This window comes from Streptomyces anulatus, from assembly GCF_000721175.1.
Lineage (GTDB): Bacteria > Actinomycetota > Actinomycetes > Streptomycetales > Streptomycetaceae > Streptomyces > Streptomyces anulatus_C.
The window spans coordinates 287453-518138 of the sequence record NZ_JOEZ01000007.1 but is presented as its reverse complement, the minus strand read 5'-3'; the positions used below and the strand labels follow the sequence as shown (position 1 = coordinate 518138).

General features: G+C 71.6%; 192 protein-coding genes, 1 tRNA gene and 12 pseudogenes (1 of these 205 only partly in view). 91 read left to right on the top strand and 114 right to left on the bottom strand.

The window, feature by feature from the left end:
- The first annotated feature begins 351 nt into the window (after positions 1–351).
- The 3 genes from IG90_RS45710 (at position 352) to IG90_RS0110780 (ending at position 4681) form a co-directional block, all read left to right on the top strand.
- On the top strand, positions 352–1167 hold the full coding sequence (locus IG90_RS45710) for a zinc ribbon domain-containing protein (RefSeq protein ID WP_233435963.1): 816 nt from the start codon (positions 352–354) through the stop codon (positions 1165–1167).
- Between the two features lie 716 nt (positions 1168–1883).
- On the top strand, positions 1884–2750 hold the full coding sequence (locus IG90_RS0110790; protein WP_411572618.1) for a terpene synthase family protein: 867 nt from the start codon (positions 1884–1886) through the stop codon (positions 2748–2750).
- A 449-nt stretch (positions 2751–3199) separates the two neighbouring features.
- The gene (locus IG90_RS0110780) at positions 3200–4681 is read left to right on the top strand and encodes a carboxylesterase/lipase family protein (protein WP_030581144.1); all 1482 of its coding nucleotides are present in this window, start codon (positions 3200–3202) and stop codon (positions 4679–4681) included.
- Positions 4682–4842: 161 nt separating this feature from the next.
- Here IG90_RS0110780 and IG90_RS0110775 read toward each other — a convergent pair whose 3' ends face one another.
- The 7 genes from IG90_RS0110775 to IG90_RS0110745 all read right to left on the bottom strand — a co-directional run bounded on the left by IG90_RS0110775 (position 4843) and on the right by IG90_RS0110745 (position 11931).
- The gene (locus tag IG90_RS0110775; RefSeq protein WP_030581141.1) at positions 4843–5904 is read right to left on the bottom strand and encodes a CopD family protein; all 1062 of its coding nucleotides are present in this window, start codon (positions 5902–5904) and stop codon (positions 4843–4845) included.
- A gap of 163 nt (positions 5905–6067) precedes the next feature.
- Positions 6068–6283, bottom strand: coding sequence for an EF-hand domain-containing protein (locus IG90_RS0110770; protein WP_030581138.1), 216 nt, complete (start codon positions 6281–6283; stop codon positions 6068–6070).
- Positions 6284–6322: 39 nt separating this feature from the next.
- Positions 6323–7171: a polysaccharide deacetylase family protein gene (locus IG90_RS0110765; RefSeq protein ID WP_030581134.1), complete on the bottom strand. Its 849-nt coding sequence runs from the start codon at positions 7169–7171 to the stop codon at positions 6323–6325.
- Positions 7172–7580: 409 nt separating this feature from the next.
- On the bottom strand, positions 7581–8096 hold the full coding sequence (locus IG90_RS0110760; RefSeq protein WP_030581130.1) for an ATP-binding protein: 516 nt from the start codon (positions 8094–8096) through the stop codon (positions 7581–7583).
- Between the two features lie 274 nt (positions 8097–8370).
- Positions 8371–9138: an enoyl-CoA hydratase/isomerase family protein gene (locus IG90_RS0110755; RefSeq protein ID WP_030581127.1), complete on the bottom strand. Its 768-nt coding sequence runs from the start codon at positions 9136–9138 to the stop codon at positions 8371–8373.
- Positions 9139–9231: 93 nt separating this feature from the next.
- Positions 9232–10473, bottom strand: coding sequence for a L,D-transpeptidase (locus tag IG90_RS0110750; protein ID WP_030581124.1), 1242 nt, complete (start codon positions 10471–10473; stop codon positions 9232–9234).
- 216 nt (positions 10474–10689) lie between these two features.
- The gene (locus tag IG90_RS0110745) at positions 10690–11931 is read right to left on the bottom strand and encodes a L,D-transpeptidase (RefSeq protein WP_030581121.1); all 1242 of its coding nucleotides are present in this window, start codon (positions 11929–11931) and stop codon (positions 10690–10692) included.
- A gap of 152 nt (positions 11932–12083) precedes the next feature.
- Here IG90_RS0110745 and glgX point away from each other — a divergent pair.
- Positions 12084–14402: pseudogene (gene glgX, locus IG90_RS0110740) on the top strand (glycogen debranching protein GlgX); the annotation flags it as partial.
- 98 nt (positions 14403–14500) lie between these two features.
- Here glgX and IG90_RS0110735 read toward each other — a convergent pair.
- Genes IG90_RS0110735 through IG90_RS0110720 form a run of 4 tightly spaced genes read right to left on the bottom strand, consistent with a single transcriptional unit; the run spans position 14501 to position 18231 of the window.
- The gene (locus IG90_RS0110735) at positions 14501–15154 is read right to left on the bottom strand and encodes a response regulator (protein WP_030581117.1); all 654 of its coding nucleotides are present in this window, start codon (positions 15152–15154) and stop codon (positions 14501–14503) included.
- Positions 15151–16500 carry a sensor histidine kinase gene (locus IG90_RS0110730; protein WP_033893962.1) on the bottom strand — a complete coding sequence of 450 codons (1350 nt, stop codon included), beginning with the start codon at positions 16498–16500 and terminating at the stop codon, positions 15151–15153. Before IG90_RS0110730 ends, IG90_RS0110735 begins: the two co-directional genes overlap by 4 nt.
- Positions 16501–16514: 14 nt before the next feature.
- On the bottom strand, positions 16515–17312 hold the full coding sequence (locus IG90_RS0110725) for an ABC transporter permease (protein WP_051860069.1): 798 nt from the start codon (positions 17310–17312) through the stop codon (positions 16515–16517).
- Between the two features lies 1 nt (position 17313).
- The gene (locus IG90_RS0110720) at positions 17314–18231 is read right to left on the bottom strand and encodes an ABC transporter ATP-binding protein (RefSeq protein WP_030581108.1); all 918 of its coding nucleotides are present in this window, start codon (positions 18229–18231) and stop codon (positions 17314–17316) included.
- A 173-nt stretch (positions 18232–18404) separates the two neighbouring features.
- Here IG90_RS0110720 and IG90_RS0110715 point away from each other — a divergent pair, with 173 nt between their 5' ends.
- From IG90_RS0110715 to IG90_RS0110700, 3 genes are all read left to right on the top strand, one after another.
- Positions 18405–20279, top strand: coding sequence for an ABC transporter ATP-binding protein (locus IG90_RS0110715; RefSeq protein WP_030581107.1), 1875 nt, complete (start codon positions 18405–18407; stop codon positions 20277–20279).
- A complete protein-coding gene (locus IG90_RS0110710; protein ID WP_030581105.1) occupies positions 20276–22156 on the top strand; it encodes an ABC transporter ATP-binding protein in 1881 nt (626 codons plus the stop codon). The genes IG90_RS0110715 and IG90_RS0110710 overlap by 4 nt, the downstream gene beginning before the upstream one ends.
- Positions 22157–22933: 777 nt before the next feature.
- Entirely contained in the window at positions 22934–24967 is a 2034-nt protein-coding gene (locus IG90_RS0110700) for a M4 family metallopeptidase (RefSeq protein WP_030581103.1), read from the top strand.
- Between the two features lie 89 nt (positions 24968–25056).
- Here IG90_RS0110700 and glgP read toward each other — a convergent pair whose 3' ends face one another.
- On the bottom strand, positions 25057–27726 hold the full coding sequence (glgP, locus tag IG90_RS0110695; RefSeq protein WP_030581101.1) for an alpha-glucan family phosphorylase: 2670 nt from the start codon (positions 27724–27726) through the stop codon (positions 25057–25059).
- 695 nt (positions 27727–28421) lie between these two features.
- Here glgP and IG90_RS0110690 point away from each other — a divergent pair.
- The 4 genes from IG90_RS0110690 (at position 28422) to glgB (ending at position 36298) form a co-directional block, all read left to right on the top strand.
- Positions 28422–30440 carry an alpha-1,4-glucan--maltose-1-phosphate maltosyltransferase gene (locus tag IG90_RS0110690; RefSeq protein WP_030581099.1) on the top strand — a complete coding sequence of 673 codons (2019 nt, stop codon included), beginning with the start codon at positions 28422–28424 and terminating at the stop codon, positions 30438–30440.
- Positions 30437–32143 carry a maltose alpha-D-glucosyltransferase gene (gene treS / locus IG90_RS0110685; RefSeq protein ID WP_030581097.1) on the top strand — a complete coding sequence of 569 codons (1707 nt, stop codon included), beginning with the start codon at positions 30437–30439 and terminating at the stop codon, positions 32141–32143. Before IG90_RS0110690 ends, treS begins: the two co-directional genes overlap by 4 nt.
- 220 nt (positions 32144–32363) lie before the next feature.
- The gene (locus IG90_RS0110680) at positions 32364–33782 is read left to right on the top strand and encodes a maltokinase N-terminal cap-like domain-containing protein (protein WP_030581095.1); all 1419 of its coding nucleotides are present in this window, start codon (positions 32364–32366) and stop codon (positions 33780–33782) included.
- A 116-nt stretch (positions 33783–33898) separates the two neighbouring features.
- The gene (gene glgB / locus IG90_RS0110675; RefSeq protein ID WP_078585250.1) at positions 33899–36298 is read left to right on the top strand and encodes a 1,4-alpha-glucan branching enzyme; all 2400 of its coding nucleotides are present in this window, start codon (positions 33899–33901) and stop codon (positions 36296–36298) included.
- 78 nt (positions 36299–36376) lie between these two features.
- Here the strand turns inward: glgB and IG90_RS0110670 are convergent, their stop codons facing one another.
- The 3 genes and pseudogenes from IG90_RS0110670 to IG90_RS0110660 form a co-directional block, all read right to left on the bottom strand.
- A complete protein-coding gene (locus tag IG90_RS0110670) occupies positions 36377–37270 on the bottom strand; it encodes an NAD(P)-dependent oxidoreductase (protein WP_030581090.1) in 894 nt (297 codons plus the stop codon).
- A 139-nt stretch (positions 37271–37409) separates the two neighbouring features.
- Positions 37410–37574, bottom strand: a pseudogene (locus IG90_RS0110665) (peptidase); the annotation flags it as partial.
- A 195-nt stretch (positions 37575–37769) separates the two neighbouring features.
- Positions 37770–39149 carry a cation:dicarboxylate symporter family transporter gene (locus IG90_RS0110660; RefSeq protein WP_030581086.1) on the bottom strand — a complete coding sequence of 460 codons (1380 nt, stop codon included), beginning with the start codon at positions 39147–39149 and terminating at the stop codon, positions 37770–37772.
- Between the two features lie 156 nt (positions 39150–39305).
- On the opposite strand from IG90_RS0110660, the gene IG90_RS0110655 reads away from it, so the two are divergent.
- The 3 genes and pseudogenes from IG90_RS0110655 to IG90_RS0110645 form a co-directional block, all read left to right on the top strand.
- Positions 39306–41030, top strand: a complete 1725-nt coding sequence (locus tag IG90_RS0110655; RefSeq protein ID WP_030581083.1) for a sensor histidine kinase — start codon at positions 39306–39308, stop codon at positions 41028–41030.
- A complete protein-coding gene (locus IG90_RS0110650) occupies positions 41027–41701 on the top strand; it encodes a response regulator (protein WP_030581080.1) in 675 nt (224 codons plus the stop codon). The genes IG90_RS0110655 and IG90_RS0110650 overlap by 4 nt, the downstream gene beginning before the upstream one ends.
- 180 nt (positions 41702–41881) lie before the next feature.
- Positions 41882–42535 (top strand): annotated as a pseudogene (locus IG90_RS0110645) (helix-turn-helix domain-containing protein); the annotation flags it as partial.
- A gap of 130 nt (positions 42536–42665) precedes the next feature.
- Here IG90_RS0110645 and IG90_RS0110640 read toward each other — a convergent pair.
- Positions 42666–43691 (bottom strand): ATP-dependent 6-phosphofructokinase, encoded by a 1026-nt coding sequence (locus IG90_RS0110640; protein ID WP_030581074.1) that lies wholly within the window; start codon positions 43689–43691, stop codon positions 42666–42668.
- Between the two features lie 372 nt (positions 43692–44063).
- Here IG90_RS0110640 and pta point away from each other — a divergent pair, with 372 nt between their 5' ends.
- The 3 genes from pta to pyk all read left to right on the top strand — a co-directional run bounded on the left by pta (position 44064) and on the right by pyk (position 48941).
- Positions 44064–46145 (top strand): phosphate acetyltransferase, encoded by a 2082-nt coding sequence (gene pta, locus IG90_RS0110635; protein WP_030581071.1) that lies wholly within the window; start codon positions 44064–44066, stop codon positions 46143–46145.
- Complete coding sequence (locus IG90_RS0110630; RefSeq protein ID WP_033893960.1) at positions 46142–47392, top strand: acetate kinase; 1251 nt, start codon at positions 46142–46144, stop codon at positions 47390–47392. Before pta ends, IG90_RS0110630 begins: the two co-directional genes overlap by 4 nt.
- 118 nt (positions 47393–47510) lie before the next feature.
- Complete coding sequence (pyk, locus tag IG90_RS0110625) at positions 47511–48941, top strand: pyruvate kinase (RefSeq protein ID WP_030581065.1); 1431 nt, start codon at positions 47511–47513, stop codon at positions 48939–48941.
- 253 nt (positions 48942–49194) lie between these two features.
- On the opposite strand, the gene IG90_RS0110620 is transcribed toward pyk, so the two are convergent.
- From IG90_RS0110620 to IG90_RS0110605, 4 genes are all read right to left on the bottom strand, one after another.
- Complete coding sequence (locus IG90_RS0110620; protein WP_030581063.1) at positions 49195–50511, bottom strand: ICP22 family protein; 1317 nt, start codon at positions 50509–50511, stop codon at positions 49195–49197.
- A complete protein-coding gene (locus IG90_RS0110615) occupies positions 50501–51046 on the bottom strand; it encodes a DUF6114 domain-containing protein (protein WP_030581059.1) in 546 nt (181 codons plus the stop codon). Before IG90_RS0110615 ends, IG90_RS0110620 begins: the two co-directional genes overlap by 11 nt.
- A 96-nt stretch (positions 51047–51142) precedes the next feature.
- The gene (locus IG90_RS0110610; protein ID WP_030581056.1) at positions 51143–51793 is read right to left on the bottom strand and encodes a DUF6230 family protein; all 651 of its coding nucleotides are present in this window, start codon (positions 51791–51793) and stop codon (positions 51143–51145) included.
- A 649-nt stretch (positions 51794–52442) separates the two neighbouring features.
- Positions 52443–53414: a tetratricopeptide repeat protein gene (locus IG90_RS0110605; protein ID WP_051860070.1), complete on the bottom strand. Its 972-nt coding sequence runs from the start codon at positions 53412–53414 to the stop codon at positions 52443–52445.
- Between the two features lie 432 nt (positions 53415–53846).
- On the opposite strand from IG90_RS0110605, the gene IG90_RS0110600 reads away from it, so the two are divergent.
- Positions 53847–54473 (top strand): TetR/AcrR family transcriptional regulator, encoded by a 627-nt coding sequence (locus tag IG90_RS0110600; RefSeq protein WP_030581050.1) that lies wholly within the window; start codon positions 53847–53849, stop codon positions 54471–54473.
- Positions 54474–54649: 176 nt separating this feature from the next.
- Here IG90_RS0110600 and icmA read toward each other — a convergent pair whose 3' ends face one another.
- From icmA to IG90_RS0110580, 4 genes and pseudogenes are all read right to left on the bottom strand, one after another.
- The gene (gene icmA / locus IG90_RS0110595; protein WP_030581047.1) at positions 54650–56350 is read right to left on the bottom strand and encodes a coenzyme B12-dependent isobutyryl-CoA mutase large subunit; all 1701 of its coding nucleotides are present in this window, start codon (positions 56348–56350) and stop codon (positions 54650–54652) included.
- A gap of 96 nt (positions 56351–56446) precedes the next feature.
- A complete protein-coding gene (locus IG90_RS0110590; protein ID WP_030581044.1) occupies positions 56447–56773 on the bottom strand; it encodes a DUF3817 domain-containing protein in 327 nt (108 codons plus the stop codon).
- Positions 56774–56852: 79 nt separating this feature from the next.
- Positions 56853–57362, bottom strand: a complete 510-nt coding sequence (locus IG90_RS0110585; RefSeq protein WP_030581041.1) for a MarR family winged helix-turn-helix transcriptional regulator — start codon at positions 57360–57362, stop codon at positions 56853–56855.
- 43 nt (positions 57363–57405) lie between these two features.
- Positions 57406–57849 (bottom strand): annotated as a pseudogene (locus IG90_RS0110580) (MFS transporter); the annotation flags it as partial.
- A 208-nt stretch (positions 57850–58057) separates the two neighbouring features.
- Between IG90_RS0110580 and IG90_RS41745 the strand changes: the two are divergent.
- A pseudogene (locus tag IG90_RS41745) lies at positions 58058–58993 on the top strand (glycoside hydrolase family 6 protein); the annotation flags it as partial.
- Positions 58994–59104: 111 nt separating this feature from the next.
- Here the strand turns inward: IG90_RS41745 and glxA are convergent.
- The 4 genes from glxA to IG90_RS0110545 all read right to left on the bottom strand — a co-directional run bounded on the left by glxA (position 59105) and on the right by IG90_RS0110545 (position 63691).
- Positions 59105–61060 carry a radical copper oxidase GlxA gene (glxA, locus tag IG90_RS0110560; protein WP_030581029.1) on the bottom strand — a complete coding sequence of 652 codons (1956 nt, stop codon included), beginning with the start codon at positions 61058–61060 and terminating at the stop codon, positions 59105–59107.
- A gap of 3 nt (positions 61061–61063) precedes the next feature.
- Positions 61064–62878: a glycosyltransferase family 2 protein gene (locus tag IG90_RS0110555; RefSeq protein WP_030581026.1), complete on the bottom strand. Its 1815-nt coding sequence runs from the start codon at positions 62876–62878 to the stop codon at positions 61064–61066.
- A gap of 172 nt (positions 62879–63050) precedes the next feature.
- Complete coding sequence (locus tag IG90_RS0110550; protein ID WP_030581023.1) at positions 63051–63344, bottom strand: MTH1187 family thiamine-binding protein; 294 nt, start codon at positions 63342–63344, stop codon at positions 63051–63053.
- Entirely contained in the window at positions 63341–63691 is a 351-nt protein-coding gene (locus IG90_RS0110545; protein ID WP_030581019.1) for a DUF3817 domain-containing protein, read from the bottom strand. The genes IG90_RS0110550 and IG90_RS0110545 overlap by 4 nt, the downstream gene beginning before the upstream one ends.
- Before the next feature lie 223 nt (positions 63692–63914).
- Between IG90_RS0110545 and IG90_RS0110540 the strand changes: the two genes are divergently transcribed.
- From IG90_RS0110540 to IG90_RS0110525, 4 genes are all read left to right on the top strand, one after another.
- On the top strand, positions 63915–64547 hold the full coding sequence (locus IG90_RS0110540; RefSeq protein ID WP_030581016.1) for an AIM24 family protein: 633 nt from the start codon (positions 63915–63917) through the stop codon (positions 64545–64547).
- Positions 64547–65197, top strand: coding sequence for an AIM24 family protein (locus tag IG90_RS0110535; protein WP_030581013.1), 651 nt, complete (start codon positions 64547–64549; stop codon positions 65195–65197). The genes IG90_RS0110540 and IG90_RS0110535 overlap by 1 nt, the downstream gene beginning before the upstream one ends.
- Positions 65194–65958 carry an AIM24 family protein gene (locus IG90_RS0110530; RefSeq protein WP_030581011.1) on the top strand — a complete coding sequence of 255 codons (765 nt, stop codon included), beginning with the start codon at positions 65194–65196 and terminating at the stop codon, positions 65956–65958. Before IG90_RS0110535 ends, IG90_RS0110530 begins: the two co-directional genes overlap by 4 nt.
- A 149-nt stretch (positions 65959–66107) precedes the next feature.
- The gene (locus tag IG90_RS0110525; protein WP_030581007.1) at positions 66108–66584 is read left to right on the top strand and encodes a MarR family winged helix-turn-helix transcriptional regulator; all 477 of its coding nucleotides are present in this window, start codon (positions 66108–66110) and stop codon (positions 66582–66584) included.
- An 11-nt stretch (positions 66585–66595) separates the two neighbouring features.
- Here IG90_RS0110525 and IG90_RS0110520 read toward each other — a convergent pair whose 3' ends face one another.
- Together IG90_RS0110520 and IG90_RS0110515 are read right to left on the bottom strand one after the other, a co-directional pair.
- Positions 66596–68041, bottom strand: coding sequence for a sensor histidine kinase (locus IG90_RS0110520; protein ID WP_030581003.1), 1446 nt, complete (start codon positions 68039–68041; stop codon positions 66596–66598).
- Positions 68038–68700: a response regulator transcription factor gene (locus tag IG90_RS0110515; protein ID WP_030581001.1), complete on the bottom strand. Its 663-nt coding sequence runs from the start codon at positions 68698–68700 to the stop codon at positions 68038–68040. The genes IG90_RS0110520 and IG90_RS0110515 overlap by 4 nt, the downstream gene beginning before the upstream one ends.
- A 119-nt stretch (positions 68701–68819) precedes the next feature.
- Between IG90_RS0110515 and IG90_RS0110510 the strand changes: the two genes are divergently transcribed.
- Positions 68820–69542, top strand: a complete 723-nt coding sequence (locus IG90_RS0110510) for a PepSY domain-containing protein (protein WP_030580997.1) — start codon at positions 68820–68822, stop codon at positions 69540–69542.
- Positions 69543–70252: 710 nt separating this feature from the next.
- Complete coding sequence (locus IG90_RS0110505) at positions 70253–70672, top strand: DUF7919 family protein (protein WP_030580994.1); 420 nt, start codon at positions 70253–70255, stop codon at positions 70670–70672.
- 156 nt (positions 70673–70828) lie between these two features.
- Here IG90_RS0110505 and meaB read toward each other — a convergent pair whose 3' ends face one another.
- Entirely contained in the window at positions 70829–71797 is a 969-nt protein-coding gene (meaB, locus tag IG90_RS0110500; protein WP_206433888.1) for a methylmalonyl Co-A mutase-associated GTPase MeaB, read from the bottom strand.
- A 51-nt stretch (positions 71798–71848) separates the two neighbouring features.
- Positions 71849–73054, bottom strand: a complete 1206-nt coding sequence (locus IG90_RS0110495; RefSeq protein ID WP_078585263.1) for an acetyl-CoA C-acetyltransferase — start codon at positions 73052–73054, stop codon at positions 71849–71851.
- Positions 73055–73188: 134 nt separating this feature from the next.
- Here IG90_RS0110495 and mce point away from each other — a divergent pair, with 134 nt between their 5' ends.
- The 7 genes and pseudogenes from mce to IG90_RS0110460 form a co-directional block, all read left to right on the top strand.
- Positions 73189–73617, top strand: a complete 429-nt coding sequence (gene mce, locus IG90_RS0110490; protein WP_030580984.1) for a methylmalonyl-CoA epimerase — start codon at positions 73189–73191, stop codon at positions 73615–73617.
- Between the two features lie 242 nt (positions 73618–73859).
- Positions 73860–77753, top strand: coding sequence for a polarized growth protein Scy (gene scy, locus IG90_RS0110485; protein ID WP_030580981.1), 3894 nt, complete (start codon positions 73860–73862; stop codon positions 77751–77753).
- Positions 77754–77937: 184 nt separating this feature from the next.
- A complete protein-coding gene (locus IG90_RS0110480) occupies positions 77938–78876 on the top strand; it encodes a coiled-coil domain-containing protein (protein ID WP_018958966.1) in 939 nt (312 codons plus the stop codon).
- 87 nt (positions 78877–78963) lie between these two features.
- Positions 78964–79959, top strand: a complete 996-nt coding sequence (locus IG90_RS0110475) for an ABC transporter ATP-binding protein (RefSeq protein ID WP_030580978.1) — start codon at positions 78964–78966, stop codon at positions 79957–79959.
- A gap of 5 nt (positions 79960–79964) precedes the next feature.
- Positions 79965–80744, top strand: a complete 780-nt coding sequence (locus tag IG90_RS0110470) for an ABC transporter permease (protein ID WP_030580975.1) — start codon at positions 79965–79967, stop codon at positions 80742–80744.
- 130 nt (positions 80745–80874) lie between these two features.
- Complete coding sequence (locus IG90_RS0110465) at positions 80875–82032, top strand: ABC transporter ATP-binding protein (protein ID WP_030580972.1); 1158 nt, start codon at positions 80875–80877, stop codon at positions 82030–82032.
- Positions 82029–82742: pseudogene (locus IG90_RS0110460) on the top strand (ABC transporter permease subunit); the annotation flags it as partial. The gene IG90_RS0110465 and the pseudogene IG90_RS0110460, both read left to right, overlap by 4 nt.
- Positions 82743–82884: 142 nt before the next feature.
- Here the strand turns inward: IG90_RS0110460 and IG90_RS45705 are convergent.
- Positions 82885–83214 (bottom strand): ATP/GTP-binding protein, encoded by a 330-nt coding sequence (locus IG90_RS45705; RefSeq protein WP_078841967.1) that lies wholly within the window; start codon positions 83212–83214, stop codon positions 82885–82887.
- A 212-nt stretch (positions 83215–83426) separates the two neighbouring features.
- Here IG90_RS45705 and IG90_RS0110455 point away from each other — a divergent pair, with 212 nt between their 5' ends.
- Positions 83427–84536 carry an LLM class flavin-dependent oxidoreductase gene (locus IG90_RS0110455; protein WP_030580966.1) on the top strand — a complete coding sequence of 370 codons (1110 nt, stop codon included), beginning with the start codon at positions 83427–83429 and terminating at the stop codon, positions 84534–84536.
- 128 nt (positions 84537–84664) lie between these two features.
- Here IG90_RS0110455 and IG90_RS0110450 read toward each other — a convergent pair whose 3' ends face one another.
- The gene (locus IG90_RS0110450; RefSeq protein WP_030580963.1) at positions 84665–85057 is read right to left on the bottom strand and encodes an SCO5389 family protein; all 393 of its coding nucleotides are present in this window, start codon (positions 85055–85057) and stop codon (positions 84665–84667) included.
- Between the two features lie 274 nt (positions 85058–85331).
- Here IG90_RS0110450 and nucS point away from each other — a divergent pair, with 274 nt between their 5' ends.
- Positions 85332–86003 carry an endonuclease NucS gene (gene nucS, locus IG90_RS0110445; protein ID WP_030079290.1) on the top strand — a complete coding sequence of 224 codons (672 nt, stop codon included), beginning with the start codon at positions 85332–85334 and terminating at the stop codon, positions 86001–86003.
- 70 nt (positions 86004–86073) lie between these two features.
- On the opposite strand, the gene IG90_RS0110440 is transcribed toward nucS, so the two are convergent.
- The 4 genes from IG90_RS0110440 to IG90_RS44275 all read right to left on the bottom strand — a co-directional run bounded on the left by IG90_RS0110440 (position 86074) and on the right by IG90_RS44275 (position 90523).
- Complete coding sequence (locus IG90_RS0110440; RefSeq protein ID WP_030580958.1) at positions 86074–88575, bottom strand: DEAD/DEAH box helicase family protein; 2502 nt, start codon at positions 88573–88575, stop codon at positions 86074–86076.
- A 221-nt stretch (positions 88576–88796) separates the two neighbouring features.
- The gene (locus IG90_RS0110435; RefSeq protein WP_030580955.1) at positions 88797–89117 is read right to left on the bottom strand and encodes an STAS domain-containing protein; all 321 of its coding nucleotides are present in this window, start codon (positions 89115–89117) and stop codon (positions 88797–88799) included.
- Positions 89118–89386: 269 nt separating this feature from the next.
- Positions 89387–90235: a 3-hydroxyacyl-CoA dehydrogenase family protein gene (locus IG90_RS0110430; RefSeq protein ID WP_030580952.1), complete on the bottom strand. Its 849-nt coding sequence runs from the start codon at positions 90233–90235 to the stop codon at positions 89387–89389.
- A gap of 150 nt (positions 90236–90385) precedes the next feature.
- Positions 90386–90523: a hypothetical protein gene (locus IG90_RS44275; RefSeq protein ID WP_157846305.1), complete on the bottom strand. Its 138-nt coding sequence runs from the start codon at positions 90521–90523 to the stop codon at positions 90386–90388.
- Positions 90524–90730: 207 nt separating this feature from the next.
- On the opposite strand from IG90_RS44275, the gene IG90_RS0110415 reads away from it, so the two are divergent.
- Positions 90731–91303, top strand: a complete 573-nt coding sequence (locus IG90_RS0110415; RefSeq protein ID WP_030580949.1) for a cob(I)yrinic acid a,c-diamide adenosyltransferase — start codon at positions 90731–90733, stop codon at positions 91301–91303.
- A 21-nt stretch (positions 91304–91324) separates the two neighbouring features.
- Here IG90_RS0110415 and IG90_RS0110410 read toward each other — a convergent pair whose 3' ends face one another.
- Entirely contained in the window at positions 91325–91891 is a 567-nt protein-coding gene (locus IG90_RS0110410) for a hypothetical protein (protein WP_030580946.1), read from the bottom strand.
- Positions 91892–92042: 151 nt separating this feature from the next.
- Between IG90_RS0110410 and IG90_RS0110405 the strand changes: the two genes are divergently transcribed.
- The 3 genes from IG90_RS0110405 (at position 92043) to IG90_RS0110395 (ending at position 95926) form a co-directional block, all read left to right on the top strand.
- Positions 92043–93242 carry a histidine kinase gene (locus IG90_RS0110405; protein WP_030580942.1) on the top strand — a complete coding sequence of 400 codons (1200 nt, stop codon included), beginning with the start codon at positions 92043–92045 and terminating at the stop codon, positions 93240–93242.
- A complete protein-coding gene (locus IG90_RS0110400) occupies positions 93239–93889 on the top strand; it encodes a response regulator (RefSeq protein WP_030580939.1) in 651 nt (216 codons plus the stop codon). The genes IG90_RS0110405 and IG90_RS0110400 overlap by 4 nt, the downstream gene beginning before the upstream one ends.
- Positions 93890–94054: 165 nt before the next feature.
- Complete coding sequence (locus IG90_RS0110395) at positions 94055–95926, top strand: glycoside hydrolase family 18 chitinase (protein ID WP_030580936.1); 1872 nt, start codon at positions 94055–94057, stop codon at positions 95924–95926.
- 193 nt (positions 95927–96119) lie between these two features.
- Here the strand turns inward: IG90_RS0110395 and IG90_RS0110390 are convergent, their stop codons facing one another.
- The 26 genes from IG90_RS0110390 to IG90_RS0110265 all read right to left on the bottom strand — a co-directional run bounded on the left by IG90_RS0110390 (position 96120) and on the right by IG90_RS0110265 (position 124323).
- The gene (locus tag IG90_RS0110390; RefSeq protein ID WP_030580933.1) at positions 96120–96566 is read right to left on the bottom strand and encodes a DUF2550 domain-containing protein; all 447 of its coding nucleotides are present in this window, start codon (positions 96564–96566) and stop codon (positions 96120–96122) included.
- A 133-nt stretch (positions 96567–96699) separates the two neighbouring features.
- A complete protein-coding gene (locus tag IG90_RS0110385; protein ID WP_030580929.1) occupies positions 96700–97074 on the bottom strand; it encodes a F0F1 ATP synthase subunit epsilon in 375 nt (124 codons plus the stop codon).
- A 108-nt stretch (positions 97075–97182) separates the two neighbouring features.
- A complete protein-coding gene (gene atpD / locus IG90_RS0110380) occupies positions 97183–98625 on the bottom strand; it encodes a F0F1 ATP synthase subunit beta (RefSeq protein ID WP_030580926.1) in 1443 nt (480 codons plus the stop codon).
- Complete coding sequence (locus IG90_RS0110375) at positions 98625–99542, bottom strand: F0F1 ATP synthase subunit gamma (RefSeq protein ID WP_030580923.1); 918 nt, start codon at positions 99540–99542, stop codon at positions 98625–98627. The genes atpD and IG90_RS0110375 overlap by 1 nt, the downstream gene beginning before the upstream one ends.
- A 3-nt stretch (positions 99543–99545) precedes the next feature.
- Complete coding sequence (atpA, locus tag IG90_RS0110370; protein WP_030580920.1) at positions 99546–101117, bottom strand: F0F1 ATP synthase subunit alpha; 1572 nt, start codon at positions 101115–101117, stop codon at positions 99546–99548.
- Positions 101118–101248: 131 nt separating this feature from the next.
- Positions 101249–102064, bottom strand: coding sequence for a F0F1 ATP synthase subunit delta (locus IG90_RS0110365; RefSeq protein WP_030580917.1), 816 nt, complete (start codon positions 102062–102064; stop codon positions 101249–101251).
- A complete protein-coding gene (locus IG90_RS0110360) occupies positions 102061–102597 on the bottom strand; it encodes a F0F1 ATP synthase subunit B (RefSeq protein WP_015611376.1) in 537 nt (178 codons plus the stop codon). Before IG90_RS0110360 ends, IG90_RS0110365 begins: the two co-directional genes overlap by 4 nt.
- Before the next feature lie 41 nt (positions 102598–102638).
- On the bottom strand, positions 102639–102869 hold the full coding sequence (atpE, locus tag IG90_RS0110355) for an ATP synthase F0 subunit C (protein ID WP_015611375.1): 231 nt from the start codon (positions 102867–102869) through the stop codon (positions 102639–102641).
- An 87-nt stretch (positions 102870–102956) separates the two neighbouring features.
- Positions 102957–103790, bottom strand: coding sequence for a F0F1 ATP synthase subunit A (atpB, locus tag IG90_RS0110350; RefSeq protein ID WP_015611374.1), 834 nt, complete (start codon positions 103788–103790; stop codon positions 102957–102959).
- Between the two features lie 200 nt (positions 103791–103990).
- A complete protein-coding gene (locus IG90_RS0110345; protein ID WP_030580914.1) occupies positions 103991–104431 on the bottom strand; it encodes a Cg1360 family ATP-synthase-associated protein in 441 nt (146 codons plus the stop codon).
- Between the two features lie 266 nt (positions 104432–104697).
- Positions 104698–106095 carry an MraY family glycosyltransferase gene (locus IG90_RS0110340; RefSeq protein ID WP_030580911.1) on the bottom strand — a complete coding sequence of 466 codons (1398 nt, stop codon included), beginning with the start codon at positions 106093–106095 and terminating at the stop codon, positions 104698–104700.
- 108 nt (positions 106096–106203) lie between these two features.
- Positions 106204–107490: a serine hydroxymethyltransferase gene (locus IG90_RS0110335; RefSeq protein ID WP_030580907.1), complete on the bottom strand. Its 1287-nt coding sequence runs from the start codon at positions 107488–107490 to the stop codon at positions 106204–106206.
- Between the two features lie 151 nt (positions 107491–107641).
- Positions 107642–108283 (bottom strand): arsenate reductase/protein-tyrosine-phosphatase family protein, encoded by a 642-nt coding sequence (locus tag IG90_RS0110330; RefSeq protein WP_030580903.1) that lies wholly within the window; start codon positions 108281–108283, stop codon positions 107642–107644.
- Complete coding sequence (locus IG90_RS0110325; RefSeq protein ID WP_006127582.1) at positions 108280–108927, bottom strand: L-threonylcarbamoyladenylate synthase; 648 nt, start codon at positions 108925–108927, stop codon at positions 108280–108282. Before IG90_RS0110325 ends, IG90_RS0110330 begins: the two co-directional genes overlap by 4 nt.
- Positions 108928–108991: 64 nt before the next feature.
- Entirely contained in the window at positions 108992–109837 is an 846-nt protein-coding gene (gene prmC / locus IG90_RS0110320) for a peptide chain release factor N(5)-glutamine methyltransferase (protein WP_003966261.1), read from the bottom strand.
- A 46-nt stretch (positions 109838–109883) separates the two neighbouring features.
- Entirely contained in the window at positions 109884–110960 is a 1077-nt protein-coding gene (prfA, locus tag IG90_RS0110315) for a peptide chain release factor 1 (protein ID WP_030580899.1), read from the bottom strand.
- 152 nt (positions 110961–111112) lie between these two features.
- Complete coding sequence (gene rpmE / locus IG90_RS0110310; protein ID WP_015611364.1) at positions 111113–111337, bottom strand: 50S ribosomal protein L31; 225 nt, start codon at positions 111335–111337, stop codon at positions 111113–111115.
- A gap of 134 nt (positions 111338–111471) precedes the next feature.
- Positions 111472–112575 (bottom strand): LCP family protein, encoded by a 1104-nt coding sequence (locus IG90_RS0110305; RefSeq protein ID WP_030580896.1) that lies wholly within the window; start codon positions 112573–112575, stop codon positions 111472–111474.
- Positions 112576–112849: 274 nt separating this feature from the next.
- Positions 112850–114625, bottom strand: a complete 1776-nt coding sequence (locus IG90_RS0110300) for a trypsin-like serine protease (protein WP_030580893.1) — start codon at positions 114623–114625, stop codon at positions 112850–112852.
- Positions 114626–114959: 334 nt separating this feature from the next.
- A complete protein-coding gene (gene rho, locus IG90_RS0110295) occupies positions 114960–117011 on the bottom strand; it encodes a transcription termination factor Rho (RefSeq protein ID WP_030580891.1) in 2052 nt (683 codons plus the stop codon).
- 391 nt (positions 117012–117402) lie between these two features.
- Entirely contained in the window at positions 117403–118320 is a 918-nt protein-coding gene (gene thrB / locus IG90_RS0110290; RefSeq protein ID WP_030580888.1) for a homoserine kinase, read from the bottom strand.
- A gap of 400 nt (positions 118321–118720) precedes the next feature.
- A complete protein-coding gene (thrC, locus tag IG90_RS0110285) occupies positions 118721–119791 on the bottom strand; it encodes a threonine synthase (RefSeq protein WP_030580885.1) in 1071 nt (356 codons plus the stop codon).
- 6 nt (positions 119792–119797) lie between these two features.
- Positions 119798–121087 (bottom strand): homoserine dehydrogenase, encoded by a 1290-nt coding sequence (locus IG90_RS0110280; protein ID WP_030580882.1) that lies wholly within the window; start codon positions 121085–121087, stop codon positions 119798–119800.
- A 99-nt stretch (positions 121088–121186) separates the two neighbouring features.
- On the bottom strand, positions 121187–122578 hold the full coding sequence (lysA, locus tag IG90_RS0110275) for a diaminopimelate decarboxylase (protein ID WP_030580879.1): 1392 nt from the start codon (positions 122576–122578) through the stop codon (positions 121187–121189).
- 32 nt (positions 122579–122610) lie between these two features.
- The gene (gene nrtL / locus IG90_RS0110270; protein WP_030580876.1) at positions 122611–123798 is read right to left on the bottom strand and encodes an ArgS-related anticodon-binding protein NrtL; all 1188 of its coding nucleotides are present in this window, start codon (positions 123796–123798) and stop codon (positions 122611–122613) included.
- 111 nt (positions 123799–123909) lie between these two features.
- Positions 123910–124323 (bottom strand): response regulator, encoded by a 414-nt coding sequence (locus IG90_RS0110265; protein WP_030580873.1) that lies wholly within the window; start codon positions 124321–124323, stop codon positions 123910–123912.
- 211 nt (positions 124324–124534) lie between these two features.
- Here IG90_RS0110265 and IG90_RS0110260 point away from each other — a divergent pair.
- Positions 124535–124606: transfer RNA gene (locus IG90_RS0110260), tRNA-Arg, on the top strand.
- A 116-nt stretch (positions 124607–124722) separates the two neighbouring features.
- Here IG90_RS0110260 and IG90_RS0110255 read toward each other — a convergent pair.
- From IG90_RS0110255 to IG90_RS0110245, 3 genes are all read right to left on the bottom strand, one after another.
- Positions 124723–125286, bottom strand: a complete 564-nt coding sequence (locus IG90_RS0110255; protein WP_030580870.1) for a hypothetical protein — start codon at positions 125284–125286, stop codon at positions 124723–124725.
- A gap of 244 nt (positions 125287–125530) precedes the next feature.
- Positions 125531–125854 (bottom strand): hypothetical protein, encoded by a 324-nt coding sequence (locus IG90_RS0110250; protein ID WP_030580866.1) that lies wholly within the window; start codon positions 125852–125854, stop codon positions 125531–125533.
- A 111-nt stretch (positions 125855–125965) separates the two neighbouring features.
- The gene (locus IG90_RS0110245; protein ID WP_030580863.1) at positions 125966–127264 is read right to left on the bottom strand and encodes a serine hydroxymethyltransferase; all 1299 of its coding nucleotides are present in this window, start codon (positions 127262–127264) and stop codon (positions 125966–125968) included.
- Between the two features lie 293 nt (positions 127265–127557).
- On the opposite strand from IG90_RS0110245, the gene IG90_RS0110240 reads away from it, so the two are divergent.
- Positions 127558–129246: a hypothetical protein gene (locus IG90_RS0110240; protein ID WP_030580860.1), complete on the top strand. Its 1689-nt coding sequence runs from the start codon at positions 127558–127560 to the stop codon at positions 129244–129246.
- On the opposite strand, the gene IG90_RS0110235 is transcribed toward IG90_RS0110240, so the two are convergent.
- Entirely contained in the window at positions 129215–130882 is a 1668-nt protein-coding gene (locus IG90_RS0110235) for a serine/threonine-protein kinase (protein WP_030580857.1), read from the bottom strand. The genes IG90_RS0110240 and IG90_RS0110235 overlap by 32 nt on opposite strands.
- Positions 130883–131019: 137 nt before the next feature.
- Positions 131020–132135 carry a non-homologous end joining protein Ku gene (ku, locus tag IG90_RS0110230; RefSeq protein WP_030580854.1) on the bottom strand — a complete coding sequence of 372 codons (1116 nt, stop codon included), beginning with the start codon at positions 132133–132135 and terminating at the stop codon, positions 131020–131022.
- Positions 132136–132220: 85 nt separating this feature from the next.
- On the opposite strand from ku, the gene ligD reads away from it, so the two are divergent.
- The 8 genes and pseudogenes from ligD (at position 132221) to IG90_RS0110190 (ending at position 141644) form a co-directional block, all read left to right on the top strand.
- Complete coding sequence (gene ligD, locus IG90_RS0110225; RefSeq protein WP_030580851.1) at positions 132221–133111, top strand: non-homologous end-joining DNA ligase; 891 nt, start codon at positions 132221–132223, stop codon at positions 133109–133111.
- A gap of 239 nt (positions 133112–133350) precedes the next feature.
- A complete protein-coding gene (locus IG90_RS0110220) occupies positions 133351–135522 on the top strand; it encodes a HEAT repeat domain-containing protein (RefSeq protein WP_030580848.1) in 2172 nt (723 codons plus the stop codon).
- A complete protein-coding gene (locus IG90_RS0110215; RefSeq protein ID WP_030580845.1) occupies positions 135519–135836 on the top strand; it encodes a zinc ribbon domain-containing protein in 318 nt (105 codons plus the stop codon). Before IG90_RS0110220 ends, IG90_RS0110215 begins: the two co-directional genes overlap by 4 nt.
- 166 nt (positions 135837–136002) lie before the next feature.
- Positions 136003–136874, top strand: a pseudogene (locus IG90_RS39300) (sensor histidine kinase); the annotation flags it as partial.
- 93 nt (positions 136875–136967) lie between these two features.
- Positions 136968–137468 (top strand): SH3 domain-containing protein, encoded by a 501-nt coding sequence (locus IG90_RS0110205; RefSeq protein WP_030580842.1) that lies wholly within the window; start codon positions 136968–136970, stop codon positions 137466–137468.
- 193 nt (positions 137469–137661) lie between these two features.
- On the top strand, positions 137662–139041 hold the full coding sequence (locus tag IG90_RS0110200) for an FtsW/RodA/SpoVE family cell cycle protein (RefSeq protein ID WP_030580839.1): 1380 nt from the start codon (positions 137662–137664) through the stop codon (positions 139039–139041).
- Entirely contained in the window at positions 139038–140504 is a 1467-nt protein-coding gene (locus IG90_RS0110195; protein WP_030580837.1) for a penicillin-binding transpeptidase domain-containing protein, read from the top strand. The genes IG90_RS0110200 and IG90_RS0110195 overlap by 4 nt, the downstream gene beginning before the upstream one ends.
- 57 nt (positions 140505–140561) lie before the next feature.
- The gene (locus IG90_RS0110190) at positions 140562–141644 is read left to right on the top strand and encodes an amidase family protein (RefSeq protein ID WP_030580835.1); all 1083 of its coding nucleotides are present in this window, start codon (positions 140562–140564) and stop codon (positions 141642–141644) included.
- 174 nt (positions 141645–141818) lie between these two features.
- Here IG90_RS0110190 and IG90_RS0110185 read toward each other — a convergent pair whose 3' ends face one another.
- The 3 genes from IG90_RS0110185 to IG90_RS0110175 form a co-directional block, all read right to left on the bottom strand.
- On the bottom strand, positions 141819–142697 hold the full coding sequence (locus IG90_RS0110185) for a hypothetical protein (protein ID WP_030580832.1): 879 nt from the start codon (positions 142695–142697) through the stop codon (positions 141819–141821).
- Between the two features lie 79 nt (positions 142698–142776).
- Positions 142777–143676, bottom strand: coding sequence for an ADP-ribosylglycohydrolase family protein (locus IG90_RS0110180; protein WP_030580828.1), 900 nt, complete (start codon positions 143674–143676; stop codon positions 142777–142779).
- A gap of 113 nt (positions 143677–143789) precedes the next feature.
- Positions 143790–144902 carry a ferritin-like domain-containing protein gene (locus IG90_RS0110175; RefSeq protein ID WP_030580826.1) on the bottom strand — a complete coding sequence of 371 codons (1113 nt, stop codon included), beginning with the start codon at positions 144900–144902 and terminating at the stop codon, positions 143790–143792.
- Positions 144903–145157: 255 nt separating this feature from the next.
- Here IG90_RS0110175 and IG90_RS0110170 point away from each other — a divergent pair, with 255 nt between their 5' ends.
- From IG90_RS0110170 to IG90_RS0110150, 5 genes are all read left to right on the top strand, one after another.
- The gene (locus IG90_RS0110170) at positions 145158–146093 is read left to right on the top strand and encodes an AurF N-oxygenase family protein (protein WP_030580823.1); all 936 of its coding nucleotides are present in this window, start codon (positions 145158–145160) and stop codon (positions 146091–146093) included.
- A gap of 34 nt (positions 146094–146127) precedes the next feature.
- Positions 146128–146904 (top strand): TetR/AcrR family transcriptional regulator, encoded by a 777-nt coding sequence (locus IG90_RS0110165; RefSeq protein WP_030580820.1) that lies wholly within the window; start codon positions 146128–146130, stop codon positions 146902–146904.
- A gap of 4 nt (positions 146905–146908) precedes the next feature.
- Positions 146909–147184, top strand: coding sequence for a hypothetical protein (locus IG90_RS0110160; RefSeq protein WP_030580817.1), 276 nt, complete (start codon positions 146909–146911; stop codon positions 147182–147184).
- 107 nt (positions 147185–147291) lie between these two features.
- Positions 147292–150213: an outer membrane protein assembly factor BamB family protein gene (locus IG90_RS0110155; RefSeq protein WP_030580814.1), complete on the top strand. Its 2922-nt coding sequence runs from the start codon at positions 147292–147294 to the stop codon at positions 150211–150213.
- A gap of 160 nt (positions 150214–150373) precedes the next feature.
- Positions 150374–151684: a C40 family peptidase gene (locus IG90_RS0110150; protein WP_030580811.1), complete on the top strand. Its 1311-nt coding sequence runs from the start codon at positions 150374–150376 to the stop codon at positions 151682–151684.
- 71 nt (positions 151685–151755) lie between these two features.
- Here the strand turns inward: IG90_RS0110150 and IG90_RS0110145 are convergent, their stop codons facing one another.
- The 5 genes from IG90_RS0110145 to IG90_RS0110125 form a co-directional block, all read right to left on the bottom strand.
- Entirely contained in the window at positions 151756–152991 is a 1236-nt protein-coding gene (locus tag IG90_RS0110145; RefSeq protein ID WP_030580807.1) for a styrene monooxygenase/indole monooxygenase family protein, read from the bottom strand.
- Positions 152992–153092: 101 nt separating this feature from the next.
- The gene (locus tag IG90_RS0110140; protein WP_030580804.1) at positions 153093–153743 is read right to left on the bottom strand and encodes a GTP-binding protein; all 651 of its coding nucleotides are present in this window, start codon (positions 153741–153743) and stop codon (positions 153093–153095) included.
- Positions 153724–154140, bottom strand: coding sequence for a DUF742 domain-containing protein (locus tag IG90_RS0110135; RefSeq protein WP_030580801.1), 417 nt, complete (start codon positions 154138–154140; stop codon positions 153724–153726). The genes IG90_RS0110140 and IG90_RS0110135 overlap by 20 nt, the downstream gene beginning before the upstream one ends.
- The gene (locus IG90_RS0110130) at positions 154137–154628 is read right to left on the bottom strand and encodes a roadblock/LC7 domain-containing protein (RefSeq protein WP_030580798.1); all 492 of its coding nucleotides are present in this window, start codon (positions 154626–154628) and stop codon (positions 154137–154139) included. Before IG90_RS0110130 ends, IG90_RS0110135 begins: the two co-directional genes overlap by 4 nt.
- A complete protein-coding gene (locus IG90_RS0110125) occupies positions 154625–157840 on the bottom strand; it encodes a sensor histidine kinase (RefSeq protein ID WP_030580796.1) in 3216 nt (1071 codons plus the stop codon). Before IG90_RS0110125 ends, IG90_RS0110130 begins: the two co-directional genes overlap by 4 nt.
- A 364-nt stretch (positions 157841–158204) precedes the next feature.
- Between IG90_RS0110125 and IG90_RS0110120 the strand changes: the two genes are divergently transcribed.
- Positions 158205–158999 carry a protein phosphatase 2C domain-containing protein gene (locus IG90_RS0110120; RefSeq protein ID WP_030580793.1) on the top strand — a complete coding sequence of 265 codons (795 nt, stop codon included), beginning with the start codon at positions 158205–158207 and terminating at the stop codon, positions 158997–158999.
- Positions 159000–159069: 70 nt separating this feature from the next.
- Here the strand turns inward: IG90_RS0110120 and IG90_RS0110115 are convergent, their stop codons facing one another.
- Entirely contained in the window at positions 159070–159552 is a 483-nt protein-coding gene (locus IG90_RS0110115) for a MarR family winged helix-turn-helix transcriptional regulator (RefSeq protein ID WP_030580791.1), read from the bottom strand.
- A gap of 254 nt (positions 159553–159806) precedes the next feature.
- Between IG90_RS0110115 and IG90_RS0110110 the strand changes: the two genes are divergently transcribed.
- Positions 159807–160559 (top strand): polysaccharide deacetylase family protein, encoded by a 753-nt coding sequence (locus tag IG90_RS0110110; RefSeq protein WP_206433950.1) that lies wholly within the window; start codon positions 159807–159809, stop codon positions 160557–160559.
- Positions 160560–160661: 102 nt separating this feature from the next.
- Here the strand turns inward: IG90_RS0110110 and lon are convergent, their stop codons facing one another.
- Positions 160662–163082 (bottom strand): endopeptidase La, encoded by a 2421-nt coding sequence (lon, locus tag IG90_RS0110105; RefSeq protein WP_030580785.1) that lies wholly within the window; start codon positions 163080–163082, stop codon positions 160662–160664.
- Between the two features lie 313 nt (positions 163083–163395).
- Between lon and IG90_RS0110100 the strand changes: the two genes are divergently transcribed.
- The 5 genes from IG90_RS0110100 to IG90_RS0110080 all read left to right on the top strand — a co-directional run bounded on the left by IG90_RS0110100 (position 163396) and on the right by IG90_RS0110080 (position 170499).
- On the top strand, positions 163396–164079 hold the full coding sequence (locus IG90_RS0110100; protein WP_030580782.1) for a spermidine synthase family protein: 684 nt from the start codon (positions 163396–163398) through the stop codon (positions 164077–164079).
- A 234-nt stretch (positions 164080–164313) separates the two neighbouring features.
- Positions 164314–165051, top strand: a complete 738-nt coding sequence (locus IG90_RS0110095) for a response regulator transcription factor (RefSeq protein WP_030580780.1) — start codon at positions 164314–164316, stop codon at positions 165049–165051.
- Positions 165048–166124 (top strand): HAMP domain-containing sensor histidine kinase, encoded by a 1077-nt coding sequence (locus IG90_RS0110090; protein ID WP_030580779.1) that lies wholly within the window; start codon positions 165048–165050, stop codon positions 166122–166124. The genes IG90_RS0110095 and IG90_RS0110090 overlap by 4 nt, the downstream gene beginning before the upstream one ends.
- 282 nt (positions 166125–166406) lie before the next feature.
- Positions 166407–170213: a multifunctional oxoglutarate decarboxylase/oxoglutarate dehydrogenase thiamine pyrophosphate-binding subunit/dihydrolipoyllysine-residue succinyltransferase subunit gene (locus tag IG90_RS0110085; protein WP_030580777.1), complete on the top strand. Its 3807-nt coding sequence runs from the start codon at positions 166407–166409 to the stop codon at positions 170211–170213.
- Between the two features lie 100 nt (positions 170214–170313).
- The gene (locus IG90_RS0110080) at positions 170314–170499 is read left to right on the top strand and encodes a DUF6104 family protein (RefSeq protein WP_003966321.1); all 186 of its coding nucleotides are present in this window, start codon (positions 170314–170316) and stop codon (positions 170497–170499) included.
- A 14-nt stretch (positions 170500–170513) separates the two neighbouring features.
- Here the strand turns inward: IG90_RS0110080 and IG90_RS0110075 are convergent, their stop codons facing one another.
- The gene (locus IG90_RS0110075; protein ID WP_030580775.1) at positions 170514–171344 is read right to left on the bottom strand and encodes a hypothetical protein; all 831 of its coding nucleotides are present in this window, start codon (positions 171342–171344) and stop codon (positions 170514–170516) included.
- 153 nt (positions 171345–171497) lie between these two features.
- Between IG90_RS0110075 and IG90_RS0110070 the strand changes: the two genes are divergently transcribed.
- Together IG90_RS0110070 and IG90_RS0110065 are read left to right on the top strand one after the other, a co-directional pair.
- Positions 171498–172355, top strand: coding sequence for a DUF4097 family beta strand repeat-containing protein (locus IG90_RS0110070; protein WP_030580773.1), 858 nt, complete (start codon positions 171498–171500; stop codon positions 172353–172355).
- Position 172356: 1 nt separating this feature from the next.
- Positions 172357–173406, top strand: a complete 1050-nt coding sequence (locus IG90_RS0110065; protein WP_030580771.1) for a PadR family transcriptional regulator — start codon at positions 172357–172359, stop codon at positions 173404–173406.
- A 60-nt stretch (positions 173407–173466) separates the two neighbouring features.
- Here IG90_RS0110065 and IG90_RS0110060 read toward each other — a convergent pair whose 3' ends face one another.
- The 4 genes from IG90_RS0110060 to IG90_RS0110045 form a co-directional block, all read right to left on the bottom strand.
- On the bottom strand, positions 173467–174006 hold the full coding sequence (locus tag IG90_RS0110060; RefSeq protein WP_030581260.1) for a GNAT family N-acetyltransferase: 540 nt from the start codon (positions 174004–174006) through the stop codon (positions 173467–173469).
- Positions 173984–175399, bottom strand: a complete 1416-nt coding sequence (locus tag IG90_RS0110055; protein ID WP_030580769.1) for a cellulase family glycosylhydrolase — start codon at positions 175397–175399, stop codon at positions 173984–173986. Before IG90_RS0110055 ends, IG90_RS0110060 begins: the two co-directional genes overlap by 23 nt.
- Before the next feature lie 87 nt (positions 175400–175486).
- The gene (locus IG90_RS0110050; RefSeq protein WP_030580765.1) at positions 175487–176455 is read right to left on the bottom strand and encodes a zinc-binding dehydrogenase; all 969 of its coding nucleotides are present in this window, start codon (positions 176453–176455) and stop codon (positions 175487–175489) included.
- 440 nt (positions 176456–176895) lie between these two features.
- Positions 176896–178137, bottom strand: coding sequence for an NAD(P)-dependent malic enzyme (locus IG90_RS0110045; RefSeq protein ID WP_030580762.1), 1242 nt, complete (start codon positions 178135–178137; stop codon positions 176896–176898).
- A gap of 525 nt (positions 178138–178662) precedes the next feature.
- Here IG90_RS0110045 and IG90_RS0110040 point away from each other — a divergent pair.
- From IG90_RS0110040 to IG90_RS0110030, 3 genes are read left to right on the top strand one after another with little or no spacing between them, the layout of a single operon-like run.
- Positions 178663–179625, top strand: coding sequence for an ABC transporter substrate-binding protein (locus IG90_RS0110040; protein WP_030580759.1), 963 nt, complete (start codon positions 178663–178665; stop codon positions 179623–179625).
- A 28-nt stretch (positions 179626–179653) separates the two neighbouring features.
- Positions 179654–180622 carry an amino acid ABC transporter permease gene (locus tag IG90_RS0110035; protein ID WP_030580756.1) on the top strand — a complete coding sequence of 323 codons (969 nt, stop codon included), beginning with the start codon at positions 179654–179656 and terminating at the stop codon, positions 180620–180622.
- Positions 180619–181383 (top strand): amino acid ABC transporter ATP-binding protein, encoded by a 765-nt coding sequence (locus IG90_RS0110030; protein WP_030580754.1) that lies wholly within the window; start codon positions 180619–180621, stop codon positions 181381–181383. The genes IG90_RS0110035 and IG90_RS0110030 overlap by 4 nt, the downstream gene beginning before the upstream one ends.
- A gap of 288 nt (positions 181384–181671) precedes the next feature.
- On the opposite strand, the gene IG90_RS0110025 is transcribed toward IG90_RS0110030, so the two are convergent.
- Positions 181672–182433: a class I SAM-dependent methyltransferase gene (locus tag IG90_RS0110025; protein WP_030580752.1), complete on the bottom strand. Its 762-nt coding sequence runs from the start codon at positions 182431–182433 to the stop codon at positions 181672–181674.
- A gap of 88 nt (positions 182434–182521) precedes the next feature.
- On the opposite strand from IG90_RS0110025, the gene IG90_RS0110020 reads away from it, so the two are divergent.
- A complete protein-coding gene (locus IG90_RS0110020) occupies positions 182522–183142 on the top strand; it encodes a CGNR zinc finger domain-containing protein (protein ID WP_030580750.1) in 621 nt (206 codons plus the stop codon).
- Here the strand turns inward: IG90_RS0110020 and sodX are convergent.
- On the bottom strand, positions 183055–183483 hold the full coding sequence (gene sodX, locus IG90_RS0110015; RefSeq protein WP_233435966.1) for a nickel-type superoxide dismutase maturation protease: 429 nt from the start codon (positions 183481–183483) through the stop codon (positions 183055–183057). The genes IG90_RS0110020 and sodX overlap by 88 nt on opposite strands.
- A 189-nt stretch (positions 183484–183672) precedes the next feature.
- Here sodX and sodN point away from each other — a divergent pair, with 189 nt between their 5' ends.
- The gene (gene sodN, locus IG90_RS0110010; RefSeq protein WP_003966342.1) at positions 183673–184068 is read left to right on the top strand and encodes a superoxide dismutase, Ni; all 396 of its coding nucleotides are present in this window, start codon (positions 183673–183675) and stop codon (positions 184066–184068) included.
- A 7-nt stretch (positions 184069–184075) separates the two neighbouring features.
- On the opposite strand, the pseudogene IG90_RS46860 reads toward sodN, so the two are convergent.
- The 3 genes and pseudogenes from IG90_RS46860 to IG90_RS45690 form a co-directional block, all read right to left on the bottom strand.
- A pseudogene (locus tag IG90_RS46860) lies at positions 184076–185076 on the bottom strand (tyrosine-type recombinase/integrase); the annotation flags it as partial.
- Between the two features lie 61 nt (positions 185077–185137).
- Positions 185138–186562 (bottom strand): hypothetical protein, encoded by a 1425-nt coding sequence (locus IG90_RS0110000; RefSeq protein ID WP_030580744.1) that lies wholly within the window; start codon positions 186560–186562, stop codon positions 185138–185140.
- A gap of 124 nt (positions 186563–186686) precedes the next feature.
- A pseudogene (locus IG90_RS45690) lies at positions 186687–186952 on the bottom strand (hypothetical protein); the annotation flags it as partial.
- Between IG90_RS45690 and IG90_RS39285 the strand changes: the two are divergent.
- Together IG90_RS39285 and IG90_RS0109985 are read left to right on the top strand one after the other, a co-directional pair.
- Positions 186920–187576, top strand: coding sequence for a hypothetical protein (locus IG90_RS39285; protein WP_033895251.1), 657 nt, complete (start codon positions 186920–186922; stop codon positions 187574–187576). The pseudogene IG90_RS45690 and the gene IG90_RS39285 overlap by 33 nt on opposite strands.
- A 1-nt stretch (position 187577) precedes the next feature.
- Positions 187578–188060, top strand: a complete 483-nt coding sequence (locus IG90_RS0109985; protein ID WP_030580738.1) for a hypothetical protein — start codon at positions 187578–187580, stop codon at positions 188058–188060.
- A gap of 24 nt (positions 188061–188084) precedes the next feature.
- Here IG90_RS0109985 and IG90_RS0109980 read toward each other — a convergent pair whose 3' ends face one another.
- Genes IG90_RS0109980 through IG90_RS0109960 form a run of 5 tightly spaced genes read right to left on the bottom strand, consistent with a single transcriptional unit; the run spans position 188085 to position 192605 of the window.
- A complete protein-coding gene (locus IG90_RS0109980; protein ID WP_030580734.1) occupies positions 188085–188609 on the bottom strand; it encodes a P-loop nucleotide/nucleoside kinase family protein in 525 nt (174 codons plus the stop codon).
- 48 nt (positions 188610–188657) lie between these two features.
- Complete coding sequence (locus IG90_RS0109975; RefSeq protein ID WP_030580731.1) at positions 188658–189524, bottom strand: glycosyltransferase family 2 protein; 867 nt, start codon at positions 189522–189524, stop codon at positions 188658–188660.
- The gene (locus IG90_RS0109970) at positions 189518–190750 is read right to left on the bottom strand and encodes a glycosyltransferase (protein ID WP_030580728.1); all 1233 of its coding nucleotides are present in this window, start codon (positions 190748–190750) and stop codon (positions 189518–189520) included. The genes IG90_RS0109975 and IG90_RS0109970 overlap by 7 nt, the downstream gene beginning before the upstream one ends.
- The gene (locus IG90_RS0109965; RefSeq protein WP_030580725.1) at positions 190747–191451 is read right to left on the bottom strand and encodes a hypothetical protein; all 705 of its coding nucleotides are present in this window, start codon (positions 191449–191451) and stop codon (positions 190747–190749) included. The genes IG90_RS0109970 and IG90_RS0109965 overlap by 4 nt, the downstream gene beginning before the upstream one ends.
- Positions 191448–192605: a glycosyltransferase gene (locus tag IG90_RS0109960; RefSeq protein ID WP_030580722.1), complete on the bottom strand. Its 1158-nt coding sequence runs from the start codon at positions 192603–192605 to the stop codon at positions 191448–191450. Before IG90_RS0109960 ends, IG90_RS0109965 begins: the two co-directional genes overlap by 4 nt.
- Before the next feature lie 147 nt (positions 192606–192752).
- Between IG90_RS0109960 and IG90_RS45195 the strand changes: the two genes are divergently transcribed.
- The 12 genes and pseudogenes from IG90_RS45195 to IG90_RS0109900 all read left to right on the top strand — a co-directional run bounded on the left by IG90_RS45195 (position 192753) and on the right by IG90_RS0109900 (position 204739).
- On the top strand, positions 192753–193727 hold the full coding sequence (locus IG90_RS45195; protein ID WP_030580717.1) for a helix-turn-helix domain-containing protein: 975 nt from the start codon (positions 192753–192755) through the stop codon (positions 193725–193727).
- Positions 193724–194287, top strand: a complete 564-nt coding sequence (locus tag IG90_RS45190; RefSeq protein WP_030580714.1) for a peptide deformylase — start codon at positions 193724–193726, stop codon at positions 194285–194287. The genes IG90_RS45195 and IG90_RS45190 overlap by 4 nt, the downstream gene beginning before the upstream one ends.
- Positions 194288–194388: 101 nt before the next feature.
- Positions 194389–195324, top strand: coding sequence for a DUF3825 domain-containing protein (locus tag IG90_RS0109945; RefSeq protein ID WP_124264873.1), 936 nt, complete (start codon positions 194389–194391; stop codon positions 195322–195324).
- Positions 195325–195514: 190 nt separating this feature from the next.
- Positions 195515–196234: pseudogene (locus IG90_RS0109940) on the top strand (NsdA family TPR-like regulatory protein); the annotation flags it as partial.
- 1 nt (position 196235) lies between these two features.
- The gene (locus tag IG90_RS0109935) at positions 196236–196766 is read left to right on the top strand and encodes an NUDIX domain-containing protein (protein ID WP_030580705.1); all 531 of its coding nucleotides are present in this window, start codon (positions 196236–196238) and stop codon (positions 196764–196766) included.
- A 384-nt stretch (positions 196767–197150) separates the two neighbouring features.
- A complete protein-coding gene (locus IG90_RS0109930; RefSeq protein WP_030580702.1) occupies positions 197151–198023 on the top strand; it encodes an alpha/beta fold hydrolase in 873 nt (290 codons plus the stop codon).
- 142 nt (positions 198024–198165) lie between these two features.
- Positions 198166–199134 carry an alpha/beta hydrolase gene (locus IG90_RS0109925; RefSeq protein WP_030580699.1) on the top strand — a complete coding sequence of 323 codons (969 nt, stop codon included), beginning with the start codon at positions 198166–198168 and terminating at the stop codon, positions 199132–199134.
- Positions 199135–199156: 22 nt separating this feature from the next.
- Positions 199157–200329 (top strand): acyltransferase family protein, encoded by a 1173-nt coding sequence (locus tag IG90_RS0109920; protein ID WP_030580696.1) that lies wholly within the window; start codon positions 199157–199159, stop codon positions 200327–200329.
- A 28-nt stretch (positions 200330–200357) separates the two neighbouring features.
- A complete protein-coding gene (locus IG90_RS0109915) occupies positions 200358–201665 on the top strand; it encodes a sensor histidine kinase (protein WP_030580693.1) in 1308 nt (435 codons plus the stop codon).
- Complete coding sequence (locus IG90_RS0109910) at positions 201662–202336, top strand: response regulator (RefSeq protein ID WP_030580690.1); 675 nt, start codon at positions 201662–201664, stop codon at positions 202334–202336. Before IG90_RS0109915 ends, IG90_RS0109910 begins: the two co-directional genes overlap by 4 nt.
- A 43-nt stretch (positions 202337–202379) precedes the next feature.
- On the top strand, positions 202380–203558 hold the full coding sequence (locus IG90_RS0109905; RefSeq protein ID WP_030580686.1) for a DUF1266 domain-containing protein: 1179 nt from the start codon (positions 202380–202382) through the stop codon (positions 203556–203558).
- Positions 203555–204739 (top strand): DUF1266 domain-containing protein, encoded by a 1185-nt coding sequence (locus IG90_RS0109900; protein WP_030580683.1) that lies wholly within the window; start codon positions 203555–203557, stop codon positions 204737–204739. The genes IG90_RS0109905 and IG90_RS0109900 overlap by 4 nt, the downstream gene beginning before the upstream one ends.
- Positions 204740–204754: 15 nt before the next feature.
- Here the strand turns inward: IG90_RS0109900 and IG90_RS0109895 are convergent, their stop codons facing one another.
- The 5 genes and pseudogenes from IG90_RS0109895 to IG90_RS0109875 all read right to left on the bottom strand — a co-directional run bounded on the left by IG90_RS0109895 (position 204755) and on the right by IG90_RS0109875 (position 208429).
- On the bottom strand, positions 204755–205636 hold the full coding sequence (locus IG90_RS0109895) for an NAD(P)H-binding protein (RefSeq protein ID WP_030580679.1): 882 nt from the start codon (positions 205634–205636) through the stop codon (positions 204755–204757).
- A 23-nt stretch (positions 205637–205659) separates the two neighbouring features.
- Positions 205660–206010: a DUF952 domain-containing protein gene (locus IG90_RS0109890; RefSeq protein WP_030580677.1), complete on the bottom strand. Its 351-nt coding sequence runs from the start codon at positions 206008–206010 to the stop codon at positions 205660–205662.
- A gap of 120 nt (positions 206011–206130) precedes the next feature.
- Complete coding sequence (locus IG90_RS45185) at positions 206131–206268, bottom strand: hypothetical protein (RefSeq protein ID WP_206433977.1); 138 nt, start codon at positions 206266–206268, stop codon at positions 206131–206133.
- A gap of 81 nt (positions 206269–206349) precedes the next feature.
- Positions 206350–207381, bottom strand: coding sequence for an NAD-dependent epimerase/dehydratase family protein (locus IG90_RS0109880; protein ID WP_030580662.1), 1032 nt, complete (start codon positions 207379–207381; stop codon positions 206350–206352).
- Positions 207378–208429 (bottom strand): annotated as a pseudogene (locus IG90_RS0109875) (LysR family transcriptional regulator). Before IG90_RS0109875 ends, IG90_RS0109880 begins: the two are co-directional and overlap by 4 nt.
- A 315-nt stretch (positions 208430–208744) precedes the next feature.
- Between IG90_RS0109875 and snpA the strand changes: the two are divergent.
- A complete protein-coding gene (snpA, locus tag IG90_RS0109870) occupies positions 208745–209395 on the top strand; it encodes a snapalysin (RefSeq protein WP_030580656.1) in 651 nt (216 codons plus the stop codon).
- A 129-nt stretch (positions 209396–209524) separates the two neighbouring features.
- Here snpA and IG90_RS0109865 read toward each other — a convergent pair whose 3' ends face one another.
- From IG90_RS0109865 to IG90_RS0109840, 6 genes are all read right to left on the bottom strand, one after another.
- On the bottom strand, positions 209525–209881 hold the full coding sequence (locus tag IG90_RS0109865; RefSeq protein ID WP_030580653.1) for a GntR family transcriptional regulator: 357 nt from the start codon (positions 209879–209881) through the stop codon (positions 209525–209527).
- Positions 209882–209883: 2 nt separating this feature from the next.
- A complete protein-coding gene (locus IG90_RS0109860; protein WP_030580650.1) occupies positions 209884–210852 on the bottom strand; it encodes a DUF1648 domain-containing protein in 969 nt (322 codons plus the stop codon).
- Between the two features lie 135 nt (positions 210853–210987).
- The gene (locus tag IG90_RS0109855; protein ID WP_030580647.1) at positions 210988–211656 is read right to left on the bottom strand and encodes a DUF6304 family protein; all 669 of its coding nucleotides are present in this window, start codon (positions 211654–211656) and stop codon (positions 210988–210990) included.
- Positions 211657–211712: 56 nt separating this feature from the next.
- The gene (locus IG90_RS0109850; protein ID WP_030580645.1) at positions 211713–212309 is read right to left on the bottom strand and encodes a GNAT family N-acetyltransferase; all 597 of its coding nucleotides are present in this window, start codon (positions 212307–212309) and stop codon (positions 211713–211715) included.
- Between the two features lie 89 nt (positions 212310–212398).
- Entirely contained in the window at positions 212399–213442 is a 1044-nt protein-coding gene (locus IG90_RS0109845) for a family 2 encapsulin nanocompartment cargo protein polyprenyl transferase (protein WP_030580642.1), read from the bottom strand.
- A gap of 58 nt (positions 213443–213500) precedes the next feature.
- Positions 213501–214907, bottom strand: a complete 1407-nt coding sequence (locus tag IG90_RS0109840; RefSeq protein ID WP_030580639.1) for a family 2B encapsulin nanocompartment shell protein — start codon at positions 214905–214907, stop codon at positions 213501–213503.
- A 176-nt stretch (positions 214908–215083) separates the two neighbouring features.
- On the opposite strand from IG90_RS0109840, the gene IG90_RS0109835 reads away from it, so the two are divergent.
- The 3 genes from IG90_RS0109835 (at position 215084) to IG90_RS0109825 (ending at position 217807) form a co-directional block, all read left to right on the top strand.
- Complete coding sequence (locus IG90_RS0109835) at positions 215084–215530, top strand: RrF2 family transcriptional regulator (RefSeq protein ID WP_030580637.1); 447 nt, start codon at positions 215084–215086, stop codon at positions 215528–215530.
- Positions 215531–215646: 116 nt separating this feature from the next.
- Positions 215647–216843, top strand: coding sequence for a globin domain-containing protein (locus IG90_RS0109830; RefSeq protein WP_030580634.1), 1197 nt, complete (start codon positions 215647–215649; stop codon positions 216841–216843).
- A 34-nt stretch (positions 216844–216877) separates the two neighbouring features.
- Positions 216878–217807, top strand: a complete 930-nt coding sequence (locus IG90_RS0109825) for a 1-aminocyclopropane-1-carboxylate deaminase/D-cysteine desulfhydrase (RefSeq protein ID WP_030580631.1) — start codon at positions 216878–216880, stop codon at positions 217805–217807.
- Positions 217808–217911: 104 nt separating this feature from the next.
- On the opposite strand, the pseudogene IG90_RS0109820 reads toward IG90_RS0109825, so the two are convergent.
- Positions 217912–218172, bottom strand: a pseudogene (locus IG90_RS0109820) (Na+/H+ antiporter); the annotation flags it as partial.
- A gap of 35 nt (positions 218173–218207) precedes the next feature.
- On the opposite strand from IG90_RS0109820, the gene IG90_RS0109815 reads away from it, so the two are divergent.
- The 3 genes from IG90_RS0109815 (at position 218208) to IG90_RS0109805 (ending at position 220067) form a co-directional block, all read left to right on the top strand.
- A complete protein-coding gene (locus IG90_RS0109815; protein ID WP_030580625.1) occupies positions 218208–218468 on the top strand; it encodes a UBP-type zinc finger domain-containing protein in 261 nt (86 codons plus the stop codon).
- A 232-nt stretch (positions 218469–218700) separates the two neighbouring features.
- Positions 218701–219114 carry an ATP-binding protein gene (locus IG90_RS0109810; RefSeq protein ID WP_003966375.1) on the top strand — a complete coding sequence of 138 codons (414 nt, stop codon included), beginning with the start codon at positions 218701–218703 and terminating at the stop codon, positions 219112–219114.
- Entirely contained in the window at positions 219111–220067 is a 957-nt protein-coding gene (locus tag IG90_RS0109805; protein ID WP_411572619.1) for an RNA polymerase sigma factor SigF, read from the top strand. The genes IG90_RS0109810 and IG90_RS0109805 overlap by 4 nt, the downstream gene beginning before the upstream one ends.
- Before the next feature lie 13 nt (positions 220068–220080).
- Here IG90_RS0109805 and IG90_RS0109800 read toward each other — a convergent pair whose 3' ends face one another.
- Positions 220081–220530, bottom strand: a complete 450-nt coding sequence (locus IG90_RS0109800; RefSeq protein WP_030580619.1) for a hypothetical protein — start codon at positions 220528–220530, stop codon at positions 220081–220083.
- 165 nt (positions 220531–220695) lie between these two features.
- Between IG90_RS0109800 and IG90_RS0109795 the strand changes: the two genes are divergently transcribed.
- Together IG90_RS0109795 and IG90_RS0109790 are read left to right on the top strand one after the other, a co-directional pair.
- Positions 220696–221664, top strand: a complete 969-nt coding sequence (locus tag IG90_RS0109795; protein WP_030580616.1) for a diacylglycerol/lipid kinase family protein — start codon at positions 220696–220698, stop codon at positions 221662–221664.
- 319 nt (positions 221665–221983) lie between these two features.
- Positions 221984–222241: a WhiB family transcriptional regulator gene (locus tag IG90_RS0109790; RefSeq protein ID WP_003953983.1), complete on the top strand. Its 258-nt coding sequence runs from the start codon at positions 221984–221986 to the stop codon at positions 222239–222241.
- A gap of 172 nt (positions 222242–222413) precedes the next feature.
- Here the strand turns inward: IG90_RS0109790 and IG90_RS0109785 are convergent, their stop codons facing one another.
- Positions 222414–223880, bottom strand: coding sequence for a sensor histidine kinase (locus tag IG90_RS0109785; protein WP_030580613.1), 1467 nt, complete (start codon positions 223878–223880; stop codon positions 222414–222416).
- Between the two features lie 532 nt (positions 223881–224412).
- Positions 224413–225495, bottom strand: a complete 1083-nt coding sequence (locus IG90_RS0109775; RefSeq protein WP_030580610.1) for an SIS domain-containing protein — start codon at positions 225493–225495, stop codon at positions 224413–224415.
- 262 nt (positions 225496–225757) lie between these two features.
- Here IG90_RS0109775 and nagB point away from each other — a divergent pair, with 262 nt between their 5' ends.
- Positions 225758–226543 carry a glucosamine-6-phosphate deaminase gene (gene nagB, locus IG90_RS0109770; RefSeq protein ID WP_030580607.1) on the top strand — a complete coding sequence of 262 codons (786 nt, stop codon included), beginning with the start codon at positions 225758–225760 and terminating at the stop codon, positions 226541–226543.
- 197 nt (positions 226544–226740) lie between these two features.
- Here nagB and IG90_RS0109765 read toward each other — a convergent pair whose 3' ends face one another.
- The 4 genes from IG90_RS0109765 to IG90_RS0109750 form a co-directional block, all read right to left on the bottom strand.
- Positions 226741–228270 (bottom strand): glycoside hydrolase family 3 protein, encoded by a 1530-nt coding sequence (locus tag IG90_RS0109765; protein ID WP_030580604.1) that lies wholly within the window; start codon positions 228268–228270, stop codon positions 226741–226743.
- Positions 228271–228279: 9 nt separating this feature from the next.
- A complete protein-coding gene (locus IG90_RS0109760; protein ID WP_030580601.1) occupies positions 228280–229140 on the bottom strand; it encodes a carbohydrate ABC transporter permease in 861 nt (286 codons plus the stop codon).
- Positions 229137–230144 carry a carbohydrate ABC transporter permease gene (locus IG90_RS0109755; RefSeq protein ID WP_030580598.1) on the bottom strand — a complete coding sequence of 336 codons (1008 nt, stop codon included), beginning with the start codon at positions 230142–230144 and terminating at the stop codon, positions 229137–229139. The genes IG90_RS0109760 and IG90_RS0109755 overlap by 4 nt, the downstream gene beginning before the upstream one ends.
- A 114-nt stretch (positions 230145–230258) precedes the next feature.
- Positions 230259–230686 carry the final stretch of a sugar ABC transporter substrate-binding protein gene (locus IG90_RS0109750; protein WP_030580595.1) on the bottom strand. It continues 871 nt past the right edge of the window, so only the last 428 of its 1299 coding nucleotides appear in the window; its start codon lies beyond the right edge, outside the window; its stop codon occupies positions 230259–230261.

The following is a 230686-nucleotide window of genomic DNA, read 5'->3' as shown; positions in this document are numbered from 1 at the left end:
TCCCAGGAGCCGGAACCCGCCGGTCCGCCGACACCGGCACCGGCACCTCCGCCTGTGCCGACGCCGCCGCCGCCGCCCGCAGCGGACTCCGGGGCCCCGGAGCGGCCCGTGCCGGCGCCCTCCGAGCGGCCTGAACCGCCCGCGCGCCCCGAACTTCCGCCGGAGCCACCCCGGTCGGCTCCCGCGCCCCCGGCGGCTCCCGCACCCGCCCCCGTACCACCGCGGCCCGCCACGCCCGCGGCGGAGTCAGCTCCCGTACCGGCGAGGCCGCAGGCGCGGCCCGTGCAGCCCGCTCCTGTACGCCCCGGATTCCCGGCATCCGCACCGGCGTCCAGGAGCGCGCCCGAGAACGTGTCCGAGCATGCGTCCGGCGTGAACGAGGCCGACGAGCCGGTCGGGGCGGTGCGGCCGGCCAAGCCCGTGACCCGGCGGCCCGTCGTGCGGCCGGTGTCGGAGGAGGAGACGCCGGACGGCCCGCCCTGCCCCGCCTGTGGCGCGCCGAACCTGCCGGGGCGGCAGTTCTGCAGGCGGTGCGCCGCTCCGCTGCGGACCCGGGAACAGCCGGCCGCCCTGCCCTGGTGGCGCACGGTGTGGCCGTTCCGCCGCCGGGTGCGCGGCGGTTCGGGCCGGGCGCTGCGGCGGACGCTGCTCGTCCTGGCCGTGGCCGGGCTGCTGTTCGCGGGCTTCCTGTTCCTCCCGATGGGGCGCTACCTCTTCGAGGACGTCCGGGACAAGCTCGGCGGCACCGCGGAGATCAGCCCCACCGGGGCGAGCGCGAGCGCGGCGGCTCCCGGTCACCCGGCGGGCGCGGCCATCGACGGGCTGACGAACAAGTACTGGGGCGCGCCCGCGCTCGGCGCGTCGCTGACGTGCTCCTTCGAAACGCCGTTCCGGCTGGTCGGCGTCGTGGTGCACACCGGGGTGTCGAAGGAGCCCGAGGAGTTCCGGCGGGGCGCACGGCCGACCCGGGCGGACCTGCTCGTCACCACGAAGGACGGCACGGTCCACGAGCAGGCGGTGACCTTCAACGACAAGCCCGGCGAGCAGACGGTACGGACGGGCATCAGCGATGTCGTCTCCGTCGAGCTGGTGCTGCGGGAGGCGACCGGCCAGGGCGAGGGCCGGCCGATCGCGGTCGGCGAGGTCGAGTTCTTCAAGCGCACCTGAGGGCCTGTCGGGTGGCCTCCGACCGGAAAGCGGACGCGGTCCGGTGCCGTGCGATTCCGGGGCGCCGAGAGGTCCTCGTAGCGGAGCTGCCAGGGCGTCTCGGCAACGCCGGAAGCGTGGGTGCCAGGGCGTGGCCGCCAGGGTCAGAGGTCACCCGACAGGCTCTGAGCCGGACGCCGTCGCTCCGCCGGTTCACTCCCCCCACCCACCACCCGCTGCCGGACCCTCGCCATTACCGGTGCGGCGGGCCCCACAGGTTCACCAACTACCCAGTAGCAGTGAGAGAGTTCGTGACGATCAAACAATTTCGGTCACACATGGCTTCCCTCGGAACCCCCACAGGGGGTTGACTGGGCATCACCCATGGTGACGCGCTCGCCCACCGGCTCGCCGACCTGCCCCGGCCGCCCCGGCGGAGGAAGGAGGACAGCTATGGCCTCTCACCTCGTACGGTCGCCCTGCCGCCCGGCCTCCGGGCTCCCGGCAGCCGCTTCCCGACGGGCCCGTCCCTTGCCCGACCACCCCGAATGCGCCGTTCACGTCGTCCGCCCGTATTCATCAGACGAGGGGCAGCAATGAGCCAGATCACGTTACCGGCATTCCACATGCCGTTCCAGAGTGCTGGATGCCATCCCGGCCTGACGGAAACCCGTGGGGCCGCATGGCAATGGGCCGAGTCCGAAGGGCTCGATCTGTCCGTCCCGGCCCGGAACAAAATGATCCGGACCCGCCCGGAGCTATGGATATCCCTGATCTTCCCGAAGGCTACGCAGGAACATCTCGACCTGTTCTGTCAATGGCTCTTCTGGGCCTTCCTGGTGGACGACGAGTTCGACGACGGCCCAGCCGGACGCGATCCGCTGATGTGTGAGAGGGCGATCTCCCGCCTGGTGGACGTCTTCGACGGGGCCGCGCCGAACGGACCGATGGAGCGGGCGCTCTCCGGGCTGCGGGAGCGGACCTGCCACGGGCGGTCACCGCAGTGGAACCGGCAGTTCCGGCGGGACACCGCCGCCTGGCTGTGGACGTACTACGCCGAGGCCGTCGAGCGGGCCGCGGGGCAGGTGCCGAGCCGGGCCGAATTCGCCAAGCACCGGCGGGATTCGGTCGCCATGCAGCCCTTTCTCTGTCTGCACGAGATCACCGCCGGAATCGACCTTCCGGATTCCGCCCGGAGCCTGCCGGCGTACATCGCCCTGCGGAACGCGGTCACCGACCATTCAGGGCTCTGCAACGACATCTGCTCCTTCGAGAAGGAAGCCGCTCTCGGCTACGAGCACAACGCCGTACGGCTGATCCAGCGCGACCGGGGCTCCACCCTCCAGGAAGCCGTCGACGAGGCCGGCATCCAACTGGCCCGGATAGCCGAGCGGGTGCAGCGGGCGGAAAAGGAACTGATCGAGGAAATCGAGGCGGCGGGCATCACCGGACCGACCCGGGCGGCCCTGGAGCGCTGCATCCAGGACTACCGGGGGCTCATCCGGGGCGACTTCGACTACCACGCGCGGGCCGAGCGCTACACCCGCCCCGATCTGGTGGAGCTGGACGAACGGGAATCGCTGTCCCAGTACTTCGCCGCCTGAGCCGCAACGCCCCGGCGGGGCCCGGGATCACCTCCCGGCCCCCGCCGGGGCCGGTGCCGAACCGCCCCGACCGCACGGGCGACACGGCCGTCGCATCGGTCTCCGGCAGCTACCTGGGCGGCAGGTCGTACTCCGGCAGGACCAAGGGCGCCGGTCCGACCCGGACGTTCACCGGCCGGGGCCGGTCAGCCGCCTGGGTGGTGTCGCGGGCCGCCACTTCGGGGCAGGCATAGGTCCATGCCGACGGGCGGGAGGCCGCCACGGTGGACCTGAAGTCCTCGGCCGCGGAGTACCGGCGGGCGATCGGGACGAGGTCGTGGTCCTCCGGCGCCGAGCACAAGGGCGAGATCGTGGTCGTCGGCACGAAGGGCCGCCCGGCCCTGACCACGGACGGGCCGGTCCACCTGAAGTGGCCGCCCGGACCACCGCACCGCGAGAGGGGTTGGCACGTGTCCGACATCGTGGCGGGGACTCCCCCGACGGCAAGGACGGTGCACGGCACCGTGCGCGGTGCGGTGGAGCGGGGCGTCGCGGTCTTCCGCGGCATCCCGTACGCGGCTCCGCCGGTGGGCGCGCGCAGGTTCCGCGCGCCCGGGCCCCCCGAGCCCTGGACGGGGGTGCGCGAGGCCGTGGCGTACGGTCCGACGGCCCCCAAGCGGCCCTACGCCCCGCCGCTGGACCAGCTGCTGCCGGATCCGGCGGTGCCGGGCGACGACTGCCTGAACCTCAATGTGTGGACGCCCTCGCCGGAGCCGGGTGCGGCCGGGCTGCCGGTGCTCGTCTGGATCCACGGGGGTTCGCTGGTGCACGGCTCCTCGGCGGTGCCGGTGTACGACGGGTCCGCGTTCGCCCGGGACGGGGTGGTCCTCGTCTCCGTCAACTACCGTCTGGGCGTCGAGGGCTTCGGCGTCCTCCCGGACGCGCCCGCCAACCGGGGGCTCCTGGACCAGCTGGCCGCCCTGGAGTGGGTGCGCGACAACATCGCGGCGTTCGGCGGCGACCCGGACCGGGTGACCGTGGCCGGGGAGTCGGCGGGGGCGGTCAGCATCGCCGCCCGGCTGAGCGCACCCCGGTCCGCGGGGCTGTTGCGGCGGGCGGTGCTCCAGAGCGGGGCGCCCGCCGCGCTGCCACCCGCCGCCGCGCGCGGGACGACCGAGCTGATCGCCGAGCGGCTCGGGGTGCCCGCGACGGCCGCCGCGCTGGCCGCCGTGGCCCCGGAGGCGCTGCTGGCCGCGCAGACCGAGGTGACCGGCGGCGGTAACCCACTGACCGGCCGCAACTCCTTCCAGCTGGTCGTGGACGGCGAACTGCTGCCCCACGACCCGGTGGAGGCGCTGCACGCCGGCGCGTCCGCCGGGATCGACCTGCTGATGGGGACGAACACCGAGGAGTACCGGCTCTGGTTCGTGCCCGGCGGCCTCACCGAGAAGATCAGCGAGCTGCGGCTGCGCCTCGCCCTGCTGAAGTTCAAGGTGCCGAACGCCACCGCCCGCGCCTACCGCGCCAACCGCCCGGACGCCACCCCCGGTGAGATCCTCGGCGCGCTCGCGACGGACCTGCTGCTGCGGGTCCCGCTCAACCGGCTGGCCGACGCCCGGACGGACGCGCCGGGCTCCACGTACGTGTACGAGTTCGGCTGGCCCACCCCCGTACAGCGGCTGGGCGCCTGTCACGCGCTGGAGCTGGGCTTCGTCTTCGACACGCTCGCCCACCCCGACACGATGGCCCTGACCGGCCCGGACGCCCCGCAGGAGCTGGCGGACGCGATGCACCGGGCGTGGGTGGACTTCGCGACGGACGGGGACCCGGGGTGGCCGGCCTGGGACGCGCGGCGGCCCGTGACGGTCTTCGGCCCGGGGGCTCCGGCGCTGGTCCTGGCCCCGCGCGACGACGAGCTGCGCGGCTGGAAGCCGTACCGCGACGCCCGCTAGTGCCGCGTCAGCCAAGGTTTGCCCGGTAAGGAGCGGCGTCAGGTGCGTGCTCTCGGCGGGCCGGCCGGAAGCCCTCGTACTGGACGTACTCGGGCTTTCGGCCGGTGCGGCGAGAGTGCGTGCGCGGCGTCGCGACGGGGCGAACCTTGGCTGACGCGGCACTAGCGCAGGGAGATCCAGTGCGGGTCGGGGACCACCGTGAGGACCGCCGAGACCACCACGACCAGACCCAGCACGACCTGCTCGCGGCGGGCCGTCAGGTGCGCGGCCGACGGGTCGGCGTCCCGGAGCATCCGCCGCCGGGCCGCCACCGCCAGCACACTGACCACGGCCATCAGCGCCAGCTTGACCAGCAGGGTGCGCCCGTAGGCGGAGGTGAACACCACGTCCAGCGGCAGCCGGCGCAGGGCCGAGACCGTGCCGGTGGCGGCGAGGGCGACGTACAGCCAGATCGCCAGGCGCGCGTACCGGCCGAGCAGCGCGCGGGCCGCGACGGGTGAGCCGCGCCAGAGCCACATGGTGCGCAGCACGTGCAGCAGGCCGCCGGTCCACAGCGACGCGGCGGTCAGGTGGACGACGGTGAGGGCGGCGCCGAACTCGGGGCTGTACGCCTCCGGATGCGCGCGCAGGGCCTCCGCGCCGATGACGAGGGCGAGCGGGGCGAGGGCGAGGGCCGGGCGCTTGCTCGCGGCGCAGACGGCGGCGAGGACCAGGCCGTTGGCGATGAGGAGGAGCAGACCGCCCTCGCGGGTGCCGTAGGTCTCGGTGATCCCGAGGTCGCTGACGGCGGCGAGCCGGACGATCTGCCCGGCCGCGGCGGCCGCCCCGGCGACCGAGGCGGCGACCGCCCAGCTCCGTACGGCGGTACGGGGGCGGCCCCGGACGGGCCGGATGAGCTGCGGGGCGAGGAGTTCGCCCAGGTGGAGGGCGAGTGCGGTGAACAGGACGGTGCGGAGCACGGTGGTGAGCCCCGCGCCGGGTATCCGGAGCTCCCCGGTGCCGCGTGCCATGAGGCCGGGGCCGAACAGGGCCATGAGGAGCGCGAGGACGCCTGCGGCGCAGAGGAGGAGAGGGGTGGTCCACGAGCGGCCGGCCGGCCGCCCGGATATCTCTGTCGCGTCGCCCGCAGGCACCGGTGCGGCCGGGGCGGGCGGTATCCCGGGCCCGGCCGGCGCGGGGGTGGTGCCGGGCGCGGCCGGGTCGGCGGGGGGTCCGGAGAACATCACGGCCCGATCCTCGCCGGTGGACAAAGACACAGCAAGCCGCGCACGGTGGGCGCGACGGCCGGAAGGCACCCGGAAAGGGCCCCGCCGGACATAGGGTCTTCTCTTCGGATCACGTCGGCGGCCGGTCCCCGACGGCGCGGGGCCGGCTGCCACGAGCGGCTCAGCCCTTGTTCTGCGAGGCCCAGAACTCGTCGAAGGTGAGGAGGCCGTCACCGTTGGTGTCGTGGGCGTTGATGACCGCCTGCGCCACCGTCTCGGTGACGAAGGGGTCGCCCAGCTGGGCCATCGCGCTCTTGTACTCGTTGGCCGTGATGAGCCCGTCGCCGTTTTTGTCGAACCGCTCGAATGCCGTCCGCGCCGACTCGATGTCCGCCACAGTCCCGCCCCTTCGTGATGCCGAATGTCAGGGGTCAGATTATCGGGCCGTCCGGGTGACGCCGGCGGCCGGTCGGTCCATCAACTCCGTGGCCGTCACCGCCCGCAGCCCGCGCCGGCCGATCTCGGCGAGGAGCAGCGGCAGCGCGTCGACGGTGACCGGGCGGCCGAGGCTCAGCTCCACCACCGATCCGTTGCGGAGCTCCCCGGCGACCTTCCGGGTGACGGCGGCGACGCGGGTGGCCGCGTGGTCGAGGGACTCCACGTCGCAGGCGAGGACATGGGGGTAGCCGGCCCGCTGGGCGAGGCGCTGGACGAGCGGGGAGGCGTACGCGGTGGGCGAGGGGCGGAACCAGGTGCCGATGGACCCGGTGAGCCGGCGCAGCCGCCGGGCGCAGGCGGCGATCTCCTCGTACGCCGCACGCTCGTCCAGGGCCGCGAGGTCGACGTGGTGCTCGGTGTGGTTGCCGATCTCGTGGCCCCCGTCGAGGATCCGACGGGCCAGACCGGGGTGTTCGGCGAGCCAGGTGCCGACCGCGAGAACCGTGACGCGCGCCCCGGCCTGTTCGCACCGGGCGAGTGCGGTACGGGCGAGGCGGGGGTCGCCCCGCCCGTCGAAGGTGAGGGCGACCCGGGGCCGGTCGCGCGGGCCGTGCGCGATCCGGACGGGCAGCCCGGGGAACCGGCGCGGGGCGGCGGCCGCGGAGGCGGTGGGGCCGGAGGAGCCGGAGGCGCGGGCCGGGCCGGGCCGACGGGTGGCGGCCGCGGGTCCGGCGGCTCCGCCCGCCCCGTCGCTCCGGGCGCATCCCGCGGTGAGCGCGGCGGCCAGCGCCCCGGCCCCGGCGCCCAGCGCGTCGCGGCGGCCCATGGGAGCCCTGCGTCCGTCCATGCCCGATCACCTCGCGTTCCACCGGTTCCACCGATTCCCGGGACACAGTAGAGGCATGATGAGCGAAATAGGACGATTGGGCAGTTCGCCGGATGATCAATGGATCATTCAATCCCCGCCATAAGAATGCATGGAATGCCAGGCAAGTGACCGAACGCACCTACGATTCAAACGACAAATGCCCGTTTGAAACGAAAATACGCCGACAAGTCCCTTTGGCGCCGGGGTCGCCCGTCTGCCATAGTCGGTGCCGCGACCCCCATCGACCCGGGCCAAGTCGTCATGAGCGGCCGTGAACACACCCCTGATTTCGCGGCCCCCGCCAGAAGCCCCCACAGCGCCGCACCACGGGCGACCGGGGGCTTCTGCGTACCGACCGGACCTCGTACCGACCGGGACCTCCGGCGTATCAGCGGTCGGAGATCCGCATCTCGAACCAGGTGGTCTTGCCGCGCGGCAGCAGATCCACGCCCCAGCGGTCGGAGAGCTTGTCGACGAGGAAGATCCCCCGGCCACTGACGTCCATCTCACGCACCGGCATCAGACACGGCAGCCCGCGCGAGGGATCACGCACCTCGATACGGATCCAGCCCCGGCGGCGCACCATGCGTAACCCGAAGACCCGGGCCCCGGTGTGGCGCACCGCGTTGCCGACGAGCTCGGAGACGAGGAGCACCGCGTACTCCGCGGTCTGCGGCGAGAGGGCCCACTGGCGGAGGGCGACGCAGGAGGTGAGCCGACGGGCCGTCGCCGCCGACTCCGGACGGGACGGCAGCCGGACTTCCCCCTCGGTCGGATTTCCGAACAACTCCAGTGCTTTGAAAGCCTGTTCGTCATCCATGGTCGACGTCCAGCATGCCGCGGTCGCACTGCTGCGCGGTCGCGGCTGATCCACACCCTCCAAGCCCGCCATGCCCACCATCATGGCCGCACGGATCGCCCCCCGGGGCAGTTCCGCAGGAATCCGCACCCCGGAACGACTCGTTCCGCAGGAGGCTCTTGGCATATGCCCCTGGCAGAACAGCGACTCGAACGGCCCCGCTGAGCTGCGGCGATGCCCGGCCCCGCGAGGGTCGCCCGGCCGACGACGACACCGGGCCTTAAGGTTGCCTTAAGGCCCGGATAAACCGCTCTGACGGATGAACTCCCCGCGCGGGACCGCCCGACCCGACTACCGGGCCACCCGTTCTGACTACCGGTCAGCCGAACGTGGCCTTGCCCGGGCCCTCCTCGACGAAGCTGCGCATGCCCCGCTCGCGGTCCTCGGTGGCGAACAGACCGGAGAACCAGTTCCGCTCGATGGTGAGCCCGGTGTCGAGGTCCGTCTCCAGCCCGGCGTCCACCGACTCCTTGGCCGCGCGCAGCGCCAGCGCGGGCCCCTTGGCCAGCTTGGCGGCCCAGGCGTGCGCCTGCTCGTAGACCTCGGCGGCCGGGACCACCCGGTCGACCAGGCCCAGCGTCAGGGCCTCCTCCGCCTTGACCATGCGGCCGGTGAAGATGAGGTCCTTGGCCCGGGAGGGGCCGATCAGCCGGGCGAGCCGCTGGGTGCCGCCCGCGCCCGGGATCAGTCCGAGGAGGATCTCCGGCTGGCCGAGCTTGGCGTTGTCCCCGGCGATCCGGAAGTCGGCGCAGAGCGCCAGCTCGCAGCCGCCGCCGAGCGCGTAGCCGGTGACGGCGGCGACGACCGGCTTGGGGATGCGGGCGACGGCGGTGAAGGCGTCCTGGAGATCCTTGGACCGGAGCACCATCGCGGTGTGGTCCATCGCCTGCATCTCCTTGATGTCCGCGCCCGCCGCGAACACCTTCTCACCGCCGTAGAGGATCACGGCGCGCACGTCCTCGCGCCGGGTCGCCTCCTCGGCCAGCTCCCGCAGCCGGTCCTGGATCGCCACGTCCAGGGCGTTCATGGGCGGCCGGTCCAGCTGGATGGTGCCGACACCGTCGCGTACTTCCAGAGTCACAGTCATGCGAAGAGGTTAACCACCGCTAACGCCGGCGGGCCCGGTGCCGTTGGTCACAGCACCGGGCCCGCCGGGTCGGCCGGGGAGCGGAAGGAGGTCCTACTTCTTCCACTCCTCCCAGTCCATGTTCCAGCCGTTGAGGCCGTTGTCCGGGGCGATCTGCTTGTCCTTGGAGTTCTTCACGATGACCACGTCACCGATCATCGACCTGTCGTAGAACCACGCCGCCGGCGTCTGGTTGTCGTAGCCGCCGCGCACATCGCGCAGACCGACACAGCCGTGGCTGGTGTTGGTGTTGCCGAAGATGGAGGACGCGCCCCAGTAGTTGCCGTGCAGGAAGGTGCCCGAGGTGGACAGCCGCATGGCGTGCGGCACGTCCTTGATGTCGTACTCGCCGCCGAAGCCGACGGTGTCGCCGTTCATCCGGGTCACCTTGAGCTTCTCGCTGATGACCATCTGACCGTTGTACGTGGTCGTCGCCGGGGCGCCCGCGGAGATCGGGATGTCCTTGATCTGCTCGCCGTCGCGGACCACCTTCATCCGCTTCGCGCTCGCGTCGACGGTGGAGACCTGGCTGCGGCCGATGGTGAACTTCACCGTCTTCGCCTGCTTGCCGTAGACGCCCGGCCGGCCCTCGACGCCGTCGAGGTCGAGGTCGACGGTCACCTTGGTGCCCGCCGCCCAGTACTTCTCCGGGCGGAAGTCGAGACGGTCGTTGCCGAACCAGTGGCCCTCGATCTCGACGGCCGGTTCGGCCGTCACCTTGATCGCCCGCTCCACCGCGGCCGGGTCGGTGATGCCCCGGGTGAAGTGGATGGAGACCGGCATGCCGACGCCGACGGTGGAGCCGTCCTCCGGCGTGTACTGCCCGATGAAGGTGTTCTGCGGCACCAGCGTGGTGAAGGTGGTGTCCTTCGCCGACTCACGGCCCTCGGCGTCCTTGGCGACCGCGTGCACCGTGTACTTGGTGGCGGCGGCGAGGTGCCGCTCCGGCACCCAGCTCGCGCCGTCGGCCGCGATCTCGCCCGCGACCTCGTTGCCCTTGGGGTCGGCGACCTTCACCGTGGTCAGCTTGCCCTGCTCGGCGCCGATCTTCAGCGCACCGCTGGTCGCCACGGACTCCGCGCCGTCCTTCGGCGCGATGGTCACGACCGCCTGCGAGGCGGCCGTGTCCTTCTTCGCACCGCCCGCCGGCTTGTTCCTGTCCCCTGCGTCGGCACTGCCGCCGCACGCCGTCACCAGCAACAGCAGTGCTCCCAGAACCAGGGCCAGGAGCCCCGGCCCGCCGCGCCGCTTCCCGCTCGCCCCGGCCGATGCCCCCGATATCGGCTGCCCGTTCACTGTGGTCGTCTCCCCTCGCACGGCCTGGTCCCGCCATGGCCCGCACCCCCGCGCGCCGAACATGCGCGCCGCCGCAAGATAATCACATCGCGAGCGGGGTGAACTCCCTCCGGAATGTCACCGTTCCGTCCCAAGTGGTCCGGAGAGCCGCGCAGGTGGCGCGGGGTGCCGGGGCCGGCCGGGGAGACGACCGGGCCCACGGAGCGGCCGGGACCCTCAGCGCAGGGCTGAACCGGCCTTCCACTTCTTCCAGCCGAGGTTCCAGCCGCTGAGTCCGTTGTCCGGTGCGACCTTTCCGTCCCGGGAGTTGACCACCTCGACCACGTCGCCGATCAGGGTCCGGTCGAAGAACCAGCCGCCGGGCGTGGAGCCGCTGCCGCCCTTGGCGTCGCGCAGCCCGATGCAGCCGTGGCTGACGTTCTCCTCGCCGAAGACGGACTCGTCGGCCCAGTAGTTGCCGTGCAGGAAGGTGCCGGACTCGGTGAGCCGGATCGCGTGCGGAACGTCCTTGATGTCGTACTCGCCCTTGCCCTCCTTGTCCGTGAAGCCGACGGTCGCCCCGTTCATCCGGGTCACCTCGTGCATCTCGGTGACCACCATCTTCCCGTTGTACGTGGTCGTCTTCGGGGCGCCCGCGGTGATCGGGACCGTCACGACGAGCTCTCCGTCCCGGCGCACCTCCATGGTCTTGTCCTCCGCGTCGACCCGGGAGACCTGGGAGCGGCCGATGGTGAAGACGACGGTCTTGTCCTGGCTGCCGTAGACCCCCGGGGCGCCTTCGACGTCCCGCAGCCCGATGTCGACGGTGACCTCGGTGCCTGGCTTCCAGTACGCCTTCGGGCGGAAGTCGAGCCGGTCCTTGCCGAACCAGTGGCCGGCGACCTCCACCACCGGATCGGACGTCACCCGGATGGCCTTCTCCACGGCGGCGCGATCGGCGACGGGCCGGTTGAAGGAGAAGGAGACGATCATGCCGGTGCCGACGGTGGACCGGTTCTCCGGTTTGAAGTAGCCGATGAAGCGGTGCTCGGGGACGAGCGTGGTGAACGTGGCGTGCCGGGCGGAGCGGCGCCCGGCACCGTCCACGGCCACCGCGTCGATGCTGTACTTCGCGGCGAGGGCGAGCCGGGCCACCTCGGGCTCCGGGGCCCAGGAGCGCCCGTCCTCGGCGATGCGCCCCGCCACCGTCTGCTGCTGCGCGTCCTCGATCCGCATGACCTTCACGCTCTCCAGCCGCCCGTCGGGGACCTTCACCGCGATGCGGGTCTTCTCGTCGACGTCCTTGGCACCGTTCTCGGGGAAGACGCTGATCGCGTCGCCGGGGGATCGTGCCTTGCCGTTGAGCACGGCCTCCCGGGTGTCGGTGCAGCCGGTCAGAAGGACCAGCACGGTCAGCAGCCCTGCCCATGTCAGCACGGCGGCCGAGCCGGCCCGTGCGCTCTTCGCTGAGTGGTTCACGCTCCCCCAACGACCGGGGCCGGTCGGGGGAAACGTGAGTGCGGGCCGCCCGGTGGGCAGAACAGAGGGGAGGACTGCCTGGGAAGGGCCGCGGCCGGGACGCCGCGTGCCACTCGTAGGTGCCCGTCCCACGAGCCGCGGGAGGCGACAGGGTGTCGAGCGCAGCCGAGCAGGAGGCAGTACAGGATCCGGCGGGGACGGCGGTGGAGACCGGGGAACCACCGGGCCGGGCCGGACCCGGCACCCGTGCGGACGTCACGGAGTCCCTGCGCGCCGAGGTCGCGGAGGCCCACCGCGCCGAGGCCGCCCTACGGGCAGGAGCACCGGCCCCCGCCGTGTGGCCCGGGGCCCCGATGCCGCTGGGGGCCCGTTTCCGGGTCGGCCCGGACGGGGTGGCGGGGACCAATTTCGCGCTGTGGGCGGGCGGGGCCGAGGCCGTCGAGCTGTGTCTGTTCGACGAGCGGGGCGCCGAGACCCGCTGCCCGCTGACCGAGCTGACCCATGAGATCTGGCACGGCTTCGTCCCCGGGGTGCGGCCCGGTCAGCGGTACGGCTACCGGGTGCACGGCCGCTGGGACCCGTGGACGGGAGCCCGCTGGAACGCGGCGAAGCTGCTGCTGGACCCGTACGCCCGTGCGGTGGACGGGACCTTCACCCTGCCGCCGGAGGTCTACGGGCACGTACGGGACTGGCCGGACCAGCATGTCGCCGACACCGTGCGCGACGACCGGGACTCGGCGCCCTTCGTGCCCAAGGGCGTGGTCGTCCACGACGACGACGACTGGGTGGAGGACCGCCGCCCCAAGACCCCGTGGGCCGACTCCGTCATCTACGAACTGCACGTACGCGGCTTCACCCGGCTCCACCCGGACGTCCCGCCCGAGCTGCGCGGCACGTACGCGGGTCTCGCACACCCGGCCGCCATCGGGCACCTCACCCGGCTCGGGGTGACCGCCGTCGAGCTGCTCCCGGTCCACCAGTTCGCCCACGAGGACCATCTGCTGCGGCGCGGGCTGCACAACCACTGGGGCTACAACTCCATCGGCTACTTCGCCCCGCACGCCGACTACTCCGCCTCCGGCACGGCGGGCGGGCAGGTCGGCGAGTTCAAGCGGATGGTGCACGCGCTGCACGACGCCGGGATCGAGGTGATCCTCGACGTCGTCTACAACCACACCGCGGAGGCGGGCGAGCTGGGCCCGACGCTGTCGCTGCGCGGCATCGACAACCGGGGCTACTACCGCCTCCAGAACGACCCCCGCCGCTACGCCGACTACACCGGCTGCGGCAACACCCTGCACGTGGTGCAGCCCCAGGTGCTGCGGCTCATCACCGACTCGCTGCGCTACTGGGTCACCGAGATGGGCGTCGACGGCTTCCGCTTCGACCTGGCGGCGGCGCTGGCCCGCTCGATGCACGACGTCGACATGCTCTCGCCGTTCCTCGCGGTGATCGCCCAGGACCCGGTGCTGCGCCGGGTCAAGCTCATCGCCGAACCGTGGGACGTCGGCAACGGCGGCTACCAGGTGGGAGCCTTCCCTCCGCTCTGGACCGAGTGGAACGACCGCTACCGCGACGCGGTGCGCGACTTCTGGCGCGGCACGCTCCCCGACGTACGGGATCTCGGCTACCGGCTGACCGGCTCCAGCGACCTGTACGCCTGGGGCGGCCGCCGCCCGTACGCCTCGGTCAACTTCGTCACCGCGCACGACGGGTTCACCCTGCGCGACCTGGTCAGTTACGAGCAGAAGCACAACGAGGCCAACGGGGAGGGCAACCGGGACGGGACCAGTGACAACCGGGCGTGGAACTGCGGGGCGGAGGGCGAGAGCGACGACCCGGAGATCAACGCGCTGCGCCGCCGCCAGCTCCGTAACCTGCTGACCACGCTGCTGCTGTCCACCGGGGTTCCGATGCTGGTGGCGGGCGACGAGATGGGCCGGACGCAGGGCGGCAACAACAACGCCTACTGCCAGGACAACGCGACCGGCTGGGTGGACTGGTCGCTGCTCGACCAGCCGGAGTGGCGGGAGCTGACCGAGCTGACGGCCCGGGTGCTGACGCTGCGCCGGACCCATCCGGTGCTGCGGCGCCGCGCGTTCTTCTCGGGCCGGGCGCAGGCCCCGGACGGGCTGCGGGACCTGGCCTGGTTCGCCCGGGACGGCCGGGAGATGACGGAGGGTGACTGGTACGCACCGGCGGCCACGCTCGGGCTGTACCTCTCGGGCCGGGACATCCCGGGGCGGGACGCGCGGGGCGAACCGGTCACCGACGACAGCTTCCTGGCGGTGCTGCACGCGGGCGCGGAGCCGACGGCCTTCGCGCTGCCGGGAGCGCCGTGGGCGAACGCGTACGAACTGGTCCTGGACACCTCACGGGAGGAGCAGGCCGAGGCCCCCGGCACGGTCCTCGACGGCGGTACGGAGCTGACGGTGCCGGCCCGCTCGGTGCTGCTGCTGCGGGTGACGGAGCAGGGGGTGTCCTGTCGATCGGGGCCGGACGGGCCGCCGCGGCCTGTCGATCGGGGCCATGACCGGCGAGACGCCCCTGGGGAGGAAAGGCCTGCGGATCAGCCGAGGATGCCCCGGTCGTAGCCGACGGCGACCGCCGCGGCCCGGTCCTTGGCGCCCAGCTTGCCGAAGATGTGGGTGAGGTGGGTCTTCACGGTCGCCTCGCTGATGAACAGCTCGGCGGCGATCTCCCGGTTGGTGGTGCCCCGCGCCACCAGCACCAGCACCTCGCGCTCACGGGCCGACAGGGAGGTCTCGGCCTGGTCGGCGGCGGAGGTGCGGACCCGGTTCATCAGCCGGGACGCGACGGCGGGCGACAGGACGCTTCGCCCGTCGGCGGCGGCCCGGACGGCGGCGAACAGCTCCTCGCGCGGGGCGTCCTTGAGGAGGTAGCCGGTCGCGCCCGCCTCGATCGCGGGCAGTGTGTCGGAGTCGGTGTCGTACGTGGTCAGCACCAGGACCTGGGAGCGCGCGCCGCGCCGGGTCAGCTCGGCGATGGCCGCCACTCCCCCGCCGCCGGGCATCCGCAGGTCCATCAGGACGACGTCGGGGTCGAGCCGTTCGACGACCGCGAGCGCGTCCACTCCGTTCGACGCCTCGCCGAGCACCTCGAAGCCGGCGGCGGCGGCGAACATGCCGCGCAGCCCGTCGCGGACGACCGGGTGGTCGTCTACGACGACGAGGCTGACAGCGCGGGCGGTGGTCTCGGTCATGACGGCACCGTACGGGGACTCACGGGTGCCTGACCAGGGGCCACCGCGGTGCTGTTCACGGGGTGCCTGACCAGCGGGACTCTGGCCGATACCGCGGTGCCGCCGCCCGGTTCCGACTCCACCTCGACCGCGCCCGCGATGCGTTCCGCGCGGGCCCGCATGCCGCCGAGGCCGAAGCCTCCGGTGCGCCCTGCCGGGGCGGCGGCCGCGGGGTCGAAGCCGCGCCCGTCGTCCCTTACGTCCAGGGTCAGTTCATCGTCCATGAAGGACAGCGTCACCCCGACCCGTGAGGCCCCGGCGTGCCGCCCGGCGTTGGCCAGCGCCTCGCCCGCGATGCGCAGCAGGGTGGCGGCGATCTCGTCGTGGACCGGTTCGACGGTGCCGGTGACCGTGAAGTCGGCCCGGACGCGGTGCTGTTCGGCCCAGCCTGCGACCGTCTTCTCCAGCGCCCCGGCCAGTTCGTCGTGTTCCAGGGCGGCGGGGGCCAGGTTGTGCACGGAGCGGCGGGCCTCGCCGAGGCTGTGGCGGGCGAGCGCGGCGGCCCGCTCCAAGTGGACGCGGGCGGTCTCCGGATCGCGGTCCGAGACGGAGGTGACGACCTGGAGCTGGGCGATGATCCCGGCGAGGCCCTGGGCGAGGGTGTCGTGGATCTCGGCGGCGAGCCGGCGCCGCTCGTCGTCGACCCCGGCCTCCCGGGCCTGGACGAGGAGCTGGGCGTGCAGGGCCGCGTTCTCCGCCATGGCCTGCTCCAGCCGGAGGTTGGTGCGCTCCAGCTCGGCGATGGTCGCGACCTGGATCCGGGCCTTCTCCTCCTCCCGCATCCCGACGTACCGGAAGAAGAGGGCGAGCGAGGCGTTGAGGAGGTACAGCGCACCGAAGGCGACCCAGTTCATCAGGGAGGCGGGCGGCAGTCCCCCGCTCTGCGAACCGGCCAGGGTGACGGCGGTGGCGAGCAGCCCGATCCGCACGGCCCGCTTGGGCAGCAGGGGTTCGACGTCGAAGTAGCCGAGGGCCGCGTAGATCGAGAAGAACGGGTTGAGCCACGACAGGGCGAAGGCGAGGACGGTCCGCACGGCGTAGTAGGCCACCCCGGCCGGGGCGCCCGGAGCGGTACGCGGGCGGGCCCGGCCCCACCAGAGCTGGAGCCCGTACGCCGCGACGGCCAGGGCCCCGGCCAGGTACATCTCGCTGCGGGTCATGATCAGATCGGCTGCGACGGCCCCGACGAGGACGGACAGGCTGAGGACGGCGTAGGGCCCGTACCGGTAGAACTGCTCCCAGCGGTCCTCGACCGTGCGGGGCCCCGGCGCACCGGACGGGCACGGGGAGCAGGACGGCTGCGTCATGCGAGCAGTCTCCGTCACTGCCACCGGAAGAGCCGACCGGCGACGAGGCCGAGCAGCACGGTCCACAGCGCGACGACCCCGAGGTACGCCCAGCTCGGCCAGTGGCCGGACGCGGCCTGGTCCAGGGCCTGGGAAGCGGCGCCGAAGGGGGTCAACTGCACGATGCGGCGCAGAGTGTCGGGCATCGCCTGGACGGGCACCCAGACCCCGGCGGTGAACATCATCGCGAGGTAGGCGACCGAGCCGACCGCGGTGGCCGCCTTCGTCGTACGGGACAGGGCGCAGATCGTCGCGCCCAGGGTGAGCACGGCGGCGACCGAGAGCAGCAGCGCCAGTGCGTAGCCGGCCAGCTGTCCGGGCAGCGCGACCCCGTAGCCGACGCGGCCGACGGCGACGACCAGGAGCGCCGACCCGAGGGCGGCGGCGCCGTGCAGGGTGATCTGGGCGGTGAGCAGGGCCGAGGGCCGAACCGGGGTGGTGGACATGCGGCGCAGGATGCCGCGTTCGCGGTAGGCGCTGAGGACCGGTGGCATCGCCTGGAGCCCGGCCATGATCATGGCGAGCAGGACGGAGACGGGGACGTAGAGGTCGATGACCCGGCGTCCGCCGAGGTTGTCGTCGGCCTCCTTGAAGGTGGGGATGAAGCCGAGGATCACCAGGAGGACGGTCGGGAAGGCGAGGATCCAGAAGAGACTGCCCGGTTCGCGGAGGAAGAGTCGCGTCTCGGTGAGCAGGACGGCCGCCATGGGGCTGCGCCGGCGGGCCGGGGCGGTCGTCTCCGGCGCACGGGTCAGGGTCGGTTCGCGGTTCATGTCAGGCGTCCTGTCCGGTGAGGTCGAGGAAGGCTTCGTCGAGGCTGGTCTCGGTGATCCGCAACCGCCGGGCGGTGACGCCGAGTTCGGCGAGCAGGGAGATGAGCGGGGTGACGGTGTCGTCGGTGGCGTGCAGGACGAGGACGCCGGCGGGATCGGGCGGGGTCACCGACGCGACGCCCGGCAGCGCGGCGAGCCGGTCCAGTTCGGGTCCGGTCGGGGTGCGGGAGGGGACGAAGGAGACGACGGTGGAGCCGGTGGACCGCCGGATCAGCCCGGCCGGGGTGTCCAGGGCGACGACCTTGCCCCGGTCGATGACGGCGATCCGGTCGCAGAGGCGCTGGGCCTCCTCCATCAAGTGGGTGACGAGCAGGACGGTCACCCCGCCGTCGCGGATCTCCTCGATGAGCTGCCAGGTGTCGCGGCGGGCGCGTGGGTCGAGGCCGGTGGTCAGCTCGTCGAGGACGACGACCTTCGGGTTGCCGATCAGGGCGAGGGCGATGAACAGACGCTGTTTCTGGCCACCGGAGAGCTGGGCGAAGCGGGTGGTGAGCCGGTCCGCCAGGCCGAGCCGGTCCGCGAGCGGACGCCAGTCGGCGGGGGCCGGGTAGAAGGCGGTGTAGAGCTCCAGCGCCTCCCGTACGGTCAGTTTGGCCTGGAGCTCGCTCTCCTGGAGCTGCGCGCCGAGCAGCTGCGTCACCCGGTCGTGGTCGGCGATGGGGTCGAGCCCGGCGACCCTGACCGTGCCCGCGTCGGGGGTGCGCAGGCCTTCCACGCATTCGACGGTGGTGGTCTTGCCCGCCCCGTTGGGGCCGAGGATGCCGAAGATCTCTCCCTGGTCGACGGAGAAGGAGACGCCGTCGACCACGTCACGGCCCGCGTAGGTCTTGCGCACCCCGTTGACTTCGATGATTGCCATGTCCACCAGGGTTCCGGCGGACGGGCCCGGCCGGTATCCGCCGTCACGCTCGACGGCTCATCAGCCGATCGGTTGATGCGGGGTACGACCCGGCGGACCGGCCGGGAGGAGCGGCGGGGTCCGGCCGAAATTGGGAGGACCGATGTCAGTGGTGAAACGTAGGGTCGGCCCTGATGCCCGAAAAGCCTGCAGAGCGCACGGACCGGTCCGCCGTGCGCTCCCTCCTGCGCCTGTGGCCCTATGTCCGACCCGTGCGGGTGCGCCTGTTCACCGCCGCCCTCGTGGCGATCCTGGCGTCCTCTCTGGGGCTGGTGATCCCGCTGGTCCTGAAGTGGATGGTGGACGGTCCCGTCGCCGACCGCGATCCGGGCGGGGTATGGCTGGGGGCGCTGTATCTGCTGCTGCTCGGCATCGCGGAGGCGCTGCTGTTCGGGTTCCGGCGGTGGCTGGTGGCGCGCCCGCTGGCCGGGGTCGAGGCGTCGATGCGGGCGGACCTGTACCGCCATCTGCAACGGCTGCCGGTCGCCTTCCACGACCGCTGGGCCTCGGGTCAGCTGCTGTCGCGCGGGACGACGGACCTGATGCTGCTGCGCATGTTCCTGGCGTTCCCGCTGACCTTCCTCATCGTCAACACCACGACGATCCTGCTCGGGTTCGTCCTTCTGTTCGCCCAGGACTGGACGCTCGGCCTGGTGCTGCTGGCGCCCGCGGTGCCGCTGATGATCCTGTGCTCGCTGTTCGAGACGAAGTACTCGGTGGTCGCGCGCCGGGCCCAGGACCAGGTCGGCGATCTCACCACGGTCGTCGAGGAGAGCGTGCTCGGCATCCGCATCGTCAAGGGCTTCGGCCGGCACCGCAGCCAGGCGCAGGCCTTCCGGGCGCTGTCGCACCGGCTGCGCACCACGGAGCTGGGCAAGGCCCGGCTGCTCGCCGGGATCTGGGCGCTGATCACCGCCATCCCGGAGCTGGCGATCGGCGCGGCACTGGTGCTGGGCACGATCCAGGTGGCGGACGGCTCGCTGTCCGCGGGCACGCTGGTGGCGTTCCTGTCCACGGCGCTCGCGCTGCGCTGGCCGGTGGAGTCGATCGGCTTCCTGCTGGCGATGAGCCAGGAGTCGGCGACCGCCACCGACCGGTTCTTCGAGGTGATGGACGTGGCGGAGGAGCCCGGGGCCGTCGCCGTACGCGAGGACGCGCCGGCCACCGCCGCCGGGATGGTGTTCGAGGGCGTCGAGTTCCGCTACCCGGACGCGGATCCGGGCTCGCCGCCGGTCCTCGCCGGGATCGACCTGCACATCCGGCCCGGTGAGACGCTGGCCCTCGTCGGGGGTACGGGGTCGGGCAAGACGACGCTCACCGCTCTGGTGCCCCGCCTGCACGAGGTGACCGGCGGGCGGATCCTGCTGGACGGTGAGGACATCGCCACGATGGAGCGTTCACGGCTGCGGGAGCTGGTGTCGGTGGCGTTCGAGGAGCCGACACTGTTCTCCGCGACGGTCGGCGAGAACGTGACGATGGGCGCGGCGGACGCGGACGAGGCGCAGGTGCGCCGGGCGCTGTCGGTGGCCCAGGCCGGCTTCGTGCACGACCTGCCGCGCGGCCTGGACACCGAGGTCGGCGAGCAGGGCCTGAGTCTCTCCGGCGGCCAGCGCCAGCGCCTGGCGCTGGCCCGCGCCGTGGTCGGGGAGCCGCGCTTCCTGGTGCTGGACGACCCGCTCTCCGCGCTGGACGTGCACACGGAGACGCTGGTGGAGGCCGCGCTGCGGCAGGTCCTGGAGCGGACGACCGCGGTGGTCGTGGCGCACCGCCCCTCCACGGTGATGCTGGCCGACCGGGTGGCGCTGCTGTCTGGGGGCCGGATCGCCGCGGTCGGCACCCATCAGGAGCTGCTGCGCGACAACGCGGAGTACGCCTGGCTGATGTCGGGAGCCGAGCACGGCGATCCGGCCCGTACGGCGCGGGGGCACGAAGGCGCCGAGGGGCTTCCCGCCTCACCGGTGGGCGCCCCCGTCCAGCAGGTCCCCGCCGAGGAAGGCAGTGCCCGATGACCACGACCACCGACGACGCCTCGCTCCCGGCGGCCGAGGGCGACCACCGGGCGAAGAGTCCGGCCGCGCCCGAACCGCCCCTCTCCGACGACCCGTTCGACCAGGACGACCTGCCCGCGCCGCCCGGGGCGACGAGGGCGCTGCTGTTCTCGCTGCTGGCCCCGATGCGCGGCCGGGTCGCGGTGGCGGCGCTGCTCCTGCTGGTCCAGCAGGTCGCGATGCAGGCGGGCCCGCTGCTGGTGGCGTACGCGATCGACAGCGGGGTTCCGGCGTTCCGGGACCACGACTACGGCCCGCTGATCGCGGTCGCCGTCGGCTACGCACTGTGTTCCGTCGGCGCGGGCATCCTCCAGTACGGCTTCATCCGGGCCTCCGCGCGGATCAACCAGGACGTGCTGCTCGATCTGCGCGGCCGGATCTTCCGGCACGCGCAGGCGCTCAGCGTCGACTTCCACGAGCGCTACACCTCGGGCCGGCTGATCTCGCGCTCCACGACGGACGTGGAGTCGCTGCGGGAGCTGCTGAGCGAGGGGCTCCAGGAACTGATCGGCGTGGTCCTGTCGTTCGTGTCGATCTCGTTGGTGCTGCTCTGGCTGGACCTGGGGATCGGCGCGATCGCCACGCTCTCCTTCGTACCGCTGTATCTGATGGTCCGGATGTACCGGCGGCGGGCGTCCGTCGCGTTCACGGCGCGGTCGACGGCGATCGCTGCGGTGATCGTGAAGTTCGCGGAGACGATGAACGGCATCCGCCCGGTGCAGGCGTTCCGCCGGGAGCGGAGCAACGACGCCGTGTTCGGCGCGCTGAACAGCGACCACGAGCGGAGGAACGGCGACGCGATCCTGGAGATGGCGCGCTATGTCGTCGGCTCGCGGCTGATCGCGAACACGGCAGTGGCCGGCATGGTGCTGTGGGGCGCCTACCGGGTGGCGGACGGGACGCTGGCGCTCGGGGTGCTGGCGGCGGCGGTGCTGTATCTGCGCCGGCTGTACGACCCGATCGACCGGCTGGGGATGTTCCTCAACTCCTACGAGTCGGCGGCCGCCTCACTGACGAAGATCGCCGGTCTGCTGGCCCAGACGCCGAACGTCCCGGAGACCGACCGGCCCAGGGAGCTGCCGCCGCTCTCCGGCGAACTCCCGGGCCGGGAGGTCACGTTCGACGGGGTGCGGTTCGCCTACCGTACGGGCGGTGAGGTGCTGCCCACCTTCGACCTGCACATCCCTGCGGGCCGGACGGTGGCGGTCGTCGGCTCCACGGGCGCGGGCAAGTCCACGCTCGCCAAGCTGCTGGCCCGCTTCTACGACCCGACCGACGGCCGGGTCCTGCTGGACGGCACGGACCTGCGCGACCTGCACACCGCCGAGCTGCGGCGGGGCGTGGTGATGGTGACGCAGGAGGCGTTCCTGTTCTCCGGGACGGTCGCGGAGAACATCGCGATCGGCCGCCCGGACGCCACCCGCGAGGAGATCGAGCAGGCCGCGAAGGCGATCGGCGCGCACGACTTCATCGCCGCCCTGCCGGACGGCTACGACACCGACGTGCGCAAGCGGGGCGGGCGGATCTCGGCGGGCCAGCGGCAGTTGGTGGCCTTCGCCCGCGCCCTGCTGGCGAACCCGGCGGTACTGATCCTGGACGAGGCGACCAGTTCCCTGGACATCCCGGGCGAGCGGGCCGTGCAGCGGGCCATGGACACGGTGCTGCACGGCCGCACGGCGGTGGTGATCGCCCACCGGCTCTCCACGGTGGAGATCGCGGACCGGGTGCTGGTGATGGAGCACGGCCGGATCGTGGAGGACGGCGCGCCGGCCGAACTGATCGGCGGTACGGGGCGGTTCGCGGGGCTGCACCGGACGTGGAAGGACAGTCTGGCCTGAGAGCCTGTCGGGTGGCCTCTGACCCGGCGGCCACGCCCTGGCACGCACGCTTACAGCGTCGCCGAGATGCCCTGGTAGCTCCGCTACGGGGACATCCCGGCGCCTTGGAACCGCACGCACCGGACCGCGTCCGCCTTTCCGGTCGAAGGCCACCCGACAGGCCCTGAGCGGGGGGCATGCCGTACGACACCCCGGTCCAGGTGTGGCAGGTGCGCCGCGCGTAGTGACTCCTACGCGAAGGCAGGACCCACTCGGACGGCCGCCACCCGTTACCGCCACCCGGGCGCGATCACGGCCGCACCGGCCACCGCGTTCTCCATCGGCGTCACCTCCACCGCCCCGGCCGTCCCCGCCGGACGCGAGCGCCTGAGCACGCGAGCGCGAGCGTCCGGGCACCGTTCTCCACCCCGGGCCGCATCCTGACGGACCGGCACATTCCGGCGTGCGGATCTGGCCAGAACCCGACGCCGTCTCATCAGGCGGTCATCACGCCTCTCCCCGCCCGCGGCGGTGCGGTGCCCGTGGCGCACGAAACCTGTGACCACCCTGTGAATACCGGGCTCCCCAACTCCCGGTAACGCTGCGGCAACGATCGGCGAAACGTCCGCTCAACGAACATGACCTTTCCGGCAACGAACGAAAACCGGCCAAGTTGTTGACGCGCCCCTGACAGGCGTGGTCATCTGCTGACACTCTTCACCCCGTTCTGCGCACCGCCTGCACCGTCCGGACGGCCCGTCCAGCGCCGCCGGTACCCCCCTCGCAGAAGGAGTCCGCGTGAGATCCACGCCCAGCCGTCGCGCCACCGCGACCGGCGCTCTGATAGCCGCAGCAGCCCTCATAGCCGTCGCCGTTCCCTCCGGCGCCGCTACCGCCACCCCCGCCTCGGCCCCGCTCGGTGGCATCACCGCCGGCACGAAGGCCGACCCGGGAGCCCTGCCCGTCAAGCTCTCCCCCGCCCAGCGCGCGGAGCTGCTCAGCGAGGCCAACGCCACCAAGGCGGCCACCGCCAGGGAACTCGGTCTCGGGTCCACCGAGAAGCTCGTGGTCCGCGATGTCGTCCAGGACCGCGACGGCACGACGCACACCCGCTACGAGCGCACCCTGGACGGGCTTCCCGTCCTCGGCGGCGACCTCGTGGTCAAGGAGTCCGCGGCCGGGGCGACCGAGGGCGTCAGCAAGGCGTCGAGGGCGACCAGTGCGCAGCTGAAGGCCGTCGGCCTCACCGCCGACGTGGCCCCGGCCGCGGCCGAGAAGCAGGCGCTCGGCGCGGCGAAGGCCGAGGGCTCGAAGGCCAAGGAGGCCAGCGAGGCCCCGCGCAAGGTGGTGTGGCTGGGCAGCGGCGCGCCGCAGCTCGCGTACGAGACCGTGGTCGGCGGGCTCCAGCACGACGGCACCCCGAACGAGCTGCACGTACTCACCGACGCCTCCTCCGGCGAGAAGCTCTACGAGTGGCAGGCCGTCCACAACGGCACGGGCAACACGCAGTACGGCGGCCAGGTCACCCTCGGCACCGCGCCCTCGTACACGCTGACCGACACCACGCGCGGCAACCACAAGACGTACAACCTGAACCGGGGCAGCTCCGGCACCGGCACGCTGTTCTCCGGCCCGGACGACATCTGGGGCGACGGCACTCCGCAGAACGCCGAGACCGCGGGCGCCGACGCCCACTACGGAGCCGCGCTCACCTGGGACTACTTCAAGAACGTGCACGGCCGCAGTGGCATCCGGGGCGACGGTGTGGGCGCGTACTCCCGCGTCCACTACGGCAACAACTACGTCAACGCCTTCTGGCAGGACAGCTGCTTCTGCATGACGTACGGCGACGGCGCGAACAACGCCAAGCCGCTGACCTCCATCGACGTGGCCGCCCACGAGATGACCCACGGTCTCACCTCGAACACCGCGGGTCTCGTCTACAGCGGTGAGTCCGGCGGTCTCAACGAGGCGACGTCCGACATCTTCGCCGCCGCCGTCGAGTTCCACGCGAACAACTCCCAGGACCAGGGCGACTACCTGGTCGGCGAGAAGATCGACATCCGCGGCAACGGCACCCCGCTGCGCTACATGGACAAGCCGAGCAGGGACGGCAGCTCCAAGGACTACTGGTACTCCGGCATCGGCAACGTCGACGTGCACTACTCGTCGGGCCCGGCCAACCACTGGTACTACCTGCTCTCCGAGGGCAGCGGCGCCAAGACGATCAACGGCGTCAGCTACGACTCCCCGACCTCCGACGGGCTGCCGGTCACCGGCATCGGCCGGGACAAGGCCTCGCTGATCTGGTTCAAGGCGCTCACCACCAAGTTCACCTCGACGACCAACTACGCCGCCGCTCGCACCGGCACGCTCGCGGTCGCCAGTGAGCTGTACGGGGCCACCAGCCCCGAGTACGCGGCCGTGGCCCACGCCTGGGCCGGCATCAACGTGGGCGCCCGCCCCGGCGGCGGCGACCCGGGCGGCAAGGTGTTCGAGAACACCACCGTCGTGAACATCCCGGACGCGGGCGCGGCCGTCACCAGCTCGGTCACCGTCTCCGGTGTGGCCGGCAACGCGCCGAGCACCCTCAAGGTCGGCGTGGACATCACGCACACCTGGCGCGGTGACCTGGTCATCGACCTGGTGGCCCCGGACGGCACCGCCTACCGGCTGAAGAACTCCTCCTCCGGCGACTCCGCGGACAACGTGGTGGCGACCTACACGGTCAACGCCTCGTCCGAGGTGGCCAACGGGGTCTGGAAGCTGAAGGTCCAGGACGTCGCGCGGCAGGACACCGGGCGGATCAACAGCTTCAAGCTCACCTTCTGATCCCACCGGGTCTCACCGGCCCGGAGGGAGCACACACGGAACGGCCCGGGAGGGGTTCGCCCCCTCCCGGGCCGTTCGCCATGGCGCGCTCAGCGCATCAGCACGCCCGCGCCCTCCCCCATCACCTCGGTCGGCAGCGCGACCAGGCCCAGTTCGGCGCTGGTGGCCAGCAGCTCGTGGGCGGGCAGGACGCGCACGGTGTAGCCGTACGGTCCCGTCCGGTCCAGGGCGAGCGGTCCCTCGTACAGCCAGCGGTCCTCCAGGTCCTGGCCGCCCGCCGGCTTCAGCGGGAAGATCTGGGCGTCCGCGATGGCGTCGCCGGAGTCGACCCGGCCCGCCACCACCTGGACCTCCACGTCGTCGGGGGCCAGGCCGCCGAGCGCGATCCGCACCCGCAGCGCCAGGGTGGCGCCGAGCTCCGCCGAACCGCCCTCCGCGGTGTCGGTCACCGACTCCACATGATCGACGGAGACCCCGCGCCAGGCCGCCCTGACCTTGGCCTTCCACTGGGCGAGGTCCCGCGCGATTCCGGGCTCCAGGGCCCGCCGGGCCTGCGCGGCGGGGGCGTACAGGCGCTCCGTGTACTCGCGCACCATCCGCCCCGCGAGCACCTTCGGACCGAGGTTGACCAGGGTGGAGCGGACCATCTCGATCCAGCGGTCGGGCAGACCTCCGGCCCCCCGGTCGTAGAAACGCGGGGCGACCCGGTCCTCGATCAGGGCGTACAGGGCGTTCGACTCCAGCTCGTCGCGGCGGTCCTCGTCGACCGCCGAACCGTCGGCGGTGGGGATCTCCCAGCCGAAGTCCGGGTCGAACCACTCGTCCCACCAGCCGTCGCGCACGGACAGGTTGAGGCAGCCGTTCAGCGCCGCCTTCATCCCGCTCGTACCGCACGCCTCCAGCGGGCGGAGCGGGTTGTTGAGCCAGACGTCACAGCCCGGGTAGAGCTTCTGCGCCATGCCCATGCCGTAGTCCGGCAGGAAGACGATGCGGTGGCGCACCCGCGGGTCGTCCGCGAACCGGACCAGCTCCTGCACCAGCCGCTTGCCGCCGTCGTCGGCGGGGTGGGCCTTGCCCGCGACGACGATCTGGACCGGGTGCGTCGGGTGCAGCAGCAGTGCCCGCAGCCGGTCGCGGTCGCGGAGCATCAGCGTGAGCCGCTTGTACGAGGGGACCCGCCGGGCGAAGCCGATCGTCAGGACGTCCGGGTCGAGGACGCCGTCGATCCAGCCCAGCTCTGCGGTGCCCGCGCCGCGCCGGCGCCAGGAGGCGTAGAGGCGGCGGCGGACCTCGGTGACCAGTTGTCCGCGCAGGTCCCGACGCAGGTCCCAGATCTCCTGGTCGGCGATGCCGGTCACCGAGTCCCAGCGGCGGGGAGTGCCGGCCTGTGAGGAGTCCTCGTCGGCCACCGGGCCGCCCGCCAGCACCTGGTGGGCACGGCCCTCGCCGACCTGGCCCGCGCCGAGCCGGAACACCTCGGGGGCGACCCAGGTCGGTGCGTGGACCCCGTTGGTGATGGAGGTGATGGGCACCTCGGCGGGGTCGAACCCCGGCCAGAGCCCGGAGAACATCTCCCGGCTGACGGCCCCGTGCAGGGTGGAGACGCCGTTGGCGCGCTGGGCGAGCCGGAGGCCCATCACCGCCATGTTGAACAGCTCGGGCTCGCCGCCGGGACAGGTCTCGGTGCCGAGCCGGAGGATCTTCTCGGCGGGTACGCCGGACAGTTCGCCGTCGTCGCCGAAGTGGCGGGCGATCAGCTGCCGGTCGAAACGGTCTATCCCGGCGGGCACCGGGGTGTGGGTGGTGAAGACGGTCCCGGCCCGGACCACTTCGAGCGCGGCGTCGAACTCGAGTCCGGTGTCCGCCAGTTCACGGATGCGCTCCAGGCCGAGGAAGCCGGCGTGGCCCTCGTTGGTGTGGAACACCTCCGGCTCCGGGGTGCCGGTCAGCCGGCACCAGGTGCGCACCGCGCGCACCCCGCCGATGCCGAGCAGCATCTCCTGGAGCAGCCGGTGGTCGCTGCCGCCGCCGTACAGCCGGTCGGTGACGTCGCGTTCGCCCGGCGCGTTCTCCTCGACGTCGGAGTCGAGCAGGAGCAGCGGCACGCGGCCGACCCGGGCGAGCCAGACGCACGCGTGCAGCGAGCGTCCGCCGGGCAGGGCGAGGACGACGCGCGCCGGCGTGCCGTCGGCCTCGCGGACCAGGTCGAGCGGGAGTTCGTTGGGGTCGAGGACGGGATAGTGCTCCTGCTGCCAGCCCTCGCGCGAGAGGGTCTGGCGGAAGTAGCCGTGCCGGTAGAGCAGGCCGACGCCGATGAGCGGGACGCCGAGGTCGCTGGCGGCCTTGAGGTGGTCGCCGGCCAGGATGCCGAGGCCGCCGCTGTACTGGGGCAGCGCCGCGTTGACGCCGAATTCGGGTGAGAAGTAGGCCACGGCGGAGGGGAGTTCGGCTCCGGCGGCCAGCTGTTCCTGGTACCAGCGGGGGCCGTCGAGATACTCGGCCAGGTCCGCGGAGGCCTCGGCGAGGCGGGCGAGGTATTCCTCGTCCCCGGCCAGTTCGGCCAGCCGCCCGGCGGACAGCGAGCCGAGCAGGCGCACGGGGTCGGCGTCCGCGGGCCGCCAGCCCTCGGGGTCGGCGGACCGGAAGAGCTCACGGGTCTCGGTGTGCCACGACCATCGCAGGTTGCGCGCGAGGTCGTGGAGGGGTCGGAGGGGTTCGGGGAGGACAGGACGCACGGTGAATCGACGAATGGCCTTCACGTACTCCACCTTTACAGGGGACTTGCGCATCCGAGGGGACGCACGACGGTGTGCGTCCCTTCCGTCACCCCTGACGGTAGCGGCCGTCCGTGGCGGGCTGCCACGGCGCGCGGACGGCTCACCGGATCCGGGGCCGACCGCCGCGCGCCTCCCCACCGGCGCCCCATCCGCCTCGCCCGTGATCCCCCGTCACTCCGCTCACCTGGGGGTTTGGCCGATTTCCCCCCGTACGCAGCCTTGTGGACCTCCCTGCCACAGGGAAGGCTGCCGTGTGGCGCCACAGAACGGGTATCCGGAACCCGTGGGGGCGCTTCGGACTCCCCCCGCCCACCGGGGGCGTGCGCGTCGCGTGCGGCGGGGCCCGAGCGGTCGGCTACCACCGAGTAGTCGACGCAGCGCCGGATTTCCCACCCGCGGACGCGGGGAAGGCTTTCCCGGTACGCGGAACAACCCCGCACGACCCGGCCCGCAGACGTTCTCCGTGCATCCCGAAACATGCACGAAACCCCCGCGACCCACCCATTCGAGTGCCATTCGAGTGAACGCGGACAGGAGCGGCCATGCCCACAGCCCGTCAGCAGACAGCTGAGCAGCTACAAAGGACAGATCCCCGTCTTCGCGGCACACGCGGTCGGTCCTCCGCGCCCGTGCCGTCCCCCGTGCACGCCGAGCTCCTCCAGCCCTCAGGTGATTCCATGATCGGTCGTATTCCCGTCCTGGACGTCCGTCCTCTCGTCGACTGCGGCAGACGGGCGGCGAAGGCCGTCGCCGGTGAGACCTTCCAGGTCACCGCCACCGTCTTCCGCGAAGGCCACGACGCGGTGGCCGCCAACGTCGTCCTGCGCGATCCGAGCGGACGGGTCGGGCCGTGGACCCCGATGCGCGAGCTGGCGCAGGGAACGGACCGGTGGGGCGCGGAGGTCACCCCGGACTCCGAGGGCCGCTGGACGTACACGGTGGAGGCCTGGAGCGATCCGGTCACCACCTGGCGGCGCCACGCCGCGATCAAGATCCCGGCGGGCATCGACACCGACCTGGTACTGACGGAGGGCGCGGCGCTGCTGGAGCGGGCCGCCGCGGGCGTCCCGAAGAAGCACGGCCGGGAGGCGGTGCTGGCCGCGGTGGACGCGCTGCGCGACACCGCCCATCCGCCGGCCGCCCGGCTGGCCGCCGCCCTGACTCCGGCCGCCGACGCGGTCCTGGCCCGGTATCCGCTGCGCGAACTGGTCACCCGCTCCAAGCCGCTGGCGGTGCGCGTGGAGCGCGAGCGGGCGCTGTTCGGGTCGTGGTACGAGCTCTTCCCGCGCTCGGAGGGGGCGCGGCGGGAGCCGGTGGACCCTGCCGACACCTCGCCGGACGCGGAGACCCGGCTGGTCAGCGGCACCTTCCGGACGGCCGCCGAGCGGCTGCCCGCGGTCGCCGCCATGGGGTTCGACGTCGTGTACCTGCCCCCGATCCACCCGATCGGGACCACCCACCGCAAGGGCCCGGACAACAGTCTGACGCCCGGGAAGCACGACCCGGGCGTGCCATGGGCGATCGGCTCGCCGGACGGCGGACACGACGCGGTCCACCCGGAGCTGGGCACGCTGGAGGACTTCGACCACTTCGTCTCCGTGGCCCGCAATCTGCGGATGGAGATCGCGCTGGACTTCGCGCTCCAGTGCTCGCCGGACCACCCGTGGGTCAAGGAGCACCCGGACTGGTTCCACCACCGCCCCGACGGTTCGATCGCGTACGCCGAGAACCCGCCGAAGAAGTACCAGGACATCTATCCGATCGCCTTCGACAAGGACATGCGCGGTCTGGTGGCGGAGACCTCACGGATCCTGCGCCTCTGGATGGACCACGGCGTGCGCATCTTCCGGGTCGACAACCCGCACACCAAGCCGGTGGTCTTCTGGGAGAAGGTCATCGCCGAGATCAACGGCACCGACCCCGACGTCATCTTCCTGGCGGAGGCGTTCACCCGCCCGGCGATGATGCACACCCTGGGCGCGGTCGGCTTCCAGCAGTCGTACACGTACTTCACCTGGCGCAACACCAAGCAGGAGCTGACGGAGTACGTCACGGAGCTGTCCGGCGACGCCGCCTCGTACATGCGGCCCAACTTCTTCGTGAACACCCCCGACATCCTTCCCGGCTACCTCCAGGAGGGCGGCCGCCCTGCCTTCGAGGCACGGGCGGTCCTGGCCGCGACACTCGCCCCGTCCTGGGGCGTGTACGCGGGATTCGAGCTGTGCGAGAACACTCCGGCCAAGCCGGGGAGCGAGGAGTACCTGCACTCGGAGAAGTACGAACTGCGCCCGAGGGACTGGGATTCGGCGGAACGCGAAGGCCGCACGCTGACGCCCCTGATCACCTCGCTGAACCGGATCCGCCGGCGTAACCCCGCTCTGCGGCAGCTGCGCGACGTCCACTTCCACCACACCGACAACGAAGCGCTGATCGCCTACAGCAAGCGCTCCGGAGCGAACACCGTTCTGGTGGTCGTGAACCTCGACCCGCACCACACCCAGGAGGCCACGGTCTCGTTGGACATGGAGCGACTCGGCCTCTCATGGCACGAGCGCGTACCGGTGCGCGACGAGCTCACCGGCGATACCTACCACTGGGGCAGGGCCTTCTACGTGCGCCTGGAGCCGGGCATCACGCCCGCGCACATCGCCGTCCTGCGACCGTCCCCGCCGACCGGAGGGTCACCCACACCATGATCGTCAATGAGCCTGTCCACGACACGTTCGAGGACACTCCCGCCAAGGACCGCGATCCCGACTGGTTCAAGCGCGCCGTCTTCTACGAGGTGCTCGTCCGGTCCTTCCAGGACTCCAACGGCGACGGAATCGGAGACCTCAAGGGCATCACCGCCAAGCTGGACTACCTCCAGTGGCTCGGCGTCGACTGCCTCTGGCTGCCGCCGTTCTTCAAGTCGCCGCTGCGCGACGGCGGCTACGACGTCTCCGACTACACCGCCGTCCTGCCGGAGTTCGGCGACCTCGCCGACTTCGTGGAGTTCGTGGACGCCTCGCACCAGCGGGGCATGCGCGTCATCATCGACTTCGTCATGAACCACACGAGCGATCAGCACGAGTGGTTCCAGCAGTCCCGCACCGACCCGGAAGGGCCGTACGGCGACTACTACGTCTGGGCGGACGACGACAAGCAGTTCCAGGACGCCCGGATCATCTTCGTCGACACCGAGACGTCCAACTGGACGTTCGACCCGGTGCGCAAGCAGTACTACTGGCACCGCTTCTTCTCGCACCAGCCGGACCTCAACTACGAGAACCCGGCGGTGCAGGAGGAGATCCTCGCGGCCCTGCGGTTCTGGCTGGACCTGGGCATCGACGGCTTCCGGGTCGACGCGGTGCCCTACCTCTACCAGCGCGAGGGCACCAACTGCGAGAACCTCCCCGAGACCCACCACTTCCTCAAGCGGGTCCGCAAGGAGATCGACGCCAACTACCCGGACACCGTGCTCCTCGCCGAGGCCAACCAGTGGCCGGAGGACGTCGTCGACTACTTCGGCGACTACGAGCAGGGCGGCGACGAGTGCCACATGGCGTTCCACTTCCCCGTGATGCCGCGGATCTTCATGGCGGTGCGCCGCGAGAGCCGCTACCCGGTCTCCGAGATCCTGGCCAAGACCCCGGCCATCCCGAAGAACTGCCAGTGGGGCATCTTCCTGCGCAACCACGACGAGCTCACGCTCGAAATGGTCACGGACGAAGAGCGCGACTACATGTACGCGGAGTACGCCAAGGACCCGCGGATGCGCGCCAACATCGGCATCCGGCGGCGCCTGGCCCCGCTGCTGGACAACGACCGCAACCAGATCGAGCTGTTCACCGCGCTGCTGCTGTCGCTGCCCGGCTCCCCGATCCTCTACTACGGGGACGAGATCGGGATGGGCGACAACATCTGGCTGGGCGACCGGGACGCGGTGCGCACCCCGATGCAGTGGACGCCCGACCGCAACGCCGGCTTCTCCTCCAGCGATCCGGGGCGGCTCTACCTCCCCACGATCATGGACCCGGTCTACGGCTACCAGGTCACCAACGTCGAGGCGTCGATGGCCTCGCCGTCCTCGCTGCTGCACTGGACCCGCCGGATGATCGAGATCCGTAAGCAGAATCCGGCCTTCGGTCTCGGCGAGTACACCGAACTGCCCTCCTCCAACCCGGCGGTGCTGGCGTTCACCCGCGAGTACAAGGACGACCTCGTCCTGTGCGTGCACAACTTCTCGCGGTTCGCGCAGCCGACGGAGCTGGACCTGCGATCGTTCAACGGACGTCATCCGGTGGAACTGATCGGCGGGGTACGCTTCCCGGCCATCGGCCAGTGGCCCTACCTGCTGACCCTCGCGGGACACGGCTTCTACTGGTTCCGGCTGCGCAAGGACGCGCCGCCGGCCTGATGCCCCACCTCCCTGTGCGGGGCGGTTTCCACCGTCCCGCACGGGGCACTCTGACCCTCATCGGGCCTTCGCGGCGCACCGATCGAGGCTTCACGGTTCCGCCGTTCGAGTCCGTACGGACCCTCCTCTCCCGACACGTCCCGCACAGCCGGACAGCCATTGCCGTAATCCGGGACACTCTTCGCATCCTGTGGTGTGCCCGGGGAAAGGACGCGATGCCATGTCGGAGGCTGCATCCACTCACGTCGCCCTGGCGAAGAGCACGAGGAACAGCGCAACACTCAGCAGCACGCCGGACGGGGCCCTGCTCCCGTCCCTCGCCCCGCTGCTCCACGCGTGGCTGCCCCGGCAGCGGTGGTTCGCCGGCAAAGGCCGGCCGGTCAGCGGCTTCTCCCTGGTCTCCGCCACGGAGATGCTGCCGCTGGACGGCACGGCGGGCCCGGGGCTCCTGCACCTGCTGCTGCGGGTCGAGCAGCCCTCCCAGGCCCGCCCGGCCGAGGACTGCTACCAGCTCCTCCTCGGCGCAAGAACGTCACTGCCGCCGCTGCTCGCGGGCGCATTGATCGGCCGGGTGGAGCGGGGCCCGCTCGCCGGACGGACCGTCTACGACGCCCTGCACGACCCGCGGCTGGCCGATCTGCTGCTGGAACGCTTCCGCCACCCCGGGATCCTCGGCTCGCTGCGCTTCCAGCGGACCGCCGCGATCCCGGCCGGTCTGGTGCCCCGGGTGCTGGACGCCGAACAGTCCAACTCCTCGCTCGTCTACGGGGACGCGTTCATCCTCAAGATCTTCCGGCGCGTCTTCCCGGGCACCAACCCCGACCTGGAGCTGCCCCTCGCGCTCGCCGGCGAGGGGTGCGCGCGGGTGCCTGCCCCGGTCGCCTGGTTCGAGGCGCCGGGACCCGAGCCGCTCACCCTCGGCGTCCTCCAGCCCTTCCTGCACGGTGCGCGTGACGGCTGGCAGCTCGCGCTGGCCGCGCTCGCCGCTGGCCGTGACTTCCTGCCGGAGGCGCGGGCGCTGGGCCGGGCCACCGCCGAGGTGCACACCGCGCTCGCCGTCGCGCTGCCGACCCCGGCGCTGCGCGGCACCCAGACCCGGCAGCTCGTCTCCCAGATGACCCAGCGGCTGGAGGCCGCCGCCCATGCGGTCCCGGCGCTCGTGCCGTACGTCCCCGGACTGCGTGCCGCGTTCGACGCGGTGACGGACCTCGGGGTGCGGGGCAGCGGCTGGGCCCAGCAGCGGGTGCACGGTGATCTCCACCTCGGGCAGACCCTGCGCTCCGCCGACGGTTTCTGGTCACTGATCGACTTCGAGGGCGAACCGGCCCGGCCCCTGCCCGAGCGCCGCAGGCCCGCGCCTCCGGTGCGCGACGTGGCGGGCATGCTGCGCTCCTTCGACTACGCGGCCCGCTCGCACCGACCGTGGAACCCGAAGTGGGCGGCCCGCTGCCGTGCCGCCTACTGCGAGGGCTACGCGCAGGCGTCGGGCAGCGACCCGCGCGGCGAACCGGAGCTGCTGCGCGCCCACGAGACCGACAAGGCCGTGTACGAGGTGCTGTACGAGGCGCGGCACCGCCCCGACTGGCTGCCGGTTCCGATGGCGGCCATCCAACGGCTGGCCCAGTCCGCCGCGGCCTGATCCGGGCCGCTCCCACCCTCTCCCCGCTCCCCCTCTCCACCGCCCGCGCCGCTTGACCGTATGGCTCCCCTCCGCCCGTGCTCCTCCCCCTTACACCCTCCGAGGAGGCAGTCCCTGTGACCGCCCGCAAGCCATCCCGCAAGGCATCCCGCAAGTCCGCCGAAGTGCCGGTCGAGGTCCCCGCCGAGGCTCCCGCCGAAGCCGTCGTCGAAGCCGCCGCCGGCGGGGCTCCCGCGCCCGCCGCGCCCACCACCGAGGCCGCGCACGCCAAGCGCGCCCGGACCGAGCGGACGGGCGCGGTCCCGCCGCGCCCCCGGCGGGCCGGCGACGGCCAGGGCGCGCGTCCCGCACCGGCCCTGGACGGCGCGGACCGCGGCCGGCTGCTGGCCGGCGACCACCACGCGCCGCACGACGTGCTCGGCGCGCACCCGATCCCCGGCGGGGTGCTCGTCCGGGCGCTGCGGCCGTTCGCGCGGTCCGTCACGGTGCTGGCGACCGGGCTGCGGGCCGCGCTGCACGACGACGGCGACGGCTTCTTCTCCGGTGTGCTGCCGGTGCCGGGAGTGCCCGCCTACCGGCTCGAAGTGGCGTACGACGACAACACCATCGAGGTGGACGACCCGTACCGCTTCTGGCCCGCTATCGGCGAACTCGATCTGCATCTGATCGGCGAGGGCCGCCACGAGGAGCTGTGGCGGGCGCTCGGCGCGGAGCCGATGGAGCACCAGGGGGTGGCCGGGACGCGGTTCACCCTCTGGGCGCCGAACGCGCGCGGCGTGCGGATCGCCGGCGACTTCAACTACTGGGACGGCACCGGCTTCCCGATGCGTTCACTCGGCTCGACCGGGGTGTGGGAGCTGTTCCTGCCCGGGGTCGGCGAGGGCGCGCTGTACAAGTACGACATCTGCCGCCCGGACGGCTCGCACACCGTGCGGGCCGACCCGATGGCCCGGCGTACGGAGGTGCCGCCCGCGACCGCCTCGATCGTCACCGCGTCGCACCACCAGTGGCAGGACGCGGACTGGATGGCGCACCGGGGCGACCGGCCGGTCCACGAGGCGCCGTTCTCCGTGTACGAGGTCCATCTCGGCTCGTGGCGGCCGGGACTGACGTATCGCCAGTTGGCTGCGCAGCTTCCGGCGTACGTCAAGGACCTGGGCTTCACGCACGTGGAGCTGATGCCGGTCTCCGAGCACCCCTTCGGCGGCTCCTGGGGCTATCAGGTCACCGGCTTCTACGCGCCGACCTCGCGGATGGGCACCCCGGACGACTTCCGTTTCCTGGTGGACGCCCTGCACCGGGCGGGCATCGGCGTGATCATGGACTGGGTTCCGGCTCATTTCCCGCGCGACGACTGGGCGCTGGCCGAGTTCGACGGACGGCCGCTGTACGAGCACTCCGACCCGCAGCGCGCGGCGCACCCGGACTGGGGGACGCTGGAGTTCGACTACGGCCGCACGGAGGTACGCAACTTCCTGGTCGCCAACGCCACGTACTGGTGCGAGGAGTTCCACATCGACGGGCTGCGGGTCGACGCGGTGGCCTCGATGCTCTACCTCGACTACTCCCGTGAGGACGGCCAGTGGTCGCCCAACGACCAGGGCGGGCGGGAGAACTGGGACGCGGTCGCCTTCCTCCAGGAGATGAACGCGACCGTCTACCGCCGCAACCCCGGTGTCGTCACCATCGCCGAGGAGTCCACCGCCTGGGACGGCGTCACCCGGCCCACCGATGGCGGGGGCCTGGGTTTCGGGCTGAAGTGGAACATGGGCTGGATGCACGACTCGCTGCAGTACGTGGCGAAGGATCCGATCCACCGCAAGTACCACCACGACGAGATGACGTTCTCGATGGTGTACGCGTACAGCGAGAACTACGTGCTGCCCATCTCGCACGACGAGGTGGTGCACGGCAAGCAGGCTCTGGTGGCGAAGATGCCCGGCGACTGGTGGCAGCAGCGCGCCAACCACCGCGCCTATCTGGGCTTCATGTGGGCCCACCCCGGCAAGCAACTCCTCTTCATGGGACAGGAGTTCGCCCAGGGCGCGGAGTGGTCCGAGGGGCACGGCCCGGACTGGTGGCTGCTGGACCCCTCCTACGAGGCGTCCGGCGACCACCGCGGGGTGCGGACCCTGGTCGGCGACCTGAACGCGGTGTACGGGGCGGTGCCCGCGCTGTGGCAGCGCGACACCGTGCCGGAGGGGTTCAGCTGGGTGGACGGCGGGGCGGCCGAGGACAACGTGTTCGCGTTCCTGCGGTACGACGCCGACGGCTCCCCGCTGCTCGCGGTCTCGCACTTCTCGCCGGCGGTGCGGCACGACTACCGCCTCGGGGTGCCGGAGACCGGCGCGGAGGGCTGGGTCGAGGTCCTGAACACCGACGCGGCCCGGTACGGCGGCGGCGACGTGCGCAACGAGGAGCCGCTGAAGGCGGAGGCGGTGCCCGCGCACGGCCGCCCGTCCAGCATCTCGCTGACGCTGCCGCCGCTGGCGACGGTGTGGTTCCGCCCGGCGTAGCCCGCCCGGTGTGAACGCCCCGGGGCCCGTACCGCGTCGATGACGACGTGGTGCGGGCCCCTCCCCCGTTGTGGCGGGTCAGCGATCGGCGGCCATCACCTCGACGATGCTCGACCAGGACTCGGGGCCGTGGCCCTCGGCGATCGCGCGGTCGGCGATGCCCTTGAGCGCGGTGAGCTGCGAGACGTCCAGACCGCGGTCCTTCGCCGTGTGCAGGATGTGGTCGACACTGGCCGCCATCATGGCGAGGTTCGCGCCCTCGCCCGTGTACGTACGGGTGTCGATGTCGGTCGCCGTGTACGCGGCGATCGGCGGCAGGATGCCCGCGATCGTGTTGAGGTACGGGGCCAGCGACGCACCGTCGACGCCCTCCGCGCGGGCCAGCGCGAAGGCGTGGACGAGGCCGCCCATGGCTCCGTAGAAGAAGTCCAGCATCGCCATGTCGTAGGCGGCGGCCAGCCCGTGGTCCTCGCCGAGGAAGGTTGCAGGCTCGCCGAGCGCCTTGAGGGTGGACTCGTGTGCCTCGAAGGCGGCCCGGTCGCCGGAGTGGAAGATCAGCGCGTCCGCCGAGCCGACCACGTCGACCGGCACCATGATCGCCCCGTCGAGGTAGGACAGGGAGTGCTTCTCGGCCCAGGCGGCGGCCTGCCGCGAACGGTTCGGGGTGTCCGAGGTGAGGTTGACCAGGACCCGTCCCCGCAGCGCTTCGGCCAGCGGTTCGAGTACCGCGTCGGAGGCGTCGTAGTCGACGAGGCAGACGACCACGAGTCCGCTCGCCCGTACGGCCTCCTCGGCGGACGCGGCCCGCACCGCGCCCCGGGCCACAAGGTCCTCGCCCTTTCCGGGGGAACGGTTCCAGATCGTGGTGGGGTGACCGGCGGACAGGAAGGCGCCGGCCAGCGCGCGGCCCATGTCGCCGAGGCCGAGGACGGTGACGGGGGTGGGTTCGGTGGTCGTGTTCGCTTGCGTCATGGGGACCATGCTGGACGGGCGGACGGGACCTGCCCAGAACCCACTTGACGGTCAGATACGCACTTTCGGGAAAGGATCCAGCTCAGGGCGTTCCGCCTGGTCAGGATCCGTTCCCCCTCGCCTCGTCAGGTCCGGGGTCCGTTCCGGCCTGAACCCCCTTGATCGGTGCGATCGTTCCGACGCCGAGATCCGGCTCCGGTCCGGCGGCGAGCGCCGGCGCGGCGCCCAGCGCCACCAGCGCGGTGGCGGCTATGGCGGCGGTCCCGCCGCGGAGGGTCCGGCGGCGGGAAGGGGTGAAGCGCATGGAGGTCCTTCGGTCGTGGGGCTCGTGGGGCGGACTGCGGTCCTTCACTTCTCAAGACCCTTGCGGAGCAGGGAGGGTTGCAGCGGGCGGCCGGTGCGTGACGCGGGAGCGACGCGAGGACACCCGTACCGGGGAGATACGGGTGTCCTCGTGTGGGGGGTGCCGCAGCGGCTCGGTTGCGGGGTCTCCGGCCGGTCAGACCCTGGCGGGTTGCTCGGGGGCGGTGTCCCGCTGCTCGGGGACCTCTCCGGAGCCTGCCGGGTCTCCGGCGGGGCCGTGGCCGTCGTCGAGAAGGGTCTTCTCGTCGAACGGGACGCGGCCGGCCAGCACCTCGTTCACCCGGTCCTTGTCGATCTCCTTGGTCCAGTGCCCGACCAGGACCGTGGCGACCGCGTTGCCCGCGAAGTTGGTCAGCGCGCGGGCCTCGCTCATGAAGCGGTCGATGCCGACGATCAGGCCGACGCCGTCGACGAGTTCGGGGCGGTGCGACTGGAGTCCGCCGGCCAGGGTCGCCAGGCCCGCCCCGGTCACGCCCGCCGCGCCCTTCGAGGCGATGACCATGAAGACCAGCAGCGAGATCTGCTCGCCCGCGCTCAGCGGGTCGCCCATCGCGTTGGCGATGAACAGCGAGGACATCGTGAGGTAGATCGCGGTGCCGTCGAGGTTGAAGGAGTAGCCGGTCGGCACGGTGATGCCGACGACGGGCTTGCTGACGCCCAGGTGCTCCATCTTCGCGATCAGCCGCGGCAGGGCCGACTCGGAGGAGGAGGTGGACAGGATGAGCAGGAACTCGCGGCCCAGGTACTTCAGCAGCGAGAACAGGTTCACCCCGGCGACCAGGCGCAGGATCACGCCGAGCACCACGAAGACGAACAGCGCACAGGTGACGTAGAAACCGATCATGATGATCGCCAGCGACTTCAGGGCGTCGAGGCCGGTCTCGCCGACCACCGCGGCGATCGCGCCGAACGCGCCGACCGGGGCGACCCACATGATCATGGCGAGGATGCGGAAGACGAGGCGCTGGATGTGGGTGATGCCGCGGATGACCGGCTCACCGGTCCTGCCCATCGCCTGGAGCGCGAAGCCCGCGAGGAGCGCGACGAGCAGGGTCTGGAGGACCTCGCCCTCGGTGAAGGCGGAGACGATCGTGGTCGGGATGATGCCGAGCAGGAAGTCCACGGTGGACTCGCTCGCGCCCGACGCCTGCGCCTCGCCCGCGGCCCGCGCCTGCTCGGTGACGTGGAGGGTGGAGCCGGGCTCCAGGACGTTGCCGACCAGCAGGCCGATGGCGAGGGCCACGGTCGACATGACCAGGAAGTAGCCGAGGGCCAGACCGCCGACCGCGCCGACCTTGGCGGCCTTGCGCACCGAGCCGACGCCCAGCACGATCGTGCAGAAGATGATCGGCGAGATCATCATCTTGATCAGGTTCACGAAGCCGGCCCCGATGGGCTTCAGCTCGACGGCCACCCCGGGGGCGACGAATCCGACGAGGATGCCGAGCGCGACGGCACCGATGACGGCGATGTACAGATAGTGGGTTCGGTCCCGCTGTTTGGCTGCCACTGCCACGGCTGGCTCCTCGGCTCGGTCACGGCGCCCCCGTCCCTGGGGGCTCCGGCGACTATCCACCGCCCTGTGACCCCGGTCACCCTTGTGTTCATATCGTTCACGGTCGCTTTCCGGCCATCCATAAGGCACCAGGCCGGGCCAGGCAGACTGTGGGGTATGCGCCTCCCTCGCACCCTCCCTCGCAGCCTGGCGGGCCAGCTCTTCGCCATGCAGGTCGTGCTCATCGCCGCGGTGGTGGCCGGGTGCGCCGTGTTCGCGTACGTCTCGGGCAGCGCGCAGGCCGAGGAGACGGCCGCCCGGCAGGTGCGGGTGGCCGCCCTCGCGGTGGCCGATTCCCCCTCCGTACGGGAGGCGATCCGTACCCCGGACCCGTCCGCCGTACTCCAGCCGTACGCGGAGCGGGTGCGCGAGGACACCGGGATCACCTTCGTCACGATCATGGACACCGAGCGGGTGCGCTGGACGCATCCGGACACGGCGCGGATCGGCGACACCTTCCTCGGGAACACCGCGAAGGCCCTGCGCGGGCAGACCTTCACCGAGACGTACACCGGCACGCTGGGCCCCTCGATACGGGTGGTGACCCCGATCCGCGACGACGGGCGGATCGTCGGCCTGGTCAGCGCGGGCATCACGGTGGACCGGGTCTCCTCGCAGGTACGGGACCAGCTCGGGGCCCTCGCCCTCGCGGCGGGCGGGGCCCTGGCCCTCGGCGGGATCGGTACGTACGTGGTCAACGCCCGGCTGCGGCGGCACACCCACGGGATGAACGCCGCCGAGCTGAGCCGGCTGCACGACTACCACCAGGCCACGCTGCACGCGGTGCGCGAGGGGCTGCTGATGCTGGACGGGCGGCGGCGGGTCGCGCTGATCAACGACGCCGGGCGGGAGCTGCTGGGCCTGGGGCCGGACGCGGAGGCGGTCGGCCTCACGGTCGACGAGCTGGCCCTGCCCGCGCCGCTGACCGGGGCGCTGCTGGCGTCGGAGGCGCGCGTGGACGAGCTGCACCTGACGGCGGATCGGGTCGTCGTGGTCAACACCCGTCCGGTGGTGGGCGGTGAGCGGCGGGGCACCGTGGTGACCCTGCGGGACCGCACCGAGCTGCAGGCGCTGACCGGTGAGCTGGACTCCGAGCGCGGTTTCACCCAGGCGCTGCGCTCCCAGGCCCACGAGGCGGCGAACCGGCTGCACACCGTGGTGTCGCTGATCGAGCTGGGCCGGGTGGCGGAGGCGGTGGACTTCGCGACGGCGGAGCTGGAGCTGGCGCAGGTGCTGACCGACCGGGTGGTGGGCGCGGTGGAGGAGCCGGTGCTGGCGGCGCTGCTGCTCGGCAAGGCGGCCCAGGCCAACGAGCGGGGTGTGGAGCTGGTGCTCGCGGAGGACAGCCTGATCGACGACGGGGCGCTGCCGCCGTCGCTGGCCCAGCGCGACCTGGTGACGATCCTGGGCAATCTGATCGACAACGCGGTGGAAGCGGCTTCGGACGGCCCCGAGGACGGCTCCGACGGTGGCGCCGGCGACGGCTGCGGGGTGGTCCCCGCGCCCCGTGCGCCCGGGGGTCCGGCGGGGCGGGCCCGGGTCACGGTGACCGCGCTCGCGGACGAGCGGGAGCTGTTGCTGCGGGTCGCGGACACGGGCGCGGGCATCGGCGCGGAGGCGGCGGACGAGGTGTTCCGGCGCGGCTGGTCGACGCACGGGGCGGGGCGCGGCCTCGGCCTGGCACTGGTGCGGCAGGCGGCGTACCGCAACGGGGGCACGGTGGAGCTGGACGCGGGTCCGGAGGGCGGCGCGCGGTTCACCGTACGGCTGCCCCTCCCGGCCCGGACGGCGGCAGGATCGCGGCCCGAGTCCACGTCCACGTCCGAGGAGGTCACGGCATGATCCGGGTGCTGGTGGTGGAGGACGATCCGGTGGCCGCAGACGCCCACCAGATGTACGTGGAGCGGGTCGAGGGGTTCACGGTGACGGCGGTGGCGCACACCCGGGCGGCGGCGGTGCGGGCGCTGGAGCGGACGCCGGTGGACCTGCTGCTGCTCGACCTCTATCTGCCCGACGGGCACGGGCTCGGGCTGCTGCGCTCGCTGCGGGCGTCCGGACACGGGGCGGACGTGATCGCGGTGACCTCGGCCCGGGATCTCGCGGTGGTACGGGAGGGGGTGTCGCTCGGCGTCGTGCAGTACGTGCTGAAGCCGTTCACGTATCCCACGCTGCGGGACCGGCTGGTGCGGTACGCGGAGTTCCGGGGCGTCGCCGGGGAGGCGAGCGGACAGGAGGAGGTGGACCGGGCGCTGGGCGCGCTGCGGGTCGCGCATCCGGCCGCGCTGCCCAAAGGGCTCAGCGGCCCGACGCTGGATGCGGTGACCCGGGTGCTGAAGGAGTCGCCGGAGGGGGTGACCGCGGCCGCCGCCGGGGGACGGCTGGGCATCTCCCGGATCACGGCCCGGCGATATCTGGAACACCTGGTGGCCATCGGGAGCGCGGCGAGGCGTCCGCATTATGGGCAGGTCGGCCGACCGGAGCTGCACTACAGCTGGCTGGCCGCGGGGCGCTGACGGTACCCCGCGCTTCGGCCGACAAGCGCTTGCCGGTCGGTTTCGCAGCTCCGGCGGGCCTTATCGGCCGAGGAAAAGAAAGCGCTGGTGGGGCCGCGTTGACGTACCGCCCGCCCGGTTCGCAGCTGGATGTTCCTACGAAGCGTGATCTATGGGGAACGTACCGTAGCCAGGGCGGAAATGGACTTCTACGGTGGGCCCGTGCACCCCTCCCCGCCGTTCAACGCCCCCGCCGCGCGCCGTCTCCGCGAGGCACTGGGGATGGCTCCCGGCCATGTCGCCTACGGGCTCGCCGCCCAGTACGGGCTCCGGACCAGCGCAGAGACCGTCATCGCCTGGGAACGCGGTCTCGCGACCCCCGGGGAACGCGAGCTGACCGCCCTCGCCGGCGTCCTCTGGTGCGCCCCCGGGGAGCTGCTGGCCGCCGCCGGCACCCTGCGCGAGCACCGGATGACCCGGGATCTGACCGTGGACGACCTGGCCCGCCGGCTGGGGATGACGGGCGCCTCGTACCTCCGGATGGAGGAGTCGGGGCGCTGGCGGGGCAACGAGAAGCAGTCGGCGGCGCTGTGCCGGGCGCTGGATCTGTCGGCGGCGCAGTTCCTCACCGCGACGGGCCGCGACGAGGAGCTGGCGGAGCTGCTGAGCAGCGCGGTCACCACGCGCTGGCAGGCGTACGTCCGGCCGGTGGCCAAGCTCGTCCCGCTGGACCGGGCGCTGATCCAGGACGTGCTGGAACAACTGCACACCGATTACCAGGCCCTGATGGTCTCCACGCTGAGCTGGAGCAGCACGGGCCAGGAACGCTCCGGGTCGACGGGCGACGCGGGCCGGGGATCACCCCGATACATCCAGTATCGGGGCGACCCTCCGCCTTGCGATCGCACGCACCAGACGCCGCCGAGCCCGCCCTCCGGGCGGACGGCGCTACTTGCGAAACACGCCCTAGCTTGCGAAACACGCCCTAGAAGACCGACTCGGCCTCGTACATCCGCTCGACGGGCACCCTCTTCAGCTGGGTGACGGCGTCGGCGAGCGGGACCATGGCGATGTCGTTGCCGCGCAGGGCGGTCATCCGGCCGAAGTCGCCGCGGTGCACGGCCTCCACGGCGTTCCAGCCGAAGCGGGTGGCGAGCACCCGGTCGTACGCGGTCGGCGTGCCGCCGCGCTGGACATGGCCGAGAATGACCGGCCGGGCCTCCTTGCCGAGCCGGGTCTCCAGCTCGACGGCGAGGCGGTTGCCGATGCCCTGGAAGCGCTCGTGGCCGTACTGGTCGATCGCGCCCTTGGCGTACGGCATGGAGCCCTCGGCCGGATGCGCGCCCTCGGCGACGCAGATGACGGCGAACTTCTTGCCGCGCGCGAACCGCTCCTCGACCATCTTGACGAGGTCGTCGACCTGGAAGGGACGCTCGGGCAGGCAGATGCCGTGGGCACCGCCGGCCATCCCGGACTCGAGGGCGATCCAGCCCGCGTGCCGGCCCATGACCTCGACGACCATCACCCGCTGGTGGGACTCGGCGGTGGTCTTGAGACGGTCTATGGCCTCGGTCGCGACGCCCACCGCCGTGTCGAACCCGAAGGTCCGGTCGGTGGCGGAGATGTCGTTGTCGATGGTCTTCGGGACGCCGACGACCGGCATGCCCGCGTCGGAGAGCATCCGGGCCGCGGTGAGCGTTCCCTCGCCGCCGATCGGGATGAGCGCGTCGATGTCGTAACGGCGGGCCAGCTCCTCGCAGTTCTCGGCGGCCTCGCGCAGCCGGTCGCGCTCCAGGCGGGCCGAGCCGAGGATGGTGCCGCCGCGGGCGAGGATGCCGCTGACCGCGTTGAGGTCGAGGGGGCGGAAGTGGCCGTCGAGCAGCCCCTTGAAACCGTCCTCGAAGCCGATGACCTCGTCGCCGTGGCCCACGACGGCCCGGTGGACGACCGACCGGATCACTGCGTTCAGGCCGGGGCAGTCGCCGCCCGCGGTGAGAATTCCGATGCGCATCGAGGTGTGTCTCCTGCTCGTTAGTCGCGCTCTTCCGGGAGGCCGACCGAGGGCCTGTCGTCTGGATCAGGGCGGGCTCGCGGGCCCTGATCCACACGACAGGCCCGTGGCGGCCCCCGTGCCCTGAACCAGGACGAGTGTCCCACGCCCGGCACGGACCCCGCGCTTTCGACCGAGCCGGGGGGAAGCGGGTAGGAGGAGTCCGGAGGCCGACGACCTCCGGCGGGCGGTATAGCGACCCCCGCAGGTATCGTCAAGAGGCAATGCAGGCCAATGGCCGCACCCCGCGGAAAGCCGGGGACAGCGCGGGGAGATCCCCACGTCCTGGAGGGACCGCGGGTCGCGGCACCGCACAACGACGGGAGAGCACGCGTGGCGCGCAGCGTGTACGTGACCGGGATCGACCGGGGGGACGGCCGCCAGGTCGTCGAGCTGGGAGTCATGGAACTACTGACGCGTCAGGTGGACCGGGTCGGTGTCTTCCGCCCGCTCGTCCATGACGGACCCGACCGGCTCTACGAGCTGCTGCGGGCCCGCTACCGGCTCTCGCAGAGCCCGGCCACCGTCTACGGCCTGGACTACCACGAGGCCTCCGCCGTGCAGGCGGAGAAGGGTACCGACGAGCTGGTCTCCCGGCTCGTCGAACGCTTCCACCAGGTGGCCCGGGAGTACGAGGTGGTCCTCGTCCTGGGCAGCGACTTCGCCGCCACCCAGCTCCCCGACGAGCTGGCGCTGAACGCCCGCCTCGCCAACGAGTTCGGCGCGTCGGTGATCGCGGTGGTCGGCGGCAAGGGCCAGACCGCGGAGTCCGTCCGCGCCGAGACCCGTAACGCGTACCGCGCCTACGCCGGTCTCGGCTGCGACGTGCTGGCCATGGTGGTGAACCGGGTCGCCGCCGAGGACCGCGCGACGATCGCGGAGCGGCTCGCGGCCCGGCTGCCGGTGCCCGTCTCCGTACTGCCGGACGACCCGGCGCTCTCGGCCCCCACGGTCGCCCAGATCACGGCGGCGCTGGACGGCACGGTGCTGCTCGGCGACGACTCGGGGCTCGCGCGCGACGCGCTGGACTTCGTGTTCGGCGGGGCGATGCTGCCGACCCTGCTGAACGCGCTGACGCCCGGCTGTCTGGTCGTCACCCCCGGGGACAGGGCGGACCTGGTGGTGGGTTCGCTGGCCGCGCACAGCGCGGGCACCCCGCCCATCGCGGGCGTGCTGCTGACCCTGGACCAGCGCCCCGGCGAGGAGATACTCACGCTGGCCGCCCGGCTCGCACCGGGGACCCCGGTCGTGTCGGTGGCCGGCGGCTCCTTCCCCACCGCTGCTGAACTCTTCGCCCTCGAAGGCAAGTTGAACGCGGCGACCCCGCGTAAGGCGGAGACCGCCCTCGGCCTGTTCGAGCGCCATGTCGACACCGGCGCCCTCCTGGAGCGGATCTCGGTGGCCCGCAGCGGACGCGTCACGCCGATGATGTTCGAGCACGAGCTGCTGGAGCAGGCCCGCTCCGACCGCAAGCGCGTGGTGCTGCCGGAGGGCACCGAGGAGCGGGTGCTGCGCGCCGCCGACGTACTGCTGCGCCGGGACGTCTGCGACCTCACGCTGCTCGGCGATGTGGACGTGATCCGCAAGAAGGCCGCCGACCTCGGCGTCGACCTCGCTGACACCCAGCTGATCGATCCGCACACCTCGGAGCTGCGGGGGGCCTTCGCCGAGCGGTACGCCGAACTGCGCGCGCACCGCGGGGTGACGGTGGAGCTGGCCGTCGACGTGGTGGCGGACGTGAACTACTTCGGCACGCTGATGGTGCAGGAGGGCCTCGCCGACGGGATGGTGTCCGGGGCGGTGCACTCCACCGCCGCGACGATCCGCCCGGCGTTCGAGATCATCAAGACGAAGCCCGACGCCTCGATCGTGTCGTCCGTCTTCTTCATGTGCCTGGCCGACAAGGTCCTCGTGTACGGCGACTGCGCGGTCAACCCGGACCCGAACGCCGAGCAGCTCGCGGACATCGCGGTGCAGTCGGCGGTGACGGCGGCCCGCTTCGGCGTGGAGCCCCGGATCGCGATGCTGTCGTACTCCACCGGGACCTCCGGCTCCGGCGCGGACGTCGACAAGGTGCGTGAGGCCACCGAGCGGGTACGGGCGGAGCGCCCCGATCTGCGGGTGGAGGGGCCGATCCAGTACGACGCGGCGGTCGAGCCGTCCGTCGCGGCGACGAAGCTGCCCGGGTCGGAGGTGGCCGGGCAGGCCACCGTGCTGATCTTCCCGGACCTGAACACCGGCAACAACACCTACAAGGCCGTGCAGCGCTCGGCGGGCGCGGTGGCGGTCGGCCCGGTGCTCCAGGGTCTGCGCAAGCCGGTCAACGACCTGTCGCGCGGCGCGCTCGTCCAGGACATCGTGAACACCGTGGCGATCACGGCGATCCAGGCGCAGGGCGAGGAGCGCCCCGCATGACCTTCCCTGTCACCGACCACGAAAGCACGGCAGCCCCTGTGGAACCGCACCGCGTCCTCGTCCTCAACTCCGGCTCCTCGTCGGTGAAGTACCAGCTCCTCGACATGCGTGACCGTTCCCGGCTCGCCTCCGGCCTGGTCGAGCGGATCGGTGAGGAGACCTCGCGCCTGGTGCACACGCCGCTGACCGGCGGCGCGGAGCCCCGTGAGCGTACGGGCCGGATCGCCGACCACACGGCGGCGCTGGAGGCGGCGGCCGAGGAGCTGGCGGCGGACGGGCTCGGCCTCGACTCCCCCGAACTCGCCGCGATCGGGCACCGGGTGGTGCACGGCGGGCTGAGGTTCAGCGCGCCGACCGTGATCACCGACGAGGTGCTGAAGGAGATCGAGCGCCTCGTCCCGGTCGCCCCGCTGCACAACCCGGCGAACATCACCGGCATCCGTACGGCACAGGCGCTGCGGCCCGACCTGCCGCAGGTCGCGGTCTTCGACACGGCGTTCCACACGACGATGCCGGAGGCCGCCGCGCGGTACGCGATCGACGTGGAGACCGCCGACGCGCACCGGATCCGCCGCTACGGCTTCCACGGCACCTCGCACGCGTACGTCTCGCGGAAGACGGCCGAGCTGCTGGGCAGGGCTCCGGAGGAGGTGAACATCATCGTGCTGCACCTCGGCAACGGGGCGTCGGCCTCGGCGGTCGCGGGCGGGCGGTGCGTGGACACCTCCATGGGGCTGACGCCTCTGGAAGGGCTCGTGATGGGTACGCGCTCCGGGGACATCGATCCGGCGGTCACCTTCCATCTGAAGCGGGTGGCGGGCATGTCGGCCGACGACATCGACGTCCTGCTGAACAAGAGGAGCGGGCTGGTCGGCCTGTGCGGCGACAACGACATGCGGGTGATCCGGCGCCGCATCGACGAGGGCGACGAGCGGGCCGCACTGGCCTTCGACATCTACATCCACCGGCTGAAGAAGTACATCGGCGCCTACACGGCGGTGCTCGGCCGGGTGGACGCGGTGGCGTTCACGGCGGGGGTCGGGGAGAACGCGGCCCCGGTGCGGGAAGCTGCCATCGCGGGCCTGGAGCAGCTGGGCATGGCGGTGGACGCCTCGCTCAACGCCGTACGGTCCGAAGAGCCGCGGCTGATCTCGCCGGAGTACGCGCGGGTGGCGGTCGCCGTGGTGCCGACGGACGAGGAGCTGGAGATCGCCGACCAGACGTTCGCGCTCGTCGGCCGGCCGTAGCCCGCCCGGCCCCTTCGCCGGGGCTCGGAGGGGTCGACAACTGAGCACCCCCGCGCCCTTTTGTATCTTCCACCAGACGGAATATTCCGCAGCGAAACAAACCGATAGGATCCGCCTCATGCGCCGTTCCAAAATCGTCTGCACCCTCGGTCCCGCCGTCGACTCCCACGAGCAGCTCGTCGCTCTGATCGAGGCCGGCATGAGCGTGGCCCGTTTCAACTTCAGTCACGGTACCCACGAGGAACACCAGGGCCGTTACGACCGGGTCCGCAAGGCGGCCGCCGAGACCGGCCGCGCGGTCGGCGTGCTCGCCGACCTCCAGGGCCCGAAGATCCGGCTGGCGAAGTTCGCCGAGGGCCCGGTCGAGCTGGTCCGCGGGGACGAGTTCACCATCACCTCCGAGGACGTCCCCGGCGACAAGTCGGTCTGCGGCACGACCTACAAGGGTCTGCCCGGCGACGTCACCAAGGGCGACCCGATCCTGATCAACGACGGCAACGTCGAGCTGAAGGTCGTGGCGGTCGAGGGCCCCCGGGTGAAGACCATCGTCATCGAGGGCGGTGTCATCTCCGACCACAAGGGCATCAACCTGCCCGGCGCGGCGGTCAACGTCCCGGCCCTGTCCGGGAAGGACGTCGAGGACCTGCGCTTCGCGCTGCGGATGGGCTGCGACCTGGTCGCCCTCTCCTTCGTCCGGGACGCCGAGGACGTCAAGGACGTCCACAAGGTGATGGACGAGGAGGGCCGCCGGGTCCCCGTCATCGCCAAGGTGGAGAAGCCGCAGGCCGTCGAGCACATGGAGGGCGTCGTCGCGGCGTTCGACGGTGTGATGGTGGCCCGTGGCGACCTGGCCGTCGAATACCCGCTGGAGAAGGTCCCGATGGTGCAGAAGCGCCTGGTGGAGCTGTGCCGGCGCAACGCCAAGCCGGTGATCGTGGCGACCCAGATGATGGAGTCGATGATCACCAACTCCCGCCCGACCCGCGCCGAGGCGTCCGACGTCGCCAACGCGATCCTGGACGGCGCGGACGCGGTCATGCTGTCCGCCGAGTCCTCGGTCGGCGCGTACCCGATCGAGACGGTCAAGACGATGGCGAAGATCGTCGTCGCGGCGGAGGAGGAACTGCTCTCCAAGGGCCTCCAGCCGCTGGTCCCCGGCAAGAAGCCCCGTACGCAGGGCGGTTCGGTGGCCCGCGCGGCCTGCGAGATCGCGGACTTCCTGGACGGCAAGGCCCTGGTCGCCTTCACCAAGTCCGGCGACACCGCCCGCCGCCTCTCCCGCTACCGCACGGCCCAGCCGATCCTGGCCTTCACCACGGACGAGTCCACCCGCAACCAGCTCGCCCTGAGCTGGGGCGTCGAGTCCCACGTCGTCCCGCACGTGGACAACACCGACGCGATGGTCGACCTCGTGGACGCGGAGCTGCTGAAGCTGAACCGCTACAACGACGGCGACACGATGGTCATCACCGCCGGCTCGCCCCCCGGCGTCCCCGGCACCACCAACATGGTCCGGGTCCACCACCTGGGCGGCGGCGAGCGGGACTGACCCGCACTCCGCACCGCATGACCGTGGGCCGTACTCCTGGTGAGGAGTACGGCCCACACTTCCGTGCGGCTCCCGGACGGGTTCGGTGGGCGGCTGCTAGGGCGGGTTTCGAAGGTCCCGCCTGCTCGGCGACGCCTGGCACGCACGCTCGCCGCGTTGTCGGGATCACCCCGGTACATCCAGTATCCGGGCGACCCTCCGCCTTGCGATCGCACGCACCAGACGCCGCCGAGCCCGCCTTTCGAAACACGCCCTAGCTCTTGCCGCCGTCGAGGTAGTTCTTCAGTCCCGGGATGGTGAGCGTGCCGCCGAACTGGCCGGCCTGGGTCACCTTCACCTTGGTGAAGAAGGCGTAGGGGACGTTCAGCGGCGGCGGGGTCTGCGGGCTGAAGGTGATCGGGATGAGACCGAAGAGGTTGCCCTTCAGCTCCTCCGTGTACATCGTCACCTCGCCGTCGCGGATCGTCGACGTGAATCCGGGCCGCGACTTCACATGGCCGGTCGTGCCCGCCGGACCGACGGTCATCTGGTGCAGGTCCTTGATGTCGATGGAGCTGGCGGTGAACTTCAGCACCTTCTTGATGCTGCCGTCCGCCTTCTTCACCTCGACGATGCCGTGGTAGTCCAGGCCCGTCAGCGTGAGCAGCGTCGACTCCAGGATCCACGGGTCGGACGGGAGCAGCGGCATGCCGGGCTCCAGTTCGGCCGCGGCGAGCGCGTCCGGGTCGGGCTCGGGGCACGGGAAGCGGGGCTTGGCGCCGTCCGGGATGTCCTCGTCCTTCCTGGGGTCGAGTCCCTTGACGTCCTCGTCGAGCTCCTCGACGTCCTTGCCTGCCTTCTCGGCCGCCTCGCGGATGGCGTCGGCCGTCTTGTCCGACGCCTCCTTCGCCTTGTCCGCCGCGCTCCTGTCCGGGTCCTCCGGCTGGTCCTCCGGCTGGTCGGACGGGTCCGGGGCCTCGGTCGTGGGACTCGGGGAGGGGCTCGCCGGCTCCTCGGCGTCGTCGTCCGGCCCGTCGAAGAGGTCCTTCAGCGCGTCGCCGAGCCCGAGCGGGTCGAGCGGGTTCTTCGACTCCGTGGGCGTCGGGGTCGCGGAGGGCGCCTCGGAGGGCTTCTCCCCGGCGGAGTGCGCCGACTCGTCCTCGGCGTCGGGCTTCGTACCGTCCGCCGGGTCCTCGTCCGCGTCGGAGGCCGAACCGCTCGCCGAGGGCTTCGGGGTCGCGGCGTCGTCCTTGCCGCCCTCGCCCTTGTCCTTCTCGTCCTCCGCCGTGGCCGTCGGGGACGGGGTGGCCTCCGGCGACTCGCTCTCGCTCGGCTCGTCGGACCGGGTGACGCACGGTCCCGGCGCGAACGGGATGTCGGAACGGTCGTCGGCCAGAGCCAGCTTGGGGGTCAGCCCCATGCCCACGAAGACCGCCGTCGGCATCGCGGCCAGCGCGAGCGCCTTCTTGCCGCTGGGCAGGTGGAGTTTGGTCAGCAGCGACTTCCTGGGGGCCGCGTGCCGGGGGCCCTTGCGCTCGCGGAGTTCGTCGCCGGGGTAGGCGTTCATCCGCTGTCCGTCGTCACCCCGCACGATGCCCCCCAGCGTCGGCGTCGGCTGCCAGGCCGGACCCGGCGCCCTGCTGCTGGGGCACGGCTGCGGCGTGGAGCTCGCCCTCGGGCCGCTCCTCGTCCGGGTGCTCGGCGAACGGGGCCTCGCCGGCGTCCTTCGCCTCGCCCGGGGCCCAGGAGATGGACAGGGCTCCGCCGATGAGGGCGAGGAGGAATCCGACGACGAAGCCGCCGATGTTGGCGACGGGTATGGAGATCAGCGCGAGCAGGATGGCCGCGACACCGGCGAACACCCGCACGATGCTGTGGAACCACATCGTCAGGCCGAGCGTGACCAGCAGGACCCCGATGATCAGGGATCCGGCGCCGGCCGTGGTGGACATGGCCAGCGTCATGTTGCCGAGCGTCATGGTGGCGTACGGGAAGTAGGCGATGGGAATCCCACCGGCCACGGTGAACAGTCCGGCCCAGAACGGCCGGTGACCCCGCCAGGCGCGGAAGCGTCGCCGAAGGACGCGGATGTAGTGCTCGTTCTGCCCTGTGGACTCGGGGCTCATGGAAAACAGCTCCCTGGAACCGGTACTGCCGTGAGAAGGGGAGGGTGGGCGGCCGGAAAGCCCTGAGGGGATGTTCCGGCCACCCTGGCCGGAGTGCTAGAAGCACTCCTTGACGCCCGTGTGCAGCCTCAGCTTCAGGTCGCTGAGCTTGAAGGTGCCGGCGGTGGTCGCCCACGCCGTCTGCTTCACGTTGGTCAACGTGGCCTTGTCGGCGCGCTGCGCGAAGCCTTCCTCCTTCGCCTGGGTGCCCGGCTGGATGCCGATGCTCCCCGGCTTGTTCTCCTTCTTCAGCGAACCGGCCGCTACACCGATGTCGATGTTCTCGAAGTCGGCGTCGGCATCGAGCTGCGCGACGTCCAGGTAGAGGTTGGTCGCTCTGACCGGCTTCTTCGGGTTCGTACCGGCGTTCAGCATGAGGCTGACATTGCCGATGCCGGGAACCTTAGGCGTGACCACCGACTGGCACATGTTGGTGATCGTGGCGTCGCTGAAGCCCGACACCGCGACCGCATGCGCCGCGTTCTTGCCCTCAAGGTCCTTGCCGACGGCGACACTGCCGTACTGGACGAAGTTGTCGCCCTCCAGCTTGTCGGTGCTGACCTTGAAGCTCTGCCCGGACACACTGAACGACGCGGCGAGCGCGCCCTGTGCGAGGCCGACGCCCACCGCCGCCGTGGCGACGACGCTCGGCACCATGACCAGAGCGAACCGCTTCCATCTCGTCCCACCGCGAACCTGGGAACTCATACTTACTCCTTCTTCTCGGACGTACATCTCCGGCCGGGCATCGTGCCCGTCTGGGATGGGAGAAGTGCTACGTCCTCGGGAAGGAGAGCGCCCGTATCGGAGGCGTGTCCCGCATCCGATCCACCGGCGTTCACCCCCGAGCGACAACCACTGGCCGCGCTTTCCGCGCAGCCGGCCGGACAGGCCCCGCCTGTGGGCGGGAACCCCCCTGTCCGCGGTCGGCGCCACTGCCGCCGACCACTCGGTGGGGACCCAACAGACCCTCAGGCACCGGCTGGAGACCGGGCTGGAGGTATGGGACCGAGCGTGGCCGATCGTGGTGCATTCACGCCCGCGACACAAGGGGGATCGTTACTGGCTGGTAGCGGCCCGATAACCGCAGCGCGACAGGGCGGCATCATGCGGCGACACAGGGTGGCACGAAAGGGACACGGGAATGGCGGGAAACTCCAAGGAAACAGGACAGAATCGCCACCCTGCCTTACTGCGAGTAACAGCTCGCATCTTTGTCAAGTTTTGGTAAAGCGAGGGTTTCTCGTGTCCCTCTTTCGCGTCACGCGGCAAAACGGCCGCACTGCCCGGAAGGCAGTGCGGCCGTCTTGTCACATCGGAACAATCGGGCTCGTCCGGAGCGGACGGCGGGCCGGTGTCAGAACAGGACGCGGGCCAGCGCGGTGCGCGCGGCGGTGACCCTGGGGTCCTCCGGGCCGATCACCTCGAACAGCTCCAGCAGCCGCAGCCGGGCGGTGTCGCGGTCGTCGCCCGCGGTGCGGCGGACCGCCTCCACGAGCCGGCCGAAGGCGTCCTCGACATGACCGCCGACCAGATCCAGATCGGCGGCGGCGAGCTGGGCGTTCACATCGCCCGGGCTTTCCGCGGCTTCCTTGCGGACCTCCTGCGGGTCCATGCCCTGCACGCGGCCGAGCAGCTCCGCCTGGGCCAGGCCGAGCTTGGCCTCCGGATTGCCCGGGTCGTCCACGAGGACGTTCTTGTACGCCTGGACCGCGCCGCCGAAGTCGTTGGCGTCGAGAGCCGAAGCGGCGGCCTCCAGCACGGCGTCGTACGGGCCGGCCGGCACCTCCGCCGGGACCGCGTCCGCCGGGGCGGCGTCCGGGTCGACGACGATCCCGGTCAGCCCGAAACGCTCCTCGCCGACCTGGATCAGCTGGTCCAGCGTCTCGCGGATCTGGGCCTCGGGGGCCGCGCCCTGGAAGAGCGGGAGCGCCTGCCCGGCGACGACGGCGAAAACGGCCGGAATGCCCTGGATGCCGAACTGCTGCATCAGCATCTGGTTGGCGTCGACATCGACCTTGGCCAGCAGGAAGCGGCCGTGGTACTCGACGGCCAGGCGCTCCAGCAGAGGGCCCAGCTGCTTGCACGGCTCGCACCACTCGGCCCAGAAGTCGATGACGACGGGGACCTCGGCGGAGCGCTGGAGGACATCGCGCTCGAAACCGGCTTCATCGACGTCGATCACCAGGGCGGCGGGCGCGACGGCGCCGGCCCCCCCGGTACGGGAGGCCTCCGCGCGGGCCTGCTCCGCCTTGGCCTTGGCCTCACCGGCCGCCTTGACGGCGGCGAGGTCGACAACACCGCTCATGGACATGTTCCTAGGCTGCATACGTACATCCTCCCCCCTGAGCACACCGTTCCGGAAAGCGAGTGCGAGAACCGGACCGGCCCGTGACCCCCACCGGCGTGCGGGGGCGGGCGGCCGGGACGGCAGCGGGCCTCCGAAAGGCCCGGCGAGGCCCGGAAATACCTCGGTGGAACCGACCGGGCCCCTGAAGGATCCGGGTGGACCTTCCGGATCCCCGTCCGGCCGGTCCGTGCGGCCCCGGGTCCCCACCCGGCGCCTGGGGTCTCCGTGAAGACCCCGGTGGCTGTCGCTCGTTCGTTCCGTGGCGTACGGGGGCGGGCTGACCGCCTTCCTTACGCTACGACCCGTAGCGTAACTGCCGATCACCCCGGGGGAACAGGTGATCCCGGTGATCTGTCTCACGGAAACCGGGGCACAACCGTTCCCCCTACCGGCCGGTATGGTCACCGCATCATGAACGACAGCACCCCCAAAGCCACCCGAACAGGACGTCCGCGGAGCACCGCGGCCGACGCCGCGATCCTCGAAGCTACGCGGGCGTCCCTGGTCGATCTCGGCTGGTCGAAGCTGACGATGGGCGATGTGGCGACCCGGGCCGGGGTCGCCAAGACGACCCTCTACCGGCGCTGGGCGGGCAAGAACGAGCTGGTCGTGGACGCGGTCGCGGTCCTCTTCGACGAGCTGGAGCTGCCCGACCGGGGCAGTCTGGCCGCCGATGTGCAGGGCGTAGTACTCCAGTTCGCCGCCCTGCTGGAGCGGCCGGAGGCCCGGACCGCGCTGATGGCGGTGGTCGCCGAGTCCACCCGCGACGACTCGCTGCGCCACCGGATCCGCTCGGCCATCGTCGACCGGCAGAAGCGGCTGGTGCTGCTGGGCCGGGAACGCGCCCAGGCCCGCGGCGAGCTGCGGTACGAGGACGACGCCTCGACGGCCGCCCGCAACGCGGACCTGATCTTCGACGTGATCGCCGGAGCCGTGGTGCACCGCACCCTGGTGAGCGCGGAACCGGTGGACGCCGAGTGGGCGATCGGCTTCACCTCGCTGCTGCTGCTGGGGCTGGCCGGCGCCCAGGCTGCGTAGCAGGACCGCTCAGACCTGGTAGCGCCCCGGCGCGACGCCTGGCACGCACGCTCTCCGCGTTGTCGGGATCACCCCGATACATCCAGTATCGGGGCGACCCTCCGTCTTGCGATCGCACGCAGTAGACGCCGCCGAGCCCGCCCTCCGGGCGGACGGCGCTACTTTCGAAACACGCCCTAGAAGCCCGGCGGCTCCGTGTAGGTGCCCCACTCCTCGCGCAGCACCCCGCAGATCTCGCCGAGGGTGGCCTCGGCCCGTACCGCGTCGAGCATCGGCGCGATCATGTTCGAGCCGTCGCGGGCGGAGGCGAGCATCGCGTCCAGGGCGGCGGTCACCTTGGCGTCGTCGCGGTGGGCCTTGCGGTCGGCGAGCTGGCTGACCTGGTCGCGCTCGACCTCGTGGCTGACCCGGAGGATCTCCAGGTCGCCGGTGACCGAGCCGTGGTGGACGTTGACGCCGACGACCCGCTTGTCGCCCTTCTCCAGGGCCCGCTGGTACTGGAAGGCGGACTCGGCGATCTCGCCGGTGAACCAGCCGTCCTCGATGCCGCGCAGGATGCCGGAGGTCATGGGTCCGATGGGGTGCTGCCCGTCGGGGTGGGCCCGGGTGCCGCGCTCCCTGATCTGGTCGAAGATCTTCTCGGCCTCGGCCTCGATCCGGTCGGTGAGCTGCTCGACGTACCAGGAGCCGCCCAGCGGGTCGGCGACGTTGGCGACGCCGGTCTCCTCCATCAGCACCTGCTGGGTGCGCAGGGCGATCTCGGCGGCCTGCTCGGAGGGGAGCGCGAGGGTCTCGTCGAGGGCGTTCGTGTGCAGCGAGTTCGTGCCGCCGAGGACGGCGGAGAGCGCCTCGACGGCGGTCCGTACGACGTTGTTGTACGGCTGCTGCGCGGTGAGCGAGACCCCGGCGGTCTGGGTGTGGAAGCGGAGCCACTGGGCCTTGTCGGTCCTGGCGCCGTACGTCTCCTTCATCCAGCGGGCCCAGATGCGGCGGGCGGCGCGGAACTTGGCGATCTCCTCGAAGAAGTCCAGGTGCGCGTCGAAGAAGAAGGACAGCCCGGAGGCGAAGGCGTCGACGTCCAGCCCGCGGGAGAGACCCAGCTCCACGTAGCCGAAGCCGTCCGCGAGGGTGTAGGCCAGCTCCTGCGCGGCCGTCGCCCCGGCCTCGCGGATGTGGTAGCCGGAGACGGAGAGCGGCTTGTAGGCGGGGATGTCGCGGGCGCAGTGCTCCATCAGGTCGCCGATGAGGCGCAGGTGGGGCTCGGGCTGGAAGAGCCACTCCTTCTGCGCGATGTACTCCTTGAAGATGTCGGTCTGGAGCGTGCCGTTGAGCACGCCCGGGTCGACGCCCTGGCGCTCGGCGGCGACCAGGTACATGCAGAACACCGGGACGGCCGGGCCGCTGATCGTCATGGAGGTGGTGACGTCGCCGAGGGGGATGTCCCCGAAGAGGATCTCCATGTCGGCGGCGGAGTCGATGGCGACCCCGCAGTGGCCGACCTCGCCGAGCGCGCGCGGGTCGTCGGAGTCGCGGCCCATCAGCGTCGGCATGTCGAAGGCGACGCTGAGTCCGCCGCCGCCCGCCGCGAGGATCATCTTGTAGCGCTCGTTGGTCTGCTGGGCGTTGCCGAAGCCGGCGAACTGCCGGATCGTCCACGTGCGGCCCCGGTAGCCGGTGGCGTGCAGGCCGCGGGTGAAGGGGTACTCCCCCGGCCAGCCGATCCGCTCGAATCCCTCGTACGTGTCGCCGGGGCGTGGCCCGTACGCGGGCTCGACCGGGTCCCCGGAGAGCGTGGTGAAGTCCGCGTCACGCTTGCGGGCCTTGTCGTAACGAGCCTGCCAGCGGAGGCGGCCTTCCTCGATCGCGTCAGCGTCCATACCTCGAATTTACTAGGACGTCCTAGTAAATGTCGATGGCAAACCGCCCGGCGCTTTTCGCGCGGGGCGGTTCGGGGTGATCCGGAAGCCTTCGGGCTAGGCCTTGGCGGTGGCCGGTGCCGGGTCGGTGACCAGGGCGCGGGCCTCCCGGCTGACCTTCGGTTCGACGAAGAACGAGGCGAAGGGGATGCAGCCCGCCGCGAGCACCCACAGGAGCTTGCCGAAGGGCCACTTCGCCTTGGAGCCGAGATCGAACGCGAAGACGACGTAGACGATGAACAGCACGCCGTGGATCTGGGAGATCAGCATGGTGTCGCCGGTCTCGAAGCCGTACTTCGCGATGATCGCGGCGGTGAAGACGAGCAGCCAGACCGCGGTGACGTAGGCCATCACCCGGTAGCGGGTGAGCACGTTCTGTTTCATGGCTACGAGCGTAACGGGACGACCGCGGCGATCTTCGCGCGGCCCCGGACCCGGCGGGGGCCGCGGAACGGGGCCGGGCTCACCTCTCGTCGAAGTCCTGGGCGGCCACCCGCAACGGCCGCAGCATGGCGAAGATCTCCGCACACTCCTCGGCGTCGTACACCCCGAGCCCGAAGTCGACCGCGACCAGGTCCCGGGTGGCCGCCTCGACGACGTCGCGGCCCTTGTCGGTGATGGCCGCCAGCGTTCCGCGGCCGTCGTTCGGGTTGGGCCGCTTGCCGACCAGACCGGACCTGACCAGACGGTCCACGGTGTTGGTGACCGAGGTCGGATGCACCATCAGGCGCTCCCCGATCTTGGACATCGGCAGCTCACCGGCCTTGGAGAAGGTGAGCAGCACCAGCGCCTCGTACCGGGCGAAGGTCAGCCCGTACGGCTTGACGACGGCGTCGACCTCGGCGAGCAGGATCTGCTGGGCCCGCATGATCGAGGTGATCGCCCCCATCGAGGGCACGGGCCCCCAGCGCTGCTGCCAGAGCTCGTCGGCGCGGGCGATGGGATCGAAGGGAAGGCTGAGCGGCTTCGGCACGGCACCGACCTTACCGACTGGTCATATGCCGGTCAGCCCCTTCTCATCCTTCGGTATCGGACATCCGTCCGGGGGCTGTCCCGCGGACCTCGGCCACGAGCAGCAGCGTGCAGACGGTACCGATGATTCCGGATCCGGCGACCACCTGGTGCACGGGGAAGAACTCCGCCGCGAGCCCCGCCAGCGCCATCCCGAGGCCCTGGACGGTCATCAGTCCGGCGGTCAGCAGCGTCATGGCCCGGCCGCGCAGCCCTTGGGGCACGGCGTCGACGAACCACCGGTCGAGCCCGATCACGTGCGCGGCGCCCGCACCGGCCAGCGTGAGGGCGGCCAGGGCGAGCGGCAGCCCGGGCCTGACCACGTACACGAGGAGCGGGAACAGGCCGGCGGCGGCGACCGGCAGGACGATCCGGGAACGGTTACGGGGGCTGAGCGCGGACCCGACGAACAGCTCGGCCCCGATGTGCCCGACGGCCATCGCGCAGAGTCGGCGATACGGGCACCAGGTGCTCTACGAGCGCACGCCGCCGGGGATCGCGCTGACCGCCTCGGACTGACGGGCGCCGGGTCGTCGCGCGCCGGAGTTCGGGGCGTACGGGTCACGGACGGTGTCGCACCACCACTGCGCGTAACCGTCATGTCACGATTACCCACGTTTCCCGTGTCCGTGAGCCACCGCCGTCCGAGGGGTCTGGATGTCCGGCCGCAGAATCGTCCCCCGCGCTCTCCCCCGTACCGCCTCCGTCCTGGCCGTCCTCGCCCTGGCCACCGTCCTCACCGCGGGCTGTTCGACGCCGGAGCCGCGCGTCACCCGGACCGCCGAAGAGACGGACGAACTCGTCCGGGGAGAACCCGCCCCGAGCGCGGCCTCCCCCTACTGGGTCGACCCGGACAGCGACGCGGCCCGCCAGGTGCGCGTCTGGGAGAAGCAGGGACGCGAGACGGAGGCGAGGATCCTGCGGCGGATCTCCGGCCGGCCGGTGGCCGACTGGCCCGCGTGGGACGACCCGGCCCCGGGGATCCGGGCCGCCGCGAAGTCCGCCGCCCGCACGAGGAAGACCATCCTGCTCGTGGCGTACAACATCCCGCACCGCGACTGCGGGCTCTACTCCGCGGGCGGCGCGAAGGACGCGGACTCCTACCGTTCCTGGATCGGGGAGTTCGCCGACGCCATCGGGGACGCGCCCTCGACGGTGATCCTGGAGCCGGACGCCCTCCCGCACATCGCGGACGGCTGCACCCCGCCCGAGCACCACGCCGAGCGCTACCAGCTCCTCTCCGAGGCGGTGGACACGCTCAAGGCCCTGCCGAAGACCCAGGTCTACCTGGACGCGGGCAACCCGGACTGGATCGACGAGCCGGCCAAGATGGCGCAGCCGCTGCGGCAGGCCGGCATCGACCGGGCCGACGGCTTCTCCCTGAACGTCTCCAACTTCCAGTCGAACGAGAACGTGAAGGCGTACGCCGGCCGGCTCTCCGACGCGGTGGGCGGCTCACACTTCGTGATCGACACCAGCCGCAACGGCAACGGCCCCCTGCCCGGGGGCCGTGAGGAGGCCTGGTGCAATCCGCCGGGCCGGGGGCTCGGCACACCGCCGACCACCGACACCGGCGACGACCGGCTCGACGCGGTTCCAAGGCGCCGAAAGGTCCTCGTAGCGGAGCTGCCAGGGCCTTTCGGCAACGCCGGAAGCGTGCGTGCCAGGGCGTGGCCGCCCGGTCAGAGGCCACCCGACAGGCTCTCAGGCGACCTTGACCCACTTCGCCTCGGAGGGGATGCCGTCGGTGTCCGTGACGAAGAGCATGTACCAGCCGGGCGGCACCAGCGTGGGGTCGTCCGGCACGGTCACGCTCAGCTTGCCGTCGCCCTTCTTCAGCCCCAGCTCGATGGAGCGCTGCTCCACGTCCGTGGTGTGGGTGACGGCGCTCGGCCGCATCAGCCGGGCGGTGGCGATCCGGTCCGCGTCGGCGCTCTCGTACGTGACCGTCGTGCCGCGCTCGGCGGCCTCGGGGCCGTTCCCGATCACCGGGCGCTTGTCCTTGCCGCGGTGCAGGGCGGGCGGGGTGTAGACCTCCATCCGCTGCTCGAACTTGCCGAGCTTGGTGTTGTCCTTGTCGCCGTAGAGCGAGTCGGAGCCGAAGGTCGCCACCCGTCCGTCGGGCAGCAGCAGCGCCTCGGAGTGGTAGTTGCGCCCCACCGTCGGCTCGGCCGCCTCCTTGAAGGTGTTGGTCTTCGGGTCGTAGGACTGCGCCTTCAGGATGTTGCTGGCCCCGCGGCCCCGGTAGTCCACGGATCCGCCGCTGGTGAAGACGGTGTCGTCGGGCATGATCACGCTGTTCAGGTAGCGCGTGCCCTGCGGCAGGTCGGGACCCGGCTCGAAGGCCGGGCTGTCCTGCTTGAGGTCGATGACCGCCGTGCGGGCCGTGGACTTCTTGGACTCGCCGACCCCGCCGCCGCCGAGGACCATCACCTTCTGGTCCTGCACGGGCGGCAGCAGCAGCGAGGCCGCCGTCTCCAGCTGGTCGGTGTCGGTCAGGCCGGGCACCTTGGTGAAGGTGTTCTTCTTGATGTCCCAGATCCCGGGCTCGCGCCCCTTGTCCGCCGGGCCGTAACCGGCGTTGGCGCCCGGGTAGAAGAGCTTGCCGCCCTTGGTCAGGAAGAGCGCCGGGTAGGTCGGGAAGTAGTGGAAGGGGCCCTTGGACCACTTCTTCGTCTTCGGGTCGTAGACCTCGTTGTCGCCCGGGAGGATCGCGCCGACGTCGTCGAGGCCGGAGACGGAGAGCACCCGGCCGTCCTCCAGCCCGACGAGCGTCGGATACCAGCGGGCCTCCTTCATGGGATCGACCTTGATGTACTTCTCCGCCGTCGGGTCGAACTCGTAGGCGGCGCGGATCCCCTGGAAGTCCTGCTTGTCCATGGTGATCTTCTCGGCGAGGCCGTAGGAGTTGTCGGCCTCCTTGCCCTTCAGCCCGACGATCTCGTACTGGGCGGCGTCCGTCGTCACCGCCTCGGGGCCGTCGTCCACCGCCTCGACGAAGACCCGCTGCTCGGCGGCGGTCACCTTGGTCTTCCACGGCTTCATCTGGCCGCTCTCGAAGTAGTCGACCTCGAACTCGCGCTTGGCCTTGGGGACGGTGACGTCGAACTTGGCCACGTACTCGACGCCTGAGGGCGAGCGGAAGACCGTGCCCTTCCTGAGCTTCAGCGGCTTGTCCGGGTTCTCGTTCTTGACCCGCATGCCGCCGCCGGCCCGCTTCACCTTGTCGTCGAGCACCTCGTAGCGGGCGGTGCCGCCCGCGATCAGGAGGCGGCCGTCGGGGAGCTGGGCGTGGCCCCCGCAGAAGAAGTCCTCGGGGGTGGGGATCCTCTGGAAGGTGTTCTCGGCCGGATCCCACAGGACCGTGTCGAAGGTGCCCGCGTCGAAGTTCTTCTCGTCGTTGCCGGAGCCCGCGACGATCAGCACCTTCCCGGTGTGCAGGAGCGCCGCGTGGATCGCGTTGGTCCGGTACTCCTTCGGAATGTCCACGCGCTCCCAGGAGCCGTACTCCGCCTTGTACTCCGGCTGGTCGATCTTGTACGCGTGATACCTGTCCTCGGCGAAGGACAGGGCCGCGGGAGCGTTCAGCCCGGCGAGCAGCACCACCGCGCCGCCTCCCAGGAGCGTCTTCCTCATCTGCTTCGAGGGCCGGTAGGCCATGGCTCAGTTCCCTCCTGCGGTGGTGGTGGCGGTGGTGCCGGCGCTCGCCGTGGTGGTCACCGACGGGGCGGGGGCGGGGCTGGCGACGTACGCCGGTCCGGGCGGCGGGGGCGCCGGGGCGGGGACGGCGCGCGCGGCCTCGGCGCGCTTGTCCTGCCGGACGGTCCAGGCCCATACGACGACCGGGGAGAGCGAGATCGCCAGCCCCAGCGTCGCCCAGGTCCGCATCGCCACATGGGTGTGGTCCAGGTACACCGAAGCGGCGAGCGAGGAGAGCAGGACCGCGGCCCAGGAGAGGTGGATGCGGAAGGTGAGCAGCCGGTCCGGGGAGGTCTGGCCGCCCTTGGGTGTGACGACGAACCGGCCGTCGGTGCGCAGCACGGCCGAGCCCAGCGACTTCAGGTAGATCGGGGCGGAGAGCGCGGACATGGCCATGCCGGCGAGGCCGCCGGATCCCTCGGGCTCGTGCGGGGAGACGTTGTGCCGGCGGTTCCAGAGGTAGAGACCGATCTGGAGGGCGGCCGCGTCGCTGTAGAGCATCAGCCAGATGGAGGCGGCGACCTGGGTGCCGGACGCCCCGAACCAGAGGAACAGCACACAGCTGCCGACGCCGAGCAGCCAGTTGACCGCGGTCATCGGGTAGTAGACGAGCATCAGCGTGTAGCTGAGGAGGCGGCCGGGGGGCACCCGGAAGAGCGCCTTGCCGTACTGCTTGAACAGCGTCTCGTACGTTCCCCGGGACCAGCGCAGCTGCTGGGTGAAGAAGTCCGTCCAGGAGGCGGGCCCCTCGCCCACGGCCAGCACGTCGGGCGTGTAGACGGAACGCCAGTAGTGCCCGGTGCGCGGGTTGCGGCGGCGGTGGATCTCGAAGCCGGTGGCCATGTCCTCGGTGATCGAGTCGTACAGGCCGCCGACCTGCCGCAGCGCGGCGATGCGCACGACGTTGTTGGTGCCGACGAACATCGGGGCGCCGTAGCGGTTGCCCGCGCGCTGGATCAGTGCGTGGAAGAGGAACTGCTGCGACTCGGCGGCCTTGGTGACGGCCGAGTCGTAGTTCCCGTAGACCTGCGGTCCGACGACGAAGGCGACATCCGGGTCGCGGAAGTAGCCCATCATCCGCTCCAGGAAGTTGGGCATGGGCACGTGGTCGGTGTCGACGGAGGCGAAGAAGTCGTAGTCGCCGCCGTGCAGGGCGATCCAGGCGTTGTAGTTGCCGTGCTTCGTCTTCGCCTTGTGGGCGCCCTTGTCACGGTTCCACTCGGGGACCCCGCGCCGGGTGAAGTGGTGGACGCCCAGTTCGGCGCAGAGCATCCGGGCCCCGGGGTCGTCGCCCTCGTCGAGCAGCCAGACGTCCAGCGGGCCGGAGTGCTTCAGGCCTGCGGCGCCCTTGAGGGTGGCGCGGACCATGGAGAGCGGTTCCTTGCCGGGGACGTACGTGGTCAGGAAGGCGACCCGGGTGCCGGGCTCGGGCGTCACCGGGACCGGGTCCCGCGCGACGAGCGTGGCATGCGCGATGGAGACCACGTTGACCAGCATGAACAGCTCGATCAGGGCGATCGACACCAGCATCACGGTGTCGGCGACGACCAGCCAGCGCTCCCCGTTCTCCCGCTCGGTCCAGTGTGTGGGCCAGACCAGGTACAGCAGGAGGATCCCGGTGAGCACCGGGGCGAGGGTCATCAGCAGGACGGCTCTTATTCGGTGCTTCTCCGTCGAGAGCAGGCTCTTGTACCGCACCCGGTACCCCGTCGGCTCCGGCTCCGTGAGCGGACCCGCTAGCCGGCTGTAGGTGTCGTAGTCGTAGCCCTCCGACCGCACCGTGCCTCCCACTGTCGAACGGGTTGATACCCCCACAGAAGGGGACAGCTAACGGTGTGTCGACCTGGCAGGTCCGAGTGAGCGGTTTTCGGTCCGGAGCCGGAAAGGCCCCCGGCCGTGTGGCGCCGGGGGCTTTTCGGGTGAACGCGGGACGTCCCGCGCGGACGGTGCGTCAGGAGGAGAGGTGACGCTCCACCGTCTCGACCTTGGACGTCAGACCGTCGGTGACACCGGGCCGGATGTCGGCCTTCAGCACCAGGGAGACGCGGCCGGCGCGGGCCTCGACGGCGGCCACGGCGCGCTTGACGACGTCCATGACCTCGTCCCACTCTCCCTCGACGGAGGTGAACATCGCGTCGGTGCGGTTGGGCAGCCCGGATTCACGGACGACGCGCACGGCGTCGGCGACGTACTCCCCGACGTCCTCGCCGACGCCGAGCGGGGAGACGGAGAACGCGACGATCATGCGCTGACCGTGCCCTCGCGGCGGGCGCGGGCGGCGATGACGCCGTCGGCCTCGTACTTCTTGAGGAGCTTGTCGCCGTAGAGCCCGCCGAAGGGGATGACCGCGAGGAGGAAGAACAGCGCGACACGCTTGAGCGGCCACTTGGCCTTGACCCAGACGTCCAGCAGGAACACCACGTAGATCGTGAAGAGGAGGCCGTGCAGCGCGCCGAGCGGCGGCATCAGGAAGTCGATGTCCGAGACCCGCATGAGGAGCGAGCCGAAGATCAGCAGCGCCGGGAAGGAGAGCGCCTCGGGAAGCGAGATGAGGCGCAGCCGGTGCAGGGCGGAAGCGGTCTTGATGTCCACGAGGGCACCTTCGGGTGGGAGGGTCGCGAGGGCTTGTGAACCGACGCACAAGCCGCCCCCATTGTGGCATCGCGCCGGGGTAACCCCGGCGGCGGGGGCCGCCCCGCCCGCCGGTGCGCGTATCGCCGCATATCAGGGCGGGTCCGCGTACGCATCAGGGGCGTAACGGTTCCGGAGCCTCTGGCCGAGGTGCGGCGCGGACGGCTACCTTCGTCGCGTGGCGATGTTCCGACTCCAAGGCAGCAAGACGCTCGCCGTCGATCTGACCGGCGATGCCGTCAAGGCGAAGAACGGCTCGATGGTCGCCTACGACGGCCGGATGAGCTTCAAGAAGATGTCCGGCGGCGGTGAGGGCATCCGCGGCATGGTGACCCGCCGGCTGACCGGCGAGCAGATGACGGTGATGGAGGTGTCCGGGCAGGGCACCTGCTACTTCGCCGACCGGGCGAGCGAGATCAACCTGGTCGCACTGCACGGCGACACCCTGTACGTGGAGGCGAGCAATCTGCTGGCCACCGACGCCGGGCTGCGCACGGGCACGACGTTCACCGGGCTGCGCGGCGGGGCGAGCGGCAACGGCCTGTTCACCACCACGGTGGAGGGCACCGGGCAGGCGGCGATCATGTCGGACGGTGCGGCGGTCCTGCTGCGGGTGTCGCCGCAGTATCCGCTGACGGTCGACCCCGGCGCGTACATCGCCCACCAGGGCCGGCTCCAGCAGAACTTCCAGGCGGGGGTGAACTTCCGGACGCTGATGGGCGAGGGCTCCGGCGAGGCGTTCCAGATCCGCTTCGAGGGCGACGGACTCGTCTACGTACAGCCGAGCGAGCGCAACACCGTCGGGGGCGATGTCTGATGCCGTTCCGGGAGATCAACTCCAAGATGGTCGAGGCCACCCTGGCCCCGGGCCAGAAGCTGTTCAGCCAGCGCGGCGCGATGCTGGCGTACCGGGGCGAGGTGTCCTTCACCCCGAACATCCAGGGCGGCCAGGGCGGTGTCGCGTCGATGATCGGCCGCCGGGTGGCGGGCGAGTCGACGCCGCTGATGACGGTCGAGGGCTCGGGCACGGTGATGTTCGGCCACGGCGGCCACCACATCCAGGTGATCAACCTGGCAGGAGACACCCTGTACGTGGAGGCCGACCGGCTGCTCGCGTTCGACGGGACGCTTCAGCAGGGCACGATGTTCATGGGCTCGCAGGGCGGGGTGATGGGCATGGTGCGCGGCCAGGTGACCGGCCAGGGCCTGTTCACCACCACCCTGAAAGGGCACGGCGCGGTCGCGGTGATGGCGCACGGCGGGGTGATCGAACTGCCGATCACGCCGGGCCGGGACGTGCATGTGGACCCGCAGGCGTACGTCGCCCACCACGGGGAGGTCCGGAACAAGCTGGCCACGGCGGTCGGCTGGCGGGACATGGTGGGGCGGGGCTCCGGCGAGGCGTTCCAGCTGGAGCTGAGCGGCAGTGGTGCGGTGTACGTCCAGGCGTCGGAGGAGAAGCTGTGAGCACGCCCGTGGTCTTCGACCCGATGACGCTGCCGTCGGACGACAACGTCAACTCCTACACCTTCTGCGTGGAGCTCAAGGGGAGCCGGTGGTTCCTGCAGAAGGGGAAGATGATCGCCTACTACGGGCAGATCCAGTTCGACGGGATCGGGCACGGCCGGTTCGAGCGGCTGGTGCGTTCCAGCTTCCATTCGCCGCTGCACGCGAGCGACTGGGTGGTGGCCGAGGGCAGCGGGAAGATGCTGCTGGCGGACCGGGCTTTCGATGTGAACTCCTTCGACCTGGAGGACGGGAACCTCACCATCCGGTCCGGGAACCTGCTGGCGTACCAGCCGACGATGGCGCTGAAGCAGTCGATCGTGCCGGGGTTCGTGACGCTGATCGGCACGGGGAAGTTCGTGGCCGCGTCGAACGGTCCCGTGGTGTTCATGGAGCCGCCGCTGCGGGTGGATCCGCAGGCGCTGGTGGGCTGGGCCGACTGTCCCTCCCCGTGCCACCACTACGACCACGGCTACATGACGGGCGTGATGGGCGGTATCCGGTCACTCACGGGGATCGGCGGGACGTCGGGCGAGGAGCACCAGTTCGAGTTCGTCGGTGCGGGCACGGTGCTGCTCCAGTCGAGCGAGGCGCTGATGGCGGAGCAGGCGACGGGCGTACTGCCGAACCAGCCGGGCGTCCCGGGCGGCGGGGGTCAACACGGATCCGCCCCGCGCGCGCCCGGCCAGCTGGGGGACCTCCAGCGTCGCTTCGGGTTGTGAGCGGTAGTCTGCGGAGTGTGACGTCGAACGTCTGCGCCCAGCCGTCGGCTCCTGCCGACGGGCCTGGCCGCACTCCGGCGAGCCGGGGGTGCCGGGCGTCACACTCCCCGATTTCGTCCGGATTTCAACTTCTTAGGTAGAATCCATATATGGAGACCGAGACGGCCACCCGCTGGCTGAGCGACACGGAGCAGTGCGCCTGGCGCACCCACCTGGACGTCAACAGGCTACTGACGCACCAACTGGAGAAGGACCTCCAGCCGTTCGGCCTGACCATGAACGACTACGAGATCCTGGTCAACCTCTCCGAGTCGGACGACCAGAGGATGCGGATGAGCGACCTCGCCGCCGCCACCCTCCAGTCCAAGAGCCGGCTCTCGCACCAGATCACCCGCATGGAGACCGCCGGACTGGTCCGCCGCACCCACTGCGAGTCGGACCGGCGCGGGCTGTTCGCGGTCCTCACCGAGCACGGCGCGGAGACCATGCAGAAGGTCGCCCCGCACCACGTCGCCTCGGTGCGGCAGCACTTCATGGACCTGCTGTCCCCCGAGGCGCTCACCGGCCTGCACGCGGCGCTGACCCCGATCGCGGAACACCTGCGCGGCAAGCGCGGCAAGCTGTAGCAGCCGGGCCGTCAGGCCGGGCGGGGCAGCCACAGCCGGAAGGCCGCTCCGCCCTCGGCCGCCCGGTGCACCGTCAGCGTCCCGCCGTGGCGCGAGGCGACGTCCCGGGCGATGGCCAGGCCGAGTCCGGCGCCGCCGTCGTCCCGGCTGCGGGCGTCGTCGAGCCGGACGAACCGTTCGAAGATCCGCTCCCGCTCGTCCTCGGGCACACCGGCCCCGTCGTCCCGGACCTCCACCCGCACGCCGCGCCCGTCGGCCGCCACCGACACCGCGACGCTCCCCCCGGCGTGCCGCTGGGCGTTGTCCAGCAGGTTGCCGATCACCCGGGACAGCTGCCCGCGCGACCCGTTCACCTCGAACGCACCGCCCTCCGGCACCTGAACGGTCACCGCGATCCGGTCCCCGGTGCGCTGCGACACCTCCTCCCGGACCAGCGCGCCCAGCTCCACCGTGGCGCTCCCGGGCTTCTCCCCCGCGTCCAGCCGGGCCAGCAGCAGCAGGTCCGCCGCCAGCACCTGCAGCCGTACGGTGTCGGCGACCGCGCCCGGCAGGTCCAGCAGTTCCGGGTGGGCCTCGGCCACCTCCAGCTGGGTACGGAGCGAGGCGATCGGGGAACGCAACTCGTGCGAGGCGTCCGCGACGAACCGGCGCTGGCGCTCCACGGACGCCTCCAGGACGGTGAGCGTCTCGTTCGTCGTCCGGGCCAGCCGGGCGATCTCGTCCCGCGAATCGGGCTCCGGCACCCGGCGGGCCAGGTCCTCGGACGCGGTGATCGCCGCCATCTCGCGCCGGATGCCCTCGACCGGCCGCAGCGCCCGCCGGGTCACCAGCCAGGTCACCCCGGCGACGACCACCAGAAGTACCGGCAGCCCGGTGAGCATGGCCCCGCGCACCGTGTTCACCGCCTCCTGCTCGGCGGCGAGCGGCGCGCCCGCGTACACGGTGAGGGTGATGCCGTCGGGGGTGGTCGCCTCGACGGCGGCGAAGCGGTAGTCGGCGGTGGTGCGGTCGACGGTGGCGGTGCCGTCGGAGAAGTCCGGGTCGTCGGAGGAGACCTCGCCCCGGCCGGGGCGGCTGCCGTCGTCGTCATCGTCGTCGTCGTCGTCATCGTCGCCGGGCGACGGGGAGGCCCCCGCCGAGGCCGAGGGCACCGGGGTGACACCGGACGTGCCGGTGCCGGTGAGGGCCCGCAGGTCCTTGGAGACGATGACGACCCGCCCCTCCTCGTCGGTCACCTGGACCGGGTGGTCCTCCTCGTCGTCCAGTTCCACGTCGTCGTACGGAGTGCCCGTGGCGAGCTGTCCGGCCGCCTCACGGGCCGCCACCTCGGCCTGGAGGTCCGCCTGGTCGATGAGGTTGGCCCGCAGGACCAGCAGCACGGCCAGGCCGGCCCCGGCCAGGGCGACGGCGACGACCAGGGTGGCCCCGAGGGCGGCCCTGGCCCGTACGGACCTCATCCCGCCTCCAGCCGGTAGCCCGCGCCGCGCACGGTACGGATGGCGGTCGCGCCGAGCTTGCGGCGCAGGGTGGAGATGTAGACCTCGACGATGTTGGGGTCGCCGTCGTACGCGAAGTCCCAGACGTGCTCCAGGATCTCCGCCTTGCTGACCACCTGGCCCGCGCGCAGGGCGAGCTGCTCCAGCACCGCGAACTCCTTGGCGGTGAGGGCGTGTTCGTCCTCACCGCGGTGGACCCGGCGGGCGGCGGTGTCGATGCGCAGCGACCCGACGGTCAGGACGGGCGCGGCGGTCCCGGCCCCCCGGCGGCGCAGCAGGGCGCGGACCCGGGCGACGAGGACGACGTAGCTGAAGGGCTTGGTCAGGTAGTCGTCGGCGCCGGTGTCCAGGCCCTCGGCCTCGTCGTACTCGCCGTCCTTGGCGGTCAGCATGAGGATCGGCACCTCGTGACCGGTGGCGCGCAGGTTCGCGCAGACGCGGTAGCCGTTCATGCCGGGCAGCATGATGTCGAGGATCACCAGGTCGTAGCCGCCCTCGCTCGCCCGGTGCAGTCCTTCGAGACCGTCGTGCACGACATCCACGGCGAAGCCCTCGGCGGTCAGTCCCCTGGCCAGGGACACCGCGAGGCGCTTCTCGTCCTCCACGATCAACAGGCGCATGCGCACAGCCTCGCAAACCCGACCTGAAGACGCCTTCAGGTGGCTTCAGGCTGCGTTCAGCTACCTCCCGGCAGTGTGGGTCACGTCGAACAGCACAGCAGCTCTCGGGGAGGAACCTCATGAAGCGCAACGTCACCATCGCGGCGATCACCGCGGCCGTTCTCATCGGCGGCACCACCGCCGCCACCGTCGCCTTCGCGGACGGCGGCGACGGCGACCGTACGCCCGCCGGGAGCGTGAGCGCCGTGAGCCTCGCCGACGACAACGCCTCCGACGACCGCACGGACGACGCTTCCGACGACCGGGCCCCGGCCGCCGCGAAGACCACCCGGATCACCCTCGACCAGGCCGTCGCCGCTGCCCTGAAGAGCGTCCCGGGCACGGTCACCGAGGCCGAGCTGGACGATGACGATGACGACGACGACCGCGCGGTCTGGGAGCTGGACGTCCGCGGTTCCGACAAGAAGTGGCATGACGTGAAGGTGGACGCCGGCAACGGCAAGGTCGTGAAGACCCGTGACGACGACAACGACGACCGCGACCGCCACGCGCCCCGCTCCTCCACCGTCACCCTGAACGCTGCGGCGGACGCGGCCCTGAAGACCGCGCCCGGCAACGTCACGTCGATCGACCTGGACGACGACGACGACAACCGGGGCAACGTCCTGCGCTGGGACATCGACATCGCGGGCAAGGACGGCGAGCAGCACGAGCTGCGCGTGGACGCGAAGACCGGCAAGGTCACCGTGGACCACGACGACGACGGCGACGACGACGACCGGGACGACCGCGCGGACGAGAAGGACGACGACCGGGATGACCGGGACGGCGACGACGGCTGACCCACCGCCCAGCGCCCCTGCCGCGCTCACGGCGCACCGCCCACGCCCGGCCGTTGTGCACCGTTTCCCGGCCCGTCCCGGAGGGTTCACGCACGGCGTTCCGCGCCCGAGAGCGTGTTCACGCCAATCGCGAATCAGGCATGAACCCTCTTGTCGCACCACCAGCGCACCTGCGCCCGAGCCCGACCGGACCACCGTCGCGATCAAGCCGAACCCCGCGTTCCGCGTTAGTCCGATCCGCCCTCGGACCAAGCATCACCTCGAACATATTCATGATCTACACACAGGTGATGCACCATGCGCACACAAGCGCGAAGACTTGTCACAACCGTCCTCACTCTGGCGCTGCTGGCCGTTTCGGGCACCGCCCCCTCCTGGGCCTCCCCACGGGACCGACCGCCCTCCGTCGCCCTCTCGGCCGTCACACCGCCCGCGGCGAGAACTGCCGCCGACCTCCCGAAGCCACCCGAGGCGATGACGCTCGCGGAGCGACGCCGGCAGGTGGAGCGGGAGCGGGACGAGCTGTCACCCCTGAGGGCCTGTGCCGATGCCCCCTCGGTCGAGAAGCCGGCCGGCCCCCCGCACGCCCGGCCCTCGAAACCCGCCGAGCGCGGTCCTGCGTCCGCCGCACCCAGGGGCCGAGCTGCCGCACCACCCGGCGCACAGGCGACGGGGAACCCGACCTGGATCACCTCGCGGGCCGACAGCACATGAGCCACTACCCCGATCTGTCACCGTACTCCTACGACGAGTCACCCCGTGCCATGCTCAACGTCGGATGGCTGCATCCCAAACACGGCTACGCCACCGGCGTCGTGGACGAACGGGTGGTGCAGGCGTTGGTGATCCTCAGCTCCGCCTACGAGAACCAGATGCGCGGCTTTCACAGGTGCGAGTTCTGCGACACGGACCGGGTCTCCGTCTCCGGCGGGCCGAACGGGGACACCCGGGTATGGCTCGGCTCGGCGGAGATCCGGGTGAAGGGAGAGGACGGAACCATCTACGCCGCTCCGAACCTGGTCATCCACTACATCACCGCGCACCGCTACCGCCCGCCCGAGAAATTCTGCCGTGCGGCGGTCGGAGCGGCGGGAATCGATGCGCCCGGACCGCTGAGTCTGGTCGAGTAGCACCCTCGGACGGCGCCTGGTCGCCTCACGACGACCGGGCGCGGCCCCGGGCGCCACCTCTGCCCCGAGGACGGGGGCGGTGGGCGCGCCGGGCCCGTACGCGAGAACGCCCCCGGGGCGGCACCCACGCCGTCCCCGGGGGCCTTCAGCACGTGCTCAGGAGCTCCCCGTCAGCCCCGCCACCAGCTCGTCCGCCGCCGCGTACGGGTCCAGGCTCCCCGCCACGATGCGCTCGGCCAGGGCGTGCAGGCGGCGGTCGCCGCTCAGGTCGGCGATCTTCTCGCGGAGCGCGGTGACGGCGATCGTCTCGACCTCGTGGGCCGCGCGGGCGGTGCGGCGCTCGGCCAGGACGCCGTGCTCCTCCATCCAGGCCCGGTGCTTCTCCAGTGCCTCGACGACCTCGTCGATGCCCTCGCCCCGGGCGGCGACCGTCTTCACGATCGGGGGGCGCCAGTCGCCCGGGCCCCGGGACTCCCCCAGGCCCAGCATGTGGTTCAGCTCGCGGGCGGTGGCGTCCGCGCCGTCCCGGTCCGCCTTGTTGACCACGTAGACGTCGCCGATCTCCAGGATCCCGGCCTTGGCCGCCTGGATGCCGTCACCCATGCCCGGGGCGAGCAGCACGACGGAGGTGTCCGCCTGCGATGCGATCTCCACCTCGGACTGGCCGACGCCGACCGTCTCGACGAGGACCACGTCGCAGCCCGCCGCGTCCAGCACCCGGATGGCCTGCGGGGCCGACCAGGCGAGGCCGCCCAGGTGGCCCCGGGTGGCCATCGAGCGGATGTAGACGCCCGGGTCGGAGGCGTGGTCCGACATCCGGACCCGGTCGCCGAGCAGCGCCCCGCCGGAGAACGGCGAGGACGGGTCGACGGCGAGGACGCCGACCCGCTTGCCCGCCCGGCGGTAGGCGGTGACCAGGGCCGAGGTGGAGGTGGACTTGCCGACGCCCGGCGAGCCCGTGAGCCCGACGACGTAGGCGTGGCCGGCCAGCGGTGCCAGCGCGGCCATCACCTCCCGCAGCTGCGGGGACGCCCCCTCCACCAGCGAGATCAGCCGGGCCACCGCACGCGGCCTGCCTGCTCGCGCCTGTTCGACCAGCGTGGGGACGTCCACGTCCACGTTCACCGCTCCGTTCGCCTTGCCCTCGTGCCTGTGCGCCTGGTGACCGTACGGGTACTACTTGCCCGGGACGCGGATGATCAGCGCGTCGCCCTGACCGCCGCCGCCGCACAGGGCCGCCGCGCCGGTGCCGCCGCCGCGCCGCTTCAGCTCCAGGGCCAGGTGCAGGACGACCCGGGCGCCGGACATCCCGATGGGGTGGCCGAGCGCGATGGCGCCGCCGTTGACGTTGACCTTGTCCGAGGTGACGCCCAGGTCCTTCATGGACTGGACGGCGACGGCGGCGAACGCCTCGTTGATCTCGATCAGGTCAAGGTCCTCGACGGCCAGGCCGTCCTTCTTCAGGGCGTGCCGGATGGCGCCAGAGGGCTGCGACTGGAGGGAGTTGTCCGGGCCCGCGACGTTTCCGTGGGCGCCGATCTCGGCGATCCAGTCGAGGCCCAGCTCCTCGGCCCTGGCCTTGCTCATCACGACGACCGCGGCGGCGCCGTCGGAGATCTGCGAGGAGGTGCCGGCGGTGATCGTGCCGTCCTTGGCGAAGGCGGGGCGCAGCTTGCCGAGGGTCTCCACGGTCGTCTCGGCGCGGATGCCCTCGTCCTTGGCGAAGAGGACCGGGTCACCCTTGCGCTGCGGGATCTCGACCGGGGTGATCTCGGCCTCGAAGAGACCGTTCTTCTGGGCGGCGGCGGCCCGCTGGTGGGACAGCGCGCCGATCTCGTCCTGGGCGGCGCGGTCCAGGCCGAGACGGCCGTTGTGCTTCTCGGTGGACTCTCCCATCGGGATGTTCTCGTAGGCGTCGGTGAGACCGTCGTAGGCCATCGAGTCCAGCATCTCGATCGCGCCGTACTTGTAGCCCTCGCGGGACTTCGGCAGCAGGTGCGGGGCGTTGGTCATGGACTCCTGGCCGCCCGCGACCACCACGTCGAACTCTCCGGCGCGGATGAGCTGGTCGGCCAGCGCGATGGCGTCGAGCCCGGACAGGCACACCTTGTTGACGGTGAGCGCGGGGACGTTCATCGGGATGCCGGCCTTGATCGCGGCCTGCCGGGCGGGAATCTGGCCCGCGCCGGCCGTGAGCACCTGGCCCATGATCACGTACTGGACCTGGTCACCGCCGATGCCGGCCCGGTCCAGGGCGGCCTTGATGGCGAAGCCGCCGAGGTCGGCGGCGGAGAAGCTCTTCAGGGAGCCGAGGAGACGGCCCATGGGCGTCCGGGCGCCCGCGACGATCACTGAGGTGGTGGTACCGGTCGTTGCTGGCATGGGCACGGCCCCTTGGGATCGGATGTGAACGAGGGTTTACCTGAATGTACTGAGCGGTACCGCGCCCGTCATCCGGCAACCGGTGTGACGGCGCGCACGTTGCGTAACCATGGCGGGAGCGCTGCACTGGATCCATGCTGACGCGAATCGACCACATCGGGATCGCCTGTTTCGACCTGGACAGGACGGTTGAGTTCTACCGTGCCACGTACGGGTTCGAGGTGTTCCACTCGGAGATCAACGAGGAGCAGGGCGTCCGGGAGGCGATGCTCAAGATCAACGGGACCTCGGACGGCGGGGCTTCGTACCTCCAGCTCCTGGAGCCGACCCGGGAGGACTCGGCCGTGGGCAAGTGGCTGGCGAAGAACGGGGAGGGCGTGCACCACATCGCCTTCGGTACCGAGGACGTGGACGGGGACGCCGCGGACATCCGCGAGAAGGGCGTCCGCGTGCTGTACGACGAGCCCAGGACGGGGTCCATGGGGTCCCGGATCACGTTCCTGCACCCCAAGGACTGCCACGGCGTCCTGACCGAACTGGTCACGAGCAGGGCGGAGCACTGACCACCGCATACCTGGCCCGGTAGAGTGGGCGGTTCCGGGCCGGGGCCGGGTCGGGGCCGTACCGCGTCCTCGTCGTTTTTCTGTCACCATTCCCCGGGGGACCGCTCGCCGGCGAGCGGTACTCGTGTGGAGCGTTGCGACCAGGGTTGGGGTCTCCTCTGCTCTGTGGGGCATCCCCTGCTCGAACGAAGTTGAGAGCTTGGGGAAGACGCTGAGAGCTCGGGGAAGGATGGGACCGCGCAGTGCGGGGCTACGAACATCAGGAGAGCCACCGAGCTGAAGACGACCATCTCTCGCGGTTCGAAGCCGAGATGGACCGGCTGAGGACCGACCGGGAGAAGGCCGTCCAGCACGCCGAGGACCTCGGTTACCAGGTCGAGGTCTTGCGGGCCAAGCTGCACGAGGCCCGGCGCAATCTCGCGACCCGTCCCGCCTACGACAGCGCCGACATCGGCTACCAGGCCGAGCAGATGCTGCGGAACGCGCAGGTCCAGGCCGAGCAGATGCGCAACGACGCCGAGCGCGAGCTGCGCGAGGCCCGTGCCCAGACGCAGCGGATCCTGCAGGAGCACGCCGAACACCAGGCGCGCCTGCAGGCCGAGTTGCACACCGAGGCCGTCCAGCGCAGGCAGCGGCTCGACCAGGAGCTGGCGGAACGCCGCCAGACCGTCGAGTCGCACGTCAACGAGAACGTCGCCTGGGCCGAACAGCTGCGCGCCCGCACCGAGTCGCAGGCCCGCCGGCTGCTGGAGGAGTCCCGCGCCGAGGCCGAGCAGGCGCTGGCCGCCGCCCGCGAGGAGGCCGCCCGGCTGGCCGAGGAGACCCGTCGGCGGACCGGCTCGGAGACCGAGTCCGCCAGGGCCGAAGCCGAAGCGATCCTGCTGCGTGCCCGCAAGGACGCCGAGCGCCTCATCGGGGCCGCCTCCGCCCAGGCGCAGGAGGCCACCAGCCACGCGGAGCAGCTGCGCTCCAGCACCACCGCGGAGACCGACCAGGCACGCCGGCGGACCGCCGAGCTGAACCGCACCGCCGAGCAGCGCCTCTCGGAGGCCGAGACCCGGCTGCGCGAGTCCCGCCTGGAGGCCGAGAAGCTCCTCTCCGAGGCGAAGGAGGCCGCCGCCAAGCAACTGGCCGCCACCGAGTCGCAGAACGAACAGCGCACCCGCACGGCCAAGTCGGAGATCGCCCGGCTGGTCGGCGAGGCCACCAAGAGCACCGAGGCGCTGAAGGAAGAGGCCGAGCGGGCCCTCGTCGACGCCCGGGCCGAGGCGGAGCGGCTGGTCGCCGAGGCCGGCGAGAAGGCCCGTACGGTCGCCGCCGAGGATGCCGCCGCCCAGCTGGCGAAGGCTGCTCGCAGCGCCGAGGAGGTGCTCACCAAGGCCTCCGAGGACGCGAAGTCGACGACGAGGGCGGCGAGCGAGGAGGCCGAGCGGATCCGCCGCGAGGCGGAGGCCGAGGCGGACCGGCTGCGCGGCGAGGCCGCCGAGCAGGCGGACGAGCTCAAGGGCGCGGCCAAGGACGACACCAAGGAGTACCGGGCCAAGACGGTCGAGCTCCAGGAGGAGGCCCGCAGGCTGCGCGGCGAGGCCGAGCAGCTGCGCTCCGAGGCGGTCGCCGAGGGCGAGCGGATCCGGGGCGAGGCCCGCCGCGAGGCGGTCCAGCAGCTGGAGGAGGGCGCCCGCACCGCCGAGGAGCTGCTGACCAAGGCCCGTTCCGACGCGGACGAGCTGCGCACCAAGGCGAACGGCGAGAGCGAGCGCATCCGCACCGAGGCCGCCGAGCGGGCCGCGACCCTGCGCAAGCAGGCCGAGGAGACGCTGGAGCGCACCCGGAACGAGGCCGACAAGCTGCGGGCCGAGGCCGAGGAGCAGGCCACGGCCGTCACGGAGGCCGCCGAGCGGGCCGCGGCCGAACTGCGCGAGGAGACGGAGCGCGGTGTCGCCGCCCGGCAGGCCGAGGTCGCCGACGAGCTGGCCCGGCTGCACACCGAGGCCGAGTCCCGGCTCGCCGCCGCCGAGGAAGCGCTCGGCGAGGCGCGGACCCAGGCCGAGCGGATCCGCCGCGAGACGAGCGAGGAGTCGGAGCGGCAGCGCGCCGAGGCCGCCGAGCGGGCACGGGCGCTGACCGAACAGGCCGGGGCGGAGGCCGAGCGGCTGCGCGACGAGGCCGCCGCCGACGCCGCCGAGTCCCGCGCCGAGGGCGAGAGCGTAGCCGTACGGCTGCGGAGCGAGGCCGCCGCAGAGGCGGAGCGGCTCAAGTCCGAGGCGCAGGAGAGCGCCGACCGGGTGCGTGCGGAGGCCGCGGCCGCCGCCGAGCGGGTCGCCGCCGAGGCCGCCGAGGCGCTGGCCGCCGCCCAGGAGGAGGCCACGCGCCGCCGCCGGGAGGCCGAGGAGATCCTCGGTGCGGCCCGGACCGAGGCGGAGCAGGAGCGCGAGCGGGCCCGCGAGCAGAGCGAGGAGCTGCTCGCCTCCGCCCGTAAGCGGGTCGAGGACGCGGGCGCCGAGGCGCACCGGCTCGTCGAGGAGGCGGACGCCCGGGCGACCGAGCTGGTCGTGGCGGCCGAGCAGACCGCCCAGCAGGTACGGGACTCCGTCGCGGGTCTGCAGGAGCAGGCCGAGGAGGAGATCTCGGGGCTGCGCTCGACGGCGGAGCATGTCGCGGAGCGCACCCGTACCGAGGCGCAGGAGGAGGCGGACCGGGTCCGCGCCGACGCGCACGCGGAGCGGGAGCGGGCCTCCGAGGACGCGATCCGCCTGCGCCGGGAGGCGAACGAGGAGGCGGACCGGCTCCGGCGGGAGGCCCACGAGGAGACGGAAGCCGCGAAGGCGCTGGCCGAGCGGACGGTCTCCGAGGCGATCAGCGAGTCGGAGCGGCTGCGCGCGGACACCTCCGAGTACAGCCAGCGGATGCGCACCGAGGCGTCCGACGCCCTGGCGTCGGCGGAGCAGGACGCGTCGAAGGCCCGTGCCGAGGCCCGGCAGGACGCCAACCGGATCCGTTCGGAGGCTGCGGCCCAGTCGGACCTGCTGATCGGCGAGTCGACCACCGAGAGCGAACGCATCCGCAACGAGGCGGCCCAGGCCTCCGAACAGCTCGTCGTCGAGGCCACCACGGAGGCCAACCGCCGCCGGGCCGAGTCCACCGAGCAGGCGGACCGGATGCTGGCCGAGGCGACCGGCGAGTCCGAGCGGCTGCGCGCGGAGGCGTCCGAGCGGCTCGGCGCCGCGCAGGAGCACGCGGCCCGCATCCGCGAGGAGGCCGAACGGCTGCGCGCGGAGGCGGAGTCGGCGGCCGAGGAGCTGCGCTCGGAGGCCCGCCAGGAGGCGGACCGGGTGCTGGACGAGGCGCGCGAGGCGGCGGCGAAGCGCCGGGCGGACGCGGCCGAGCAGGCGGACCAGCTCATCAACAAGGCGCGGGAAGAGGCGCTGCGTACGGCCACCGAGGCCGAGGGGCAGTCCGACACGATGGTCGGCGCGGCCCGCAAGGAGGCTGTGCGCATCACCTCGGAGGCGACCGTCAAGGGCAACACCCTGGTGGAGCGCGCCCGTACCGACGCCGACGAGCTGCTGGTCGGCGCCCGGCGCGACGCGACCCAGATCCGGGAGCGGGCCGAGGAGCTGCGGGCCCGGCTGGAGAGCGAGATCGAGGAGCTGCACGAGCGGGCCCGCCGGGAGACGTCCGAGCAGATGAAGACCGCCGGCGAGCGCGTCGACAACCTGATGAAGGCGGCGACCGAGCAGCGCGACGAGGCCGAGGCGAAGGCCAAGGAGCTGATGGCCGAGGCCAATTCGGAGGCGAGCAAGGTCCGTATCGCCGCGGTGAAGCGGGCCGAGTCGCTGCTGAAGGAGGCCGAGGCCAAGAAGGCCGGACTGATCCGCGAGGCGGAGAAGCTGCGCGCCGACGCCGAGGCGGAGGCGAAGCGGACGGTCGACGAGGGCAAGCGCGAGCTGGACGTTCTGGTGCGCAGGCGCGAGGACATCAATGCGGAGATCTCCCGTGTCCAGGACGTCCTCGAAGCGTTGGAGTCCTTCGAGACTCCGGCCGGGGGCGGGAAACCGGCCGGCGGTTCCTCGGGAGGCGTCAAGGCTCCGGTGGCGGCGGGTACGCGATCGGGGGGCAAGTCGTCCGATCGGTAGCCGATCCGCGGTGTGCCGTGCTCCGCCATGGATATCGCACCCTTCGAGTGGCAAGCACTCCGGGGGTCAGCCACTCAAAAGGGGTGTCATTCTCCAGATCAAACCGGCATCTGCACGCTGACACGCCGCCATGGCCCCTAGGATTCCCCCTATCACCTCACCGGTCTCATTCGACAGGAACCCCATGAGTGACCCTTCCTCCCCCTTCGGCTTCGAGCTCGTGCGCCGTGGCTACGACCGCGGTCAGGTGGACGACCGCATTACCAAGCTCGTCGCCGACCGTGATAGTGCTCTGGCCCGAATCACCTCCCTGGAAAAGCGCATCGAGGAGCTGCACCTCGAAACGCAGAACGCCCAAGCCCAGGTGAACGACGCAGAGCCGTCGTACGCCGGTCTCGGCGCCCGTGTCGAGAAGATTCTCCGCCTCGCCGAGGAGGAGGCCAAGGACCTGCGCGAGGAGGCCCGCCGCGCGGCCGAACAGCACCGCGAGCTCGCCGAGTCGGCGGCCCAGCAGGTGCGCAACGACGCCGAGTCGTTCGCCGCCGAGCGCAAGGCGAAGGCCGAGGACGAGGGCGTCCGCATCGTCGAGAAGGCGCAGGGCGAGGCGAACACGCTGCGCACCGACGCCCAGAAGGACGCCCAGCAGAAGCGCGAGGAGGCCGACGCCCTCTTCGAGGAGACCCGCGCCAAGGCCGCTCAGGCCGCGGCCGACTTCGAGACCAACCTCGCCAAGCGCCGCGAGCAGTCGGAGCGCGACCTCGCGTCCCGCCAGGCCAAGGCCGAGAAGCGTCTCGCCGAGATCGAGCACCGCGCCGAGCAGCTCCGCCTGGAGGCCGAGAAGCTCCGCACGGACGCCGAGCGCCGGGCTCGCCAGACGGTGGAGACCGCCCAGCGCCAGGCCGAGGACATCGTCGCCGACGCGAACGCCAAGGCCGACCGGATCCGCAGCGAGTCGGAGCGCGAGCTGGCGGCGCTCACCAACCGCCGCGACTCGATCAACGCTCAGCTGACCAACGTCCGCGAGATGCTGGCGACGCTGACCGGCGCCGCCGTGGCCGCCGCCGGTTCCCCGGTGGAGGACGAGCCCGCCACCCGCGGTGTCCCGGCCCAGCAGACCCGCTGACCCCGGCAACGCCCAGGAGTAGCCCCGTGTGCGCCCGGTTCCGCCGTTGTGGTGGCGCCGGGCGCTCGGGCGTTCTACCGTGTGCGCATGATCGAGGTCGAGGGACTCACCAAACGGTTCGGCAGCAAGGTCGCCGTCGATCATCTGTCGTTTCAGGTCAAGCCGGGCATCGTGACCGGATTTCTCGGCCCGAACGGGGCGGGCAAGTCCACCACGATGCGGATGATGCTGGATCTCGACCACGCGACGAGCGGTACGGTGCGCATCGACGGCAAGCACTACCGCGAACTCCAGGAACCGCTGAAGTACATCGGGGCGCTCCTCGACGCCAAGGCGATGCACGGCGGCCGCAGCGCGTACAACAACCTGCTGTGCCTGGCGCAGAGCAACCGCATCCCGAGCAGCCGGGTCGACGAAGTGCTCGACATGGTCGGCCTGAGCGCGGTGGCGAAGAAGAAGTCCAAAGGATTCTCCCTCGGCATGGGCCAGCGGCTCGGCATCGCGTCCGCGCTGCTGGGCGATCCCGAGATCCTGATGTTCGACGAGCCGGTCAACGGACTGGACCCCGAGGGCATCCACTGGATCCGTAATCTGATGAAGGCGCTCGCCTCGGAGGGCCGGACGATCTTCGTCTCGTCCCACCTGATGAGCGAAATGGCGCTGACCGCCGACCATTTGATCGTGATCGGCCAGGGCAGGCTGCTCGCCGACACCTCGATGGCGGACTTCATCCACGAGAACTCCCGCAGTTACGCGCGGCTGCGCTCCCCGCAGCAGGAGCGGCTGCGCGACGTGCTGCACCAGGAGGGCTTCACCGCCGTCGAGACGGCGGGCGGCTTCCTGGAGATCGACGGCGCCACCACCGAGGAGCTGGGTGAGCTGGCCGCCCGGCACCAACTGGTGCTGCACGAGCTGAGTCCCCAGCGGGCCTCCCTGGAGGAGGCGTTCATGCAGATGACCGCCGGTTCGGTGGAGTACCACGCCCATTCGGACCGGGACCCCGTCGCCGAACCACCCGCGGTGGGCGCGGGCTGGGGCGAGGGCTGGAAGAAGCCGGGCACCACCGGCAGCGAGGGGGAGTGACGACGATGGCATCGGTACCCGCGGTTCTCACCTCGGAATGGACCAAGATCCGGTCGGTCTCCTCGACCGTCTGGACCCTGTTCGCCGCGTTCGCCGTCACGGTCGTGATGGGCGCGGCACTCTCCGCCCTGCTGAACGCGACGTTCGACGACCTCTCGGAGACCGAGCAGGCCACGTTCGACCCGACCTTCGTCAGCTTCTCGGGGACCGTTCTCGGCCAGCTCGCGATGGTCGTGTTCGGGGTGCTCGTGGTCGGCACGGAGTACAGCTCCGGCATGATCCGCACCTCGCTGGCGGCGGTGCCCCAGCGCGCGACGTTCCTCCTCAGCAAGATCACGGTGGCCGGTGTGCTGGCCTTCGTCGTGGGGCTGCTCACCAGCTTCGTCTCGTTCTTCCTGAGCCAGGCCATGCTCGGCGACCGGGGCACCGACATCGGCGCGGAGAACGTGCTGCGCGCGGTGGTCGGCGGCGGGCTCTACATGGGACTGATCGCGATCTTCTCCATGGGGGTGGCGGCGATGCTGCGCAGTTCCATGCTGTCGCTCGGCATCCTGATGCCCTTCTTCTTCCTGGTCTCGCAGATCCTGAGCGCGGTCCCGGGGGCCAAGAACGTCGCCCGGTACTTCCCCGACCAGGCCGGGTCGAAGATCATGCAGGTCGTCCCGGAGGCGATGGGCAGCGATCCGTCGCCGTACGGCCCCTGGGCGGGCCTCGGGATCATGGTGCTCTGGGTGCTGGCCGCGGTCCTCGGCGGCTTCCTCGTCCTGAAGAAGCGGGACGCGTAACGGTCCGCTCGCAGGCTGTGCGCAACTTGGCCGGAACCGCCGGCGCCTGGTTATCCTCCTAACTCTTACGGGGGTGTGCGGCCGGGTGGCCCGAGCCCCGAACGACCAAGTGAGTCGATGGGGCTGGAGAATGATCGAGGCAGTCGGCCTGACCAAGCGCTACGGCGCGAAGACGGCCGTGGACGACCTTTCCTTCCAGGTGCGGCCGGGTGCCGTCACCGGCTTCCTCGGTCCCAACGGGTCGGGCAAGTCCACGACCATGCGCATGATCCTCGGCCTGGACCGCCCTACCGCAGGTCACGTCACGATCGGCGGCCACCCCTACCGCGACCTGCCGAACGCCCCGCGCCAGGTGGGCGCGCTGCTGGACGCCAAGGGCGTGCACGGCGGGCGCACCGCCCGTAACCACCTGCTGTCCCTTGCCCAGCTGGCCGGCATCCCGGCGGCCCGGGTGGACGAGGTGCTGGGCGTCGTCGGCCTCAGGGACGTCGCCAAGCGGCGCTCCAGCGGCTTCTCGCTCGGGATGGGGCAGCGGCTCGGGATCGCGGCGGCGCTTCTCGGCGATCCGCAGGTGCTGCTGTTCGACGAGCCGGTCAACGGTCTCGATCCGGAGGGCATCCACTGGGTCCGCAATCTGATGAAGTCGCTGGCCGCCGAGGGGCGGACGGTCTTCGTCTCGTCCCATCTGATGAGCGAGATGGCCCTCACCGCCGACCATCTGATCGTGATCGGGCGCGGCCGGCTGCTCTCCGACATGAGCGTCACGGACTTCATCTCCGCCAACTCCGCCGACTTCGCCCGGGTCCGGGTGCCGGACGACGGCCCCGAGGGGCGGGAGAAGCTGACGGCCTCGCTCATCGAGGCGGGCGGCCGGGTCATGTCGGAGCCGGGCGGGGCCCTGCGGGTCACCGGGCTGCCGCTGCCGAGGATCAGCGATCTGGCCCACGGGTGCGACGTACGGCTCTGGGAGCTCTCGCCGCACCAGGCCTCCCTGGAGGAGGCGTACATGCGGCTGACGCAGGGCCTGGTGGACTACCGCTCGACGGACGACGCCAAGGCGGGCCTCGCGGAGCCGCCGCCCCAGGACCCGTACGCGAGCCTTCTCGGCGCCGGCGGCCTGGCGGCGCCCCCCGAGCCGGTGGAGGTGCCGCAGGACGGCTGGTACGCCCCGCCACCGCCCGTTCCGGGCCAGGGCCCCGGGCCCCGTTCCGGGCCCTCCCCCGCGCCCGCCGACGAGCCCTCTTCCGCCGCTCCGGCCGAAGAGCAGACCAGCAAGGACCTCCGATGACGACGCCGGCCACCCCGCAGGCCCACCAGCAGGTGCCGGAAGCCGGCCTGCTGGGCTCCTACGAGTCGCCGATCCCGATCCGGCCCGCCACCCTCGGCGACGCGGTCGCCTCGGAGTGGACCAAGATCCGTTCCGTACGCGCCACGATCTGGACGCTCGGCGTGATGATCGCGCTGATGCTGACGATCGGGCTCGGCGCCGCGCTGCTGATCGCGGCGGACGGCGGCAGCCTGGCGGACGAGCCGGTCCTGGGCCTCGGCTTCTTCGGGGTGCTGCTGGGCTCGATCTGTGTGATCACGCTCGGCGTGCTGACCATCGGCTCCGAGTACAGCACCGGCATGATCCGTACGACGCTGACGGCCTGCCCGAGCCGGGGCCGGGTACTCATGGCGAAGTCGATCGTCTTCTCCTCGCTGGCCTTCGTCGTCACGACGGTGACCGCCACGGTGGTGGCGGGGCTCCAGACCCTGATCCTGGACGGCGCGCCCGCGTCGGCCGGCGACTGGCTGCGCGGCACGGTCGGGGTCGGGCTCTACATCGCGGCGCTCGGCCTGCTGTCGCTCGGGATCGGCGCGATCGTGCGGCACTCCGCGGGCGCGATCACCATCATGATCGGTGTGGTGCTGCTGCCCCTGGTCCTCGCGCTGTTCATGTTCGCCGACGACCTGCGGGCGCTCCAGCTCTTCCTGATCGACTTCGGGTGGCCTTCGACCGGAAAGCGGACGCGGTCCGGTGCGTGCGGTTCCAAGGCGCCGAGAGGTCCTCGTAGCGGAGCTGCCAGGGCATTTCGGCAACGCCGGAAGCGTGCGTGCCGGGGCGTGGCCGCCCGGTCAGAGGCCACCCGACAGGCTCTCAGTGGCGCGGGGCGTTCCGGGACCGCTGCACCCGCGTGGTGCGGCGGTCTCTCGCGTTCCAGCACGCCTTGTGCCAGTGCCTGCGGTCGTCGAGGCCGCCGAACTCGGGCCAGGCCACGAGGTGCGGGACCCCGGAGGGGATCTCCTGGTCGCATCCGGGGCAGCGGTACCGCTTGCCCTGGGCGCTCGCGCCGCTGACCGGGCGCACCGACCACTCCTCGCCCTGCCAGCTCTCGGTGGCCCCTCCCCCGCCGTACCTGGCGGGTGCCATGCCGAGGCGTTCGTCGGGGGTCTCGCCGCCACGGGGGCGGTTACGGCGCGGGGACACAGGACACCTCACGGGGGCGGATCGGGCACGAGTCGTCCAAGCCTAGGGCGTGGCATGGGGGGCAGTCGTCGGGTGCCTCGGCCGGTCCGATCCGGCAGTGGAATGAGTTAGCGGAAAATCGCAACAACTTCCCCCGGGACCGTGCCTTTGGCACGTGTCAGACGTTGTTGCCAGTGGGGGAGAACGCGTCGGCCGCAAGGAGGCAATAGGCGATGCGCATCGGAACGTTCGTTCTGGCAGCCCAGTTCCCGGGACAGGGGCCGGGTGAGGCCCTGCACCGGGCCGTCCGGTCCACCGAGGCCGCGGAGGAGAGCGGTCTCGACTCGGTCTGGCTGGCCGAGCACCACTTCGTGCCGTACGGGGTCTGCCCGTCCGCGACCACGCTGGCTGCGCTGCTGCTCGGCCGCACCCGCAGGATCCGGGTCGGCACGGCGGTCAGCGTGCTGCCCAACCACCACCCGGTCGCGCTCGCCGAGCAGGCCGCGTTGCTGCATCTGACCAGCGGCGGACGCTTCTCGCTCGGGGTGGGCCGGGGCGGTCCGTGGGTGGACCTGGAGGTGTTCGGCGGCGGTCTCGACGCGTACGAGAACGGCTTCCCCGAGGCGCTCGGCCTGGTGCTCGACTGGCTGCGGAAGCCGCGCGTCGCGGGGCGCGGCGAGCGGTTCGGCTTCCGCGAGGTGGCGGTGGTGCCGCGCGCGGACGAGCTGCTGGCGGGTCCGGCAGGCGCGGGGCCGGGCATGACGGGACCGGTCGCCGCGGGGCCGGGCATGACGGGACCGGTCGCCGCGGGGCCGGGCGCCCCGGGGCCCGAGGTCATCGTGGCGTGCACCTCTGCGAAGAGCGTGCGGCTCGCGGCGCGGCAGGCGCTACCGATGCTGCTGGGCATGCACTGCGGGGACGAGGAGAAGGCGGAGATGATCGCCCTGTGGCGTACGGCGGCCCGGGAGGCCGGCCATCCGCCCGAGGTGGTGGAGGGGGCCGCGCATGTGTCCGCCGGGGTGGCCCAGATCGCGGACGGGGCCGGGGACGCCACCGAGATGCTGGTGAAGGCGATGCCCGGCTGGCTGCGCCAGGGGCTCGACGCCCATGTCACGGTCGACGGCAGGCAACGCGTGATGCGGGACCCGGTCGCGTACACGGAACTGCTGTGCGGGCTGCATCCGGTGGGCCCGCCGCGGCTGGCCGCCGACCGGCTCGCGGCCACCGCCGAGCGGACCGGGATCACGCGCTTCGCCCTCCTGGTGGAGGGGTCGGGTGATCTCGCGGCGACCGAGGAGAACGTCCGGCGGCTGGGGGCCGACGTACTGCCGCTGCTCACCTGACCCGCGCATGCCGGTATTCCCTCGGGACAGCTGTGGGACATGTGGGGGAACGTGTGGTGCGGTGGTACGGGAGCTGCCGCCCCGGAGCCAGTTGCACCTCCCGCGGCCCGGGACGGCAGCAGAAGCGTTCAGCAGTCCCGTAGTTCGGGCGACTGGTTGAGCAACTGGCCCCTCACCGAGGTGAACTTGGCCAGTCGGTCGTCGACCGAGGCGTCCAGCGGGAACACCGCGACGCGGTGGCAGTTCTGGAATGCGAGACGCACTCCGAAGTGCCGCTGCAGCGCGCCGCGTATCGCATCACTCGCGAGCGCGCGCAGCAGCTGACCACGTGCCTGCTCGTCCGGCGGCGGCGTCTGGTTGTCGGCGAACTGTCCGCCGTCGACCTTCAGCTGAGCCACCAGCGAGCTGATCATCTCCCATGCGAAGGGCAGGGAGGTCCGGACGCAGTCGACGAAGTCGGCTTCGTCGACCTCGCCTCGCTCGGCCTGTTCCAACAGCGCCGGTGAGACGTCGAGCGACATGGGTTCTCCTCTCGCGACCCCGGGCAGTGGCCGGGGCCTTACGGGCAGGGAAGAAGGCGACGACGACGCAGCGTGCACGGACGGCGACCTCCTGCTTCCACGTTAAGCGCGCAGTCGGGGCCGCACCAGGAGATTGGGAACACAACCGGCCAATAACGAAGGGGATCAAAGAGGGGCAAGCCCGCTTCGCCGCGACGCGGCGTGCACCGAGTGACAGGAGACGACGGGTGGGGAGATCGCGTCGGGCCCCCGTCGTCGAGTAGCGTTGCCGACCATGCGTCTCGTCATCGCCCGTTGCTCCGTGGACTACGCGGGCCGGCTCACAGCCCACCTGCCCTCCGCACCCCGTCTGATCCTGGTGAAGGCGGACGGAAGCGTCTCCATCCACGCCGACGACCGGGCGTACAAACCGCTCAACTGGATGTCCCCGCCGTGCACCCTGAAGGAGGGCGCCGACGGTGACGAAGGCGTCTGGACCGTGGTGAACAAGGCGGGCGAAAAACTGATCATCACGATGGAGGAAGTCCTCCACGACTCGTCGTACGAGCTGGGCGTCGACCCCGGGCTCATCAAGGACGGCGTGGAAGCGCACCTCCAGGAGCTGCTCGCGGACCGGATCGAGATCCTCGGCGAGGGCCACACCCTGATCCGCCGTGAATACCCCACCGCCATCGGGCCGGTGGACATCCTGTGCCGGGACGCGAACGGGCAGACGGTGGCCGTGGAGCTGAAGCGGCGCGGCGACATCGACGGCGTGGAGCAGCTGACGCGCTATCTGGAACTGCTGAACCGCGACCCGCACCTCGCGCCGGTCCGGGGCGTCTTCGCCGCGCAGGAGATCAAGCCGCAGGCCCGGGTGCTGGCGACGGACCGTGGCATCGGCTGCCTGGTCCTGGACTACGACGCGATGCGGGGCATCGAGGACGACAAGCTGCGGCTGTTCTGAGCATCGGAGGCGGAGGCCGGGCGGTTCACGCGGAAGCGTGAGCCGCCCGGCCTCGTCCGTCCTGACGTCCTCAGACCGCCGGGTCGGCCGCCGCGTCGGATTCCGGGGCGCTCGCCGACTCGACGGGGCCACTGGCGGAGGAGGACCCCTCCGCCGGGGGCGGTTCCGGGTCGTCGGTGGGCGTCTCGGTGGGCGGGGTCGTCGGCGTCTCGGTCGGCGGGGTCGTCGGCGGGGTGGTGGGCGGGGTCGTCGGCGGGGTGGTGGGCTTTGTCGGCTTTCCGCTGGGTGTGGGCTCGCCCGGCGAGCTGCTCCCGTCGTCCGTCGGGTCGTCCGTCCCCGGCGTCGTACCACCGGTGCTGGACGCGCTCGGGGACGGCGAGCCGGACGTGCTGGGGCTCGCCGACTCCGAGGTGCCCGGGGTCTCGGGCGTCTCGCCGCCGGTCGTCTCCCCGGCCGGGGCGGAGCCGTCGTCCGGCTCGTCCGCGGGCGGGCCGTCGTCGGTCGCGTCCTCGGTGGCCGTCTGCTCGGTGGTGACGTTGCGGCTGTCCGGCACGTCGCCGTCGCCGGAGGTGACGCCGAGCGTGACGACGGTGCCGAGCACCGCGATCAGCAGCGCGCCCGCGCCGGCGGCGGCCAGGTTGCGCCGGGCGCCGCCCAGGACCGCGCGCCCGCCGTTCCTGCGCGGGGCGGGGCCGGGCGGCAGCGAGGAGACGACGGTGGGCTGCTCCTCGGCGGTGTGCCGGACGAGCAGCGGCGCGCCCGGGAGCCCGCCGGGCGGAGTGCCCGGGCCGTCCTGGCGTATGACGGGCACCTCGTCGCCCGAGGGGGTGCGGCCGAGCGGCGGGAAGTCGCCGGAGCGGTCCGCGACCAGGGCGAGCGCGCGGCGTCCGGCGACGGCCCCGGACTTGTCGGCGAGTGCGCCGCGCATCCCGATCGAGGTCTCCAGCTCGGTGCGGGCCCGGTCCGGGTTGCCGGTGCAGAGCGCGAGGACGCCCAACTCATGGTGGAAGTAGGCCTCCTCAGCGACCTCGCCGGTGATCCTGGCGGCCTCCTGGCCGACCCTGAGGGCCCGCTCCCAGGCTCCCCAGCCCAGGCCCGCGGCGAAGGCCGGGGAGGCGCTGCGGGCCAGCAGGACGGCCGCGCTGGCCGCTCCCACCTCGTCGCCCGGGACCAGCCGGGCCAGCGAGGCGACGATCGCGTCGGCCTCGGTGACGGCCCGCCGGGGGGTGACCGAGGGGTGCGAGGTCCACCAGGCATAGTGCTGGGCGGCGGTACGGGCGTGGGCGGCGGCGTCGTCCTCGTAACCGGCCGCCGCCAGCTGGGCGAGGACTCCGGCGGCGAGGCGGTAGCGGGGGCCGGCCGGGGAGAGCAGGCCGCAGCCCGCGAGCTCGCCGAGCGCGGCGTCCGCGTGGGTGTCGCCCACCAGGGCCGGCAGATGGGCCTGGTGGGGCACCTCGCCGCCGAGGGCGACGGCGAAGCGCAGGGTCGCGCGGGCCGCCTCGCTGAGCCGGGAGGCGAGCAGCACGGCGGGTGCCGCGCCCTCGCCGAGGCTCGGCAGGGGGACGTCGAGGGCTTCGGCGGCGGGGGCCACGGGGGCCGGCGGCGCGTCGTCCGCGCGTGGCTCGAAGTAGTCGTACTCGTCGAAGGCTTCGGGGTCGGCGCGCAGCCGGTCGCGCTGGACGAGGAGGGATCCGGCCTGGACGAAGCGGAGCGGCAGGCCCTCGGACTCGAACCAGAGGTCGCCCGCCCAGTTCCGCTCGTCCTCGGTGAGGGGGCGCTCGACGACCTTCTCCAGCAGGGCCAGCGAGGCGCTGCGGCCGAGGCCGGCGAGGAGTACCTCCTCCAGGTGGGCGTCGACGCCGGCGGTGGTGACCTCGGGGATGGTGGCGAGCAGGAAAGCGCACTCGGGGGTGGCGGCGAGCAGTTCGTCGAGGGCCGCTCCGCCGATCTCCAGGTCGTCGACGACGACGACGGCGCCGATGCCCCGGACGAGCGCGAGCAGTTCGTCGCGGTCGGGGCGGTGGCTCTGGGCCTTGTAGACGGTGTCGAAGAGGGCGTGCAGCAGATCGGCGCCGGTGCGGCCCCGGCCGTTGAGGCGGACGACCCCGTCGGGGGCCAGGTCCGCGCAGTCGGCGGCGACGGCGTCCAGCAGCGCGGTGCGGCCGGAGCCGGCCTGGCCGGTGAGGCGGACGCTGCGGCCGCGCGCCAGCAGGCGGACCAGGCGCTCGCGTTCCTCCTGGCGCTCCAGGAGGGGCAGCTGCGTGGCGGGCGGGCCCGGGGGGACGGGGGGTGCGCCGGCGCGTTCGTGGTCGGCGCGTTCGGCGGGGGTGCGGCGGACCGGGGCGTCGGGGCCGGAACCGGGCGGGCAGGCCTCGACCTCGCTGCCGTCGACGGGGTTGACCGTGAGCAGCAGGTCGCCGGCGGTCAGCTGGACGACCCGGACCTGCTGCGGTGTCTGCGGGCCGAAGTCGGCGCCGCCGGAGTCGCGGGACGGCCGGCGGTGGCCGGGTTCGCCGCCGGAGCGGTCGTGGCCCTGCTCGTGCTCTTCCGGTGCCCGGTGTGTCGGGTCCATCGCAAAGTCCCCCAGACGCGTCGTGCGCGGTTGCCCCTCCCGGCCTCGCACGCCCCGCTGTCGCTTCCGGTCCGGTGTCCGCCCATGGGTTCGTTGTCATTCGGCGGACGGCCGAACCCTAGACCTTGGCACAGTATGCATAAAGCGCCGGGGTGCCACGCCGTCCAGGTCGTCACGTTCCGGTGAGGATTGCGTGACTTTCCCGGTTGCCCCGGGTGACGTCAGACGCGCAGTGACTCCGCGGCGATGCCGCCCTCGATGGCCAGGATGCGGTGCAGCCGGGTGGCCACCAGGAGGCGCTGCATCTGCGGCGGCACGCCGCGCAGCACGAGACGGCGTCCGGCCCGTCCGGCCCGGCGGTGGGCCCCCATGATGACGCCCAGTCCGGTGGCGTCCCAGGAGTCCAGCTCGGTCAGGTCCAGCACGAGGTCGCCGACTCCGTCGTCCACGGCCGAGTGCAGGACCGTACGGGCGTCCGCCGCGCTTCGGACGTCGAGGCGGCCCCCGACGACCAGCTCGGCGTGGTCGCCCCTGATGTGCATATGCGCTCCCCGGTCATGCTCCGTAGAAGGTCTGTCTGTCCGAAAGGTCCGTCAGCCTCGAAGGGCCGTCTGTTGTTCCGCCGCCGGCCTTGCCTCTGCCACCACTGACTCCCGCAACGACAGGGAAGTTGCCGTCTGTGAGCAAACCGATACCGAATTCACTCGGTGGGGTGACTTCGGTTCGTCGGGGACCGGTCACTGCCGGGTAAGATCCCCGGCTTCCCCGGCCCGGACGGTGGTGGGCCGGCGGGCCGGGGGTGTGGATCCGGTCAGTACGTGTAGAAGCCCTGCCCGCTCTTGCGCCCGATGTCACCTGCGTCGACCATCCGGCGCATCAGTTCCGGGGCGGCGAACTTCTCGTCCTGCGACTCGGTGTAGATGTTGCCGGTGGCGTGCAGCAGGATGTCGACGCCGGTCAGGTCCGCGGTGGCGAGCGGGCCCATGGCGTGGCCGAAGCCCAGCTTGCAGGCGGTGTCGATGTCCTCGGCCGAGGCGACGCCCGACTCGTACAGCTTGGCGGCCTCGACGACGAGCGCCGAGATCAGCCGGGTGGTGACGAAGCCCGCCACGTCACGGTTGACGACGATGCAGGTCTTGCCGACCGACTCGGCGAACTCCCGGGCGGTGGCGAGGGTTTCGTCGCTGGTCTTGTAGCCGCGCACCAGCTCGCAGAGCTGCATCATCGGGACCGGCGAGAAGAAGTGCACGCCGACGACACGTTCCGGGCGCTCCGTCACGGCCGCGATCTTGGTGATCGGGATGGCGGAGGTGTTGGACGCGAGGACGGTGTGCTCGCCGACGACCTTGTCCAGCGCCCGGAAGATCTCGTGCTTGACTTCCAGCTTCTCGAAGACCGCTTCCACGACGACGTCCGCGTCGGCCACCGCGTCGAGGTCGGTGGTCGTGGTGATGCGGGCGAGCGCGGCCTCGGCGTCGGCCGCGTCCAGCTTGCCCTTGGCGACGAACTTGTCGTACGAGGCCTTGATGCCGTCACGGCCACGGGTCAGCGCGGCGTCGGTGACGTCCCGCAGCACAACGTCCCAGCCCGCCTGGGCGGAGACCTGCGCGATCCCGGATCCCATGAGTCCGGCCCCGATGACGGCGAGCTTCCTGGCCACGTTCGCACCCCTTGGTTTCTGTTCGCCCGTGCGCTTCTGTTCACGGCGGTTCACATTGCTCTCCGGCGGAGGTTAGTACCCGTCGGGCGCGCTGGGGTGGTGAAGAGATGCGCGTCACGTCTCAGATGACGGACATCACACCGGGACGCGTCATTCGGTCCCGCGCCGCGCGTAGTTGAGGACCTGATCGCCGAGGAGCCCCTCGATGTCGCGGACCGCCTCGGCGGCCGGCTCGCCCTCGTCGCGGGCACGGACGTACCGGGCGACGCGCTGGGTGACGCCCTCCATCCGGTCGAGGAGGAAATCCTCGTGGAACGGATGCGGGTGCCCCGGTCGGCCGGTCGGCCCTGCTGCTGGGGCGAGTGCTGCGCGACGCCGCGTTGTTCACCTTCCAGGCTCTCTACGGGGTCCTGGTCGCCGTGGGCTTCGCCGCCGCGGCCGTGACGGTGGGCACACGGGTCGTCCGGCGGGCCGGAGCGTAACTACGCTGACCCCATGGTCAATCTGACGCGCATCTACACCCGGACCGGCGACCAGGGCACCACGGCCCTCGGCGACATGAGCCGCACCGCCAAGACCGATCTGCGGATCTCGGCGTACGCGGACGCCAACGAGGCCAACGCGGCGATCGGCGCCGCCATCGCGCTGGGACAGCTGTCCGAGGACCTGGTGAAGGTTCTCGTACGCGTCCAGAACGACCTCTTCGACGTGGGCGCGGACCTGTGCACCCCGGTGGTGGAGGACCCGAAGTATCCGCCACTGCGGGTCGAGCAGTCCTACATCGACAAGCTGGAGGCGGACTGCGACACCTTCCTGGAGGAGCTGGAGAAGCTCCGCAGCTTCATCCTCCCCGGCGGAACGCCCGGCGCGGCCCTGCTGCACCAGGCCTGCACAGTGGTCCGGCGCGCCGAGCGGTCCACCTGGGCGGCCCTGGAGGTGCACGGCGAGTCGATGAACACGCTGACCGCCACCTACCTCAACCGTCTCTCCGACCTCCTGTTCATCCTCGCGCGGAGCGCGAACAAGGAGGTCGGGGACGTGCTGTGGGTGCCGGGCGGCGAGCGCTGACACCGGCCGGCGGGAGTCCGCCTACCGGTCGACGGGCTCCCGCTCGGCAACACCCTTGGGTGCCTTCTTGGGGAACACCGTGTAGCCACCCGCGATGATCAGGTTGATGCCGATCACCAGGCCCATCTTCTGCTGCCACACCCGCAACGAGCCGGTGTCCCCGCCGCTGCCGACGTACCAGACCGCCGCTTGGAGCAGGCCCAGCGCGACCGCGGCGGCCAGGATCCAGCGGGCGGCGGTGCGCCACTCGTGGGCGGCGCGGGCCATGCCGTACTTCGGTGGCTTCACCGGCGGCGGGCCGCCGAACCAGCGGTGGGCGACGCGGGCGTCGACCCACTTGATGGTGGAGTGGCCCAGGCCCACGGTGAAGCCGATGTAGACGGCGGCCAGACCGTGCTTCCAGTCCGGCTCGGCCCCGTTCTTCAGGTCGATGGCCGTCACCACCAGCAGCACGACCTCCAGCAGCGGCTCGCACAGCAGCACCGCGGCACCCAGCCTCGGTTTCCTCGCGACGTACCGCAGCGCGAGCCCGGCGGCCAGCAGCACCCAGAACGCGACTTCACAGAGCACCACCAGTAGCGCGATCACAGTCTCTCTCCTCCCGTCGTCCTCCAGCCTCCCGGCCGCCGGGCGGCCAGGCGTCGTCGGCAGTGACGAAACCGGACTGCATCCTTCGATGTAGTCGCGCATCCGTCCCCGAAGGGAGGCCCGGCGGCGGTGCCGCGTGTTGGATGGAGGGGTGCTCACCGCGATCCGCCCCCACCGCGACGACGTCGCCCTCGCCGCCTCCGGGCTGCTCGGCGGGCTGCTCCTGTGGCTGCTCGGCCTGCACCCCCAGGGCGGCCGCCCCTTCGCCGCCCCGTGGGTCACGCTCGTACCGCTGACCGTGATGGCCGCGATGGAGCTGCTGCGCCGGAGCGCCCCGCTGACGGCCCTGGCCATCGGCACCCTGGCGCTGATCGCGGACCAGTTCACCCGGGGCAGCCTGGCGACCATCCTGATGTTCACTGATGTCATGTATGCGGCCGTGCTTTACGGGACCCCGGCCGCGGCCCGCCGGATCCCGGTGACCGCGCTCCTGGTCACCGTCGCGAGCACGATCGGCTTCCTGGCCTGGTTCCGCAGACCCGAGGCCCTGCTGATCGGCGTCGTCACGGGGCTGGTCTCCTTCCTCCCCGCCATCACCGGCGTCGTCGTGCGCAACCACCGCGCCGCCGCCGAGGCCGCCCGGCTGGCCGCCCGCCAGACCGCGCGGCTCGCCGAGATGGACCGGAGGCAGGCGGTGGTCGCCGAGCGGGCCCGGATGGCCCGGGAGCTCCACGACATGGTGGCCAACCATCTCTCCGCGGTGGCGATCCACTCCACCGCCGCCTTGTCCATCGGCGACCCGGAGACCTCGCGGAACGCCCTGAAGGTGATCCGGGAGAACAGCGTCGAGGGCCTCGCGGAGATGCGCCGGCTGATCGGGCTGCTGCGGGAGGGCGGCGAGGACGGGGCCCCGGCCGCGGCCCCGACGCTCGCCGCCGTGGACACCCTGGTCGAGCAGACGAACGTCAACGGTGCGTCCGGCGGGCTGGTCTGCACCCTGGAGGACACCCGGGAGGCGGGGGCCGAGGCGCTGCCGACGCCGGTCGAGCTGGCCGCGTACCGGATCGTCCAGGAGTCCCTGACCAACGCTCTCAAGCACGCCGCGCCGGGCCCGGTCGTGGTGCGGCTCGGCCGGACCGGGGAACTGCTGACGGTCGAGGTGACCAGTGTGTCCGGCAGTCGCCCCGGCCCCACGGCGCCCGGTTCGGGGGCGGGCCTGGTGGGCATGCGGGAGCGGGTGGCGCTGCTCGGCGGGACGATCACCGCGGGGGCCGAGCCGGACGGCGACGGAACCAAGATCTGGCGGGTGCGGGCCGAACTGCCCGTGACGGAGAGGACGATGCGGGAATGACGATCCGGGTACTGGTCGCGGAGGACCAGTCGGCGGTGCGCGCGGGACTGGTGCTGATCCTCGGCAGCGCACCGGACATCGAGGTCGTCGCAGAGGCGGGGGACGGCGAGGCCGCGGTGCGCCTGGCGCGTGAACTCCGCCCGGATCTGGTGCTGATGGACGTGCAGATGCCGCGCCTCGACGGGGTGTCGGCGACGCGGCAGGTGGTCGCGGAGGAGCTCGCGGACGTCCTCGTGCTGACCACGTTCGACCTGGACGAGTACGTCTTCGGGGCGCTGCGCGCCGGCGCCTCCGGGTTCCTGCTGAAGAACACCGACGCCCGCGACCTCCTGGAGGCGGTACGGACGGTGGCGCGCGGTGAGGGGCTCATCGCCCCGGCCGTGACCCGCCGGCTGATCGCGGAGTTCGCCGGATCGACGTCCGTACGCGGCCGGGGGACCGCCGATCCGGCGGTGCTGGACACGCTCACCCGGCGCGAACGCGAGGTGCTGGGGTGCCTGGGCGAGGGGCTGTCGAACGCGGAGATCGCGCTGCGTCTCTCGATGGCCGAGGCCACGGTGAAGACGCACGTCAGCAGGCTGCTGGGCAAGCTGGAGCTGCGCAGCCGGGTTCAGGCGGCCGTTCTGGCGCAGGAGTTGGGGATCTGAGCCGGGTATCGATCTTTGGTCCAGACCTCTTGACGGTTGGTCCAGACCTTTCTACTGTCACCGACACACACTGCGGTGAGTACGACAGCACCCGTACTCAGGGCGGCGCAGGGTTTGCAGTCCACGGATCACCCCCGTTTGTTGGACCTCACCCGAGGAGCACCGTTGAGCACTGACACCCCCCGACCCCGTTCCAGATTCAGATGGATCCCCGCCCGGAGCGGCAGATCCAAGGTCGTCGCGGGCCTGACCGCACTGGTCGTGCCGCTGGCCGCGATGGTGGGACTCGCCTCCCCCGCGTCGGCAGCCGCGTCGGCCACCGCCACGTACACCAAGAAGTCGGACTGGGGCAGCGGCTTCGAGGGCCAGTGGACGGTGAAGAACACCGGCACCACCGCGCTCTCCTCCTGGACCATCGAGTGGGACTTCCCCTCCGGCACCGCGGCCGGCTCCGCCTGGGACGCCACCGTCACCAGCAGCGGCAACCACTGGACCGCCAAGAACCTCTCCTGGAACGGGACCGTGGCCCCCGGCGCCAGCGTCAGCTTCGGCTTCAACGGCACCGGCTCCGGCTCCCCCACGGGCTGCAAGCTGAACGGCGCCTCCTGTGACGGCGGCAGCGTGCCGGGCGACAACCCGCCCTCCGCGCCCGGCACCCCCACCACCAGCAATGTCACCGACACCTCGGTGAAGCTCAGCTGGAGCGCCGCGACGGACGACAACGGCGTCAAGAACTACGACGTCCTGCGGGACGGCGCGAAGGTCGCCACGGTCACCGGCACCACGTACACCAACACGGGCCTGACCGCCGGCACCGACTACTCCTACGCCGTGCAGGCCCGGGACACCGCCGACCAGACCGGCCCGGTCTCCGGCTCCGTCTCCGTGCGCACCACCGGTGGCGGCGGCGAGCCGCCCGTCGGCGACAAGATCAACCTGGGCTACTTCACCAACTGGGGCGTCTACGGGCGCAACTACCACGTCAAGAACCTGGTGACGTCCGGTTCGGCCGCCAAGATCACGCACATCAACTACGCCTTCGGCAACGTGCAGAACGGCAAGTGCACCATCGGCGACTCCTACGCCGACTACGACAAGGCGTACACCGCCGACCAGTCCGTCGACGGCGTCGCCGACACCTGGGACCAGCCGCTGCGCGGCAACTTCAACCAGCTGCGCAAGCTGAAGGCCAAGTACCCGCACATCAAGGTCCTCTGGTCCTTCGGCGGCTGGACCTGGTCCGGCGGCTTCCCCCAGGCCGCGCAGAACCCCGCCGCGTTCGCCCAGTCCTGCTACGACCTGGTCGAGGACCCCCGCTGGGCCGATGTCTTCGACGGCATCGACCTCGACTGGGAGTACCCCAACGCCTGTGGCCTGACCTGTGACACCAGCGGTCCGGGTGCGCTGAAGAAGCTCTCCGACGCCACCCGCGCGAAGTTCGGTGCGAACAACCTGGTCACCGCCGCCATCACCGCGGACGCCTCGGCCGGCGGCAAGATCGACGCCACCGACTACGCGGGCGCCGCCCAGTCCATGGACTGGTACAACGTGATGACGTACGACTTCTTCGGCGCCTGGGCGGCCAAGGGCCCGACGGCCCCGCACTCGCCGCTGAACCCGTACACCGGCATCCCGCAGCAGGGCTTCACCTCCGCCGACGCCATCGCCAAGCTGAAGGCCCAGGGCGTCCCGGCCAAGAAGCTGCTCCTCGGCATCGGCTTCTACGGCCGCGGCTGGACCGGCGTCACCCAGTCCGCCCCCGGCGGCACGGCGACCGGCGCGGCCTCGGGTACGTACGAGGCGGGCATCGAGGACTACAAGGTCCTCAAGAGCACCTGCCCGTCCACCGGAACCATCGCCGGCACCGCGTACGCCCACTGCGGCACCAACTGGTGGAGCTACGACACCCCGGCCACCATCGGCTCGAAGATGACCTGGGCGAAGAACCAGGGCCTGGGAGGCGCGTTCTTCTGGGAGTTCTCCGGTGACACCACCAACGGCGAACTGGTGAGCGCGATCGACAGCGGCCTCCGGTAGCCACCACGGTGCTCCCCACGCCGTAACGGCACGCACCACCCCGGAAAACACCGGGGAGACGGGTCCGCCCCCCGTCTCCCCGGTTTTTCGCTGTGTACGTATGCGGCTACGCGACGTTCACCCGCTTGGCTACGCGACGTTCACCCTCCCCCGGGCTTCGTCCGGGGGGACCCCCTTCCAGCGGGGCTGCTCCCTAAGCGACATTGACCCGCTGGCCGGGCGGCGCCGCCTCCAGCCAGGCGAGGAAGCCGGTCAGGGCGTCCTCGCTCATCGCCAGCTCCAGGCGCGTCCCCCGGTGGAGACAGCCGAGCACGACGGAGTCGGACAGGAGCGCCAGTTCCTCCTCGCCCTCCGGCAGCCGGCGGGCGATCACCTCGATCGCAGAACGCTCCAGGCCCCGACGGGGGCGAGGAGCGTAGGAGAAGACCCGGAACCAGTCGACGCGGTCACCGCTGTAGCGGGCGACCCCGTACACCCAGCCTTTGCCGAGCGCATCGGGTTCCTCCGACACGTCCCAGCGCAGACTGCAGTCGAAGGTCCCTCCGGACCGCTGGATCAGCCGTCGGCGCAGGCCGAAGACGAACAGTCCCAACAGGACCGTGACGACGACGGACGCGCCCACCCACAACGCGAGGACCATCTCCACCGACCTCCTCGCATCGTCGAGTAACGAACACCGAAACCGTATTGCACCTGCATCGCCTCAGCCGCGACACGGCTGGATTGCTCCAGCTCGGGCCGCGGCTGAGTAAGAACGTCTGTCAGTGGGGGTGCTAGCGCACCGCCACCGCACGCAGACGGATCTCGGCGCGCCGCTCGGCAGCGGCGTCCGTCTCCGCCTTCGCGCGCTCCAGCGCACGCTCGGCGCGCTGGACATCGATCTCGTCCGCCAGCTCGACGATCTCGGCCAGCAGCGACAGCTTGTTGTCCGCGAACGAGATGAATCCACCGTGCACGGCGGCGATCACGGTGCCGCCCTCGCTCGTGCGGATCGTCACCGGGCCCGATTCCAGCACACCGAGAAGCGGCTGGTGACCGGGCATGATGCCGATGTCGCCGGACGTGGTGCGCGCGACGACCAGCGTGGCCTCGCCGGACCAGACACTGCGGTCCGCGGCGACCAGCTCGACATGCAGCTCAGCAGCCAAGGAGACTCCTCGGGTCACCACCCGGCCGCCCGGCCGGGTGTTGGGTCAATTCTACGGGGCGTGGTGAGGGGGGCGGGACACACCCACCCCCCTCGGTGAGCCGGAGGCTCAGGAGACGCCGAGCTCCTTGGCCTTGGCCTTGAGGTCGTCCAGGCCACCGCACATGAAGAACGCCTGCTCGGGGAAGTGGTCGTAGTCCCCGTCGCAGATCGCGTTGAACGCGGCGATCGACTCGTCGAGCGGGACGTCCGAACCATCCAGGCCGGTGAACTGCTTGGCGGCGTGGGTGTTCTGCGACAGGAAGCGCTCGACGCGACGGGCACGGTGGACGACGAGCTTGTCCTCCTCGCCCAGCTCGTCGATACCGAGGATCGCGATGATGTCCTGGAGGTCCTTGTACTTCTGCAGGATCCCCTTGACGCGGCTGGCCGCGGCGTAGTGGTCCTGGGAGATGTAGCGCGGGTCCAGGATGCGGGACGTGGAGTCCAGCGGGTCCACGGCCGGGTAGATGCCCTTCTCGGAGATCGGACGGGAGAGAACCGTCGTCGCGTCGAGGTGGGCGAACGTGGTGGCCGGGGCCGGGTCGGTCAGGTCGTCCGCGGGGACGTAGATCGCCTGCATCGAGGTGATCGAGTGACCACGCGTCGAGGTGATGCGCTCCTGGAGCACACCCATCTCGTCGGCCAGGGTCGGCTGGTAACCCACCGCGGACGGCATGCGGCCGAGCAGCGTGGAGACCTCGGAGCCGGCCTGCGTGAAGCGGAAGATGTTGTCGATGAAGAGCAGCACGTCCTGCTTCTGCACATCGCGGAAGTACTCCGCCATGGTCAGGGCGGACAGGGCCACGCGCAGACGCGTCCCCGGCGGCTCGTCCATCTGGCCGAAGACGAGCGCGGTCTTCTCCAGAACGCCCGACTCGGTCATCTCGTCGATGAGGTCGTTGCCCTCACGGGTGCGCTCACCGACACCGGCGAACACCGACACACCGTCGTGCAGCTTCGCCACACGCATGATCATTTCCTGGATGAGGACCGTCTTGCCGACGCCCGCACCACCGAACAGACCGATCTTGCCGCCCTTGACGTACGGGGTCAGCAGGTCGACGACCTTCAGGCCGGTCTCGAACATCTCGGTCTTCGACTCGAGCTGGTCGAAGGCCGGGGCCTTGCGGTGGATCGGCCAGCGCTCGGTGATCTGCGCCTCGGCCTCCGGCTCGTTCAGGATCTGACCGAGGGTGTTGAACACCTTGCCCTTGGTGATGTCACCGACGGGGACGGTGATGCCCGCGCCCGTGTCGGTCACCGCGGCCTGGCGGACCAGGCCGTCGGTGGGCTGCATCGAGATCGCACGGACCACGCCGTCACCCAGGTGCTGGGCGACTTCCAGGGTCAGCGTCTTGCGGGCGCCGTCCTCGGCGGGGTCCGCGACCTCGACGTGGAGGGCGTTGTAGATCTCCGGCATCGCGTCGACGGGGAACTCCACGTCGACGACCGGGCCGATGACCCGGGCGACGCGGCCCGTGGCAGCGGCCGTCTCAACAGTGGTCGTCATTACTTGTCACTCCCCGCGGTCGCGTCGGCCAGAGCACTGGCACCGCCGACGATCTCGCTGATTTCCTGGGTGATTTCGGCCTGGCGGGCCGCGTTGGCAAGCCGGGACAGGCTCTTGATGAGGTCCCCGGCGTTGTCGGTGGCCGACTTCATCGCGCGGCGGCGGGCAGCGTGCTCGGAAGCTGCTGCCTGCAGCAGTGCGTTGTAGATACGGCTCTCGACGTAGCGCGGCAGAAGGGCGTCGAGGACGTCCTCGGCCGACGGCTCGAAGTCGAACAGCGGAAGGATCTCACCCTTGCGGGCGCTCTCCTCCGCCACCTCGTCGAGCGAAAGCGGCAGCATCCGGTCGTCGACCGCGTTCTGCGTCATCATCGACACGAATTCCGTGAAGACGATGTGCAGCTCGTCGACGCCGCCCTCGGCCGAGTCCTTCTGGATGGCCGCGATCAACGGGGCTGCGATGCGCTTGGCATCGGCGTACGCCGGGTTGTCGGTGAAGCCGGTCCAGGAGTCCTCGACCTTGCGCTCGCGGAAGCCGTAGTACGCGACACCCTTGCGGCCGACGATGTACGTGTCGACCTCCTTGCCTTCGGAGGCAAGGCGCTCCCGCAGTCGCTCCGCGGCCTTGATGGCGTTGGAGGAGTAGCCGCCGGCCAGTCCGCGGTCGCTCGTGACGAGCAGGACCGCGGCCCGGGTCGGGGCTTCGACCTCGGTGGTGAGCGGGTGCTTGGCGTTGGAGCCGGTCGCCACCGCGGTCACCGCACGGGTGAGCTCGGTCGCGTACGGCTTGGACGCCGCCACCTTGCGCTGCGCCTTGACGATGCGCGAGGCGGCGATCATCTCCATCGCCTTGGTGATCTTCTTGGTCGCGGTGACGGCTTGGATGCGGCGCTTGTAAACGCGAAGCTGAGCGCCCATCGATCAGCCCTCGCCCAGGAGCTTGCCGTCCGAGGTCTCGAACTGCTGCTTGAAGGCGGCGATCGCGTCGGCGATCGACTGCAGCGTGTCGTCGGACATCTTGCCGCCCTCGGCGATGCTGGTCAGGAGGTCCTTGCGCTCGCGGCGCAGGAACTCCAGCAGCTCAGCTTCGAAGCGACGGATGTCCTCGACCGGGACGTCGTCCATCTTGCCCGTGGTGCCGGCCCAGACCGAGACGACCTGCTCCTCCATCGGGAACGGGGCGTACTGCGGCTGCTTCAGCAGCTCGACCATGCGCTTACCGCGCTCCAGCGAGGCCTTCGAGGCCGCGTCCAGGTCGGAACCGAAGGCGGCGAACGCCTCCAGCTCGCGGTACTGGGCGAGGTCCACGCGAAGCCGGCCGGAGACCTGCTTCATGGCCTTGTGCTGGGCGGAGCCACCGACTCGGGAGACCGAGATACCGACGTTGAGCGCCGGACGCTGACCCGCGTTGAACAGGTCGGACTCCAGGAAGCACTGGCCGTCGGTGATGGAGATGACGTTGGTCGGGATGAACGCCGACACGTCGTTCGCCTTGGTCTCGACGATCGGGAGGCCCGTCATCGAACCGGCGCCCATCTCGTCGGAGAGCTTGGCGCAGCGCTCCAGCAGACGCGAGTGCAGGTAGAAGACGTCACCCGGGTAGGCCTCGCGGCCCGGCGGGCGGCGCAGCAGCAGGGACACGGCGCGGTAGGCGTCGGCCTGCTTCGAGAGGTCGTCGAAGATGATCAGGACGTGCTTGCCCTGGTACATCCAGTGCTGGCCGATGGCCGAACCGGTGTACGGCGCCAGGTACTTGAAGCCGGCCGGGTCGGACGCCGGGGCGGCGACGATGGTCGTGTACTCCAGCGCACCGGCCTCTTCGAGCGCACCACGCACGGAGGCGATGGTGGAACCCTTCTGACCGATGGCGACGTAGATGCAGCGGACCTGCTTGTTCACGTCGCCCGAGCGCCAGTTGTCGCGCTGGTTGATGATCGTGTCGACGGCCAGAGCGGTCTTACCCGTCTGACGGTCGCCGATGATCAGCTGACGCTGGCCTCGGCCGATCGGCACCATGGCGTCGACGGCCTTGTAGCCGGTCTGCATCGGCTCGTGCACCGACTTGCGGACCATGACGCCAGGGGCCTGCAGCTCGAGGGCGCGGCGGCTGTCGGTCGCGATCTCGCCGAGACCGTCGATCGGGTTGCCGAGCGGGTCGACGACGCGGCCGAGGTAACCCTCGCCGACGCCGACGGAGAGCACCTCACCGGTGCGCTGCACCGGCTGGCCCTCCTCGATACCGCTGAACTCGCCGAGGACGATCGCACCGATCTCGCGCTCCTCGAGGTTGAGGGCGAGACCGAGGGTGCCGTCCTCGAACTTCAGCAGCTCGTTCGCCATGGCGGAGGGAAGACCCTCCACCTTCGCGATGCCGTCACCGGCAACGCTGACCGTACCGACCTCCTCGCGCGAGGCCGCGTCCGGCTGGTACGACTGGACAAAGTTATCCAGTGCGTCCCGGATCTCCTCCGGCCGGATCGTGAGCTCCGCCATCTGGGTTCCCTGCTCTCCTTGTTGGGCCCGAAGTTTCTTAAGGGGGTCTGGGGGCCGACCCCCAGGAATCTTCTGCAATTTCTGCACGGCCCAACCGGGCCGCTGGTCTAGCTTGTTCTTTTGCGCTGAGGTCAGCCGGCCATGCGTCGGGTCGCCTCTTCGAGGCGCTCCGCGACGGTGCCGTTGATGATCTCGTCACCGACGCGCACCGAGATCCCGCCGAGGACCGCGGGGTCCACGTCCAGGTTCAGGTGCATCTGCCGGCCGTAGAGCTTCGCCAGGGCGTCGCCGAGGCGCTGCTTCTGCCGGTCGCTGAGCGGCACCGCCGAGGTGACGACGGCGACCATGCGGTCCCGGCGCTCCGCGGCGAGCTTGGACAGCGAGTCCAGCCCAGCTTCCAGGCTACGTCCACGGGGCTGGGTCACGAGGCGGACGATGATCCGCTCGGTGACCGGCTGCGCCTTGCCGCCGAGCAGGCTGCGCAGCAGCTCGCCCTTGGCGGACGCCGTGGCCGTACGGCTGGTGAGCGCGGCACGCAGCTCCTGGTCGGAGCCGACGATCCGGCCGAACCGGAACAGCTCGTCCTCGACGTCGTCGAGGTTCCCGCCGCGCTGGGCCGCGGTGAGGTCTGCGGTGTTCGCCAGCTCCTCGACCGAGTCCACCAGGTCACGCGACTGCGACCAGCGGGACCGGACCAGTCCGGAGACCAGGTCGATGGCTTCGCCGCCGACCTGACCGCCGAGCAGGCGCGCGGCCAGCTCGGCCTTGCTCTCGCCGCTCTGGGCCGGGTCCGTGAGGACCCGGCGCAGGGATACTTCGCGGTGGAGCAGCGCGGTGACCGATGCCAGCTCCTCGGCGAGCTTCGCCGCGTCGACCGACGTGTTGTCGGTCAGCGCGTCGAGACGCTCGCGTGCGGCAGCCAGTGCTTCGCGGCTCGCGCCGTTCATCGGGCAGCCTCGGCCTTCGCCTCGAGCTCGTCGAGGAAACGGTCGACGGTGCCGCTCTGCCGGGCGTGGTCCTGGAGGGACTCGCCGACGAGCTTGCCGGCCAGGTCGGTGGCGAGCTTGCCCACGTCCTGACGCAGCGCCGAGGCAGCGGCCTTGCGGTCGGCCTCGATCTGGGTGTGGCCGGCGGCGATGATCTCTTCGCGCTGCCGCTGACCTTCCGCCTTCATCTCCTGGATGATGACGGCACCCTGCTCCTGCGCCTCCTGGCGCAGGCGGGCGGCCTCGTGACGAGCCTCGGCGAGCTGAGCCTTGTACTGCTCAAGAACGCTCTGGGCCTCGGTCTGAGCCGCTTCGGCCTTCTCGATGCCACCCTCGATCGCCTCGCGACGCTCGTCCAGGGCCTTGTTGATGGCCGGGAGGAGCTTCTTGTAGAAGACGAAGAAGACAATGCTGAAGCAGATCAGGCCGATGACAATCTCGGGCCAGACCGGAAACAGCGGTGACTGCGGCTCCTCAGCTGCCAGATGCAACATGGTGGACCTTTCGTCGAAAACGTATCGTCAGGTCGCCTGGACTACTTCGGGTAGATGAAGGGCGCGACGAAGCCGATCAGCGCCAGGGCCTCGATGACCGCGAAGCCGAGCAGCATGTTCTGGCGGATGATGCCGGCCGCCTCGGGCTGGCGGGCGATGGCCTGCACACCGTTACCGAAGATGATGCCGATGCCGACGCCGGGGCCGATCGCCGCGAGGCCGTAGCCGATGGTGCCGATGTTGCCCGTGACGGCTGCGAGAGTCTCAGACATTGATCTGTGATTCCTTCTCTTGATTGGCCGGTGGAGATTGCATCCACCGGACGACTGGGGGGTGTCCGGGCGTTGGCCCGGATGTCCTCAGTGCGCTTCTTCGAGCGCCTGGGACAAGTACGTGGCGGTCAGCACGGTGAACACATAGGCCTGGAGCGCCTGGATGAACATCTCGAAGACGGTCAGGGCCAGTGTCACGGCGAACGACGCGGTGGCGTACACGGTGCCGAGAACGGTGCCCAGCATGTACCAGGTCGCGATCGTGAAGACCAGGATGAGAATGTGACCCGCGAACATGTTCGCGAAAAGCCGGACCGCCAGCGTGAAGGGGCGCACGAAGATGTTCGAGACGAACTCGATCGGCGTCAGGATCACGTAGATCGGCTTGGGCAGGCCGCTCGGCACGCACAGGTTGCGGATACCGCCGACGAAGCCGTTGTTCCGGAAGGTCACCGACATGTAGACGACCCAGACGAGCAGGGCCAGTCCGACCGGGTAGGCGATGAGCGAGGTCACCGGGAACTGTGCGAGCGGGATGATCGCCCAGAGGTTCATCACCCAGATGAAGAAGAACAGCGACACCAGCAGCGGGACGAAGGGCTCGCCCTTCTTGCCGATGATCTCCTTGGCGATGCCTCGGTGCACGAAGTCGTAAAGGATCTCGGCGACCGACTGCAGCTTGCCGGGAACGACCTTGGGCTTGGAGAAGCCGGCCCAGAACAGGCTCACGATGACGATCGTTCCGATGATCGCCAGCAGCATCGGCTTGTTGAAGTCGACCGGACCGATACTGAAGATCGGGTCGAAGATGAACGACCACGCGCTCGGGGCTGGGAATCCGCACGAGCCCTGGAACAGGTGGCAGTCAACCTCGAAGGCGAGCGTCTGGGCGTCAGCAGTCACCAGGAGCTCCTTCTGCATGGCGCATGGATACGGCTACCTCGTTGTATCGGAGCGGCTGGCAGCCGCAGGTCGGCACCGGACTGGTTCTTACGGTGAGGAGGCGGCGGCCGGGCCCGAAGCCTCGCGATGAATCAGGCGACAGCCGTGTTGTCCGCGCCCGCAGTACCGCAACCGAGACCGGACGATAGCAGCACGTCGAACAGGGCTTTATCCCGGCCCTACTGGTCATGCTTCCCCTCGGTTCCGCCCGGGGTGTTCCGGCTATCCGCCTCCGGATCGACGTACAGGGTCTTGCTCCTGGCATGCAGCACGGTCTGCGTGATGATCCATGTGATCACCGAGACGACCAGCGTGAGGGCGAAGACCTGGAGATCGAAGAGAGTGGTGTTCCTGATGGCCATGATGAAGCCGAGCAGGATCACCAGCTGCACCGAGTAGACCAATAGCCCCATGCCCTGGAAGAGCTGGGGCATCGACTTGGCGACCCACTGCAGCGCCAGCTGCCCGAGGGCCATGAACAGGATGACCACCAGACATCCGACCACAGCACCGATCGCCCCCTCGCCGCCGGCGAGCAGCCCGCCCACAAGCGTGGCGATGGCTCCCACCGCGGCGGTGGGGGTGGCGATGCGCAGTACTTCGCGCATGTCGGACTGCATGGCGGCAGCTCCACTGGTCTTGGGGAGGAATGGGGCGTCGTCATGGACGAGCGTAGGCCCGGTCCGCGAGGCGGAATTTCGGGCCAATGGACCGTCTCACTAAGGTCCTTCGGCTCCGTCACCGGGTCTCGTGAACGGTATCACAAACTATTTGATGAGGTCTTTACCTGGAAAGTGTGCCAACTGTCACACATGAGAGCTACCCCGCGCGTGTGTGCACGACAAGGCGGCGCAATGTCTGGTAATGCGCCGCGGGTTCCGAATCGTCAGCGCGAGGAGTCGACGGAGCGGCGATCCGGGAACCGCGAACGAGCGCCGATCGCGGTAGCGCCGTTGACGCCGGACACTCCGACCGCCACGGGAGCCCGTTCGGCGGTCTCCTCGCCCATCTGAGCGTCTGCCGGGCCCTGTTGGGCCCCGGAGGCCGCGAGCGCCGGCTGCTCGCCGTAGGAGGACGGGGAAGAGGGAGCCTGCTGCGCCGCCCGGTGGCGGTAGCGCGGCGGGACGAAGCGGTTGGCCCAGTGCGGGGCGCGCGGGGTGAAGCGCGGCATCAGCAGCAGGACGAGGCCCACCGCGCTCGACGCCATGATGGCGAACACGATCCACATCGACGCCGAGTGCACCGAGTAGCCGACGGCGCCGAAGGCGATGAGCGCCGACCAGAAGTACATGATCAGCACGGCCCGGCTGTGCGAGTGCCCGATCTCCAGCAGCCGGTGGTGCAGGTGGCCCCGGTCGGCGGCGAACGGGGACTGGCCGTTCCAGGTGCGACGGACGATGGCGAGGATCAGGTCGGCGGCCGGGATCGCGATGATCGTCAGCGGCAGCACCAGCGGGATGAAGACCGGGAGCATCGCGTGGGTGGCCCCGCGCTCGCTGCCCGCGAAGAAGATCTTCATGTTGTCCGGGTCGACCTGGCCGGTGATCGAGATCGCGCCCGCCGCCAGCACCAGGCCGATCAGCATCGAGCCCGAGTCGCCCATGAAGATCCGCGCCGGGTGCATGTTGTGCGGCAGGAAGCCGAGGCACATGCCCATCAGGATCGCCGCGAACAGCGTCGCGGGGGCCGCGGCCTCGATCCCGTACCCCATCCAGAGGCGGTACGCGTACAGGAAGAACGCCGTCGACGCGATGCACACCATGCCCGCCGCGAGCCCGTCCAGGCCGTCGACGAAGTTGACCGCGTTGATCGTGATGACGACCAGCGCCACCGTGAGCAGCGTGCCCTGCCACTGGGTGAGGGCGACCGTGCCGATGCCGGGGATCGGCAGCCACAGGATCGTGAGCCCCTGGATGACCATGACGGCGGCGGCGATCATCTGGCCGCCGAGCTTGATCAGGGCGTCGATCTCGAACTTGTCGTCGAGGACGCCGATCAGCCAGATCAGGGCGGCGCCGGAGAGCAACGCCCGCGGCTCGTTGGAGAGTTCGAAGACGCTCTTCAGGTTGTACAGGTGGTCGGCGACGATCAGTCCCGCGCACAGTCCGCCGAACATGGCGATCCCACCGAGCCGGGGGGTCGGCTCCCGGTGGACGTCGCGCGCGCGGATCGCGGGCATCGCCCCGACCGCGATGGCGAACTTTCGCACCGGTCCGGTCAGCAGATAGGTCACCGCTGCCGTGACACAGAGCGTCAGCAGGTAATCACGCACGGGCTGCCCCACAGAACTCGCCGGCCATCCAAAACCCACACCCTAGTCTCTGGAACAAGGACTCCACGGTACGGGTGATGGTTGCACAGGGTTCGCCTGCCCCGGATACGGCGGAGTCCACTACCCCGGATACGGCGGATTGCGCGCGGTCAGTTCACGGACCTCCGCCGCGATCGGGCTCACGTCGCCCGGCTGCCGTACGGCCGCTCCGAACAGGGCCGCGATCCGGGCCATGTCCCCGTCGTCCATCCCCTGCGTGGTGACGGCGGCGGTGCCCAGGCGGATGCCCCGGGCGTCCCCGTACGGCAGTGCGCAGGTGTCCAGGACCATGCCGGCGGCCGACAGCCGCATCCGGGCGGTACGGCCGTCGACGCCGAGCGGGGCCGGGTCCGCGACGATGATGTGGGTGTCCGTGCCTCCCGTGGTCACCTCGAACCCCTCGGCCTCCAGGCCGGCGGCGAGCACCCGGGCGTGGGCGACGACCTGGTGGGCGTAGAGCGTGTACGCCGGTGTCTCCGCCTCCCCGAACGCGACCGCCTTCGCCGCCACCGTGTGCATCTGCGCCCCGCCCTGGGTGAACGGGAACACCGCCCGGTCGATCCGCTCGGCCAGCTCCGCGCCGCACAGGATCATGCCGCCGCGCGGGCCGCGCAGCACCTTGTGTGTGGTGGCGCAGACCACGTCGGCGTACGGGACCGGGCTCGGCGCCGCTCCCCCGGCGATCAGCCCCATCGGGTGGGCGGCGTCCGCGATCAGATACGCCCCGACCTCGTCGGCGATCTCCCGGAACAGCTCGTAGTCGGGGTGGCGGGGGTAGGAGATCGATCCGCAGACGATGGCCTTGGGGCGGCGGGCGCGGGCCAGGGCGCGGAGCCGGGTGTAGTCGATGAGCCCGGTGTCCGGGTCAACCTCGTAGCCGACGAAGTCGAACCAGCGGCCGGAGAAGTTGCCCGGCGCCCCGTGGGTGAGGTGTCCCCCGTACGGCAGTCCCATCGCGAGCACGGTGTCGCCGGGGCGCAGCAGCGCGGCGTACGCGGCGAGGACGGCCGAGGAGCCGGAGTGCGGCTGGACGTTGGCGTGTTCGGCGCCGAAGAGGGCGGTGGCCCGGCGGACCGCGATACGTTCGGCGGCGTCCGCGTGCTCGCAGCCGGCGTGGTGGCGGGCGTCCGGGTACCCCTCGGCGTACTTGTTGGCGAGCGGGGAGCCGAGGGCCGCGAGGACCGCGGGTGACTGGAAGTTCTCGGCGGCGATCAGCTGGAGGGTGGTGGCCTGCCGGCCGCTCTCGGCGAGCAGGACCCCGGCGATCTCCGGGTCCTGGCGGAGCAGGGCGCCGAAGTCCTGGGGCAGGGCGTCGGGCGCGGGCGACACGGCTGCGGGTGCGGGTGCGACGGGAGAGGTGACCGGCATGGGACGGCTCCGGGCCAGGAGGTGGGTGCGCCGGCGAGGAGTGCCGGTGTCAGCTCCAAATGTAGGCCGGGGCCGGGCGCCGTGCCCGCTGTCGCGGCGTCCCGTACGCCGGTCGGCTCACCGGCCCTCGACCACGGCGTGGGTACGCCGCTCAGCTCGGGGCGCGTACGCCGGTGAGCGCGGTGACGACGGGGTCGAGGGCCTGGTTGATCTCGTCGCCGATGGAGCGGAAGAAGGTGATGGGGGCGCCGTAGGGGTCGTAGACCTCGTCCGCCTCGGCGGTCGGGGCCAGCAGCCAGCCGCGCAGCGCGGCGGCGGCGCGCACCAGGGCGCGGGCGCGCTCGACGACGCCCTCGTCGCGAGGGTCGGGCAGGGTGGCCGGGTCTATGGCCCGTACCAGCCGGGTGAACTCCTTGAGCGTGAAGGTGCGCAGGCCCGCGGAGTGGCCCATGGAGATGACCTGGGCGCGGTGGTCGCGGGTGGCGGTGAGGACCAGGTCGGCGCGGATCACGTGCTCGTCGAGGAGTTCCCGGCCGACGAAGCCGGTGGCGTCCGCGCCGAAGTCGGCGAGGACGACCTCGGCGTTGGCCTCCATGGGCGCGCCTTCGTGGCCCCAGGTGCCCGCGCTCTCCACGATCAGGCCGCCGCTGAGCGGGTCGCCGAGGCGGTCCACCAGGGCATGGCGGGTCAGCCGCTCGGTGATCGGCGAGCGGCAGACGTTGCCGGTGCTGACGTGGAGGATGCGGAAGGTGTCGGTCCGCCCCGCTATGCCACGCCCCTCGGGGGCGGTCAATTGGCCACCTCGAGGTCGGGGACCACCTTGCGCAGCTCCTCCGCGGAGAGGGCGCCGGCGCGCAGCAGGACCGGGGTGGCGCCCGTGACGTCGACGATCGAGGACGGCACGATGCCGGGCGTCGGGCCGCCGTCGAGGTAGACGGAGACGGAGTCGCCGAGCATGCCCTGGGCGGCGTCGCAGTCCTCCGGCGCGGGGTGTCCGGTGAGGTTGGCGCTGGAGACGGCCATCGGGCCGACCTCGGTGAGCAGCTCGATGGCGACCGGGTGCAGCGGCATCCGGATGGCGACGGTGCCCCGGGTGTCGCCGAGGTCCCACTGGAGGGAGGGCTGGTGCCGGGCGACGAGGGTGAGGGCGCCGGGCCAGAAGGCGTCGACGAGCTCCCAGGCCTCCTCGGAGAAGTCGGTGACCAGGCCGTGCAGGGTGTTCGGCGAGCCGATGAGGACGGGGGTGGGCATGTTGCGGCCCCGGCCCTTGGCGTCCAGCAGGTCCGCGACGGCCTCCGAGGTGAAGGCGTCCGCACCGATCCCGTACACGGTGTCGGTGGGCAGCACGACCAGTTCGCCCCGGCGGACGGCCGACGCGGCCTCGCGCAGGCCCGTGGTCCGGTCGGTGGCGTCGTTGCAGTCGTATCGCCGAGCCATCAGCCGGCCTCCTGGAGCGGGTACGGGTACGGGTACGGGTACGGGTGGTGGTGCCGGGGGCCGGTCACGGCATGGCCTTGCGGGCGGTGGCGAACCGGGGCCGCTTGTTCAGGTCGGGGTGGTCGGCGGCGTCCGCCCAGCCCCGCTCCTCCGTGAAGATCCACGGCACCTGGCCGCCCTGGGTGTCGGCGTGCTCGATGACGACGAGGCCGCCGGGGCGCAGCAGACGGTGTGCGGTGCGCTCGATGCCGCGGATGGTGTCGAGGCCGTCCTCACCGGAGAACAGGGCCATCTCCGGGTCGTGGTCGCGGGCCTCGGGGGCGACGTACTCCCACTCGGTGAGCGGGATGTACGGCGGGTTGGAGATCACCAGGTCGACCTGGCCGTCGAGCTCGGGAAGGGCGCTCAGGGCGTCTCCGCGGTGGACGGTGACCCTGGACCCCTCGGCGTTCTTCCGCGTCCACCTGAGGGCGTCCTCGGACAGCTCCACGGCGTGCACCCGGGAGCGGGGGACCTCCTGCGCCATGGCGAGCGCGATGGCGCCCGATCCGGTGCACAGGTCGACGACGACGGGCTCGACGACGTCCATCGCGCGCACCGCGTCTATGGCCCAGCCGACGACGGACTCGGTCTCCGGGCGGGGCACGAAGACGCCGGGTCCGACCTGGAGCTCCAGGTAGCGGAAGAAGGCGCGGCCGGTGATGTGCTGGAGGGGTTCGCGGGCCTCGCGGCGGGCGATCGTCTCCCAGTACCGGGCGTCGAAGTCCGTGTCGGGCACCGTGTGCAGCGCGCCCCGCTTCACCCCGTGGACGAAGGCCGCGAGTTCCTCGGCGTCGAATCGCGGTGAGGGGACACCGGCGTCGGCCAGCCGCTGGGTGGCCTGGGCCACCTCGGCGAGCAGCAGGTTCATCGCGGTTCTCCGTACGGGTTACGGGTGTGCGGGGCGGGCGGGGCGCTTACGCGTTGGCGAGCTTGGCGGCGGAGTCGGCGTCGACGCATGCCTGGATGACGGCGTCGAGCTCTCCGTCGAGCACCTGGTCCAAGTTGTACGCCTTGAAGCCGACGCGGTGGTCCGAGATGCGGTTTTCCGGGAAGTTGTACGTCCGGATCTTCTCGGACCGGTCGACGGTACGGACCTGGCTGCGGCGTACGTCGGAGGCTTCCTGCTCGGCGGCTTCCTGGGCGGCGGCCAGCAGCCGGGAGCGCAGGATGCGCATGGCCTGCTCCTTGTTCTGGAGCTGGCTCTTCTCGTTCTGGCAGGAGGCGACGACGCCGGTCGGCAGGTGCGTGATGCGGACGGCGGAGTCGGTCGTGTTGACGGACTGGCCGCCGGGGCCCGAGGAGCGGTAGACGTCGATCCGCAGGTCGTTGGCGTGGATCTCGACGTCGACCTCCTCGGCCTCGGGGGTGACGAGCACGCCCGCGGCGGAGGTGTGGATACGGCCCTGGGACTCGGTGGAGGGCACGCGCTGCACACGGTGCACGCCGCCCTCGTACTTCATCCGGGCCCAGACGCCCTGGCCGGGCTCGGTGGCGCCGTTGCCGCCCTTGGTCTTCACGGCGACCTGGACGTCCTTGTAGCCACCGAGCTCGGACTCGGTGGAGTCGATGATCTCGGTCTTCCAGCCGACGCGCTCGGCGTAGCGCAGGTACATGCGCAGCAGGTCACCGGCGAACAGGGCGGACTCGTCGCCGCCGGCGCCCGCCTTGATCTCCAGGAGCACGTCCTTGTCGTCGCTGGGGTCGCGCGGGACGAGGAGGAGGCGGAGCTTCTCGGTGAGCTCTTCGCGCTCCTTCTCCAGGTCCTTGACCTCGGCGGCGAAGTCGGGGTCGTCCGCGGCGTACTCGCGCGCGGTCTCGATGTCCTCGCCGGTCTGCTTCCAGGCCCGGTACGTGGAGACGATCGGGGTCAGCTCCGCGTAGCGCTTGTTCAGCTTGCGCGCGTTGGCCTGGTCGGCGTGGACCGACGGGTCGGCGAGCTTCTTCTCAAGACCGGCGTGCTCGCCGATCAGTTCCTCGACCGCCTCGAACATTCGGGGGCTCCTGGTTGATTACGTCTACGGGCCTGCTGGAGGGCGTACTGCCGGGTGGGGCGTCCGGAGGGCTCCCCCGCACACCCGACCGGAAAAAACGCCGGTTCCGACGCCCCCGGGAAGAGGGCGCCGAGAACCGGCGCAGTGGCTCGCTACTTGCTGGCGGAGCCGGCAGCCTTGCCGAAGCGGGCCTCGAAGCGGGCCACGCGGCCGCCGGTGTCGAGGATCTTCTGCTTGCCCGTGTAGAACGGGTGGCACTCGGAGCAGACGTCGGCGCGGATGGCGCCGGAGTCGATGGTGCTCCGGGTGGTGAACGACGCACCGCAGGTGCAGCTGACCTGCGTCTCGACGTACTCGGGGTGGATGTCGCGCTTCAAGGTGTCTCCTAGTTTCGGGAGGGCGCCGGGTCGTCCACACATCCACATACATCCAGTATGCGGATGCCCCTCCGCCTTGCGATGCACCGCATCTGACGCCGCGCGCTGATCCACCGGGAATCGCGGGACAGCCCTTACTCGACGACGTTCGCGGCGTCGCCCTTGTCGCCGGCCGACTTCTCGGTGGCGGATGCCGGGATCGGCCGGTCGTTCCTGAGGGCGGCCCAGACCTGCCGGCCGGCCTTCTCCTGGGGCAGGACCCGGTTCGGGTCGGCCGGGTCGTACTCCACGGGCAGGGTCACCATGTGGACGTTCTTCGCGTTCAGCCCCTTGAGGCCGCCCGCGAAACCGGTGAGCTTCTTGACCGAGCCGAGCCCGGAATCGGTGGTGACCGCCTTGGTGGCGGCGTCCGCGAGCCCGAACAGCTTCTTGGGGCTGGAGAACACCCCGACGCTCTTCGCCTGCTCCATCAGCGCCTTGACGAACGCCTGCTGGAGCTGGATGCGTCCCAGGTCGCTGCCGTCGCCGACGCTCTTGCGGGTACGGACGAGGCCGAGGGACTGCTCGCCGTCCAGGGTGTGGGTGCCCGGCTCCAGGTCCAGATGGCTCTTGGAGTCGTCGATCGCGGTCTTCGTGGTGATCTCGACGCCGCCGAGCTCGTCGATGAGTTCCTTGAAGCCGGTGAAGTCGACTTCCAGGTAGTGGTCCATGCGGATGCCGGACATCGATTCGACGGTCTTCACCGCGCAGGCGGGCCCGCCGACCTCGTAGGCGGTGTTGAACATGGCCCGGTGCTCGGCGCCGACCGGATCGCCGGACGTGTCACTCGTACAGGCGGGGCGCTCTATCAGGGTGTCGCGCGGTATCGAGACGACGCTCGCGGTCTTGCGGCCCTTGTCGACGTGCACGACCATCGCCGTGTCGGAGCGGGCCGCGCCCTCGTCGGCGCCGTACTTCCCGTTGTCGCCGGAGCGCGAGTCGGAGCCCAGCACCAGGATGTCCTGCGAGCCGTCGTCCACGTCGTCGGGGCGGTCGGCGCCGAGCTCGGCGTCGATGTCGATGCTGGAGAGGTTGCCGTCGAGCGCCAGGTACGCGTATCCGAGCCCGGCCCCGCCGACGACCACGACGCCCGCCGCCGTCCAGGCCGCGACGACCTTGGCACGGTGCCGGCGCGAGGGCTTCCTCCGTCGGCTGCCGGTACCGCGTATGCGGCCCGTGCTCCTGCTCTGCTCGCTCACGCGTCTCCCTCGTGACTCCTGTTGCCCGGTCTGCCCCCTGCCGTGGTGGTCCACGCGCGGTCGGCCTCTCCTGGCAGGGACGGCCGAAGCACCAGGAAGGGTTGCACACGCGCCTGTGGCCCCCGTCGACGGACGGGGGCCACAGGCCGTTCGGGCGAACGGGCCGTGAGGCGGCGTTCACCTGGGGTTTCGTGTGCGGTGCAGCAGTCGTGCGGGCTGCTCCCCGGTCCTCGCCGGTGTGGTCAAGGTCTCGGGGCCGCGCGGTCGGCCGAGGTCAGCCGAAGAGGTTGTAGTTGTTGGCTCCGGTGCCCAGCAGCTTGCGGGCGCCGAAGATGCCGCTGTCGGACTTGCCGGTGCCCGGGTAGAGGTACAGCTCTCCGCTCTTCACCCGGACGATGATGTCCGCGTGGCCGTCGCCGGTGAAGTCACCAGTGGTGACCAGGGCCGTGGCCACGTCCCAGGTCCGGACGAGGACCTTCGCCGCGAACGGGGCGCTCGCCTTGCCGGTGCCCTTGAAGAGGTACAGCTTGCCGCCGCTGCCCCGGGCGATGATGTCGGCCTTGCCGTCGTTGGTGAAGTCGCCGCTGCCCCGGACCATGTTGAAGTTGAGGCCACCGCCACCGATCTTGGTCCGGGCCGCGAAGGTTCCGTCGCCCTTGCCCGGGTACAGCCAGAAGCCGCCGGAGGAGTCGGTCGAGAGGATGTCGGGGTGGCCGTCGCTCGTCAGGTCTCCGGGGGCCAGGATCTGCTTGCGGGTGCCCCAGCCGGTGGCGAGGCGCTTGGTCTGCCACGCGTCGGCCGCCGAGCTGTACCACTGCCAGTACAGGTTGCCGTCCGTACCGCGGACGAGGAGGTCCTGGTTGTCGTCCCGGTTCAGGTCCGTCTGCAGGAGGACGTTGATATCGCCCCAGCCGCTGCTGTACGTGGCCTTCGACATGCCGCTGCCGGTCGAGTTGAACTGGTACATCGTCTTGTTGGACGCGTTACGGGCCATCAGGTCCGCACGGTGGTCCCAGTTCATGTTGGTGTCGTAGGCCCGCGCCTTGATGGCGGGCACATAGGTGCTCACCTTGGCGAAGACGCTGTACGCGCCCTCCCCGACACAGTCCAGGACGCCCCATGACACGATGCCGGCCAGCTTGCCGCCGATCACCAGCGGGCCGCCGGAGTCACCGTTGCAGGCCCCGGTGGTCTCCGCGTCGCTCGCGCCGGTCTTGCCGGCGCAGACCATGTGGCCCGCCACGAAGGAGCTTCCGTACGAACCACGGCACGCCGTGTCGGAGACGATCGGGAGCGTCGCCGAACGCAGCGTCGTGGAGATGGCGTCGTCGGTGGACGTGGTGCGGCCCCAGCCGTAGACCTTGGCCTGGGTGCCCGGCGCGTAGAGGCCCGTGTCCGTGTTCGCCATCACCGGGAGGGGCTTGGCCGCGACCGGGTCGAAGAGGGTGAGCACCGCGACGTCGTTGTCGGCCGCTCCCTGCACGTCCTTGTAGAGCGGGCTGTTCCACTGGCGGTAGGGCCAGGAGACGGTGCCGCTGCTGTTCGGCTCGGTGGAGGTGCTGCCGGTGACGACCACGCCGTTCGCGTTCCAGTCGAAGCCCTTGACGCAGTGCGCGGCCGTGGCGATCTTCGTGGGCGCGATGACGACGCCGCCACAGAAGAAGCCGGTGTCGTCGGTCTCGTCGCCCGGGGTTCCCCGGTCGTCGTGGTACCAGAGTTGCGCCATCCACGGCGCGCCGGCGATGGAGGTCTGCGTGCCGCCGATGACCATCGGGGCCGCGGTGCCCTGGTCGCCCCCGGCGAACTTGGCGGGCGGGAGGACCTCGCGGTCCGCCACGGCCGAGTCCGCCACGCGTTCGCGCAGCTCCGACTCCGGCGGGGCGACGGGCCGTTCAGGTGCGGCCGTCGGCAAGGTGGGCGCCGGTTGGCCGGCCTGCGACGTGGACATCGTCAGCGCGGTGCCGACGAGGGCGAGGACAGTGACGGCCGCCGCCGGAACGGCGAGTCCGAGCCGGCGCGCGTGCCGGCCCCCCGTGGTGCGTATGTGCACGCGTGATCCTTCGGATAGGAACCGGTGGCGCACGAGAGCCCACCGGTAAGGAAACGGCGGGGGTGCGCGAACTGCCCGCAGCTCAGCGCGGATCGCCGCAGGGCTCACGCCTCTGCCGTTCCGCCTCGATGGCCCCCCACCTCAACTGGCCCAGATATTACGTGAACGACAACGGAAGAGGAATGTGTGGAGACGGAAAAGAAGTGGAGAAGGAGTGGAGAAGGAGGGGAGAAGGAGAGGAGAAGGCAACCGAGGCGACGGAAAAGGACTCCGCCCCCTCACCGAGGTGAGGGGGCGGAGTCCTTGGAGACGGACCGTGCCGGTGGCCGGTCGGTCAGTCGTTGCCGTTTCCGCTGCCCGGCGTCGTCTTCTGGATCTGGAGCAGGAACTCCGCGTTGGACTGGGTCTTCTTCATCCGGTCCAGGAGGAGCTCGATCGCCTGCTGCTGGTCGAGCGCGTGCAGCACCCGGCGCAGCTTCCAGACGACCGCCAGCTCGTCGGTGCCGAGCAGGATCTCTTCCTTACGGGTGGAGGACGCGTCGACGTCCACCGCCGGGAAGATGCGCTTGTCCGAGAGCTTCCGGTCGAGCTTGAGCTCCATGTTGCCGGTGCCCTTGAACTCCTCGAAGATCACCTCGTCCATGCGCGAGCCGGTCTCGACGAGCGCGGTGGCCAGGATGGTCAGCGAGCCGCCGTCCTCGATGTTGCGCGCGGCGCCGAAGAAGCGCTTCGGGGGGTACAGCGCGGTCGAGTCGACACCACCGGAGAGGATGCGGCCGGAGGCCGGCGCCGCGAGGTTGTACGCGCGGCCCAGGCGGGTGATCGAGTCGAGCAGGACGACCACGTCGTGACCCAGCTCGACGAGGCGCTTGGCGCGCTCGATGGCCAGCTCGGCGACGGTGGTGTGGTCCTCGGCGGGACGGTCGAAGGTCGAGGAGATGACCTCGCCCTTCACCGACCGCTGCATGTCGGTGACCTCTTCCGGACGCTCGTCGACCAGGACGACCATCAGGTGGCACTCGGGGCTGTTGACCGTGATCGCGTTGGCGATGGCCTGCAGGATCATGGTCTTGCCGGTCTTCGGCGGGGCCACGATGAGCCCGCGCTGGCCCTTGCCGATCGGGGCCACCAGGTCGATGATCCGCGTCGTCAGGATGTTGGAGTCGGTCTCCAGACGGAGCCGGTCCTGCGGGTAGAGCGGGGTCAGCTTCTGGAACTCGGGGCGGCCGCGGCCGGACTCGGGGGCCATGCCGTTGACCGAGTCGAGGCGGACCAGCGCGTTGAACTTCTCGCGGCGCTCGCCGTCCTTGGGCTGACGCACCGCGCCGGTGACGTGGTCACCCTTGCGCAGGCCGTTCTTGCGGACCTGGGCGAGCGAGACGTACACGTCGTTCGGCCCCGGCAGGTAGCCGGAGGTCCGGATGAACGCGTAGTTGTCGAGGATGTCCAGGATGCCCGCGACGGGGATCAGGACGTCGTCGTCGGCCACCTGCACGTCGCTCGCGAAGTCGTCGCGCCCGCGACGGCCCCGGCGGTCGCGGTAGCGTCCGCGACGGCCGCGACGGCCGCCCGCCTCGTCGTCGAAGTCGTCCTGCGGACCGTTGTCACGGTTCTGCTGGCCCTGACCCTGACCCTGACCCTGACCCTGGCCCTGGCGCTGCGGGCGCTGCCCGCCGCCGCTCTGCTGGCCCTGGTCGTCGCCCTTGCCGCGGCGGTCGCGCTGACGCTCACGGCGCTCGCCACGCTCACCCCGGTCGCCACGCTCGCGACGGTCGCCACGACGGCCCTCGGCCGTGTCGGCACCGGCCTCGGCCTTGGCGTCGCCCTTCGGCTCGCCCCGCTCCTCGGTCTTCTGCTCGGCCTGGGGCTCCGCCTTGGCCTTGACCTCGGTCTTCGCCTCGGTCTTGGTGTCGGGGCTGCCCGCCTGCGCGGTCGCACGGCGGCGACGACGCTCGCCCGCGGGCTGGTCGTCGCTGGCCGGCTGACCGGGGATGTCGATCTGCTGCTGGGCGGCCGTGTCCTTCTCGGCGGCGGCAGCGGCGCCCTCGTCCCCGGTGCGCGCCTTGGAGGTCGCGCGGCGCTTCGGCTTGCTCTCCGCCTCGGCGGGGGCCTCTGCGGCCTTGGAGGAGGCCTTGGGGGCGGCGGATCCGCCACCCGCCTGCGCCTCCTTGATGACCTCGATCAGCTGGCTCTTGCGCATCCGCGCAGTGCCCCTGATGCCGAGGCCGGACGCGACCTGCTGCAGCTCGGCCAGGACCATGCCCTCGAGGCCGGTGCCGGAGCGGCGGCGCCGTGCGGTGGTGCCAGTGGCAGCACCTTCGGCGGGCGCTGCGCTGTCGACGCTCTTGTCGGCAGTCACGCCCATCAGATCGGTGGTGTCGCTCACGAAGGGTCCTTCCCTGGAGCGGACGTCGGCCTTCTGGCTCGGCGACCGGTTGTGCTGTCCGACTGCGGTCTGTCGATCTTGCTGGATCGCGGACCTTGCCGGGGCGGTGGTCCGCCGGGTGTACGGCGGAGAGATGAACGTGCGGGGTCCGGCGCGAGATCCCCCTGCTCGGCCCACTCCTGGACGAGCGAGGGGTGTCGTGCCGGTTCCGGAGCGTGCTCGAAACTGCTCAGGCAGGCTGCTCAGGCAGTTGGGGAGGCTCCCGGAAGAATGGTGGTCCCGAAGGGGGACACGAAGCAACGCGCCTCAAAGACGTCGGTTGCAGACTTGAGGTTAACACTACCGGCTCCAACAAACATTCCCCCTCTCGCCCACCGGTAATCACATGCGGTTACGCGGCCAGCGGCAGCACGCTGGCGCCCGTCGCGTCGAGGGCCAGCCGGTTCGCCGCCCAGCCCTCCCCCGCCAGTCGGGCGACCTTGTCGGCCGAGCCCTCCTCCGTCAGCGCGAGGACCGTGGGCCCCGCACCGGAGATGACCGCGGGCACACCGTCGGCGCGCAGACGGTTGACCAGTTCCACGCTCTCGGGCATGGCGGGGCCCCGGTACTCCTGGTGGATCCGGTCCTCGGTGGCGGCGAGCAGCAGCTCGGGGCGACGGGTCAGGGCCTCGACGAGCAGGGCCGCCCTGCCTGCGTTGAGGGCCGCGTCGACGTGCGGGACGGTGCGCGGGAGCAGGCCGCGCGCCGTCTCGGTGAGCACCGGGCGCCCGGGGACGAAGACCACCGGGACGACGGAGTCGGCGGGGTCCATCCGGATCGCCCGGGCCGCGCCGCCGTCCATCCAGGCGAGCGTGAAGCCGCCGAGCAGGCAGGCCGCGACATTGTCGGGGTGCCCCTCGATCTCGGTCGCCAGCTCCAGCAGGGCCGCGTCGTCGAGGCGGGCGTCGCCGCCGGTCGTCACGGCGCGGGCGGCGACGATTCCGGCGCAGATGGCGGCGGAGGAGGAGCCGAGGCCGCGGCCGTGCGGGATGCGGTTGGCGCAGACGATCTCCAGCCCGCGGGGCTGGCCGCCGAGCAGGTCGAACGCGGTGCGCAGGGAGCGCACGAGCAGGTGACTCTCGTCGCGGGGCAGCGTCTCGCTGCCCTCACCTGCGATGTCGATGTGCAGCCCGGAGTCGGCGACCCGGACGACGACGTCGTCGTACAGCCCCAGCGAGAGGCCCAGGGCGTCGAAACCCGGGCCGAGGTTGGCGCTGGTTGCGGGGACGCGCACCCTGACGGCGGCGGCTCGGAACGCGGGACCGGCCATCGGTCGGACCACTCCTTGTAAGGCAGGGGGGATGCAGTGCGGGTGGCTCTGCGGCGGCGGGGCGTGAAGGCGGGGCTACGGGCGGGTGCGTACGGCGGGGGTCATGGCGGTGGGGATCACGGCTGTGCGGAGGGCTCCGAAACGGTGCGGGAATCCGGCGGCCGGCCCGACGGCCACGACGGGGACCGCAGGCGTGGCGGTCCGGCGGGCGGATGCCGGGCGGATGGGGTACAGCTTATCGAAGGAAGGTTCTGTGGCGACATAGGGCGCACAGGAGGCGCACGATGCGTGTCGTCCGCCGCCCATGCGCTCTCCGCCCCGGTAAGGGGCTGGTTGAGCGAGTTGTCGCGGTTGCCCGGGCCGGCCGCGGCGCTTGCCGACGCCCCGGCCCGGGACCGGATCAGACGAGTCCGAGCTTCTCGGCGGCGGTGGCCGCGTCGACCGGGACCGTGACCGGCTGCGGGGCGCCCGCGACGGCCCAGTCGGGGTCCTTGAGGCCGTTGCCGGTGACCGTGCAGACGATGCGCTGGCCGGGGTCGACCTTGCCCTCCTCGGCGGCCTTGAGCAGGCCGGCGACGGACGCGGCCGACGCGGGCTCGACGAAGACACCCTCCTGGGAGGCCAACAGCCGGTACGCGGACAGGATCTGCCGGTCCGTCACCTCGTCGATGAAGCCGCCCGACTCGTCCCGCGCGGCCAGGGCGTAGTCCCAGGAGGCCGGGTTGCCGATGCGGATCGCGGTGGCGATGGTGGAGGGGTCCTTGACGACCTCGCCGCGCACGATGGGCGCGGAGCCGGAGGCCTGGAAGCCCCACATGCGCGGGGTGTGCGTGGCGAGGCCGTCACGGGCGTACTCGGTGTACCCCTTCCAGTACGCGGTGATGTTGCCCGCGTTGCCGACCGGCAGGACGTGGATGTCGGGGGCGTCGCCGAGCGCGTCGACGATCTCGAACGCGGCGGTCTTCTGGCCCTCGATACGGACCGGATTGACCGAATTGACCAGCGCCACCGGGTAGTTGTCCGAGAGCGAGCGGGCCAGGGTCAGGCAGTCGTCGAAGTTGCCGTCGACCTGGAGGATCTTGGCGCCGTGCACGAGCGCCTGGCCCATCTTGCCGAGCGCGATCTTGCCCTGCGGTACGAGGACGGCGCAGACCATGCCCGCGCGCACCGCGTACGCCGCGGCGGAGGCCGAGGTGTTGCCGGTGGAGGCGCAGATGACGGCCTTCGCCCCCTCCTCCTTGGCCCGGGTGATGGCCATGGTCATGCCGCGGTCCTTGAACGAACCGGTGGGGTTGGCGCCCTCGACCTTGAGGTGCACCTCGCAGCCCGTGCGCTCGGAGAGGACCTGCGCCGGAACGAGCGGCGTACCGCCCTCACGAAGTGTGACGACCGGCGTCGTGGCCGTGACCGGAAGCCGGTCCCGGTACTCCTCAATGATGCCGCGCCACTGGTGGGTGCCCTTGCTGGTCATGGGTCCTTACTCCCCTTCAACACGCATGATGCTGGCGACACCGCGCACGGTGTCGAGCTTGCGCAGCGCTTCGACGGTCCCGGAGAGGGCTGCGTCGGGCGCGCGGTGGGTGACGACGACGAGGGACGCCTCGCCGTCCTTTCCCTGCTGGCGGACCGTATCGATGGATACGCCCTGCTCGGCGAAGACCGTCGCCACCTGGGCGAGGACGCCCGGCTTGTCGGCCACGTCGAGGCTGATGTGGTACCGCGTGACGACCTCGCCCATGGGGCTGACCGGCAGGCGGGTGTAGGCGGACTCACCGGGGCCGGTGGCCTCGCCCAGTTTGTTGCGGCAGACCGCGACGAGGTCGCCGAGGACCGCGGAGGCGGTCGGCGAGCCGCCGGCGCCGGGCCCGTAGAACATGAGCTGCCCGGCCGCGTCGGCCTCGATGAAGACCGCGTTGTACGCCTCGCGGACCGAGGCCAGCGGGTGGCTGAGCGGGATCATCGCCGGGTGGACGCGGGCGGTGACGGAGGCCCCGTCGGCGGCGCGCTCGCAGATGGCCAGCAGTTTGACCGTGCAGCCCATCCGGCGAGCGGAGGCGATGTCGGCGGCGGTGACCTCGGTGATGCCCTCGCGGTGCACGTCGCCGATCCTCACGCGGGTGTGGAAGGCGATCCCGGCGAGGATCGCGGCCTTCGCGGCGGCGTCGAAGCCCTCGACGTCGGCGGTCGGGTCGGCCTCGGCGTACCCGAGGGCGGTGGCCTCGTCGAGCGCCTCGGAGTAGCCGGCGCCACTGGTGTCCATCTTGTCGAGGATGAAGTTGGTGGTGCCGTTGACGATGCCGAGCACCCGGTTGACCTTGTCCCCGGCGAGCGACTCGCGCAGCGGCCGCACCAGCGGGATGGCCCCGGCGACGGCGGCCTCGTAATACAGGTCGCGGCCGTACTTCTCGGCGGCGGCGTGCAGGGCGGCGCCGTCCTCGGCGAGCAGCGCCTTGTTGGCGGAGACGACGCTGGCGCCGTTCTCGAAGGCGGTGGTGATGAGCGCGCGGGCCGGTTCGATGCCCCCGATGACCTCGATGACGACGTCGATGTCGCCGCGCTGCACGAGCGCGGTCGCGTCGGTGGTGATCAGTGCGGGGTCGATGCCCTCACGCACCTTCGAGGGCCGGCGGACGGCCACACCGGCGAGCTCGACGGGCGCGCCGATGCGCGCCGCGAGGTCGTCGGCGTGCGTCGTCATGATGCGCGCCACCTCTGAGCCGACCACACCACAGCCCAGCAGCGCCACCTTCAGCGGACGCGTACGCATCATCCGACCTCGTTTCTCATACATGCTCATGTGGGGACCAGTCTCACTCACCGGACGGGAGTTTCTGACCCCCGTCCGGATCCTGAGATGACTATTTCATCAGCCGACATCGAGACGCAGGAGATCTTCCTCCGTCTCGCGCCGGACGATGACGCGTGCCTCTCCGTCGCGGACCGCGACGACCGGCGGGCGCAGTGCGTGGTTGTAGTTGCTCGCCATGGAACGGCAGTAGGCGCCGGTGGCGGGGACGGCGATCAGATCGCCGGGGGCCAGGTCGGCGGGCAGGAACGCGTCCTTCACCACGATGTCGCCGCTCTCGCAGTGCTTGCCGACGACCCGGACGAGCATGGGTTCGGCGTCCGAGGTGCGGGAGACGAGCGCGACGCTGTACTCGGCGTCGTACAGCGCCGTGCGGATGTTGTCCGACATGCCGCCGTCGACGCTGACGTACGTCCGCAGTCCCTCCAGGGGCTTGATCGTGCCGACCTCGTACAGCGTGAACGCGGTGGGTCCGACGATGGCGCGCCCCGGCTCGACGGAGATCCGGGGAGTCCGCAGGTTCGCGGACTCGCACTCGCGGGTGACGATGTCGCTGAGCGCCTTGGCGATCTCGTGCGGCTCGCGGGGGTCGTCCTCGGAGGTGTACGCGATGCCGAGGCCGCCCCCGAGGTCGATCTCGGGGAGCTCGATGCCGTGCTCGTCACGGATCTCGGCGAGCAGCTGGACCACGCGCCGGGCGGAGACCTCGAAGCCGGCCATGTCGAAGATCTGCGAGCCGATGTGCGAGTGGACGCCGATGAGTTCGAGCCCGTCGAGGGCGAGCGCGCGGCGTACGGCTTCGGCGGCCTGCCCGTCGGCGAGCGCGATGCCGAACTTCTGGTCCTCGTGCGCGGTGGCGATGAACTCGTGGGTGTGGGCCTCGACGCCGACGGTGACGCGGATCTGCACGCGCTGGCGGACGCCGTGCCGCTGGGCGATGTGGGCGACGCGGACGATCTCCTGGAAGGAGTCGAGCACGATCCGCCCGACGCCCGTCTCGACGGCCCGCTCGATCTCGGCGACGGTCTTGTTGTTGCCGTGGAAGGCGATGCGCTCGGCGGGCATGCCCGCGTCGAGCGCGGTGGTCAGCTCGCCCCCGGAGCAGACATCCAGATTCAGCCCCTCCTCCTTGAGCCAGCGCACGACGGCGCGGGAGAGGAAGGCCTTACCGGCGTAGAAGACGTCGGCGTCCGGCCCGAAGGCATCCGCCCAGGCGCGGCAGCGGGCCCGGAAGTCGCTCTCGTCGAGGAAGTAGGCGGGGGTGCCGAACTCCTCCGCGAGCCGGGCGACGGTGATCCCGCCGACGGTGAGCGCGCCGTCCGTGTCGCGGGTGACGGTACGGGCCCAGACCTTCTCGTCGAGGACGTTGAGGTCGGCGGCGGGCGCGGAGTAGTGGGCCTCGGGGAAGACGTCGGCGTGTCGGGGTCCTGCGGGATGTGCGGAGCGGCTCATCGTGATGTTCTCTCGGGTCTCTTCTGATCGCGTCAGAGGTGTTCGGGCGCACGGATGCCGAGCAGGGACAGGCCGCCTGCCAGCACCGTCCCGGCGGCTTCGGCGAGAGCCAGCCGGGCACGGTGGGCGGCCGAGGGTTTCTCGTCACCGGCGGGCAGGGGCGGGCAGGAGTCGTGGAAGTCGAAGAACGCGTGCGCGACGGCTTCCAGCTGCCGGGCGACCCGGTCGGGCGCGCGGTGACGGGCCCCGGCGAGCAGGACTCCGGGGTGGTCGGCGATGAGGTCGAGGAGGGGGCGGCCGGCGCTGCCGTACGGGGCGGAGCCGTCGGCGGGGCTTTCGCCGTACGCGGTGTGCGGGGCGGATACGGTGCGCCCGGCGAGCGGGGCGGGGCTTTCGCCGTACGGGGCGGGCTTTGCGGGCTCGCTGTACGGGGCGTGCCCGGCGGGCTCGGCGGTGAAGCCGAGTAGGGCGGCCCCGCGGGTCAGGGCGCGGGCCCTGGCGTGGGCGTAGCGGACCCGGAAGAGCGGGTTGGCCTCGCCCTGGACGAGCAGTTCGGGGCCGAGGGCGGCGCGGTCGTGCCCGGCGGCCCGCAGGAGCCCCCAGCGGGCGGCGTCGGGCCCGAGCCGCCGCAGCAGCTCCCCCGCGGTGGCCCCGGCGGGGACGGGCCGGATTCCGGTGAGCGGTACGGGGGGCGTCCCGTGCGCGTCGACGGCGACGCCGAGGCGGGCCCAGTCCGGGTCGGGTGCCTCCTCGCAGCTGATCCGGACCCGGGCGCCCTGCGAGATGACGAGCCGGCGCACGGCATGGGCGGTGACGGCGGCGCGCACTTCCCGCGCGTGGTGGAACTGGAGGGCCTCGTCCCGGAGCGCGTCCCCGTGTCCGTACGCGAGACCCTGTTCCCGTACGGCGTCGAGCACGGCCCGGTCGCTCTCGGCCGGGGCGGCGAGGGTGAAGCTCAGGAACCCCGGCCCGGTGATCTCGACCCGCCCGACACCGGGCTCGGCTACGACGCGTTCCCGCAGGATGCGCGCGACCTCCAGGGCCGGCAGCGCGGCGGGCCCGGCCAGCTGGAGCGCGACGGCGCAGGCGTAGTCACCGCTGCCGCCGGGTCGTGTCCTCTCCACTCGCACGCGCGCGGGCACGGGCGCGCGCAACGCATCCTCGTCGACCGCGCGGCGCACGGCGTGCAGCACGGTCCGGGAGAGGTCGGCGGGGGTCACGGGTCAAGCGTAGGTGAGAGAGGGGGGCACTTCGCGACCCGGTTTCGCCATCCGGTCGGCCGGACCCCGTTCCGCACCCCCGGTCGGCCGGACCCGGCTTCGCCGGCCCGGTCAGCCGGTGGTGCTTCCCGCCCGCCCGGCACCGTGCCGCCCGTCCACCGAGGGCCCTTCCTCCCCGGTCACCAGCCGGCGCATGATCCGCACCAGCTCGCTCGGCTCGAACGGCTTCGCCAGGAACGCGTCGACCCCGGCCGCCACGCCCGCGTCGACCTCGTAGGGCGTACAGGCGCTTACGACGACTATGGGGAGGCTGCGGGTCCGGGGATCGGAGCGCAGGCGGGTGGCGGTCTCCAGACCGTCCAGGCGGGGCATCACGACGTCGAGGGTGATCGCGTCGGGGCGGACCCGCTCGACCAGGTCCAGGCACTCGACACCGTCGGCCGCGGTCACGACCTCGAAGCCCTCCAGCTCGAGATTGACCCTGATCAGCTGCCGGATGACCCTGTTGTCATCGACAACAAGCACGCGGCCGCACGCCCCTGACACCCTTCGAGAGTAGGTCGGCCGGAGGGGCGGCGTCCGGGTTTTGTCCACTTCCGCCCCGGGCAGGTGGCCACCGCTTCCACGGGCGGCCCGACCGGGAGGAAGAGGCGCGGAGGCACGGCGGAATACCTGTTCACGGACACCCCGTGGGAGCTGGTAGTGTTTCACCCGTCGCAGAGCAGCACCGCGATACGCCCCCGTAGCTCAGGGGATAGAGCATCGGCCTCCGGAGCCGGGTGCGCAGGTTCGAATCCTGCCGGGGGCACTTCCGGATCGAAGAACCGGACCAGCAGAGGCTGGTCCGGTTTTTTTTCGTGCGCGCCGCACCCTCGCGAGGGCGAGCGGAGTGTGGTCCGGCTCGCCCCCCACGAGGTGGGCGGGTCAGTACTTCCCGTCGACCGGGATCCAGCCGGACCATGACTCGGGCTGGTAGAACTTGCCGGTGTCGCCGTCGTAGCGCAGGACGCGGAGGCGCACGTCGCCGGTCTCGCGGTAGTCCTTGTTGCAGGTCGCCCAGGTGTTCACGCCGAGCTTGTTGACGCAGACCTCCTCGGCGCGCCCGTAGTCGGTGTAGACCCCGACGGCCGCGGACATGCCGTCCTTCTTCGTGTCGCCCGCCCAGACGATGTCGCCGTTGTGCTGGAAGCAGCCGCTGGAGCCGTAGGCGGCGGTCGCGCCCAGGCACGTGCCCGACGGCGGAGCGGCCTTGGCGGAGGCCATCGCGCCCGCCGGCCCCGTCGTCTCGTCCTCGTCCGCCGGGAAGGGGATCTCCGTGCCGGGTTCCGTGGCGACGCCTTCGACGATCGTCATGTCCGCGGGCATCTGTACTTCCAGGGGGGCCTCCGGAGCGCCGTCGGCCAGCGCCGGAGTCGCGGTGACGGCCGAGAGCGCAAGTGCCGACGCACCGGCGAGAACGCTCAACCTCGAGCGCCAGTTTTCACGCATGTTTCACTTTCCCCGCGCCTGACCTCTATGTCGAGATCGTCAATTGTCACATGTGAACAGAGTGTGAGACTAAGAGATCACTGTGACGGATGGAAGGGGCTTCTGTGACGCCTGCGGCCCGTGGTGTCCCCGGTGATCCGGGCCCTGCGCGCGCAGGCGGCGCGGACGCGGAACAGGAGGGCGGGGACACCAGCGTGTGCCCGCCCTCCTGTGGCGGCTGTCTCACCCGTTCACGGGTGAGGTCTCACGGCAGGCTGGGCGGCTCGGCCGCTTGCTCCCCCTCGGTGAACCCGGCGAACGAAGGGTCGATGGCGCACTCCGCCGGGATCTCGGCGACGGAGGTGGCGCACTTCTCGGGGCCCGGCACGCTCTGCCCGGTCAGCTCGGGCGGACCCGTCCGACGCTCGCCCGTCTCGATGCTCTCCGCCAGGCCTTCCACGGACGCCGGCCCGGTGCGGGTGGTGGGCCGCTCAGCGTCCACGGCGTCCGACGAGGACGAACAGGCCGCTGCGCCCGCCGCGGCGCACAGGACGAGCGCCGCCGAGGCCGCGGCGGTACGAAGACGCATGAAGGTCCCCTCTACGCGGATGCCCGGACATCCGGGTCATCAGTCGAACCACGGTGCCACAGAGGGTGGTTGGGAGGGCGGAGAACAGGTGAAGAAGGCGCGATCACCCCGTCAGCCGACGGGCAGCCCCGGCGCCGGGTACGCGTCCATCAGGTCCTTCACCGCTCCCCGGACCTTCTTGATCGCGGGTTCGTCCCCCGCGCGCGCCGCCTCGACGGCTGTGTCGATCCATCCGGCGACGGTGGCCATCGCGGAGGCGGGAATGCCCCGGGAAGTGAGCGCGGGGGTGCCGATGCGGATGCCGGAGGGGTCGAAGGGCTTGCGGGGGTCGTAGGGGACGGTGTTGTGGTTCACGACGATGCCCGCGCGGTCGAGGGCCTTGGCGGCGGTCTTGCCGGGGACGTCCTTGTTCGTGAGGTCGATCAGCAGCAGGTGGTTGTCGGTGCCGCCGGAGACCAGGTCGAAGCCGCGTGCGGCCAACTCCTCCCCCAGGGTCCGGGCGTTGGCCACGACCTGGTGGGCGTACGAGCAGAACCCGGCGGTGGCCGCTTCGCCGAGGGCGGCCGCGATGGCGGCCGTGGTCTGGTTGTGCGGGCCGCCCTGGAGGCCGGGGAAGACCGCGCGGTCGATGGCGCGGGCGTGTTCGGCCGTGCTGAGCAGCATCGCGCCGCGCGGGCCGCGCAGGGTCTTGTGGGTCGTGGTGGAGACGACGTCCGCGTGCCCGGCCGGCGAAGGGTGCGCGCCGCCCGCGATCAGACCGGCGATGTGCGCGATGTCCGCGACCAGCACGGCGCCCGTCTCTGCGGCGATCTCGGCGAAGCCCGCGAAGTCGATCGTGCGCGGGACGGCCGTGCCGCCGCAGAAGATGAGCTTGGGCCGCTCGGCGAGGGCCAGGTCGCGGACCTCGTCCAGGTCGATCCGGCCGGTGTCGCGGCGGACCCCGTACCGGACGCCGCGGAACCAGCGGCCGGTGGCGGAGACGTCCCAGCCGTGCGTCAAATGGCCGCCCATCGGGAGGGACATGCCGAGGACGGCGTCACCGGGCTGGAGGAAGGCCAGGTACGCGGCGAGGTTGGCCGGGGAACCCGAGTACGGCTGGACGTTGGCGTGGTCCATCCCGAAGAGCGCGACGGCGCGGCGGACCGCCAGCGTCTCGACCTGGTCGATGATCTGCTGGCCCTCGTAGTACCGCTTGCCGGGGTAGCCCTCGGAGTACTTGTTCTGGAGCACCGTGCCGGAGGCTTCGAGCACGGCGGCGGAGACGTAGTTCTCGCTGGGGATCAGGCGAAGGGTGTCGGCCTGGAGCCGCTCCTCCGCGCCGATCAGGGCGGCCAGTTCCGGGTCGGCCGCGGTGAGCGCCGGATGGCGTGGCGCGGTCGCGGGGGCGGTGTCCGTGGTCCGGGTGGTCATGGAAGGGGTCCTTCCGGGTCGGCCGCAGCTTGCGGCGTGGACCCGGATGCCCAGGCGGACGGCTCTCCGGAGATGACGCCCCGGGCGCACCCGGGGTGTGCCGCTCCCTCGTGGTCGGTTCCACGGAGCGCCCCTGCCGGGGCACGCGCCAGTCGCGGCATTCGTCAGTTTAGAGGGCGGGCGCGTGCGAGGTGGTGCGGCACGTGAAGAAGGTCGCCATGATGGCGCGTGAAGTGTGACGGAACCGGGCAGAGTTGCCTGGACTTTTGCGACTCTTCGGTGGGGGGACCGTCATGGAGTCAGGTGAGCAGTACGGGACCGCGGGGCAGGGAGCCGGCGGGCCCGGCTGGGGCGGGGCCGGGCCGCCGCCTCCGGGCGGGCCGCCCGGGTTCAGTCCTCCCCCACCGCCCTCCCGTGCGCCGGCCGTCGGGCCGCCGCCGCCCGGTGCGGCCCTGCGTGCGGTCGCCGCCGCGTTGCTCAATCTGACCGGACTCGGGCTGGGTTACGCCCTGTTGGGGCGATGGGTGCGGGCCGCGGTGTGCTGGGCGGCCACGGCGGTGCTGCTGTGGGTGGCGTTGCCGGCCGATCCGGACGGGGTGCCCGGGAGTGTTCTCCTCGGGTATCTGCTCGTGCTGGTGCTCGCCGCCGCGGACGGGGCCCGGATCGCCGGGCGATCGGCGCTGGGCGGGGCGTGGCGGCCCGTCGTCGCGGTCGGTCTCGGGGTGGTGCTGCTGGCCGTGCCGGCGGGCGGGGCCGTGGTGTACGGCTCCGCGCGGGACGAGGCCCGGGAGCAGATGCTGCTGGAGCGGCTGGCGGCCGGGGACGAGCGGGTCACGGCGGCCTCACGGCAGCCGTTCGGCTCGGTGAAGGGCGAGTACGAGAAGGCGCTCGGCGTCTATCGCGCGCTCGGCGAGGACCATCCCGGCTCCCGGGCCGCGAAGCTGGTCCCGGACCGCCTGAAGACGTATTACGACGCCGTCTCCGCCCCGTACGCCGAGAAGCGGCACTGCGAAGCCGTCGCGCCGTTGACGTATCTGCGGACGCTGCCGGACTCGGTGGACGCGAACGTGCTGGGCGAGCTCGCCGCATGGCCGGACGAGCCGCTCGCCGCGTCGTTGTACGGGTGCGGTGTGTCGCGGCTGGGCGGGACGGGCGGCGGTGGCGCGGAGCTGGGCGAGCTGTTGCGTACGTTCCCCGAGTCCGCGCCCGCGCAGCAGGTGGGGCCGGCGATCGGCGAGCGGATCAAGGCCCAGGTCGCGGCGTTGAAGGGGACCGAGCCGTGCGCGGCCACCGCGGTGCTGCGCGGACTCGGCACCACCGCGTCCGAACTCCCCGCCGCGAGCGTGAAGTCGCTGCGCGCCGAAGCCGACAAGGGCGTCCTGGACGGGGTGTACGCCTGCGGTGTCGACCAGTTCAAGGACGAGCAGTTCGGCGACGCCCGCACGACGCTGACCGATTTCGCGCGGACGTACAAGAGCGACGGGCGGGTGCGGCGGGCACGGGACATCGCCATAGCCGCGGAGATCGCCGACGACCGGCCGGCGGCGGGCAAGCGGCTGCCGTCGTCGAAGCGGCCCGGCGGGGCCCGGATGGAGCTGGTCATCAGCAATGACGCGCCCAACGCGGTCGAGGTGCTCTACACCGGCCCGGTGACCGGCACCGTCACCCTGAAGGCCTGCGCCGGCTGTGAGCGGTACGGCGCCTCCGCCGGCGCGCGGCAGGCCTGCAAGGCGAGCGGCAGGAGTTACCCGAAGGCACGGCTTCGGCTTCCCGCCGGGGAGTACCACTTCCTCTACAAGCACGGCACGGGCGCGACCGCCGGGGTGGACAGCTACTCCTCGGGGTCGAAGGTCCGGCCGGGCTACACGTACACCAGCTGCACGTACGTCATCGAGCGGAATCCGTTCGGGCTGGACCTGCCCCTGATACCGGACCCGGTCACACCGGTGGTCAGCCCTTGGGTCGCGGGTTCTTCTCGATGACCTGTCCGTCCAGGTGCGCGGTGAGGTAGGCGCCGCCGTGCCTGTCGGAGACGTAGACGCGCAGCACCGGGCGGTCTTCGTGGAAGGGCGACGAGGGGTCCACGATCACGTAACGGCTTTCCGGCTCCGGGATGTTGAGCGTCTTCTCCGCCGTGGTCAGCAGGGCGGGCAGCGCGTCCCAGTCGACGGAGTCCAGGTCGACCGTGGTGTCCCCCGGCATCAGCGTGCCGCCCACCCCGTCGCTCTTCGCCCGGCCGTCGCGGTAACTGAAGCGGTCGTACAGCGCGGCGTTGAACTTCAGCGGCGCCTGGGCCGAGGCGTACGCGTCGTAGAGGGTGAAGTCGGTGACCTTCGTGCCGCCCATGAGTGGCTTCAGCGCCTTGATCGCCGTCCGCGCCCCGTCCGGGGTCAGCAGGTTCCCGGCCTCCGGTACGTCCTTCTCGCCCGGGTCGCCGGAGTCGTCCGACGCGTCGGCGACCGGGTTCGGCGCCGGGGCTGAGGCCTGGGGTGCGCTCGCCCTGTCGCGGGGGCGGTCCTCGCTTTCGGATCCCTTGGAGGAGAACGGGTCGGCCATCCAGAGGATGACGCCCGCGATGACCACGGCCGAGACGACGGACGAGGCGGCGCTGACCATCGGGACGCGGCGCGACGTGCGCTGTCGGCGCCCTTCCGGGGTGGGGAACGTGTCGCCGGTGACCTGCTGGTAGCCGTAGCCCGTCGGAACGCGGTCCCGCACGGGGGCTGTCTGCGTGGGCGTGGTGTGCGCGGACACGGGGCGGTCCCGCACGGGCTCCGTGGGTGTCGGGGCCGTGCTCCCGCCGGTGTGCGTCGCGGCCTCGGCCAGCATCCGGTCGAGGGCCTCGGCGTCCGGGCGGGCCGGGATGTCCCGGGTGAGGAGCGCGTTCAGCACCGGGGTGAGGGCCCCGGCCCGTACCGGCGGCGGGATCTCCTCGTCGAGCACGGCGGCCAGCGTGGCCAGGGTGGTGGCCCGGCGCAGCGGGTGGCGGCCCTCGACGGCGACGTACAGCATCATGCCGAGCGACCAGAGGTCGGAGGACGGGTCACCCTCGGTTCCCCGGATGCGCTCGGGGGCTATGTAGTCGGGCGAGCCGATGAGGGCGCCGGTGGCGGTGAGGCTCGTCGACTCCCGGATCGCGGCGATGCCGAAGTCGGTGAGGACGGGGCGGCCGTCGGTGCGCAGGAGCACGTTGGCGGGCTTGACGTCGCGGTGCTGGATGCCGGAGGCGTGGGCGGCGCGGAGGGCGGAGAGGATGCCGCGCCCCAGTCCGGCGGCCTCGGCGGGCTCCATGGGGCCGGCGGCGAGCCGATCGTGCAGGGAGGAGCCGGCCACCAGCTCCATCACGATCCACGGAAAGCTGTCCTCGCCGGGGTCGACGATGTGGTGGACGGTGACCACGCATGGATGGTCGACCCGGGCCAGGGCGCGGGCCTCGCGCAGCACCCGGGCGCGCAACGTGCGGGCCCCTTCGGGGTCGTACTCCGCGAGCGCCGGGTCCGGGGGCCGTACCTCCTTGAGCGCGACATCGCGGTGGAGCGCCTCGTCGCGGGCCCGCCAGACCATGCCCATGCCACCGCTGCCGAGCCGCTCCACCAGCGTGAAGCGGCCGTCGATCATCCGTCCCGAGGGGACCTGTGCGCTCATGCGCCGTAGCGTACGGGTGCCGTACGACAGGGGGCAGCCGGGGCCGTGGGGCGGGACCGGGAGCGGTACGGGGAAAGGCCGGTACCGGGAAAGGCCGGTGCGCGGCCGGGTCAGGCCGAGGCTCGCTTGCGGGGCGAGGCCGTCTTCTTCTTCGTGGTGCTCCGGCCGCTCGACGACGCCTGCTTCTTCGCCGAGGACGAACCCTTGGACGAAGAGCTCGACGAAGAGCCGGAAGTAGATCTGGAAGAGGCCGACTTGGCTGCCGTCTTCTTCTGCGTCGTCTTCTTGGCTGTGGAGGCCGTGGACTTCTTCGTACCGGCGGACTCGGGCCTGGACTTGGACGCGGGCTTCCGCTGCGTGGACTTGTGCGGCGCGGACTTCCGCTGCGTCGTCTTCTTGATGGGGTGGACGTCCGCCATGCCCCTCTCGCCCTCTTCCTCCCCCTCACCACGGGACTTCTTGGCCGCCTTCACGCTGTTCTCCAGGGCCGCGATCAGGTCGATGACCTTGCTGCCGCCGGACTCCTCGATATCGGCCGGACGCACGATCTCGCCGGAGGCCTTCGCGGCGACGAGTTCCTCCACCGCCTCCCGGTAGTCGTCGTGGAGGCTGTCCATGTCGACCTCGCCGAGGGTGTCCATCAGCGCGTCCGCCAGGTCGAGTTCGGCGTCGCGGACCTTGACGTCGCTGTCGGGGGCGACGTCCTCGGGGGCGCGGATCTCGTCCGGCCACAGGAGTCCGTGCATGGCGATCACGTCGTCGACGACGCGGAGCATGCCGAGCCGTTCGCGGCCGCGCAGGGCGAACTTGGCGACGGCGACCTTGTTGCTGCGTTTGAGGGCCTCACGCAGCAGGGTGTACGGCTTGGCGGCAGGGATGCCGTTGGCGGAGAGGTAGTACGCCGCGTCCATCTGGAGCGGGTCGATCTCGTCCGCGGGCACGAAGGCGACGATCTCGATGGTCTTCGCCGTGGGCAGCGGGAGCTGGGCGAGGTCCTCGTCGGTGATCGGGATCATCGTCCCGTCGGCGTCCTCGTAGGCCTTGCCGATCTCGCCGCTCCCGACCTCCTCGTCGTCCAGTTCACAGACCTTGCGGTACCGGATCCGGCCACCGTCGGCGAGGTGGATCTGCCGGAAGTGGATCGAGTGGTTCTCGGTGGCGTTGACCAGCTTGATCGGGATGCTGACCAGCCCGAAGGAGATCGCGCCGTTCCATATGGACCTCACCGTTCACCCCTTGTCGACCGCTGAGGATGCCCTGCCGTATGTCCGTCAAAGACGCTTTGGCGGGATTTCATGTGACTCTTATCGTATGACGCCGATCACCGAGGTGGAGGGGCGACGGGTCTCGCTCAGCAATCTCGACAAGGTCCTGTATCCGGCCACCGGGACGACCAAGGGCGAGGTGCTCCACTACTACGCGGCCACCGCGGGCATCGTGATCCTGCCCCATCTGCGCGACCGCCCCGTGTCCTTCCTGCGGTACCCGGACGGGCCGGACGGCCAGCTCTTCTTCACCAAGAATCCGCCACCCGGTACACCCGCATGGGTGGCCACCACCGGCGTTCCCCGGAGCGAGGACCCGGCCGCCCGGCAGGTGGTCGTGGGGGATCTGGCCTCGCTGATGTGGGCGGCGAACCTGGTGGTGGAGTTCCACACCCCGCAGTGGCGTGCGGACGCGCCGGAGATCGCCGACCGCATGGTCTTCGATTTGGACCCCGGCTCCCCCGCGACCGTCGTGGAGTGCTGCGCGGTGGCGCTCTGGCTGCGGGAACGCCTCGCGGCCGACGGGCTGTTCGCGTACGGGAAGACGTCCGGCTCCAAGGGGCTGCATCTGCTGGTCCCGCTGGATCCCACCCCCTCCGGCGAGGTGTCCGCGTACGCGAAGCGGCTGGCGGTGGAGGCGGAGGCGGCTCTGCCGGGGCTGGCGCTGCACCGGATGAAGCGCGCCCTGCGGCCGGGCAAGGTCTTCGTCGACTTCAGCCAGAACGCCGCGGCGAAGACCACCGCCACGCCCTACACCCTGCGCGCCAGGGCCGAGCCCACCGTGTCGGCCCCGGTCACCTGGGACGAGATCGCCGGGTGCCGGGAGGCCGGGGCCCTGGTGTTCCGCGCCGGGGACATGGCCGCCCGGCTGGACCTGCACGGCGATCTGCTCGCCCCGCTGAACGATCCGGAGCGGGCACGTCCGCTGCCGGTGTGACGCGCCGGGCCGGCCGGCGGGGCGCCGCTCACGGCAATTCCCAGCCGGATCGTCTTGACCGGGTCATGACCTCGTTACGGCCCGAGGAAAGGCCACAAGTGGCGGGTGGATTGTCGGAGGCGTGGTGCACACTCTGCGCAGGCGCCTTCTACGGGGCGCGCCGGGAGGGGTGTGACGGACAGGGCGCGCCACGGGGCGTGCCGGTCCGGGCGCTGTCGTGGTCGTGGGGAGGGGATGGCGTGTTCTCGGGGATCGACGAGGTCGACTGGGCCTCGATGGAGCATGCCTACGGGCCTGCCGACGATGTGCCGGAGCTCCTGCGGGGGCTCGCCTCCGACGATCCGGCGGAGCGGGAGGCCGCGCTCGACGGCATGTACGGCGCGGTGCACCACCAGGGCGATGTGTACGCGTGCACGCTCGCGTGCATCCCGTTCCTGTTCGAGCTGGTCGTGGATCCCGGGGTGCAGGACCGGGGCAGCGTGGTGGAACTGCTCACCAGCATCGGCGGCTTCGACCTCGACGAGGACGACGAGGCGGAGATCGACGAGGACGAGATCGAGGGCGCCGCGAACTACGCGATGGCGGCGGCGGCGGTCACCGCGGGCGCGGGGGTGTTCTTCGAGCTGATCGCCGACGAGGACCCCGGGGTGCGGCTCGCGGCCCCGCTGGCGCTCGCCACACTGCACCGGCACCCCGTGCGGGTGCTCGCGCTGCTGCGGGAGCGGCTGCCGGTGGAGCCCGACGAGGAGGTGCGGTTCGCTCTCGTGGAGGCGGCCGGGCGGGTCGCGCTGCGGCACCGGCCGCTGGCGGGGCGGGTCGCGGAGTGGCTGGGCCGGCTGGCGTCCCGGGCGCCCTCCCCGGGGCTGCGGCTCGCGGCCCTGGCCCAGTTGGCGCGCTGTTCGCCCGACGGGCTGCCCGGCGATGTGGTGCCGGTGGTCTCGGGGCTGCTGCGCGAGATGCGTTCGGCGCCGGAGGGGGACGCGGCCCCGGAGGGGGACGAGCCGGACCCGGACGCCGAGCCGGTCGACTCCGAGCCGGTGGACGCGGAGCCGGTGGCAGCGGCGGAGACCTCCCGGGGCGAGCAGGTCGTGACACCCACGCTCGTGGGGCAGCTGCGGTCGCTGTCCGCCCAGGAGAACGCCGGGCGCGGCACCCCCTGGGCCGCGGATCTGCTGCGCACCCTGCATGTCGGCCTCGACGACCGGGTGGGCGACCGCACGGCGCTGCTCGCCGACCAGTTGCGCAGCCCCGACCGCCGGCAGCGCATCGACGCGGTCCGGATGAGCGGCGGGCTGATACGGGCCTGGCGCGGTCCGTACGAGGAGTTGGTGGCGCTCGTCGGCGATCAGCTCGCCGATCCCGAGCCCCGGCTGGCCGAGGCCGCGTCCCATGTGCTGGAGGAGTTGTTCTCCCTCGCCGCGCCCGCCGCGGACGCCCTGGCCGCCCGGCTGGCCGCCGAACCCGGGGACTGGGTGAGGACCTGGGCGAGTGGCCCGCCCGGCCTCGGCTCCACCGTGAAGGCCCTGGCGCGCCTCGGCGACGCCCGGGTGCTGCCCGCGCTCGCGGCGGCGCTGGAGCTGCCGCAGGTGGCGCACGACGTGGGGTTCGCGGTGGGCCACCTGGGGGCGGCGGCCCGGCCGCTCGCCGGGACGCTGCGGCGCAGGCTCGCCGAGGTGGAGCTGGACGAGGGGGCCTACGACCGGGCCAGCCCGCTGCTGGCCGGGCTGACCGGGCTGCGGGCGGGCGAGGCGGCCCCCGAGGTGCTGCGGGTGCTGCGCGGGGCGCCGGAGTACCGGGGCGAGTGGCTGCGTACGGCGGCACTGCGGGCGCTGGGCTCGTTCGGCCCCGCCGCGCGGGAGGCCGTCCCGGAACTGCGGGCGCTGATCCGCCGCCCGGGGACGGCCTCCGCGACGGAGGCGGCCGAGGCGCTGTGGGCGATCTCCGGGGACACCGACGCGGTGCTGCCGGTGCTGATCGAGGGCCTCCGGTCGGACCAGGTGCACGACCGGCGGGCGGCGGTGGTGGCGCTGGGGGCGCTCGGGCCGCGCGCCGCGGTGGTCGCGCCCCGGCTGCGCGGGCTGCTGGCGCACGAGGAGCTGTGGCTGCGGGTGGACGCGGCGATCGCGCTGTGGGAGGTTTCCGGCAGGTCGCAGGAGACCACCGAGGCGCTGCTCGCCGGCTGGGAGCAGAGCCGCCACGTCCGGGTCCGGGTGGCAGAATGCGTGGCACGGATGGGGCCGGTCCCGGCGGGGTCGGCCGCAGCACACGTCCTGCGGAGCGAACTCGCCTCCGTACGCCGTCACAACGCGATGGACGGCGGGTACGGCAGTCATGACATCCACGAGGACGAAAAGCTCCTGGCGCTGTGCCGACGGGCACTCCGGGGGACGGGGAAAGGGACCACGACATGATCATTTTCGGCACCAAGGGCTACCTCTACCAGCTGGCCGTCCTGACGATGGTGTGCGGTTGGTGCGGCAATCCGGCGGCCCACACCCTGCGCAAGCGGGTCACGAAGTTCACGCTGTTCTTCGTGCCGCTGTTCCCGTTCTCGACGAAGTACGCCACGCAGTGCACCTTCTGCGGCGGGGAGCGGCAGATCCCCAAGGAGGAGGCGGACCGACTGCTCGCCCAGGCCGCGGCCGGGCAGGACGGCAACGCCCACGGCCAGGCCCCGCAGCAGCCCGGCTTCACCCCGCCGGGACAGAACCCGTACCAGCGCTGACCCGGCGGCGCTCCGGGGCTCCCCTTGGAGTCACGTAACGTCACACAAGGGCATGAAGCCGGCATAGCGCACGGCCGTCGGACCAGAGTGTGAGACCGCTGTCGTCGGAGAGGAGGCGAGCCGTGCGCCCGCACCGCGTCCCGGCGGCGACCCGTACCGCCGTGCTGTCGCCCGCAGGCTCCACCAGAGCGCCCGGGTGGCCCGCCGGATCAGCGCGGGCGACCTCGACGCCCGGGTGGACGACCCCCGGGCCGCGCGGCCGGTCCGCGCCCAGGACGAGGTGGCCATCGTGGCGGGCGCGCTCGACGCCATGGCCTCGACCCTCCAGCGCAAGCTCCAGACCGAGCAGCGGTTCACCGCCGACGTGGCGCACGAGCTGCGCACCCGGCTGACCGGCCTGTCGGCCGCCGCCGAACTGCTGCCGCCTGGCCGCCCGGCGGAGCTGGTGCGCGACCGGGTCCGGGCGATGCGGGCGCCGACCGAGGATCTGCTGGAGATCTCCCGGCTGGACGCCCGTACCGAGCAGGTCGACCTCGCCGCGCACGATCTCGCGCCGGTGGCGGAGCGGGTCGTCCGGGCGTCGGGCACCGACACCGAGGTGCGGGTGACGAGCGCGGCCCGGGTGGAGACCGACCGGCGGCGCCTGGAGCGGGTGATCGGCAGTCTGGTGGCCAACGCCCATCGGCACGGGGCCCTCCGGTGGTGCTGAGCGTGGACGGCGCGGTGGTCTCCGTACGCGATCACGGCCCGGGATTCCCGGCGTACCCGCTGGACGGCGGGCCGCAGCGGTTCCGCACGGACGGCGCGGGCAAGGGGCACGGACTGGGGCTGACGATCGCTCTCGGCCAGGCCCAGGTCATCGGCGCCCGGCTGGACTTCGGCAATCCGCCGGACGGCGGGGCGCTCGCCCGGTTGACCCTGCCGGAGTACGTACGCCTCGACGAGTGGGACTCCGGCGGGAATCCGGGCCAGGACGGGGGCCCGGAGGGGACGGACACCCCGGACGGCCCAACGGAGGACCACCCTCACGCATCGTGACGCGTTGCGGACCGTGAGTGGTGAACCTAGCGTGACCAGCACGAGCCCAGCTCGTGTCCCCCACGGTCCTTTTCCTCATCGCATGGAGGCAGCATGTCCCCCCTGTCCCGCCCCTCACGGCTCCGCCGGCTCGGTCTCTGCGTCGCCACCGGCACGCTCGCGGCGCTCACGGCCGCAGCCCCCGCCGCTCTGGCGGCCGACCCCCAGCCCGTCGGGCAGCGTGCGGAGGCCACCGCCCTGGACCCGACGTCCGACGAGCTCTCCGCCTCGGCCCTGCAGCGCGAGCACGAGGCGCAGCAGAAGGAGGCCCGCCAGGAGGCGCAGAAGCAGGGCCAGGCAAAGCCCCAGGCGCCCAAGAAGACCTACAAGGGACGGGTCATCGCCAAGCCGTACCTGCTGCTCCGTGACAAGCCGACCCGCAGCAGCCGCATCGTCGGCTCGGTCACGTACGGCTCGGTCGTCAACATCTTCTGCAAGACCACGGGCGACAACGTCGACGGCAACAACCGCTGGTACCTGCTGACCAACGGCACGTGGGCCTGGGGTTCGGCCCGCTACATCGAGAACATCGGCTCCGCGCCGAAGTGGTGCTGACCTCTCGGCACCCGCACACCCGCATACGCGTCCGCCCGTGGAACCCGGCCCTGTCGGCCGGTTCCGCGGGCGGACGCATGACACGCGCGCGCCGGCGGGCGCCGGGACGAGCGAAGGCGACATGAGAGAAGGTGACATGAGCAGAGGTGCGACATAAGGGAAATACCGCCTGCCTCTTGCTACGTTGCGGAGCATGACCGCAACGACGGCGGACGCTCCACCGCCCGAGCTACGCCTGCCCAAGCGGCGCGGGGTGGAGCTCGCCCTCCTCGTCGGCGGCGTCCTGATCTCCGTCTTCGGCTACGCGGCGGTCGGCCTCGCCCATGACGGCGCCGTGCCCCCCGACGTCGCCGGGTACGGCGCCGGGCTCGGCACGCTCGCGCTGCTCGCCCACGTCGCGGTCCGCTTCCGGGCCCCCTACGCCGATCCGCTGCTGCTGCCGATCGCGGTCCTGCTCAACGGTCTCGGCCTGGTGCTGATCTACCGGCTCGACCTGGAGACCCCGAGGGACCAGGCCGCGCCCACCCAGCTGATCTGGTCCACGCTCGGCGTCGCGCTGTTCACCGCCGTGGTGGTGCTGCTGCGCGACCACCGGGTGCTCCAGCGGTACGCGTACCTCTCGGTGGCCGCGGCGCTCGCGCTCATGATCGTGCCGATCTTCTTCCCGGCGGTGAACGGGGCGAAGATCTGGATCCGGATCGGCGGACTCTCCTTCCAGCCCGGCGAGTTCGCCAAGATCCTGCTCGCGGTGTTCTTCGCCGCCTATCTGGCCGCGAACCGCAACGCGCTCGCGTACACCGGCCGCACGGTGTGGAAGCTGCAACTGCCCGCCGGGCGGGTCCTCGGGCCGATCGTGGCCATCTGGCTGCTGAGCGTCGGGGTGCTGGTGCTGGAGCGCGACCTCGGCACCTCGCTGCTGTTCTTCGGGCTCTTCGTCATCATGCTGTACGTGGCGACCGGCCGGACCGGCTGGATCGCGGTCGGTCTGCTCCTGGCCGCCGTCGGGGCCTTCGTCGTGGGCTCCTTCGAGCCGCATGTCCACAGCCGGGTGCAGGACTGGCTGGACCCGTTCGCCTCGATCGACGCCGGCCAGGGCCCCGGCCAGCTCGCCCAGTCGCTGTTCGCGTTCGCGGCGGGCGGGATGCTCGGGACCGGGCTCGGCGCGGGCCACTCCATCCTGATCGGCTTCGCCGCGAAGTCCGACTTCATCCTGGCGACGGCGGGCGAGGAGCTGGGGCTGAGCGGCCTGACCGCGATCTTCCTGCTCTACGCGCTGCTCGTGGCGCGCGGCTACCGGGCCGGGCTCGCCCTGCGCGACCCGTTCGGGCGGCTGCTGGCCATCGGCCTGGCGTCGATCCTGGCGCTCCAGGTGTTCGTGATCGCGGGCGGGGTGATGGGGCTGATCCCGCTGACCGGGATGGCGATGCCGTTCCTCGCCCAGGGCGGCTCGTCCGTCGTCACCAACTGGGTCATCGTGGCGCTGCTGATCCGGGTCAGCGACGTCTCGCGCAGACCCCGTCCGGAACAGGTGGAGACCGGGGTCATCGCGGCGGACGTGGAGGAGGACCGGTGATCCGTTACATCCGGCGGGCCGCCGCCTTCTGTCTGCTGCTGCTCGTGGCGCTGCTCGTCAACGCGGCCCGCGTCCAGCTCTTCCAGGCCGACGAACTGGACGACAACCCGGCCAACCGCCGCAACACCATCACCCGCTACGACCAGCCGCGCGGCAACATCCTGGTCGGCGACCGGCCCGTGACCGGCAACAAGGAGACCGGCGAGCAGCTCAGCTTCGAGCGCACCTATCTGCACGGCCCGCTGTACGCCCCGGTGACCGGATACGCCTCGCAGACGTACGGCACCACGCTCATCGAGAACGCCGAGGACGCCGTCCTGTCCGGTACGGCCTCGCTGCTGGCGCCGCTGCCGTTCTGGAACGAGTTCACGCGGGGACGGCAGCCGGGCGGCGATGTCGTCACCACGGTCAGGGCGTCGATGCAGCAGGCCGCGTACGACGGGCTGAGCGGGCGGCGGGGCGCGGTCGCGGCCCTGGATCCGTCGACGGGCGGGATCCTGGCCCTGGTCTCGACCCCGTCGTACGACCCCGAGCGGCTGTCGGGGACCGGTTCCGCGGTGACCGACGCCTGGGCCCGGCTGAACGCGGCCAAGAGCCTGCCGATGCTCAACCGGGCCATCCGGCAGACCTATCCGCCGGGCTCCACCTTCAAGATCGTGACGGCGGCGGCTGCCCTGGACGCCCGGGTGGTGACGGACCCCGACGCCGCCACGGACACGCCGTCGCCGTACGTCCTGCCCGGCACGAGGACGACCCTGCCGAACGAGTCGAGCGGCTGCGAGGAGGCGTCCCTGGCGGATGCGATCCGGGTCTCCTGCAACACGGTGATGGCCCACCTGGGGGTGGAGGTCGGACTGGACGGGATGGTGGAGGCGGCGGAGAGGTTCGGCTTCAACGACACCGGGCTGCGTATCCCGTCCGGGGTGGCCAGGAGCAACTTCGACACCGGCATGAGCGACGACCAGCTCGCGCTCTCCTCGATCGGGCAGTTCAACACGACCGCCACCCCGCTCCAGATGGCGATGGTCGCCGCGGCGGTCGCCAACGGCGGGGATCTGCGCCGTCCGCACCTGGTGGACCGGGTGACCACGAACGACGGGGACACGGTCCGGCAGGAGGGGTCCCCTTCCTACGAGCGGGCGATGAGCCCGTCGACGGCCGTGCAGCTCCAGCGGATGATGGTCGACGTGGTGGAGAACGGCACCGGGTCGAACGCGGCGATCGACGGGGTGAAGGTCGGCGGCAAGACCGGCACCGCCCAGCACGGCGTCGACAACTCCGGTCTGCCGTACGCCTGGTTCATCTCCTGGGCCCAGGCCCCCGACGCCGGCCGCCCGGCGGTCGCGGTGGCGGTGGTCGTGGAGGACGCCTCCGCCGACCGGGCCGACATCAGCGGCGGCGGCAGCGCGGCCCCGATCGCCCGGGCGGTGATGGAGGCGGCGTTGGCGGAGGAGGACCGCTGAAGAGGCGGGGCGGGGCGGGCATCCGGCATGGGCATCCGGCATGGGCAGACTGGGCCCATGACTCGTACGACGACCGCGGTGGCGCGGGCCCTGGAGCGGATCGGCCTGCTGGACCCGGCGCTCAACGCGTTCACCGAGGTCTGGCCCGACGAGGCGCTCGCCCGGGAACGGGAGGCCGTGGCGCGGCGACTCCCGCTGGGCGGGCTGCCGTTCGCGGTGAAGGGCCCCACCGGCATCCGCTCGTACGCGGCCCGCCGGCTGACCGCGGCGGGCGGGGTCCCGGTCGGCGCGACGTCGGTGCCCGGCCCCGGTACCTACTGGCAGACCTGGGGCCAGGGCGCCCACGGCCGTACGGTCAACCCGTGGCGGGCGGACCGTACACCCGGCGGCTCCTCGGCGGGCTCGGCGGTCGCGGTGGCGGCGGGGATGGTGGAGCTGGCGACGGGCAGCGACGGGGCCGGTTCGGTCCGCATCCCGGCCGCCTGGTGCGGGGTGTTCGGGCTGAAGACGACGAACGGGCTGCTCCCCTCGCCCGACCGGTCCGGGCTCGCGTCGGCGGGGGTGCTGGCCCGGACGGCTGCGGGTGCCGAGCGGTATCTCCGCCATGTACTGGACGGGTACGAGCCGCCCGTCGCCCCGTCCCTCCCGCTTCCCGCCGTCTACAGCGAGGACCTCGGCTTCGCGGACGTGGATCCGGAGGTGGCCGCCGTCGTCGCCAGGGCGGTGGACCGGCTCGTCGCGACGGGGACCGTACGCCTGCTGGACGCCGACTGCGCTCTGCTCGACCCGGGGCGGGCCTGGCAGGCGGTACGGGGAGGGGCGCCGGACGACCCGGAGGCGGTGGCGGTCCGGCGGGCGAACGACGACCGGCTCGATGATCTCTTCGCCGCCGCGCCCCTGTTGCTGACCCCGGCCACGCCGAACCGGCCGCATGGGCACGAGGGCCCCGGCGATCGCTACTCCACCGCCCTGACCTGGGCGTTCAACCTGAGCGGCCAGCCGGCGGCCAGCCTGCCCGCCGGATTCACCGGGGACGGCTGCCCGGTGGGGCTCCAGGTGGTGGCGGCGCGCGGCGGGGACGTGCCTCTGCTCGCCGCGGCCCGCGCGGTGGAGAACGCCTTGCCCGCACTGCGGCCGTGACCTCCGGGGGGCGCCCGCCGGCGGACGCCGAGAAGCGGCTGCTGTGCCCGCGTGAACACGGCCCGACCGGGCGGGCGTTCCCCTGCGCACCCGCTTTCCGGTACCGGCCGGAGTGCGCTGATCGACGACAGGGCGGACGGGCGGGGCTCCGGCCCCCGCCCGGGCCGCACCAGGTCAGCCGATCGGCCGGCGGAGCTCCTCGCGGATCTCGGCGGTCTCGAGCGCGGCCGCCTCCAGGTCGATCGCCGTGGCGTCCTCGAGGGCCGTACCGGGACGGATGATGCCCACGGACGCCCCGGTGTTGTCGTCGCCCCAGGCGCACATCGGGATGTTCGCCCTGACGCCGCTCTGATTCGACTGGAGCACCTGGCACTTCAGCGTGATGTCGTGACCGGCGGGGGTGAACTCCTTCGGGGGGACGGCGACCGTCGCGCCCTGCCCCTCGGCGCCGCCCTCCATCATCTTGCCGGTCATGGCCTCCGGCCCGGTGAACCGCCCGTACATCCCGGAGACCACCAGGGCTCCGCCCTGTGCCGAGCTGTACTGGCCGACGACGGCCTTCGCGTCCCGGACGGTGGGGTCGTACATCTCCTCGATCTTCCTGCCCTCGGACGACGACAGGTCCTGGGCCAGGGTGAACTCGCCGTCCAGCAGCTTCTGCTGCAGGACGAGCTGGTACTCGGCCTCCGGGAACGCCGCGTCGGTGGCCTTCCCGACCAGCTGGGAGACCCCGTAGGTGATGCCGCCCGCCGCCAGGACCGCGCCGGCCACGATCCCGACGATCAGCACGGGCCGCTTCTTCCGAGGCGGGGGCGGCCCCTGGGGCGGCCGGCCGGCCGCGAAGGGGCCGCCCCCGCCGGGTATGCCGGGCTGCTGTCCCCAGCCGGGTCGGCCCCAGCCGCCGCCCTGCTGGGGCGGGGCCGGGGGCTGCTGCGGGTGGCCGTAGGGCTGTTGCGGCGGTGCTCCGGGAGCGGCGGCCGGCGGGCCGTAGGGGTTCTGCGGGGGCGGGGGCGGCCCGTACGGGCCCTGCGGCGGGTGCGGCGGGGTGGTCATGCGCTCACGGTACGACACGTTTGCGAACGGAATTTCGACGCGGCCGCTGTCGGGACCGGCCGGGCGCGCCCGCCGCGCCTCACCCCAACGGCTCGCGCCTGCGCAGCCATTCCTCCGGCGCCCCGGCCGTCCCGGTCGCCGCCCCGACCACGCCCCCGGTGATCGCGCACGTGGTGTCGACGTCGCCGAGGCCCTCCGCGGTCGCCCAGAGCGCCGCCTCCAGGTCGCCCCCGTGGCGGGCCGCGGTCCACAGGGCGAAGGGCACGGTGTCGTCGGCCCGGATGCGCTGCCCGTTGCCTAGGAGGTCCGCGGCCTTCCACGGTTCCAGGGTGAACGGGGTCCGGGCCGCGTGCCGCACGCCGTCGCGCAGCGGTCCCTCGGGCGTCCGGTCGGCGACCGCGTCCAGCGTCAGTTCGCCGCGGGCCGAGAGCGCCGCCGCCACCGCGACGGCCACCGCGCCCGCGATGCCGTCCGGGTGGGCGTGCGTGACGGCGGCGGAGAGCGCGGCCTGCTCCACGACCCGGTCCAGGTCCTCGTGGAAGCGGGCGCCGAGCGGCGCGACCCGCATGGCCGCGCCGTTGCCGAGGCTGCCGCCGTCGAAGAGTTCGGGGGCCAGGGTGCGCCAGTCGGCCGGGGATGTGAGCAGCCGGGGCAGCAGGAGGTGCATGCCGTGGCCGTATCCGCGGGCCTGGTCGGCGTCGAAGGCCAGCGCGTAGCAGAGCGCCAGGTGGTCCTGGTCGACGTGGCCGTGCTCGTCGAGGCTGCGGTTCAGGGCGAGCGCGAGGGCCGTGTCGTCGGTCCAGTGCCAGCGGGGCTCCGACGGGGTGCGGCGGGCCCGGATCTCGTTCACGGCCTGCCGGGGTTCACGGAAGAGGGGGAACCAGCGCTCCCCGAACGCGTCGCCGAGCGCGAGGGCTTCGAGACTGCGGCGGGCGGCCGCGTGACCGGCGGCGGTGGCTGCGGGCGGGTGCGTCGTCATGCCTGCATCGTGGCTGCCGCGACCCGGCCGCGTACACCCCTTATCGGTCCACCGCCTCCGCGCCGGGGCCGCGAAGACCCCCTGTCGGTCCACCGCCCCCGCACCGGGGCCGCTCAGGCGGCGTCCGCCGCACCCTCGTCGATCGCCTCCGCGACCTCCGCCACCCGGGCCTGTTCCTCGGCGGCGAAGCGTTCGCGGTCCAGCTCCTCGGCTATCTCCTCGTCCTGGGACATCAGCAGGTCGAGGCTGGAGTCGCCGAGTTCGAGGACGCCCATGTCGACGTACGCCTTCTGGAGCCGCGGACCCCACAGGCCGATGTCCTTGACGCACGGGACGATCCGGCTGAACAGGAGCTTGCGGAAGAGCTGCAGGTACTCGGAGTGCTCGGAGAGCTCCTGCGCCTCCTGTCTGCCGAAGCCGAAGTTCTCCAGGACCTCGACGCCGCTGAGCCGGTCGCGCATCAGGTAGCAGCCGTCGATGACGAACTCCTCGCGCTCGCGGAGTTCGGCGTCGCTCAGCTGCTGGTAGTAGTCGCGCAGTGCCATCCGCCCGAAGGCGACGTGCCGGGCCTCGTCCTGCATGACGTACGCGAGGATCTGCTTGGGCAGCGGCTTGGTCGTGGTGTCGCGGATCATCCCGAAGGCGGCCAGCGCCAGGCCTTCTATGAGGACCTGCATCCCGAGGTAGGGCATGTCCCAGCGGGAGTCGCGCAGGGTGTCGCCCAGCAGCCCCTGGAGGTTGTCGTTGACCGGGTAGAGCATGCCGATCTTCTCGTGCAGGAAGCGGCCGTAGATCTCGGCGTGCCGGGCCTCGTCCATGGTCTGCGTCGCGGAGTAGAACTTGGCGTCCAGGTCGGGGACGGACTCCACGATCCTGGCCGCGCACACCATCGCGCCCTGCTCGCCGTGCAGGAACTGGCTGAACTGCCAGGAGGTGTAGTGCTTGCGCAGCTCGCCCCGGTCCGTCTCCGTCATCTTCGCCCAGTGCGGGGTGCCGTACAGCGTGAGTGCCTCGTCGGGGGTGCCGAGCGGGTCGGTGGGGTCGACCTCCAGGGACCAGTCGATGCGCTTGTTGCCGTCCCACTGCTTGTCCTTGCCCTTCTGGTAGAGGGCGAGGAGGCGTTCGCGTCCGTCGTCGTAGTCCCAGCTGAACCGGGCGGCTCCGGTGGCGGGGACCTGCCAGATCGGTTCGGCGGGCGGGGTGGTGTAGAGGTCATGTGTGGACACGGACGACTCCTTCGCCTCGACTGACTCGACCTGCTCGACCTGCTCGATCCGCTCGACAAATTCCGTCACACCCAGGGCGGTTGAGCGTGAGCGCCGACCGCCTCCCTGACAGGTTCACACCTTGGTAGACAGCGGGTCAACAAGTCGTACGGGATCGCGCGCAAGGGATTGACGGCCTTGCTGACAGGTAGTCTCATAAGGAGTGACCGCCGGTAACTCCTGTTCCCGGCAACCCCTGTGTGAGGTGCTCCCGCCATGACGACCGTCACCGCCGGCGACGTGACCGTGCTCCGCGACGCGCTCGGGCCGCTCCGCGACCGCGAGCAGATCGCCCTGCGGCTGCTCGAATCCTCGGCCAAGCACTCCTTCGACCCCGACGCCGAACTCGACTGGGACGCGGCCGTCGAGGAGGGCAAGTGGTTCTGGCCGCCGGAGCTGGTCTCGCTGTACGGGACCCCGATGTGGGACCGCATGTCCGAGGAGCAGCGCCTCGACCTCTCCCGGCACGAGGCGGCCGCGCTGGCCTCGCTCGGCATCTGGTTCGAGATCATCCTGATGCAGCTGCTGGTCCGGCACGTCTACGACAAGCCGGTGACCAGCAACCACGTCCGCTACGCGCTCACGGAGATAGCCGACGAGTGCCGGCACTCGATGATGTTCGGCCGCATGATCGACTGGGGCGGCGCCCCGACGTACCCGGTGCCGCGCGTCTACCACAACCTCGCGCGGGTCCTGAAGACCGTCTCCACCACCCCCGGTTCGTTCGCGGCGACCCTGCTGGGCGAGGAGATCCTCGACTGGATGCAGCGGCTCACCTTCCCGGACGAGCGGGTGCAGACCCTGGTGCGCGGCGTGACCCGGATCCATGTGATCGAGGAGGCCCGGCACGTGCGGTACGCCCGGGAGGAGCTGCGCCGCCAGATGGTGACCGCCCCGCGCTGGGAGCGGGAGCTCACCAAGGTCAGCTGCGGCGAGGCGGCCCGGGTCTTCTCCGTCTGCTTCGTGAACCCGCAGGTGTACGAGAACGTCGGCCTGGACCGCCGCGAGGCCGTCGCCCAGGTGAAGGCGAGCGGGCACCGCGCCGAGGTCATGCAGTCCGGCGCGAAACGGCTCACCGACTTCTTCGACGACATCGGACTGCTGAACGGCGTCGGCCGCCGGCTGTGGCGCAGCTCCGGTCTGCTGGCCTGACGTGTACCGCGGGTCAGCGCTTAGGCTCGGTGGCATGACCTCCACCGCCGCAGTCCCGCCGCCCCGGGCGACGTACCGCAGGCTCAGCGTCGAGGAGCGCCGCTCCCAGCTGCTGCTCGCCGCGCTCGGCCTCTTCGCCCACCGGGCGCCCGACGAGGTCTCGCTCGACGAGGTGGCGGTGGCGGCCGGGGTGTCCCGGCCGCTCGTCTACCGCTACTTCCCGGGCGGGCGGCAGCAGTTGTACGAGGCCGCGCTCGGCTCGGCGGCCGACGAGCTGACACTGTGCTTCACCGAACCGCCGGTGGGCCCGCCCACCGAGCGGGTCGCCCGGGTACTGGACCGCTATCTGCGTTTCGTCGACGAGCACGACACCGGGTTCAGCGCCCTGCTGCGCGGCGGCAGCGTCGTGGAGACCTCCCGTACGACGACGATCGTGGACGGGGTGCGACGGGCGGCGGCCGACGAGATCCTGCGCCATCTCGGGCGGATCGGCGAGGCCGAGGAGCAGCCGGCCGGGCCGAGGCTGCGGATGATGGTGCGCAGTTGGATCGCGGCCGTCGAGGCGGCCTCGCTGATCTGGCTGGACGACGGGAAGCGGCCGGATGCGGCCGAACTGCGCGGCTGGCTGGTCGACCACCTGATCGCCCTGCTCGCCGCGACCGCCGCCACCGACCCGGAGACCGCGGCGGTGGTGAGCGACCTGCTGGCCCTGGAGCGGGCCGACGGCCCGGCCGGACGACTCGCGGAGCGGGTGATTCCGGTCCTTGCGGAGGCGGCACACCTGCTGCCCGCGTCCCCTGCGTCAGACTGACCGGGTGAAGAGCGAGAACACCCGTTTCCGCGGCGGCCCCCTGGACGGCCGGGTCCTGCCGATCCTGCTGGGCCCGACCGGCCATCCACCGAAGTGGTACGAGGTCCCGGTGCCCTCCCCCGACGGCGGTCCCGCCACCGTGTACGCCTACCAGCGGGTCCCGGCCGGTCACACCAAGCGGCTCGGGCTGCAGCGCGGCTGGGTGTACGAGTACGCCCCCGGGGGCCGCGAGCACCGCACCCTCAAGTGGCCCTGGTCCAAACCCTCAGGCCGCGACTGAGCGACGGCGGGCGGGCCTCCCGCGGGGCACAGGCCCTAAGATCGACGGTCAGGTGCCGAAGGACGGGTCACTCGGTCGCCGAAGGACGGTCACAAGGGGGGTGCGCCATGGAGGCGCTGCGTCAGGACGATCCACGCCGCTTCGGCCGCTTCACCGCGCTGGCCCGCTTCCACGAAGGCGCGAGCGCCGTGCGGTACGTGGCCCGGGACACCGGCTCCGGCGAGATGGCCCTCATCACCGCCGCGCGCCCCGAGCTGGCCGCCGTACCGGTCTTCAGCCGCCGCTTCCAGGCCGAGGCCCGCACCGCCGAACGCCTCGCCGGCGGCTGGGTGGCCCCGCCCCTGGACACCGGTGGTACGGCGGAGGCCCCCGCGGACGGGCCGCAACCCCTGTGGACGGCGGCGGCTTACGTCCCCGCGCTGCCGCTGGCCGAGGCGATCGGGATCGCCGGTCCGCTGCCCGAGCGGGCCCTGCGGATACTGGGCGCGGGCATCGCCGAGATCCTCTCCCGGGTGCACGCCGCCGGGTCCGTGCTCCAGGGGCTGGCCCCGGGCACGGTCCTGCTGGCCGTCGACGGCCCCCGCCTCACCGCCTTCGGCCCGCTGGGCGCCGCCGCGTCGGCGGAGGCCGGGCCGGGCGGCCAGCTCTCGGTGCGGCTGGGCTATCTGACGCCCGAGCAGATCGAGGGCAAGGAGGTCTCCGCCGCCTCCGACCTGTTCGTACTGGGGCTGCTGCTGGCGTACGCGGCGACCGGGACGACCCCGTTCGCGGAGGGCCCGGCCGAGGAGGCCGCCCGCCGGATCGCCGAGGACGAGCCCGGACTCGACGCCGTACCCGAGCCGTTGCGCGAGCTGATCGCGAGCTGCCTGGCCAAGGACCCGGCCGAGCGGCCCACCGCCGGCACGGTCGCCGCCGAGCTGGCCCTGGAGGGCGCGGCGGGCCTCGCCCGGGGCGGCTGGCTCCCCGAACGGCTCGCGGCGGCGGTCGCGGACCAGGAGGCGCGGGTCCTGGCGCTGGAGGTGCCGGAGGAGGGGGAGGGGACCGGGGCGGCTGCGGCGGAGGAGACCCCGGAACCCGCGTCGGAGGAGACGTCGGCGCCTGCGGCGGAGGGAGCCCCGGCGCCCGTGCCGGAGGCGTCCCCGGAGCCCGAGGACGCCCGGCCCGAAGGCGCACGGTCCGAGAGCCCCCGCACGAACGACGCCCTGCCCGAGGACCCCCGCACGAACCCTGAGCCGAAGGACGCACGTACAGCCCCGGAGCCCGAGGACGCCCGGCCGCTGCCCGCGGCACCGGTGGACGCGTCGTTCAACGCCCCCGCACGGCCGGCGGACGCCGCCACGCCCCAGGAGCCCATCGCCGCGCCGGTGGCCGCGGGCGACGGGGACATCGGTGAGGACCGGGGCACCACCCGGTTCCTCGACACCGGGCCCCGGCCACCGCAGAACGACCGCCCGACGACCCAGCTCGCGCTCCCCCACGAACTCACCGCACCCCCGGGCGCCGCCCTCGCCCCGGCGGCCGGCCCGGTGCCGCCCGCGCTGCCCGCCGCACCCGCCGCCGGTGCCCCGCAGCAGCCGGGCCACACCCACGGCGGCCCCGCCCCGTACCCCGCCGCCGCGCTCCCGGCCGGGCCCGCAGGTCCCGGCGGCCCCGGCGGGGGGCCGATGGTCTCATTGCCGCTGCCTCCCGCGCCGGCCCCGGCGCCGGACCCCGCAGCGAGCCGCCGGACCCTGCTGACCATCGCGGCGGCGGGTGTCGGCGGGCTGATCGTGGGCGGCGGTTCGGTCGCCGCGCTCGGGTCCGGGGACACCGCGGCGGCGACCGACGACAAGCCCGCCCCGAAGCCCCGCCGTACGCTTCCCGGGCAGGCCCCCGAGCCGCGCTGGAGCTACGCGCACCCGGACTCCGAGTCGTCCCCCCTCACCACCGCCGTATGGCGGGACAAGCTGCTCGTGGTGACCAGCGAGAGCCAGGCCAGCGCCGTGGACCTGCGCACCGGCAAGCGGCTGTGGCAGCGTGCGGACGCCGCGAAGGGACAGGCCGCACTGGCGGCGGGGGACGACCTGGTCTTCGTGGCGAGCCCGACGGAGTTCCTGTGGCTGTCACCGAAGAACGGCAAGGTCGTGCACCGCGTGCGCTACACGGACGCCTTCGCCGACCTGCCGGGCCTCACCGTCGGGCGGCTGGCCGGCAGCTCCGGGCCGGTCATCTGGTTCACCGGATCGCACACGGTCACCGTGAAGGCCCCCAAGCCGAAGAAGGGCAAGAAGAAGGAGAAGGACAAGGAAGTCGTCCAGGCCCACTTCTTCGCGTACGACATCGTGCAGCGCAAGGAGCTGTGGCGGACCCCCGTGCCCGCGGGCCGCGCCCCGGGCACTCCGGCCTACCGGGTGGTCGCGGAGCGTTCCGCCGACGTCCTCGTACGGCAGGACGCGGCCAGCCTGACGGCGGCCGAGGTCAAGGCGGCCAAGGGGAAGGGGTCGGTCCGCTCGTTCGACCGGAAGACCGGCAAGCTGCTGTGGACCAAGCAGTACGGCGCGGCCTCCCTGGAGGCGGCCACCACGGGCGACGAGGACGGGACGCTGTACGCGGCGGTCGGCAAGGACCTCCAGGCGTTCGAGACGGACACGACGAAGCCGCTGTGGCGCGTCGAGGGCAGCGACGGGTCGTGGTTCGGCACCCCGCTGGTCGCCGGGCCGCTGATCCACACCACCGAACGCAGCCGGCTGGTCGGCGCGGTGGAACGGGAGAGCGGCCGGCTCGTGTGGCGGCGCTCCACGGAGGTGCCGGGCATCGGGAACGCCCCGTCGCTCACGCTGAGCGCCGGCGGGAAGACCCTGATCGCCGCCGACGCCGTCCAGGTCACGGCGTTCTCGGCGGCCGACGGCGAGCGGCTGTGGAAGTTCCAGGACATCGGGTCGGCCGATCCGAAGGGAGCGACCGTGAGCGCGTCGTACCGGGCGCTCGCCGTCGGCGAGACCGTAGTCATCCAGCGGGACAGGTCCTTCTACGCCTTCCCGGTGGCCTGAGGCCCCAGGCCCCTCCACCGCCGCCGCCGTCCAGGGGATCTCCTGGACGGCGCGCCGCGCGGTGCTTGCGTCACCTGACATCGAGTGACCTGATTAACGGATTCGCCCATTTATGGACGAGCCCGTTGCCGGGCTGCGTCTCCGTCACGGAGGTGATGTCGTGTCAGGCGGACTCCTGCGCGCGGTGTGGACGACCGTGCTGGCCGCGGCGCTCACGGTCTCCCCCACGGCCGCGTCGGCCGAGCCGGGCCCCGTACCGTCCGAGGAATCCGTACCGCTCGCCGAGGAGGCCGGGGGGACGGCCGGCACGGACACGGAGGACACGGAGGACACGGAGGACGCGGAGGACGCGGAGGACGCGGAGGAGGGCGCCGGCGAGACCGATGCGCCGGAGGTCGACGCCGAGACCGCCCTCGGTGCGCCCGAGGCGCCCAGGAGCGTCGTCACCCTGCTGCGCGAGCTGCAGACCCGCTACCAGGCGGCGGAGGAGGCGAGCGAGACCTACAACGCCACCGCCGAGAAGCTGAAGCAGCGGACCGCGCAGGTGAAGAAGGTGAACGCGGACCTGGCGAAGGCGCGGGCCGCGCTGGAGCTCAGCCGCGGAGACGCCGGCCGGCTGGCCCGGGAGCAGTACCAGGGGCATACCGAGTTCTCCGCGTACCTCCGGCTGCTGCTGGCCCGCGACCCGCTGCGCGCCCTGGACCAGAGCCATGTCGTGGGGCGGCTGGCCGCGAACCGGGCGGCGACGGTGGAGCGGCTGACCGACGCCGCCCGGCGGGCCGACACCCTGGCCGCCGCCTCCCGCAAGGCGCTGGACCAGCAGAAGAAGCTGGCCGACCGGCAGAGGAAGCAGCGCGACACCGTGCGCGGCAGGCTCAAGGAGGTCGAGGGGCTGCTGGCCACGCTCTCCGAGGAGCAGATGGCCCAGCTCGCCGGTCTCGAACAGCAGGGCGTGGACAAGGCCCAGCGCGAGCTGGTGGCCTCCGGAGCGCTCAGCTCCACCCGGCCGCCCACCCGCCGGGGCGGCGACGCCGTCGCGTACGCGGTCCGGCAGATCGGCAAGCCGTACGTGTGGGGGGCCGAGGGCCCCGGTTCCTTCGACTGCTCCGGGCTCACGTCCCAGGCCTGGTCGGCGGCGGGGCGGGCGATCCCGCGCACCTCGCAGGAACAGTGGAAGCAGCTCCCGAAGGTGCCGGTCTCCGCACTGCGCCCCGGGGACCTGGTGGTCTACTTCCCGAAGGCGACCCACGTGGCGCTGTACATCGGCAACGGCCTGGTGGTGCAGGCGCCCCGCCCCGGCACGAAGGTCAAGGTCTCACCGCTGGCGTCGAACCCGCTGCTGGGGGCCGTCCGCCCCGACCCGGGCGGCACCCCCCTGTCCACGTACGAGCTCCCGGAGCTGCCCGAGGGCGCACGTGACGGCGCGGACACCGGGTACGGCACGGAAGCGGCCCCGGACGCCACCCCGTAGACCGCTACGGAAGGACTTCGGCGGCCGGACCGGCGGTGCGGGTCCGGCCGCCGAAGCGGTGGGCGGGGCGCTCAGGCGCCGGAGACCGAGGCCAGGTACGCGTTCGTCTTCTCCGGCTCGAAGAAGAAGTTCTCGAAGTCCGCCGGGTCGTTGAACCCGTTGGCGAAGCGGTCCGCGACCGGCTGGAGCCGGCCGGCCGCGCCGATCAGGTTCAGCACGTGCTCCGGCGGGGCGCCGAGCATCGCGTTGGTCCACTTCGTGACGTGCTGCGCGGTCTCCCAGTAACGGTCGAACGTGGACTGCATCCACGCCGCGTCGAACTCCTTCCCGCCGTGCTCGATGATCGAGTCGAGGTACGCGTTCGCGCACTTGGAGGCCGAGTTGGAGCCCTGACCGGTGATCGGGTCGTTGGCCACGACGACGTCCGCGACGCCGAGGACCAGGCCGCCGCCGGGCAGCCGGCCGATCGGCTTGCGGACCGTGGGGGCGTAGCGGCCGGCGAGGGTGCCGTTGGCGTCGGTCAGCTCGACCTTGGTGGCGCGGGCGTACTCCCACGGCGTGAACTTCTCCATGAGCTCCAGCGTCTTCGCAAGGTGCTCGGAGGGGTCCTTGATGCCCTGGAAGGCGTCCAGCGGGCCGCCCGGGACGCCTTCCCAGAAGAGGATGTCGGCGCGGCCGCTGGTGGTGAGCGTCGGCATCACGAACAGTTCGCCGACACCCGGGACCAGGTTGCAGCGGACCGCGTCGAACTCCGGGTGCTCGGGGCGGGGGCCCATGCCGTGGACGTACGCCACGGCCAGCGCGCGCTGCGGGGCGTCGAACGGCGAACGGGCCGCGTCCCGGCCGAACATGGAGACCAGCTCGCCCTTGCCGGCCGAGACCATCACCAGGTCGTAGGTGCGGGAGAAGTAGTCCAGGTCGGAGACGGCCGCCCCGTGGATGACCAGCTGGCCGCCGCGCTGGGCGAAGGTCTCCATCCAGCCGGCCATCTTCACGCGCTGGTCGACGGACTGGGCGAAGCCGTCCAGCCTGCCGACCCAGTCGATGGCGCGGGAGGAGTCGGGGGCGGCGACGGAGAGGCCGAGGCCCTCGATCTTCGGGGCCTGGGACTCCCAGAAGTTCAGCTGGTAGTCCCGCTCGTACTGGAGCGCGGTGTGGAACATGCACTGCGTCGACATGACCCGGCCGGTGCGGATCTCGTCGGCGGTGCGGTTGGACATCAGGGTGACTTCGTAGCCTCTGGACTGCAGTCCCAGGGCCAGCTGGAGCCCCGACTGGCCGGCTCCGACTATGAGTATCTTCCGCATCGCGGCTCTCCGTTGTCTCTGATTCGAGGCGAACTAGGGCGTGTTTCGAAAGTAGCGCCGTCCGCCCGGAGGGCGGGCAGGCGGGACTTTCGAAACACGCCCTAGGCGGGGGTGGCGTCGAGGGCGTGGCCCACCAGGGCCAGCAGCGACTCGACGACGGTGATCCTGTTACGCGCATCCATGATCACTATCGGCACCTGCGGCGGTACGGTCAGGGCCTCCCTGACGTCCTCCGCCTCGTAACCGGGTGTCCCCTCGAAGTGGTTGACCGCCACGATGTACGGCAGCCCGCAGCTCTCGAAGTAGTCGAGCGCCGGGAAGCAGTCCTCCAGCCGCCGGGTGTCGGCGAGGACGACCGCGCCGATCGCCCCACGCACCAGGTCGTCCCACATGAACCAGAAGCGCTGCTGGCCCGGCGTGCCGAAGACGTACAGGACGAGGTCGTCCTCGAGCGTGAGCCGGCCGAAGTCCATGGCCACGGTGGTGGTGGTCTTGTCGGGCGTCGCGGTGAGGTCGTCGGTCTCCTCGCTGGCCTGGGTCATCAGCGCTTCGGTCTGCAGCGGCGTGATCTCGGAGACCGATCCGACGAACGTCGTCTTGCCGACGCCGAAGCCGCCCGCCACCACGATCTTGGTGGCGGTGGGTGCCCGGGTGTGGTCCAGCTGCCAGGCCTGGGGAGACTCCTCGGCCTGTGCGCGGGGCCCCGGCTGGCGCGGGGCGAAGAGCGGCACCTCAGAGACGGCGGAGTCCATTGAGCACCCTTTCGAGCAGTGCGCGGTCGGGCTGGCCGGTGCCGTGACCGGTCCCGTACACGCGGATCTTTCCTTGGTCGGCCAGGTCGCTGAGCAGCACCCGGACGACTCCGAGCGGCATCTGCAACAGGGCCGAGATCTCCGCGACCGTACGCATCCGGCGGCAGAGTTCGACGATGGCCCGGAGCTCCGGCATGACCCGCGATGCGAGGTTGCCGTTCGTGAGCTCGCGGCGCTCGTCGGGTGCTTCGAGGGCCGCGACGAACGTCTCGACGAGCAGGACGTGCCCGAACCGGGTGCGGCCGCCGGTGAGGGAGTACGGGCGGACCCGGGCGGGGCGCTTGTCGGCCCCGCGGACGGGGAGCCGGGGGGCGGGTTCTGCGGCGGCGGTGGTCACTGGGCGCTCTCCAACGATGTGCGCAGCTCGCTGCGGAGTTCGGGGGTGAGTACGTGTCCGGCCCGGCCGACGAAGAGGGCCATGTGGTACGCGACGACGCTCATGTCGCAGTCCGGGGTGGCATGGACGCCGAGGAGGGAGCCGTCGCTGATCGACATGACGAAGACGCTGCCCTCTTCCATGGCGACCATCGTCTGTTTGACGCCGCCGCCGTCCATCAGCTTCGCGGCTCCGACGGTCAGCGAACCGATGCCGGAGACGATCGTGGCCAGGTCGGCGCTGGACCCCTTGGGCCCGTCCGACGTCCCGGCGGCCGGTGCGGCCGCCTTCGCGGTCAGGTGACCGGGGTCGGAGGAGAGCAGCATCAGGCCGTCGGACGAGACGACGGTGACCGAGTGGACCCCTGGCACCTCCTCCACGAGATTGCTCAGCAACCAGTGAAGGTTCCGGGCCTCGGTGCTCAGCCCGAATGTGCTGGGCGCAGTCAACTGCGTGCCTCCTCGACTGTGTCCCCCGTCTCTTCGTTCCGGCCATCCGCCCGGGCACCGGTCTCGGGGGCCTGTGCGGTCCTTGCGTTCCGTGCGTCCTCTGCCTCTGCGGTGCCCGTGGTGGGTGCGGTGGTGCTCTGGTGCCCGGTGCGGTCGGTGGGTACGCCCCCGAGGTCGGCGAGGGCGATGCCGCCGGTCTCGGCGATCTCCGCCTCGACGTCGCGCCGCCCCTCCTTCGCCGCCTGGTGGAAGCTGCCGAGCCTGCGGCGCAGTGCGTCCCGGTCCAGGCTGCCGGTGCGTCCGGGGGCGGGGGTCGAGTCGGGCCGGACCACCTTCGGGGTGCGCTTCGGCAGCCCCTTGTCGGTGATCCGCCCGGCCTCGGGGCGGCGGGGGCCGGGGACGGTGTCGGCGGGCGCGGTGCCGGCGGCGGCCTCGGCGTGGGGCACGGGGTGGAAGGCGGGCCCGTCCGGGTCCTGGTCCCCCGGGCCGGACTCGGCCGGGCGCTCGTGGCGGTCGGGGCCGATCGCGTACGGGCCGGTGGTCGCCGGGGCTGCGCTCTCCGGGGCCGCGGGGTCCGACGGGGGCTTCGGCAGCCGGACCTGCAGGGTGATCTCGGAGTCCGACCCGGCCTCGGCCTCTTCGGCCACTTCGGCTTCCGTGAACGGCTCCTGCGCGTCCTGCTCCTGCTCTTGCTCCTGCTCCTGCTGCGGTACGGCGCTGGCTTCCGGGCTCTCGTCGCGGGCGGCGCTCTCGGCGGCGGCGTTCTCGCGGATCGTCCGCTCGGCGGCGGCGATCATGGGGTCCACGGCGGGCAGGGGCTCGACGGCCGGATCGGAGGCGTTCTCCGCGTCGAGGTCCGCGGCCGCCTCGGTGACCGGCTCGGCGACCGCGTCGGCCGCTGACGTCGGCTCGGGCTCCGGAGCCGATTCCGGCGTCGGCGTCGGCTCGGCGGCGTCGGCGGGCGTCCCTGGCTCGGCGTCCCTGGGCGGGAGCGATGAACGGCTCGGCAGGGCGTTGGAGTTGGCCTCCGCGACCGAGCCCGGCAGGTTGAGCGTGGGCGCGTCACCGGGCAGCTGCACGGCGGGCGGCGAGGCGGCGGGCAGCGAGTTGGGCAGCAGGGCTTCCGGCAGGACGACGACGGCCGTCACACCACTCCCCTTCTGCTCGCGCAGCTGGACCCGCACTCCGTGCCGGGCGGCCAGCAGCGACGTGACCTGGAGGCCGAGTCCGGCCCCGGTCACGTCGGTGTGCCGCTCCTTCGGCTCGAACGAGCCCGGGTCGGCCAGCCTGGCATTGAGTTCGCCCATCCGGACCGTCGACATGCCGATGCCCTCGTCCGACACGGAGAGCATCACCTCGCCGCTCTCCAGCAGCCAGCCGGACAGCTCGACATGGGAGTCGGGCGGCGAGAAGGAGGTCGCGTTCTCCAGGAGTTCGGCGAGGAGGTGGCTGAGGTCGTCGGCGGCGAACCCGGCGATCTGGGCGTGCGGCGGCAGGGACTGGATGGTCACCCGCTCGTACCGCTCGATCTCGCTGACGGCCGCGCGCGCCACGTCGACCAGTGGGATCGGCCCGGCGTGGCCGTGGCCGTGCTCGGCGCCCGCGAGGACGAGCATGTTCTCGCTGTGGCGGCGCATGACCGTGGCCATGTGGTCGAGCTTGAACAGGGTCGCCAGGCGCTCCGGGTCCTGCTCGCGCTCCTCCAGGCCCTCGATGACGCCGAGCTGCCGCTCGATCAGTCCGAGGGTGCGCAGGGAGAGGTTGACGAAGGTGTGGTCGACCGTGCCCTTCAGCTGCTCCAGCTGCGTGGCCAGCTCGGCGGCCCGGGTCCGGAGTTCGGCCCGCTCGGCGACGAGGGTCTCGCGGCCCGCGATCAGCTTGGACCGTTCGCCGGTGAGGCCGTCGAAGCGTCCGGTGTAGTCCTGGTGCAGGGTGGTGAGCCTGCCGTGCAGGGTGTTCATCGACCGTACGACCTGGGCGAACTCGTCGTTACGGCCGGTGTAGCGGACCGGCTCGGCGTTCTCGGGGTCCTCGGCGAGGCGCGCGGCGCCGATGCGCAGGACGGCGAGCGGCTGGGTGAGGGTGCGGGCGACGGCGGTGGAGACGCCGACGGCGAGCAGGAAGCAGCCGCCGAGCAGGGCGATGCTCAGTTCGAGGGCGGTGACGTCGTCGTCGCGGAGGCCCTCCAGGTCCCGGACCTGGCCGGTGGTCAGGGCGGACTCGACGCTGCGCATCCGGTCGACGCGGGCGGAGAGCGCCGCCTCCAGCTTCCTGGGGCTGGTCCGGCGCTCCGCCTCCGACAGCTCGGGGCGGTCGGTGAGGCGGGTGAGGTACTTCTCCGCGTCGTTCACCTCGGGTCCGGTGACGGTGGCGGAGAGCTTGTCGCGGGCCTCCGGGTCCGCCGCCTGGTCGAAGTCGGCGAGCGCGGCCAGCTCCCGGACGCGGGCCTGCTGGGCGGCGGCGCTCAGCTCGTCGCGTTCGCGGCCGGCCCGGGTGTCGCTCTCGTCCTGGGTCTGCACGGGCAGCCCGGTGAAGGGGTCGGTCCGGGCCGTCGGCTCGGGGCTCGGCACGGCGAGCGCGGCGAGCAGGAGCCCGCGGGTGGCGGAGGCCTGTTCGGACGCGCCGCCGAGGGTGAGCGGGGCCCGGGTGGCGTCGGCGGCGCGCGGCGGGGTCTTCTCCGCCAGTTCGGCGGCGATGCCGTGCAGCTTGGCGATGATGTCGGAGTACGCCTGATGCGCCTCCAGGGCCGAGCCCTTGCCGGTCAGCGCGTCGCGGCGCAGGGAGGCGACCGTCGAGAGGTCGCGGCGCAGGGCGGCGGAGGCCGCCTCGTGGATCTCGTCGATCTGCTGGTCGACGCGGGTGGTGCGGGCGGTGCGGTTCTTCGCGCCGGCGCTGTCGTCGGCCTCCTCGTCGCGGCCGTCGGCGATGTACGCGGTGATCGCGTCACGCTCGTCGGCCAGGGAGTGCCCGAGGGTGACCGCCTGCTGATTGAGCTCGGCGAGCGTGACCAGCCGCTGGGACTCGCTCAGATCGGCGGAGGCCCCGAGCACGGCGGGAGCGCCCGCGGCCAGGACGATGACGCCGACGACCGCGACACCGGCGACCAGTCGGCTGCGTACCCGCACGGTCCGCTTGTCCGCGCCGGATGCCGGAGGCGTCGCCCCGGAACCGTCGCGCGTCGTGCCCTTGCTCCGCGGCCGCTTCTTCTGCACCGGTGCTCGCAATCTTGACTCGTCCACCCTTGAAGCAGAGGTGACGCACGGTCACATGGAAGGGCGCCCCGCTCCTGGTACGGCTTCTGACCATTCCAGCGCTTATGAGAGGGAGGCGCTCATCAACCGCTCCGCCACTCGAAGGAGTGAACATCACTCTGGAGTTGGCGAACAAGTCTCCCCTGGTGTGCCCCTGACCATGCATCGACCGTGGGGTGGAACTTCCGCTCCGCCTTTGGCAGGATGCCCGCCCGCAATCGGTCCGGAGTCACTCCTTCCACCCCGCGCTCCCGCGTTGACCTGCTGGTACAGGCCATATCCGGTCGCGTGCGGAGACGGTGAAGGGCTCGTGCAGACTGGCGGCATGCGCATCGAACTCGCCACCGCGCCCGGCAGTCCCGAACGCCCCAACGAGGACTGGGTCTCCGCGGCCCTTCCCGCGTCCGGCCAGGGCGGTGTGCTGGTCCTGCTCGACGGCGTCACCCCGCCGGCCGGGGACGACGGTTGTGTGCACTCGGTCCCGTGGTTCACCGCGCAGTTGGGCGGCGCGCTGGTGGAACTGTCCGGTTCCCGCCCCGACCTGACCCTGACCGGGATCCTGGCCGCGGCCATCTCCCGTACGGCCGACACCCATCGGGCCACCTGTGACCTTTCTCACGTACGCACGCCTCAGGCGACCGTGGTCCTGGCACGTTGGAACGAACGCGCGATCGAGCACCTGGTGCTCTCGGACTCGGCCCTGCTGCTGGAGTCCCGCGACGGCACGGTCCGGGTGGTCCTCGACGACCGGCTGGACCGGCTGCCGCCGGGCTCGCTCGCCTCGAACGAGATCGCCGATTCCACGGTGCGCAACAAGGAGGGCGGCTTCTTCACGGCCGCCGCCGATCCGTCGGTGGCCTCGCGCGCGGTGACCGGCAGCACCCCGGCGGCCGACGTCCGGGCCCTCGCCGCACTCACGGACGGGGCGGCCCGCTGGACGGAGGTGTTCGGCGAAGGCGACTGGGCGGACACGCTGGGGCTGCTGCGGAAGGCGGGGCCGCAGGGGCTGATCGACCGGGTGCGGGAGCTGGAGGTCGCCGACGCGGAGGCCGGGCGCGTGCGGCTGCGGCGCGGCAAGACGCACGACGACGCCACCGCGCTCCTGGTGGAGCTGGAGTGAGAGCGACGACGCCGGGTCAGCTCTCAGCGGCGCTTCCGGCGCGGCTTCCGGCGAGCGCGTCGGCGTCGGGTCAGCTCTCGGCGCGGGTGTTGAGCTGGTGCAGCAGCCGGGCCAGCTCGGCGATCTCGGCCCGGTCCCAGTCGGCCAGCTTGCGCACATAGCGCCCGCGGCGGGCGTCCCGGACGCTGCGGAAGCGGGCCAGGCCGTCGCCGGTGAGATGGACGAGCCAGGCGCGCCCGTCGGCCGGGTCGGGTTCGCGGGCCACCAGCCCGAGGTTCTCCAGCGAGTGCAGCTGGCGGCTCATCGTGGCCTTGCCGACGCCGAAGTAGGCGGCCAGCTCGGTCGCCCGCTGCCGGCCCGCCGCCTCCAGGCGGACGAGCAGGCCGTAGGCGGCGGGCTCCAGTTCGGGGTGGACCTCCCGGGCCATCTCGCCCGAGCTGGCGCGCGCCCGGCGCAGGAACACGGCCAGCTCCCGCTCCAGCGCCAGAAACTCGTGGTCCACACCGCTTTCGTCCGGCGTGCCCGGCTCCGGCCGGATGTCGTTCCCGCGCACGTCAGCACCCCTCGTACGGTTCTCTGCCGATGAAAGTCTCTTCCGCGACCGGTCGACGCCGCGGTTCGGCCAGTATTTCGCAGGAGTAGACCAACGGCGGCCCCTCGGAGCTCTTCCGCACCCAGGCCACCGGGGCTTTCGCTCACCGGGCCCTACTATGCACCCCATGTATACACACTATGTATAGTCCTCGGCGTACCGCACACCTGTGCGGGATTTCCCGCACAGAGGAGTGATGTGTCGTGCCCGGAAAGATGCCGTTGTCCACGATGGGGTTGACCGCAGCACTGGTGACGGCGCTCACACTGACGTCGAGCGGCTGCTCGATGGACACGACGGCGCCGGGCTCGGCGCGCGGCGAGGCGGCCTCGGACGCAAAGGGCTCGTTCGGGCCGGTGGACTGCCGCAAGGCCAAGTGCATAGCCCTGACCTTCGACGCGGGTCCGGGCAAGGACACACCGAGGCTGCTGGACATCCTCAAGGAGAAGAAGGTCCACGCCACCTTCTTCCTGCTGGGCAAGCACCACGTCGTCAAGCACCCCGACACGGTGCAGCGCATCGAGGACGAGGGTCACGAGGTCGCCAACCACACCTGGACGCACAAAGTCCTGACCGACCAGAAGCCGGACGGGATACGGGCCGAGCTGGAGAAGACGCAGCTGGCCATCGAGAAGATCACCGGCAAGAAGCCCCGCCTGATGCGACCGCCGCAGGGCCGCACCGACGACACGGTCTCGGAGATCAGCAAGGACCTGGGGCTCTCCCAGGTCCTGTGGAGCGCCACCGCCAAGGACTACTCCACGAACGACTCCGCGCTGATCAAGAAGCGGATCCTGGACCAGGCGAGCAAGGACGGCATCATCCTGCTGCACGACATCTACAAGGGCACCGTGCCCGCCGTGCCCGGGATCATCGACGCGCTCCACAAGGACGGCTACACCTTCGTGACCGTCCCCGAACTGATGGCCCCCGCCGAGCCGGAGCCGGGCACGGTCTACCGCCCCTGACCGGTCCGGACGGCACACGGAACGGCCCGCCCCCGTCGACTCGGGAAGCGGGCCGTCCGTACCGGTCGCGCACCTGATACCGCGCCCGTCACCGCGTGGCGGTCAGGCCGCGGCCGGGATCCTGTCCTCGGTCCTGGCCGAAGCCGGGGCGAGGGCGATCTCCAGGACCTGGCGGACGTCGGTGACCGGGTGGACGTCCAGCTTGTCCAGCACCTCGGCCGGGACGTCGTCCAGGTCGGCCTCGTTGCGCTGCGGGATCACCACGGTGGTGACGCCCGCGCGGTGGGCCGCCAGCAGCTTCTGCTTGAGGCCGCCGATCGGCAGCACCCGTCCGGTCAGCGACACCTCACCGGTCATCGCCACATCCGTACGGACGAGGCGCCCGGAGAGCAGCGAGGCCAGGGCGGTCGTCAGGGTGATACCTGCGCTCGGGCCGTCCTTCGGGACCGCGCCCGCCGGGAAGTGGATGTGCACACCCCGGTCCTTGAGGTCCGCGACCGGCAGCTCCAGCTCCGCGCCGTGCGACCGCAGGAAGCTCAGCGCGATCTGCGCCGACTCCTTCATGACGTCCCCGAGCTGACCGGTCAGGGTCAGTCCGGACGCCCCGGTCTCCGGGTCGGCGAGCGACGCCTCGACGAAGAGGACGTCACCGCCCGCCCCGGTCACCGCGAGTCCGGTGGCCACGCCCGGCACCGCGGTGCGGCGCCCGGCCGGGTCCTGGGCGGACTCGGGCACGTGGTGCGGACGGCCGATGAGGCCGCGCAGGTCTGCGTCGGTCACCGTGAACGGCAGTTCGCGGTCGCCCAGCTCGTGCTGGGCCGCGACCTTGCGGAGCAGCCGGGCCACCGCCCGCTCCAGATTCCGTACGCCCGCCTCGCGGGTGTACTCGCCGGCCAGCTTGCGCAGCGCCGACTCCTCAAGGGCGACCTCGTCCTTCTCCAGGCCGGCCCGCTCCAGCTGGCGCGGGAGCAGGTGGTCCCGGGCGATGACGACCTTCTCGTCCTCGGTGTAGCCGTCGAGGCGGACCAGCTCCATGCGGTCGAGCAGGGCCTCGGGGATGGCTTCGAGCACGTTGGCCGTGGCGAGGAAGACGACGTCGCTGAGGTCGAGCTCGACCTCCAGGTAGTGGTCGCGGAAGGTGTGGTTCTGGGCCGGGTCGAGGACTTCGAGGAGAGCGGCGGCCGGGTCGCCCCGGAAGTCGGAGCCGACCTTGTCGATCTCGTCGAGCAGGACGACCGGGTTCATCGAACCGGCCTCCTTGACGGCCCGCACGATGCGTCCGGGGAGGGCGCCCACGTACGTACGCCGGTGGCCGCGGATCTCCGCCTCGTCCCGGACACCGCCGAGCGCGACGCGGACGAACTTGCGGCCCATGGCGTGCGCGACGGACTCGCCGAGCGAGGTCTTGCCGACGCCGGGCGGGCCGACGAGGGCGAGGACGGCGCCGCCGCGGCGGCCGCCGACGACGCCGAGGCCCCGGTCGGCGCGGCGCTTGCGCACCGCGAGGTACTCGGTGATGCGCTCCTTCACGTCGGCGAGGCCGGCGTGCTCGGCGTCCAGGACCTCCTGGGCGCCGCGGATGTCGTAGGCGTCCTCGGTCCGCTCGGTCCAGGGCAGTTCGAGGACGGTGTCCAGCCAGGTGCGGATCCAGGAGCCCTCGGGCGACTGGTCGCTGGAGCGCTCCAGCTTCTCGACCTCCTTGAGCGCGGCCTCGCGGACGTGCTCGGGCAGGTCGGCGGACTCGACGCGGGTCCGGTAGTCGTCGGACTCGTCCTCCGGGTCGCCGTTGAGCTGGGAGAGCTCCTTGCGCACGGCGTCCAGCTGGCGGCGCAGCAGGAACTCGCGCTGCTGCTTGTCGACGCCGTTCTGGACGTCCTTGGCGATGGACTCGGCCACGTCCTGCTCGGCGAGGTGCTCGCCCAGCCACTGGATGGCGAGCTTCAGCCGCGCGATCGGGTCCACGGTCTCCAGGAGCTGGACCTTCTGGGCGGTGGTGAGGAACGGCGAGTATCCGGAGTTGTCGGCGAGCGCGGAGATGTCGTCGATCTGCTGGACCCGGTCCACGACCTGCCAGGCGCCGCGCTTCTTCAGCCAGCTGGTGGCGAGCGCCTTGTACTCCTTGACGAGCTCGGCGGCGGATCCGGGCAGCGGGTCGGGGGCGCTGGTGTCGAGCACGGTTCCCTCGACCCAGAGCGCCCGGCCGGGCCCGCTGGTCCCGGCGCCGATGCGGACCCGGTCGCGGGCCCGGATGAGTGCGCCCGGATCGCCGTCCGACAGGCGTCCGACCTGCTCGACGGTGCCGAGGACACCGGTCCCGGTGTACGTCCCGTCGATCCGCGGGACCAGCAGCACCTCGGGCTTGCCGCCGCCGGGGCGGGCGGCGGCCTGCGCGGCCTCGACGGCGGCGCGCACCTCGGTGTCGGACAGGTCGAGCGGCACCACCATGCCGGGCAGGACGACCTCGTCGTCGAGCGGCAGCACGGGCAGGTCGATCGGCGTGAACGCCTGGGACTCGTTAGTCATGATCTCCCCTTCGGCAGGCAAGTTGAGCTACACGGACTCAATGCTCCTGAGCCGCCGAATGTTCCCCACTCTTTGTTCGCTCTGAGCGATCAGGTGTTCCGGGTCGACACGCCCGCCCGCCGGGGCAGGCCCTCCGTGTACGGGAGCACCGCCGGACCGGCGGTTGTTCCCCGCCCGGCGACCCGCCCGGAGCGCCGAACCCGCTGGCCCTCGGCCCGGGCGTCGGGACAGGATGGCGGACACCGACCGCTACGACCGGAGACCGGAGAGCCACACGATGTCCGCGATGTCCGCACCGCACGCCCCCGACCCGATGCCGACGCGCCTCCCCGACACCCCCGTCGTCCTCGACCGGCGCGAGGGCCCCTTCGGCGAGGTCGTGCTGCGGGAGCGCGGGGAGCACTTCGAGATCATCGCCAACGGCTGCTTCCTGATGGACACCTCCGACGGGCGCTCCGAGCGGCTGCTGATCGACGCCGCGCTGGCCGCGCTGCCGGCCGGGCGGACCGGCCCTTCGGTGCTGATCGGCGGTCTGGGCGTCGGGTTCTCCCTGGTGCGGGCCGCCGAGGAGGAGCGCTGGGGGCGGATCGTGGTCGTGGAGCGGGAGCAGGCGATCGTGGACTGGCACCGGGCCGGGCCGCTGGACCGGATCACCGGGCCGGCCCTGGCCGACCCGCGGACCGGGATCCTGCACACCGATCTGGTCGCCCACCTCCGTACGGCCACGGAGCGTTACGACGCGCTCTGCCTGGACATCGACAACGGGCCCGACTGGACCGTCACGGAGGACAACGGGAGCCTCTACTCCGCTGCCGGGCTCGCGCACTGCCACGACCGGCTGACGCCGGGCGGCGTGCTCGCCGTCTGGTCCGCGCAGCCGTCGGCGGCCTTCGAACAGGCGTTGCGGAATGCCGGGTTCAGCGGGGTTAGGACGGAAGAAGTGGCCGTTGCCCGAGGTGTGCCCGACGTGGTCCATCTCGCACTCCGGGCGGCCTGACCCCTCCTCCCGGTATGCGCGGCCCGGCGGTGGCACGGGACAACCGGCACACGGGCGACGATCCGGTTGCCCGGTGGCTGGTAACTCGCACCACCGGGGCAACACCCTGCGTAGCCGGGAGCCCTCCGCTGCCTTTACGCTGCTGACCGGCACACGGGATCACCCACGAAATTCACGAGCGAATACCGTGCCTCCGGGGGAATGGCTCCCGCGAGAACGGGCAGGGGCGGGGCGATGGAACAGACACACACCACCCACAACGGCGTCGCGGCCACCCCAGGGGCTCAGCGCCGGGTGCTGGTGGTCGAGGACGACCCCACGATCGTCGACGCCATTTCCGCCCGGCTGCGGGCGGAGGGCTTCCTGGTGCAGACCGCGCTGGACGGCCCTGCGGCCGTGGACGCGGCCGAGGCCTGGCAGCCCGATCTGATGGTGCTCGACATCATGCTTCCCGGCTTCGACGGCCTGGAGGTCTGCCGCCGGGTGCAGGCGCAGCGCCCGGTGCCGGTGCTGATGCTCACCGCACGCGACGACGAGACCGACATGCTGGTCGGGCTCGGGGTCGGCGCCGACGACTACATGACCAAGCCGTTCTCCATGCGGGAGCTGGCCGCCCGGGTGCACGTGCTGCTGCGGCGGGTGGAGCGGGCCGCACTGGCCGCCGTCACCCCGCGCAGCGGGATACTGCGTCTGGGTGAGCTGGAGATCGACCACTCGCAGCGCCGGGTCCGGGTGCGCGCCGAGGACGTCCACCTCACGCCGACCGAGTTCGACCTGCTGGTCTGCCTCGCCAACACCCCGCGCGCGGTGCTCTCCCGGGAGCAGCTGCTGGCCGAGGTGTGGGACTGGGCGGACGCCTCGGGCACCCGCACGGTCGACAGCCACATCAAGGCGCTGCGCCGGAAGATCGGCGCGGAGCGGATCCGTACCGTGCACGGCGTGGGCTACGCCCTGGAGACTCCCGCGCCATGACGCGGCCAGGGTCCGGGCTGCGGCCCTTCTCGATCAAGGCCAAGCTCGGCACCCTCGTCGTGGTCTCGGTGTTCATCACCACGGGCCTGCTGATCGTCGCGTTGCGGACCCGTACGGAGTTCCGCTTCATCACGGTGTTCTCGGTGATCGCGACGCTGCTGATCACCCAGTTCGTGGCGCACGGTCTGACGGCGCCGCTGGACGAGATGAGAGCGGTGGCCCGGTCCATCTCGCACGGCGACTACACGCGCCGGGTGAGCGGCGCGGCGCGGCGGGACGAGCTGGGCGACCTGGCGCGGACGATCAACCGCATGGCGGACGATCTGGAGGCGGAGGACCGGCATCGAAAAGAGCTGGTCGCCAATGTCAGCCATGAACTGCGCACCCCCATCGCGGCGCTGAGAGCCGTGCTGGAGAACGTGGTGGACGGGGTGTCCGCCGCCGATCCGGAGACGATGCGCACGGCGCTGAAGCAGACGGAACGGCTCGGCCGGCTGGTCGAGACGCTGCTGGACCTGTCGCGGCTGGACAACGGGGTGGTGGCGCTCAAGGCACGCCGTTTCGAGGTGTGGCCGTATCTCTCGGGCGTACTGAAAGAGGCCAATCTCGCCACCTCCCGGCGAGGCCTGTCGTCGGGTTCGGGCAACCACTCCCGTACGGACGTCCATCTGCACCTGGACGTCTCGCCGCCGGAGCTCACCGCGCACGCGGACGCCGAGCGGCTGCACCAGGTGGTCGCGAACCTCATCGACAACGCGGTCAGGCACAGCCCGCCGCACGGCCGGGTGACGGTGCTCGCGCGGCGCGGGGCCCACCCCGAGTCGCTGGAGCTGGAAGTCATCGACGAGGGGCCCGGCATCCCGGAGGCGGAGCGCCACCGGGTGTTCGAGCGCTTCAACCGGGGCCAGGCGCCGTCCCCGCACGGTCCGGGGAGCGACGGCGGCACGGGACTGGGGCTGGCCATCGCCCGTTGGGCGGTCGATCTGCACGGCGGCAGGATCGGGGTGGCCGAATCCGCACGGGGCTGCCGCATCCAGGTCACCCTCCCGGGAATCTCCGAGCCGCGCGGTTGACGGCGCCGTTGACATAGGGTCGAAGCGGAAGGGCGCGTTCATCCGCGTCCTGCCAGCAGAGGACTTCAAGGGGATACGGTCGGATGACCGTATCCACGGTCCTGCGTACCCGAAGTGCAGTGGAACCTCGCTTGTTTCCCGCCATTTCCTTCGCCGAAACCCGCCTTCCGATGTGATGTGCACGACGAAGCACCGGCCCGGCCTGCAAGGAACGGTTCGGGGGGCGTAGCCTTGATTTCCGCTGTCCATCACCTTGTGAAGCGGAAGAGGGCGGTTGCCGCCGTGTCGTCTCAGTCCCCCAGTAACTCGAGCATCTCGACCGACCAAGCCGGACCGGGCACCAACCCGGCCGCGGCGTTCGGCGCCAATGAATGGCTCGTCGACGAGATCTACCAGCAGTACCTCCAGGATCCCAGTTCGGTCGATCGCGCCTGGTGGGACTTCTTCGCCGACTACAAGCCGGGTGCCTCCGGCACGGCGGACAAGCCCGTTCCCGGCGACGGGGCCCCGGTGACCGAGGCCCCGGCATCCGCCGCCCCGGCCGCGCCCGCTCCGGCCGCGCCCGCTCCGGCGAAGCCCGCGCCCGCAGCCGCCCCGGCGGCTCCCGCGCAGCCGGCCCCGGCCAAGGCCGCCCCGGCAGCCGCTCCGGCTCCGGCGAAGCCCGCGACGGCGAAGCCCGCCGCCGCACCCGCCAAGGCGGACGAGGCCACCGAGGCCCCGGCCGGCCCGGAGTACGTGACGCTGCGCGGCCCTTCGGCCGCCGTCGCGAAGAACATGAACGCCTCGCTGGAGCTGCCGACGGCCACATCCGTCCGCGCGGTCCCGGTGAAGCTGCTCTTCGACAACCGCATCGTCATCAACAACCACCTCAAGCGCGCCCGCGGCGGGAAGATCTCCTTCACGCACCTCATCGGGTACGCGATGGTGCAGGCCCTCAAGGCCATGCCGTCGATGAACTACTCCTTCGCCACGAAGGACGGCAAGCCGACCCTGGTCAAGCCGGAGCACATCAACCTGGGTCTGGCCATCGACCTGGTGAAGCCGAACGGCGACCGCCAGCTGGTCGTCGCGGCCATCAAGAAGGCCGAGACGCTCAACTTCTTCGAGTTCTGGCAGGCGTACGAGGACATCGTCCGGCGCGCCCGCATCGGCAAGCTCGGCATGGACGACTTCTCCGGCGTCACCGCCTCGCTGACCAACCCCGGCGGCATCGGCACCGTTCACTCGGTGCCCCGCCTGATGCCCGGTCAGGGCCTCATCATGGGCGTCGGCGCGATGGACTACCCGGCGGAGTTCCAGGGCACTTCGCAGGACACCCTGAACAAGCTCGGTATCTCGAAGGTCATGACGCTGACCTCGACCTACGACCACCGGGTCATCCAGGGCGCCGCCTCCGGCGAGTTCCTGCGGGTCCTCTCCCAGCTGCTGCTCGGCGAGAACGAGTTCTACGACGAGATCTTCAAGGCGCTGCGCATCCCCTACGAGCCGGTCCGCTGGCTCAAGGACATCGACGCCTCGCACGACGACGACGTCACCAAGGCCGCGCGGGTCTTCGAGCTGATCCACTCCTACCGGGTCCGCGGCCACGTCATGGCCGACACCGACCCGCTGGAGTACCACCAGCGCAAGCACCCCGACCTGGACATCACCGAGCACGGCCTCACCCTGTGGGACCTGGAGCGGGACTTCGCGGTCGGCGGGTTCGCCGGCAAGACGATGATGAAGCTCCGCGACATCCTCGGTGTGCTCCGCGAGTCGTACTGCCGCACCACCGGCATCGAGTTCATGCACATCCAGGACCCGAAGCAGCGCAAGTGGCTCCAGGACCGGGTCGAGCGCCCGCGCCCGAAGCCCGAGCGCGAGGAGCAGCTGCGCATCCTGCGCCGGCTGAACGCCGCGGAGGCGTTCGAGACGTTCCTGCAGACGAAGTACGTCGGCCAGAAGCGGTTCTCGCTGGAGGGCGGCGAGTCCGTCATCCCGCTGCTCGACGCGGTGCTGGACTCCGCCGCCGAGGCCCGCCTCGACGAGGTCGTCATCGGCATGGCCCACCGCGGCCGGCTGAACGTCCTGGCGAACATCGTCGGCAAGTCGTACGCGCAGATCTTCCGCGAGTTCGAGGGCAACCTCGACCCGCGCTCGATGCACGGCTCCGGCGACGTCAAGTACCACCTGGGCGCCGAGGGCACCTTCACCGGTCTGGACGGCGAGCAGATCAAGGTCTCGCTGGCCGCCAACCCCTCGCACCTGGAGGCGGTCGACCCGGTCCTGGAGGGCATCGCCCGCGCCAAGCAGGACATCATCAACAAGGGCGGCACGGACTTCACGGTCCTGCCCGTCGCGCTCCACGGCGACGCGGCCTTCGCGGGCCAGGGCGTCGTCGCCGAGACGCTCAACATGTCGCAGCTGCGCGGCTACCGCACCGGCGGCACCGTGCACGTGGTGATCAACAACCAGGTCGGCTTCACCGCCGCCCCGGAGTCCTCGCGCTCCTCGATGTACGCCACCGACGTGGCGCGCATGATCGAGGCGCCGATCATCCACGTCAACGGCGACGACCCGGAGGCCGTGGTCCGCGTCGCGCGGCTGGCCTTCGAGTTCCGGCAGGCGTTCAACAAGGACGTCGTGATCGACCTCATCTGCTACCGCCGCCGCGGTCACAACGAGGGCGACAACCCGGAGTTCACCAACCCGCAGATGTACACCCTGATCGACAAGAAGCGCTCGGTGCGCAAGCTCTACACCGAGTCCCTCATCGGTCGCGGCGACATCACGCTGGAAGAGGCGGAGCAGGCGCTCCAGGACTTCCAGGGTCAGCTGGAGAAGGTCTTCGCGGAGGTCCGCGAGGCCACCTCGCAGCCCGCCGCCCCGCACGTCCCGGAGCCGCAGGCGGCGTTCCCGGTGGCCGTGGAGACCGCGGTCTCCACCGAGGTCGTCAAGCGGATCGCCGAGTCGCAGGTCAACATCCCCGAGTCGATCACCGTCCACCCCCGCCTGATGCCGCAGATGCAGCGTCGCGCGGCCTCGGTGGAGAACGGCACGATCGACTGGGGCATGGGCGAGACCCTGGCCATCGGTTCGCTGCTGATGGAGGGCACCCCGGTCCGGCTCGCCGGCCAGGACACCCGCCGCGGCACGTTCGGCCAGCGCCACGCGGTCCTGGTCGACCAGGTCACCGGCGAGGACTACACCCCGCTGCTGTACCTGGCCGACGACCAGGCCCGGTACAACGTCTACGACTCGCTGCTCTCGGAGTACGCGGCGATGGGCTTCGAGTACGGCTACTCGCTGGCCCGTCCGGAGTCGCTGGTCATCTGGGAGGCCCAGTTCGGTGACTTCGTCAACGGCGCGCAGACCGTCGTGGACGAGTTCATCTCCTCGGCCGAGCAGAAGTGGGGCCAGACCTCCGGCGTCACGCTGCTGCTGCCGCACGGCTACGAGGGCCAGGGCCCGGACCACAGCTCCGCCCGCCCCGAGCGCTTCCTCCAGATGTGCGCGCAGGACAACATGACGGTCGCGATGCCGACCCTCCCGTCGAACTACTTCCACCTGCTGCGCTGGCAGGTGCACAACCCGCACCACAAGCCGCTCATCGTCTTCACCCCGAAGTCGATGCTGCGTCTGAAGGCCGCGGCCTCGACGATCGAGGAGTTCACCACCGGCGGCTTCCGCCCGGTGATCGGCGACGCGTCGGTCAAGGCCGAGGACGTCCGCAAGGTCGTCTTCTGCGCGGGCAAGCTCTACTACGACCTGGACGCCGAGCGGGAGAAGCGCGGCGACAGGGAGACGGCGATCATCCGGCTGGAGCGCCTGTACCCGCTGCCGGGTGCGGAGATCCAGGCCGAGATCGCGAAGTACCCGAACGCCGAGAAGTACCTGTGGGCCCAGGAGGAGCCGGCGAACCAGGGTGCGTGGCCGTTCATCGCGCTCAACCTGATCGACCACCTGGACCTCGCGGTCGGCTCGGACGTGCCGCACGGCGAGCGCCTGCGCCGCATCTCGCGGCCGCACGGCTCGTCCCCGGCGGTCGGCTCGGCCAAGCGTCACCAGGCGGAGCAGACGCAGCTGGTCGACGAGGTCTTCGAGGCCTGAGGACCGCACTGCCGAACACTCCGGTGACCCGGCTCCGCGCTTGTCGCGGGGCCGGGTCTCCGGCGTTCTGGGGGCCGGCGGGCCTCGCTATCCTTTTCCCATGTACTTCACGGACCGTGGCATCGAGGAACTGGAGAAGCGGCGCGGCGAGGAGGAGGTCACCTTCGAGTGGCTCGCCGAGCAGCTGCGGACGTTCGTCGATCTCAACCCCGACTTCGAGGTGCCCGTCGAGCGCCTCGCGACCTGGCTGGCCCGGCTGGACGACGAGGACGACGAGGACGCGTGACCCGCGCGTTCTAGCTAGTAGGCGTCCGCGCCCGCCCTGGCCCGTTCGTACGCGAGTCCCAGCGCGCCCTGCGCCAGGAGCACCGCGCCGGCCGCCGCCCAGCCACCGCTGCGGCGGCGGGCGCCCCACAGCAGGAGCGGGAGCCCGGCCGCGAGCTGGACGGCGGCGACGGCCCGCGCGCGGGGGCCGCGTACCCACGGGCCGACCCGGCTGCTCTCGACCGCGTCCAGTTCGACGCGTACGGCATCACGCCAGCCGGCCCATTCGACGCGCTCCACCCCGCGCTGCACAGCGGCGACGCTGCGCAGCCGGTCGGCGCTCTCGCCCGGGGAGAGTCCGGCGGGCACCGCCAGCCCGGTACGGGTGAGGACGGCGAGCAGTCCGCGCAGCCGGGCGTCCGCGCCCGCGTCCGGATCGGGGCGGGTGAGTGCTTCCAGCGCCTCTACGTCCAGCACCGGGTCGAGGCCGAGCCGGACCGCGAAGGTGCGCATGGCCTCGTCCTCGCCCACCGGGGTGCCGTCGGTCAGCCAGATGTAGCCGACGGGACGCCGGAATCCGGCGGCGAGGGTGTATCCGGCCCGGTCGGCGTCCCACCACAGGGCGAGCACCGGCCAGGTGGAGCCGACGGCGAGCGCGGTGGCCCAGCCGCCGAGGACCCGGTCGACCGGCTCCGCGTCCGGCTCCGCGCCCCCGGTCCGCCAGGGCTTCCCCTCCGGGACGAGCACGCTCCACTCCTCGCCCGCGCGGGCCAGCAGCATCTGCTCGCGCAGCAGGTGGGCGAGCGGCCGTACGGTCTCGGGGTCGGCCCGGCACAGCAGGAGGGCCCCGGTGGATGTCGCGTTCATGGCTCACACGCTAGGGCAATATGCCCATTTTTGATGCTGTTGTATGCACTTCGCACCCCGTCGACTTCCCTTGACTTCCCCCATCCGCGATATATCGTGTTCTGAACGAGACGCGATATGTTGCGTCACCACGCTTTCCGGGAGGTCACATCCATGCCCGTGTCGACATGGACCATCGCCGAGCCGCGGAAGCTCGCCTTCGACGATCCGGTGGCGGCGCTCCACGTGCGCATCGTCGACGGCACGGTCAACGTGGTGGGGACCGACGAGCCGGACGCCCGGCTGGAGATCTCCGCGATCGAGGGCCCGCCGCTGATCGTGACCCAGGAGGACGACCGGCTCACCGTGGCCTACGAGGACCTGCCCTGGCAGGACTTCCTGCGCTGGTTCGACCCCAAAGGCCGCCGCCGCAGTGCCGTCGTCTCGCTCGTCGTGCCGGCCGGTTCCTCGGTCGAGGTCGGCGTGATCGGCGCCGGGGCCGTCGTCTCCGGCATCAGCGGCCGCACCGAGGTCCGCGGCATCACCGGGGACTCCACGCTCGTCGGGCTGACCGGCGCGGTGCGCGGGGAGTCCGTGTCGGGCAGCCTGGAGGCGCAGAGCGTCACGGGGGACCTGCGCTTCCACTCCGTGTCCGGTGATCTGACGGTGGTCGACGGGGCGGGCGCCTCGGTCCGGGCCGAGTCCGTCAGCGGGGACATGGTGCTGGACGTCGACCCGTCCGGGAAGCCAACGGACATCCGGCTGACCACGGTGTCCGGCGAGATCGCGATCCGGCTGCCGCACCCGGCCGACGCCAGGGTCGAGGCGAACACCGCGAGCGGGGACGTCTCCAACGCCTTCGAGGACCTGCGGGTCGGCGGGCAGTGGGGGGCGAAGAAGGTCACCGGCACGCTGGGCGCCGGGACGGGGACCCTGCGGGCGACGACCGTGTCCGGTTCGATCGCCCTCCTGCGCAGGCCGCCCGCCGAGGACGACGCGTACGCCGCCGAGCCGACCGGAAAGGTTCTCTGACATGCCCCCCGTATTCGCCCACGGCCGTCTGCGGCTGTATCTCCTCAAGCTCCTGGACGAGGCCCCCCGCCACGGATACGAGGTCATCCGCCTGCTGGAGGAGCGCTTCCAGGGCCTGTACGCCCCGTCCGCCGGCACGGTCTACCCGCGGCTGGCCAAGTTGGAGGCCGAGGGCCTGGTCACCCACGCCACCGAAGGCGGCCGCAAGGTCTACTCGATCACCGACGGCGGCCGCGAGGAACTGGCGGGCCGCAGCGGCGAACTGGCCGACCTGGAGCTGGAGATCCGCGACTCGGTCGCCGAGCTGGCCGCCGAGATACGCGACGACGTACGGGGCGCTGCGGGCCGGCTCCGCAGCGACATGCGGGCGGCCGCGTCGGAATCCCGGCATGGAACGAAGGCGGGAGCCGGCAGCGGCAAGGGGGCGGGAAAGAGAGATGCTTCCTCCCCGTTCGGCGACTTCGGCGACTTCGGCAATCTGGGCGACCTCGGCGACAGCGAGGCATGGCGCACGGCGAAGGAGGAGCTGCGCCGGGCCAAGCAGGAGTGGAAGGAGCAGGCCCGCCGGGCGAAGGACGAGTCCCGGCGCGCCCGCGAGGACGCCCAGCAGGCCCGCCGTCAGGCCAGGGAGGCCCAGGAGAAGGCGCGCGAGCAGATGCAGACCGCCGCCCGCCAGGTGCAGGAGCACTTCGCGCGGGGTGACTGGCCCTCCGGCGTACGGGAGGGTCTCGCGGAGATCACCGGCCAGCTCGGTGGCTTCGCCCGGTCCGGCGCCTGGCCGCCGTTCGGCAGGCCCGAGCCGGACGCCGCCCCGCCCGTCCGGGACCCGGCCCCCGGTGCGGACTGGGGGCAGGACGTGCCGTCGGCCGGCGACCCGGTGCGTGACCTGGACCGGCTGCTGGACCGTTTCCGCGACGGCATCCGGGACGCGGCCCGCGATCACGGGGTGACGGAGGCCCAGCTCGCTGAGGCCCGCCGCCACCTGGGCGCGGCGACGGCCCGGATCGAGGCGCTGCTGACGGCTCAGGACGAGGACGGCGGGAAGGCCTGAGGGTGGGGTGGGGCGCCTGCCGCCCCACCCCACCGCTCATCCGGCCTCAGCGTGCCCCTGTCAATCAAAGTTGACATCATCGTCGGCAAGCCGCGCGTGCCGCTCGACGTCGTACCGGACGTCGCCGTACCGCAGTTTCGCCCGGTCGATTCCCTCGGGCGCGAATCCCGACCGGGTCGCGACCCGGCAGGAGGCCGGGTTGTCGGTGCGGTGGCCCAGCTCCAGCCGGTACAGCCCGAGCTCGTCGAAGGCCCAGCGCGCCAGGGCCCGCACTCCGGCCGCGGCGACGCCCCGGCCGCGCGCCCCCTTCGTGGTCCAGTAGGAGACCCAGCCGGTGTCATGGGTCCGGTTGACGGCGCCGAGGGCGACACAGCCGAGGGCCTCGCCCTCCTCCCCCACGACGGCCCAGGAGTAGCCGGTGCGCGCTCCCCGTTCGCGCGTGCGGTCCGCGATCCAGGCCAGCGCCCCGGGCCGGTCGAACACGGGCCGGTCGGTCTGGCGGTCCATCTCGGCCGGGGCGAAGGCGCGGAGCACTGCCGACGCGTCGGCGGGCTCCCAGGGGCGCAGCAGAAACCCTTCAGGGGTGGTCAGTTCGTCCATACGGGCCAGCTTCCCGCACGGTCACCACCACCTCGCCGCCGCGCCATGCCGGAACGACCGGCCATCCCCCGCGCGACGGCGTGCCGATGACATGGGCAGGTCCGGTGACGGTGACACGCCAGCCCCGGGGCGAGGGTGGGAGGGACAGTTCCGTCACCCCGGGGCGGTTGGCCGCCCGGTAGGCGAGGCGGTAGGTGCGGGTGCCCGCGTCGTACGCCTCGGAGCTGACGGTTCCCGCGACGGCCGGGGCGTACGGAGTGGCCGTCCGCTCCTTGTTCGTACGGAAGCGGCCGTGCTCGTCGACCGCGCAGTAGCCGCTGCCGTAGCACCAGACGTACCCCGCCCAGCCGGAGCTGTAGCGGTTCAGGGAGGCGACGGCCTCGCGGTAGAAGCGGCCCATGTTGGGGAGGGAGTTGTTCAGCGGCCCCCACTCGCCGACGACGACCGGCATCCGGTGGCGGGCCGGATAGGCGGTGACGGCGGCCTCGTACGCCTCGATCCAGCCGGCCGAGGGGTCGTAGTCCGCGCCCGCCTCCATGGCGGTGTTGTAGAAGTGCGGGGCGTACACGGCCCGGCGGTCCTCGATCCTGCCGAGTCCGGTGGGGACGCCCTCGCCGACGATGGGCGTCGGTTCGACGAAGAGCCAGGTGTCGCGGTCCTTCGCCCGGACGGCGCGGGCGAGCCGGTTGTACATCGGCGTGAGGTGCTGGGCTTCGATGCGGCGGGCGGCGGTGGGCAGGTCCTCGCCGGCGCGCAGCTCCCCCATCGGCTCGTTGATCAGGTCGTAGCCGAGGACGGCCGGGTGGCGGCCGAAGCGTTCGGCGAGGACCTGCCACATGGCGGCCTGGGCGCGCTGGAGGTCGGGGTCCTCGTAGAGGTGGGTGAAGGCCCGCTGGACGGCCGGTTCGAAGTACTCGGAGAACCAGTCGTCGGGGTTCGGGGTGAACGGCAGCCCGTCGGTCCTGGTGGCCCATTCCGGGATGCCCCGGTGCCCGAACGCGGGTCCGAAGACGTCCTGGTGGGCGTCGATGAGGACATGGACACGATGCTTGCGCGCCCAGTCCAGGATGCGTTCGACGCGCCGGAGGTAGCGCTCGCTGTACCGGCCGCGCGTGGGCTCCAGGTCGTCCCAGAAGACCAGCAGTCGGGCGAAGTTGAAGCCGTTCGCGCGCAGGTCGCGGAAGTGCCGTTCGGTGATGGCGGTGAGGGCGGCCTCGCCCCGGTTCGTCTTGTCCTCGACGTTCCAGCCGCGCAGGGTGAGGGTGCGCCCCCGGTCGTCGGTCAGTGGCGGGATGCCGTGCCCGGAGGGCTGTACGGGTGCGGGTGCGGGGCGCGCCGAGGCGGCGGGGGCGAGGGCCCCGGCCGCGAGCACGGACGCGACGACAACTGCCATGAGTGCTCTGCCCATTCGCATGGGCAGAGCACATCAGCAAAGATGAGCAACCCTCAAGTATCTGTCACCGAAGAGTTTCTGGCAGACCTAGGAGGTCGGCGTGAGTACGATCTTCCCGAAGAGGTCGCCCGACTCCAGCCGCTGGAACCCCTCGCGGGCCCGGTCCAGCGGCAGCACCTCGTCGATGACCGGGCGCACCCCGGTGGTGGCGCAGAACGCGAGCAGGTCCTCCAGCTCGTCCTTGGACCCCATGGTGGAGCCGACGACCTTCAGCTCCAGGAAGAAGATCCGGGTCAGCTCGGCGTGCGCGGGCCGGTCGCCGCTGGTGGCCCCGGAGATGACGAGGGTGCCGCCCGGGCGCAGTGACTTCACGGAGTGGGACCAGGTGGCGGCCCCCACGGTCTCGATGACGGCGTCCACCCGCTGCGGCAGCCGGGCGCCGGGCTCGTACGCCTCCAGCGCGCCGAGCTCGACCGCCCGCTCGCGCTTGGCCTTGTCCCGGCTGGTGGCGAAGACCCGCAGCCCGGCGGCCTTCCCGAGCACGATCGCTGCGGTGGCGACCCCGCCGCCCGCGCCCTGGACGAGCACGGAATCGCCGGGGCGCACCCCGGCGTTGGTGAACAGCATCCGGTACGCGGTGAGCCAGGCGGTCGGCAGACAGGCCGCCTCCTCGAAGCTGAGCTCCTTCGGCTTGGGCAGCACGTTCCAGGCCGGGACGGTGACCTGCTCGGCGAAGGTGCCCTGGTAGCGCTCGGTGAGGATGGAGCGCGGCTCCTTCGGCCCGACGCCGTGCCCCGACTGCCCGACGACGGAGTGCAGGACGACCTCGTTGCCGTCCTGGTCGACGCCTGCGGCATCGCAGCCGAGGATGATCGGCAGCCGGTCCTGCGGGAGGCCCACTCCACGCAGGGACCAGAGGTCGTGGTGGTTCAGGGAAGCGGCCCGGACGGTGACGGTGGTCCATCCGGGACGCGTCTCGGGTGCCGGGCGATCACCCAGTTCCAGGCCGTCGAGGGGCCGGTCGGGGTCGATGCGGGCTGCGTAGGCGGCGAACATGGCTCGACGATAGGCGGGGCGGGGCGCCAACGAAACCGCCTGCGCGTGTGACGCACGCCAACCGGCCCTGCCGAGCCGGCCGGGCCCTCCGGCGCTGGAGGAGCCAAGGGCCGCACACCCAGCCCTCCGCGCTTGAGGAGCCAGGGACCACACACCCAGCCCCTCCAGCGCTGGAGGAGCGGGAGACCACACACCCAGCCCCTCCGACACTTGACGAGCCAGGGACCACACACCCAGCCCCTCCGACGTTTGAGGAGCGGGGGTCCAGGGGCGGAGCCCCCGGGGGCGCTGACCCGAGGGCTCTGGGAAGGCTGAAAGGTGCCCGGTTCAAGCCGGAAGCGCTGACAGGTGACCGGCCCCCTCGCCGGGTACGCGGAAAGGCGAACGGGCGGGGCCCCACCCACAGGCCCCGCCCACCACACAACCGCTCAACCGCGGACTCAGCGCCGGGCCACACCCTCCGCACGGGCCGCCGCCGCCACCGCCGCGGTGACCGCCGGAGCGACCCGCTCGTCGAACGGCGACGGGATCACGTAGTCCGCCGCCAGCTCATCGCCGACCACGTCGGCCAGTGCGTTCGCCGCCGCGATCTTCATGCCCTCGGTGATCCGGGAGGCCCGGACCTGGAGCGCGCCCGCGAAGATGCCCGGGAACGCCAGCACGTTGTTGATCTGGTTCGGGAAGTCCGAACGGCCGGTCGCCACGACGGCCGCGTACTTGTGCGCGACGTCCGGGTGGACCTCCGGGTTCGGGTTGGCCATCGCGAAGACGTACGCACCGGGCGCCATGGAGGCCACCGCCGCCTCCGGGACCGTACCGCCGGAGACGCCGATGAAGACGTCCGCACCGGCGAGCGCCGTGTCCAGCGAACCGGAGAGGCCGGCCCGGTTGGTGAGCTCGGCCAGCTCGCGCTTGACCTCGGTGAGGTCGTCGCGGTCGCGGCTGACGATGCCCTTGCGGTCAGCCACCGCGATGTCGCCGATGCCGGCCTCCAGCAGGAACTTGGCGATGGCCACGCCCGCCGCGCCCGCGCCGGAGATGACGCCGCGCAGGTCGCCGAGCGTCCGCCCGGAGAGCTTCGCGGCGTTGCGCAGGGCGGCGAGGGTGACGACGGCGGTGCCGTGCTGGTCGTCGTGGAAGACCGGGATGTCCAGGCGCTCCTGGAGCTTGCGCTCGATCTCGAAGCACCGGGGCGCCGAGATGTCCTCCAGGTTCACGCCGCCGAAGGACGGAGCGAGCCGGACGACGGTGTCGACGATCTCGTCGGCGTCGGTGGTCGCGAGTGCGATCGGCACCGCGTCGACGCCGCCGAACTGCTTGAAGAGGATGGCCTTGCCCTCCATGACGGGGAGGGACGCCTCGGGTCCGATGTCGCCGAGCCCGAGCACGGCGGTGCCGTCCGTCACGACGGCCACGACCTGGGACTTCCAGGTGTAGTCGTGGACGAGCTCGGGGTTGTCGGCGATGGCGCTGCACACTTTCGCCACACCGGGCGTGTACGCCAGGGAAAGGTCGTCCTTGTCCCGGATCGGGACGGTGGCCTGCACGGCCATCTTCCCGCCCCGGTGGAGGGCGAAGGCCGGATCGAAGGGCTCGTCGGCCCCGGTGTCCGCTGCGCTCGTGCGCTGGATGCCACTGTCAGTAGTGCTGTCGCTGCGAGGATTGACGATCTCCGCTGCCATGGTGTTGACCCCTTAAGTCTTCATCGTTTGAGGGTGGCCACTCCTGGTTGAGGAGGGGTGGGCGGGCACCGCGTACGTGCCCCGCACCGAGCGGTTGGCCCGCCCTGGCAGGGATGAGGTACATACGCGCGGGCGCGCCGCACACGCGCCCTGAGCCCCGGATGAGGGGTGTAAACGTCTTTCTTACCGGACGAACGGTGTTACGGACGAGTCCATATCGATGCGGTGACGTGACTCATAGTCGAATATCTGGACAAGTCGGCAAACCGACATAAATGCCGTCCACCAGTCGAGACGCACCGAAGATTCTCCGGCGAGGGGAACGAATTCCCGCAGATGATCCGGTCCCGAGGTACCGGCCATTGATGTTCGGGGGTCGCCCGTTATCCGATTTTGACATGGCTGGACCCCTGAATGAGCCAGTCCGAGTGGCAGGATGCCGTCATCACACAAGGTGGCGACACCCGAAGGTGCGTGCCAAGCCGCCCACCTGCACCTCACCCTCACCTGCCGGAGGATCCCGACATGACCGCAAGCATCACGCGTCGCACGACCGCCAGGACCCGGATCTCGGCGGTCGGCGCCATCGCGGTCGCCGGCTCGCTGCTCCTCACCGCCTGTGGCGACCAGACCGACAGCTCCTCCCAGGAGAGCGGCAGCGGCAAGGAGACCAAGAGCGGCGCGCCGCTCTTCTCCAAGCTGCCGGAGAAGTACCAGAAGTCCGGTGTGATCAAGGTCGGCACGAACGCCGAGTACGCCCCGATGGAGTCCGTCGAGAACGGAAAGATCGTGGGCGTCGACCCTGATCTGGCCGACGCCCTCGGCAAGCAGCTCGGCGTGAAGTTCGAGTTCACCTCGGGCTCCTTCGACGGCCTGATCACCGCCCTGAACAGCGGGCGCCACGACATCGCGATGTCGTCCATCACGGACAACAAGCAGCGCCAGGAGGGCCTGGACGACTCCGGCAAGAAGCTCGGCGAAGGCGTCGACTTCGTCGACTACTTCCTCGCGGGTACCGCCGTGTACACGAAGAAGGGCAACCCGCAGAACATCAACTCCATCGAGGACCTCTGCGGAAAGCCCGCGGCTGTGCAGCGCGGCACCACGTACGAGGAGGCCCTCAAGAAGCAGTCGAAGGCCTGCACGGACGGCGGCAAGAAGGCCATCAAGATCGAGTCGTTCGAGAACGACACGGAGGCGCAGACCCGCGTCAAGTCCGGCGGTTCGGTCGCCGGTGTCAACGACTACCCGGTCGCGGTCGACCTGGCCCGCAAGGCCGACGGCGGCAAGGCGTTCGAGGTCGTGGGCGAGCAGGTCGACGCCGGCCCCTTCGGCATCGCCGTCAAGAAGACCAACACCGGGCTGCGCGACGCCCTGAAGGAGGCCGTCGACGCGATCATCGCCGACGGTTCGTACCAGAAGGTGCTCGACAAGTGGGGCGCCGGCACGGGAGCGATCGACAAGGCCGCCATCAACGGCGGCAAGTGACCGGACGCTTCACCGAAGGGCAGTCACGATGACTGACAAGTTCGACAAGACACCCGCCGGCTCACCGGCCGGCCAGGTGCACGTCTCCAAGGCCGCCACCACGGCCCCGGAGAACATCAAGGCCATTCCCGTCCGCCATGTCGGCCGCTGGGTCAGCGGCGCCGTGGTCATCGGCCTCCTCGTCGCCCTCGGGTACGCCTTCTCGCAGGGCAACATCCAGTGGCAGGCCGTCGGCGACAAGCTGTTCGACAGCACCGTCGTCGCCGGTGCGGGCCGCACCCTGCTGATCAGCGTCCTCGCGATGGTGCTCGGCGTGATCCTCGGCGTCGTGCTGGCCGTGATGCGGCTGTCGAAGAACCCGGTCACCAGCTGGGTGGCCTGGCTGTACATCTGGTTCTTCCGCGGCACCCCGGTCTACGTACAGCTGCTGCTCTGGTTCAACCTGGCGCTGATCTTCCCGGTCCTGAACATCCCGTTCATCTACAAGGACGAGATGACGGACGTCATGACTCCGTTCATGTGCGCCCTGCTGGGGCTCGCCCTGAACGAGGCCGCCTACATGGCGGAGATCTGCCGCGCCGGCATCCAGTCGGTCGACGAGGGCCAGACCGAGGCCTCGCACGCGCTGGGCATGACCCAGGCCAAGACCATGCGCCGCGTGGTCCTCCCGCAGGCGCTGCGGGTGATCATCCCGCCGACCGGCAACGAGTTCATCAACATGCTCAAGACCTCCTCGCTGGTCTACGCGGTCACGTACAACGAGCTGCTCCGCTCCACTTCCCAGATCGGCTCCACGTCGTACGCGGTGATGGAGATGCTGTTCGTCGCGTCCATCTGGTACATCGTGATGACCAGCGTGTTCAGCGTCGGCCAGTACTACCTGGAGCGCCGTTACGCCCGCGGCTCGCTGCGCTCGCTGCCCCTCACGCCGCTGCAGCGCGTCAAGGTCAGCCTCGCCTCGTTCAGCAACCGGCCCTCCGGAGGTGTCTCCGCATGACCACCCCCATGGTGAAGGCCGAGGGCGTCCACAAGTCCTTCGGCGCAGCCCACATCCTCAAGGGCATCGACCTGGAGGTCGCCCCGCGCGAGGTGTTCTGCCTCGTCGGGCCGTCCGGTTCCGGCAAGTCGACCTTCCTGCGGTGCATCAACCACCTGGAGCAGATCAACGCCGGCCGGCTCTCGGTCGACGGCGAGCTGGTCGGCTACCGGCAGAAGGGCGACAAGCTCTACGAGCTCAAGGACAGCGAGGTCGCCTTCCAGCGCCGGGACATCGGCATGGTGTTCCAGCGGTTCAACCTGTTCCCGCACATGACGGCCATCGAGAACGTCATGGAGGCTCCGATCCAGGTCAAGGGCGAGGCCAAGGCCGTGGCCCGGGCCCGGGCGGAGAAGCTGCTGGACCGGGTGGGCCTCGCCGACAAGAAGAAGAACTACCCCACCCAGCTCTCCGGCGGTCAGCAGCAGCGCGTGGCCATCGCCCGCGCGCTGGCGATGGAGCCGAAGCTGATGCTCTTCGACGAGCCGACCTCGGCGCTCGACCCGGAGCTGGTGGGTGACGTCCTGGACGTCATGCGCGGCCTGGCCGAGGACGGCATGACGATGATCGTCGTCACCCACGAGATGGGCTTCGCCCGCGAGGTAGGCGACGCGCTGGTCTTCATGGACGACGGTGTGGTGGTCGAGTCGGGCCACCCGCGCGACGTGCTGACCAACCCGCAGCACGACCGGACGAAGTCGTTCCTGTCGAAGGTGCTGTAGCTCTTCGGGGCCCGTCGCACACGGCCCCGTCGCGCACGGGAGGGCGGTACGGACTCCGGTCCGTACCGCCCTCCCGTGCGTCCACGCCCCTCAGCCCTTCGGCAGCACCTCCGGGCCGGTGACCAGGTCCTTCACCTGCTGCCGGGAGAGCGGCGGCTCCGGAAACAGGGGCCCCTGGGTGCCGGAGCCCCGAAGCCGGTGACGCAGTCGGTACGGGCCTGATGGCCGTACCGCCCCTCGTCACCGCTGCGCGGCTGAGGCCCACCTCACCTACTTCGCCTGCTTCGCCTACTTCACGGCGAGGACCAGGGTGTCCGAGGGGGACGCCCAGACCGCGCGGGCCTCGGCGAAGCCGGCGGCCAGCAGGGTGCGGGCGTGCCAGCCGGCGGAGGGCATGTCGCCGTCCGCGTGCTCACCGTAGATCGCGAACCGTTCGGCGGTGGGTGCGGCGAGGACCGGGTCCTTCGCGGCGACGGCCCACCACTGCGCCCAGTCCAGCGCCCCGGCGGCCTTGGCGCGGTCCATCGCGGCGTGCCGGTGGGCGCGTTCGGCGGCGTTGATCCGGGGCGTGCCGGTGTCGATCATGTGATCGGCGTTCATGAACACACCGCCGTCCCGCACGAGGCCGCCGATCTGCCCGTACAGCGTGGCGAGCGGCTCACTGTGCAGCCAGTGCAGGGCGGTGGCGGTGAGGACGGCGTCGTACGAGGTGTGGGGCAGCCGGGCGGTCCAGTCCGGGTCCTTGAGGTCGGCGGTGACGAAGGTGACCCGGCCGTCGCCCTCGAAGGTGCCGCGGGCGATGGCCAGCAGCGCGGGGTCGAGGTCGACTCCGGTGCTCGTGGCCTTCGGGAACCGCTTGAGGAGCCGGTCCGTAATACTTCCCGTACCGCACGCGAGGTCCAGCACCCGTGGTTCCGGTCCGACGACCGCCTCGACCATGTCCAGCATCACCCGGAACCGCTCCTCGCGGTCAGGCATGTACCACTCCTGCTGCCGGTCCCAGCTCTCCTGCCAGGACTGCCAGTCGGTGCCCGTAGCCGTCTCCGTCACGTCAACCTCCACGTAATGCCCGTTCCGGTCAACCGACCATTACACTGGCCGATGCCCCGACTCTAGACCGACGCCGTAAGGACTACAAGTGGAACTGGCCTATTACTCGGACTACGCCGTGCGCCTGGTCAACACCGAGGAGCCGGCCCGCAACAAGGACGCTCTCACCTCCGTCGACGCGGTCCGGGAGCTGTTCGGCGCAAATCAGCAGGCGGCGCGGCGGACGACGGACGCGGACGTGACCCGGTTCCGTTCCGTACGGGCGCGGCTGCGCGCGGTCTTCGAGGCGGCCGACGGCGGCGACGAGACGCTCGCGGTCGACCTGCTGAACTCACTGCTGCTGGAGTTCCCGGTGAGTCCGCAGATCTCGGGACACGACGTACGGGACGAGGACGGCAGGCCGGACTGGCACATGCACCTGGCCGACCATCCGTCGAACGTGACCGCCGGTTACGCGGCCATCGCGGCGATGGGCCTGGCCTTCCACCTGACCGGGCACGGCGTGGACCGGCTCGGCCTGTGCGAGGCGCTGCCGTGCCGCAACGCCTACCTGGACACCTCCACCAACCGGTCCAGGCGCTACTGCTCGGACCGCTGCGCGACCCGGGCCAACGTGGCCGCCTACCGGGCCCGCAAGCGCGAGGAGGCCGAGCGCACGGGCCGCAGCGCGGAGACCGCCCAGCCCAGCACGGCCGTCACCGACCGCTGACCCTTCGCCAGGGGCCGGTAGCGGGCCCGCACCCGGGCCAGCACCAGCTCCTCCGGCACGGTCCCGTAATCCGTACTGTCCCCGCCCGCGAAGGTGTTGTCGCCCCGCACCCACCAGCCGCCGGGCCGCCGCTCGGTGGCCCGTTTGACCACCAGCAGGTCCTGCTGGAAGGGGTGCCGCAGGATCACCACGTCACCGGGACGCACGGGCGCCCCGTACTGCACGAGCAGCAGGTCGCCGTGGTAGAGCGTGGGCACCATCGAGGGGCCCGTCACCTCCACCACCCGCAGCGGACGCCGCGTCACCCGCCCGCCTCCGGAAACCTGTCGCCGCTCCGGCATCTCCGGCACCTCCCGGTCCCTCCTCCAGCACATCGTCAGCACACCGCCGCGTGGGCGGCTCCGTACATTCGGCCGACGGCCCGATTCTCACACCGGACTTTTGACCTAAGCCCCCGGGGCAGCCACGGAAAGCGGCGCTCCACGGAGTAATGTCCCACCTGAGAAGACGATCACGAGGAGGACAGCTCCATGCTTTCCCGCCTGTTTGCCCCCAAGGTGAAGGTCAGCGCCCACTGCGACCTGCCCTGCGGCGTGTACGACCCGGCCCAGGCCCGCATCGAGGCCGAGTCGGTCAAGGCCGTCCAGGAGAAGTACCAGGCCAACGAGGACGCGGACTTCCGCACCCGCGCCGTCCTGATCAAGGAGCAGCGCGCCGAGCTCGCGAAGCACCACGTGTCGGTGCTCTGGAGCGACTACTTCAAGCCCCCGCACTTCGAGAAGTACCCGGAGCTGCACCAGCTGATCAACGACACCCTGAAGGCGCTCTCCGCGGCCAAGGGCTCGAACGACCCGAAGACGGGCCAGAAGGCTCTGGACCTCATTGCTGAGGTTGACCGGATCTTCTGGGAGACCAAGAAGGCCTGACCTACGGCTAGGCGGTCTGACCTGCGGTTTCGCTGGTCGTTTCGCCTACCGGTCCGCACCCGGTCCGCAGGCCGCCGAAAACGGCGTCCATCACGGACCGGGTGCGGTCTTCTTCCCCCGGCCACAGGTGCACGTAGATCCGCAGCGTGATGACGGCGGACGCGTGGCCGAGGACCATCTGGACCTGCTTCACGCTCGCCCCGCCTGCGATGAGCGCGGACGCGTAGAAGCCCGGTAGTTGAGCGGTTCCCCCTCCTCCATCGTGAACAGCTACTCCGCGGACGGGCGCGTGGCGAGGTGCCCGAGGAGCGCGTCGGTGACGACCTCTCCCACCGGAACCGTCCGCCGGGACTTGGCGGTCTTCGGCGGACCGACCTTCCCTCACTGGAGCCGCTGCCGCTCCACGCGAATGCTGCCGGCCTTGAAGTCGATGTCCGACACCTTCAGGCCCAGCAACTCACCTATGCGCAAGCCTGAACCGGCGAGCACGACGACGGCCGCGCGGATGTAGGGCGGCATCACGCGCGCCATCGCCTCGACCTGGGCGACGGTGGGCGGGGTGACCTCCTCGTCCGGCATGACCGGAAGGGTGATCCGGCGGCACGGACTGGAGGCGATGACCTTGTCGTCCACGGCCGCCGTCAGGAGGCGCACGGGCACGTCGTGGATGTTCCGGACGCTGCCGGGGCCGAGTTGGTCGGACAGGTGCTTGAAGAGCACCTGTATGTCGTTGCGGCGGATCGCCGCCAGTGAGCGGGCGCCCAACGCCGGTACGAGGTGGAGCCGGAGCGCGTTGTCGGTGATGCGCTCACCCGCCTCGTTCGCGATGAGCGAGCCCTGCCACCTCTCGGCGTACTTCTGAAACGTGATGCGGCCGGCGCGCGGGTCGACGTACTGACCGGTGACCACGCTGGTCGTGACTTCGTCGAGCCAGCGCTGTGCGTCGAGCTTCCGGTCGAAGTGGCGGGCGTGCTCCTTGCCGTCAAGGTCACGGTAGCGGGCCCGCCATCAGGCCCGAAGAGCGCAGTCGGCACCGCTGACGGCCTGGTCAGTGCTCTCGCCACGCCTTTTAGGCGCAGTTCCACTCCTCGCTGGGCAGCGAATGCCACAGGTCAAGCCAGTCATGGAGCAGGAAGAGCGGTCGGGTCAGGACGACGTCGCCGGCCCGCTGGGACCGGATCGCCAGGCCGAGGTCGGCGAAGACCGGATCGGCGGCGGGGCTGTACGTCAGGCTGCCGGGCCGCAGTGTCGTGCGGTGGACGAGCCAGTCCTCCACGTGGGAAGGCGCGCAGCCGGTCAGCGGGGCTGCGTCCAGTCTCACCTGGGGGCCGGTGAGGGCGTCCACGGCGACACACCCCAGGCGGCCTGCCTGGAAAAGGGCTCTAATCCCAATCTCGACGAAATCAGCGTAGTTGAGCTGTTGGCCTTCGCCGTGATGGGAGTAGGACGGGACGACCGGTCCTTCGCCGAGGGCATTGGTGATCTCCTCCAAGGTCATCCCGAAGTGCAGGGGGCCGACTCCTACATACGGCGTGAACGTCCACTCGGCGCGCTCCTCCTCCCTGGCGATTCGCCACGGGCCCCGGTACCCCGCCTCGCTCCCCGAAGTGGCCACGGGCGGCTCGGGTGCCGACTCGTGCGGAGCCTGTGTGGGCGCGGTCCGGTCCTCACGCTGGCGGCCGAGTCGTCCCGGAGCCGCGGTGTCCCCGGGTTGCTCTTCCAGCCAGCGGATCGCCTGCTCCTGGTCTCGGCCGAATGGGTCATCCGCCAACTCGCCTGCCCGGTCCAGGGCTGCGCGGCGCTCCTCCTCCGCAGTGACGAGATCGGTGACATCCTCTCCCCAGGCGGCCAGCCGTTCCCGGGCGATCCACCGGTAGTACGAGTCCGCGCTCACGGCAAGGACCTCGCGGATGGCGGGGGCGTATCGAGGTACGGACGAGGTGAGGGCGGGGTCGGCCAGGAGCAGGGCTGTAGCCGCAAGCGCGGCCTCCCTCACCAGTGGATCGTCGTCGTCGCAGAAATCCGCGATGCGGTCGTGGAGTATTGGCCTTGCCGCACGGGCGGCAGCCAGATCTTGCGCCGTGCCGACGCCGTCTTCGACGTCCAGGCGGGTGATGTCGGCGAACGAAGCAAGCCAGTTCAGCAGTTCGGCGCGAAGCGACCGCCGGTCGGCCCTGCGCTCCCACCGGTCTTCGGCGAGGGTGCGCGGATCGTCAAGAAGACGAGCGAGGACCAAGGCCGCCGGAGCGGACGCCGAAAAAACCTGCTCCCGATTGAGGAGCAGCCGATACAGGTCTTCCACAGCCCGCACCCGGCGGGCCGGGTCGGTGGCGAGCACAGCGCCGAGGATGTCCGGTGTGTCCCGCACACTGTGCTGGCCCGTACAGACGTGCGGCAGCTCCTCCCAGGCGGTGTCGGCGAGCTCGGCCTGTGCTGCGGGTGGCAGGGAGTCGGCGGGAGCATAGGGAAGGTTCGGGGTTGTTTCGTTGATCACGGCCGCAGTGTTCCAGCCGACTCCGACATTCAGGAGTGCCGATCCCTGCCACAGACCGTAGACGGCTCACGCTCGAGCAACACTCTGATGCCCTCGCTGCTCGTGGCAGCGTTGGCATCAGTCGTCAGACGGCGCGGGCTGTGGGTAACTGCGAGACCCATGTCGTGAGCTCGGTCAGGTGCTCGGGCTGCAGCCCGAGATGTGGGTCGGGCTGAACGATGAGGGTCGGCATTCCCCTGGCGGTGCGCTCCGCCGCCCAGGCGTGGTCGAGGGTGCTGAAGTCGTCGTCGATCCAGACAGCGGTGGCTCTGCCGAGCCACGTGTCGACGTGGTCGGTTTCCAGAGGTAGCCGTCGGGGTGGCTGGTGGTGATCTGGGGGCGAAGATCCACCTGAAGCATGTGTCGGTCGTCACCACCGAGGGCTACGCGAACCGTCCCGGCGGATCGCAGTCGCGATTCCTCGCGGAGGGCGGCAAGGAGGAGGAGGAGGAGCGGAACCTCGCTATCGTCACCGAGGAGTGGGAGAACGCCCGCGCAGGGATCAAGCCGTCCGGTCCTGGGGCCCGTGACCTGGTGGGGTTCTTCCGGAGCGTGGACGGCAAGCTCGACGACGCGCTCCAGACAGCACCGAACGTGATCACCAACGATCAGCAGGTCCGTGGCATGCTCACGAAACGGGCCAAGACCCTGCACCTGGGGACCGCGAACTACTGCTGGTTCGCCGACCCCGCCAAGGCTCTGTGTCTGAAACTCGCGGGGACACCAACCGCAGACCGGCCGCTGATCGGCATGTGCGACTCGGCTCGCTGCCCGCAGGCCACCCATCACCCCCGCCATCGCCCGGTCTGGGAGAAGACCGTCGAGCAGAACAAGGTGTTCATCGGGATGCTGGGACGCGGGCAGAAGGCCGAACGCGCTCGGCTGGAGGCGGAGCTGGCCCGCGCGGAGAAGGTCCTCACGGACATCGACGCCGCCAGCGGGGGCCCGACAGCCGCGGCCGGGACGGAGGGCTGAGATGGGACGTCTGACAACAGAGACCCGCGCCCGGAACGAAGCAGCGATCCGGGCGGCGATGGACCGGCTGCTGGCCGGAGCGATCCCGCCGGGCGGCGGGTGTGACCTCAAGACTTTGGCAGTCGAGGCCGGTGTGACTCGCACCGGCTTCTACCCGAAGGGAGAACGACCCGGCCCTTACCAACACCTCGCGGAGGAGTTCGAACGGCGGGTGAAGGACGCCCAGGCGGCCGGGACCGTCACGGACCCCAGGACATCCCAGATCGAGCGACTGAAGGCCCGGGTCGCCGAGCTGAAGGAACGGGTCGCCGAACGGGACGCGGATCTCGCCGAGCTCACGGCCTTCAAGACCCTCGCGATTTCCCGGCTGGCCGCCCAGCACGAGGAGATCGAGCGCCTGCGGGAGCAGGCTGCTGGCGCCGGAAGTGTCCGCAGCCTGCCCGCCGCCCGCAGCGGTACGGCCCCGTACGGTTCGTGCAGCTGACGGCTCCGGCACCGAGGCCCCGTCTTACCGCCCCCGGGCGGCGGTGAGTGCCGTCACGAGCGCGTCCAGGTCCCCGGTGTAGGGGATCACATCTTCGTCGTCGGCCGGGGGGTCGAAGCGGGCGAAGAAGTCGTCGAGGGCTTCGGGGGTGACGGTCAGGGCGTTGGCGTCCTCACGCTGGTTGCGCTCGACCAGGCGCCGTAGGAGCTCTTCGCGGTCGGTGGGGAGGTAGACCACGACAGGCAGGCCGCCCGCCTCGCGGGCGGCCTGCCGCCAGGCGTCGCGCTCGCTGAGGCGCCACAGGCCGTGGTCCAGGACGACGTCGTTCCCGGCTTCGATCTCCTTGGTGAACCGTTCTCGGATCGCATCGACCACGGGCCGTTCGCGCTCGAAGTAGGTGTGCTCGGGGTAGTCCACGCCGTACCGGCCGTGGAGGCGGTGGACCTCCTCGTCGACGGACAGGCGGGTGTAGCCGCGGTCGGCTAGGGCCTGGGCGACGGTGGTCTTCCCGGAGCCGGTGAGGCCGGCCAGGAGTACGGCGAGGGGCATGTGGTCATCCTTCCGCGACGTGCTGTCCGCGAGCGCGGGGGCTGCCTGTCAATCCTGGCCGCTGTGGGCGTGCGGACGCCAGGTGGTGAAGACGTTGCGGGCCTCGGCCGGCCAGCCGAAGGGCATCCGGTCCAGGCTCACCCGGCGGAAGGCGAACCGTGGATCGCTGGTGTTGATCACGCCTCCGTGCTGGCCGACGTGGGTCAGCAGACGGCTGGCCTCGTCGCGGACGGCCGGGGTGTGTTCCTGCCAGGCGCCTGAGGTGAAGTGCTGGATGCGGCGGCGGAGGTCGTCCAGGACGCCTGAGCGCCACTTGAAATGGTGAACCGCGCAGATGCGGTCCGCGTCCGGCCGGTGGCCGGGAGAGCGGTGGTTGCCGGAGGACACGGTGACGTCGTGCCGGGCGAGGACGATCTTTCTCGGGTCGCCGTGCAGAAGCCGGTGGGTGAGGTGGCCGCCGAGGGGATAGGCCAGGTCGAGGCCGCCTTCGGGCCGCCAAACGGTGAGGCGTCCGCTCGCGGCGACCCGATCGAGCATCAGCCCGCCCACCACACGGTTTCCGGACTTCTCGGCCTGGGCGATCACTTCGGAGAGTGGGGCGGGGTACTGCTGGAACTCGTCGGCGTCGGCGAGCAGGTGCCAGCCGGGACCGGCCCGGTGACGCAGGGCGTCGCGGAGTTGGGTGTTGGTGTGTTCGTGCCACGGGCCGCTGCTGGTGCCGGTGGGGACTATGCCGAGTTCGCGGCAGGCGGCCTGGAGCTCGTGCCGCTGGGCGTCGGGGACATGGTCGGGGAAGTGGAAGGCGATCAGGAACCGCTCGACGCCCAACCACCGGTAGTGGCGGACCCAGGCGGCCAGGATCGCAGGCTCGACCGGGCCGATGACGGCGATCAGGACGGGAGGCATGCTCAGCATCGGGACTCCTTGGCCGTGAACGAGCTAAAGGTTCGGGTGAGGAAGTCGGCCTGCTCGTCGGCGGTCCACATCCCCACCAGGCCGGGCGCCTCGGGTCCGGGTGACTTGAGCGGCTGGCGGATGAGGGCGTGCAGGGCGGCGGCAAGCCCGTCCGGATCGCCAGCGGTGAAGGTCAGGGCCCAGGGCCGACCGTGCAGACGGCTGGTGAGGGCGGGGTCGTGGTCGGAGACGATCAGGGAGACGCCGAGGCGGGCGGCGTCCATCACGAGCCCGGACTCCTTACCGACCCCGGGCCGGCGGGCGACCAGGGCAGCGTCGGCGGCGCCGTAGACCAGCCGCAGCAGGCTCTCGGCGACAGGACCGGGCACGGTGTGCAGGCGGAGCTGGGGCCGGGCCCGCCACCGCTCGAGTACGGCTTCGTCGAGCGGTTCGCCCACCACCAGCAGGTGCAGGGGCTCCTGCAGCCGGGCCAGGGCGGCGTCGATGACGTCGATGTCCTTGTACGGCCACCAGCCGCCCACCAGGCACACCGCCGCATCGGCGGCGGGAATGTCGAACGCAGTGCGGCCGCCGTCTCGTTCAGCGTCAGTCAGGCGGCAGCCATCGTCGACCGAGAAGGCCCGCACCACCGCGGGCAGGTGGGGGAATGCCGCGGCGAACTGATCCCCGACGGCCTGGGTCGGATACACCGCGATCACCCGTTGCTCACCCCGGCGGGCAAGCCGACCGAGCAGCCGCACGACGGTGTCCTCGGTGGTCACGGCCTCGTGGATGAACCGAAGGTGCCTCTGGCCGCCGAGGAGTGCGGCGGCCCCGTGCAGGGCCTCGCTCGCGGTCAGGATCACCACCGGGTCATGCGGTTCCAGGCGGCGGGCACACCGCAGCGCGGACGCCTCCGTGAAGCAGCGGGCGATCAGGGTGATCTGGTGCGGCAGTCGCCGCACGAGGCGGGGCCAGCGGCGCGACCGGAAGGCCCGCTGCCCGGCCGCCGACAGCCCGGCTGCGAGACGGGAGGTGGCCAGCAGGACGGCAGCCGGGAGCCCGGTCGGTGCGGTCACCAGTGGGGCACCCGCCTCCCGCAGGGCCGCCACCGTCTCGCGGGTGATTCCGTGCGGGGCGATGACGAGGCTGCCGGGTCGGGCGTGGGCGAGGGCCACCAGCGTGCGCTGGTGGTGCCCGCCCAGGCGGGCGGCGTACGGCTCGATGAGCACGAGCGGACCGGTCATCCCGAGACCGCCTGGTCCCCGTGGGCGGCGGTGAACCTCTCCCGCAGCCAGGTGGGGTTGTTGAGGTGATCGAATTGCTGCGGGTCGCGCGCGGTCTGGCGGGCGAAGGTGACGCCCTCCCGGGCCCCGGCGGCGGCGTAGGCGGCGAACTCGCCGCTGCGGCTGAGGGTCCATGCCTCGACGCGCTGGTGGGCGTCGTCGTCACCCATGCCGTACTCGCTGCCGCGGGAGAGCATCGCGCACTCGCGGAACCCGGCCTTCCAGGCGTGGAAGGGGCTCTGATTGAACCGTGTGATCCCGGCGGTCTGCGGGGCGAACTCGATCCGGCCCGGCAGGGCGGCCAGCACGTCCACGACCTCGCCCATCTCCCGCAGGGCACTACGGCGGATCAGCTTCAGCCCGCCGTAGCCGTAGGTCAGGCCGTTGACCGGGTTGACCGCACGCCACACCCGCATGGAGATGCCCTCGTCCAGCGGCTCGACGGCCGCCGGGTCGAAGTCGGTGCCGATGGCGAAGTCACCATCGGCGAGGAAGAACTGCTCGCGCTCGACGACCTCGGCGCCCAGCCGGTAGGCCCGGCGCATCCCGTGCACACCGTGCAGGCGCTTGACTGTGCCGCCGAGCGTCCGCTGAAGGCGGGAGTGCAGGGAGTTGGCCATCGGCTCGTCGTACGACAGGAAGACCGCGTCGAAGTTGGTCATGAGAGGGCCTCCAGGTAGCGGGCGGCGACCAGGGCAGGGGTGAAGTCGGCGGTGGAGGCGTGGGCCCGCTTGGCGTGCAGGGCGTGGAACTCGTCGTCCGTGGCCAGTCGTTCGGCCAGGGCGACGGCCTCGGCGGCAGTGGTGAAGCACAGCTCGGAGTCGATGTGCTCGGCCAGCCAGCCCAGCCGGGGCGAGATGACCGGCAGGCCCATGCCCTGGCAGTCGATCACGCTCATCGACCAGGGGCAGCCGGGCCTGAACGGGGCGATGCCGAAACGGGCGCCGGCCAGCAGGTTCTTGTAGCGGACGCGGTCTCCCCGGTCGGAGACGACCTGGACGTGCGGCAGGGCGGCGAGCTGGTCCCGCATCTTCTCGGGGCTGTCGTCCAGCCCCTTCCGCTCGGCCCGGCGCTGGCCGAACAGGTCCATCACCCGAAGCCGCACCGTGCCCGAGTCGCTGAGTTCGCGGGCCAGGTTCACGAACTCCCCGGTGCCGTAGTGCGCGTACAGCCGGTGGTTGTAGATCCCGATGGCCCCGCCGCCGGAGGCGGGCAGGGTTGTGTCGGGGTCGCGGACCAGGCGCTCGTCACGCGGCGCGGGCACCACCCGCAGCCGGTCGCCCAGGTCCACCGTCATCCGGGCGGCGGCGGCCGACACCCAGGAGGCGGCCGTGGAGGAGTGGACCATCACCCGGTCACAGGCCGCCAGCCCGGCGGCGAACGACAGCAGCACCGGCCGCCCGAGCCCCGCGTCGTCCAGGGACGGGTCGACCAGCAGCTGCCCGCCGCCGGCGAACGAGAACGGCAGGTAGTGGCAGTACCCGGCCAGAAGGGCGCCCGATCCGGCCTCCAGCAGGGCCGTGCGGACCGCCGGGGCCTCCTCGATCTGGTTGGCCACGACCACATCCGGCTTCTCCGCCCGGATCAGTGTCACCAACTCGTCGATGTCTGCCGAGAACCGGGCCCGGTACTTCGTTCCGGGCACCTTCGTTCGGTGGAAGCCGCAGCGGGTATCCCCGGCCGCAGCCGGGGCCGCGACGGTCACCTCAGCCCCGGCGTCGGCCAGGGCCGGGGCGAGCAGGTCCGCGAAGATCCAGCCGGAGTCCGCAGACAACCGGTCGGGGTTGGAGATGTTCAACAGGTACAGCACGCGCATGATGCGTCGCCTCCCTCATCCGCCCGGGGGTCGATCCGGGCCTCTGAGGGAAGGAAAACGGTGACGCGAGCCGTGACGGGATGATGAACTTGGATCACTCACGGTTCATTCATGCTCACTGACCCATGACGCGGGGGCTGGCCTTCGATGGACGCGCAGGGCGAGGAGATCACCGTCGAGCAGGCGGCCGAGGACTTCGCGGCCGAGGTGGCCCACTGGCGGGAAGTACGTGGCATGTCCAAGCGGGCGTTAGCGCTGGCCATGGGATTCGACCCGTCGTACGTCAGCCACGTCGAGTCCGGTCGGCACAAGCCCAGCGAGGAGTTCGCCCGGCTCGCCGACGAGCACCTGAACGCCGGGAAGGCCATCTGGCGGCGCTGGGGCGACTACGAGCAGGCCCGGACCAAGGCCCGGCGCCCACCTACGGCCCCGCCAGCCCAGCGCAGGCACGAGCAGCCGTACGCCACCGGCTCCGCCCTCGTCGTCGAACACGACGCCGCCCGCCTGGTCTACGACGGCTGCTCCTACCGGCTCACCATGCGCCGGCTGCTGCGGAATACCGGCACCGAACCGGTGACCCGCTACCTGATCCGCATCTCCGTCGACCGCTACCCCGGCGACCCCGAGCGGTCCAACGCCCACTACCGGGCCCACCCGCTGACCTGGGACGAACTCGACCTCACCGCCACCTGCCGCGGCGAGGCGATGCGCTGGCAGGCCAAACATGACCGCGACGCTTTCAAGGAAGTCTGGCTGCTGTTCGATAACGAACACGGTCGCTTCCCGCTCTACCCGGGCGAATCCGTGTGGATCGAATACGCCTACACCGTCGGCGACGAGAAGTGGGGCAACTGGTTCCAGCGGGCCGTCCGCCTGCCCACCGAACAACTCGAAGTACAGCTTGCCTTCCCCGCCGGCCTCGACCCCGTCGTGTGGGGCACCGAGACCTCCATGACCGCCGAAGCCTCCCCACTGCGGACCCCGCCCGTCCGCAGTGACGAAGGTGAACTCCGGCAATTCACATGGATCACGACCACACCCGCCCTCCACGCTCGGTACCGTCTTGAATGGAGGTTCCGGGCACGGCCCGAACACAACACGGAACAAGGGGACTTCAGGTGATTGACGTGCGGCCCAGCCAGCAGATGCGAGACCTCGGAGTCGTCCAGCACGGCGCCGGTATCCTCGCCGACCCGGCCCGCGCCTTCGATCTGCCCGCCGAGCGCGACGAGGCCGAGCGCGTCGCGGACGAGCTGTTCGCCGCGATGGAGCGGATCGGCCAAGTCCACCCCTTCGCAAAGGGCATGGGCATCGCGGCTCCACAGATCGGCATCGCACGGGCCGCCGCCGTCGTCCAGCCGCCCGGCGACGCCCCCGCCATCATCCTGCTCAACCCGCGGGTCACTACCCGCGCCGAGGAGATGGACGAGCAGTACGAAGGCTGTCTGAGCTTTTTCGACGTCCGCGGCCTCGTACCCCGCCCACTGGAGATCACCGTCGAGACCACGGCCCTGACCGGCGAGACCGTGACCACTGGGTACGACCGCGGTCTCGCTCGCCTCATCCACCACGAGATCGACCACCTCGACGGCCTGCTGTACACGGCCCGCATGAGGACCGGCGTCGACCCAATCCCCGTGGAGGAGTACCGCCAGACCGGGCGCGCGTGGGCGTACGAGTAGGCGTGTCAGGCCAGCCGCTCAACGAGTCACCAGCCCGCGGCAGTGACGGCCCTGGACTGTGATCCAAGTACTTCCCATATCGAGCCCTTGAGAAGGTTTTCGTGACAGCCCAGAATCAGTCGGCGACGCCAGCAGACATTGCTCGCTTGAAGCAGCACTTCGACGGCACCGTGCCGCCACCCGCAGTCCGGCCGTCTCGGCCATCGGGAAATGCCCTCTACGACTACGCGCACATGGGCTACGTGCGATCTGCTGCCAGTCTCCGCGACGGCGATGGTGACCCTGACCTCTTCGACCGCTTGGAGGAAATGGCCGAGCCCGAGAGCTGGGATGGCCGAGGTCCCGAAGCGCAGGGAGGCAACCGCATCCTTCGTAACTACATCCGGTGGACTTTCGAGCGCGCGAGCCAGCAGAGCAAGATTTCGACCACCGCCGACGGCGGGTTCACCGCGTTCAACACAGGACTGGCAACTGCGCGACAGGAGACGATCTATGGCCTATTTCGCCGCAATGACCGACTTGATAGCCAGCCATGGGTCTTCGTCGGTTGGCGACTGGCCAGCAGCCGCGACTTCATGGACAACTTCCCACCGTCTTTGCGGCCTGACTTTGTGACGTACACCGAGGACCCGGCAGAGTACATCTATGACTGGCGCCGGGAGCTGGTCGTGAGCGTGGACCATATTCTCGACGACCAGGGAAACCTTGATCGCTTCCCTGTACCTCTTCGAGGTAACCCGCACCTGGCTCGCATGGCGCTGAGGGGTGCCGTAGATGGAGCGGAGGACCGAGTCCGCCGTAACTACAAGGCGGCAGTGCCGACTTGGTACCCAGCACAGGACACCGTCCAACTGCTGCTTCCCCTGTCCCTTCTCGACGCGAGCATGGTCGACCTGGCCTTGGTCGTGTCACGTCAGGGGGAGTTCTACCGCGGGCACACGGTGCTCACGACCGCGATGGCGTACAGCAATGCGAGGTTGCTTGCTCGCCCCGACAGTGACTGGTTGCAACCCGCCAGCGATGATCAGACCTCGTGAGCGCCAACCACTGACGAGTCCGAGATCAGGGGAATGGCGTCACCACCAAGATCCCCTGGTGGTGACGTGCACCACACCGCTAGATTCGTTTGCTCCACGAAACGAGACACTTCCCGTGCCCCTCGCGGGACACGGCTCCAGGCGCAGCTGCTGTCCTAAAACGACACGACCTGGATGGGACACAGTCTCTGCGGCGACAACAGGGTGGAAGCACCACGACCTTGGACAAGAAGGCGCTGCCCAGCGCTACTACCAGGTCGGCTACCAGCTCGCCTGCGAAGCCGACCCCCACGGCCATGCCGCCTGGATGATGCGTGCCCTCGCCCACCAGTCCCTCAGCCTCAAGCAACCCCATCACTGCGTGGACCTCGTCAAAGGCGCCCTCGCCCGCGGCCTCGGCCATGTGGACGGCCAGACCGAAGCGCTCCTCCACATCACGCACGCCCGCGCCTACGCAGCCGTTGGCGAGAACCCATTGGCCGCCCGCGCTCTCCTCGCCGCCGAAGACGCCCTCCTGCGCGAGGACGGTCCCCAGCCCAGTTTCTCCCGCGTGAGTGGCCCCGCCGCAGGCACTGTGGCCAGCCACACCGCACGCACACTGACCGACCTCGCCGACCACATCGGAACGGAACAACAGCACCGCGACGCGCTCACCCGCTGGCACCCGGAGAAGTACAAGCGCGTCCACGCCCTCACCCACGCCGACCTCGGCGACAGCCTCGCCACCCAGGCCCGCGCCGACGAAGCGGTCGCCGCCTGGACCCAGGCCCTGGTCCTCATGGAGGGCATGACCTCCGATCGCACCCGGAAGGCGATCACCTCGATCCGCTCGACGCTCGGGATCTACCAGCGCCGCCGCGTCCCCGGAGCCGCAGATCTCGCCAGCCGAGCCCGCGAGTCCCTCGCCTAACATGCCCAACAACCCGCCTGACGAAGGGAACATCGTGACCCAGCAGACCGACGATCAGCCGAAGGCCCTCAAACCGGCGCTCGAATCCATGACCCTGCTGGTCGCGGCCGTCATCGTCCACGACGAGGCCACCAACCGCGTCGTCCTTCTCCAGCGCAGCGAGAACGCCAAGTTCGCCCAGGGAATGTGGGACCTGCCGGTCGGCAAGAGCGAGCCGGGCGAGCCCATCACCGAGACGGCGGTCCGTGAGCTTTACGAGGAGACGGGCCTCACGGTGAAGCCCGAGTCCCTCAAGGTCGCTCACATCATCCACGGCGCCTGGGGCATCGAGGCCCCCAACGGCTTCCTCACGGTCGTCTTCGCCGCCCACGAATGGACCGGCGAACCCGAAAACCGTGAACCCCGCAAGCACTCCCAGGTCCGCTGGGTCGACGCAGACGCCATCCCCGAGGAATTCGTGGAGACCACCGCAAGCGCCCTCCGTCGTTACCTGGCCGATGGGCCCCAGGTATCCCTGGACGGTTGGGGCTGACTACCGGCTCGGCAAGAGCACCAAGGAGATACCGATGCCACAATTCGGACACTTGCCCCTTCCAGCGGCTCGATGCTGGCGTGATTGATTCTTTCGCCTCGGTAATCAAGTCCATACGTTGAGTCATGCTTTGCGTTTGATCTGGCGCCGCGCGCTCCCGTGCCACGTCAGGGTGTAATGGGGAACGGGGAGGGGACACATCAGGGATCCGCTGGCGTTTCCGGTGCTTGCCGGAACGGTGCTAACTGAAGCGGTCAGATTCCTGTTCGAACGCGCGAGTGCCGTACTCGACAGGCGGGCCGGGCGTGTCCCAGTCGAAGAGCCGGAGAGACGAGACGATACGTATCGTCTAATCAGTTGCTCACCAGAACAGCGAGGTCCCCCATGGAACGCTTCGTCGACGTCGCCCCCGGCGTGCGCCTCTGGGCGCAGGACCACGGCGCTCCCGACGCCCCCGCCCTGCTGCTCGTCATGGGCGCGCAGGCGTCCGGGCTCGGCTGGCCCGACGAGCTGGTGGAGTTGCTCGCCGCCCGGCACCGCGTGATCCGGTACGACCACCGGGACACCGGCCGCTCCACGTGGGCCTTCGACGACGAGCCCTATCCGCTCACGGCGCTGGCCGAGGACGCCGTGGCGGTGCTGGACGCGTTCGAGGTGGAGCGGGCGCACGTCGTGGGGATGTCGCTGGGCGGGATGCTCACGCAGTTGCTGATCGCCGATCACCCCGAGCGGCTGCTGAGCGCCACGGTGATCGGGACGAACGCTCTCAGCTACGTCCCGTACACCGCCCCGGACGGCACCCGGATCCCGCCCGAGCAGCTCCCCGGCGTCGCCCCGGAGCTGATGGAGCTGTGGTCGCGGCCCGTCGAGGACCACGGCCCGGAGGGCGAGTTGGAGCGCCGGGTCGAACACTGGCGGGCGCTCGGCGGCGGCCGGATCCCGTTCGACGCCGACTACGCCCGCGCATCGGAGCGCCGGATCATCGAGCACACCGGGCACCACCGCGCCGGCACCGCGCACGCCCGCGCCGACTACTCCGGCATGGAGCGCACCGAGCAGCTCGCCCGGACCCACGTGCCCACCCTGGTCGTCTCGGCCCCCGCCGAACCGGTCGCCCCGCCGCCGCACGCCGAGCACCTCGCCCAGGCGATCCGCGGTGCCCGGCTCGTGGAGATCCCCGGCATGGGCCACGCCCTCCCCCGCGAGGTGCACGCCCCGCTCGCCGCCGCGATCCTGGGGCACACCGGCCGGAGCTGAAACCCCGGGCCCGCGTCACCCGCGTCATACCTGAGAGCCACCCCTCAGGTGCACTCCTGAGCGGGACGTCGGCTACCGCCCCTCGTCCATAACTTCTGTACCGGAAGCACCCCAAGGCCCCGGTACGGAAGGACCTCGCCCCATGCCCGACCGCCCGCGCAGACCCCGTCTGCGCCGCGCTCTGCTCGCCGCCCTCGTCACCTTTGCCGTGGCCGTGCCGGTGTCCGGAGCAGCCCGGCCCGCCGCCGTGCCCGCACCCGCGCCGACCGCCCTCGGGCCGCTGCGCGAGACGGGCCCGGCGGGGTTGGCGGAGCGGTACGCGGTGAGCCGGCGGGACATCCGGGCGGCCGGGCGGGCGGCGGAGGCGCACGGGGACCTGAAGCGGGCGGCCTCGCTGCGGGCGATGGCCGCGCCGGGGCGGCAGTTCCTGTCCTTCGACGGGCGCGACGGCGGCCGCGGTACGGAGGTCGTCGGGGAGCTGGTCACGGCCCGGCGGATCGCGGTGCTGGTGCCCGGGGCCGGCGTCGGCCTGGACGCGTACGGGCGGCTGCGGCGCGGGGCGGTGGCGTTGCAGCGCCAGTTGGGCGAGGGCGCGGCCGTGGTCGTCTGGCTGGGGTACCGCTCGCCCGCCACCGTCAGCCCGGCCGCCCTGACCACCGGCCGGGCGGACAGGGCCGCGCCGGGGCTGCGTGCGCTGGTGGCCGGGCTGCGCGCGGTGCGGCCCGCCGCCCGGATCAGCCTGCTCTGCCACTCCTACGGTTCGGTGATCTGCGCCCGGTCCGCGCCGGGGACCTCGGCCGACGCCCTCGTCCTCTACGGCAGTCCCGGAGTCGGGGTCGAGGACGTGGCCTCGCTGCGCACCGGTGGGCGGGTGTGGGCGGGCCGGAGCGGCGGGGACTGGATCGCCCGGGTGCCGCATGTCCGGGTGCGGGTGCCGTTCGTCGCGACGGTGGGGTTCGGGACCGATCCGGTGGCGGAACGGTTCGGGGCCGAGGTGTTCGACGCGGGCGACGGGGGCCACAGCGACTATCTGCTGCCCGGGTCGCGGTCCCTGACGAACCTGGGCCGGATCGTGGCGGGCGCCGAACCGCTGGAGGCCTCCCGTGCGTAAGGACGTGCGCGAACGCAAGGACCTGCGCGGTCTCGTCGCGCGTATCGAGGCCGCCACCCCGCCCGGCCGCGACCGGGCCGTGGACGCCCTGCGGGCCCTGGCGATCCTCGGCGTGGTGGGCGGGCACTGGCTGGTGACCGCGCTGGTCGCGGACAGCGGCACCGTACGCGGGGCGAGCCCGCTGACGTATCTGCCCGAACTCACGCCGGTCTCCTGGGTGTTCCAGACACTCGCGGTGTTCTTCCTGGTGGGCGGGCAGGTGGCGGCGGGGAGTTGGGCCTCGGCTCGGAAGCGGGGTGTGCCGTACGGGCCGTGGGTGGGCGGTCGGCTGGCGCGGCTGTTCCGGCCGGTGGCGGCGGTGCTCATGGTGTGGACGCTCGCGGCGGCCGTCATGCTGATGGCCGGGGTGGGCGAACCGACGGTCCGGGCGCTGGCCAAGCTGGTCTGGTCGCCGCTGTGGTTCCTGCTCGTCTTCGCCGCGCTGACCGCGCTGACACCGCTGGTGGCCCGGCTGCACCCGCTGTGGCCGCTCGTGGTGGTTCTGCACGTCGACCTCGTACGGTTCGGCCTCGGCGGTCCGCCGGAGCTGGGGTGGATCAACGTGGTCGCGGGCTGGCTGGTGCCGTACTGCCTGGGGGCGCTGGTGGCCCGGGGCGGGCTGCGCGGCCGGTGGAACCGTTGGGTGTTGCTGTTCGGCGGGGGCTCGGCGGCCGTCGCACTGGTGCTGTGGGCCGGGTATCCGGCCTCCATGGTCGGCGTTCCGGGCGGCCGGATCTCCAATCTGGACCCGCCGAGCCTGGCCGCCGTGGCGTTCGGCCTGGCGCAGTGCGGGGCGGCGCTGCTGCTGCTCGGGCCACTGCGCCGGGCGCTGCGCAGGCCGGCCGCCTGGGCGGTGGTGGCGGTGGTGAACCTGTCGGCGATGACCGTGTTCCTCTGGCACCAGACCGCGATGATCGTCGTCACGACGAGCGCGCTGCTGATCGCGGACGGCCCGCTGCCTGGGCTGCACACCGTGCCCGACGGCGCCGGCTGGGTGGTCGCCCGGGTGCTCTGGGTGCCGGTGTTCGCCCTGGCACTGCTGGTGTGCTGGGCCGCGTTCCGGGGTTACGAGCAGGGCGGGCGGCGCGGCGGCGGGGGCTCCCTCGTCGTACGGGCGTCCGCACCCGAGCGGAAGGGACACGCGCGTCGTGCCTAGTCTGAGGGCGAGTGGAGCCGAGGGGGCGGTGGGGGCGGTGACGTCATCGAGGGCGGTGCGCCTGCGGGCGGCGGTGCGCCGTGCGCCGCGTGCCCTGTACGAGGAGCTGTGGGCGGCGCCCGCCGACCGGGTGCCCCGCATGGGCGAGCCGGACGCGCCGGTGTGGCGGCCGTCGTTGCTGGTGCTGCTGATCATCGCGGCCGCCTGCTTCGCCGTGCCGCGCACCAACGAACTGACCGTGGACCCGGCCAGCGGGATCAGCGGGTGGGCGGTGCTGGCCGCCCTGGCGCAGTCCGCGGCGCTGGTGGCCGGGATGATCCGGCCGGTGGGGGCCTGGTGGGCGGCGACGGCGCTGTCGGTGACCACCGTCCTGGTCACCGAGTCCGTGATGAGCCCGGACCGGCTGTTCCCCTGGAGCGTCATGGGGATGGTGTTCCAGGGCGGGGCGCTGTTCTTGCTGGCGCTGCGCGTCCCGCTGCGCCGCGCGACGGGAGCGCTGGCCCTCACCCTGCTGGCGGGGGTGGCGCTCACCCTGCACACCACCCAGCGGCACAACATGGACCTCGACCGCTCCGCACCGGTGTTCGTCGTCGCCCTGGTCCTCGGCGCGGCACTGCGCAGCCTGCGCCTGGCCCGTAAGGACCTCGTCGTCCAGGCCGAGCTGACCGTCGAGGAGCGGGCCCGGCGCACCCTGCTGGAGGAGCGCAACCGGATCGCCCGGGAGCTGCACGACGTGGTCGCCCATCACATGTCGGTGATCTCCATCCAGGCACAGGTCGCCCCGCACCTGGTGGAGCACCCCACCGAGGAGCTGCGGGAGAACCTGACCGGCATCCGCGAGAACGCCCTCGAAGCCCTCGCCGAACTGCGCCAGGTGCTGGGCGTCCTGCGGTCGGAGGACGCGCCGGCGCAGAGCACGCGTCACGCCCCGCAGCCCGGCCTCGACCGGCTGGGCGAGCTGGTCGCCACCGTGCGCTCGGCCGGTCTCGCCGTCACCGTCTCCACCACCGGCGAACCCCGCCCCCTGTCGCCGGGCGTCGAGCTGTCCGCGTACCGCATCGCGCAGGAGGCGCTGAGCAACGTGATGCGCCACGCGCCCGGTGCGAGCGCCGAGGTGGCGATCGGTCACCGGTCCGCCGGGGTGACCGTCCGGGTCGTCAACACCCCGCCGGACCGCCCGGCCGCCCCCTCCCCCGGGGCGCGTCACGGTCTGCTCGGGATGCGCGAGCGCACCGCGATGCTCGGCGGCGAGCTCGCCACCGGGCCTACTCCCGACGGCGGCTGGGAAGTCACCGCCATCCTGCCCGCCACCGGAACCACCGAGGACCTTCCATGACACCGCCCATCCGCGCCGTGATCGCCGACGACCAGATGATGGTCCGCCAGGGCTTCACGGTCCTGCTGAACGCCGAGCCGGACATCGAGGTCGTCGGGCAGGCCGTCAACGGGCTCGACGCCGTCGCCAAGGTCGACGAACTCGCCCCGGACGTCGTGCTGATGGACATCCGGATGCCGGAGCTGGGCGGCATCGAGGCGACCCGGCGGATCACCTCCCCCGAGGGCTCGACGGTGAAGGTGCTCGTCCTGACCACTTTCGACCTCGACGAGTACGTCTACGAGGCGCTGCGCGCGGGGGCGTCCGGCTTCCTGCTGAAGGACGCCTCCGCCGATGAACTCGCCCATGCGGTGCGGGTGGTGGCGGCGGGCGACGCGCTGCTCTCGCCGAACATCACCAAGCGGCTGATCGTGGAGTTCTCCCGGACGGCCGGGGCCCCGCGCCCGCCGCTCAAGGAGCGGATCGGGGAACTGACGGAGCGCGAGACGGAGGTGCTGACGCTGATCGCGGGCGGCCTGTCGAACGCGGAGATCTCCCGGCAGCTCATCGTGGCGGAGCAGACGGTGAAGACCCATGTGGGCCGGATCCTGGTCAAGTTGGGGGTCCGCGACCGGACCCAGGCGGCGGTGTTCGCGTACGAGTCGGGGCTGGTGCGCCCGGGCGGGATCTGACCGCCCGGGCCCGGCGCCCGGCGCGTTTCGTAGGATCGGCTCCGTGACGACGGGGAACGGGGCAGGAACAGAGAGCGGCGGAGCGGTGGCGCCCACCGAGATCGAGCGCGCGCTGTCCGCGGCGGTCGCCGGCGGCAGCGTCGACGCGGTGGTGGAGGTGCTCGCGCGGACCCGGCTGTACGTGCTCGTCGCCCGGCTGCACGCGGACATCCCGGGCTGGACGGCCCCGCTGCCCACGATCCGCGACGAGGCCACCCGGCGGGCCTGCGTCCCGGTCCTGACCCAGGGGGTGCTGCCGCCCTGGCACCCGGAGTGGGTGTTCCGCGAGGTGAGCCTCGGCGAGCTGGCCCGGACCTGGCCGTACGACGTGCGCCGGCTCGCGGTGAACCACGGCACCCCGTTCGCGGCGATGGTCGAAGCCCGGCCCAAGCACCTGAAGGCGTGGCTGAAGGCCGACGAGCACTCCGGCGGGGCCCAGCGGAGTGTCCTGCTCACCGACACCGGCGGGCCGCTGCACGGGCCGCTCGCCCACGGGCTGGCGCTCGGCGCCCATCTGGCCGTCACCAACGGCCTGATCTGGAACCGGCTCGGTGCCGTCTACGAGAACTACGCGACCGACCGGGCCCGGCTGCGCAGCCCGTGGGGCATCCCGCACCGCGCCGAGTACCGCGACCGCCTCGCGTCACTGATGAAGAACCAGCTGGTCGGGCGCGTCCAGGAAGCCGTCCTGCGCACCCGGCACACCCTGGCGAACCGGCTGGGACGCACGCCGACGCGCGAGGAGTGGTCGGAGGCGGTGACCCGTGCCTTCGCCGCGCGCGACGCCGACGACCGCGCGGTGGCGGACCGGGCGCTGCGGTACGTCGCCCTGTTCGAGGAGAAGTTCCGGGCCGACGGCGTGCTCGCCCCGGACGGTCGCGTCGACACCCTGGCCGCCTTCGACCTCGGCCGGGCGGTCAACGTCGTACGGCTCGCGCTCGGCGCCCGGTACGGCGATCCGCACGAGGCCGAGCAGGACGTCCTGCGGGTCGGCGAACTCGCCAGGGCGGCCTACTCCTCGTGGGCGGACTTCTCCCTCGGCTACCTCATGGCCAGGGTGGTCCACCGGGCCGAGGACGACGGCCCGGAGGCGGCGGAGCCCACGTACCGGCAGTCGCTCGCCGAGCACCGCGTGCTGACCCAGGACCCCACCAGCCCTTACCGGAACATCCCCTGGTCATGAACCCGAACCTTCCCCCCGCGCCCCCGGCCCCCTGGACCCCCGCCCCCTGGGTCCCGCCGTCCGAGACCGAGCAGCTCCTCCACGAGGCGGCGCTGCGCGGCGACGTACGGGCCCAACTGGCGGCGCTGGCCGGGGCCGAGCTGTACATCCCGGCACCGCGCGCCGAGGTGGACGCTAAGCCGGACACCATCACCTGGCGCGCGCACCACGACCCGGCCGGCTTCGTCTGCCGGCCGGTGCTCACCCGGGGCATGCTGCCCGCGTGGCATCCGGACTGGGTCTTCCACGGGGTCTCGCTGCGGTGGGCCGCCGAGTTCGGCTGGTCCGACCCGCGCGTGCTCCTCGGGGTGAACGTCGGGACGCCCGGCCAGCTGCTGCTGCCCACGGGCCCGACGGACCTGGCGCTGTGGCAGCGCGCGTACGCGGAGAACGACCGTCTCCCCGAGAACCGGCTGCTCGCACTGCGCCACGGAGCGCTGCACGGGCCGTTGGCGTACGGGCTCGCCTGCGGGGCACACCTGGCGATCGGGAACGCGGTGCCGTGGAACGAGGTCGGCACGGTCTACCGCGAGTACACCACCGAGCGGGATCTGCTGCGCGAGTCCTGGGGCATCACCGGCCATGCCGAGTGGCGCAAGCAGGTGGACGCCCTGCTGGACGCCCGCAACAGCCCGCCGGAGCCGGACTTCGTGCTGCGCACCCGCGACCAGCTGGCGTCCGCGCTGGGCGAGTTGCCCTCGGCCGATCTGTGGCGCGAGACCGCGGCGGGCCACGCCCAGGACCTGGGGGCGGACTCCGGCACGGTCAAGGGCATCGAGGAGCTCGTGCGCCGGATCATGCGCTACGAGGCCCGGTTCCGCGCGGACGGGCTGCTGCCGCCGGACGGCCGGGTGCACACGACGGTCGCCTACGACTACGGGCGGGCGGTGAACCTGGCGCGCTGGGGGCTGGCGGCGCGCTACTGCGCCCCCGCCGACGCTGAGCAGGCGATCGTCTACGCCGGGGCGCTGAGCAAGTCGGCCCACCGCTCCTGGGAGGAGTTCTCGGCGGGCTACTCGCTGGGGCGGGTACTGCGGTTCGACGAGGAGGAGTACGGGCCGTTCTACGAGAAGAACGTCCTCGCCCACCGTCTGCTGGCGGAGAGCGAGGGCAGCCCGTGGCGTCACATCCCGTGGCGGTGAGGCGAGGCCTCCCGGTCAGCCGCCGGGCAGCAGGTGCCGGTAGCTGTCCGGGTTCTCCACCAGGAACTGGGCGAAGCTCTTCGCCGGGTGGCCGGTGAGCGTGGGCACCGCGTCGGAGACGGCGGCCAGTTCCCCGTTCGCGATCGCCTCGTACGAGGTGACCCAGCCGGCCACCTCCCAGTCCTCGGCCCCGTAGCCGGCCCGGGACGCGTAGGCCTCCTCGCAGGTCTCGGGGACGTAGGCCACGGGGCGTCCGGTGACCCGGCTCAGCTCCTCGGCCGCCTCGGCGAGGGTGAACGCCTCGGGTCCGGTGAGGTCGTAGACCCGGTCGTCGTGGTCCGTTCCCTCGTCCAGCAGCACGGCCGCCGCCGCGTCGGCGATGTCGTCGTGGGCGACGGCCGCCACCCGTCCGTCGCCGCCCGGCCCGCGCAGCAGGCCGTCGGTGCCGGCCATCGCGGGCAGCCCCGCCAGGTACCAGTTGTCGCGCAGGAAGGTGTGGCGCACCTCGGCGGTACGGATGTGGGCCTCGGTGTCCCAGTGGTCGCGGGCGAAGGTGAACGTGGCGTCGGGGGCGGCCCCTTGGAAGGACACGTACACGATCCGCTCCACGCCCACCGCCACGGCGGCGTCGATCGCCGTGGTGTGCTCGCGGACCCGGTAGGGGCTCTCGTGGGCGGAGACCAGGAACAGGGTGTGGGCCCCGTCGAGGGCCCGGCGCATGGCCTCCCCGTCGCCGTAGCGGGCGGCGGGCGCGTGGTCGGCGCCGGGCAGGTCGGGCAGCCGGTCGGGGTCGCGGCCGAGGAGCCGTACGGGTACGCCGGTCCGGGCGAGCCGCCGGGCGACCCGGCCGCCGACCGCTCCGGTCGCTCCGGTCACCGCGGTGAGGGGGCCGATCACTGGGTTCCTCTTCCTCTCGTAGTTCACCGTGCCAGGGGTTCTCCGCGCCAGGGCCGCACCTCCACGACCGCGCCCACCGGGAGCGGTCCGTAGAGGTGCGGGAACTCCTCGCCGCCCGGCTCCATCGCCTCGTACCGGACGGGGTCGACGAGCCGGGCGGGGTCGACGACCAGGACCACGAGGTCCCGGTCGCCGTCCCCGTACAGCATCCGGGCCACACCAGGGAGCTGGTGGGGCAGCGAGAGGTGGATGAAGCCCTCCTCCTGGAGGGTGCGGCCGCGGGTGGACATCTCGTACGTCCCTGTCCCGCGGGCCGCCTCCCACAGAGGTGCTTCGGCGAGGTGGAGCAGCGGTTCGGTCGGCGGTTCGTTCATCGAACCACGCTAGCGGGCGTTGCTCCGGGTCTGCTGGAAGGTGCGGCGACGAGCCCTGCGCGTGGCCAGGAGGACCGTGCCGCCGGCGGCCACCAGCGCTGCCGGGATGGACCCGATGACCTATTCGCCGCCCCGGGAGCCGCCCGGCAGCGGATCGGCACCCGCGGCCGGGGCCAGCACGCCCACCATCGCCGCGGCCGTGGCCACTGTCACTGCCGCCCGGACTGCGTTGCCGCGCCTGCGCGCCTTCTGTTCCATGCCGCGCAATATGCATGGTTAACACTTAGTCAGTTCGCATGACACGCCGCCCTTGTCCTGTTGCGTAGGCCTATAGGAGGTTCATTCGGTGCGACACGCACCGGAAAGCGACGGGTCGAGAGCCAGCAGCTTCGCCTCCAGCCGGGGGTCGAGGCCGACGGGCGGCCGGTCGGGGCGCTGGGGTGCCGAGCCGCCCCGGGCGCACAGCCAGGCCCAGGTGTCCGCGACGGTCTCCCCGACCGGGCGGCAGCGCAGCCCCGCCGCGTACGCCCTGGTGTGGTCACCCCGGTGGAGCGTGTCGTACAGCTCGCCCGGCGGCAGCCAGACCGGCAGGTCGCTCCAGGGCTCGACCCCGGCGGCCAGCAGGACCTCCGGATCGGTCCAGCGCAGCTCGGCGTCGGCCCCGGTGGCCGCCACGCAGGCCGCCAGCAGCTCTCCCATGGTCGTGTGGCCGGGGCGGCTGACGGTGTTGTACGCGCCGTGCAGCCCGCCCGCCGCCGCGTCCAGGAGCCACTCCGCCAGGTCCCGGGCGTCGATGTACTGGAGCTCCGCTTCGGGCCGGCCTGGGGCGATCACCGGTCCGCCCCGGGCGATCCTGGACAGCCACCAGGGCAGCCGGCCGATGTTCTCCCCGGGGCCGATGATCAGCCCGGCCCGCGCCAGCAGGGCCCGGTCCCCGAAGGCGTCGAGGGCGGCCAGCTCGCCGCCGCGCTTGGCCCGGTCGTACGGCACGTCCCCGCCGTCGTCGGGTGAGGCGCCGGTCACCAGTGGGCCGTCCTCGTCGAGCCCGGCGGCGGCCGGGTAGGCGTACACCGAGCGGCTGGACACGTAGGTGAAGTGCCCGGCGCGGCCGGACAGCAGCCGGGCGGCGTCCCGGACGGCGGACGGCGCACCACTCCAGGTGTCGACGACCAGGTCCCAGGTCCGGTGCCGCTCCGCCAGCGGCGCGAGTCCGGCCGCGCCCGCGGTCCGGTCCCCGGTCAGCGCGCTCACGCCGGGCGGGGGTGCGTGGTGGCCGCGGTGGAACACCGTGACGTCCCAGCCCCGCTCCAGCCCCGCGTCGGTGACCGCCCGTCCGACGAACTCCGTACCGCCCAGCATCAGAAGCCTCATGGGATCACCCTGCCCACCGGAAGGGGGCGGGGGAACGCCCGCACGCTGTCAGCAGAACGGGGAACTTCCCGGCGCGGGCGGAAGGGCCAAGGGGTCAGGGCGTGCGGGCCAGTGGGGAGCGGTGGCGCAGCAGCCACTCGTGGTAGCCGCTCGCCCGTCGCGCCGCGTCCCGGTAGGCGTCCTCCAACTGCGCGTACACCACCTCGATGTCCGTGCCGGGCCGGGACACCAGGATCAGCCGTACCGCGAGCGGGTCACCCAGCAGCGGGCGGATCACCATGTCATCGCGCGGGCCCGACGTCGGCTGGCAGGGGGCGACGGCCTCGCCGAGCACGACGAGGGTGGCGGCGGTGAGGTAGTCGCCGTGCAGGACCGGCGGGTTCAGTCCGGCGGCGCCGAGCACCCGGCGCACCCCGTCCCACTCGCCGTCCACCGTCGGGTCGACCATCCACGGGTCGCCCGCCAGGTCCCCGAGTTCCACCACTCGGCGGCGGGCGGCCGGGTGGTCCCGGGAGAGCGAGATGAACTGCGGTTCCCGGTCCACGAGGACGCGCCGGTCCAGGCCCTCCGGCAGTGCGAGCGGGCAGCCCTCCACCTCGTGCACGAAGGCGACGTCCAGGCGGCCCGCCTCGACCGAGCGCAGCAGCGCGTGGGCGGAGACGTCGACCCGCAGGGAGATGTCGGTGCCGGGCAGGGCGACCCGCAGCCGGCGCAGCCAGCCGCCGATGACCCGGCTCGCGGTGGAGCCGATGCGCAGCCGGGAGCCGCGGGGCCGGGCGGCCTCGGCCTCCGCCAGCGCCTCGGCGACCAGGTCGCTCATGCCGTCGACGAGAGGGCGGGCCCGGCTCAGGACGGCCCGCCCCAGGGAGGTCGGCCGACAGCCGGTGCGTTCGCGTCGGAAGAGTTCGGCGCCGAGCACGTTCTCGATCCGCCGGAGCTGGGTGGTCAGGGAGGGCTGGCTCACGCCGAGGCGACGGGCCGCCTGATGCAGGCTGCCCGCGTCGGCGATGGCGCACAGCGCCCTGAGGTGCCTCACCTCCAGCTCCATGCAGCGGAGACTATGACCGCCGGCCGCCGCGCACCAGACGTCGCAACCCCACCAAACGACGGCAATTCAGGGAGTGTTGGGTTCAGGATCATGTGACGATGCCGTGGACGTGACGTGCACATGGCATGCCGACGGGCTGCTGACGTGCGCGAAGAGTGGAACGGGGCGGGGATAGCGCGGCGCTATCGCCGTTCGGCATCATCCCCGGCGACTGTGCGCTGCACCACACTCTTCCCCGTACCGCCCCACGCCTTGTCCGCACAACGGACACCCCCACGGCGCGGGTTCGATCGGACAGGTAGGAGAAATCCCCCCATGAGACACCTCAGGACCGCCGTCGCCACCGCCGCCGCCGGGCTCGGCCTCGTCGCCGCGCTGGGCACCGCACCCGTCGTCGCCGCCGCTCCGGCCCCTGCCGCCTCCACCACCACCATCGCCGCGTACAACGGCTCGGGCGAGAACGCCGCCGCGAACCGCGCGTTCCTCGACGCGGTCATGAAGTCCGTCGCCGAGAAGCGCGCCGCCAACCCGGGCGCCAAGGCCGTCACGGTGACCTACAACGCGTCGAACGCGCCGTCCTTCCGCGGCCAGATAGCCAACAGCACGCGGATCTGGAACAGCTCGGTCTCCAACGTCCGGCTCCAGGAAGGCTCCAGCGCCGACTTCACGTACCGCGAGGGCAACGACCCGCGCGGCTCCTACGCGAGCACCGACGGCCACGGCCGCGGGTACATCTTCCTGGACTACGCCCAGAACCAGCAGTACGACTCGACCCGCGTCACCACGCACGAGACCGGTCATGTGCTCGGCCTGCCGGACAACTACTCCGGGCCGTGCAGCGAGTTGATGTCCGGCGGCGGCCCCGGCCCGTCCTGCACCAACGCCAACCCGGACGCCGCCGAGCGTGCCCGGGTGAACCAGCTGTGGCAGAACGGCCTGGCCGCGCTCGCCCGCTCCGCCTCCTGACACCGGGACGCACCAGCAGCTGTGGCCGGCCGGTCCCGTGTCCCGCGACCGGCCGGCACCCCCCACACGACAGAGGGCCGTTCCGCTCGCGGAACGGTCCTCTGCGTGCCCACCCGACGCCTCCCCCTGTCAGGCGTCGAGTTCGCCACGGACGAGGGCCAGCAGTTCGTCCTCGGTCATGCCCAGGTCCCGGGCGTCCGCGACCGCCTCGCGGACCCGCTCCAGCAGCCGGGCCCGCTGCGGCGAGGCGCCCGCGGTGATCGCCGCGCCCCGGCCGCGCCGCAGTTCGATGAGCCCTTCCTCACGCAGCCGCTGGTAGCCGCGCAGCACTGTGTGGACGTTCACGCCGAGGGACTCGGCGAGCACCCGGGCGGCGGGCAGCCGCTCGCCCGGGGCCACCGCGCCCTCGGCGACCGCACGCCGGACCGAGGCGGCGATCTGGTCCCCGAGCGGAACGGTGGACGTCGGATCGACCCGGAAGAGCATGGTCAGCCCCCCGCCCGCTGCCGGTCGAGCAGCGTGTTGAGCAGGGCCGCGCCGGTGGCCGAGTCGCGCACGGTGACGGCGAACTCGCGCCCGTTCCTCAGGCTGATGACGATGGCCTCGCCCGAGCGGGTGATGACACCGCTGCGCTCGGGGCGGATGCGGTAGCCCCATCCGCCGAACTCCGCGAGGGCGTTGACGGGGCGGCTGTCCGCCCCCTCCATCCGCTCCAGCGGCACCCGCACCCGGGGCCGGGGCAGCAAACCGGAGACGGTGAGGCCACGCCGGTCCACGGTCACGTGGGGGCGGCAGAAGGTGGCCGTCACCAGGGCGAGGAGCAGCAGCGGCGCCCCGACGAACCAGCTCTGCTCCCGGCCGACGGTGACGCCGGCCGCCAGGAACACCAGCACGGCGATCGGCGCCCACCACGCGCCGACCCCGCGCGCCCAGCTGGCCACTTCGCCGTCGGCGAGCGTGATCCGCTCCCGGACGGCCGAGTCGCCGTCGCGTGGATCCTCGGGGACGGGGACGAGCCGGGTCAGCAGCAGGCCGAGGGCTCCGGCGACGGCGGCCGCCCCGAGGGCCACGGCGATGTGCCGGAGCGGAAAGCCGTCGGCCGGGCCGCCCTCGGGGGCGTCCACGTTGACGAACAGGACGGCGACCAGCAGATAGCCGAGGAACGCGGCGACGCCGAAGCCTCCGCCGGTGAACCAGCGGTGGGCGCGGCCGTGGAGCTTGCCGCTGACCGCGATGAAGGCCCACAGGGCGCCGAGCGCGAGCAGCGCCAGGACCGCGTAGAGCAGATAGGCGGTGGAGCCCGTGTACCCGTCGGCGGTGCCACCGGCGTCGAAGTGGACGGCCAGCCGGTCGGGCAGGCGGTCCTCGACTGCGGCGTAGAGGGTGAGGTCGATGAGGAGAGCGAGCACAAAGGGCAGGGCGGCGAGCGTTGCGCGGCCAAGGTTCTTGCTTGTCATGGAAAACCTCCGTTGTTCGCATGTTAGTAGAACAATGAGGCGGAGGCAACGGGATGACGCGCGTCCGCCCCGTACCGGCATGCGGTACGGGGCGGACGCGAGCGGTTTCGGCCGTGGCGGGAGGTCCCGGACCGGTCAGGCGTGTTCCAGCGGGAAGGCTCCCCGATGTCCGGTGCCCGCGCCGTCGGCCGGGCGCACCTCGAACTCGCGGCAGCTCCAGATCTCCTGGACGAACCCGGACCGCCGGTCCCACAGGTCCAGGACGTCGTCCTCGCCCGCCGAGTCCCGGTAGGCGTCCTTGGCCCCCCGGAAGCAGGCGAGACCGCCGGAAAGGCCCCTGCCGGGGGCCGGGAAGTAGTCGGAGAAGGCGCAGGCTATGCAGGCCTGGATCCGGACCTCGTCCGGGAGGATCCGCTGGACGGCGGCCAGGGCCACGGCGAAGTCCCGCTCGGCGCGGGCCGATTCGTACACCGCACCGTCCAGGTGGAGGGCGAGGTGGAGGTCCGGGTCGACCCGGCGCAGGGAGAGCAGGCAGCTGAGCGTGGCGTGGCGGAGCGTGCCCGCGACGACGACGGGCAGCGGCAGGTCCCACTCCAGTACGCAGTCGGTGAGCGCACCGTCCGCGAGGGCGAACATCCCGCTCTCCGGCGGCGTGCCGGCGACCGGCCCCAGGTCGTCGAAGCTCTCACCCTCGAAGTCGACGCCCCTGATCCGGATCCGGAGCCGCTGTCCGTCCGTGGTGAGAACGACGGCGTCGGAACCCTTGTTGTCCCGGTACCAGCCGGCCCACGACTCATCTGTCATGAGCAGGGACTGTAGCCCCTGCCCCGGAGGGACTCCGTACCACCCTCCGTTGTCGTTCAACTGGCCTGGGGTTCGCGCCACATGGGATACATGGGCGGGCCGTCCGGCAGGTCGACGGTGCGGCCGAGGAAGCGGAATCCGAGCCGCTCGTACAGCGCCCGGCTCCGGCCGCTGCTCGCCTCCAGATACGCCGGCAGCCCTTCCCGGTCGCAGCGCTCAAGCTCCGCTCCGATCAGCTCCGCGCCGATGCCCTCCCCCTGGCGGTCGGGGGAGACGCCGATCATCAGCAGGTATGCGTGCGCACGGTCGTGCGGGTGTACGGCGCCGGTGAGCCTGCCCACCAGTTCACAGCGCTCGTTGTCGGGGTCGGCGGTCCGCCGCATCAGCGCGGGCGTGGGGTCCTCCTCCTCGGGGGCCCCGGCGGGCACCGGCAGCCACAGGGCCACCGCGGCCCCGTCCTCGGCGATGTCGACACGACCCTCGGCGAGGGCGACGTCGACGAAGACGCCGAGGAACGCGCCGTGCACCGCGCGTCGGTGCGCCTCCTCGGGGAACACCCAGCCGCTGACCGGGTCGTCGTGGAACGCCTCTTCCATGACCGAGACGACCAGCTCCCGGTCCTGCTGCCGCGCCCGCTGAATCCGTATGCCCATGACCGGCTGCCGCCCTTCCGTTCCGCTTTCCCTCAACCGACTCGCGGAATACTAGAGTTGAGAAGGCGGCACTGGTCACGCGAGGTGGGTCAGCTGGTCCGGCGGGTGACGAATTCGGCCAGCGCCAGCAGGTCCCCCGCCGCGCTCGGATCGGGAACCGCCCGGGATAGGTGGTGGACCGCGCGGGCCATCCGGTCGGCCGCGCAGACCTGGGCCCAGTCCCGGCCGCCGGCCCGGTCCACCGCGTCGGCCGCCCGGTTCACCTCACCGGAAGTGGTCATGGGCCCCCGGTAGAGCGCCGCGAGCTCCGTGGCGGCCGGGGTGCCCGAGGTGAGGGCGGCGACCACGGGCAGCGACTTCTTGTGGGCGGCCAGGTCGGCCCCGACGGGTTTGCCGGTGCGGTCCGGGTCGCCCCAGATGCCGATCAGGTCGTCGATGAGCTGGAACGAGAGCCCCGCCTCCCGTCCGAACCCGTCCATCGCGCGGACGGCCCGGTCCGCCGCCCCGGCGTAGAGGGCGCCGAGCGCACAGGCGCAGCCGAGCAGGGCGCCGGTCTTGGCGGTCGCCATGGCGAGGCATTCGTCGAGGGTGACCTCGTCGGGGCCGCGCTCCTCGAAGGCGCAGTCCGCCTGCTGGCCCGCGCACAGCTCGATGACGCAGGAGGAGAGGCGGGCGGTGGCGCGGGCTGCGGCCGGGTGCGGGTCCTCGGCGAGCAGCCGCTGGGCGAGGGCGAGCATGGCGTCGCCGGTGATGATGGCGTCCGGGATGCCGAAGACCGCCCAGGCGGTGGGCCGGTGCCTGCGGGTGGTGTCCTCGTCGATGACGTCGTCGTGGAGCAGGGTGAAGTTGTGGGCGAGCTCGACGGCGACGGCGGCCCGGACCGCGCGCTCCGGATCGCCGCCCAGCGCACGGGCGGCGGCCAGCACGAGGGCCGGCCTGATGGCCTTGCCGGCCTGGCCGGCGGCAGGGGTTCCGTCGGCGTTCTCCCAGCCGAAGTGGTACATCGCGATCCGGCGTATGCCGCCGGGCAGCGACTCCACGGCCGATCGCAGCTGCGGGTCGACGACCGCACGGGTGCGCTCCAGGAGCGCCGCGGCCTCGTGCCCTTCCGTCGTTGCGTCCGTACTGGTCATGGTCACGGTCACTCCCTGGGGCGAGGTGATGGATGCGGGCCCCCGGGGTGACTCGGGGTCAGCGCCAGCGGCTGACCTCGACGTTCTCCAGCACTCCGAGGGCGTCCGGTACCAGGATGGCGGCGGAGTAGTACGCCGTCACGAGGTAGGAGATGATCGCCTGCTCGTCGATGCCCATGAAGCGGACCGAGAGGCTCGGCTCGATCTCGTCAGGGATGCCGGTCTGCTGGAGGCCGACGACGCCCTGCTCGGCCTCGCCGGTCCGCATGCAGATGATGGACGTGGTGCGGGCGTCGGTGACGGGGATCTTGTTGGACGGGAAGATCGGCACCCCACGCCAGGCGGGCACGTGGTGGCCGCCGATGTCGACGCTCTCCGGGAGGAGTCCGCGCCGGTTGCACTCGCGGCCGAAGGCGGCGATGGCCTTCGGGTGGGCCAGGAACAGCTTCGATCCGCGGCGGCGCGAGAGCAGTTCGTCCATGTCGTCCGGGCTGGGCGCCCCGTCGTGCGGCTGGATCCGCTGCCCGTAGTCGCAGTTGTTGAGCAGCCCGAACTCCCTGTTGTTGATCAGCTCGTGCTCCTGACGCTCGCGCAGCGCCTCGACCGTGAGCCGCAACTGCTGCTCGGTCTGGTTCATCGGCTGGTTGTAGAGATCGGCGACCCTGCTGTGCACCTTCAGCACCGTCTGCGCGACGCTCAGTTCGTACTCGCGCGGGGCCGCGTCGTAGTCGACGAAGGTGTGCGGGACGACCGCCTCCCCCACATGGCCGGCGGAGACGTCGATCGCCGCCTCGCCGAAGTGGTTGGTCCGCTGATGCGGGATGGAGAGCAGACCCGCGAGATGGCCGCGCAGCGATTCGGCGCGCTCCGCGAGGTTGTACACATCGGCACGGCTCAGGCTGAGGAGCGTGCACGGGGTGACCGCGCGGGCGGTGTACTCCCAGGTGGCGCCGCCGTCGACCAGGCTCTGGTCGCCGAAGTACGCGCCGTCGGCGAGGACTCCGAGCTCCGTCTCGTCGCCGTAGGGTCCGGCTCCGATCTTCTCGACCTTTCCGTGCGCCAGCAGGAAGACCCGGTCCGCCGCGTCCCCCGAGGCGGCGAGCACCTCCCCCGCGGCCACGTCCCGCTGCTCGCACCTGCGGGCGAGCTCGGCGAGGACCTCCTCGTCCCCGAAATCACGCAGAGCGGGCAGTTCCCCCAGCTCGGCGGGGATCACGGCCACCCGGTCCCCGGTCTGGACGAACGTCACCCGGCCGTCACCGACCGCATAGCTGAGCCGACGGTTCACCCGGTACGTACCGCCCTGCACCTGCACCCACGGCAGCATCTTCAGCAGCCACCGTGAGGTGATCTCCTGCATCTGCGGCGCGGTCTTGGTGATCGTCGCGAGGTTCCGCGCAGCTTCCGTCCCCAGACTCTGCTGCGGCGGCGCCTGCGTGTCCCGAACCTCTTCACCAACGGACATCCGACGTCCTTTCGATCATGGGCTGACCTGCATGCAGAAGCCTTTCAGCAGGAGGACGTGCCCGCTATTACACAAAAGAGTGCGACTGATCCGCCTTCGAGTGGGGCACGTTGACCCCCGTCGCCGGGCGGACCGCTTAATTTGCATCTTTCATGCCACTTATCTACCCTGAGCCCATGCGGTTGACGAGATTCACCGACGTGGCACTCCGCGTCCTCATGCGACTGGCGGTCGCCGAGGGCCAGGAGCCGCCGACCACCCGCGAGGTGGCGGCCACCATGCGGGTCCCGTACACGCACACCGCGAAGGTCGTCGCCCGGCTCCAGCACCTCGGCCTCCTCGACGCCCGTCGCGGCCGGGGCGGCGGGCTCACCCTCACCTCCGCCGGCCGCTCCGTGCCGATCGGCTCGCTGGTGCGGGAGCTGGAGGGGCCGGAGGAGGTCGTCGAGTGCGAGGGCGACACCCCCTGCCCGCTCCGCTCCGCCTGCCGGCTGCGCGGGGCCCTGCGCGGAGCCCAGGAGGCCTTCTACGCGGCACTGGACCCGATCACCGTCACCGACCTCGTCGCCTCCCCCACCGGCCCGCTCCTGCTGGGCATCGGCAGCGGCCCCCCGCCCGACTGAACCCGCCCACGGCTCACCCCTCCGCCCGCCTCTGCCGCCCGGACACACCCGCGCGCACCGACGGGCCGCCCTTCGCCCGTAAATACGCATCCAGCACTCCAATAAGGAGCCTTTTCATGCTCTCCGACCGGTCCACCGCCACCGTCCGCGCCACCCTCCCCGCCGTCGGCGCGGCCATCGGGGACATCGCCGACCTCTTCTACGAGAAGCTCTTCGCCGCCCACCCCGAGCTGCTGCGGGACCTGTTCAACCGGGGCAACCAGGCCTCCGGCGGTCAGCGTCAGGCGCTCGCCGGGTCCATCGCCGCCTTCGCGACCCAACTGGTGGAGCGGCCCGGCACCCGGCCCGACGTGATGCTGGACCGGATCGCCCACAAGCACGCCTCGCTCGGAGTGACCCCGGAGCAGTACAAGGTGGTGCACACCCATCTGTTCGCGGCCATCGCCGACGTCCTGGGCGACGCGGTCACCCCGGAGGTCGCCGCCGCCTGGGACGAGGTCTACTGGCTGATGGCGGGCTCCCTGATCGCCATCGAGGAGCGCCTCTACGCGCAGCAGGGCGTCCTGGCGGGCGATGTGTGGCACAGCTGGGAGGTCACCGCCCGGGTCGAGGAGACCGAGGACGTCGCCACCTTCCTGCTGCGCCCCGCCGATGACACGCCCCCGCCCGCCTTCCGGCCCGGCCAGTACGTCTCCGTACAGGTCGAACTCCCGGACGGGGCCCGCCAGATACGCCAGTACAGCCTCTCCTGCGCCCCCGGCTCCCGGCTGCGGTCGATCACCGTGAAGCACGTACGCGGCCAGGACACCCCCGACGGCGAGGTCTCCCGGCACCTGCACGAGCACACCCGCGCGGGCGACCTGCTGCGCGTCTCCGTCCCCTACGGGGACCTGGTGCTCGACCACCTGGACGCGCCCCTGCTGCTGGCGTCGGCGGGCATCGGCTGCACCCCCATGCTGTCGATGCTGGAGTACCTCGCACAGGAGGGCCACGGGGGTCCGGTCACCGTGGTGCACGGCGACCGCTCACCGGCCGACCACGCCCTGCGCACCGACCACCTCCGCCTGACGGAGAAGCTCCCGGACGCCGAGGCGCACTTCTGGTACGAGACCCCGGAGGCCGGGCACCCCGTGAACCGCACCGGCCTCGTCGACCTGGACGGCATCACCGTACGGCCGGGCACGCACGCCTATCTGTGCGGCCCGCTCCCCTTCATGCGGGCCGTCAGGACCCGGCTGCTGGAGGCGGGGGTCCGGCCGGCCGACATCCACTACGAGGTGTTCGGCCCGGACCTCTGGCTGGCAGCTTCCTGAAGAGGCATGGGCCCGGGGAGGCGACAATGGCCGGGTGAACCGCCCGCCCCGCCTCGACGCCCTCCTGAAGCCCGACGTGCCGTCTTTGTTGCACGAGGTTCAGGACGAGCGCTTCGCACGGCGGGGCGTTCGGCTGCTCCTCAAGCGGGACGACCTGATCCACCCCGACCTGCCGGGCAACAAATGGCGCAAGCTCGTCCTCAACCTGGAGGCCGCCGCCGGACGCACCGTGCTCACGTTCGGCGGCGCGTACTCCAACCACCTCCGGGCCACCGCGGCGGCCGGGCGGCTGCTCGGGTTTCCCACCATCGGCGTCGTCCGCGGCGACGAGCTGGCCCGCCGGCCGCTCAACCCGTCGCTCGCCCGGTGCGCGGCCGACGGCATGCGCCTGCACTTCCTGGACCGCACGACGTACCGGGCGAAGGCCTCCCCCGAGGTCCTGGAGGGGCTGCTGAGCCTGTACGGGGACGTGGAGGTCATACCGGAGGGCGGCAGCAACGCGCTGGCCGCACAGGGCTGTACGGCGCTGGGACGCGAGCTCGGCGGGGAGAGCGATGTGGCGGCCGTGGCCTGCGGGACCGGCGGCACCCTGGCCGGGCTCGCCGGCGGCCTGGCCCCCGGGCAGCGGGCGCTGGGCGTCCCGGTGCTGCGCGGCGGCTTCCTCGGACCGGCCGTGGAGCGGCTCCAACACGAGGCGTTCGGCGCCCCGTCCGGCAACTGGTCACTGGAGGAGCGCTTCACCTTCGGCGGCTACGCCCGCTCCACCCCGGAGCTGGAGGCCTTCGCCACGGACTTCGAGGACCGGCACGGGCTGCCCGTGGAGCGCGTCTACGTCGCCAAGCTGCTGTTCGCGCTGACCGCACTGGCCGAGGAGGGGGCGTTCGAGCCGGGTGCCCGGGTGGCCGCCGTGATCACCGGAACCCCGGACGCGCCGCCGCCTCAGGAGTCGTCCGCCTCCCGGTAGGCGGCCTCCTCCAGATCCAGCCGGCGCAGCGGCGTACGCATCATCTCGTCGCCGATCCGCCGCTCGTCCCGAAGCCGGACGAAGACCTCGCGCTCGGCCTAGGGCGTGTACCCCACGGAGAGCAGGGTGACCGGCCGGACGTCGGCCCGCAGGTCCCGGTAGGAGCTGTCCAAGGCCGCCGTGTGGAGCAACGGCGGAAGCACCACGTGCGCGTCCAGGTGGTACGTCGGGACGCCCGGCAGACAGCCCGCCACGAGCCCCACGGCGACGACCGGCACGAGCGGGGCGGGCACCGGGGTGCGGCGGGCCGCGCCGGCGACCGCGGCACCGGCCGCGACCAGGGCCGCCAGCGGCAGCGCGTCGATCCCACCGTCCTCGGATCCGTCGTAACCTGCCCATCATGAGCGAGTGTGCGCATGCAGCGGATCTGTCACGCCCCGAGCCCGTGCCGATCGGCGAGACCTTTCCCGAGTGCCTGGAGGCGGGCACCCACCCCGTGCAGCTGCGGCTCTGCATGACCCGTGGGCACGTCGGGTGCTGCGATTCGTCGCCGCTGCGGCACGCCACCGGACACTTCCGGGCGACCGGTCGCCCCGTGATGCGGAGCTTCGAGCCGGGCGAGAGCCGGCGCCGGTGCTTCGAGGACGGTTCGATCGTCTGACGTCTGGGTACGTCAATGCGGCGCTGGTTCTTCGTAATTGGACGCCGCAGACCCCTAGCCACTGTGTGTACTCATGGGCTTACCATGAGTGACGGACGGGGTATGGGGTCCGTACGACACGGCATCATGGATCCGATAACGTCGCCGAGCCGAAGAACCGTCGACGGACCGCATGGCTCCGGGCCCCCCTTCCCGGAACCTCGAAAGAGTTTGTGCCACCTTGGAGGTGAGGGTGTCCCAGATCGCAGGCGAGCCCGGGAATCAGGACTTCGTAGAGGTCCGACTGCCCGCTGCGGGTGCCTACCTGTCGGTGCTGCGAACGGCCACGGCCGGTCTCGCAGCGCGCTTGGACTTCACTCTCGACGAGATCGAGGATCTTCGCATCGCGGTCGACGAGGCCTGCGCCATCCTGCTCCAGCAGGCCGTGCCGGGTTCCGTCCTCAGCTGCGTCTTCCGTCTCGTCGACGACTCCCTCGAAGTGACGGTGTCGGCGCCCACCACGGACGGCCGGGCGCCCGAGCGCGACACCTTCGCCTGGACGGTGCTCTCCGCACTGGCCGGCAAGGTCGACTCCACGGTCGCCGACGACCGTACGGTCAGCATCAGCCTCTACAAACAGCGCGGCGCGGGCCCCGGGCCGGCGTGAGCGACGGGAACGGGGACGGTCCTGTGCGGGACGAGACGATCCGACCCGGGGTGGTGCGCCCAGCAGGCATCCCGGAGCAACAGGCCCGGCCGCATCCGGTGGACGGAGCGGACGGGCCCGAGAGCCTCAACGTCGCGGTGGAGCAGCAGTCGCAGGCAGAGCGGGCGGGCCAGATGAGCGAGCACGGGCACCACGATCCACACGACCGCAGCGGGGCCCGGGCCCTGTTCTTCGCGCTGCGGGCGCTGCCCGACGGTTCGGCGGAGAAGGCCGAACTGCGCAACCGGCTGGTGCGGATGCATCTGCCGCTGGTTGAGCATCTGGCCCGCCGCTTCCGCAATCGCGGTGAGCCGCTGGACGACCTGACCCAGGTCGCCACGATCGGGCTGATCAAGTCCGTGGACCGGTTCGACCCGGACCGGGGCGTGGAGTTCTCGACGTACGCCACCCCCACGGTGGTCGGCGAGATCAAGCGCCACTTCCGGGACAAGGGCTGGGCGGTGCGGGTGCCGCGCCGCCTCCAGGAGCTGCGTCTTTCGCTGACCACGGCCACCGCGGAGCTCTCCCAGCAGCACGGCCGCTCGCCGACGGTGCACGAGCTGGCCGAGCGGCTCGGCATCTCCGAGGAGGAGGTGCTGGAGGGCCTGGAGTCGGCCAACGCGTACAGCACGCTCTCGCTGGACGTGCCGGACACGGACGACGAGTCGCCCGCGGTCGCGGACACGCTGGGCTCGGAGGACGAGGCGCTGGAGGGCGTGGAGTACCGGGAGTCGCTCAAGCCGCTCCTGGAGGATCTGCCACCGCGCGAGAAGCGCATCCTGCTGCTGCGCTTCTTCGGGAACATGACCCAGTCGCAGATCGCCCAGGAGGTCGGCATCTCGCAGATGCACGTCTCACGGCTGCTGGCCCGCACCCTCGCGCAGCTGCGCGAGCGGCTGCTCGTCGAGGAGTAGCCCGAAGGCGTCCTCAGGCCCCGGGGGTCGCCCTGGGGCCCCGGCGGATGCCCAGGATCCGGGTGGTCGCCGGGTTCAGTACGAGCACGAGGCCGGTGACGGCGACCGCCGCCAGAACGATCCCGGTGGGGATCAGCGCGCCCTGCGAGCGCAGCAGCGTCCAGGCCACGGGCAGCGCCATGATCTGGGTGATCAGCGCGGGCCCGCGGCTCCAGCCGCGCAGCAGCAGCAGTCCGCGGGCGGCGGTCAGCGGGATCGCGCCCAGCGCGATCAGCGTGATCCCGACCGTCTCCGCCTGCTGCGTGCTCTCCAGGTTCCCGAGCACTCCCATGATCAGCAGATAGACGCCACCGACGGCGAGCGCCACGCCTTCGAGGGCGTTGACCCCGGCGAGGACGGTGATCCTGATCGGGCGCTCCGCTGCGGAGGGCGACGGGGTGGAGGGTGTCGCTTGAGTGCTCACGCCTTTCAGGTTGGCATCCCCGGGGTCCGGAAGTGAAGCCGGGGTGCGGAGGAGCATCCCCCGTTCGGGCGCACGGCGCGCGGGCCGGTCACGTTCCGTCACCGGCCCCGAGCGCAGCGAACCGGGACTACAGGCCCGAACCGCCCGGTAGGTAGGCTGACCGTCATGCGCGCACTCCTCGTGGTCAACCCAGCTGCTACCACCACCAGTGCCCGCACCCGTGATGTGCTCATCCACGCGCTGGCCAGCGAGATGAAGCTGGAGGCGGTGACCACCGAGTACCGGGGGCACGCACGGGACCTGGGACGGCGGGCCGCGGACAGCGACGACATCGATCTGGTGGTCGCCCTCGGCGGCGACGGCACGGTGAACGAGGTCGTGAACGGGCTGCTGCACCGCGGCCCGGACGTGGACGGCCTCCCGAAGCTCGCCGTGGTCCCCGGCGGGTCCACCAATGTCTTCGCGCGCGCCCTGGGGCTGCCGAACGACGCGGTGGAGGCGACCGGCGCGATCCTGGACGCCCTGGAGAACCGGACCGAACGCACGGTCGGGCTCGGCCTGGCCGCCGGCACTCCCGGGACCGAGGACGAATCGGTCCCCGAACGCTGGTTCACTTTCTGCGCCGGTCTCGGATTCGACGCCGGAGTCATCGGCCGGGTCGAACAGAAGCGCGAGCACGGAAAGCGTTCGACCCACGCCCTGTACGTGCGCCAGGTGGTGCGGCAGTTCCTGAACGAGGCCCACCGCAGGCACGGCCAGATCACGCTCGACGTACCCGGCCAGGACCCGGTGACCGACCTCGCACTCTCCATAATCTGCAACACCGCCCCCTGGACCTACCTGGGCAATCGTCCGATGTACGCCTCACCGAAGGCCTCCTTCGACACCGCGCTGGACGTCCTCGGACTGAAGCGTCTGTCCGCCCCGGCGGTGGCCCTCTACGGCACCCAGCTGCTCACGTCGAGCCCCGAGAAGGGGCCGCGCGGCAAGCACGCCGTTTCACGGCACGACCTCACGGACTTCACCTTGCATTCAAAGGTCCCACTGCCCTTCCAGATGGACGGCGACCACCTAGGACTGCGTACGAGCGTGACGTTCACAGGCGTACGCCGTGCACTGCGTGTGATTGTGTGAGTGGAAGGGCCTAAAGCCCTTTAACTCGAACGTTTGGACTGGCCCCCACCCCTAAGAAGTGCGGCTGTGACCTAGTCGACACCGAGGAATCAAAAAAAACTTTCCAGAAGGGGTTGTATCCGCCGCCGAGGTTTGCGAATCTCTACATGGCGATCGGGACGGCCCGCAACACCGGCCTCCACTGAGAGCCAGAACCCCTCCTCACCATCACAGACCACACCCAGTCCTTCTGGGGGTCGGCCCGTCATCTGCGGGGGGATTCGTGAAAGCGTTCACATTCACAAGCAACAGCGTGTAATACCAAGGAGAGGTAGCAGCCATGGACTGGCGTCACAACGCCGTTTGTCGTGAGGAAGACCCCGAGCTGTTCTTCCCCATCGGCAACACCGGTCCTGCGCTGCTGCAGATCGAGGAAGCCAAGGCCGTCTGCCGCCGCTGCCCCGTCATGGAGCAGTGCCTGCAGTGGGCGCTCGAGTCCGGCCAGGACTCCGGCGTCTGGGGTGGACTCAGCGAGGACGAGCGCCGCGCGATGAAGCGCCGCGCCGCTCGCAACCGGGCGCGCAACGCAAGCGCCTGAGCGAGAGCCGTACCAAGCCTCAGCCCGGCGGCGCGTACAGAGCGTACGCACAGCCCCGCCTTCGAGTCGCAGCGCGCAGTACCCCGAAGCGCATCGCAACGTGAGCACCACGGAGCGGGCCCGGACCGTCACCACGGTCCGGGCCCGCTCCGCTGTGTGCGCTTCCGTATCCCTACCTGTCGCCCTGGACCGGGAGGTCCAGCACCACCTGGGTGCCGCGTTCGGGGGCCGGGACCATGCCGAACGTGCCGCCCAACTCCCCCTCCACCAGCGTCCGTACGATCTGGAGCCCGAGGTTGCCGGCCCGCTTCGGGTCGAACCCCTCGGGCAGCCCGCGCCCGTCGTCGGTGACGGTGATCAGCAGCCGCCCCTCGGTGGGCGATCCGCCGCGCACTGCGGAGACCTCCACCGTCCCGTGGTCGGCCACGGCGAACGCGTGTTCCAGGGCGTTCTGCAGAACCTCGGTCAGCACCATGGAGAGCGGGGTGGCGACCTCGGCGTCGAGGACGCCGAAGCGTCCGGTGCGCCGGCAGGTCACCTTGCCCGGGGAGATCTCCGAGACCATCGCGATGACCCGGTCGGCGATCTCGTCGAACTCGACCCGCTCGTCCAGATTCTGGGACAGCGTCTCGTGGACGATGGCGATCGAACCGACGCGCCGGACCGCCTCGTTGAGCGCCTCACGGCCCTGCTCGGAGTCCATCCGGCGAGCCTGGAGGCGCAACAGGGCGGCCACCGTCTGGAGGTTGTTCTTCACCCGGTGGTGGATCTCCCGGATGGTGGCGTCCTTCGTGATCAACTCGCGTTCGCGGCGGCGCAGTTCGGTGACGTCCCGGAGCAGGACCAGGGAGCCGATGCGGACGCCCTTGGGCTTGAGCGGGATGGCCCGCAGCTGGATCACCCCGCCCGCGCACTCGACCTCGAACTCGCGGGGCGCGTAACCGCTGGCCACCTTGACCAGGGCCTCGTCCACCGGCCCCTTGGACGGGGCCAGTTCCGCGGTGGTGGTGCCGAGGTGGTGGCCGACCAGGTCGGAGGCGAGGCCGAGGCGGTGGTACGCGGAGAGGCCGTTGGGGCTGGCGTACTGCACGATCCCGTCGGCGTCGAGCCGGATCAGGCCGTCGCCCACGCGCGGGGAGGCGTCCATGTCGACCTGCTGGCCGGGAAAGGGGAAGGCCCCGGCGGCGATCATCTGGGCCAGGTCGGAGGCGGACTGGAGGTAGGTGAGCTCCAGCCGGGAGGGGGTGCGAACGGTGAGGAGGTTGGTGTTGCGGGCGATGACGCCGAGCACCCGGCCCTCGCGGCGTACGGGGATGGACTCGACCCGTACGGGCACCTCCTCGCGCCACTCCGGGTCGCCCTCGCGCACGATCCGGCCCTCGTCCAGGGCCGCGTCCAGCAGCGGGCGGCGGCCGCGCGGCACCAGGTGGCCGACCATGTCGTCCTGGTAGGAGGTGGGCCCGGTGTTGGGGCGCATCTGGGCGACGGAGACGTACCGCGTGCCGTCGCGGGTCGGGACCCACAGCACGAGGTCGGCGAAGGAGAGGTCGGAGAGCAGTTGCCACTCCGAGACCAGCAGATGGAGCCACTCGAGGTCGGTGTCGCTCAGAGCGGTGTGCTGGCGGACGAGGTCGTTCATGGAGGGCACGTGTGGAGCGTACCTGGGGTTACCGGAGGCGTTCGAACCGATCGGCCCGCCGGGCCGTGCCATGGGCAGCACGACGGACAGGCCCGGCACCCGGCCGGAGAATGTCGTGCACATGGATGGACACGGGCAATTGGTCTAGTCCACAATGAGTTCATCACGACCTCCGCTCTCCCCGCACAGGAGAGCGGACCGAGGCTCCGGCACTCTCTGCCCTGACTGCGCCGGTGCCTCCAGTGGCCGGAGGCACCGCACACCGCCGGCCAGGTAGGGCCTGCCTTTTGGAACAGGCCGGATCAGCGAGCGGGGTCCGGTGCGTGCAGCTGCAAGACGGAGGAGGGAGTCGACGCGGAGCGAGCGTCGGCTACCGACGACAACGCCGCAGATGCGCGTGCCGGGGCACGCGAGCCCGGCCTGTTCCGAAAGGCAGGCCCGCAGCTCCGGGCTGCGGTGCCGGACGGGCTGAGGGTCCCGTCCTGGCGCCGTGGCCCGCGGGTGTTTCCGGGCCCTCTCGGACAGGACGCGCTCAGCGGGTCTCGGTGACCTTCGCCAGGGCCCGGGGCGCGTCGGGGTCCTGACCCCGGGCGATCGTCACCTCGTACGCCAGCATCTGCAGCGGCAGGATCTCCAGGATCGGCTGCAACTCCTCCGGGACGCCCGAGGTCGGCAGCGAGAAGCCGGCCGATGCCGCCTCCACCTGCGCCTTGGGGCCGACCACGAAGAGATCCGCGCCGCGTCCGCGCAGCCGGTCCAGCACCGGCTGGAGGGCCTCGCCGCCCCGGCCGTCGGTGACCACGGCGATCACCGGGGAGATGTTGTCGACCATCGCCAGCGGGCCGTGCAGCAGATCCGCGCCGGAGTAGGAGAGAGCGGGGATGTAGCTGGTCTCCATGAGCTTCAGGGCCGCTTCCTTGGCCGTCGGGTAGCCGTAGCCGCGCGAGGTGATCACCATGCGTTCGGCGAAGCGGTAGCGGGAGGCCAGCGCCTTGACCTCGGCCCGGCGGCCCAGGATCGCGCCCGCGAGGTCGGCCAGGCCCGCGGCGGCCGCCGTACCGTCGTTGCCGCCCAGGCCCTCCACGAAGAGGTAGAGGGAGAGCAGGGAGGCGGTGTACGTCTTGGTGGCCGGGAGCGCCCTCTCCGGGCCCGCCAGGATGTCGATGTGGTACTCGGATACGGCGGCGAGTGCGGAGTCCGGGTTGTTGGTGACGGCGAGCGTGACGGCCCCGGCCTCCCGGGCGGCCCTCGTGGAGGCCACCAGGTCCGGCGAGCCGCCCGACTGGCTGACGATGACCACCAGGACGTCCCGCAGGTCCGGCTTGGCGCCGTAGGCCGTCGTGGTGGACATCGAGGCCAGCCCGCAGGGCAGTCCGAGGCGGATCTCCAGCAGGTACTTCGCGTACAGCGCCGCGTTGTCCGACGTACCCCGGGCGGTGAGCAGCACGAACCGGGGCTTCCGGGCGGCGATCTCGGCGGCGACCTCCTGGATGCGGGGCGCACCCTGTTCGAGGATCCGGCGCAGCATCGCGGGCTGCTCGGCCATTTCGCCGGACATGATGCGGCCGGGCTCGTCGCCCTGGCCGCTCCGGTCGGCCGGAGGGGTGGCGGACATGTGGGGGCCTCCCTGGGCTGTCGGCATCGGCAGACGGGACGGCACGGTCCGCCGGATGCGGGGTGCGGGGTGCGCGTCGTACCGGACAAGTCGACCAGGCAATGCGTTGACCCGCCAGCGGGCCGGGCTGCGGGGCCGGGGGGCGGGCCGGGCTGCGCGGCCGATGGGCGGACTGTCCACCGTTCGGCTGCTGGATTCTGCTAAATTGGGACCTTGATTGGTCTATACCACCGGCTCCCCTAGTCAGATCGGCAGGCACAGCGTGGAAGTTGTCATCGTCCCGGACGCCACGGCAGGCGGCGAACTGATCGCGGAGGCCATCGCCGCGCTGCTCACCCGCAAGCCCGACGCCCTGCTCGGCGTTGCCACCGGCTCGACCCCGCTGCCCGTCTACCGTGCGCTCGCGGCGAAGGTCGCCTCCGGTGCGGTCGACGCGTCGCGCGCCCGGATCTGCCAGCTCGACGAGTACGTGGGGCTGCCCGCGGGCCACCCGGAGTCGTACCGCTCCGTGGTGCTGCGCGAGGTCGTCGAGCCGCTCGGGCTCTCCGAGGCCTCCTTCATGGGCCCTGACGGTTCGGCCGAGGACGTCCAGGCGGCCTGCGAGGCCTACGACCGGGCGCTGGCGGAGGCGGGCGGCGTCGACCTCCAGCTCCTGGGCATCGGCACGGACGGGCACATCGGCTTCAACGAGCCGTGCTCCTCGCTCGCCTCGCGCACCCGGATCAAGACGCTGACGCAGCAGACCCGGGTGGACAACGCGCGCTTCTTCGACGACGACATCGAGCAGGTGCCGCACCACGTGATCACGCAGGGCATCGGGACGATCCTGGATTCCCGTCACCCGATCCTGCTGGCCACCGGTGAGGGCAAGGCGGAGGCCGTCGCCCAGACGGTGGAGGGGCCGGTCGCCTCGATCGTGCCGGCCTCGGCGCTCCAGCTGCATCCGCACGCGACGGTTGTCGTGGACGAGGCGGCGGCGTCGAAGCTGAAGCTGGCGGACTACTTCCGCGCCACGTATGCGGCGAAGCCGGGGTGGCAGGGGCTGTAGGGCTCGCCCCTGCGCGGCTGAGGGCCGGGACGCCTTTACGGTGTCCCGGCCCTTCGCCGTGGTGCCGCCCGTCCGGCGAGAGGCGTTGCCCTCAATCGCCGGACGGGCTTGAATGGGCCGGCCCAGGGCCTGATCCGCGGGCCCCGGTCGGACCGAACAGGCCGGCCCAGAGCTTGATCCGCAGGCCCCGTGACGGGTCAGGCCTTCGTGCCCGTCACCGCTTCTGCTGCCGCCAGGCCGCAGACTCGGGCCGCTCCGTGGGTGGCTATGTACAGCGAGCCCCTCGGGTCGGACTGGGGCAGGCCCATCTCGACCACGATCGTGTCCGGGCGGGCCGCCAGCAGGGCGTCGAGCGCCTCGCTCATCCAGGTGTGCCGGTGCTCGTCGCGGACCACGGCGACGATGCGCCGCTCCCCCGCCGCCGCCAGGATCGCGGCCGCCGGGGCGTCGGAGTCCACGCCGTAGGTGCCCGTCCCGGTGCCGGGCAGGATCCTGTCCAGCTCGGCGGCGATGCCCCACGGAGTCTCGCCGCCGACCGCGATGTTCGCCTCCGCGCTGAACGAGGCGACGTACGCCGGATCGGTCAGCCGGTCGCCGGAGCCGCTCAGCCGGACGGCGCGACGGGCGGCCACCAGGCCGATGTCGGAGCTGATTCCGGTGCCGGGCGCGGTCCCCTCCTGCACTGCCGCGCCCGGCTCCCGGACGTCCCCCCGGGCCCTCTGCGTCCAGGACGCGAGGGCTCGTACACGGGCGGCCGCGTCGGCGAGCCGCTCCTCGGTCAGTTCCCCGCTGCGCACGGCCGCGACGAGGGCGTCACGCAGCCGCAGCACCGTCTCCTCGTCGGCCAGGCCGCCGCCCACACAGATGGCGTCGGCGCCCGCCGCGAGGGCGAGGACGGACCCGCGCTCGATGCCGTACGTACCGGCGATGGCGTCCATCTCCACGGCGTCGGTGACGATCAGGCCGTCGTAACCCAGCTCCTGGCGCAGCAGACCGGTGAGGATCTGCGGGCTCAGGGTCGCCGGGCGTTCCGGGTCGAGTGCGGGAAGCAGGATATGCGCGCTCATCACCGATTTGGAACCCGCGGCGATGGCCGCCCGGAAGGGCACCAGCTCACGGGCGTGCAGGGTGTCGAGATCCACATCGATGCGGGGCATCGCCAGGTGCGAGTCGACCGCGGTGTCGCCGTGCCCGGGGAAGTGCTTGGTGCAGGCGGCTACGCCGGCGGCCTGGAGCCCCTCGATGTACGCGGCGGTGTGCCGGGCGGCCAGCCGGGTGTCGGCGCCGAAGGAGCGCACACCGATGACCGGGTTGCCCGGGTTGGAGTTGACGTCGGCGGACGGCGCCCAGTTGAGGTTGACGCCGCACTCGGCGAGCCGGCGGCCGAGCTCCTGGGCGACGGCCCGGGTGAGGTGGACGTCGTCCACCGAGCCGAGGGCGAAGTTGCCGGGGAAGGAGGAGCCGTGCGTGACCTCCAGGCGGGTCACGTCGCCGCCCTCCTCGTCGATGGCGACGAGGACGTCGTCCCGCTCGGAGCGCAACCGCTCGGTGAGGGCGGTGAGCTGTTCGGGCGAGGTGATGTTGCGGCCGAACAGGCCGACGGAGGAAAGGCCTTCACCGACGCGGCGCAGCAGCCAGTCCGGCGCGGTGGTGCCGGTGAACCCGGGCTGGAGTACGGCGAGCGCGTCGCGCGTCACGGTGTCCGTGGTGGAAACGAGGGTGGTCATGAGCCCGCACTATCCCTTCACAGCGCCGGAAGTGAGGCCAGCGGCCATCTTCTTCTGGATGATCATGAAGAACACGACGACAGGGATGGCGATCATGGTCGACGCCGCCATGAGGGCGCCGTAGTCCGTTCCGCGCTCGGTCGTGAACGTCATCAGCCATACGTTCAGCGTGTACTTGGAGTTGTCGTTGATCAGGATGTACGCGAAGAGGTACTCGTTCCACGCGTTCACCAGGGCGAAGATCGACGCGGCGGCGAGCCCGGGGGCGAGCAGCGGGAAGATCACCCGGCGGAAGGCCTGGAAGCGCGTGCAGCCGTCCACCATCGCGGACTCCTCCAGCTCCACCGGGATGTTCACGACGAAGCCGCGGATCATGATGGTGGCGAAGGGCAGCGTGGAGACCAGGTAGACGACGATCAGGCCCCAGTACTCGTCGATCCCGCCCATGGCGTTGAGCTGGGCGTAGATCGGGATGAGCATGGCCGTCGGCGGCAGCATCTGGACCAGGATCATGATCAGGACCAGGGCCTTGCGGCCGAAGAACCGGAACCGGCCGATCGCCAGGGCCGCCAGCGTCGCGATGATCATGCCGCCGACCACCGCGGTGACGGCGACGATCAGGCTGGACTGGATGGCGGTGGTGAAGTTCGGCTGCTCGGTGGCCCGGACGAAGTTGTCGAAGGTGATCGACGTGGGCCACAGGGTCTGGTCGTAGCTGCGGATCTCCCGGTTGGGCCGCAGGGCGCTGATGACCAGCCAGTAGACCGGGAAGACCATGACCAGGGCGATGCCGAGGCCGACGAGGTCGAAGTGCAGCCGGCTCTTCTTGCGGTCGGGGCGCAGCACCTGTGTGTGGGTCGAGCTGCTCATTCGACCTCTCCCGTCTTCATGAGCTGGCGCAGGTAGTACACGGCCACGCCGGACAGCAGCAGCACCGTGATCAGGGCGATCGCGGTGCCCTGGCTGAAGGAGGTGGACTCGAACGCCTTGGAGTAGGAGTAAAGGCCGAGGGTCTCGTACTCCGGCTCGGGCTTGTTGCCGCGCAGCAGCCAGATCTGGCCGAAGACGTTGAAGTCCCAGATCACCGAGAGGGTGGCGACCATGGTGAAGACCGGCTTGATGACCGGCCAGGTGACGAACTTGTAGATGCCGAAGGCGCTGGCGCCGTCGAGGGCGGCGGCCTCCTCCAGCTCCTGGGGGACCTGGGTGAGGGCGGCGTACAGGGTGACGACGACGAACGGGATGGCGCCCCAGACGACCAGCAGGGTGATGATGCCGAAGCCCTGGATCGGGTCGAGGTACCAGTTGTGTCCGAGCCAGTCCTCGCCGACGACCTTGGCGATCAGGGTGTTGATCAGGCCGTAGTCGGAGTCGGCCATGAAGCGGAAGATCGAGGCGGCGACCATCAGCGGCATCGACCAGGCGGCGATGAGGCAGGCGGTGAGCACCAGCCGGACCCAGGTGGAGAGCTTGCGCATGAGCAGCGCGACCAGCAGCCCGATGCCCATCGTCAGCGTCACGCAGATGGCCATGAAGACGACCGTGCGGAAGGTGACCCACCAGAACTCGGAGTCGCCGAGGATGTTGGTGAACTGCTCGAAGCCGACCCATGGCGCCGGCTCTCCGGACCACAGCTCACGCCGGCCCATGTCCTGGAAGGACATGACGACCGTCTTGCCGAGCGGGTAGAGGTAGACGGCGGCGATCGCCACGATCGCCGGGAGGATCAGGAAGTAGGGGAGGAGTTCACCCTTCTTCCGCTTCCTCTTCTGCACCCGGGGCGCATCGTCGTCGAAGGACGACTCGCCGGTCGCCTTCGGGTCGGGTGGTACGGGGACCGGCGGCCCGGCGGCCTTGGTATCAGCGGCAGACACGTGGCTGACCTTCCATCGCGGGTCCGGGGCGGGCCCCGGAATTCACGGCGTTCACTGTGGGAAAGGAGCGGGGGCCCGGCGCTGGCGCCGGGCCCCCGCCTGGCGACCGGAAGGTCAGGCTTCCTTGTTGATCAGCACGTTGATCTTGTCGTCGGCCTTCTTGGAGGCGTCGGCGACGGAGGCGCCCTTGACGATCTCCAGGAGCATGTTCTGGAGGATCTCTTCCTTCTCGATGGAGGCCCAGCCCGGCGCGATCGGCGTGAACCAGGCGTCCGGCACCGCGTTGGCGATGGCGGCGGTCTCCGGCTTGGCCTTCAGCGGCTCGAGCTGCTTCTCGTTGTTGGGAAGGATGTTCTTCGACGCGAGGACCTCCATGGACTTCGCGTTGGTGAAGAGGGAGATCCACTCCTGGCCGAGGTCCTGGACCTTGGACTTGGAGATCGTCGCGAGGTCGGAGCCGCCGATGAAGGACGGGAGGGCCTTGCCCTCGGGGCCGGGCATACCGGCTGTGGCGATCTTGCCCTCGAGCTTCGGGTTGCCGT

Excerpts from the sequence above, each read along its gene's own strand:
- IG90_RS0109930 (WP_030580702.1), top strand. The coding sequence starts at position 197,151 with ATGGAACGCTTCGTCGACGTCGCCCCCGGCGTGCGCCTCTGGGCGCAG.
- IG90_RS0110345 (WP_030580914.1), bottom strand. The coding sequence starts at position 104,431 with ATGCAGTCCGACATGCGCGAAGTACTGCGCATCGCCACCCCCACCGCC.
- pyk (WP_030581065.1), top strand. The coding sequence starts at position 47,511 with ATGCGCCGTTCCAAAATCGTCTGCACCCTCGGTCCCGCCGTCGACTCC.
- IG90_RS0110590 (WP_030581044.1), bottom strand. The coding sequence starts at position 56,773 with ATGAAACAGAACGTGCTCACCCGCTACCGGGTGATGGCCTACGTCACC.
- IG90_RS0109985 (WP_030580738.1), top strand. The coding sequence starts at position 187,578 with ATGGGACGTCTGACAACAGAGACCCGCGCCCGGAACGAAGCAGCGATC.
- IG90_RS0110670 (WP_030581090.1), bottom strand. The coding sequence starts at position 37,270 with ATGACGCAAGCGAACACGACCACCGAACCCACCCCCGTCACCGTCCTC.
- glxA (WP_030581029.1), bottom strand. The coding sequence starts at position 61,060 with ATGGCCTACCGGCCCTCGAAGCAGATGAGGAAGACGCTCCTGGGAGGC.
- treS (WP_030581097.1), top strand. The coding sequence starts at position 30,437 with ATGATCGTCAATGAGCCTGTCCACGACACGTTCGAGGACACTCCCGCC.
- IG90_RS0109760 (WP_030580601.1), bottom strand. The coding sequence starts at position 229,140 with ATGAGCAGCTCGACCCACACACAGGTGCTGCGCCCCGACCGCAAGAAG.
- IG90_RS0109860 (WP_030580650.1), bottom strand. The coding sequence starts at position 210,852 with ATGACAAGCAAGAACCTTGGCCGCGCAACGCTCGCCGCCCTGCCCTTT.
- IG90_RS0109845 (WP_030580642.1), bottom strand. The coding sequence starts at position 213,442 with ATGACCAGTACGGACGCAACGACGGAAGGGCACGAGGCCGCGGCGCTC.
- sodX (WP_233435966.1), bottom strand. The coding sequence starts at position 183,483 with ATGCCGGAGCGGCGACAGGTTTCCGGAGGCGGGCGGGTGACGCGGCGT.
- IG90_RS0110615 (WP_030581059.1), bottom strand. The coding sequence starts at position 51,046 with ATGAGCCCCGAGTCCACAGGGCAGAACGAGCACTACATCCGCGTCCTT.
- IG90_RS0110450 (WP_030580963.1), bottom strand. The coding sequence starts at position 85,057 with ATGTCGCTCGACGTCTCACCGGCGCTGTTGGAACAGGCCGAGCGAGGC.
- IG90_RS0109865 (WP_030580653.1), bottom strand. The coding sequence starts at position 209,881 with ATGCTCTTCCGGGTCGATCCGACGTCCACCGTTCCGCTCGGGGACCAG.
- IG90_RS0110365 (WP_030580917.1), bottom strand. The coding sequence starts at position 102,064 with ATGAACGGCGCGAGCCGCGAAGCACTGGCTGCCGCACGCGAGCGTCTC.
- IG90_RS0110035 (WP_030580756.1), top strand. The coding sequence starts at position 179,654 with ATGACTGACAAGTTCGACAAGACACCCGCCGGCTCACCGGCCGGCCAG.
- IG90_RS0110235 (WP_030580857.1), bottom strand. The coding sequence starts at position 130,882 with ATGATCGACGGCCGCTTCACGCTGGTGGAGCGGCTCGGCAGCGGTGGC.
- IG90_RS0110790 (WP_411572618.1), top strand. The coding sequence starts at position 1,884 with ATGATCCGGACCCGCCCGGAGCTATGGATATCCCTGATCTTCCCGAAG.
- IG90_RS0109880 (WP_030580662.1), bottom strand. The coding sequence starts at position 207,381 with ATGAGGCTTCTGATGCTGGGCGGTACGGAGTTCGTCGGACGGGCGGTC.
- IG90_RS0110520 (WP_030581003.1), bottom strand. The coding sequence starts at position 68,041 with ATGAGGTCCGTACGGGCCAGGGCCGCCCTCGGGGCCACCCTGGTCGTC.
- IG90_RS0110255 (WP_030580870.1), bottom strand. The coding sequence starts at position 125,286 with ATGCGTGAAAACTGGCGCTCGAGGTTGAGCGTTCTCGCCGGTGCGTCG.
- IG90_RS0109960 (WP_030580722.1), bottom strand. The coding sequence starts at position 192,605 with ATGCGCGTGCTGTACCTGTTGAACATCTCCAACCCCGACCGGTTGTCT.
- IG90_RS0110145 (WP_030580807.1), bottom strand. The coding sequence starts at position 152,991 with ATGCGGAAGATACTCATAGTCGGAGCCGGCCAGTCGGGGCTCCAGCTG.
- IG90_RS0109935 (WP_030580705.1), top strand. The coding sequence starts at position 196,236 with ATGCCCAACAACCCGCCTGACGAAGGGAACATCGTGACCCAGCAGACC.
- IG90_RS0110055 (WP_030580769.1), bottom strand. The coding sequence starts at position 175,399 with ATGGCAGTTGTCGTCGCGTCCGTGCTCGCGGCCGGGGCCCTCGCCCCC.
- IG90_RS0110090 (WP_030580779.1), top strand. The coding sequence starts at position 165,048 with ATGACGCGGCCAGGGTCCGGGCTGCGGCCCTTCTCGATCAAGGCCAAG.
- IG90_RS0110535 (WP_030581013.1), top strand. The coding sequence starts at position 64,547 with ATGCCGTTCCGGGAGATCAACTCCAAGATGGTCGAGGCCACCCTGGCC.
- icmA (WP_030581047.1), bottom strand. The coding sequence starts at position 56,350 with ATGGACGCTGACGCGATCGAGGAAGGCCGCCTCCGCTGGCAGGCTCGT.
- mce (WP_030580984.1), top strand. The coding sequence starts at position 73,189 with ATGCTGACGCGAATCGACCACATCGGGATCGCCTGTTTCGACCTGGAC.
- IG90_RS0110655 (WP_030581083.1), top strand. The coding sequence starts at position 39,306 with ATGCGCCTCCCTCGCACCCTCCCTCGCAGCCTGGCGGGCCAGCTCTTC.
- IG90_RS0110280 (WP_030580882.1), bottom strand. The coding sequence starts at position 121,087 with ATGCGTACGCGTCCGCTGAAGGTGGCGCTGCTGGGCTGTGGTGTGGTC.
- IG90_RS0110375 (WP_030580923.1), bottom strand. The coding sequence starts at position 99,542 with ATGGGCGCTCAGCTTCGCGTTTACAAGCGCCGCATCCAAGCCGTCACC.
- IG90_RS0110610 (WP_030581056.1), bottom strand. The coding sequence starts at position 51,793 with ATGAGTTCCCAGGTTCGCGGTGGGACGAGATGGAAGCGGTTCGCTCTG.
- IG90_RS0110470 (WP_030580975.1), top strand. The coding sequence starts at position 79,965 with ATGGCATCGGTACCCGCGGTTCTCACCTCGGAATGGACCAAGATCCGG.
- IG90_RS0110060 (WP_030581260.1), bottom strand. The coding sequence starts at position 174,006 with ATGGACGAACTGACCACCCCTGAAGGGTTTCTGCTGCGCCCCTGGGAG.
- IG90_RS0110730 (WP_033893962.1), bottom strand. The coding sequence starts at position 16,500 with ATGACGCAGCCGTCCTGCTCCCCGTGCCCGTCCGGTGCGCCGGGGCCC.
- IG90_RS0109765 (WP_030580604.1), bottom strand. The coding sequence starts at position 228,270 with ATGACCACCCTCGTTTCCACCACGGACACCGTGACGCGCGACGCGCTC.
- IG90_RS0110240 (WP_030580860.1), top strand. The coding sequence starts at position 127,558 with ATGGAGTCAGGTGAGCAGTACGGGACCGCGGGGCAGGGAGCCGGCGGG.
- IG90_RS0110170 (WP_030580823.1), top strand. The coding sequence starts at position 145,158 with ATGACGACCGTCACCGCCGGCGACGTGACCGTGCTCCGCGACGCGCTC.
- IG90_RS0109925 (WP_030580699.1), top strand. The coding sequence starts at position 198,166 with ATGCCCGACCGCCCGCGCAGACCCCGTCTGCGCCGCGCTCTGCTCGCC.
- lysA (WP_030580879.1), bottom strand. The coding sequence starts at position 122,578 with ATGAGCCGCTCCGCACATCCCGCAGGACCCCGACACGCCGACGTCTTC.
- IG90_RS0110755 (WP_030581127.1), bottom strand. The coding sequence starts at position 9,138 with ATGACTGTGACTCTGGAAGTACGCGACGGTGTCGGCACCATCCAGCTG.
- IG90_RS0110215 (WP_030580845.1), top strand. The coding sequence starts at position 135,519 with ATGATCATTTTCGGCACCAAGGGCTACCTCTACCAGCTGGCCGTCCTG.
- IG90_RS0109975 (WP_030580731.1), bottom strand. The coding sequence starts at position 189,524 with ATGCTGAGCATGCCTCCCGTCCTGATCGCCGTCATCGGCCCGGTCGAG.
- atpD (WP_030580926.1), bottom strand. The coding sequence starts at position 98,625 with ATGACGACCACTGTTGAGACGGCCGCTGCCACGGGCCGCGTCGCCCGG.
- ligD (WP_030580851.1), top strand. The coding sequence starts at position 132,221 with ATGACGCCGATCACCGAGGTGGAGGGGCGACGGGTCTCGCTCAGCAAT.
- IG90_RS0109830 (WP_030580634.1), top strand. The coding sequence starts at position 215,647 with ATGCTCTCCGACCGGTCCACCGCCACCGTCCGCGCCACCCTCCCCGCC.
- IG90_RS0110335 (WP_030580907.1), bottom strand. The coding sequence starts at position 107,490 with ATGCCGGTCACCTCTCCCGTCGCACCCGCACCCGCAGCCGTGTCGCCC.
- IG90_RS0110475 (WP_030580978.1), top strand. The coding sequence starts at position 78,964 with ATGATCGAGGTCGAGGGACTCACCAAACGGTTCGGCAGCAAGGTCGCC.
- IG90_RS0110070 (WP_030580773.1), top strand. The coding sequence starts at position 171,498 with ATGCCCGTGTCGACATGGACCATCGCCGAGCCGCGGAAGCTCGCCTTC.
- IG90_RS0110250 (WP_030580866.1), bottom strand. The coding sequence starts at position 125,854 with ATGCGTCTTCGTACCGCCGCGGCCTCGGCGGCGCTCGTCCTGTGCGCC.
- IG90_RS0110515 (WP_030581001.1), bottom strand. The coding sequence starts at position 68,700 with ATGCGCCTGTTGATCGTGGAGGACGAGAAGCGCCTCGCGGTGTCCCTG.
- IG90_RS0109850 (WP_030580645.1), bottom strand. The coding sequence starts at position 212,309 with ATGGGCATACGGATTCAGCGGGCGCGGCAGCAGGACCGGGAGCTGGTC.
- IG90_RS0110640 (WP_030581074.1), bottom strand. The coding sequence starts at position 43,691 with ATGCGCATCGGAATTCTCACCGCGGGCGGCGACTGCCCCGGCCTGAAC.
- IG90_RS45195 (WP_030580717.1), top strand. The coding sequence starts at position 192,753 with ATGGACGCGCAGGGCGAGGAGATCACCGTCGAGCAGGCGGCCGAGGAC.
- sodN (WP_003966342.1), top strand. The coding sequence starts at position 183,673 with ATGCTTTCCCGCCTGTTTGCCCCCAAGGTGAAGGTCAGCGCCCACTGC.
- IG90_RS0109900 (WP_030580683.1), top strand. The coding sequence starts at position 203,555 with ATGAACCCGAACCTTCCCCCCGCGCCCCCGGCCCCCTGGACCCCCGCC.
- IG90_RS0110600 (WP_030581050.1), top strand. The coding sequence starts at position 53,847 with ATGAACGACAGCACCCCCAAAGCCACCCGAACAGGACGTCCGCGGAGC.
- IG90_RS0110110 (WP_206433950.1), top strand. The coding sequence starts at position 159,807 with ATGCCGTTGTCCACGATGGGGTTGACCGCAGCACTGGTGACGGCGCTC.
- IG90_RS0110100 (WP_030580782.1), top strand. The coding sequence starts at position 163,396 with ATGCCGACGCGCCTCCCCGACACCCCCGTCGTCCTCGACCGGCGCGAG.
- prmC (WP_003966261.1), bottom strand. The coding sequence starts at position 109,837 with ATGAACCTGCTGCTCGCCGAGGTGGCCCAGGCCACCCAGCGGCTGGCC.
- atpA (WP_030580920.1), bottom strand. The coding sequence starts at position 101,117 with ATGGCGGAGCTCACGATCCGGCCGGAGGAGATCCGGGACGCACTGGAT.
- IG90_RS0110165 (WP_030580820.1), top strand. The coding sequence starts at position 146,128 with ATGACCTCCACCGCCGCAGTCCCGCCGCCCCGGGCGACGTACCGCAGG.
- IG90_RS0110735 (WP_030581117.1), bottom strand. The coding sequence starts at position 15,154 with ATGACCGAGACCACCGCCCGCGCTGTCAGCCTCGTCGTCGTAGACGAC.
- IG90_RS45185 (WP_206433977.1), bottom strand. The coding sequence starts at position 206,268 with ATGGAACAGAAGGCGCGCAGGCGCGGCAACGCAGTCCGGGCGGCAGTG.
- IG90_RS0110760 (WP_030581130.1), bottom strand. The coding sequence starts at position 8,096 with ATGATGGTGGGCATGGCGGGCTTGGAGGGTGTGGATCAGCCGCGACCG.
- IG90_RS0109795 (WP_030580616.1), top strand. The coding sequence starts at position 220,696 with ATGCGCGCACTCCTCGTGGTCAACCCAGCTGCTACCACCACCAGTGCC.
- atpE (WP_015611375.1), bottom strand. The coding sequence starts at position 102,869 with ATGTCTGAGACTCTCGCAGCCGTCACGGGCAACATCGGCACCATCGGC.
- IG90_RS0110630 (WP_033893960.1), top strand. The coding sequence starts at position 46,142 with ATGACCTTCCCTGTCACCGACCACGAAAGCACGGCAGCCCCTGTGGAA.
- IG90_RS0110200 (WP_030580839.1), top strand. The coding sequence starts at position 137,662 with ATGACCGCAACGACGGCGGACGCTCCACCGCCCGAGCTACGCCTGCCC.
- IG90_RS0110190 (WP_030580835.1), top strand. The coding sequence starts at position 140,562 with ATGACTCGTACGACGACCGCGGTGGCGCGGGCCCTGGAGCGGATCGGC.
- IG90_RS0110605 (WP_051860070.1), bottom strand. The coding sequence starts at position 53,414 with ATGCAGCCTAGGAACATGTCCATGAGCGGTGTTGTCGACCTCGCCGCC.
- IG90_RS0110465 (WP_030580972.1), top strand. The coding sequence starts at position 80,875 with ATGATCGAGGCAGTCGGCCTGACCAAGCGCTACGGCGCGAAGACGGCC.
- snpA (WP_030580656.1), top strand. The coding sequence starts at position 208,745 with ATGAGACACCTCAGGACCGCCGTCGCCACCGCCGCCGCCGGGCTCGGC.
- IG90_RS0110095 (WP_030580780.1), top strand. The coding sequence starts at position 164,314 with ATGGAACAGACACACACCACCCACAACGGCGTCGCGGCCACCCCAGGG.
- IG90_RS0110525 (WP_030581007.1), top strand. The coding sequence starts at position 66,108 with ATGGAGACCGAGACGGCCACCCGCTGGCTGAGCGACACGGAGCAGTGC.
- IG90_RS0110040 (WP_030580759.1), top strand. The coding sequence starts at position 178,663 with ATGACCGCAAGCATCACGCGTCGCACGACCGCCAGGACCCGGATCTCG.
- IG90_RS0109970 (WP_030580728.1), bottom strand. The coding sequence starts at position 190,750 with ATGACCGGTCCGCTCGTGCTCATCGAGCCGTACGCCGCCCGCCTGGGC.
- IG90_RS0109890 (WP_030580677.1), bottom strand. The coding sequence starts at position 206,010 with ATGAACGAACCGCCGACCGAACCGCTGCTCCACCTCGCCGAAGCACCT.
- IG90_RS0110505 (WP_030580994.1), top strand. The coding sequence starts at position 70,253 with ATGAGCCACTACCCCGATCTGTCACCGTACTCCTACGACGAGTCACCC.
- IG90_RS0109815 (WP_030580625.1), top strand. The coding sequence starts at position 218,208 with ATGAGCGAGTGTGCGCATGCAGCGGATCTGTCACGCCCCGAGCCCGTG.
- IG90_RS0110650 (WP_030581080.1), top strand. The coding sequence starts at position 41,027 with ATGATCCGGGTGCTGGTGGTGGAGGACGATCCGGTGGCCGCAGACGCC.
- IG90_RS0110205 (WP_030580842.1), top strand. The coding sequence starts at position 136,968 with ATGTCCCCCCTGTCCCGCCCCTCACGGCTCCGCCGGCTCGGTCTCTGC.
- IG90_RS0109785 (WP_030580613.1), bottom strand. The coding sequence starts at position 223,880 with ATGAACGACCTCGTCCGCCAGCACACCGCTCTGAGCGACACCGACCTC.
- IG90_RS0110245 (WP_030580863.1), bottom strand. The coding sequence starts at position 127,264 with ATGACCACCCGGACCACGGACACCGCCCCCGCGACCGCGCCACGCCAT.
- nucS (WP_030079290.1), top strand. The coding sequence starts at position 85,332 with ATGCGTCTCGTCATCGCCCGTTGCTCCGTGGACTACGCGGGCCGGCTC.
- IG90_RS0109840 (WP_030580639.1), bottom strand. The coding sequence starts at position 214,907 with ATGTCCGTTGGTGAAGAGGTTCGGGACACGCAGGCGCCGCCGCAGCAG.
- IG90_RS0110680 (WP_030581095.1), top strand. The coding sequence starts at position 32,364 with ATGTCGGAGGCTGCATCCACTCACGTCGCCCTGGCGAAGAGCACGAGG.
- IG90_RS0109775 (WP_030580610.1), bottom strand. The coding sequence starts at position 225,495 with ATGTCCGCCACCCCTCCGGCCGACCGGAGCGGCCAGGGCGACGAGCCC.
- IG90_RS0110765 (WP_030581134.1), bottom strand. The coding sequence starts at position 7,171 with ATGGACGGACGCAGGGCTCCCATGGGCCGCCGCGACGCGCTGGGCGCC.
- IG90_RS0110715 (WP_030581107.1), top strand. The coding sequence starts at position 18,405 with ATGCCCGAAAAGCCTGCAGAGCGCACGGACCGGTCCGCCGTGCGCTCC.
- IG90_RS0110720 (WP_030581108.1), bottom strand. The coding sequence starts at position 18,231 with ATGGCAATCATCGAAGTCAACGGGGTGCGCAAGACCTACGCGGGCCGT.
- IG90_RS0110185 (WP_030580832.1), bottom strand. The coding sequence starts at position 142,697 with ATGACCACCCCGCCGCACCCGCCGCAGGGCCCGTACGGGCCGCCCCCG.
- IG90_RS0110030 (WP_030580754.1), top strand. The coding sequence starts at position 180,619 with ATGACCACCCCCATGGTGAAGGCCGAGGGCGTCCACAAGTCCTTCGGC.
- IG90_RS0110390 (WP_030580933.1), bottom strand. The coding sequence starts at position 96,566 with ATGGTCCTCGCGTTGTGGGTGGGCGCGTCCGTCGTCGTCACGGTCCTG.
- IG90_RS0110690 (WP_030581099.1), top strand. The coding sequence starts at position 28,422 with ATGATCGGTCGTATTCCCGTCCTGGACGTCCGTCCTCTCGTCGACTGC.
- IG90_RS0110140 (WP_030580804.1), bottom strand. The coding sequence starts at position 153,743 with ATGGACTCCGCCGTCTCTGAGGTGCCGCTCTTCGCCCCGCGCCAGCCG.
- IG90_RS0110480 (WP_018958966.1), top strand. The coding sequence starts at position 77,938 with ATGAGTGACCCTTCCTCCCCCTTCGGCTTCGAGCTCGTGCGCCGTGGC.
- IG90_RS0109835 (WP_030580637.1), top strand. The coding sequence starts at position 215,084 with ATGCGGTTGACGAGATTCACCGACGTGGCACTCCGCGTCCTCATGCGA.
- IG90_RS0110120 (WP_030580793.1), top strand. The coding sequence starts at position 158,205 with ATGCGCATCGAACTCGCCACCGCGCCCGGCAGTCCCGAACGCCCCAAC.
- IG90_RS0110435 (WP_030580955.1), bottom strand. The coding sequence starts at position 89,117 with ATGCACATCAGGGGCGACCACGCCGAGCTGGTCGTCGGGGGCCGCCTC.
- IG90_RS0110495 (WP_078585263.1), bottom strand. The coding sequence starts at position 73,054 with ATGCCAGCAACGACCGGTACCACCACCTCAGTGATCGTCGCGGGCGCC.
- IG90_RS0110455 (WP_030580966.1), top strand. The coding sequence starts at position 83,427 with ATGCGCATCGGAACGTTCGTTCTGGCAGCCCAGTTCCCGGGACAGGGG.
- IG90_RS0110550 (WP_030581023.1), bottom strand. The coding sequence starts at position 63,344 with ATGATCGTCGCGTTCTCCGTCTCCCCGCTCGGCGTCGGCGAGGACGTC.
- IG90_RS0110045 (WP_030580762.1), bottom strand. The coding sequence starts at position 178,137 with ATGGCAGCGGAGATCGTCAATCCTCGCAGCGACAGCACTACTGACAGT.
- IG90_RS0110180 (WP_030580828.1), bottom strand. The coding sequence starts at position 143,676 with ATGACGACGCACCCGCCCGCAGCCACCGCCGCCGGTCACGCGGCCGCC.
- IG90_RS0110710 (WP_030581105.1), top strand. The coding sequence starts at position 20,276 with ATGACCACGACCACCGACGACGCCTCGCTCCCGGCGGCCGAGGGCGAC.
- IG90_RS0110325 (WP_006127582.1), bottom strand. The coding sequence starts at position 108,927 with ATGGCTCGGCGATACGACTGCAACGACGCCACCGACCGGACCACGGGC.
- IG90_RS0109790 (WP_003953983.1), top strand. The coding sequence starts at position 221,984 with ATGGACTGGCGTCACAACGCCGTTTGTCGTGAGGAAGACCCCGAGCTG.
- IG90_RS0110075 (WP_030580775.1), bottom strand. The coding sequence starts at position 171,344 with ATGAACGCGACATCCACCGGGGCCCTCCTGCTGTGCCGGGCCGACCCC.
- IG90_RS0109855 (WP_030580647.1), bottom strand. The coding sequence starts at position 211,656 with ATGACAGATGAGTCGTGGGCCGGCTGGTACCGGGACAACAAGGGTTCC.
- IG90_RS0109980 (WP_030580734.1), bottom strand. The coding sequence starts at position 188,609 with ATGCCCCTCGCCGTACTCCTGGCCGGCCTCACCGGCTCCGGGAAGACC.
- IG90_RS0110415 (WP_030580949.1), top strand. The coding sequence starts at position 90,731 with ATGGTCAATCTGACGCGCATCTACACCCGGACCGGCGACCAGGGCACC.
- IG90_RS0110080 (WP_003966321.1), top strand. The coding sequence starts at position 170,314 with ATGTACTTCACGGACCGTGGCATCGAGGAACTGGAGAAGCGGCGCGGC.
- thrC (WP_030580885.1), bottom strand. The coding sequence starts at position 119,791 with ATGACCAGCAAGGGCACCCACCAGTGGCGCGGCATCATTGAGGAGTAC.
- thrB (WP_030580888.1), bottom strand. The coding sequence starts at position 118,320 with ATGGCCGGTCCCGCGTTCCGAGCCGCCGCCGTCAGGGTGCGCGTCCCC.
- IG90_RS0110400 (WP_030580939.1), top strand. The coding sequence starts at position 93,239 with ATGACGATCCGGGTACTGGTCGCGGAGGACCAGTCGGCGGTGCGCGCG.
- IG90_RS0109910 (WP_030580690.1), top strand. The coding sequence starts at position 201,662 with ATGACACCGCCCATCCGCGCCGTGATCGCCGACGACCAGATGATGGTC.
- IG90_RS0110510 (WP_030580997.1), top strand. The coding sequence starts at position 68,820 with ATGAAGCGCAACGTCACCATCGCGGCGATCACCGCGGCCGTTCTCATC.
- atpB (WP_015611374.1), bottom strand. The coding sequence starts at position 103,790 with ATGCAGAAGGAGCTCCTGGTGACTGCTGACGCCCAGACGCTCGCCTTC.
- IG90_RS0110360 (WP_015611376.1), bottom strand. The coding sequence starts at position 102,597 with ATGTTGCATCTGGCAGCTGAGGAGCCGCAGTCACCGCTGTTTCCGGTC.
- IG90_RS0110540 (WP_030581016.1), top strand. The coding sequence starts at position 63,915 with ATGTTCCGACTCCAAGGCAGCAAGACGCTCGCCGTCGATCTGACCGGC.
- IG90_RS44275 (WP_157846305.1), bottom strand. The coding sequence starts at position 90,523 with ATGGAGGGCGTCACCCAGCGCGTCGCCCGGTACGTCCGTGCCCGCGAC.
- lon (WP_030580785.1), bottom strand. The coding sequence starts at position 163,082 with ATGACTAACGAGTCCCAGGCGTTCACGCCGATCGACCTGCCCGTGCTG.
- prfA (WP_030580899.1), bottom strand. The coding sequence starts at position 110,960 with ATGTTCGAGGCGGTCGAGGAACTGATCGGCGAGCACGCCGGTCTTGAG.
- IG90_RS0110440 (WP_030580958.1), bottom strand. The coding sequence starts at position 88,575 with ATGGACCCGACACACCGGGCACCGGAAGAGCACGAGCAGGGCCACGAC.
- IG90_RS0109965 (WP_030580725.1), bottom strand. The coding sequence starts at position 191,451 with ATGACCAACTTCGACGCGGTCTTCCTGTCGTACGACGAGCCGATGGCC.
- IG90_RS0110155 (WP_030580814.1), top strand. The coding sequence starts at position 147,292 with ATGGAGGCGCTGCGTCAGGACGATCCACGCCGCTTCGGCCGCTTCACC.
- IG90_RS0110775 (WP_030581141.1), bottom strand. The coding sequence starts at position 5,904 with ATGTTCTCCGGACCCCCCGCCGACCCGGCCGCGCCCGGCACCACCCCC.
- IG90_RS0110065 (WP_030580771.1), top strand. The coding sequence starts at position 172,357 with ATGCCCCCCGTATTCGCCCACGGCCGTCTGCGGCTGTATCTCCTCAAG.
- IG90_RS0110050 (WP_030580765.1), bottom strand. The coding sequence starts at position 176,455 with ATGTTCGCCGCCTACGCAGCCCGCATCGACCCCGACCGGCCCCTCGAC.
- IG90_RS0110725 (WP_051860069.1), bottom strand. The coding sequence starts at position 17,312 with ATGAACCGCGAACCGACCCTGACCCGTGCGCCGGAGACGACCGCCCCG.